This is a genomic window from Cytobacillus firmus, assembly GCF_023657595.1.
GTDB lineage: Bacteria > Bacillota > Bacilli > Bacillales > Cytobacillaceae > Cytobacillus > Cytobacillus firmus_B.
Genome location: NZ_CP098323.1, coordinates 2,241,345 through 2,472,030, shown reverse-complemented (window position 1 = coordinate 2,472,030; position 230,686 = coordinate 2,241,345). Strand labels below are relative to the sequence as shown.

Genomic DNA, 230,686 nt, shown 5'->3' with positions numbered 1-230,686 from the left:
CCGGCAGACCTGAATTAGAACGAAGGATCGGACATTTTATATCCGATCCTTTTTAGTTCTTTTTACACCTGAAAAAGGGATTTTTTGTAACCCTGTATCTGAAGTGGTAATTTTGGATTATTTTTACACGATAAATCATTAGTAAACTCCTCTATTTATACTTATTTCGGTATGCGAAATTTGTCAAAAGAATAGGTATCATACTCTATTATCACTCTTAAATTAATTCACTAGAATTAATAGTGAAAGATAAGTATTAATATGGGGGTATGAATTTTATGACATTGAAGAAAAAAGTTCTATCAGTATCACTGACAGGTTTGATGGCTTTAGGTGCTGTTACAGCAGTTGGTATGCCTGCAGGTGCCGTAGGGAATGGGCCTGGCACAGGAAATGGATCCATTCAGACTTCCATTCTGCATACATATGCCAGTTTAACAGATTATTTGAAAACACAGGATGCCAAACAGGAGGCTATGCAGCTTGAAGTCATCGGCCAGACGGTAAAAGGCCGTGATATTCACATGGCAAAATACATATCCAATCCTGACAATCCAACGGTTCTATTTCTGACTCAGCAGCACGGGAATGAGCAGCTGACAACTGAGGGAGCCTTGGAGTTTATCAAGCACCTTGGTACCGGCAAAACAAGCGGAGTCCTTAAAGATGTCAACATTCTCGTCATCCCGATGCTTAACGCAGATGGAGCAATGGGGGATGTGGACTTCTCACTTGATGATTATCTAGCCGATGGCGATCGCCATTTAACCCGCTATAATGCCAATCGTGTGGATTTGAATCGGGAACATGCTAAAGAAACAAGCGAAATGGAGCCGGAAGCGCGTGCTCTCCATGAAAACGTGTTCAAGAAATACAATATCGATTACATGATTGATCTTCATCATCAGGGCACATTAAGTGAAACTGAAGGAAAGCTTGTGTCAGGAAGCATTCTGTATCCGACAAACAGCAATGTAAAGCCTGAGGTTCTTGAAAAATCCAAAAAGCTTGGATCAATTGTGTTTAACTCGCTTCACCATACTGGCTGGGGCCATATTGGAAAATATGTCGGCGGCACAGGTGAAAACATTGGCCGGAACGGCGCTGCTGTCCGCTACGACATTTCCACGCTTCTATTTGAAATGCGCGGAATGTCCGACCACAATTATGAGCCATACGCCCTTGGACAAAAGAGCAACGGCTATCTCATCAAACAGACAATCACAACGCTTGATGCGACAGTAAAAGCAATAGCAGACGGTTCAATCAATTCTGCTGACACCAGCTTCTGGGATACACTGCCTGAACAGACAACAAGGCAAAACGAAGAAGCGGACGAATAAAAGTAATGCACCTCCGGTAGTTGCCGGGGGTGTTTTTTATGCTAAAAAACCTAAGCGTCAAAAGCTGGATGTCATATCTCTCGACAAAGCAATAGCAACCAGTGTCAACCTAAATCATCTCTATTAAAAGGTAAAAGAAGCTGCATCAATCCGCATGTTAGATACCGCATCTTCAGCAAAAGTCAAAAGAAGCTGCATCAATCCGCATGTTAGATACCGCATCTTCAGCAAAAGTCAAAAGAAGCTGCATCAATCCGCATGTTAGATACCGCATCTTCAGCAAAAGTCAAAAGAAGCTGCATCAATCCCCATGATAGTCACCATATCTTTAGCAAAAGGAAAAGAAGCTGCATCAATCCGCATGTTAGATACCGCATCTTCAGCAAAAGGTAAAAGAAGCTGCATCAATTTGCATGTTAGATACCGCATCTTCAGCAAAAGGTAAAAGAAGCTGCATCAATCCGCATGTTAGACACCACATTTTCAGCAAAAGGTAAAAGAAGCTGCATCAATCCGCATGTTAGACACCACATTTTCAGCAAAAGGTAAAAGAAGCTGCATCAATCCGTATGATAGACACCACTTCTCCAGCAAAAGGAAAAGAAGCTGCATCAATCCGCGTGTTTGACACCACATCTTTAGCAAAAGTCAAAAGAAGCTGCACCAACCCCATCATGAACACCACATCACTAACAAAAACCAAAAGATCTTGCATAATAGCCAATTACAAAACCTAATATCCTCAAAAAATCTCAGGGGAATTCAACGTGAATAGGTACATAAAAAACCTGGTACTTTACCAAAAAACCAAGTAAGGTTAACGGTTTTCAGTGAAGAAAAGCCCATTTATCAGATTTTTAAAATTTTCTTTAAATAAGTTGTTGACAATTCCTATGTGTATGGTAGGATTAATCTCAACATCACAAAAAACAAACTAAAAACCGTATCCTTTCCTCAACAAAAAAAAGGAGGCGAGCCTCACTGAAACAGGCAGACTGGGAAGAGTTATCTGCTCATTTAAAGCAGATGCTTCAGAGCATTAAATTCGGATCGATCACGCTGGTCGTCCAGGATGGCAAGGTCATACAACTCGAGAAGAACGAAAAGGTTCGTCTTCAACCAAATAAGCGCGCTGACTAGACAAACTAGAGGCGGTTTTTCCAACTGAAGTTTTTTCAGGCGGGAAGACTGCCTTTTTTGATTTTAAAAGATTTCTAGAATATGAAAGGAGTACTGCAAGATGATCAATGCAGTAACATATAAAAATTGGAATCAAATCTCAGATTCGTTCCCAAACGATGACAAATTAAAAGGCGCAAGCACAGTGTTGAAATGGGCTTATGAGAATTATCCTGAAGATAAAATTGTCTATGCATCGAGCTTCGGAGCGGAAGCCATCGTGCTGATTGATCTTATTCAGGAAATTAAGCCAGATGCCCATATTGTCTTTTTGGACACCGGGCTTCATTTTCCGGAAACCTATGAAGTGATTGATAAAATTGAGGCCCGCTTTCCAAGCCTCAGGATTGAGCGTAAAGAGCCCAAGCTGACGCTGGACCAGCAGGCTGCAGAATACGGATCTGCACTTTGGAAAAGGGAGCCGAATTCATGCTGCCAGATCCGTAAAGTGATTCCGTTAAGAGAAGCGTTAACACCAAAGCAGGCCTGGATCTCCGGCCTTCGGCGGGAGCAGTCGCCGACAAGAGCGAATACTCAATTCCTAAACAGGGATGAAAAATTCAGGAATATCAAAATTTGCCCGCTGATTCACTGGACATGGGATGAGGTTTGGGCCTACATCAAGGAAAAAGACCTGCCTTACAACACTTTGCATGAACATGGCTACCCAAGCATTGGCTGCTTTCCCTGTACACAGGCAGTCGATGAAAATGGCGATTCCCGTGCGGGCCGTTGGTCTGGCACAGGCAAAACTGAATGCGGCCTTCATACGAGCTAGAAGGAGGGTGATACCATGCTTACGATCATAGCGGTCACAGTCGGTTTATTTTTCGCCATGAATATAGGGGCAAGTGGAGCAGCAGCGTCCATGGGGATCGCGTATGGCTCAGGTGTCCTGAAAAACCGTATGATAGCTCTTATTCTTTGCGGCTTGGCCGTATTCTTCGGAGCATGGCTTGGCGGAGGAGAAGTGGTAAAGACGATGGGAAGCGGTATTGTTCCTAAAGAGACCTTCACGGTTGCCATCGCGCTGATTGTGATTGCATCTGCAGCATTATCTCTTTTTCTGGCGAATGTATTCGGCATCCCGCTGTCTACCAGTGAGGTGACGGTAGGTTCTGTTGTTGGTGCCGGAATCGTCTACCAATCCGTATTTGCCGGAAAGCTTGCCTGGATCGTTATGTTCTGGCTGCTTACTCCATTTGCCGCATTTTTAATTGCCATAGCGGCAGCCGCTTTTTTAAAGAGAAAGTTCATACAGAACCTGATTAAAAAGCCTAAAGCAACTCCGATCTTAGCCATACTTGTCGTCTTCATGGGTGTGTTTGAAGCATTCTCGGCAGGCATGAATAATGTTGCCAATGCAGTCGGCCCGCTTGTTGGTGCAGGCATTATGAGCACAGGCAGCGGAATCTTCTGGGGCGGCCTGTTTGTCGCTATAGGAGCCGTTCTGCTGGGAAAAAAAGTCCTCGAGACGAATGGCAAAAAGATTACCAAAATCCGGCTTGAAGAAGGCTGTGTCATTTCAGGAACAGGAGCCGGAATTGTTACGATTGCGTCCGTTTTTGGAATTCCTGTTCCTTTAACGCAAATCACCACTTCCTCCATCATTGGAATCGGCTTTGTGAAGCAGGGACGGTCAGTCTTCAAGAAGGACATTGTTGTGCAGCTATTAGTCGTATGGGTCGTCTCACCCGTTTTATCGATGGTCCTGTCCTATACGCTCATCCAGCTGCTTATTGAACAAAATGTATATCCGGTGATTGCAATGGCCGGTGTCCTTATCTCCGTTTTCGGAGTGAAATTCTTAATGAATCAGGCACCAGCCAGTGTAAGGCCGATAACTGAAAAAAAGTAAATTTTAAAAAGAAAGGTTGATCAAAAATGGCTCTGCCGAAACCTCATGGAGGAAAATTAATTCAAAACTACAATCCCAATTATGACCTGACAGGAATTGAAAAAGAAATCTTAATAGATGCCATCGCACTGAGTGATCTGGAACTTATAGGTGTTGGCTTATTCAGTCCTCTGACAGGTTTCCTTGCTAAAGCAGACTATGAATCTGTTGTTGAAAAAATGAGACTGGCAGACGGAACGATTTGGTCCATTCCGGTTACACTCCCTGTTCAAGCGGAAAAAGCCAAAGAGCTTGCAGCCGGTGAAAAGTTTAAGCTGGTTCGCGAAGGTGAAGTATACGGAGTCATCACGGTATCAGAATGGTATGAGCCGGACCTGAGCAAAGAGGCGCGTGAAGTCTACAAAACGGAGGAGCAGGCACATCCCGGTGTAAAAAGGCTTTTTGAACGCGGTCCGGTTTATGTTGCCGGTGAGGTAACGCTGATTAAAAAGCCTGGCAAAGGTGTAGCAGAGGATGTATGGTTCGAGCCTAAAGAAACAAGGGCACTGTTTGAAGAAAAGGGCTGGAAAACAGTGGTTGGCTTCCAGACTAGAAACCCTGTGCACAGAGCACACGAATACATTCAAAAAGCTGCGCTGGAAACGGTGGATGGGCTATTTTTGAACCCGCTTGTGGGTGAAACAAAATCAGATGACATCCCTGCAGATGTCCGTCTTAAGAGCTACCGGGTCCTCCTGGAAAATTACTATCCAAAAGAGCGCACACAGCTGGCAGTCTATCCAGCAGCGATGCGATATGCGGGGCCGCGAGAAGCGATCTTCCATGCGATTGCAAGAAAAAACTTCGGCTGCACACACTTCATCGTCGGAAGAGACCATGCCGGTGTCGGCAATTATTATGGCACATATGATGCGCAGCATATTTTCAGCCATTTTACAGAAGAAGAGCTTGGCATCAAACCGCTGTTCTTCGAGCATAGCTTCTACTGCAATAAGTGTGAAGGCATGGCATCTGATAAAACGTGCCCGCACAGCAAAGAAGACCGCGTCATTCTATCCGGCACAAAGGTAAGGGAAATGCTCCGGAACGGGGAGCTGCCGCCATCCACCTTCAGCCGCAAAGAGGTTGTCGAAGTGTTAATAGAAGGCATGAGAGAAAAAGAAACGGTATAAGGGGAGGGTAAACATGACAAAGGCAACCAACATCACCTGGCATGATGCGGCGATTACGAAGGAAGACAGGCGGGCACAGAACGGCCACGGAAGTGTGGTCCTCTGGTTTACCGGCCTATCAGGCTCAGGCAAATCAACGATTGCAAATGCAGTATCTCACGAACTATTCCGCCAGGGCATCAATGAATATGTCCTGGACGGTGACAATGTCAGACACGGCTTAAATAAAGATCTTGGCTTTTCAGAGGCAGACAGAAATGAAAATATCAGGCGCATCGGAGAAGTCGCGAAGCTGTTTGTGGACAGCGGCAAGATCGTTACAACAGCGTTCATTTCTCCTTTCCGGTCGGACAGGGAAACAGTCAGGGCGCTGTTTGAAGAAGGGGAATTTATTGAAGTCTTTATCGACTGTCCGCTCGAAGAATGCGAACGGCGGGATCCAAAGCAATTATACGCAAAAGCCAGACGCGGGGAAATTAAGGACTTTACAGGAATCGATTCCCCGTACGAATCACCTGAAAGCCCTGAAATTACGGTCCGATCTGATCAGTACACAGTAGAAGAAGCAGTCGGGCAAATATTAACACATTTGCGTGAAAAGATTATTTTATAAGAACCGGGAGTCTCTTTTAATAGGAGACTCCTTTTCTGAAAAAAATAATTCCTACTATTTCACCCTGAAAAATGGTATTATAGAAAACAATTAGATTACCAGCCTAGGAAAAGCGTTAAAGTGCATATATTATAAGACAATACAGAAAGGGCGGGCATGAGTATGACAGGAAAAGTTTATTTAGTAGGTGCCGGACCGGGTGACCCGGACCTGATGACTGTTAAGGGAATGCGCTGCCTGCAGGAGGCAGATGTCGTTCTTTATGATCGTCTCGTTAACCGTGAACTATTAAATTATGCGAAAAAAGAAGCCCAGCTGGTATATTGCGGCAAACTCCCCAATCATCATGTGATGAAACAGGAAACCATTAATCATCTGCTCGTCAAATATGCGAAAAAAGGTCTTCAGGTCTGCCGGCTGAAAGGCGGAGATCCATTTGTATTCGGCAGAGGCGGGGAAGAGGCAGAAGAGTGTGCCAATCATGATGTGCCATTTGAAATTGTGCCCGGAGTCACTGCAGGGATCGCGGCATCAGCTTATGCGGGGATTCCGGTCACACACCGAACCTTAAGCAAAAGTTTCGCCTTTGTTACAGGACACCAGGCAGGAAACGAAGAAGCTGAGCACCAGTGGGCACATCTGGCGCATGCAGTAGACACGATTTGTGTATATATGGGTGTGTCCCATTTGCCTAATATTGTGAAAAACCTTATTCAAAATGGGAAATCACCTCAAACACCGATTGCCCTCGTTCACTGGGGAACCCTTTCAGAGCAGCGGACCGTTGCTGGCACGCTTGCTACTATTGAGAACAAAGTGAAAGAATCCAACATCACAAATCCAAGCATGATCGTCATTGGAAATGTAGTCTCCATGCACCATAAAATTAATTGGTTTGAAGAAGAAATTGTACCAAATCTGCCTGCTGTGCAAGGATAAACGGCGGTTTTAAAAAAGGAGGGAGCCCAAATAATGAAAGCGGTCCTATACATCGGCCATGGCACACGTTCCAAAAAAGGAGCTGCCGAAACAAACCTTTTTATAGAAGGTGTTATGAAAAAAGTCGATGCTCCCATTCAAAAGCTTTGTTTTCTGGAATTAACAGAGCCTGATATTGAAACCGGCTTTGAATACTGTGTGCGGAAAGGCGCCTCCGAAATTGTCATTGTGCCTTTATTTTTACTTGCAGCCGGCCATATCAAGAAGGATATTCCTGAAGAGCTTGCCCCTTTAATAGAAAAATATCACGGCATCATCGTAAAGATGGCGGACCCTTTTGGAGTCCAGGACACTATTCTAGACGCCATTGCAGAGCTTGTTACAGCAGATGCCCAGCCGATATCTCCTTTAGATTCTGTTTTAATTGTGGGAAGAGGCAGCAGTGATCCTTCCATTCTAAGAGCTTTTGACTCTATCAAAAACAGCATCAGCAATCGTCTCCGTGTGAAAAATGTGCAGGTCTGCTATCTGGCAGCCGCTGCTCCGTCCTTCCAGGATGGTCTTGACTCCATATGCCAGAAGGCAAGCGGCAATGTGATTGTCATCCCATATCTACTATTCTCAGGGCTTTTATTAAGTGAAGTTGTAAGAGAAGTAAATAAGAAAGTAAAAGCAGGCTTTACTGTGAATCTTACTGATACACTGGGAAAACATACCGCTATCCAAAACCTGGTCGCTAAAAAAGCGAATGGAGAGGTGAATGAGAATGCAGCCGTTATTCATTGATCTAACCAACAAGAGAATCGTTATTGCTGGCGGAGGCAGAATTGCTTTTCGAAAGGCGAAAACACTAGATGGAGAAAATGCCCATATCACATTTGTTGCTCCTGATTTTACAGATGAGCTTCTTCATTTAGCCCATCAAAGAGGCTATGAACTCATTCAGCGGGAAGCTTCCGCAGATGATTTTAAAGATGCTTTTTTATCGATTCTGGCTACAAATGAACGTGAAGCTAACCATGCACTGGCTAAATCACTAAATTCAGATCAGCTGGTTTGCGTGGTCGATGAAGCAGGAGAAGGAAATGTAATCTTCCCGGCAGCTGTAAAGCGCGGTCCTCTTCAAATCGCTGTCACCTCAAATGGTGCAAGCCCAAAGCTGACCCGGATGCTCAAAAAACAGCTGGATGAACAATTTGATGAGAGCTGGACGGGATATTCAGAATTCCTTGGAAACTGCCGCGATTATATTAAAAAGCTTTCTATCCCTCCGTCGGAAAAAAATGAGCTGCTTGCCGAACTGCTGGATGACCGTTACCGCCTTTCAGAGGATGAACGGGAACACAAATGGGCATACCTGCAGACATTAGCATAAACAACTTCTTAACCGTGTCTTGTCACACGGTTTTTATTTTGTTTATTGTGCAAATTTACTATGATACATTGTTAGTAATCTATCAGGAAGGCGGAGTGAATGGTGCACTTTTTATCCTATGAACTCGCTCAGGAAATAGTGGAGCGTACGATGAAAATTCTTAATAAAAATATAAATGTTATGAATGAGGAAGGCATTATAATCGGATCAGGTGAGAAGGAAAGGATCAACCAGGTTCATGACGGCGCTTTATTGGTCCTTAAAAAAGGCAAAAGTGTGGTAATTGATGAAAAAAGTGCTGCCGGACTGAAAGGAGCCAAGCCGGGAATCAATTTGCCCATCCAGTTTAACAATCAAATTATTGGTGTAGTCGGCATCACGGGGGAACCTGAGCAAATCCAGAATTATGCAGAGCTTGTTAAAATGGCAGCAGAACTCGTTCTGGAGCAGTCTTTTTTGCTGGAAAGAGTACAGTGGAAGCAGCGTCTCCAGGGCGAGATTGTAAACCTGCTTATTTCTGAAGAACCTTTAAATGAAGCCTGGCTGGAAGAGAGGGCCGGGTTTTTGGGATACGATCTTAAAATTCCGCGGACAGCCATTGTACTGAAGCTGCCGGAAGAGCTGGGTACTGAGAATCAAAAGCTTATTAATGCCATTCATTTTGAGTTAGGAAACCAGGATTTAACAGGGGTAACGTTCAACAATGAAATTGTAATTTTAAAGGCAGGGGGACAGTCTGAACAGATCTCAGCTTTAAAGAGGATTGACAGCCTTTCAAAGAGGAAAGCGGTTATTGGGATAGGGAATTCTTCAGAAAACATGAACGGCTTAAAATCGTCTTTTCGGCATGCACGGCAGCTTACTGAACTTGGACCCAGGATTCAGCCCGACGCAGGCTTTTACAGTTATGATAAATACTGGCTCGAAGCTGAGATATGCACGCTTGGACTAAAGGACACTGAGGCAATTTCTTTCTATGACCGGCTCATGGAGCAGGATAAAAAAGGGGAGCTGGCACATACTCTTGATGTTTTTATGAAAGAAGGAGGGGATCTTGGCAAAATAGCAGACCACTTATTTATCCACCGCAATACTCTGAGATACCGCCTGGATAAGATAACAGAAATAACTGGAAGAGACCCGCGGAATGTGAAGATGATGCTTGAACTATATGTAGCGAAATTATTCAAATCGCGTCAATGATTGTGCATGTGCACAATTATAGTAAAGTTCTGACCGCTTTTTTTCATCAGCATACACAATGAAACAATACGCGCAAACGCTTACAATGGATACATAAGCAAATCATCACGGGAGGGCTCATAATGGATGTAACTGTAAGCACTTTAGGCGCGATATCAGCTTTAGTCATTGCCATACTATTAATCTTGAAAAAAGTTCCGCCTGCTTATGGAATGGTCGAGAATATCAGCTTTAGCAGGAGCAGCCATGATTCATGCTGGGGCTACCGTACTGGACTATTTGCCGAATGAAAGTTTTTTCCACTCAACCGCAGGAAGCGTCAATATGGATATGAAAGAACGATTGAAGCAAATGCCATATGAGTCGCTTATCGGTTTAACTCTTGCTGTTATTTCAACTCTGATATTTGGAGTCTTTAAGCTATTAGGCTAAAGAAAGGTGAGATCAGGAATGAAAATAGTTATTGCGCCGGATTCTTTTAAGGAGAGTTTATCGGCACTAGAGGCAGCGAATGCCATTGAACGAGGGTTTAAATCAATTTTTCCAGATGCTCAATATAAAAAAATGCCGATGGCTGACGGAGGAGAGGGAACGGTCCAATCGCTTGTAGATGCAACATACGGAAGAATGATTGAGTGTACTGTCACGGGTCCGCTGGGAGAACCGGTACAGGCATTCTTTGGCTTAATGGGGGATGGAAAGACAGCTGTCATTGAAATGGCCGCTGCATCCGGCTTGCATCTGGTTCCTCCAGAAAAACGGAACCCCTTACTCACTTCAACGAGGGGAACAGGTGAATTAATCACTGCCGCAGCGGACACAGGAGTTCAGCACATCATAATTGGTATCGGAGGAAGTGCGACAAATGATGCGGGAGCGGGAATGATACAGGCATTAGGCGGAAAGCTTTATGGTAAAACGGGCAGGGAAATCGGTCCGGGCGGAGTGGCGCTTGCTGAGCTTTCAGCCATCGACATGTCAAACCTCGACCCACGGCTTCGGGACATCCATATTGAAGTAGCATGCGATGTTGATAACCCATTAACTGGTCCAAAAGGTGCTTCCGCTATCTTTGGGCCGCAAAAAGGGGCGACACAAGAAATGGTACAGCTGCTGGATCGGAATCTGGGCCATTTTGCAGATATTGTTGAACATGCACTCGGCAAACCATTTCGCGATATAGAGGGGGCAGGTGCGGCCGGAGGGATAGGCGGAAGTCTGCTTGCATTCTTAAATGCTGACTTAAAAAGAGGAATTGATATTGTCCTTGACGCGGTTAACTTTGAGGAGGAAGTAAAAGGTGCTGACCTTGTCATTACAGGCGAAGGCAGGATTGACAGCCAGACGATTTATGGAAAAACGCCAATTGGGGTGGCAAAAGCGGCAAAGAAGCACGGAATACCCGTATTCGGTCTTGCAGGTTCCTTATCAGACGACAGCCATATCGTCCATGACCACGGTATTGATGCACTTTTCAGCATAGTTCCTGGCGTGATAACCCTTCCGGATGCTTTTGAGAAAGCAGCACTTCATATGGAAAGAACAGCGAGGAACATAGCGGCCATTATAAAAATGAATAGGATATGAAATTGGAAGCTGCGAGATGCAGCTTCTTTTTAGTAAATAATAATAATGTTATGGAAACTAAATAAGATAAATAAAAAAGGACTGCACGCAGCCCTTTTAATTCCCACTGAATAAAATAAGCACAAAATATCCTATCATCGTGACCAATCCAAAAGGCACTCCGAATACGGCCCACTCTTTACTCGTTATCTGCAGTTTACCGGCAGCAATAATATTGGGAATATTTCCGGGGATCAGCATTCCGCCGCTGATCAGGAGTCCCAGAAGAATCGATTGAACGGTGAAATGGTCCATAGATGGACTGATTTCAGCTGCAGCAAGGGTAGCATTGTCAAGTACAGCAGAAATCATATTGATCCAATATAACAGAAGCGGATTTAAACCGATTAAAAAGTGATTAATCAGCGGTTCAAAACCGGCCCCAAGCATCGTCAGGCCCATGACAAAAAAGTAAATCTTCAAAGCCCTGACAAAGATTTCTTCATAGTTTTCACTGGCAGGCTTTTTGGTAAAGGAAGCTTTGCCAGAACTAGGCGGTTTAACAGCTATCGCTGCCATGATGCCGAAAAACACGAGGGCAATAATAATTTGCGGTCCAACCAAATCCATCAAAAAGAAAAAGTCTTCTTTCATTTTACTGATGGCAATGGTGGAAAGCGGTTCGCCAATTGGCGTCAGTGCTGCGCCAAGGCCAATCGAGAAACAGGCGAGTACTGTCAGCCTGACTTCTGAGGTTCTATCAAGCCTTAGGGCACTAATAATTAACACAAGAACCAGTGCAGCAATAATAGCGGTAATAACACTTGAAATTAATCCCAGGAAAATGACCATCAATGCTGCAAATAATCGAAACGGCATGCGCCGGCTTACTGAAAGGATGCTTTTTTCCAGATTTGCCTGAAACCACTTAAACAAGAGGCCCGCAATAAAGACAGCGAGTGTAATTTTTACAGGCTCCTGTGCCGCTTGTACAAAAAGACCGCTGTTTAGAACTCCGCTAGCGAGTGCTGCGGAAAGCCCCATTACAAATAAAAACATCTCCAGATTTTTTTCCACAAACTCAGATAGAAACGGCATGACAAGAACAATTATGAAAATAACCACTAATAAATAAATCATAATCCTGCTCCATTTGGTTATTTTCCCAGCTTAATCACAAGGAATATTACATGCATATGCTTCCCCTCGGACAAACTTTCCATAAAGTGAAACTTCAATCAGGGGGTTTTCCTTATTCCCACTGATTGTTAGTTGAGGCTCACGGAAAGTGGGTCACAAAGACGTTGCCACAGGACAAGGAAAGCTACGGCAGCGATACATCGCACGACCGAAAGCGGCAGCTTTTGGGAGGAGGTGGCGTTCTTAGTCTTTGTTCTTTTTTTCGGGCCTTTACATTATAAAACGAGGCGACTTACCTAGGGGTGACAAGCGAGCCCCTAGGAGCCGCAGCTAGATTGGGCAGTTTGACCCCCGCCTATCCTCCTTTATTCCCTCTGAGTCTTGAAGTGGGGGTCTTACTGCCCGTTAGACTGCGATAAAAAAATCCCTGCTGGAGACCCGCAGGGATTGTCGCTTAATTATAGTCGTTTAAAACGGTTCCAGTCAGATCGAATTCAGGTTCCATGCTTTTGATGGCATTTGTGTCAATAGGAGTTGTACCGGCCGGCTGTATTTCTTCTATTCCAGGTGGGGTCAGAGGGGATAATGTATGACCTTTCTTTGCTTGATTGTCCAACAAATGAATCAACTCCTTTACAGTATTTGTTAATTACATTCCTATTTTACTGTTATATTCAAACATGTAAATTATGGAAGTTGTCTTAGGGAAGTATTTTTATTTTTTCCCAAAAAATGATTTTTATTTACAATAATTCACCTTTTATTTTTAGATTATTCTATCCTTTGAGCTTGCACGGTCAGATATGTTAAGATGTTATTTTATTGAAATGAAGATAATCGCTAGGATAATAGAGAGGAAGTTCAGCTTGGATAAACGCATCTACTTATTGGCAATCATATCATTTGTCGTTGGAATGGTGGAATTGATTATAGGCGGTCTGCTGGATCTTGTCGCTTCAGATCTGGGTGTCAGCTTGGGGCAGGCGGGCCTGTTAATTACGGTATTTTCGCTTGCCTTTGCTATCGCAGCACCTGTCCTGCTCACAATGACAGTTAAAATGGAACGCAGCCGTTTAATGATGATATCATTGGCTGTATTTTTGGCCGGGAACATTGTGGCTGTATTCAGTCCGTTTTACGGTGTTTTATTAGTCGGCCGAATTCTGGCGGCAGCAAGCGGCTCACTGCTTATTGCCTTGTGCATGACAATGGCATCATACATCGTTTCAGAAGAATTTCGTGCACGTGCGATCGGAATCGTGTTTATGGGAATTAGTGCATCCCTTGTACTTGGTGTTCCCATTGGATTAATGCTTGGAAATGCTTTTGGCTGGCGGGCCCCATTTGTACTGATATCAGCACTTACACTTTTATCAATGGCCGGGGTTTACTTCTTTCTTGGAAAGGTTGCTCCAAAGCCTGCTGTGCCGATTGGCGTACAGCTTAAAACGCTGAAAAGCAGGAAAATAGCGCTCATACAGATAACATCCTTTTTACTAATGACAGGCCACTTAGCTTTTTACGGATACCTGACACCTTTCCTGAAAATGAATATGGGTCTGGATGGAAACTGGGTCAGTATTGTCTACATGATTTTCGGGATTGCGGCGGTAATCGGTGGCGGCCTTGGCGGCCACCTGGCAGACCGTTTCGGTGCAAAATCGGTTATTTTAACGCTCGTTGCCATGTTCGGAATTACGCTTTTTGCCTTGCCGTTTGCAGCTTTTTCCCTGCCGGTATTCCTTTTCACAGTAGTCATTTGGAGTATGCTCAGCTGGGCAGTCACACCGGCCATACACAGCTACTTAATTGAAGTAACACCGGAAACTTCGGATATTCAGCAGACATTGAACAATTCTGCAGTTCACATGGGAATGGCATTCGGCAGCATGATCGGCGGAATCATGATTGAGACAACCTCCGTTGAATACAACGCAGCTGCAGGAAGTATTTTTATCATTATTGCTCTTGGCACAGCAGCTCTTTCCATGGCGAAAAAAGAGACAAGGACTGCTGCAGCAGAATAATCTGGTAGAAATGCCGGCTTCTTTGGAGGCTGGCATTTTTTACAGCAAAAAGTGACAAACTATTTCAATTATTTAAAAATAATTCTACAAAATATATTGATATATCTTCCTTTTATCAACTATAATCAAATTGTCTATTGGTATAACATGAGATTATAGGGGGAATTTGGAATTTATTTTAGTGAAATAATAATAAAGGAGTCTGTTACATGAGCCAGCTTAACTATATTCTCCGTACTTTATTCGTCATTATTCCTACTGTATTGATCATCAGCATTGCAGTATGTGTTGGTAACGGGCTTGAAGGCAGTGCTTTTTGGATGACCATCGGGTTTATTGTCATCCTTGGAACACTGGCGGGAATATTATCCGCATTTATGAACTACCGCAAGTTTATTGCACCTATCAGCAAAATTAATGCCTACATTGAAGAACTTGCAGAAGGAAACATGTCCTCAAGACTGGACGAGAAATCTGTTGGCCAGCTTGGGTCCATTGCTGCGGCATTGAATCATACAGCCTCCGCCTGGCAGGATGTGCTCAATAAAGTGGTTCTGGCTTCGGACGAAGTCACACATTATGCCCAGCAGCTATCATCCGGCGCACAGCAGACAAATATGGCAACAAGCCACATTGCTGAGGTGATTGAAGAGATTGCTGCAGGCGCCGATAATCAGGTCCACGGTGTTGGAACGGCCTCCAATGTGATTATGCAGATGTCTGAAGCACTGACACAGGTGGCGGCTAATTCAGAACAGGTTACAGAACAGATCAATGATTCACTGGAAAAAGCAAATCATGGCGATGCATCCATTTCAACAGCAGGCTGCCAGATGAATTCCATTCATGTGAATGTTCAGGACTTATCCAAGGTGGTAAAAGGTCTTGGCCAGCGTTCACAGGAGATCGGAAAGATTATCGAAGTAATTACCGGAATTGCTGCTCAAACGAATCTTCTGGCATTGAATGCTGCCATTGAAGCGGCCCGGGCAGGAGAACAGGGCAAGGGCTTTGCCGTTGTAGCGAACGAGGTCCGAAATCTCGCTGAAAAATCGGCGGAATCCACTCTGCAAATCAGCCAGCTGATCTCAAAAATCCAGGAAGAAACCCATCAGGTTGTCCAAACCATGGATACGGTCAATCATGAAGTAACAGAGGGCATGGAAGTCATGAAGGGTGCAGGGGATTCCTTCAAACAAATCCGCCAGTCTGTCAGCATGGTGACCAATCAAATGCAGGAAGTCGCTTCAGCCATTCAGCAAATGTCTGTCGGTTCCAGGCAAATGGTCCAGTCCATGGATGAGATAACCCATGTGGCAAATGAATCCGCCATGGCTACACAAAGTGTACTGGCATCAACTGAAGAACAAGCTGCATCCATGGAGGAAATATCCCTTTCCGCTGACCAGCTTACGGGTATGGCGGAAGATTTGAAAGAGTTGATCAGCAGGTTTAAGTAATAGAGTTTAGGTCTAGGAACCTAGACTCTTTTTTTAATATACAATGTGAGAAGGAAAGAAGAGTATCCGGCTTCATCGTAAAACTTGAAACGATAGTAAGGTGAATGCCTGAATGGAATCCGGGAGAGAAAAGGCAATATCCCAATTGAACAAATGCAGAGCGGATCAGGGTAACAATTCTTATTTAAGTACTTTGGACCAAAAGGTTAATGGATCTATCATGGTCCCCGGATTTAATTGGAAGTAAATCCCCGTTGGTAAAAAAGAGTTGCTTCTAGTTGATGTCTTAATTGTAAACTTTGCAAATAAAACAGTAAACTTGCAAATAGAACACAAAATATGCAAAGAAAAACACCAAACTAGCAAACAAATCAGTAAAACCTGCAAACAAAAGCTGCAGCCGCCATTTTAGACTAATAAAAAGCCATCCCACAGATGGCTTTCCCTCAAATTAAGCTATTCCTGCTTTCATTAACATCCCATCCAGCGGCCGTTCCATCACTGTTTCCATCCACTTGGCTGTTTCCAGTACAACAGGAAGATCTGTCCCAGTATCCGCACCCATACCGTGGAACATATTGATCATATCTTCTGTACAAACATTCCCGACTGCTTTTGGTGCGAATGGGCATCCGCCTAATCCGGCGATGGATGAATCAAAGCGGCGGACACCCGCATGATATCCCGCCAATACATTAGCCAGTCCCAAACCGCGCGTATTATGGAAGTGAAGTCCAAGCGAAAGATCCATTCCAAAAGTATCAAAGAATGTTTCTGCCACTTTTTGGACCTGAACAGGATTGGCCATACCTGTTGTATCAGCCAGAGTGATTTCAGTACAGCCGGCTTCTAAAAATCTTTCAGCCGCTTTCAGCACGTTTTCTAATGGAACTTCTCCTTCAAACGGACATCCAAATGAGGTGCCCAATACTCCAGATACACCTTTGCCTGAAGAGGCACCGTCTTTAATTACCTGACTAAGTTCTTCAACAGCCTGCTCAACAGTCCTTTTCGCATTCCGTAAATTGAACGAATCACTTGTCGTGGTTACAACATGAAGAAAATCCACATCGGTCTTAAGTGCACGTTCAAGCCCTGACCGGCTTAAAACCAGGCCGCCATAGCGGACCCCATTTCTTTTAGGCAGTGATTTCAGAACTTCTTCTGCATCGGCCATCTGAGGAACAACCTTCGGATTGACAAAAGAGACGGCTTCTATATTGCGGATGCCGGAATCAAGTAATCTTGTAATCAGTTCAACTTTGGATTCCGTTGAGACCATTTTGCACTCGTTCTGTAACCCATCCCGGGGGCCAACTTCACAAATTTCAATCATTTTCCTTCCTCCTTCAGCAGATGAATGTTTTTGATTTGCTCCAGATGCTTCAAAACATGATCACGGCCCTGGTAAATATGTTCGTGCATCGCAATGCGGGCACGTTCAGGCTCCCGATTTTTGATCGCTTCCAGGATGGTTTTATGTACCTCAAGTGATTGCTTTAGCTGAAAGCTGTTATACCAATAGAAGGACCGGAACACAATTGGAACGACGACAACCTTGGAAATGTGGAAATGAATATGCTCATTTTTGGAAGCTGCGACAATAGCTTCATGGAATTTCTGGTTTACCTGAACAATATCTTTCAGGCTTTCCATATTGGATTCCACATGCCGGCTAATTGCTTCTTCATATAAAATATTGGCACTTTCCATTTTAAGAAGGTCACTTTCTGTCCGATGTATCGCCGCCTGGCTGGCAGCGTATCCTTCGAGCAGGGTGCGCAGGTCATAAATTTGCCGAATATCATCTTTTGTAAAATGTCTTACGCTGACCCCGCGCTTTAAAGGAATAACTAGTCCTTCTGCTTCAAGCTGCCTAATTGCTTCTCTAATAGGAGTGCGGCTAATATTCATCTTTTTAGCCAATGACTCTTCAGCGAGCCGCATACCAGGGACAAATTTCCCTTCAATAATGGCATCTTTTATATATTCGTATGCATCCATAACAACACCTCAACTTAATTGTATACAAACGGGAAAATTATTACAACAAATATTCTGAAAATTTATACTGAAACTTAATCAAATCAATGTTTTTAAAGAGATATCAGAAAATTTTAAAATTGTTATTGACTTATTGTATACAAACAATTAAATTTGTATACAAGATTGAGAAAATTTAAATATAAAAGCGCATTCAAGAAATAACAGGAGGGAATTACATGTCAGAAAAACAGCTTCCACTGCAAGATATAAGAGTTCTTGAGCTTGGCACACTATTAGCTGGACCATTTTCAGGACGTCTTCTTGGGGACTTTGGTGCTGAAATCATCAAGGTTGAACCTCCAGGAAAATCAGATCCCATGAGAAACTGGGGAAAGTCAAAGGATGGAGTTGGGCTATGGTGGCCGATTCAATCGCGAAATAAAAAATCAATCACATTAAACCTGCGCGAAGAAGAAGGGCAGCAGGTTTTAAGAGAACTTGTTAAAGAAGCCGATGTTGTCATTGAGAATTTCCGCCCGGGCACAATGGAAAAATGGAATCTTTCCTACGAAACATTGTCGGAGATAAACCCCAGATTAATAATGGTCCGGACTTCCGGATATGGACAGACTGGGCCGTATAAGCATCGTGCCGGCTTCGGCAGTGTCGGCGAAGCAATGGGGGGGCTAAGAAATGTAACCGGTTTCCCTGACAGGCCGCCATCGCGAATAGGTGTATCCATTGGTGATACACTGGCAGCACTTTTTGCCACGATCGGCTGCCTGGTTGCTTTACATGAGAGGGAGCGTTCAGGAAAGGGGCAGGTAGTCGATACAGCCCTCTATGAATCTGTATTCTCTGTGATGGAAAGCATTATTCCGGATTATCTTCTAGCAGGATACATAAGGGAAAGGATGGGCAATATTCTGCCAGGTGTTGCGCCATCCAATATTTATTTTACAAAGGATAAAACATATATCGTGATCGGCGCCAATGCGGATGGAGTGTTCAGCAGATTATGTGAGGCAATGGAGCAGCCGGAATTGGCGAAGGACCCAAGATTTTCAACACATCATGCAAGAGGAGAGAACATGAAGCTTCTTGACTCCATGATCGAAGAATGGACTAAGACTCTCCCGGCTAAAGAAGCGCTAAAAATCCTTGAAGATAAAGGAGTGCCTTCAGGGCTCATCTATTCAGCTAAAGATATTCTGGAAGATCCCCATTATAAAGAACGGGACATGATCATCAAAGTTGATCATCCGCAGCTGGGGGAGTTTCCAATGCCTGGCATTGTTCCAAAATTAAGCAGGACACCAGGGGAAGTGAAGCATGCCGGCCCTGAAGCGATGGGCAAGCATAACAATGATATCTACTCAGGCCTCCTTGGTTTCGATGAAGATAGATTAGAAGAATTGAAGAAAAAAAATATCATTTAGGAGGGCTTCAACATGGGGCGGACTCTATATGAAAAAATTTGGGATAAACATGCAGTGCTTGAGCAGCAGAACCAGCCTTCCCTTTTGTACATTGATCTTCATTTAATTCATGAAGTCACATCCCCGCAGGCTTTTGAAGGCTTAAGAATCAATAATCGCAGAGTAAGAAAGCCTGAGCTGACGGTTGCGACCATGGACCACAGCATCCCAACAACAGATCGCACATTGCCATTCAGGGATGAAATCGCAAAGAAGCAAGTCGATGCATTAGAAAAAAACTGCAGTGATTTCGGCATACAGCTTTTTGACTTGAACAGCAGTAATCAGGGAATCGTACACGTCATTGCTCCTGAACTGGGATTAACCCAGCCAGGGATGACGATTGTATGCGGCGACAGTCATACCTCTACACATGGTGCGTTCGGAGCACTTGCCTTTGGCATCGGTACAAGTGAAGTTGAACATGTTCTTGCCACCCAGACATTAAAGCAATTTAAATCAAAAACTTTGGCAATAAATATACATGGACAATTGCCGCAGGGGACTACTGCCAAGGATCTGATTCTTTCAATCATTGGAAAATATGGACATGATTTTGCAACAGGATATGTGGTTGAATATCGCGGCGAAGCCATCCGGAAATTAACGATGGAAGAGCGCATGACCGTCTGTAATATGAGCATCGAAATGGGAGCGAGGGCTGGACTAATTGAGCCTGACAGCAAAACCTTTGCGTTCTTGAAAGGAAAACAGGAGGTTCCTGAAGGAAATCTATGGGAAGAAGCCCTTGAAGAGTGGAAGCAATATTATACAGATGAGGATGCAAAATTTGATTTGACCGCTGATTTTAATGCTGCTGAAGTCATCCCGCAGGTTACCTGGGGGACGAATCCAGGCCAGGTTGCCGGCATTACAGAAACTATCCCGAAACTTGAAGATATGTCTGAAGATCATGTGCGGCCTGCAAAAAAGGCACTGCAGTATATGGGTCTGGAACCGGGAACACCGATCACCGAAATAGGGATCGACAAAGTCTTTATCGGCTCCTGTACAAACAGCCGAATTGAAGATCTCCGCAAGGCTGCTAAAATCGCAAACGGTTTTAAAGTTGCGGAACATGTGGAAGCCTTGGTTGTTCCCGGTTCACAGCTAGTAAAAATTCAGGCAGAGGCTGAAGGGCTTGACCAGATTTTTATAGAGGCCGGTTTCCAATGGAGAGAAGCGGGCTGCAGCATGTGCCTGGGAATGAATGAGGATTTGGTTCTTCCGGAAGAGCGCTGTGCATCCACCTCAAACCGGAACTTTGAAGGCAGGCAGGGAAGGAATGCCAGGACCCATTTGGTCAGCCCGGTAATGGCAGCGGCTGCAGCGATTGCCGGGCGGTTTACAGATGTGAGGGAGTGGCCAGTTAAGGAAAGAAAGGAGGTCAGTTTAAAATGAAATCTTTTACGAGATTTACAGGCATCGTTGCTCCGCTTGATGCGGCAAATGTTGACACAGATGCCATTATCCCGAAGCAATTTCTTAAAAGTATTGAAAGAACAGGGTTTGGCAAATTTCTTTTCTATGAATGGCGATATGGAAATGACAGGGAAAAGCCGGATTTCATTCTAAATCGCGAACCATACCGAAATGCGCCTATACTGCTGACCCGCAAAAATTTTGGATGTGGCTCATCCAGGGAGCATGCACCATGGGCGATTGCAGAATATGGAATAAAAGTAATCCTGGCTCCATCATTCGCAGATATTTTCTATAATAATTGTTTCAAAAATGGGATCCTGCCAGTCGTTTTGCCCGATCAGGATATAGAATTTCTTTTTCGGAAAACAAGAGAAATACCTGGCTATCAGATTAAAGTCGATTTAGAGAGTCAGAGAATAGAAGATTCTTTTGGATACATGTCAGAATTCGAGATAGGCTCCTATCGAAAAGATCAGCTGTTACAAGGATTGGATGAAATTGGAGCGACCCTTCAATCATCTCAAAATATAGACTCCTTTGAATCAGGACATAAGATTTACTACAAGCTGGGCGTCGAAATTAATTAATAGGGAGGCAGTCGAATGGAAGACAGAACGATAAAAGAACCTATTCGCAAGAAATGGATTTGGGTAGTCCTCGCCATCATAACACTTGGCGTAGTACCCTGGTATTTTCCGGATGCTGCTGCAGAACCTTATATTCTCGGGTTTCCGTTATGGGCATTTATCTCTGCAGCTTTTTCCATTCTCATGTGCGGGTATTTAAGCTGGCTATGTGTGAATGAGTGGAATATCGTGGAGGACCAGGAAGAAGCCGAAAGAGCAAAGGGGGATAAATCATGAATGATTTAGCATTTGCAGGCACAGATGGGATCATTATCTTATCAGCATTTGCCATAATCATGCTGCTAATTGGTTACCTGTCCGGCAGAGGCGATAAGAACCTTCATCACAGTCTTTCAGGATATTATCTTGCCGGAAGAAACCTCGGTTTCATTGCACTCTTTTTCACCCTATATGCGACGCAATATAGCGGAAATACTATTGTCGGCTATGCACCGACAGCCTATCGGACAGGCTTCTCATGGATACAGTCCATCTCGTTTATGACAATTATTATCGGAATCTATTTACTGTTTGCACCAAGGCTTTATGTCATTGCAAAGAAAAGAAATTTTGTAACACCTACTGACTGGATCGATCACCGCTTTAAATCAAAGGCAGTCACATTGCTTAGTATCTTTCTCATGCTTTGGGGGCTTGGAAACTATCTATTAGAACAGCTGGTAGCAATCGGACAGGCTGTATCCGGAATGACGGGCGGAACCATTCCATACCAGATTGCTGTTATTGTCTTCGTTGCTGTCATGCTTGCCTATGAATGGATGGGCGGAATGAAGGCGGTTGCATTCACAGATGTTATGCAGGGCATTGTTCTTATGATCGGCATCATCGTCTTTCTCATTGGAGGCTTGTACCTCGTCGGAGGAAATTTCTCTGATGTTACAAGATATGTAGCAGAGATTGAGCCTGCAAAAACGGCAGTTCCTCCAATGGAAGTGAATATTAATTGGTTAAGTATGCTCCTGCTGGTTGGACTTGGAGCAAGTATTTATCCACATGCTGTTCAGAGAATATATTCTGCGCAAAGCGAAAAAACACTGAAAAAATCATTTGCCCGCATGGCATGGATGCCGCCTATTACAACAGGACTTGTATTTATGGTGGGCATCATTGGAATCATGCTTTTTCCTGGCCTTGATAAGACAGGTTCTGAGCAGCTCGTAGGTTTGATGGCCAATGAAATAGCTGCCATTAATCCATTTTACTACTGGGTTATGATCATTTTCTTTGGGGGCATTGTGGCCGCCATTATCTCAACAGCGGATTCAGTTCTGCTCAGTTTTTCATCGATGCTCTCAAATGATGTATATGGGAAATTCATCAATCCTCAGGCATCTGAACACAAGAAGGTTATGGTTGGGAAAGTATGCGGAATTATCGCCATCATCTTTCTTCTGTGGATTGCCTGGAATCCTCCGGGAACCCTTTATGAAATTTTTGTATTGAAATTCGAATTGCTGGTTCAGGTTTTCCCTGCTTTTGTATTGGGCTTATATTGGAAGCGCTTATCAGGAAAGGCTGTCTTCTGGGGGATGCTTTCAGGAGCCATATTAGCCGGATTGCTTACATGGACAGGCTACAAAACCATCTATGGAATTCATGGCGGTGTTCTGGGACTGGGGCTGAACTTTTTAATTTGTATTGCAGGAACCCTCTTAGCTCCAGCTGTTTCAAAAAGCAAAGTGCTGGAGGAAGATTTATCAGCAATCAATTTAAAGGCCTAAGAGCCAAAAAAGAGATGATTGATTATGAGCAATTCACTGGCAAAAAAAGAATTTGCCTTAACTGAAAATCCATGGCGAATGCTATTGTTTCTATTGCTCTCACAGCTGATGGTAGCATTTGTCGGCCGCAGTATTGGTCCGCTGGGCGTATTAATTGGGGAAGATCTTTCCCTGACAAAGTCACAAATCGGCATGCTCCCGGCGGCATTGTTTTTGGGCCAGGCCATTATTTCCGTGCCTGCCGGCTTTCTGACAGACCTGGCAGGATCCCGTAAATTACTGGTGCTCGCATCAGCTTTAATGGGCTTAGGCTATCTTTTCATGACTATGCTCCATGAATTTTGGCTTGTCCTGTTATTGATTGTCATCGGAGGAATAGGGTATGGATCCATGCATCCGATAACAAACAGGGGCATCATTTATTGGTTTCCGCTTAAACAGCGGGGGACCGCGATGGGAATAAAGCAAACAGGCATCACGGCAGGATCGGCTCTGGCCAGTTTGATACTGCTTCCGCTTAGTGTATCTTTTGGCTGGAGATTTGTACTTCTTACCGCTTGCATTCTTTTATTGGCGGGCGGATTCGTTTCCTATCATTTTTATCGGGATCCACCTGAACTGGAACAAGCGAAAGGCAGCAGAATGAGTTTGCTCCAATTTTACAAATCAATGTTTAAAATGTTTAAAAATAAAGCTTTGATGCTGGTAAGCTTTAGTGCTCTCGGTTTGAATGGTACTCAAATGTGTTTAAATACGTACATTGTTTTGTTTGCCTATGAACAGCTGAAGATTTCAATCTTTTTATCAGGTATTCTCCTGGTTATATCCGAAGTATTCGGAACCATTGGCAGGGTTTCCTGGGGAATCATAAGCGATAGGCTGTTTGAAGGAAAACGTGTTGTGATCCTTATGATTATAACCATAATTACCGCAATGGCCAGTACGTCAGCTGCTGTCATTACTTCAGCCCCATTTTGGGTAATGGCTCCCATTACAGCTCTGTTTGGATTTGCTGCTTCAGGCTTTAATGGCATCTGGATGAATCTTGCAAGTGAATTGGTGCCGAGAGAACAAGCAGGCATCTCAAGCGGGATCAGTATCACACTGGGATCAGCCGGGGCCATTATCATTCCGCCCTTGTTCGGTTTAATCGTGGATAAGACTGGTCAATTTTCTTCCGGGTGGTTTTTAATCACTGGTATGATGTTTATTGTTTTTACTTTACTGACAGCATTATCGATTATGAATAAAAAGAATAACTATGTTATTTAAAGGTGGAAGGAGTGATCCGTTTGGAATTTAACCCTTCGGAACTTGGAGAAAAAGAAGTGTACAAATTATTAACCGGATCTGTCGTCCCAAGACCGATTGCCTGGGTTTCCACTGTATCAGAGGATGGCGGCCTGAATCTCGCACCTTTCAGTTTTTTCACTGTTGCTTCAAGAAATCCTCCCATGCTCTGTATTTCTATTGGACCTGGCGTTGGAGACAGGGAAGGGACAGAAAAAGATACATTGGTCAATATTCGAGCGACAAAAGAGTTTGTCATCAATGTGGTTCCTGCACCATTGGGAAATCAAATGCAAAAAAGTGCAGAGAATCTTCCGAGTAATGCTGATGAGTTTGAAGCGGCAGGGCTTTCCGTTGCTGAAAGTCATATGGTCGCCCCGAAGAGGGTAAAAGAAGCACCAATCCATATGGAATGCAAGCTGGAACAGATTATTAAGCTGGGAAGCGATCATCTGATTATTGGGAGAATGGTACATTATCATATTGACGATGATTACTACCTCGGTAATTATAAAGTGAACTTGGAAAAACTGCAGCCGCTTGGAAGGCTGGCAGGAAACTATAGTGAAAACAGCGAATTCTTTAAGCTGCCGAGATAATATTTCAAATGCCGGACCTTATGGCCGGCATTTTTTTTGCCATGGGAGTATACCTATTTATGTATTTCCGCCAGTCAAGATGATAATATATCCTTAAACCTTAGACCCATCTGGAGGTATTCCATGGAAAACTACGCGGATCTCATTCAAAAACAAAGAAATTTCTTCACCCAGGGTAAAACAAAGGATGTCACATTCCGAATGGAAGCGCTCGGCAAGCTTCGCTCGGTCATTAAGCAGCATGAGCAGGAATTAATGGATGCGTTAAAGGCTGATCTCAATAAAAGTGAATTCGATGCCTATTTAACCGAAATCGGAATTCTGCTTGAAGAGATCCGCTTTACGATGAAGCACCTGAAAAAATGGGCAAAGCCAAGAAAGGTGAAGTCGTCGCTTGCACAGATCGGTTCAAAAAGCTATATCTATCCGGAGGCATACGGAGTTGCGCTTATCATAGCGCCCTGGAATTATCCTTTCCAGCTTGCGATCGCACCGCTGATTGGAGCGATCGCTGCAGGAAACTGCGCAATCCTGAAGCCATCGGAATTAACACCGCAAACTTCGGCATTGCTGTCAAAGTTGATCAGCAGCCATTTTCCTGAAGAATATATATCAGTTGTTGAAGGCGATGCAGAAACAAGTACAGCTCTTTTAAATGAAAAGCTGGACTATATTTTCTTCACAGGCAGTGTCCCTGTTGGAAAAATCATTATGGAAGCGGCTTCGAAAAATCTTACACCTGTTACGCTGGAACTGGGCGGGAAGAGTCCATGCATAGTGCATGAAGATGCTAATCTGAAGCTTGCTGCGAAGAGAATAGCCTGGGGAAAGTACATTAATGCCGGCCAGACATGTGTAGCTCCTGATTATCTTTATGTTCACAGCAGAGTAAAAGAAGAATTTCTTAAAGAACTAAAGCAGGCCATACAGGAGCTTTATGGAGAAAATCCGATTGCATCCGGCCGATTTACGCGAATCGTCAGTGAAAAACACTTCAGCCGGCTCGCTAAATTTTTAACCAATGGCACTGCTATTCACGGAGGCAGGCATGATTTAAGCGCTCTAAGCATCGAACCGACTGTTCTCGGCAATATAACCTGGAATGATGAGGTTATGCAGGATGAAATATTCGGGCCGATTCTCCCCGTGCTTGAATATGCCGACTTGTCCAAAATGATTGGAGAAGTTACAGCACGACCGAAACCTTTGGCCCTATATATCTTTACAGAAAGTGAGGGTGTCCAAAGCCAGATTCTAAGCAGCATTTCCTTTGGAGGGGGATGCATTAATGATACTGTTTATCATTTGAGCTCACCATATCTTCCTTTCGGAGGGGTAGGGGAGAGCGGGATTGGCGCTTATCACGGAAAGGGCAGCTTTGATGTGTTTTCACATGAAAAAAGCATACTGAAGCAAACCACCAGATTTGATCTGCCATTCCGGTATCCGACTACAAAGGATGCACTGAAAAAAGTGAAGCTTTTTATAAAATAACAGTCTTCATGCAAGGCGGTTTTATTATGCATTATTTTTGGGCAGCTTTTTCCCTTTGTTTAAATTCTCAATCGCAGCTTCCGTTTTTTTGGAAAGATTTTTCGTATAAGGGGATAAAGAAAAGGTGGGGAAGTCTATATTTTTTACTTTTTTAGTCAGCTTTTTCATTTCGATCAGCCCTTTAATTAGGATTTATTTCTTTATTATATGTCCCTGAAAAGTGAACATGAATAAAGGCGTGGAAGAAAAATTCCTCCACGCCTTATAGTATGCTCATGACTTACTTTTTGTATAAACGCTTATCAATCTTTTATTTTCTTTAATAATCCGATCTGTATGCGGGCTGACTTCAAATTCTGGGAGCCTGATCCGTGACTTCTTTTTCATGATTTTCATGGTGTTCTTTGTACTTAATTTGTGCTTTTCTTTATCCGCTGGTTCCTTCATGGTCTTCGTCCTCCTGTTCAGCAGGGAGCATTAGGTCGTATATTGATATGAGTGAAGTGATTAACAAGTAGTCGAATTCGGTGACAAAATCATCGGAGGTCAATTTAATAACATAATAGTCTTCAAGTATAGAAAAAGGAATTAATGCCAATTTTTCATCAGCATCATAATATACTTCCTTGCGGTCCAGCCGGCTGTGAATTAACGCTTTATCTGGATAGTGCTCAAGCAAATAATCTTTATCTTCCTGTGTCGTGTATTTGCATAAAGAAGCTTTCATATCCACTTTTTCCGCGTAATCAGCCATAAGCTTTTCAATGCCCGCAATATAGGCTTCCATATCTCCATAATAAACGTCGATCGGCTCATTTTTCAACAAATACTGAAAGGATTTCAGTTTATTCATTTGAGAGTTCAAAAGGTCGTTATTTTCTTCGAGCAATTCCATCGTATCCGTTGCCAGTTCATTATTGCCGACTCTTTTCAGGTAAGAGCCCAGGAAAATAAATGCATCAACAAGCGCAAAAATAATCGCAACAATCAGGTAATTCAGCCAGTCATTAAAAATGGAAGCCGGCTCTTTGGTCCAATAAATAACCGCCCCCAGTACATAGATGATATACCAGGTCTTTCGGATCGCAAACATTCTTTCCTTAACTTTCTTTTCCCATCTCCACACAGAAAAAACATAAAAGCCGAGACAAGCGACAATCATCCAAACCGCAATCTTAAAGAAAAGGAGCAATAGAATCGCCTCGTCAATCAATAAATTTAAATACGGTTAGAAAATTTGCAAAATTTGCCTTATAGTTACATTATAACAGAGATTATGTCAACAATTTGAAAATAAATTGGGCCGGATGAAAAATATGAGGAAATACCTATTTATTATTGTTGCAGCGATTATAAAACTTTCATTTTTCAATCATCGAAGCATCCGGAAAGCGGTGGAATTGTGTGAGGAGGGGAAGGGGATTCCACAGGTTAAAAAAGACATGCTTGCTGTCAATTGGCGTGTTAGCTGTGATAAGTAATTCTATGTAAATTGTTCTTTCATTTCATTTAGGCCATGAGACAGCCAATTATTTATCCCCTTCATATAATAAAAATTGAAATATGCAGAAGGGAGAGATTCACAGCAGTGACAAGGATATTGAGGGTTGAAAAATGGATTTCATCTAAGGATTTAGATAAAGAGCTAAGAAATTTATTATTAGTTGTGAAGAGAGATCAGAAGACTTTGGAAGACAGCTTTTATAAAAATTGTACTTAGGAACAGCTGGCATCCTCTGACAGCTAGGGGCAGGGACGAATCAGATGTATATCTATACGGTACGGAAAGCTGCGAAGGGGATTGCCGATTTTATTGCTGCAAAAAGAGTTGATGTATACGATAAAGGTGAAGTCTTGCAAATGATTGTATGCGAAAGTCAAAAGAGTTTGCATTGGAAGTATCCAAAACAGTTGGGATTCAAGTAATTAAAGAATTTCTTTTTAAGTCTGTTAACCTTGAGTGTTGACTTCCGCTAGGGTGTCGTGCATTCCACTCCAATCAACATTCTTCAAAATCAACATTTAGCTTTAACATAGCCATATTTTTAAAGAATTATGAAAATAGTTGCGGATTCACAAATAGAAAGGAGTTAAATATATGAATCTTACAAGCATAATTGAAAAGGGTCATTTTGATCTCCATATGCACACTACCGCATCCGATGGCAGTTTTTCACCATCAGAAGTGGTGGAAATGGCAGCGGCCAAAGGAATTACCACCCTTGCGATTACAGACCATGATACAACCAATGGGATTAAAGAAGCGATGGAAGCCGGAAAAAGACTGGGTGTGAATGTCATTCCAGGAATCGAGTTAAGTACTAAGTATAAGGGGAAAAACATTGATATACTAGGCTACCAAATCGACGAGTCAAAAGAATTATTAGCAGTTTTGAAAAAAATTCGGAACCACCGAGAAAACAGGGCCCAAATAATTGTAAATAAATTTTGCGAATTAGGGATGACTATCACAGAAGAAGATGTCCAAAAGCAAAGTAAAGGAGAGGTAATAGCGCGTCCCCATATAGCAAAGGCTGTAGTTGAGAAAGGGTATGCAAAAAATACACAAGAAGTTTTTGATTTGTATTTGGGTGATGGAAAACCATGCGCAGTAGATAAAATGGTCCTTACACCGGATGAGGGAATAAAATTAATTCACAATACAGGGGGAATAGCTGTTTTAGCACATCCGATGCTAATTCAAGATGATTTAATTGTAGAGGAACTAATGCAGCTTCCCTTTGATGGAATTGAAGTTTGGCATCGTAAACACCAGCCAGAAGATGTCATTCGTTATAAAGGTGTAGGCCAAAAGTATAAAAAAATAATTACAGGCGGATCCGATTTTCATAATGAAGAGCACTTAATGGGAGATTTTGGATATGATTTATAATAAAGAAGAGCTGTTCACTATTGAAACAGCTCTTCTTTGCTTTTTTTGGTGATTAAGCTATTGATCATTGAAGATTACCGTGCCTTTCTTATTGATTATATGGAAGATTTTTAGTTTCTTCTTATTCGGGGAGTGACTTTATACTATACCGCACCCTATTTCATTTCGAAATTCCCATAGTCAATAACAACGATTTCTCCTTCTTGAGATAATGCTAGATTGGTATTTTTTACGTCGAAAGGAGTAATTCCATAATTTGAGAATTTGCTATTCAATTGGCTTAATTTCTCTGCATATTTTTCATCCATAGGTATTCCCGGTACCATTCTTTCCATAATAATCCAGCCTTGTCCAATTTCTATAACTGGACATAGATGCTCTTTCAACCCAGGAGGACAGTTATTGTAAATGTTATATTCATTCCTATTATTAAAAAATCCCTTACGAGAAATGACAATTTTTAATACATAATTATTCTGGAGGTCGTAGACAATCCGGTGGGATCCACTTCCTATCATTTCATATTTTAATTGTAAAATACTTTCTGCGCGCATGCCCTTTTCTTTCCTTCTTAATTTAACATTTTTAGGAGTCTTCATACGAGATAACCATAATTTTATGGAATGGATATCTCGATCTGACAAGAAAAGACTCTTCACTCCATCACTCCTTTACTATTTTTATGAAGATTGTTAACAATATATCGTATGTGAATCAATGCAATATCGCATGGGTAAGGTGGAAAAAAAGTAAAGTAATAGAGTTAAATAAATGGGGGAATTCTGCTGTTTTATATTTTTACCTTTTTTCATTATCTGATTAAAGTATTTATTCCTATAAATAGGTATTTTCAATGTTTGTATTTTTTGGGGTAGATTAACTATACAGCTTTTTTGACCGAGCATATATTAGAATCAGTGGTATATTATGAAATTCATTTAAAGCGCACGGTATGCTTATTTACCCTCGAAGTTTGATTACAATAAGATAATTTAACAGGTGAAAATACCTGAATCACTATAATAGCAATAAGGATGTGTTATAAAATTGAACGAGGAGCAACCGAATCATAACCTTAATATCGAATTAGCCAAGGAATGCTGGAATTATTATAATAAGAATCTCTTTTCAGAAATAAATAGTTTACATGTAGAAGCCCTACAAAGCCTGTCGATGGAGGAGGTAGATAAATGGCTAACAGGGGAGCTGACATTCTATAATAATGTAGGTGAAATTAATTCAGCAAAAGTGTTTAACGATTATGAAAAGGGCCAAATTAAAAAACTCTATTCTCAAATAATGGATCCTGATTTTATCAATAATCTCCTTAACATGGCTATAGAAAAAAATGAAATTTTAATAGATAGCCTTTTTGGAAATGAAAAGGCTAGTTCAAAGCAGAGCATTTATCTTCCTGTGCATATGGGGAGGAATTTTCTAAGGTTTATAGATGGAAATGAATCCTTTTATATTATTCAACGGTTCAGTTTTACGGGTATTTATTTTCCCGCAAGGAAGACTGTTTTTGAGATCACAGGTAAAAAATATAGAAATAAAAACTTAAAAAAACATGTACAGCAGCTGAACAGAGAAACTGTTCGCATATTTGATAAAATTGTAACCTTCTTAAAATCGATAAATAGGGTATCTCTTTATGGTCTTTTAGTTTCCTGCCAAAGACCTTATCATTATTTTAGAGACTTCTTGCCTATCATACACAACTTCCGCCATGTATCAGATCTTGATGTTAACAAAACTGATCCTTTCGGAAAAATCCCCAAGATTATTTCATTCGAAGATGGGATGTTTTATTCAATAAAAAACCTTTATTCACTTCCTTGTGAAGAACAAGTAGTTGATAAAACAGATTTGAACGAGATTCTATATAATAACTATGGATTTATTATTCAACCATCTTCTAACAATAGGCACTATTCGGAAAAGCTATTATCAGATTTAAGTAATTTACTGATCAGTAAGTCAATTGAAAGATTATTAGAACAACAGAAGGAAAGGAATAACTTTGAAAAATTAAAGGATTGCTTTCCAATTTTATGGTTCGGCATATGCGGTGAAAAAAGGTCATGGATCGAAAAGGCTGAAGGAATACAAAAAATTGTCCGTGAAGTGCATAAACTATATCCAAATGTTGGTATTGTGTTAGACGGACTAACTTCTACAGAAGCACAAAATGAAAAACAATTCAGAAAGGAAAGTGCCCGAGAGGATGCAGAAGCTGCGAAACAAATATTAAATAGAATTGATCCATCAATACCAAGTTTTAATCTTATTGGAAGTACTTCTAAAAAGAAAATTGCTTATGCCTCTCAGATAGATTTTTTCTTAACAAGTTATTCCACTGATACTATGTACGTTGCCCATGTTTGTGGAAAACATGGTGTAGCACATTTAAACACCATTAAAAACATAAACCTGCACAAACACCCCTCTATTTATAAAATTCCGGATAAGTATGTAAAAAACATCCTAGTTGATAAAAACAAAAATGAAGGACCAAATGTAAGCTACAGTGTGGACCCAGAAGTTGTTTGCATGATATTTATGAAAAAGCTAAAAAAGTCCCTTTCAAAAAATGGAAAGTAGGATTTTACCCTTTTAAAGATGTTAGGAGGTGCTCAAAAACAGCGCCTCCATTTTCTTTTCCTTTGAATAAAAAAATAAGGAATAATCAATTAGAGATCATAGCCATTAACAATGGTATTGGTTATGTTTTCTGTTCCACTCCTTATTTGCCCAACAATGGCTTTAGTCCATACCATTTAATTCGAGTTACATATTATATTTACAGGATATGGCTTACTTTAAATACGCAAACAATCCTTTTTTAATTTGTTGTTGCTAATCAACTAGATAAGCAGGCTTTCAGGTTTGCGGATTCAATGATGTGATTTTTTTGGGAAAGAGGGAAAGGAAATGGATCAATTAAAGCTTTTGGACTGCACACTTCGAGATGGTGGATATTATAACTCCTGGGACTTTGATCGTTCCCTTATCCAAGAATACTTATATGCAATGAATGCGATTTCTATTGATTATGTTGAAATAGGTTTTCGAGGGTTCAGCAGAGAAGGATTTAAAGGTGCTTGTGCTTATACAAGTGACAGCTTCATTCGCAGTCTGGACATTCCGGATGGCTTAAAAATAGGAGTTATGATCAATGCAGGTGATTTGTTAAAAGATACTGATGGTATTGAACCGTCATTAGCTAAACTATTTGCACCCTCAGCAGATTCACCAGTGTCACTGGTTCGCATTGCTTGTCACGTACACGAGTTTGAGGCTGTTCTGCCAGCATGTCACTGGCTAAAAGGTGAGGGGTACACAGTTGGTTTTAATCTTATGCAAGTTGCTGACCGCAGTATTCCTGAGATTAAAAAGTTAGCCTCCTCTGCGAATAGGTATCCTGTTGATGTACTATATTTTGCAGATAGTATGGGCAGTTTAGATCCAGAACGGACATCGGATATTATTAAAGTCCTCCGTGAGGAATGGAAGGGTCCGTTAGGTATACACACACACGATAATATGGGATTTGCATTGGCTAATTCTATGCGCGCCGTGGAGGAAGGGGTTACTTGGATTGATAGTACTGTTACAGGAATGGGCCGTGGTCCAGGAAATGCAAAAACGGAATATATAGCTATAGAACTGAATTCGCAGCGACAGGTGCACTCCAACCCTATTCCTTTGTTGAAGATTATTCAAAAGTTCTTTAAACCGATGCAGCATGAATATGGATGGGGGACAAATGCGTATTATTATTTGGCAGGCAAATACGGAATCCATCCCACATATATTCAGGAAATGCTTAATGATTCACGCTATAATGCGGAGGACATACTAGGTATAATAGAACACTTAAAATCAGAAGGCGGAAAAAAGTTTAGTATCAACACTTTAGAAGCAGCCCGTAACTTCTATGCTGATGAACCAAAAGGAACTTGGAATCCGGCAGACATGATAAAGGATAGGGAAGTTGTTATCATTGGTACAGGACAAGGAATTGTCAAACATCGCCTTGCATTAGAGGATTACATTCGCAGGGAAAATCCTTTTGTGATTGCATTAAACACGCAATCTCAAGTTGCCCCTGCATTAATTGATATTCGTGCAGCATGTCATCCAGTGCGCCTGCTTACAGATAGTTCTGTTCATAATAATTTGCCCCAGCCCCTTGTTATACCTTTGTCTATGCTGCCTAAAAAAATTATTAATGCTTTTAGCGGTAAAAACATGCTGGATTTCGGAATTTCGATTAAGGAAAATACCTTTAGGTTTGAAGAGAATTATTGTGTTCTGCCAAATTCTCTTGTAATTGCATATGCCTTAGCAATTGCAGCCAGCGGAAAAGCTTCACGAATTTTATTGGCGGGATTTGACGGATACGGTATAGGAGATCCAAGAAGCAATGAGGTAGATCAATTATTATTCAGATTTTCGCAGGTGCCCGGTACCCCTCAAATGATTGCAGTTACACCAACTCAATATAAAGTTCATACCACCTCTATTTATGTTTTATAAAATTATTTTTGTGGCTTTAGCGAAAATGGACCCTCTTTTGGAATAATTTTCAGGAGGGGGCATTTCCAAAGTAAGAAAAATGATTTCATAGGTTAGTTCATCAAAATGTATGAATCCATAACAAAGTTTGAAATCAGATATTAAAACAGGAATTTAATTTATGGAGGTAGTTATGAAATATTGTGTCATAATTCCAGCTCGTTATAAATCTTCAAGGCTGCTGGGAAAGCCTCTTATAAAGTTAGCGGGCATTCCCATGATTATCAGAACCTACCAGCAATGCATTAAAGCATGCTCTTCGGAACTGGTTTATGTAGCCACAGATGATGATAGAATCCGAGAAATCTGTGAAGCTAAGGACATCCAAGTCTTAATGACATCAGAGGGCTGCCTAACGGGTACTGACCGAATTGCAGAGTGTGCAAACCAAGTGGATGCAGATGTATATATAAATGTACAAGGTGATGAACCATTATTTAACCCAAAAGATTTGGAAAAGCTTATCACAGAAGCGCGGAACTATCCTGGCGAGGTGTTAAATGGTTTTTGTCAAATTAATGATGAAGTACCTTTCAGAAGCAGTTCAATTCCAAAAGTGGTTTTTCGGCCAGATTTTCGTTTATTATACATGTCACGTTCACCCATACCTTCTAATAAAGAACACGGTTTTGAAAAGGCTTGGCGTCAAATTTGTGCCTATGCCTTTCCAAAAAAAGCGTTAAAGGATTTTGCTTCACTAGGCAAGAAAACAACTTTAGAAAATATAGAAGATATAGAAATTCTCCGATTTTTAGAACTTGGATGGGAAGTCCGCATGATTCAACTATCTAGTGATTCAATTGCAGTTGATACACATGAGGATATCCATCGTGCAGAATCTGCAATCAAAGAGAGGGGACTTTAAAGCAATAAATGTGAATGCCGTAACATGCAAGGATTGCTGGTATAGCAATTCCATTCTAGTTAAAGATTTAATAGATGGCAGGTATTTATTATTCATTTCCCATATTGGGCTTACAGATAGGTCAATAAGGATGGGGAGGAAGTAAATGAAAGATTTATTAAAACAATATGATATTTTTATTTTTGATTGTGATGGAGTTATTTTGGATGTAAATAATTTAAAATGTGAAGCCTTCGGGAGAGTCGTGGAAGGATATCCCAAAAAGAATATTGATGACTTCGTAGAACATTGCAGAAGAACTTTCGGTGTCTCAAGATATGTTAAATTCAAAGAATTTTTAAGTGATTTTGCTAATGTTCCATTCGAAGAAAAAGTTTACAATGGATTCTTGGAAAAGTATGCAAGTATATGTAATCAAATTTATAGAGATGCTGAAATAACAGAAGGATGTATAAGCTTATTTACTGAGCTGCAAACTTTAAAGAAACGATTATACATCGCTTCTGGAAGTGATGAAAAAGAATTAAATCAAGTGTTTATCGATAGAAATTTGAGTCAATACTTTCAAACGATTTATGGGTCCCCAAAAACTAAACTAGAATGTATTGCAGATATACTCAGAAATAATCTATCTAAAAAGGCTATTTTCATTGGTGATGCCATTTCAGATCTAGAATCTGCCGAAAAATATAATATAGACTTTATATATATGGCAAAATATACTGTACAATCAAAAAAGCAGGATGAGATATGCAGAAAAAAGGCTAAGATGGTTATAAATTCATTGTATGATCTAACAAAGACTAAAGGGGACTGACCTGTACTCTGTTAATAAATAAGTATCTGAATGTCTGCTCTTTTAATTTCTATAATAGAAACTATAAAATTAAAACATTTGAAAAAAGAAAGAGCTGGCCGCATGAAAATGTGGTCAGCTCTTTTATGTTACGAATTCTTTAAACCTTCAATTAATATTTTAATTACTTCCGGGCGACTGAACTGTGAAGGTGGAGTAATTCCTTTCCGCAGCATTTCTCGAACTTTCGTTCCCGATAAATGCAGATGGTCTTCCTTGTTATGGGGACACGTTTTGCTTGAAGCCATATTTTCACATTTAGTACAATAAAAGCTATGTTCAAAGGAGAGAATCACAATTCCGATTTCTTCTGCACTAAATTGTGTAAATATTTTTTGTGCATCATAAGTTCCATAATAATTACCCACTCCAGCATGATCTCTTCCTACAATAAAATGGGTACAGCCAAAGTTTTTTCGCACTAGGGCATGAAAAATAGCCTCTTTTGGTCCAGCATACCTCATGGCAGCAGGGAAAACCGCTAAATATACCCTATCATGGGGATAATAGTTTTTTAATAATGCTTTATAACTATCCATTCGAATATTCGCTGGAATATCATCAGATTTTGTTTCCCCAACTAAAGGATTTAAGAACAGTCCATCAACTATTTCCAAAGCTGACTTTTGAATATACTCGTGGGCACGGTGTATAGGATTCCTGGTTTGAAAACCTACAACTGTTTTCCATTCATTCTTTTCGAATTCACTTCTGGTTTCTAAAGGAGTTTTATAGTATTTTATAAAATCAGCTTTTTTGGGTGGAAGCTTCGTTAAAGTAATAGGGCCAGCTAAATACACATTAGGACGTTCAAAAAGCTTTTTTACACCTGGGTGATTGTGATCTGTTGTTTGAAAAATTTTTTTTGCTTCCTCTGTTTTATCAGGGAAAAAAATTTCTTTAAGATCTAATATACCATAAACAATGTTTTCATATTTAAGCTTAACTTTTTCCCCAACTTTTAGATTCTCCGCTGCTTTTTCACTAACAGGGAGGGTAATGGGGATACTCCATACTGCCCCATTTGATAACCTTAAATTATATAGTACAGATTCATAGTCTTCTTTTCCTAGAAAACCGGTAATCGGACTGTATGCCCCATTGGCAATTAGCTCTAAGTCAGACAGTGCCATAGAGTCCATTTCTATTTCTCCAGTTATATCAGAGGCATCTAGGTTTAAGTTTATTTGATTGATTAATCTCCCGCCATGTGGAACACTTAATGGCAATTGAATCACTCCTTTGCATTTTGTTTGAGACCAACCTTTTCGAAAATATAAGAAGAAAGCAGCTCTACAGATTGGACAAGTGATAATTGATTGGTATCAAGAACGATTTCTGGATTTTCGGGTTCTTCATAAGGCTGGTCAATACCTGTAAATTGTTTTATCTCTCCATTTCTTGCTTTTTTATAAAGACCTTTAGGATCTCGTTTTTCACACTCTTCCAGTGAACATTTCACATAAACTTCAATAAATTCTTCAGCTGGGAATATTTTTCTTGCGTTTAACCGATCTTTTTCAAAAGGAGAAATAACAGCAGCAAGCACAACAATCCCGGCATCTACAAAAAGTTTGCCGATTTCAGCTGTCCTTCTTATATTCTCTTTTCTATCCTCTGAAGAAAAAGATAGGTTACTATTTATGCCATGCCTAAGGTTATCCCCATCTAATAAATATACACTTACATTGTTTTTGTATAATTCATGCTGAAGAGCATTTGCAATAGTGGATTTTCCTGAACCGGATAAACCCGTGAACCAAATCATTAAACTTTTGTGGCCATTTAATTTTTGTCTATCTTCTTTTTTTATCGTGGAATGATGCCAGATAATGTTTTTATCATTTTCGTTCACAGCCATTATTAGAATTCTCCTTTCCTGTATCCCATTGGAAAGGGCACCACAGTAAAAAATTTATTATTGTGATGCCTTATCTGCTGTTTTAATTTCTAAAATACTCAATTGTCTTTTTTAGACCCTCATCCAGGGGAACAGTGGGCATCCAACCTAATAAGTCCTTTGCAAGAGTGATGTCTGGTTTTCTGCGGGAAGGATCGTCTTGTCGAATTGGTAAAAAGGTGATTTTTGCAGATTTGCCTATTAGATTGGTTATTTTTTTCGCTAAATCTATGACAGTAACTTCTGCCGGATTTCCTAAATTAACCGGACCTGGAAAACCATCTGTATGATTCATCATGGAAATCATTCCAGTAATGAGATCGTCTACAAAGCAAAATGATCTTGTTTGGCTTCCATCACCATAAACAGTTATATCGTCTCCCTTCAAGGCTTGAAGGATAAAGTTGCTGACGACTCTTCCGTCGTTTAGTGCCATCCCAGGACCATACGTATTAAAGATGCGGATCACACGTATATTCACTTGATGCTGCCGAAAATATTCAAAGAATAATGACTCAGCGCATCTTTTGCCTTCATCGTAACAAGCCCTTGGCCCAATGGAATTGACATTCCCATAATAAGATTCCTTTTGTGGGTGAATAAGGGGGTCTCCATATACCTCACTTGTTGAGGCGAATAGTATCTTTGCTTTATACTTTTTTGCTAGTTCAAGCAGATTCATAGATCCAATAAAGTTAGTGGTTAATGTTTTAACTGGGTCAAGCTGATAGTGGGGAGGGGATGCAGGACATGCAAGATGGTAGATTTCGTCTGCTATAATATCAATTGGCTGCTCAATATCATGCAGGATAAATGTAAAACGCTTATTTCTTATTAGATCTGCTATATTTTCTTTTCGTCCTGTATATAAATTATCGATGCAAATTACTTCATGACCTTGTTGTAACAGGGAACGGCATAAATGAGAACCTAAAAACCCAGAACCCCCCGTGATAAGAATTTTTTTGGTTTTCATTTATGCCTTCCTCCCTATACATCTGTAAATGAATCCAGCCTCTTTCATTTCCTTAGGATTATAAATATTACGTCCGTCAAATATGATTGGCATTTTAAGAAGCTTCTTTATTCTTTCTAAATCCGCTTGCTGAAATTGAGGCCACTCTGTACAAATGATTAAAGCCTCTGTTCCTGAAATGGCTGAATAAGGGTCTTGAAAGTATTTTATTTTATCATCATCAAAAACTTTCCGTACTTTATGATTTGCAATAGGGTCACTTGCATGTACTTCTGCACCATGCCTAATTAACAATCGAATGATTTCAATTGAAGGTGCTTCACGGATGTCATCAGTTTCTGGTTTAAATGCTAACCCCCATACTGCAAATTTTAGCTTTGATAGATTTGACTCACCGAACTGGTCAACAATCATCTCAAATAATTTTTTCCTTTGGCGATGGTTCACTTTCTCAACTGATTCCAGTATGGGTGTGGGAATATTCTTATCCGAAGCAGTTTTTATTAATGACTTAACATCCTTTGGAAAACAAGAGCCTCCGTATCCTATTCCTGGGGATAAAAAAGATTGCCCGATTCGATGATCTAAACCGATTCCTTCTTGAACCATTTGGATATCAGCTCCGAATGCATCCGATATTCCAGCTATTTCATTTATGAAACTAATGCGAGTTGCCAACATGGCATTTGCTGCATATTTAGTAAGTTCAGCTGAAGGAATATCCATTACAAGCAGCGGATGACCATTACGTGTAATAGGTTCGTAAAGTTTTTTCATATGATTGGCAGCCTTAGGATTATCACTGCCTATTATGATACGGTCTGGGTTTAAAAAGTCCTTTATCGCCTTGCCTTCCCTCAAAAACTCAGGGTTGGAGACAATGTCAAAATCCAACTCACATAAATCTCTCTTATTAAGAGTGTGCCTAACAATACCCATTACTCTTTCCGCTGTTCCAATTGGAACAGTCGATTTATTAACAATAATGGAGTAAGAGTTCAAATAGGTGCCTATTTGTTCGGCTGCATTAAATACATAAGAGAGATCTGCAGAATTGTCCTCAGCAGAAGGAGTTCCAACAGCAATGAAAATAAACAAACTTGATTGTATAGCTTTATAGATATTAGTAGTAAAAGTTAAACGTCCGTCTGAAGCATTTTTCTTAACCATTTCCTCTAATCCAGGTTCATAGATGGGGATTTTCCCATTATTTAACTCTTTCACTATTTCAGGGTTATGATCGACACAAACTACATCATATCCTAATTCGGAAAAACATGTACCGGTGACCAAACCCACATAGCCCGCACCTATAATACAAATCTTCATGTTATATCCCCCTGTATTTGACAAAGTTGATTAATTCCTTCTTGGAGGGTTAATTTGGGAGACCAACCTAAAGAAGCTAGTTTATTAATAGATAGTACATTGAATAACAAGTCGCCTTCCTTAGCATCTTTATATATCGGTGACTTGGCATCTGGAAAAATCTGATAAAAGAAGGTGAGAAGCTTATTTAAAGAAGTGCCTTTACCTGTTCCTACGTTATAAGTTCCATATAAAGAGGAATCTAATTGGCTAAGCATTATATTCGCATTTACAACATCACTGACATGAATATAATCACGGACTTGCTCTCCATTACCATAGATAACTGGCTGCAAGTGATTTTTTATTCTATGTGCAAAAATTGAAATTACACCAGACTCGGATAATGGATTTTGACGGATTCCATATACATTTGAGTAACGTAAGATAACCGATTGAAACCCATATAATTTTGCGTAGAAATCAATATAATACTCAGATGCAAGCTTATTTATTCCGTATGGGGAAATGGGATTTGTTTTGTATTCTTCGGAAGTTGGCAGATTTGGTGTTGCACCGTATACCGTACCTCCCGATGAAGAGAAAATAAACTTTTTAACACCAGCCTGGCCAGCTGCTTCCAATAGCTTAACTGTTCCTAGCAAATTCGTATCAATATCGAATAAGGGATCAGCGACAGAATTTCTTACATTTACTTGTGCTGCGTGATGATTAATAATGTCTGGTTTTTCCTTTCTTAATAGATCAGAGACTTCTTTATCTAACAGAGACATTGAAAAAAAGCGGGCATTAGGATTCAGATTAGCTAGTGTACCGCTTGAAAGATTATCCATAATAATCACTTCATAACCGAGGTCCACATAGCGGTCTGCAAGATGCGACCCTATAAAGCCCAGTCCCCCTGTAACTAGTACCTTCATGTTATTTCACCACCTATTCACTTACTAAGTTATCCCCGGATTTCTCACGTGTTCTATATTATGCTTTTGAACAAAATAGGACACGGCAACTGCCCGTATCAAGAAAGATCCTGCAATTTATAAAGGAATAGAAAATAGAAAAAGCTTGTTTACTAAAATAGGAGTTTAAAATCTGTATAGGGCAAGAATTGTGGGATGAGCTAATAAGGATTTTTCCCAACCATGTAAGTAGGCTTAAGTATAATGACTAATGCACATTTTTAGTACTTGTCCACCTTTGCCCGATACATCCTATCGAAATTTACATAACATATATTAACTTAATAGAAAGGAGGTGAGATTATGGCAGTAATTAATGTCCCTGCTGGCGGCAGTATTAACGCAGCTTTTGTTGGAGCTAATCCTGGAGATACAATTCGTGTAGCGGCAGGCGTTTTTCAAGAAAATGTTGTCATTCCTGCTGGACTGGATCGCCTCAGACTTCTTGGAGCTGGGATCGGCCAGACAATTTTGGATGGGACAGGTTCCGGTGGTGAGGGTATTACAGTGGGTTCAGCTTTTGTAACAATTGCTGGATTTACAGTTAGAGACTATAGTTCTAATGGGATTCTAGTCAATACAAATGACAACATCCTCCGCGATCTTGAAGTTCTAAACAATGGAAATCTAGGAATCTATACTGCAGCTGATCGTAACTTATTTATCAATGTTGAATCAAACGAGAATGGTTCTGATGGTATTCACATAGATGGAAGCAGTAACTATGTGATCGAAAGTAAGTTTAAAGAAAATGAAAGCATAGGCATTGTTTTGCATGGTGTAAACAATCTAGCATTAAGTAACAAGGTAATTGGAAACTCTTCTGAAGGTATTGAAGTAATAGGAGGACACATTGTTATCGATAATGTTTCCAAAAACAACGGTGATGATGGGATCGACGTTGGTTCCGATGGTAACTTCATCTTTGGGAATAACTTTAACCGCAACACCAGCGATGGAATCGATCTATCTGAGTTTGCAAATAACTTAGTTTTTAATAACAATGTGAAAAATAACAGCGAGGATGGAATTGATGTAGCAGGCGGAAATAACAATAGCATTGTGGGCAATAAAGTAAAGAAAAACGCGTTTACAGGAATTGAACTGGATAGTGACTCTGACGAAAACATCGTAGACCAAAACCTGGTGAAAAAGAACGTTGGTCCTGGAATCCTTTTAACATCGGATGCAAATGACAACGCTGTTCGAGAGAATACACTCAGTGGCAATACACCGGACATTCAAGCAGATACCCCAGCTGATACAAATAACACGTTTGATGAAAACGATTGTCAAACAAGCTCTCCTCCAGGACTCTGCTCCTAAAGGATAGAATATCACTTGCATGTTCAAATTTAGATACTAAACGAAGAAGCTGTCTCAATAATTTACAGAGTCAGCTTTTTCTTTTTTCTCCTCTTAATTATTTGGAAATCACTTATGAATTTTCCTTCCATTTTTCAAAGGGCTATTAGTAATCCTCTAAAAGCACATTTTAATAACTTGTCCACTTTTGTCCAATACATCCTATTAAAACATTCATAATATATATTGATTGATAGAAAGGAGGTGAGATTAGATGGCAGTAATTAATGTTCCTGCTGGCGGCAGTATTAACACAGCTTTCATTGGAGCAAATCCTGGAGATACAATCCGGGTAGCTGCAGGTGTTTTTCAAGAGAATGTAGTTATTCCACCTGGATTGGATCGACTTAGACTTCTGGGTGCAGGAAAAGGACAGACAATACTCGATGGGACAGGTTCCCCAGGGGATGGAATCGTTGTAACCTCAAGCTTTGTAACCATCGCCGGTTTTACGATAAGAGACTACAGTGTTAATGGAATTCTAGTCAATTCAAGTGACAACATCATCCGTGATCTTGAAGTACAAAACAATGGAAATATCGGAATCTATACAGCTGCTGATCGTAATTTAGTTATTAAAATTGAATCCAACGAGAATGGTTCCGATGGAATTCACATAGATGGGAGCAGCAACTATGTAATCGAGAGTAAGTTTATAGAAAATGAAGATTTTGGAATTGTTCTGCATGGTTTCAACAATCTCGCTTTAAGAAACAGAGTATTAAGTAACGCACTCTCAGGGATTGAATTGGAAAGCGGTCCACACTATGTCATTGATAATGTTTCAAAAGGGAATGAGGATGATGGGATCTCTGTGCTTGCGGATGGAAACCTCATTATTGGCAATAATGCGAATCGAAATACAAACGATGGAATCGACCTCACTGGCTTTCAAAATAACCTAATTTTTAATAACAATATAAAAAATAATAACGAAGATGGAATTGATGCAGCAGGCGGAGATAACAACAAGGTCATCGCCAATAAAGTAAAGAAGAACGCCTTTACAGGCATTGAGCTAGATAGTGACTCGGATCAGAACATTGTAGATCAGAACTTGGTGAAAAAGAACGTAGGACCTGGTATTCTTTTAACCTCCACTGCAAATGACAACGCTGTTCGTGAGAATACACTCAGCGGCAATACACCGGACATTCAAGCAGATGACCCGGCTGATGAGAATAACACGTTTGATGAAAACGATTGTCAAACCAGTTCCCCTCCAGGACTCTGCTCCTAAAGTATTGAATATCACCTGCAAGATCAAGGTAAGATAACAGGACTAAAACGAAGAAGCTGTCTCAATATTCATTGAAAAAATGAATTTTACAGAGTCAGTTTTTTCTTTTTTCTTTTTTCTACTCTTAATAAGTCGGAAATCACTCATAGTATTTTTCCTATCTTTTTCGACGGGCAATTAATAATCCTCTAAAAGCACATTTTAATAACTTGTCCACGTTCGTCCGATACATCCTATTAAAACATTCATAATATATATTGATTGATAGAAAGGAGGTGAGATTAAATGGCAGTAATTAATGTTCTTGCAGGCGAAAGTATTAATGACGCTTTTAATGATGCAGATCCTGGAGATACAATCCGGGTAGCTGCAGGCGTTTTTGAAGAAAATGTTGTCATTCCAGCTGGACTGGATCGCCTTAGACTTCTGGGGGCAGGGATCGGCCAGACGATTCTGGACGGTACAGGATCTCCAGGTGATGGGATTGTTGTGAACTCGAGCTTTGTGACAATTTCTGGTTTTACAGTAAGGGACTATACTGAAGATGGAATTGACATTTTTACCAGTGATAACATCCTTCGAGATATAGAGGTTCGAAACAATGGAAGTGACGGAATTGATATGCCATCTGGTGATCGCAACTTAATTTTTAAGATTACCTCGGTACAAAACGGGATTGCAGGAATCCACATCGATGGTAGCAGCAATTATGTGGTCGAAAGCAAGTTTAAAGAAAACGAATCCTTCGGGATAATTTTGCATGGATCAATAAATTTGGTGTTGAGGAATAGGGTAATTGGCAACGCAGTCGATGGTATTGAGGTAGCTGGCGGACACATTGTTATCGATAATGTTTCCAAAAACAACGGTGATGATGGGATCGACGTTGGTTCCGATGGTAACTTCATCTTTGGGAATAACTTTAACCGCAACACCAGCGATGGAATCGATCTATCTGAGTTTGCAAATAACTTAGTTTTTAATAACAATGTGAAAAATAACAGCGAGGATGGAATTGATGTAGCAGGCGGAAATAACAATAGCATTGTGGGCAATAAAGTAAAGAAAAACGCGTTTACAGGAATTGAACTGGATAGTGACTCTGACGAAAACATCGTAGACCAAAACCTGGTGAAAAAGAACGTTGGTCCTGGAATCCTTTTAACATCGGATGCAAATGACAACGCTGTTCGAGAGAATACACTCAGTGGCAATACACCGGACATTCAAGCAGATACCCCAGCTGATACAAATAACACGTTTGATGAAAACGATTGTCAAACAAGCTCTCCTCCAGGACTCTGCTCCTAAAGGATAGAATATCACTTGCATGTTCAAATTTAGATACTAAACGAAGAAGCTGTCTCAATAATTTACAGAGTCAGCTTTTTCTTTTTTCTCCTCTTAATTATTTGGAAATCACTTATGAATTTTCCTTCCATTTTTCAAAGGGCTATTAGTAATCCTCTAAAAGCACATTTTAATAACTTGTCCACTTTTGTCCAATACATCCTATTAAAACATTCATAATATATATTGATTGATAGAAAGGAGGTGAGATTAGATGGCAGTAATTAATGTTCCTGCTGGAGGCAGTATTAACGCAGCTTTTGTTGGAGCAAATCCTGGAGATACAATACGAGTAGCTGCAGGTGTTTTTCAAGAGAATGTAGTTATCCCACCTGGATTGGATCGACTTAGACTTCTGGGTGCAGGAAAAGGACAGACAATTCTCGATGGGACAGGTTCCCCAGGGGATGGAATCGTTGTAGACTCAAGCTTTGTAACCATCGCCGGTTTTACGATAAGAGACTATAATGCTAATGGCATTCTAGTCAATACAAGTGACAACATTATTCGTGATCTCGATGTCCAGAACAATGGAGATGATGGAATCGATATTAATGAAGCAGATCGCAACTTAATTTTTAATGTTAAATCGACATCAAACGACAGTGATGGAATAGAAGTTGATGGTAATAACAACTATGTGGTCGAAAGTAAGTTTATTGAAAATGAAGATGACGGTATTGATTTAATAGGTACCAACAATTTTTTCCTTAAGAATAGGGTGATCGGCAACAGTAATGTGGGAATTGAAGTAAATAATGGAAGCGGAACACTGATCATTGATAATGTTGTCAAAAACAACGCAGGCGGGATTTTTGTTTTTTCTGATGGTAACCTTATCTTTGGGAATAGGGTAAATCGCAGCTCCTCCCTCGATGCAATATTCCAAGATGGGTTTGTTAATAACTTGTTCTTTAACAACAATGTGAAAAATAACAATGGTGATGGGATTGATTTGCAAGGCGGAGATAACAATCGCATCGTCGGCAACAAAGTAAAGAAGAACGCATTTACAGGAATCGAGCTGGACGGTGACTCAAATGAAAATATTGTAGATCAGAACCTGGTGAAAAAGAACGCCAGTCCTGGAATTCATCTAACTAGTGATGCAGACGATAATGCTGTTCGTGAGAATACACTCAGTGGCAATATCCCCGATATTCAAGCAGATACCCCAGCGGATACAAATAACACGTTTGATGAAAACGATTGTCAAACCAGTTCCCCTCCAGGACTCTGCTCCTAAGTTATTAATATCACCTGCAAGATCAAGGTAAGATAACAGGACTAAAACGAAGAAGCTGCCTCAATATTCATTGAAAAAATGAATTTACTGAGTCAGTTTTTTCCTTTTTCTACTATTAATAAGTCGGAAATCACTCATAGTATTTTTCCTATCTTTTTCGACGGGCTATTAGTAATCCTCTAAAAGCACATTTTAATAACTTGTCCACATTCGTCCGATACAATTCAATTAAAAATTCATATTATATATTAAGTTAATGAAAGGAGGTGAGATTAGATGACAGTAATTAATGTTCCTGCTGGCGGAAGTATTAACGCAGCTTTTGTTGGAGCAAATCCTGGAGATACAATTCGTGTAGCGGCAGGCGTTTTTGAAGAAAATGTTGTCATTCCAGCTGGATTGGATCGCCTCAGACTTCTTGGAGCTGGGATCGGCCAGACAATTTTGGATGGGACAGGTTCCGGTGGTGATGGTATTACAGTGGGCTCAGCTTTTGTGACAATTGCTGGATTTACAGTAAGAGACTATAGTTCTAATGGGATTCTAGTCAATACAAGTGACAACATCCTCCGCGATCTTGAAGTTCAAAACAATGGAGATGACGGAATCGATATTCAAGGAGATCGCAACTTGATTTTTAATATAAAATCGACAGAAAACGGCAGTGATGGAATCGAAGTAGGCGGCAGTAACAACTATGTGCTCCAAAGTGAAATTTTGAAAAATGAAGACGACGGAATTGATATATTGGGCACAAGCACTATAGTTCTGAAGAATAAGGTGAATGGCAACCTTGATAGGGGTATAGAAGTAAATGGAAATGGTTCACTTATCGTAGAGAATGTTATAAGAAAGAATGAAAACGATGGGATTACCGTTTTTTCAGATGGGAACCTTATCTTCTTGAATAAGACGAATCGTAACGAAGATGACGGAATCGAGGTAACCTCAGTTGAAAATAACTTGATCTTTAGAAATAACGTGAAGAACAACAACGAGGAAGGAATCGATGTAAACGGTGGCGATAACAACCGCATCATAGAAAATAAGGTAAAATTAAACGCATTCACTGGTATTGAATTAAGTGGCAGCGCTGACCTGAACATCGTTGACCAGAACCTGGTGAAAAAGAACGTTGGCCCGGGTATTCTTTTAACTAGTGATGCAGATGATAACGCTGTACGAGAGAATACACTAACTGACAATACACCGGACATTCAGGCAGATACTCCAGCCGATACGAATAACACATTTGATGAAAATAATTGTGAAACCAGTTCCCCCCCAGGACTCTGCTCGTAATAAAAGGGTTATTTGGCACCAATACAAAAAGAACCTAATGATAGAATCCTAACGGAGAAGCTGTCTCTAGTTCACTTTTTAGAGACGGCTTTTTTCAGTTTCGTTCCTAAGTTTTGGAAAGCTAAAATTGATCGTTCAAAAGTTTTTTGTTTATTATAATTACAATCACCCACAGGCTATTAGTGATTCTTAAACCTCTATTTATCCATTTTAATCACTTGTCCACGTATGTCCGATACCATTTTACAGAATGAATCATATAATATTAGAAAGCATGTGGTTTTTTACCTGTTTTCTTTGTTTACCAGGTAAAAATATTACAGCGTAATCTAAGTTAACTTCGATTCTCTCTATTGAATAAAAATAAGGAAAAGGTGGGGTGTATGTACAAACAAAAGAATCTATTAAAAGAGATACCTGAAATAAATTTTAAGGAAAAAAAAGCCTTGGTAATTCTGTCCACACAGCGAAGTGGTAGTACTATGCTATGCCAAGATATTAAAGCTCTCGGAATTTTAGGTACACCTGATGAACATTTTTGGCAAGTTCTTACTCAAAAAAAAGGTACATCCGGTGAGCAATTAGTCGACTATTTTACTTCAAATGGAAACCTCAATAACTCTGATTTTTATTCCATTAAACTGATGTACAACCATCTTGATATGTTTGGATTTTGGATAAGTGATAGAGTATTAGACAAAGAAACCAATACGAAGAAATATCGTGAACTTGCATTGCGATTTTTTTTGGAAAAGTTTGACAATGTAACCTTTATATATATTCAGCGTAAGAATAAATTTGAACAAGCACTATCACACTATAGATCTGCAAAAACAAATTTATGGCATATCATTGAAGGAAAAAAAGTTAAGACCAAACATTCGAATTCACTTAAAGAACATCAGTTGCTTGATAATATTGATATAGAGCTTTTCAATAGAATATATGACAGGACGTGCAGGCAAGATAAGCAACTGCAAAAATTTATGAAGAAGCAAGGTATTAATTATATACCTTTGGTTTATGAAGAAATTAGGAATGAATATCCGAGCTATTTGCTGGAAATAGGTGCGAAGGCTGGAGTTAAACTCGACGTTAAATCTTTAGATGAGAGAAAAATCAAAAAAATAGTATCTAAAGAGTTTGCTTTAACATTTAAAGAAGCATTACTTGAAATAACTGATAGGGAATACTTATGATATTTCTTTTAAATTTAACTAATTCCCCCATTTTAAAAAGGGTTTCATTTGATAAAATTAAGGAGATGTAATATAGTCCGCTTTCTTTTGTGTTTCCAGATTTTCGAAAGGCTCCATTTGAGTTTTCAAGATACCTCTAATTTGAGACCTAAGCACTCGCTACTTGTGAGTGCTTTATTAATTTTAAAAAAAGCTTCATTTAATTATATACGTTTATATTCTGAAGGTGTCAAAAAATTTTAGATTGATATTTATATAATGGATCTAAGTCAAATAAAGATGTTACACATATATTATATAGAAATTCCATGAAGGAATAATATCTGAAGAAGGGGTTTTATACAAATGAAAGGGGTTATTCTTGCTGGTGGAACAGGGTCCCGTTTAAGGCCGTTTACCCACATTATCAATAAGCACCTTTTGCCTGTAGGTCCCTATCCGATGATCTATTGGCCTATATTTAAATTAAGGGAAGCTGGAATATATGAAATCTTAATCATTACGAATAAGAACGATATAAATTCATTTCTTAAGATATTAGGAGATGGAGAGGAACTGAATGTTAAGTTTTCTTATAAAATACAGAGAAATGAAGGTGGAGGTATTGCAGATTCCCTTATGTGTGCGAGAAATTTTATAGAGAAGGAAAAATTCATTACAATCCTGGGTGATAATATTTTTGAAGATTCATTAAAACCATATCTTCAAGCATTTCAAAAACAGGATAAAGGTGCCCGAGTCCTTTTAAAAGAAGTAAAAGATCTATCAAGATACGGGGTTCCCCAACTGGATGACGATAAGAAAAGAATAAAGGCAATCTTTGAAAAACCAGCAGATCCGCCTTCCTCCTTTTGTGTAACCGGAATATATATGTATGATCATAAAGTATTTCAGTGTATTGATGCCATTCAGCCTTCACATCGGAATGAACTTGAAATAACGGATGTGAATAATTTATATGCAAAGAAAAATGAGCTTCAATTTGACATCTTACAAGGCTGGTGGATTGATGCAGGTACACACGAATCACTTTATAAAGCTTTTCAAAAAGTAAACGAAAACAAATTGGGGGATGATACCTATTGAAAAAACACCTCCTAATAACTGGCGGTTCAGGATTTATTGGTTCAAATTTCATTTCCTATATGCTGCGCAACTCAAATTATTATATCACCAACTTGGATTCTTTGACTTATGCCGCAAATCAGGTAATGATTCAAGAATTCGAAAAATCGAATCGCTATCATTTTATTAATTGTGATATTGCTATAGAAGCAGATTTAGGAAAAGTATTTAACCAACGATATGAAGCTATTATTAACTTTGCTGCAGAATCACACGTTGATCGGAGCATTTCGAATGCAGCTCCATTTATTCAAACAAATATTAAAGGTACTTTTTATTTATTGCAGGCTGTTTTAACGGGAAAAGCCTTTAAAATGATTCAAATATCAACTGACGAAGTATATGGCTCTCTTGAGCCGCTTGATCCCCCATTTAAAGAAGTAAGTCCTCTTGCACCAAACAATCCATACTCTGCAAGTAAAGCAAGCGCTGATTTGCTAGTGAGATCATTTTTTAAAACACATCAGCTTCCTTTGATCATTACACGTTGCAGCAATAATTATGGTCCTATGCAGCATTCGGAAAAGTTAATTCCTAAAACAATTTCTCTTGCACAAAAAGATAAGCGAATCCCGCTATACGGTGATGGATTAAATATACGTGATTGGATATATGTAGAGGATCATTGTAAAGCGATTCATTTAGTCCTTGAAAAAGGGGTTCCAGGAGAAATTTATAATATTGGCGGTACTGAGGAAAAAACAAACTTGGATATTGTAGAAATAATACTTAGGAATTTAAAAAAGGATACAGGACTAATTCAATTTGTTAATGATCGGAAAGGTCATGACCGTCGATACGCAATGGATACATCGAAAATTTTTAGGGATTTAGGATGGAAACCAAGTGTATCCTTCAAAGAAGGAATTAAAAAAACAATAGAATGGTATTTAATGAGAATGGATGGCAGGAAGTGAGATGATGGATATTATAATAACTGGAGCCAATGGCCAATTAGGCAAGGAATTAGTACGTAAACTTGGTCGATCTCATTCAGTAATAGGTCTAGGAAAAAAAGATTTGGATATTACAGACTATAACCAGGTCGCCGATGTAATATCACATTATCAGCCTCAATATATTATTCATACTGCCGCATTTACTTCAGTTGATCAATGCGAAATGGACCGTAAGAAAGCATTTGAAGTAAATGCTCTCGGTACCGGATGCGTGGCACAAGCAGCAGATAAAATTCATGCAAGGATGATTTATATTAGTACTGATTATGTATTTGATGGAAAAAAGCAATCTCCTTATTCGGAAGATGACGATCCAAACCCTCAATCTATTTATGGAATCAGCAAATTGCTTGGGGAAAGGCTGGCACGTTTATTTAATAATGCTACAATTATACGTACTTCATGGCTTTTTGGGCACGATGGAGCCAATTTTGTAAAAACGATGCTCAAAAACGCCAAGAAGGGCAAAGAAATTATGGTGGTAAATGATCAGACGGGATGTCCTACTTATGTGCATGATCTGGCTGACACAATCATTCACTTACTCGATAAAAAAAATGGGATTTATCATGTATGCAATTCCGGTCCATGCACTTGGAATACATTTGCAAAAGCAATATTAAAAGAAGCAGGTTTTGATTCAGACCTAATAATACCGGTAACGACGAAAGAATACGGATCCTCTTGCCCCAGGCCCCTTTATTCAGTAATGGACCAGAACGCGCTGCTTAAAGAAGGAATTAAACCTCTAAGGCATTGGAAAGAAGCCTTAAAGGAGTTTTTAAGGAGAGAGATGGATAAATGATAGATGGGGTTAAGGTAAAAAAACTTATTAAGCATTGTGATGACAGGGGCTTTTTTTCAGAACTTATTCGTGATAATGAGCCTGAGTTTTTATCAAGATTTGGCCAGGCATCGTGGTCTATGAGTTACCCAGGTGTAATTAAAGCTTTTCACTATCATGAAAAGCAGGATGATTTATGGTTTTTTCCTTCAGGTAATGCTCAAGTTGTTCTTTATGATTTAAGAAAAGATTCACCGACGCATGGGACAACAGATGTTTATTATATGGGGGAGGAAAACCCCATTATGCTTTTTATTCCCAGAGGTGTCGCACATGGGTATAGAGTACTTGGGCAAGAGCCCGCAGTGATAATTTATTTTACAACTGAATCCTATAACTTAAAAGATCCTGATGAAAAGCGGATTCCTTGGGATGACCCTTTGATCGCATTTAATTGGTCAACTGATAACCGATAAACATTAACCCCCACATCGAATTGACAACAGATTTGTGGGGGATAAACAAGCTGATAAATTGATCAATCGATGAGCATAAACATCATAATGAAGGGATATTCACTATGTGTGCTGGGTATGAAAAACAAATGTTGATTTTTTTTTGTCCTCATTACAATATCCACACGGTATATACGATTATAACAGTTACCGCCATTACGAGCAGGTTTAGCGGAATGCCTACCTTTAAATAGTCCTTAAAAGTATACCCGCCCGGACCGTATACAATCATGTTGGTTTGATATCCAATTGGGGTAGAAAACCCTGCAGAGGCAGCAATTGCGACAATCACGGCTAATGCAACAGGATTAGTTGAAGTTTGCGAAGCAACTTCCACTGCAATAGGAAGCATCATTGCCGCTGCTGCATTATTTGTAATAACTTCTGTAAAGAGGTTTGTAATTAAATACATGATAAATAGAAGAAAGATTATACCGTAAGGTTGAACGATTGCTAAAATGCTTTTGGCAATCCATTCAGCCGTTCCTGAATTAATTAATGCAGTTCCTATCCCAAAAGAAGATGCAATAATTAAGAGTACATCAAATTTAATAAATTTTTTTGCTTCCTCAGGAGATATAATTTTAAAGATTAAAAGAGCAGCTGCAGCCAATGAGGCAGCCTTTAACATGCTTAAAAAATTAAGGGCAACTAAAGAAACAAGCAGAAACATGATTAGGATGGTAAACCATCCTTTTCTTCGCGAAATTGTGGCTGGAAGAATTTCTTCATTTACTGTATTCACTACATAAAATTCATGAAAGTGATTCCTTTCTTGAAAATCATGCCCAGCCACCATTAACAGAGTATCTCCAGGTTTTAATACAATTTCCCCGATCTTGCTATTGATCCGCTCATTTTTTCGGTGAACGGCTATGACTGCTGCATCAAATTTCCCGCGAAAATGTGTCTCATTTATTTTTTTATGCAATAGGGATGAATGATGGGAAACAACTGCTTCTACTAGCTTGGATTTTCCAGATGATAACCCTTCCAGCAATGGACCTGTATTTGTTTCAAGATGAACCCCTTTAAGAGACTGCAGTTCTGCAACCGTAGAGATTAAGCCAGTAAAAATGAGCCGGTCATTCGCCTTTATAATGGTAGAGCTTGTAACAGGCGTTATCATCTCATTATCACGAATAATTCCCAGCAGGTAGAGTCCGGCAAGTTTCCTTAACCTTGCTTCTTTTATCGTTTTATTAATATGTTCATATTCTTCGGTAATTTTGACTTCCCCGATATATTCCTTACTTTCCTCTTGTACATTTCTCTTTCCTTTTTTATCAGGAAGCAGATGGAAACCAATAGTATAGAGATAAAGGATTCCCAAAAGTGTAATGGGGATACCGACAATTCCCAGCTGAAAAAAAGTAAAACCCGGAAGATTGTAATCAAGTAAAAGTCCGTGAACCACTAAATTTGTTGAGGTTCCTATAATGGTTATGGTTCCGCCAAGTATCGTTGCATACGATAGCGGAATTAGCAGCTTAGAGGGAGAAAGCTGATTGTCTTCACACCATTTTTTTAGAATTGGTGTAAACGTTGTAACGAGCGGGGTATTGTTCATAAAGGCAGACATTGCTGAAATCGGAAACAAAACTTTAAGCATTGTCTTTTTTTCTTTATCATCTGGTTTTAGAAGTTTGTAAAGAGAAATTTTAACTAAATCACTTTTTTGTAGAGCACCGGCAATTATAAAAAGCAATGCGATGGTCAACATGCCTTCATTCGAAAAACCACTCAATGCTTCCTCAGGAGAAATAAAATTTGCTAACAAAAAGATTACTAGTGTAGTGAAAACAATAATTTCTGGTCTTTCTAATTCTAAAATCAGACAAGCTAGCATACATAAAAGGGCCGTTAACACAAATGCTATTTCCCATGTCATAAGAAATCAGCCCCTTCCAATTGATTGTTAACGCAGTTATTAACTTTTTTTCTTTTAACGGGGAGAGAATCCTTATCTATGATTTTTAGAAGAAATTTTCCCGTGAACATCCAAGATCTCCTTCCCTTGATAGGAAATATCATAATTTCAGTTTATGAACGGTATGAATAAATGGAAACGGCACATCCAGAAATCAAGCATAAACCCATGAATGAAGGGCTTTTTTGGTTAACTTTTATCCTGCCGACACTAAAAAAACTCCAAAACATATATTTATAATGAGTTCTTCAATATAATCCGAATAATAAGGGGAGAAAAAAGTTGGGAAAAAATGAAAGTAAAAAAAATAGGAAAATTTTCTCCATTAGTATGGTAAAAAATGAAGCAGATATTATTGAATCCTTTGTCAGGTATCATCAGCATATTTTCGATGGGATGGTATTTTTGGATAATATGAGTTCTGACAGAACACCTGAAATCCTCGAAAAATTAAGGGAGGAGGGGCTTCCAATTTATATTTCCTATGACGTGGATCATGAGTATGCTCAGCGAAAAAAGACAACAGAATTAATGCGGCGCACTTTTCAGCAATTCCATCCGGATATCATTCTCCCTCTCGATGCAGATGAGTTTTTGGTTGCAACTAATAATACGGATCATCCCCGTGACATCCTGAACAAAATTAATTTACAGCAGCTGCACCATATTATGTGGAGGACATATGTATTGAATGAGGGTGAAAATAAAAATGAGCTGTTCATTCCAAAAAGAATTACTTATGCCCGAAAAGATAACCATGAAAATCGCCATAAAGTAGTGGTTCCATATTTATTCGCTAATAACTTTAGAGGTACTCTTACGACGGGGAATCATAACTTTCTAATAGGACGAAAAAAAGAAAAAGTAAAGGTCAACATGATAGAAGAGTTGAAACTCGCTCATTTTCCTATTCGTTCTTTAGAACAATTCAAATCGAAAATGCTTATCGCATGGATCAATAGATTAGCGAGAAAAGATGCAAATGAATTATATTTAAAAAGGTTTGTTCAAGCTATTAAGGAAGGCAGAAGTAAGACGGAGCATGACTTAATCCAATTAGCCAAACATTTTCCATTCAGAACGGATATAGAGAATGTGAAAATTGTCAATAAACCTATAAATCTGTCGGACTGTAAATCCATTGATCTCAAATATACAAATGCAAATGAAGTGGATTCTTTTTTTAACCTTTTGGAAAACAGTGAAGAATTGGCTAAGAAATTTGCATTGTTAAAACGCAATGAATAGAAAATATTATAAATTTATTAAAAAGGATAATTTGTTGGCATGAAAGGGATTTTATTAAAATCAACTTAGACTCGTTTGTCTCATAAAAAGGGAGTAGCAACACAACTAAACATAGAACGGAATCGGGGAACACGGAATAGAAATCCTAACCACTATTCAACGGAAATCAAAATAAAGAAGGAAGAGGTGTTGTTCAAGGTGCCGAAAAATGGAAAAACAAGGAGGAAAATTTTCTCCGTCAGTATGGTGAAAAATGAGGCGGACATTATTGAATCCTTTGTCAGATATCATCAGCATATTTTTGATGGGATGGTATTTTTGGTAAATATGAGTACTGACAGAACGCCTGATATTCTTGAAAAACTAACGGAGGAAGGCCTTCCAATCTTTTTATTCTATGACACTGACAGGGAATTCGATCAGAGTAAGAAAACAACACAATTAATGTTCAATACATTTGAACAGTTTAAGCCCGATATTATCCTGCCCCTTGACGCAGATGAGTTTTTGGTATCATCGGATAATCTTCAACACCCGTGTGATATTCTTGACAAAATAGATTTAAATGAGCTGCATCATATCGATTGGAGAACATATGTTTTAAATGAATTTGAAAATAGGAATGAATTGTTTATTCCAAAAAGGATAACTTTTGCAAGAGCAGATCATCATGAGGTTAATCATAAAGTAGTTGTTTCAGCTAATATTGCCAAAAACTATCCAGGTGCTCTTTCAGATGGCAATCATAAATACCGAATAAAACGCGGGAAAAGGAAGGTAAAAATAAATTCAATAAAAGAATTAAGGATTGCTCATTTTCCAATTCGCTCATTAGAACAATTCAAGTCGAAATTGCTGGTATCCTGGATCAATAGATTATCAAGACAGAAAATTGAGAACTTATATTATTTAGAGAGGTTTGTTCAAATCATTAAGGATGGCCAAATCAGTACAGAAGATGACTTAATCCAATTAGCAAAAGATTATCATTGCAATACAGATTTAAAAGATATAACCCTTGTTCACAAGCCTGTAGATTTATCATTCTGTAAGCCGCTTAACCTTAAGTATACGAAAGAAAATGAAGTAAATGCACTTCTTAACTTGCTGGACAATTGTGAAGAAATGGCAAAGGAATTTTTTAGGTTAAAACGCGAACAATAATTAAAGATAGAAAAAGCGTACATATCGTACGCTTTTTTATCAATGTCTTTAACTTTTATTGGTTTTTTTTTTTTCATTCGTTTCTGAAGCTTTTTAACTTTATTTTTTAATAAGTTAACTTTACCGGCTTTCCATTCAAACATGGCAGGATGAACAATTGAATGTATAAAATGATTTACATTCTTTTGTTCTTCTAAGAGTTTTGGATAATTATGCAAAATATCCTGTTTTACAAACAGCAGAGTATTCTGCGCATAATAGCCCGCAATTTCTTGATTATCCCAAATCTTATATCTGATGCAATCGATTACCTCGTAGCCGTGGTTTTTAAAACGATCTATCCAATAAGGCGGCCATTGCTCGTTGATATGATTTAACCCTCCCTGCAAGGGGACAGCTGCAGAAAACAATACAATTGGCCCCAAATTCACTAAAGTTTGTACAAAGATATTCGCACATTTTTCCGGCAGATGCTCTGCAACCTCCAAGGAAATGACTAGGTCAAATTTTTTATTTACATTAACTGGATTTTCCAAATTAAAGGGTTGAAAATTACTTTTAGAAATCCTTAGTTGGCTGCGTTCGATATAATCCCCATCAATTCCTAAAATTTCCTCAACTCCGTTATCTTTGAAAACAGATAGCCAGTTCCCTGTTCCACACCCGACATCGACTACAGAGGACGGGTTTATTAAATCCATAACAATTGGAACCATTTGCTCAGCAGATTTTTGAGCTGCATGTTCGATTTCTTCAAAAAATTCTTTTGAGTACAACAGAATCACTTCTTTCTTCTGCTCATAAATTTATTTATTTCTCTCTTCCAAGATTTTGAGGGAAACATTTATTCCTGAAAACATTGAGTTAATTTATCATTTGATGAGTAAAATGGATTTGAAGATAAATGATGATGAGAATGATGGAGATATGCTTTGCGTGTTAGTTGTTTGATTCTGTCGCCGTTATCAAAAAAGGCGTAACTCCATGGTTCAGCTGATAGGTGGTACACACTCGAAATCTTTAACTCTTCTAAATAATCCCCATATAAGGTTCGGAGTACTTCATTGTTGGAATTTTCTACAGCTTCTTTAAGGGATGTAAGAAGCTGGGAGAAGTGGAAAAAACGCAGTGGAAGATTATTTATTGTGTATTGTTTATCTTGGTCTTTGTAAATTTTTCGCTCGTCGAAATTCCAAAAAGAAACATTATATCCAGGATGTGTTAAAATGTGTGCGTTATAGTAGGTTGGGACGAGTTTTAACCACCCTTGATCAACAAATATAAATCGGTCCCAGTCCATGTAACAATGCCATTCTACTTTATCAGCCCACCAATTAATAAAGTTTTCAGCTTCATCTGATCTTTTGATTCCCAAAAATCCCGCATTAAAGATCCCAAATTGTAAGTACTCATCTTTTGGCTTTTTGATGCAGTGTGGCGTCAATACAATAGGGTACATGTCCAAAATAGGCTGAACTTCAATTATAGAGCTGTAAAGCCTTGTATCTGAATCAATATAAATAAAGTAATTTTCCTGCACCTCATTTTTATATACATATCTCATTAATTCACTTTTTAGTGCCCAGGAAGCTTCAGAAGCGGTATATTTAAAAATATAGTGATCAAAATTCGGAATCCCTAAATCCTTAGCAAGTAATATTTCATCAAATACCTGTATGTTCTTAACTTCAGGCTGCATTTCACTTTCAATCAAACAGATGATAACTTTTGAGTCAGGATGGAATTCTTTTATTGATTTAGCCATTATCTCCGTTCTGTGAAGATAATTCAAAGTTGATACACTAATGAAAATCACTGGATAATCTCCCCCTTTAAAAAAACTGGGTTCCGCAGCATGGTTCTTTAATTTTCAGATTTAGTTTCGGGTGGTTACATTTGTTTAAAATACAGTAAGTTTTTCGTTTGATAAAGTGAAAGGATTACCTTGGGTTTGCAAACGGGTATTATTTAGGTAGTTTCTTCTGGATGTTTTTTTTATTTTGCTTCCATTTATAAAAAAATCATAGCTCCAAGGTTTATTAGAAAGAGGAAACAATTTGGCTTGCTTTAATTCTTCTGAATATTGTAAATATAAATCCAGGAGAATTTTGTTATGTTCTTTCTCCACAGCTTCTTTAAGAATTGCAGAATGCTGGGAGTAATGAAAAAATCGAAGTAGATAATGATCATTTATTATATATTCCTTCAAAATTGATAAACCTATTTTTCTTTCATGAAGATTCCAAAATGCAATATTGTACCCTGGATGTCTAAGTATATAAGTTTCAAAGTAGGTTGGGACGAGTTTTAACCACCCCTGATCATCATAAAGACGAAGACTCCGATCCCTATAACAGTAGCGTGTGACTCTTTTTGCCCACCAGTCAATAAAATCTTTTGCTGCACGGCTTCTGCTTATTCCTATAAATCCTGCATTGAAAATTCCATTATATAAATAAACTCCTCTGGGCCCATTCTGTATATCATGTGGTGTAAGAACAATCGGATAATTTTTTAGTTTTGCCTGAACTTCAATTAAAGGGCTATAGAGCATAATATCTGAATCAAGATATATAATTTGGTCATGTTTTTTTTCATTTACTAACAAATACTTTAATACCTGGCTTTTAAGTGCCCAAGCAGCCTCTGCAACATCATATTTAAATATATATTGATCAAAATCAGCAATTCCTAAATCTTTAGCCAATATTATTTCATCAAAGAAAGGAACGCTTCGTGCATCTGGATGCATTTCTTTTTCAACTAAACAAACAATCACCTTAGCTTCAGGATGATGCTTCTTTACTGACTTTGCCAATACTTCTGCTTTGTATAAATAATTTAATGAAGAAACGGTTGCAATGATCAAAGTCTTTTTCCCCTCCAAACATTGAATGGTATTAACCAATCAGGAATTTAGCTTTTAATTGAACTTAACCTTTTTTTGTAATTTTCCTGAAGCAAATTGACAGCACTATCATTCAGTGTCCAACCTAATGATCCTTTTAAGTCAGCAAAATACATAGACTTAATGGGATCACCTTTTACCCCCCAGCTTCCTTCATCAGTTCTTTCAATTTTTCGTTCGCTTTCATGTAAATTCCAAACAGCAAGATGGTAGGAAGGATGTTTAAAAAAATAAATATTAAAGAGGCCAATCATTAGACAAAGCCATCTTTCATCAATAAATAACCCTTCAACAGATCCACGTTTGTTTTTATTTACATCTTTCCTTATAAGCCGATTAAATCTTTTTATAAATTGTGTGGATTCTTCCGTCCTTTTAAAAGCGAGGAATCCCCCGTTAATATTCCCGTTCTTTAAAAGATCGAACTCATTTAATATGCCACTGCCAGAGGAGGGGGAAGTAAGGCAATAAGTTGAATAAATAATAGAATGCCTATCTAACGATGATAATAGTTCGCTAAAGGGAGCAAAAACCTTTGTAAAACAATCTAGATAGATAAAAATATTCTCATTGGTAAATTGGTTGAAAAGATAATTAAGAAAAGGTGCTTTAATGGCCCGAGATCTATCTATAATTGAGTAATATTCGTTTAAATTTTTTAAAAGGCTGCTACCAATATCATTTTCAGATACTACATGATCAATATGGCGGGAACGTTTAGCAGCATCCGGAATATTTTTACTTGTTAGACATAACGCCATTTTTGCCTCGGGATGGTGCTTCTTTATTGATTTAGCCAATATTAATGCTGCTGCTAATTGATTTGGCCGTGCAATTGTACAGAATATCAACCTGCTTCACTCCTTAAAATTTCTGAGAACCCATCCTTGTTTATCCCGTGTTATATAAATATGTTTGAAAAAGAGAGCGGACACTTACAATAGCCTAAAAAAGCTATGAATTGTTAGTTACTACACTCATCCCTTCTCTAATAATCAGCTTTTACCTAGTCCCCAACAACAGAGGATTACATATTCTAAAAGGAGGAACGATTTTAAAGACCCAACGCTTTCCATGAGAGGGGAGAGAGTTATGCAAGGGATTCCTGCAAAAATGCCGTTGAAGGATTTTGTTGGTAAAGCTAATGGAGAACATAATCGTAAGGAATTTTCCGAGTCATGTAATGATTTATATAATTTTTTAGATACTTTCATCCCAGAGCTGCAAAATAAAAAAACCCTCGAGATAGGATGTCACAAGGGGAATCATACAAAGCTATCTTTGAAAGGAACGACCAATATAAATGACGGTGGAGTAACTAAAAAGAACTTTTATGAAGGACCTAAATGTTTATGGTGGAGAAATGAACATTGCGAACCAGAAAATCTTAACACGGGAAGAACATACGATGTTATAATCCTAAACCAAATAATAGAACATACTCCCGTTTTTGAAATGGAAGAAACTTGGGGAGAAATAAGGAAAATGCTGAGACAAGGCGGCTTTATCGTATTAAAAACCACATTATTTGATAGCCCCAATGCTTTAGAAATAGGTGAATCACTAAAATTCACCAAAGAATATCGATGCCATAAGCAAACAATTGGAACCATTTTAAGGACATGTCTGCAGCAGGGGTTTATTTTGGCAAGCTTTAATAACAATTGTTTTGGAATGGTATTGAAAGCTGACCTTCATAATTTTCAGAAGGAACAGCAAGAATTGTACATGGCTTTCCATCAAAAAATATTAAGTGAACATGGGCTTGAAATGAAAGAATACTATGAAGATGATGAAATAGATAAGGTTGTTCCGGGGGCGGGCCGCCTGCTTATCGGCTGTGTGACAGAAAATGATAGAAAATATAGAGATCAGACACTTAGATTAGTACAATCTATTCGCTGGTTTGGCGGCAGTTCAGCAGGTGCTAATATTTTTGTATGCATTGTCGATAAAGCAGATAGGGAATTTGTTGATGAACTAAAGAAATTAGGAGTATTTGTCCGTATTGTCAAACGGTTTAGTGATGATCATCCCCAATCAAATAAATTGAGGCTGTTTGAACTGGAAGAGATTAATTTTTATGACACTGTTATGCTTCTAGATTGTGATACACTTGTCGTCCAAGATCCGTATCCTTTTATAGATGGAGTTCATTTTCAGGCTGAAATTGCTGCAGGACCAACTGTTCCACACTATATTTTCAAAAAGCTTTTTTCTCATTTCCGATTGAATATGCTGCCGTTAGATTACAGAACCACGATCACAAATACACCAACGATACTATATTGTAATGCAGGTGTTTTAATATTTCCGAAGAGCATCCTTCAAGATTTTTATCCAATTTGGAAAGGGTACACTCTTAATCTTATCGATATGAAATATTTGCTTGACAGGTATTTTAACTTTTGTGAGCAGGCATCATTAACTTTAGCATTTGCAGCTCATCCGATCCCATATAGTAAACTGCCGATGGAAATGAATTTTCATCTTCTGGAAAGTAAACTTCATAAAGTTATTCATTGTGACCCTGTTATAATTCATTATCATAACAGGGTGGATGAAGAAGGATTTATTACTGATGCAACTTCCAGTGACTTAGCGAGGAACAGAGTACAGCTTTTTAATAGACTTCTTAATCAATACCGCAATAAGGAGGAACAAACATGACATTAAGCAAAATTAAAACTCCGGTGTTTTTAGTCGGCTGCATGCGAAGCGGTACCACCATGTTCGCTGAATTATTAGGGGCTCATCCCAATATTATCCACTGTCCTTTTGAGTTAAGAAGAGTTTGGTCGAGGGAAGCAGGGGTTCCAATGGCATCACCAAAAACATTTGATCACAAATGTCCTCACTTAACCGAAAAAGATGTAAAACCAGGACAGAGAGAAATGCTAACGAAGGCATTTAAAGAAGAAATGAGGAAAAATAAAGGAAATAAAAAAATGAAAAACTCTTTATTTCTTAATAAAAATCCTCATCTGGGAAACAAATTGCCGTTTGTTAACGAATTATTTCCAGATGCTAAGTTTATTTGGATCTATCGGGATATGCCAAGTGTAACGGCAAGCCTAAAAAAAATTTTGAACAGAAAAGTGGTTCATTACTGGCCTGAAAAAACGAATCCAGATACAGTTCGCTGCTGGGAATGCATTTTTAATAGCATACCGGCCAATATTGATAGACAGCGTTGTTTTCCAGGAGGTGATGTGAGATATTTTGCAGAATATTGGTATGAAACAAACAAAGCAATTTCAAGTTTCGCAAATTCCATTTCTTCTGATCGGATTTTCATCGTTAAAGAAGAGGAATTAGTCTCACAGCCGGAGAAGGTCATCACCAAGTGTCTTAAATTCCTAGGATTACCTGCAATTCTTCCTGTTTCCTTATTAAAAAACATAAATCCAGATCGAAATGAGTTATGGAGTACACGGTTGAATAAAAATGAAATTAATAGTTTGTTTAATTTTGTACTTGAAAACGGCGAAAATCTTAATTCAATTTTCCCTGATGATAACCTCTTTTATAAGTATAAACAACAGCTTTCTACCAACCTCTGAAAATAAAAGAAATCTGACAGCACTTGAAAAAGAGAGGGGTAACCCTCTTTTTTTATGTAAATTTTCATATAGATTAAACACAAATAGAAATGGAAAGGGGGATGAAAAAAAATAAGGTGGATAATCCTTGTGTACTAACACGCGGATATCCACTTAATATAAAATGTTTATTTTTGATTAATTTAATCAATTACAAGTTATCTTTGGAAGATTTCAAATCAGTCTCTAATTTAATTTTAGCCCAATTATATAATTGTATATCCAACTTATTATTCTCGGTTATCTTTTCTATTAATCTTTGATCAATTTGGTCCCTGCTTAGTCTTTTTTTCGTTTGGTTTTTTCTAACATACGAAATGTCATTCCAATTTAATTTTTTTTTCATTAGCTTAATAGAATCATCAAACATTTCTGTTATGCCAATTACTGAAAAATGATTTAGCAGATTTAATTTTGCTTGTTCAAGATCAGAAGTTTTTAACGTATTTTTGCCGAGTACTCTTTTGGTCTGCATATTGTTCGTATGATTTTTCAAATCAGGATGATCAAGGAACTCTTCAAATGACAGTTCCTTTACAATATTGTGTAATGGATGGTTTTCTTTGCCTAATACATAATAGTACATCGAAATAACTCGATCTATTGGTTCCCTCAACATTGTGATGTAAGTGCAAGGCTTGGTGGTGTGAAGGTGCAGCCCAAATGAAAGGTGCCCAAATACAAAGCTGAAATCTTGTTCTTCCATCTTTTCTTTGAATTCCTGGATTTTTCCGTCTGTAATGTCTTTTAATATCCTATCATCCGGGTACTGCCTCTTAATAATTCTTTTCAATGTCATTCCGCCTGTTTTTGGTATATGCATGAAAATTAAAAGATATTCATCTGCAGGCAAGTTATTTTTCATGTCACTTCTCCTTTGCTTAAATAATAATCAAGAACTGCAGGGGATAATGAAAGCTTATTAAATTATTTTTTATTTCTATTTAAAAAATTTTCCAATTCCTGCTTAGTGCTGCTATCCAATGTTTCTAAGCGTTCCATTAAGTTTCTTTTTGCCCATTTGTATAACTGCATATCTATATGATTGAGCTCTTTTATTCTTTCAATAATTTCATTAGAAAACTGTTCTCTTGTTGGGCGATCGGCTGTATAATTTTTTCTTTCATAGCTAATATCTTGCCATCCAAGTTCTTTTTTCATCAAAAAAATTGATTCATCGAACATTTCTGTTATGCCAACTACTTTGTAATGTTTACTAAGAATGTTTTTTGCCTTCTGCAGATCGTCTTCTCTTGGGTTTAAGCTTCCTACTATTTTTTGTGTTTGCCGATTTATTGTTCTGCGGGATAACCCCTTATCATTTATAAATTCTTCAAAGGTTAGTTGTTTAACCTTTTTATGGAGAGGGTGATTTTCCTTGCGAAGATTGTAATAATACATGGATATAACCCTTTCAATTGGATCCCGAAGCATAGTGATATAAGCGCAAGGTCTATTTGTATATTCATGAAGGCCAAAAGGGTGGTGGCCAGTTACAAATTCAATATCTGTCTTTTCTTGTATATCCTTTTTAAATTTCGAGACACTTGAAGAAAAAACATTAGTTAACATTTTTTCTTTATCGTAATTTTTATTTACGATGGACCGCAAAGTCATTCCGCCTGTTTTGGGGATATGAGTATGAATAATCAATTCTTTACTATTATCCAAAATTTTCACCTCTTGATCTTTATAATATCTAAACAACGCCATCTAAAATAATTCCCCTAAGAAATAGCACAATGTGTATACATGGAAAAGAATTTATCTGCCATGTTTTTTTAACATTTGGTTAAATTCCTTAATCCGTCTTTGTGCATATGGGCTTTTCGTGACCTCATGAATAAAACCCGATTCATCAGAACGATGATGATAATGAATAATTACCGGGTCGCAATGTTGAATTTCAGGCAAATAGCGTCCAACCAGGGGGAAATTCATTTTCATTGGCAGCTTCTTGAATGGGACAGGGTTTTTTACAAAAGATAATGTTAATGAAGCTTGTTCGCAAAACTTAAAGTAGTCCTTTAGCAGATGTTTATTATTTATAAGATCTTCGGTGTATTCCTTCCATACAGGAAAAAATTGCTGCAGGATAGATTTCGGAAATATCAATACACCTGCATTACAATACCATATAGTGGATATTCTTGATAAAGCTGTCTTATATGCTCGTTCGGGCACTTTTAATTGGTAATGATAAAAAATTTCTTTAAACAATTCATGCGGTACAGTTGCACCGGCAGCCATTTCTGCTTGGAAATTTTTCCCATCTATATATTTTAAAGGGTCTTGAACAATAATTGTGTCACAGTCCAAAAACATAATCGTATCATAATAGTTAATTTCCGATAATTCGAAAAATCTTAGTTTATTGGATTGCGGATGATCTTCACTGAACCGTTTCACTATCCGTACAAAGGCTCCCCATTTCTTAAGCTCCCTTACAAATTCATCATCTGCTTCATCAACTATGCAAACAAATATATCTGCCCCAGCAATATTTCCTCCAAACCAGCGAATTGATTTTATCAGATTTAAAGTTTGCCTTTGATATTTTGCATTGTTTTCTGTTACACAGCCGATCATTAGTCGTCCTGCTTCTTTATTAGGCTCGGCATGGTGCTTTTGTTTTTGTAATAAAGAAATATACCGGTCTATATTCTTATTCCTTCTTGGTGCTGCGAAATGCTTAATTTCACTTCTCCGAACAAATCCAAACAAACGCTTATCGGCCTTAGCACAAATAAAATTATGTTCTAAGCAAATTTTTAATAAGGTAGATATGAAATGTTTATTACATGGGCAGGAGGATTTATGTTCAGAATCAGTCGTATTACTGCAGATAGGAGTCCTTATAACAAGCAATCCACCTGGCCGAAGAATTTTTATTATTTTTTCCAGGGCAATTTCAATCTTTAAAGTTGAAAGATGTTCAAAAGATTCATTTATGAAAATTACATCAAAAGCCTGAACAGTTAGAGGAATTTTTTCTTTTAATTCCAGATTTAATATTGGGTCAGAACTATTATTTGCATTTATAAAATCGAAGGTTTTCAGATCAATTGTTTGATAACTTTTACTGCCCGCTGTTAGCTGAGATGACCTGGAATATTTTCCGCCAATGCCAATTTCCAATATATCCTTATTATTTAAATCTCTTATAATGGAATTTGTGAAATTATATACATCTCTATCTCCTAAATGACTTTTATCATTATTTAATAGATTAAATTTAGGTTGAGTGTCACTGTGTTTCATAACTTCTCCTTTCTTATATAAGTTATATCAAATACAAAATCTCTTTTAGACATGCTACTTCTTTATAGGATATGAACAAAGGCTTTAATTTGTTATGGTTGGACAGATTATATAGTGCCCTTTTTTAAACCTCTTTAGAATCTCATTTTGTGGTTATTTATTTTGCAGCCTCATTGTTTAGTTACTTTGAAACAGGCTCTAAGAATTTTTATGTTAATCATAGTAAATTAAATTTAGTGCTTGTCTCATTTGCTACTATCGCTCATACCCAAATTATGAATGTAGTACATGAGCCGTGCCAAAAGGAAGTATAAGTCCATAATCTAAACTAAGTAAGGTTTGTTTCAAATGGAGGTGTTTAGAATAGTGAAAGTTAGAAAGGCGGTTATTCCTGCAGCTGGTCTTGGAACAAGGCTATTGCCGTTAACGAAGGCTTTGCCTAAAGAAATGCTGCCTATTATTGATAAGCCAACGATCCAGTATATTATTGAGGAAGCAGTGGAGTCAGGCATAAAAGACATCATTATTGTTACAGGGAAAGAGAAAAAAGCAATTGAGGATCATTTTGATTCTTCTTTTTTATTGGAGGAGACTTTAAGTAAAAAAGGAAAACTAGAAGAATTAAGAGAAATTAGGAAGATTTCACAGTTAGCCAATATTCATTATATCCGTCAAAGTGAGCCTAATGGATTAGGACATGCAATATGGTGTGCAAGAAAGTTTATTGGAAATGAACCTTTTGCTGTTTTACTTGGAGATACTCTTGTGGAAGAAAAAAAATCCTGCCTAAAGGACATGATGGAGTTGTACGACAAATGTCAGAATTCTATCATAGGTATTAAGTGTGTTGATAAAACAGATGTGCATAAATACGGAATTGTTGATGTTGAAAAGGAAAACGGACCAGTTTATAATATTCAAAGTTTAATTGAAAAGCCTTCCCAAGAACAAGCACCATCCAATTTAGCTATTTTTGGAAGATACATCCTTACTCCTAAGATATTTAATCTGTTAGAAAATCAAGAACCAGGTGTTGGGAATGAAATTCAGTTAACTGATGCCATTTCAGCTCTGCTTAAATATGAGCCAGTATATGCTCATGTTTTTAATGGTAAGAGTTATGATATTGGCGACAAACTTGGATACCTTAAAACCATTATTGAATTTGCATTACAGCGAGAGGACCTCGAAAAAGAAGTATTGTATTTTCTTAGAGGAATAGTTGCAAAGAGGAGTGAATAATAAAAAATATTAGAATTATGTTTTGTCATAATAGATAAAAAACACCGCCTTTGAAAGAAAGCTCTTAAAGGATAGCCTTTATTATATTAGCCGGTTGATTTCCACTACAGGATGCCCGCTTTCCGCCGGGCTCACCTGTCCCGCTGCTCCCGCAGGAGTCTCGCACCTTCCGCTCCAATCAACCTAGTGCTACTTATCTAATAACTTTTAACCTAGCCTAACTGGAACTGCAGAATTCCTTGCTTTTTGTGAGGGAAACTGCTGTTCTTTGTTTTCTACAGTTTGAAGCAGTGATCGGTGATGTAGCGTATTCAGATTAAAAACACAGACACGGGTATGAAGGTACCACACCCTCGGATCTAATTGGCCTGGAATTACAAGGCGCCATGATCATATTTACGGTCAATCTAAAAAGAATACTTAAGCAATTGGGTAAATATAAAGTAAAAAGAGAACTGAAAACAAGAAAAAAGCCGGGCTTATTCCAAATAAAAACGAATAAGCAGGCTTTTTTCTTTCAGGTCTCCCCAGGAAAACCAAAAAATCGGCAGATTTTCAGTGGCCTCCTTTGAAAAGGTGTTTTTTTATTTTGGATTTCATATTACTTACTATTAAGATTTACCCTGAAAGGAGAAGGGTTAAAAGTAACTTTAAAGAGAAATACCTATTTGTCAGAAATTTTTTAAATCCTTATCTAAAAAATTTTTAACCTCCTTAAGTCGGTAACCTGGAGAATTTCCGATTTTTTCATTGAACTTTCTAACATAAGGCTCGGGGTTTTTTAACATGTCCTCATAATAGACATCAATAATTGTTTCAGCAGGCAGCCCAAAGGTATGCCGGTAATGATAAAGGTTTTTTAAATATGGAGTTAAAATTAGCGATGCATTACCAGTTCCCTTACGATCACGATTTGCCATTGAACGGACCGAAGCTTCAAATGGCCGATGTATAAATACATAAGTAATGTCAGCCACTTCTTCTAATAATGGTTTCCAAACTTCAAAAGTAAATAATGTTCTGGGATCCTTAATTCCCCAAACAGGTTTTATATTTTCAGAAAGAAAAGCTCGCATTTTAGATAATGTATAAATTTTAGCTTCTATTTTCTTGTTAATAGGAGGATTGTTCCATGAAGCTTTGGCAGTTTGCAGAATTTCTTGATTGATAGTCACAAACTCCATATTCTCAAAATGGCCCTTTGGATTATAAGGGGATGATGTCAGGAGTTTATCTCCCATATGAATTCCTAAAAGGTGCATAACACCTGCCGTTGCACTAGAGCCTGAACGATGAAGGCATAAAACTAGGAAAAGTTTGCTCTTCTTTTCCAAAGTCAACAGCTCCTTTTTGGAGTATTATAAAATGTTTATAAATTTATTACCTAATGTATTCTGCATGACCAAATTAGAAATTACCAATTAGGGAAAGCATTTTATCGATCCTATGCTGAAAGGTATGTTCTTTTAACACACGATCTCGGGCTTTATTTGCAATATTTGTCCGTTCTATATCAGCTGCCATATAATAATGAATCTTATCAACTAGTTCTTCCATATCTCTAAATGCTACGATTTCTTTATTTTCAACAAAATGGTTTGCTAAATCTTCTTTAAATTCTATAAGCTGAAATGCTGCACAAGCCGCCACATCAAATGTACGATTATTGATGGTTTTTCCGACAATTCCTAGCTTATTCTTGTTTTGCCGCAAATTTGATGGCCGATGAGAATTAAGTACTATTTTGGCTCCGTTATAATAGTCTGCTACTTTTGGAGGTTCTACCCATCCTTCATTGATTATTAGGTTTTTATTTTGCCTATAATTTCGTAAATAGCGGCTCCAATTTCCAACAACACTAATCTTGTAAGATGTATTTAGCAAAAGAAATTCCAAAATTTTCAAACGGTCAGGATATGGGTAACCAACGAAACAAATATCACTTTTGAATTCTTCTTCAACCTTTTGGGGATTAAAAACATCGGTGTTTGCAGCAAGCGGCAAGTGGTAAGCTTTCTTATGCCCTATTTTTTGATAATATTCAAGAGCTGCGGTGTCAATTGTAAATAAATATTCAAAATCGTTAATGAGGCCTATGGAACGATCCAAATTATAGGGATCTTCTGTCAGCCATAGTGAAGTTTTAATTCCATATTGATTTAGAAGTTGAATTATTATTTTTGGTAATTTGTAGCCAACGATTGTTAAGGCAAGCTCTGGTTTAAAATTTTGTATAATCGTTTCAAAATCTTTTAATCCCTGACTAAAAGTATAAAAAGTCACCTGATGGTCTTTTATTAATTCAGTATGAATCCATGATTCAAACCAGTCATAAATGCCTTTATATCCTGAAGTAATAAATAGGATTCTCATAAATAATCACCCAAAGTTACTAAAGATGAAATAACAAAATTACATCTTTAGTGAAATTAAAAGTATTGATTGAGATTGCATTCCTGCTGCACTTGACGCCATTTCAATACTAGAATTAACTAGAATTAAACATTTTTCATTTCGTTTTTAATATATGATGAAAAAGCAATTATTGTGAGAATAAGGGACCGTTTAATAAAAGCTAAATATTAATGGTTTAATCCGAAACCCTGATAGGGGGATATAATAAAAAGGAAGCTAAACAAAACGAACGAAAAGTCTATGAGTATTTTAAAAAATAGATTAATACCCATCGGCACTAGTCCATTCCTTTTATAAACATTAGACATATATATAAGTAAGTCAAAAATTTAAGGCAAAATACTATTTTCGGTATTGCACTTTAAATTTTAGTTGACAAAAAATTATAAGGAGTGGAATGTATGAAAAACAATACTGGACATGGCTGTGGATGCAATGATCATAAAGCATGCCCACCAATGCCTCCAAGCGACCAAGTAAAATCTCGCAGCACTGGCTGTGACGTTGACACGTTTCTAATTGGCGGCACTGAGGAAACAGTTGTTTTGGCAGATGTTGTCATGGAAACGCTCGTAGAAGCCGATATTCACCTGCCTACTTTTGCGTCTGATATTAAAAATATCAGAAAGAATGTTCATTTAACACAATGTAAGGCTACACCGGACTTTTCAGATCCATTTAGAGTAAAACTTTTCGTAGAAGGATATGTGCACAAAAATATTCAATATGTTGACGGTGGAAGCTGTGTAAGGGATTATAGTGTAAATGTACCTTTTAGATGTTTTGAATTTGTTGATGTTATCAACCCTGTTGCTTTTCCTTTCGAGGATCCATTCAGCAGCAAGAACAGCGGTAACTTGGAAATCAGGGAGATTTCGAAGGATGGAATGAGTGCAGATCGCTGTAATTTTGGTTCTATTACCTTTGAAGTAAATAATGAGCCAATTAAATGCAAACTGCTTGCATCTTTCGTTGACCAGTGGGACATTCTAAGTGATTTTGATAATTGGGGACGTTTTAACAAGATTACTGAAAAAATGAATGTTCAGCTTTTCCTTAAATTGTCTCAAAAACAACAAGTGGCCGAACCATCTCCAAATGGCCCTGCAAGTGCAGGATCTATGGTCGAAAGATTTAAAAAAATTACTCGACGCAGATAAATTTAGAAAGGGTGCCTTTTCAGGCGCCCTTATTAATTAGGAATATAAATTATTTATTAGCTGGATTAAGATCTACATACTGTTTCTGCAGTAAATCAATTTCCAGAATAGCTCTTCCCTGAATATCGATCTCTGTTATTTCATTCTCCAGGATGTCATTGTGCCATACAAAATGAATACTTTGTAATTGGGCTTCTATTTTTTCTGAAAAATACTGAGCGGCTTCATAATGTGAAGTTATCCCATGACCGTCATCTGTCTTAAAAGTATATTCCTTTTGGAAGCTCGCTATTGGCATTTGTGGAGGGTAGAGCCAATCCGCATCTGCTGTTTTATCCCATTTTACAGGTATTTTAATTGTATGAAGAGAACCTCCAGCAGCATTATCTTCATATTCAAGATCTGCTATAAGTGTCCCTTTTAAAAATATAACACTTGAAGGGAGAATAACATTCGTTTCCAGTGTTTGAACGGACCATTCCAATTTGGTGATGTTCTTAATTGGCAAATGGATAGGGAAGGCATCAAAAATATCTAATTCAATGTTCAGCTTTTCCACAAGAACGGGTATTTTCACCGTCGGCATTAAGACTTTCGGCAAGCATCTCTTAATGTGAGCTGCAAGGCATTGATCTTCTTTGCTCGATTCGTCAGGACAGAGTTTCCGATCAAAAACATCCTCAAGAGCAGTGGATTCGCCGGTACTTTCTGTAACTTCTGATGATGATTCTACATAATCCCCATAATAGGATTCTGGATGAGAGGAAGACTCTTCAAGATCCAAAAAGAATTTTTCCTCATTTATACCCAGAAACTCAGCATTTTTTGATTCCTCTAAAGCTGAATAACATGAACTATCCTGACATTCGGACTCAAGCTCGCATGAAGGTAACTCATTATCTGCAATACCCAGATTTTTAATTTCTGAAGATATTTCTTCATTTTCAGAATTAAGGATGCGAGAAAAACTTTCAAGCAAGTCTGAGACCTTTTTGAGATTATCACCAGAATCTGCAATCATATTTTTGTTCTTCTTTTTTGACTCATGGGCTATTTGGAGTATACTCGAAAATGTTTCTTGCATTTTTAAAGATTGGTCTTTATCATCATCCCCATGGAAACCTAGAACATTATTTTCTGAATCTAAATTCTCTAGTATTGAATAGGCTTTTTCCAATAGGGATGAGAATTCGCCTTTATATGGGGCCAAGTCATTATCTTCTGGCAGTCCGGATTCATCAGTCTCAAGATACACTTCATCCTGTGATATGTGCAGGTCTTTTTCATCTGGCTGAAGGCCGTCAAATGAGGATGTTTCTTCATTAGCATCAAGGGTATTTACATGATTTATTTCTTTTACAGCAGATGATTCTTCATCACCCATTAGATAAGTGTCAAGAGAGTCATTCTTCTCTGCAGAGGATTCTTCTTGTTCTGAATACAAATCTGACATCATTGAAAAAACTTCATCCTGCTGCGAAAGGGGATGATTATATAGAGATCGAAGTACTTCCTCAGAGGAGGATTCATAAAGCATTGAGAAAAATTTTTCCACAAGGGGAAGTTCCTCCTCTGTAGGAGCAGCTAAATAATCCTGCGTATCTGATTCCACTTCGCTGGCTAGTTTATTTTCAAAAAAAGATAATCTTTCTACGGCAGTATCTGAATTCTCCAATCTTCCTGCTTCTTTTCCTTGCAGCATCAAAAGAAATTGTTGCTCTAATAGTGAACTATCGTTATGTTCTTTACTGTTTCCAATACTTTTATCAGCCATAAATTCGACTGAATAAGGAAGCGATTCCTCAATGGAGGGAGAATCCTCTGTCCGTTTTTCATCATGAAAAAACTGACGATCATTCAGCTTTAAATTTGAAAAAACTTCATCAAATCCGTCAGATGCAGACATATCCTTTAAAAAGAACTGAGTTTTTACGGCTGAATTTTTTTCAGGGACTGTTGGAGACCAGGAAAGCATTGGAGAGAATGGAGTCAGCATGTAAGAGGCTCTTTTCTCGTTATCTATCCAGGATTTGTCTGATAAGTTCTTTTTCACTCCATTTTTTTGGCTCTTCTTTTTCTCATTAATTTCTTTATTTTTTGGCGCTTTATTTTTGTTTGTTTCTATTGAATCTTTCGGACTGCGACGAATTAACTGCTGTGCTTCTATCTTTGGCGACGGGAATATTAAAGGTTTAGATCCACTTTTGCTTGATGAATTCCCAGGAGCAGATGTCCGCTCCTTGGTTTTCAACACCTGGTTATTCAGGGGATCCATAATCTTGGGATTATTTTTATTATCCTGATTATTTCTCTGATCCTTCTGCGAAAAAAAGAGAGGATCAGGTTTATTGCCCCGTCCTTCTGTTGAAGGTATTCTTTCATGGAAGCCATAAATTCGGTTATAAGCATCGTTCATATTATTCATATTAAATGGAAGATGTTGGCATGAAAACCATTCTCTCCAATCCCCTCCTTACTTTGAGATTCCTGTAAGAATCTTAATCACAGCAGTCGCAGCAATCATCATTGGTAGTCGAAGCTACACGAATCTGTTGGTTTTGGAGTACTTTAAGGTCAATATCAAGAACCATTTTCTCTTCTACTTTTGTAAAATATCCCTCTCCCAGAGGAGATGAGGTTGGCAGCGGCTCCCGATCAATTGCTTCATCCCATTCAATAATCTTACTCGAAATTAACTCACAGAAAGGCAATTCATTGTAAAATTGCTTGCTTTCCTGGTGAAATTGGGAAAGATCATTTGACTGCAATTCATCTTTTTCAGGGAACCCTGATGGGAGAGGCTGTGAAACCAGGAAATCAAATTCATTGCGTTTATTCGTCTTAGGCATAACAGGACAAGTTAAAAACTTCTTAATCTCTGTGATGCACTGAAATGGAATATCTGTCGTGAAAGAATGAATATCGGAAGCAACAGATTTCGGCGTGCTGGGTTCAATCTCCGGGCTCGGACTTGCATATTGAATATTTTTCCTCACAAAACCTTTTATAAATAACTTGTTTGTAGGGAGCAGCAACCTGCATTGAGTTAGTTTTACATGTTTTTTGATATCTTTAATTTCCAGCACTGGTTCTGGAAAGGTTATAACCGCATCCACATTTATTTGAAGTGTAAGTTCAGCTAGGACAACTGGAACCTTTGCCACTATTTTTCCAATAGATACTTGCGGATGGTGGTGTTCATGACTTTCACATTCACAATGAGTAGTTTTTACTTGGCAATCATGTTTTTTATGATCTTTATGTTTATCTGACATTCGGGGTCCTCCTAAAATCAAGATATTGCATCCTATGCATGATAAACGTCCATGTTTGGGCGGTTGCCCATGGGCATTTGCGGAATCGTTTTTTTTCCTTTAAGTATTAATTTTTAAACTTTTAAAGACTATGTATGTTTATCTATGTCATTTTTTTATATTGGGAATATAATATTTTGCAGGGCAATGTATTTAAAAAGGCAGTACCATGATTCCAGAGGAATTCATGATACTGCCTAATGAATCCTATCGCCACTCGCCAAAGTTAGATAGATTCACATTGGCCTGACTAGAGCGGTGGAGTAGGGGGAGGAGCGACTGCGGTTACAGGCACTTGCTGATTTTGAAGGATTTTCACTGTGAACTCCAAGAACATTTTCTCTACAACTTCATGGAAAGCTCCTTCTTCAAATGGAGCATGACCTGGCAATTTCTCCCTATCAATAGCTTCATCCCATTCAATGATATTACTTGAAATTAATTCGCAATAAGGAAGCTGGTTGTAAAATTGTGTACTCACTTGGTGGAATTGGGAAAGATCACTGGACAGAAGGTGATCTTTTTCAGGATATCCATGACCCAATTCTTGCTCCCTGAAAAAGTCAAATTCTTGTCGAGTGTTTACAAATGGGAGCTGTGGCGGTGTTAAAAACCTGTTGCTCGGGATAGTCGTCACACACTCAAAAGGCACATCTACTGTTAAGGAACGCATTTCAGAAGAAACACATTGACCTGATGAATTAGAACACGGAGTTGCATATTGAATATTTTTTCGAACGAAACCTTTTATAAATAATCTCAGGGTCGTAGCCTGAAAAGGATTAGAACCAGCAGTTATGCCAGGAAGCAGTAAACGGCATTGAATAATTTTAACTCTCTTTTTGATATCCTTAATTTCTAGTACAGGATCCGGAAATTTAATATTAGCCACCATATTTGTTCTTACAGCTATTTCAGCAAGTGTTACAGGAACTCTCAAAACTCTGGTGCCTACAGGTGTTGTTGGGGCTACAGGTACCGGTACATTTTCGCATTCGCCCATATGAGCAGATACGTTAACATCCACACATTTTTTGTCGTTGCTATTCATTAACTTTTTCCTCCCTTTGATTTTAGGTTCATGTTATCCTATGCGTTTCCATGGTTATTTGCAGTAGTACAAACGTGGAAATTTGGCCAATTTTTATATATTAGTCTAAAAAAATTTATAAAAGTACGGGCACATTTGGACTCCTATCACGCATAGGATTCAGAAGGAGGAGTGAGGAATCTATGGAAAAACAAAATTTTCTTGCTGTAGATATTGGAAACAGCTGGTATAAAGCTTTAGCGTCAGATAATGGAATCCTTTCAGAATATCAGCTGCCAAATGCTATTGCCCTGTTTGATGAAGAATTTTACGAAAAGCCATATGATGATGATGATATCGTGCTGGAAGAGAACCTTATTGTAGAAGTCAAAAGCCCGGCAGTGATTGATAAAAGAGAAATTTTCTATATTGGCAAAGGAGCTGCCAGACAAAGAGATGTTAGTCTAACTGCATTTAACAACCAAAAAGCAGATGAGGACAGAACCTATTTGCTGTTGTTTGGTATGGCAGCCTATCATGCATTGCTTCAGTCCCCTGAAGAATCAGAAATACATTATTCTATTGACCAATTAGCTGTTTCACTTCCAACAACTCAGTATAAAGAAAGGAAATCACGATTAAAAGATAAGCTGGCAGGTACACATACAGTCATTTTTCATAAAGTGCCCGGAGTGCAGGAACCCAAAGAATTAGTAGTAAAATTAGAAATTAAAGATATAATTGTTGGTGCTGAAGGAGCCTGTGCATACCTGGGGTTAACAAGAGATCAGGAAACTCTCGAAGTAAAGAATGAAGAACTTGTTAAAGAATCAATTAAAGGAATCATAATCGGGGATCTCGGGGGAGACTCTGTGGATTTTGTGGGAATTAAAAATAATAGGCCTGTTGCATCTGTGGAGGGAGAATCATTCGGGATCAACCAATTTCTTGATAATATTATCCAAAGAGTAAGCAAAAAGGAAATGTTCCGATTTGATTCACGGGCTGAATTGGAGGAAAAATTGGCTGCCGGTCAATCAGAATGGTATGTTGAGCCATTTGCAGGTGTAAGAAAGGATATTAGCAAATATATTATCCCTCAGCTAAAATCCATGGCTATTAAATATCTTGAGCATTTTGATCGTGTGAGAAGCAGTACCACAGAAATTAAAGGAGCTGTCCGCTATATTGCAGTCGGGGGAGCAGCGAAATTGGCACGGAAGCAAATCCAAGAAGCTGCAGTAAGGTGGAATGAAAGGGGCCGGCCAATTGAGCTAATGTTCCCGCAAGACATGGAAAAGTTAAATGTTCAGGGTTTAATGATTTTGGCTAAAATGAATCAGTTAAAGAAAGTACAAGGAAATCACGTAATTTCCACTAAAGGTTAAGGATGATGGAAATGTTCAGGACATATACAGACTATGTTAATAAAACTGCTCTTACTCTTCCTGACAAATTCATTGATGTAAGAACCGGCGAATCCATTGAGGTATTACCTAAGGTTCTGGAACAAATAGAATATCACTCAAACAATAGTACTCTTATTCATTTGGTTTTAACAGCTCTAAATAGCTATTTGCAGCCAAAGAGTATAAATAACGGCAACAGTATACTCCTCGAAGAAATAAGAGAAATTAAAAGAATGATGCAAATGGGTTATCTCCCAAGAGGAAATGGTCAAATGGGAAATGGACCAACACAAATAAACGAAACATCTAACCTTGATTTGATTGAGGTAGAAGATGTATTAGAGGCATTTGGCGGCTAATCATTATCAGCTATGTAAAAAGGTGCACCATTATGGAAGGTACACCTTTTTTACTCTTTCCCAACTTGCTGCTTTGTTCATGCTTATAAACGCACAGCAGGCAAGCACGTAACAGCACAGAAACAGGAAAGATCTACAGTAATACATATCCCAGTCCCTATTAGATCAGAGACATCCTCACAGTCAATTTGGCTGCATGGAGAACAGATACTCTTTTTGAATAGATCTTTTGAACATTTTCCGGATTTGAAGGTTAATAGCTCAAGTACGGCACATTTACCATCGAGATCTTTAATTTTGAAAATAAACGATTCGATACATGCAAATTTCTTTTGCTTAGAATGGCTAAAGATGGTTACACCACTAGCTTTAAAAGGTTCAGCTTCTTCATTATAAAGAATGAAAGGAATTGCATTTTTCTTTGGCTTTTTAGATTCTCCCAAAAGCTCTTTTATAGATTCATTGCAAGATGTTTTACATTCATCATCACGCTTTGCTTTTTTCTGAGCGTTAAGAATAGCTGCTAAGACTTCCCTTACGCATACTTTATGATGTGTAGGGTGTTTGTGATGATCTTTTTTATCCTTATCATCTTTTTTATCCTTATCATCTTTTTTATCCTTATCATCTTTTTTACCCTTATCCTTCTCTTTCTTCTCTTTATCATGGCAGTCGTCACTGCTTTCTTCGTCCATCCAGTCCCTATGTTTATCATCGTAATGGCAACAGCTGCTTTCATCTTTATGGTCATGATGACTATATTTAAACATCGGTTCTCACTCCCCTTTAATAATTACTCAAAATAGCATACGAAACTCTGGTGGGTTTTGAGTGAGAATCTCGCCTATTACTTGAGAAAAAAATTTAAGAAAATAAACTATCTTTATACTAAGGCACCCTATAGATTGAGCAGGGGTGCCAATAATATGATTAATAAATATATGACTAAAGTACAAACATAAACACACAAAGAAAGTGTGCCATGCTTCCCATCATAATGAAAATATGAAAAATCTCATGAAAACCCATATGATTGAACTCCAGGAATTTTGGTTTAAACGCATAAATTACTCCGCCGATCGTGTAAAGAATGCCTCCAAGCAAAAGAAGCAGAACGCCTGCTGAGCTTAATGATTCAGAAAGAGGTGAGAAAGCGAAAACGATAATCCATCCCATCGCAATATATAACGCTGTTGAAAGCCAGCGCGGGCAGTTGAACCAGATCATTTTAAATAGAATGCCTGACAAAGCAACAGCTGTGACAATTCCAAATAGAACCCAGCCGGTCACACCATTTAAGGTGATGAGGCAAAAAGGTGTATACGAACCTGCAATCAATACATAAATCATAGAATGATCAAGCTTTCTTAAAAAGGCAATGACTTTATCTTTAGCGATGACCATATGATAGGTAGCAGATGCTGAATAAAGGAGCATCAAACTGATTCCAAAAATAGCAACAGCCGTAATGGCAATTGGTGAAGAAGTTGTCAATGAGGCTTTGATTACCATGGCAAGCAAGCCGGCAAAGGATAGAATGGCCCCTGCTAAATGGGTTAGTCCGTTGATGGGCTCCCGGATGTACGAATTCATTATATCTCCTCCTAATGTTCTTGCATATAGTTTTTATAACTACTTATTATAATATATACAAAACAACACATAGTCAATATTTACAATCTGCGTTTTTTTAAGTAGAATTTATATAACGACAAATGAGGGGTTTGAGGAATTGTATGGAATTGAAAAAGCTCATTGCGGATAACCAAATTCAATTGGAAGATATACCGCAGATTGACCTATACATGGATCAGGTAATCCAGCTATTTGAAAATACTTTTGGCAGCACGACGAGAAATGAAGAGGAAAAAGTGCTGACCAAGACAATGATAAATAACTATGCAAAAGGGAAATTGTTTTTTCCTGTGAAAAATAAAAAATACTCAAAGGAGCACCTTATATTAATTGCTTTTATCTATCAGCTAAAAGGGGCTCTGTCTATAAACGACATTAAAAGCCTGCTGGATGGCGTCAACTCGAGGACGGCAGAGGGAAAGTTGGATCTGGACCATTTTTATCAGCTTTACCTTGATTTGGCGAAACTGAATGCCGATGCATTTATGAATGATCTGGAAAATCAGGCGGGCAGGGCGGCAGAACTAAATAAAGGGAAGCCAGCCCAGCTCGAAAAAGTCCTGCTGGCATCTTCACTGGTTCACATGAGCAACTTGTACCGCAAAGCAGCTGAACGCATTGTGGATGAGGTAAAGGAGACAGAGGATGAGGATGGCATATAGAAAATTCATTAAAAAGAAAGAAAAACGAAAACCAGGACTGTTTCGAGAAATCATGTCCGAAATCCTCGATTCAATTGTTGTGGAATTCTTTCTTCGGATCATACTTTGGATACCTCGGTTAATTATCAGCTTCTTTAAAAATTTGTTTTGATCTTGAGTTTATTGGATCGGACATAAATAGGGGAAATCCAGCCCGATGAGTCCGAACCTGAAGCAACTTCGGACACAAAAAGCGAAAATCAGGGAGTCTGAGTCCGAACCTGAGGCAACTTCGGACACAAAAAGGAAAAATCCCGGAATTTGAGTCAGAACCTGAGGCAACTTCGGACACAAAAAGCGAAAATCTGTGAGTTTGAGTTCGAACCTGAGGCAACTTCGGACTCAAAAAGCCAAAATCAGTGAGTTTGAGTCTGAACCTGAGGCAACTTCGGACACAAAAAGACAAAATCAGGGAGCCTGAGTCCGAACCTGAGGCAACTTCGGACACAAAAATCAAAAATCAGGGAGTTAGAGTCCGAACCTGGAACAACTTTAGACACAAAAAGCGAAAATCCGGGAGTTAGAGTCCGAACCCGGTGCAACTTCTGACACAAAAATCAAAAATCAGGGAGTTAGAGTCCGAACCCGGTGCAACTTCGGACTCAAAAAGCCAAAATCAGGGAGTTAGAGTCCGAACCCGGTGCAACTTCGGACTCAAAAAGCCAAAATCTCGGAATCTGAGTCCGAACCACCTTCCCATTATACAAATCCTCACCATAAACAAATCCACGCATCAGAAATCAGCGGAAACCAAACAAACAAAAACCCGGGCAGCCACAGCCCGGGTTCTTGTTTATAGAAATACGAAATAGATAACCCCCGCCAGTACAATCCTGTAAATGGCAAAAGGAATCAGTTTAATCTTACCTATAATCTTCAAGAAGAAGCGGATCGAAACTAAGGCAAAAATAAATGCACTGATGAATCCTGCAATAAAGAACGGAAGCGCTTCGACTGAGAAGTATTCAAGATTCTTTATTAATGAAAGAAAACTTGCACCGGCCATGATCGGCACAGCCATAATAAAAGTAAAATCAGCTGCAGCCCTGTGTGACAGGCCAAGCAGCACGCCGCCGGAAATGGTGGAACCCGAACGCGAAAATCCAGGCCAAAGGGAGAAACACTGTATCAATCCAATAGATAAAGCCTGTTTATAGGTGATTTGATCAACAGAAACAGTCTTCGGGTTTTTGCCTCCAAAAATATCAGCAAAAATCATCAGAAATGCACCAATAACCAAACCAATCAGTACCGTTTCAGTTGAAAACAGGTGTTCATCAATATAATCCTCAAACAAAACGCCAAGAATCCCTGCTGGAATTAACCCGACAATAACTTGAGATAATTTCAGGCGGCTTTGTTTTTCTTCAGAGCTTTTACCCCGCCTCCCAAGACCGAGCATTTCAATGAATCGGTCTTTAAAAATGATCACAACCGCTAAAATGGATCCCAGCTGAATAACGACTTTAAACGTATTGGCTTCATATTTGGATAAGAACTCTTTTGTATTAAGCCACATATCATCCACAATAATCATATGTCCTGTCGATGACACTGGGGCAAACTCAGTCATTCCTTCAACAAACCCCAATATAATTGCTTTCAAAATCATAATAAAATCCATAACTGTTACATTCTCCTTTTAATCTGATGCAAACAACTCCATTTAATGATTATAAACCATTTGAGATAGATAGGAACACTATTTTACAAAGTAATATAGTTGTAAACTGTCTATTAATTCAGCGGAAAATGTCCTAAAAGTGATTTGCAGCAATGGTCAATACTAGGCAGAAATCCCCATTCAAAGTCTTTGAAATCTAATAGGATCTTAATAAAAAATAGTTCGATCACTAATTCACAAACTCTTCACAGAATTCCAAAGTCTTGTGAGAAAAATCACCAATTTCAGAGCTGATTTACCATATGATAAAAGCAGATAAACCAATCGATTATAAGGAGGAAATCAAAATGAAAAAAGGAGTAAAATATCTGCTTACTTCCGCAATAGGCATAGGCTTGCTAACGGGATGCAGCCAGGGGGCAGCACCGGAAAATTCCCTACAGCCTGAGGAAAAAGTCCTTGCAGCAGAAACAAACCAGCCAGAAGCAATCGCACCACACAAAGATTTAAATCAGGAACCTATTCCATTGAAGATTGAAAGAGTCGGGGCGAATGAAGTGAATGTCGAAATGACTTCCCAAATTACAGATATAGAAATCGACAAAGGTAAATTCTATAAAGCATGGACATTTAACGGGGAAGCACCTGGACCGGTAGTGGTTGTCAATGAAGGGGACACAATAAATTTCACCTTAAAAAACATGGATCCGGCAATACCGCACAGCATGGACTTTCACGCTGTACACGCAGCTCCTTCAAAAGACTTCTCGAACGTCCAGCCTGATGAAACGGGAACATTCAGTTACCCTGCCAATAAACCGGGGGTGTTTATGTATCACTGCGGAACTTCACCGGTATTATCACATATCGCAAACGGCATGCACGGAACAATTATTGTAAAGCCAAAAGACGGCTATCCGACTGATAAAGAGATTGATAGAGAATATACAATTATTCAAAACGAATGGTATAAATACAACGACCTTGATGATTTTACGAATGGAGTTCCAAGTCATGTGGTTTTCTCAACAAAGGCGTTAAAAGAGGGAGACCCTAATACAAATGGAGATACGTTCACACTTAAGGATAATCCGCTTCTTGCTAAAGTAGGGGATAAAGTAAGGATCTATGTAAACAATGTGGGACCAAATGAAGTAAGCTCTTTCCATGTGGTTGGTACAGTGTTTGACGATGTATACATTGACGGCAACCCTTATAACCATTACAAAGGTCTTCAGACGGTCATGCTCCCGGCGAGCGGCGGAGCTGTTGTGGAATTTACCGTTACGAAGGAAGGCAGCTACCCAATCGTGACGCATCAATTTAACCACGCACAAAAAGGAGCCGTCGCCATTCTAAAGGTAACTGAGACCGGTGAAGACGACGGCAAGGCTACAATGAGCCATTAAATATAAATAAAAACTCAACTTAAACTAAATTATACAAGAGAAAAAACAAAAATGGAATCCTTTTTCCGGCTGCCTTTTAAAAGATAGCCGGAACGCATATTTTCGGGCAGGTGATCGCTGAGTGTATAAAAAAATCGGATGGTTTCTATTATTTTTCAGTATGATCCTGGCCGGAAAAGCTTCCGCTCAGGAACTCTCTGCAGCATCATCAGAAGAGCTGAGAGAAGCCTTGTCGGATCCGAATGCATCAGTCATTAAATTACAATCTGGAATATATGAAGGCAATTTTTAATAGAGAGAAAAGTCCATATTATCGGGGATAAAGGAACAAGAATTATAGGATCTGAAAATGGCCATGTGCTGACAATTGCAGCGGACGATGTCATCATTGAAAATCTGGAAGTGGAAGGCAGCGGATCACAGAATGCCGGAATCTATGTGACAGGAGACCGTGCGTATCTTCACCATATTGCGCTGAGGAATGTTTTTCACGGCATATATGCAAGGAATTCATATGGGCACCGGTTTGAAAATAATCTCATTACCAGCTTCCAGAGTAAGGACCGGCACAAGGGCTTTGGCATCTATTTGGTCGAAGCCCCAAATACTGCGGTTAAAAATAATTACTTCTTCCACACGCAGGACGGTGTTTATGTGTCCTATTCTGATTTTTGTGAAGTCACGGGGAACATCATGTCCAAAGCACGCTATGGCGTCCACACAATGGATTCCCGAAATGTATTAATTGCAGACAATAGGGTGACTGAAAGCATCAACGGGCTCATGATCATGCAAAGCTATGAAGTATTTATTCTTGAAAACTATTTTTATAAGAATACTGAAAATGAGGGTGCCGGGATTTTTATGTATGACACATTTGATTCCAAAATTGCTTCCAATATTGTGAGGGGCAATTACAGGGGGATGATTCTTGAAAACGCACAGCGGAACAGACTTGAATTTAATCAGGTTCAGGAGAACGATACCGGCCTGGAAATGGGGAAGAACTCAAATGATAACACCATTTATTTAAATAACTTCTCGGGGAATACAAGGCAAATCATTTCCGAAAAAGATAACAGGAATCTATTCAGTAAGGATTCTTATGGCAACTATTTTGATGATCATCATTTATTGAATTTGGATCATGACCATAAAGTGGACTTTGCCTATAAAAGCGGTGATGTTTTTTATCAAATGGCAGATAAAGAACCTTTACTGCAGATCTTTTATCAAAGTCCGGCCGTAGAATTGTGGAATATGATTGAACAATACACTCCGATTCCATCAGATGCTTTTATCATAGATGAGTCACCGCTTGCTGAAGCTGCGCCTGTTGAACAGAAAGAACTCAAATCAGAAAAAAGGAATGCCTCTCCAAGCCGTGACCCTTCTTTAATCCTGTTCTTTTTCCTTATCGCTTTAACAAGTCTGCTTATTTTGAATTATGGGAGGAAGCACAATGAGATTTAGACCTGTTATCCTAATGGCTGTTCTCACATTATTGCTGAGTGCATGCTCTACATCAGCATCGGAGCCGGCAGAAATCAAACTGAATGAGGATAGCTGTACTGCCTGCAATATGGGGATTGCTGATTTGGAATCAGCAGCACAGCTTATTTTAAAAAGCGGTGAGCCTGTATTGTTCGATGATATTGGGTGTATGACACAATATTTACAGACTGAGAAGCCTGAATATGAGGCAGCCTTTGTACATGATTATCTCAGCAGGGAATGGATATTGTTTGATGCTGCTGCATTTATACAGAACAGCGATATTGATAGCCCCATGAGCTATGGAATAGCAGCTTTTGAATCATTGAAAAAAGCCGAGGAATACCGAAAGAAGCACGGTGGAACTGTGTACTCCAAAGATGAGCTTCTGGAAGCTGATATGAAGAGCTTTAAAGGAGATGGAAAGAATCACAGTCATTAACAAGATAAATACCCTCAGCACGAGGAGGAATCAATATGAATCCCGGACTTTTGTATTCTATGACAAAACATGAACTTCGGCTGCTTTTAAGAAGCAGATGGCTTTTTAATTTTATGATTTTATTTTTCTTTCTGGCAGTTCTCCTTTATTTGTATGGCCTTCAGTCTGTAAAATCCGATCCCGCTGAAGTAACGTATGGGCTGGAGGGTGTTAATGACAATATTGAGACAATGGGTGTGAACCCGGAATATTACGGCCTAAAAGAAATAAAGGCGGAAGAGGGCAATGCAGCGGGATTCAGCCAGTCTGCCTACAACCGTTCGATTGCCATGCTGATCAATCTATCTCTTTGGATGATTCCGGTCATCTGCATGATTCTTGGCGGGAGTTCGATTATTGCCGATAAAGAAAATGGGAGATTATCCTTATACAGAACCTATCAGGCATCTTCAGGATATTATCTGATCAGTAAATACCTGGCTTTAGTCCTTTCACTATTCTATGTAATAGGCATTTCATATGGGATATTCGGCTTGATTTTCTCTTTGGCGGGAAGCTCTTTTAATGCACATATTTATCAAGTTTTTTTGCTGGTGAATATGCTTGTAATCCTTGTATTCTCAGCGGCATCCTTACTCATTGGAGCCCTTTCCAAAACAAGGATGCAGGGACTGTCAGCAGCCATTATATTCTGGATTCTCATGGTGTTTATATACGAATTTATCATCTTTTCTGTCATCGGGTGGGTTCCATATGCATTCAAGCAAAACAGCCTGTTCTTGTTTATCCTTCTGAACCCGGTTGAATCCGTCCGCGTATGGTCGATCTCTAAACTGAATTCTGAATATGTATTTGGACCTGAATACCTCATAATCGAAAAGTGGGGGACAAATGGGTCTTTAGCAATTGCCCTTACAGTATCCATCTCACTCATAATTCTAATCACCATCCTATCTTCAGCCCGGCTTTTAACGAAAAGAGGTGTATAAAATGATAGTGGAATTGAAGGAGTTATACAAAGCATATAAAAAGAAGACAGCATTAGCACCGCTGAATCTCCACATTGATCAGGGGGAATGTATCGTATTGTGCGGGGGGAATGGAGCGGGAAAAAGTACAATGATCAAAATGCTTACAGGTGTTGAAAGTCCCACCACTGGAAGTGTGGAGTTCCATTCGAAACAGCGGAAGCCATTTGCTTACATGCCTGACCAAATGATGTTCCCAGCAGAGCTTACACCTTATGAAATCCTTGATTATTATGGTCGATTTTTAAATAAGAACAAGGAAGCGATCAAATTAGTTTTAGAAAAAACAGGCTTATGGAGCGAACGGAACCAGAAAGCTGGAGGATTTTCAAAAGGGATGAGTCAGCGGCTTAATCTGGCTCAGTGTCTGCTCGCCGATACGGACATCTATATCCTTGATGAACCGACAGACGGATTGGATCCCTATTGGGTTATTCAGCTTAAAAAGATAATAAAGGAGTTGAAAGAGAAAAATAAAACGATCATTATCAGCAGTCACATTATGAGGGACGCCATAGAAATCGCCGACAAACTGATTATCTTATTTAACGGGAAAATAAAATTTTATGGAACGCTTGATCAAGCTTACAAAGAATATAAATGTTCCTCATTAGAGGAGGTATTCCTTTATATACACAAAATAGAACATCAATCGGACTGAAACAAAGAGCGATTCCATTTAGGAACCGCTTTTTTGACCACTGTTTTCATAAAATGAATATTGTTCAACATCCTTTGCCCATAGCTTCGCATTTTTTCCGCTAAGTTCAGCAATCCATAAATCTCCTTTTTGCTCTGCAAGCTTTTTTCTGACCCATGTTAATTTACCGGATGTCTTTAGGTAAAGAGGGTTATAATCTCCAATTGAATTTTTGGGATAGGTGATTCTCGTCTGCTGGGTCTTGCTGAGCTGAATCAGACAGAGTGTTGGTTCCGGCCGCCTCTGCGGATCATTTGACCATTCACTTTCATCCACGCGTGAAGCTACGAGCCTTTCATTATCGACCCACGTAAAGCCCATTTCCGCAAATTTAGCAGGGGTAAGGTTCAAGGTTTTAATAGCAGGCAATTCAGCCACCTTCAATTTTTTGTTTTTGAAGCCCATGACAATTCTGCCCCCGCCCGCAATGTAGCCCAATAAATTCCTGCCCGGCGCCCACTTAGGAACGTCAAGATGAAGGATCATCTCATCAAGAACTTCAAAATTCTTCCCATCAGGAGAAATGACACAAACCATATCACTGTCCATGGCCAGGGATGCAGTTGGACTTACTATGAAAGAAATCCATTGCCCGTCTGGTGAGAATTCCAATGTGGTAGCGTTTATAGCCATAATGGATGCCTTGCCGTTGCCTATTTCCTTAGGTATAGAAAATATCGGTTTCACATGCTGAGTCAAGTTCATATTTTCAAGTTTTTCCGGCAGTTGAACCTTATATAGAATGGGGCTGGTCCAGCCATCCGGCTTTAAGACGGCGCTTGAAGATAAAATAAATCTTTTTCCGTCAGGATACCAATTATAATCATCTACTCCTAAAGCGATATTATAGAATTGATCCAGATCGGATATGTTTAAGACTCCGTTGCTGGTGAAAGCAATCCTGTAATCGGAAGGTGCCCATTTGGCATTCCCGCCCCCTTGAAAAATCCTTTTATGCTTCTTTGACTTTACATTGTATACCCATATCTCTGTGCTGTTTTCCATATCAGGCGATTGGGGTTCCTGCAATTTTTTTTCGTATAGGAGCCATTGGCCATCATAGGACCACTTTGGCGTATTTGTGAAATTTCCAGGTTCCGCAGTAATCTGTTCTTCAGCCGCTCCGGTCTTGATCCACAAATAGCCATTTCGTATAAAAGCTGCCTGCAAATGGTTTTCTGCCGTATCTCCCCATGCATCTGACGGGATAATAAACAGGAAGCTGCAAAGCAGCAAAATCAGCTTGCGCATATCCTTCTCATCTTCCTTCAAGTTACTTAATCATGTTTATTATGGACAAAGAGAGATATTTTATCGCAGTCTAACGGGCAGTAAGACCCCCACTTCAAGACTCAGAGGAATCAAAGGAGGATAAGCGGGGGTCAAACTGCCCGTAAAGGCCCGATTGGTTCAACTAACAATCAGTGGGGGATAAGGATACCCCCACTGATTGAAGTTTCACTTTATTGAAAGCAAATGAAAAGAGCAGATTGAGTAAATGCTTTAAATTTTCGATATAATTCCAATTACTTTATAATGATGGTTTAGCAGACAAAATTGCCCAGCTCCGTTTTTTCGGATGTCAATCGGGTAAAAACAATTAAAAATGGATTAATATTGGAGGAAATCAACTTTGTTCATTGCTATTTTGTTTTTTATGTTCATGTCCTTTTTCCTGTCAGGAAGTGAGACTGCATTAACTGCTGTTAACAAAATGAAATTAAAATCCAGAGCAGATAATAATGATAAGAAAGCACAAAGAATTTTGGATGTGGTGTCAAAGCCTGATGAGATGATTACATCCATTTTGATTGGCAATAACATTGCTAATATCATGCTGCCTACACTGGTTACCATAATTGCGCTTGATTATGATTTCAATGTAGGGGTGGCAACGGGAATTCTGACTGTAGCATTAATTTTATTTGCGGAAGTTCTGCCAAAATCCATCGCAGCAAGCTTTTCCGACAAAATTGCTTATATTGTATTTCCGATCATTCGAATTCTTATGCTGATTTTAAAGCCGGTCACTTTTCTAATATCCAGGTTTACGAGGGGAATTATTAAATTTCTTTCAAAAAATAATGGAGAAGCTGTATCCGTATCCAAAGAAGAGCTCATCACCATGGTTGATATTGCTGCCAGCGAAGGAACCTTCCATGAAGAAGAAACACAGCGAATTAAAGGGATCATTGATTTTTATAATTTAGATGTCAGCGATGCGCTAAAAACGCCGCGAATGGAAATTGAAGGCATTCCATTTGAAGCAACGATGGAAGAAGCAAAGAATATAGTGTTGGATAATCGTTTTACAAGGTATCCGGTGTATAAAGATAATATGGATAATATTGTCGGGGTTTTCCATGCTAAGCTTTTGCTCTCCTGGTCCAATCAGCCTGAGAAGTCCTTAAAGGATTTTACTGATTTAGAGCCTTTATTTGTATATGAATTTCATAGCATTGACAGGGTGTTCAAAATGATGATGAAAGAAAGGAAGCACCTTGCCATTGTTCTTGATGAATATGGCGGGACAAAAGGCATCATCACACATGAGGATATTCTTGAAGCGATGCTTGGCCAGGAAATTGAAGATGAAACGGATGAAAATGCGGAAGTCCTGATCGACGAATTAACGGAAAACCACATTATTGTTCACGGCAAACTGGCAATCCGCAGAATCAATGAAGTCTTTAAAACAAAAATCCCCGAAGAGGAAGACATCCTTGCAGGATTTTTACTAAAAGAACTGAGTCATTTTCCTGAAGAAGGGGAAACATTCGAATACCATCATCTGCATTTTGAAATAAAATCAATTGTAGACAACAGAATTAAGCTTGTCGAAATTAAGAAAAAAACACCTTGATATATATGAGCATTATTTCCGCGCGGGAATAATGCTTTTTTATTATCAATAAATAAACCAGGGTATATTCGGGAACAATAGGTACAGGAAAATAAATAAATAATTTTTATTTTTCTGAAAAAATAGGTCCTTTTTAGTATATAATGTAATAAAAACAATAAAGTTAGAGGTGATCTTAGCATGGAAAACAAACCATTTCATTTTGATGGAAGCGTACAAATGAACTACGAAACAGACGATGAAGCAACTTCAAGCATTCCTTTTGAACTAACAGATGAAATGAGAAAAAACATCGGAACCAATCCATATTCACCTAAAGAACAAGAATAAATAAGGACCCTTTTGGGGTCTTTTTTTTGTTATATTCGTAAAGTTAAGTTTCTATTTTTTGGATATGTAATTAAATTAGACCTCTGAGTTGATTGAGCGGAAGGCACTTGATACTCGAAAATGCTGACGCCATTTCCTTCGTTCGGTGTTCATTCGAGGAAGCTTATTCAATGTCATGCGGGAGGAGAGAGAAGTGTGAGACCCCCCAAGCGAAGCTGAGGAGGCTCACATTCCTCCCCGCGGGTTCGCTGCGTGCGTGGAGCGGAATCAACGGGCTGACTTCATAAACAAAAAAACAGAAGCTTTGAAAAAAGGGCCTATTTTATTGAGGATTATCCATCCTTAATTTTGGGTATTAAAAAATAGCATGAGCAAATCATTTGAAAATCTTTTTTGTTTTGAATATGATTATCTCGGATTAAGAATAAAAAATGATCATACTGCAGGATGAATACATATTTTACTTCTGATTCAAACTAACTTGAAAACTCAAAATGGAAAGGTGATAAAATTATGGCTCAGGTTTTATACATTACAGCACACCCTCATGATGATAAAGTGTCATACAGTATGGCAACAGGAAAGGCATTTATTGATTCCTACAAGGAAGCTAATCCAAATGATGAAATCGTTCATATTGATTTATACAAGGAAAATGTCCCGGCAATTGATGTAGATGTATTCAGCGGATGGGGCAAGCTTCAGTCAGGCAAAGGTTTTGATGAACTGTCTGAAGATGAAAAGACAAAAGTAGGCCGCTTATCCGAACTAAGCGAACAATTCGTTGCAGCTGACAAATATGTGTTTGTTACACCACTTTGGAACTTTTCGTTCCCTCCAGTAATGAAAGCGTATCTTGATTCAGTGGCTGTAGCCGGCAAGGCATTTAAGTATACGGCTGAAGGCCCAATCGGGTTATTGATTGACAAAAAAGCGATTCACATCCAGGCTCGTGGAGGCATCTATTCTGAAGGGCCTGCAGCTGAGATGGAAATGGGTCACCGTTATTTAACAGTATTAATGCAATTCTTCGGCGTCCCTTCATTCGAGGGTCTGTTCGTGGAAGGGCACAACGCAATGCCTGATAAAGCTGAAGAAATCAAAGCTGATGCCATTGCCCGTGCAAAAGACAAAGCAAAAACTTTCTAAACAAAAGCAGCGGATTTCCGCTGCTTTTTCTTTTTGACTAGGCATATATAAGGAGAGCTCTTGTCCCGGAAGAATAGTATAATACAGGAAGTTAATAAGCTGGGAACGAAAGGGGGAAGGTTTGTGAAAATCTCGGAATTCAGCCCCAGGCATTTAAATGAGGAAGATGTTTCCAAGCTGCTTTATGATGGGATTGAGGATAATCTGAAAAAAGGAGATTTAATATTTGTGCCTGGAAGCAGCAGAGCTGCAGAATATCGATTGCCTGAAGCTGTCAGGCTTTATCAAGAAGGAAGGGCAAAAAAGCTGCTTTTATCAGGTGGTGTAAAATGGCCGGGCAATGAAATGACTGAAGCAGAAATGTTAATGAAAAAAGCCATTTTGTACAGAATTCACCCCAATGACCTCTTCATTGAAAATAAATCTCTTCATACAAAAGAAAATGTGCTTGCCTCTATGCTGGTTATGGACCGGATGTGCGGGCTGGAGAACATCTCCAATATCATTGTTGTGACGGCTCCATTTCATATGAGGAGGCTGCACTTAACATTATTGACGTATATGCCAAATTGGATAAACTACTCTCTCGTATGTTCTGATGATGGTGCAACCGGGAAAGAGCAATGGAAGCAGCATCCTTATGGGAGAAAAAGAGCGTTTGATGAAGCCGGGAAAATAATTGATTACGTGAAAAAAGGCATTCTGATGGATCAGGAAATTTAATGTCAAGAAAAATCCCCGCCAGTATCCAATTGGCAGGGATTCTTTTAAAATGTATTATAAACATTCTCGCATTCTTCCGCTGTAGGCTCGTAAAAGCAATGCAGCTTAAATCTTCCGGCTAAGGGCTGATTGTACCATGTGGGCGGACATTCGCCAGGCGGCCGGAAATACCATAGTGCAAATTTGGATGGCCAGATCCGCTCACCACGTACAGCCCTTCGCGCGAGTCTTCTTTCCACTTCCCTTGCCCTCTGATAAAAATAGCCTTTTTGGACAGCTTCAAAAGCATGTGGCTGGTAAATCATTTGCGGTATGGTGCGAATTCCTTTGAAATCAGAACAATTCCCCCTGATTCGGTTAATCCCCACATTTCCAACCATTAGCATACCCTGCTGGCCTTCTCCTTCAGCCTCTGCCCGAAGAAGGCGCGCCAGCAAATCAATATCCTGATCCCGTGCCTTTACAACCATCTGTCTCACCCTCGTTCCTCTAATTTTAAATAGGCTGATATAGGGTATGCACTATAGGGGGAAATGTTCATTAAAGCGAAGATTGCAAAATAACGAAAAAAAGCTCCTGCTGAAGCGGGAGCTTTTAGTTGGCATAAAAATTTTCCGTATAATAAGGCTGTGATTTTGAATTAAAAGCGACACCGACACCCAAAAATTCATAATCCCTACGCAGAATATTTTTGCGGTGGCCGAGTGAATTCATTAATCCTTCGTGAGCAAAGATACTGCTGAATTGACCGGAAGCAAGGTTTTCCCCGGCTAACATAAATGAAACTTCATCCGCCTGCATTCTGTCAAAAGGGGAGAGGCCCTGCAGATTGGTATGGTCAAAATAATTATTCTCTGCCATATCGCTGCTGTGCTTGCGCGCCGTTTCCTTAACCGTATCGTCCCACTCCAGAACGGGCACTCCATGATTTACTCTCTCGGCATTAGTAATATCGAAAAGCTGCCATTCAAATCCTTCTTTTAAGACACTGCTGGCATTTGCATAAAAGGATTCTTTTTGCTTTTCAAGTGATTTGCTGATTATTTGAATGGATGTGACCGTATTGTCACGATGCTTATCATAAAAAATGGTTACGTAATTCCCATCCAGTTCGTATAAGTCATAATCACGCTTTTCTTCAAGCTGAAAGATGACCAAGTCTTTTCTCATTCTGTCCAGCGGCTTTCCAAGCTGCTCCGCCACGGATGCCTTTGGCGTCCCGTAGGCAATCTCTTTTGTGGAAGAAATCAGATCCTGATTTGTATATATGCCCGCTGCTTTTTCCTGCTTGTCATAAGCGACCATTACGAAATTTTGATAGTGATCATGATAGGCATGCCAGTCTGTTCCATATTCATTCGCAGAGATACGGATGGAGGGACCGAGATTCTTTTCGATTTCAGCCTTATCATCCCCTATTTCTATGTTATGAATAGAAAAGGTTTGTTCCTCAGGGGCTTCCAAAACAGGTTTTTCGGCTGTATCTTCAGGAGAATTTCTTTCCCCGGTATATTGCCCGATTGTCAGGAGTAATTGATCTGCCCAGTTTTGCGCCTCCTCCATCACGCCAGTAATTATATTCTGGAGGTCCTTATTGTCTTTAAAAAGCTGAATATCTGTTTTTATATTATCCATTACAGTTCCTGACTTAGAATCATCTGCTGATTTTTCATCAGGCTGTGAAAAAGCGAAACCGAGAAATAACAGGATAAGTATAAATAAAACCTTCCTCAAATAATCTCCTCCCATGCACCTTTAAACCCAATATCAAAGGTATACCCATTCATTATAAGATCTAAAAATCCGGAAATGCAAAACATTGCGGCTTTCCTTATTTTTCTACCCTGTTTGCCTGTCACTTTAACCGTGATTCGATATTTTCCGTTTTTAAGTAAAAAGTTTGGGTAACATAATTATAAAAATGAAAATGAACAGATGAGCTGCAAAGGGGGAAGCATGTTGAAACTGACACCGGAACAAAGAATTGAACTCCATGGATTTAATAATCTGACAAAATCACTCAGCTTTAATATGTATGATATTTGTTATACGAGGACAAGGGAAGAGCGTGAAGCCTATATAGATTATATTGATGAGGAATATAGCGCGGAGCGGCTCACAAAAATACTTACGAATGTTTCCGATATTATTGGTGCACATGTCCTGAATGTGGCACAGCAGGATTATGTGCCACAAGGTGCAAGTGTGACGGTCCTTGTATCTGAAGGGCCAGTAGTGGAGGTACCGGCTGAATCATATGATGAATCTCCCGGACCGCTGCCGGATAACGTAGTCATGCAGCTGGATAAGAGCCATATTACCGTTCATACCTATCCTGAATATCATCCTGACGAAGGAATCAGCACATTCAGGGCTGATATAGATGTATCCACCTGCGGAGAAATTTCCCCGCTAAAAGCCCTTAATTACCTGATCCATTCCTTTGATACAGACATCATGACCATTGATTACAGAGTCAGGGGATTCACACGGGACAAGGACGGGAAAAAACTCTATATCGACCATGATATCAGTTCGATTCAGAATTATATTCCCGATGAAGCAAAAGAGGATTTTGATATGATCGACGTAAATATTTATCAGGCACACACCTTTCATACCAAATGTAAAATAAGGGATTTCGATTTGGATAATTATTTATTTGGATACACCAAGGACACGCTTGATCCGAATGAGGCCGAAGAGATTACTGAGCGGCTCACAACAGAGATGGATGAGATTTTTTACGGTAAAAATATTAAACCCGGTTCTATAACAGAGTGAACATGGAGGCTCCCAATCAGGGAGTCTTTTTTCATAATCCCCTGAAATCAGGAAATGATAAAAATAACGATAAATAGGGGGATTTGGGATGGAAGAAAACAAGGTTCATTTGACTTCAGGTGAAATGGCAGTTTTATGGACAGGTTACCTAAATGACAGCATGTCATTGCCTCTTCTGGATTATTTTGTTAAGACCGTGGAAGATAACGAAATAAAACCTGTAATTGAATTCGCCCGTCAATTATCGGATGGCCATATCAAGTTTCTGACTGACTTTTTCCAAAATGAAAAGTTTCCAATACCAAGAGGCTTTTCAGCTAATGACGTTAACCTCAATGCTCAAAAGTTATACACAGATACATTTATGCTTGAATTTATTATGCAGATGGCCAAATCCGGTCTTGTTGCGTATGGCAGCTCTTTGGGCATGTGTGCCAGGAAAGATATTAGAGCATACTTTATTAAATGCATCGATCAAACCGTCGAATTGTTTGAAAAAGCAACGGATATAGCCTTAGAGAAGGGAATTTAGCTGAGAAGGCCATACATAGATATTCCGGCGGAAACTGACATGATTGATGATAAAAGCTATTTAAGCGGGCTAAATCCTTTAAAGAAGCCTCGGCCACTAAATGCGATTGAGATTGCCCATTTATCCTTTAATGTGGAAACCAACATGGTGGGAACCATGCTCGCTCTCAGCTTCTCACAGGCTGCCAAATCAAAAGAGATTATCAGCTATATGGAACGGGGCAGGAACATTTCAAAAAAACATGTGAAAGTTCTTAGTTCAACATTGCTGGACAATGATATACAATCCCCTAATTCCGCCGATTATGCTGTAAAGGGAAACGACGAATCACCATTCTCAGAACGGCTGATGATGCAGCTTATGGCGTTTCTGAGTACATTGGGATCAGGAAACTATTCAGCAGCAGCTTCCGCAAGCCAAAGAAGTGATTTAATCCTGAATTATGAACGTCTTTCTTTGGAAATCGCCCAGTTTGCCAAAGACGGGGCAGACATTATGATCAAACACAAGTGGCTGGAACAGCCGCCAGGTTCACCCAACCGGACAGACCTGGCCAGAAGACAAAGCTAGAACCAGGGAATGCTGCTCTCCTGGTTCTTTTCAAATATACACCATCCTATTTCCAAAACTTCCACCATTTTTTTTCAGGTTCCTGTGCGGCAGCCGCGCTTCGGAAGGAAACAATCATATCCTGAAAAACATCTTCCCGCTGCTTTACTTCATGCCAATATTGCTCCCGCTCTTTATTAATGGTTTCGATATAAATTTCCCTGTCCGTATTTAATGTTTCAATCAGCGAGCTGATTTCGGTGCTGGTCACCTCGGCAGAAGAGGAGATGTAATGGATCATGGTTTTGAACTCTTCGGAAGAAGCTTCCGAGGATTCCGTCAGTTTGTTTGTCAACTGATTAATTTGATCGGAAGTACGTTTCGAACTCTTCGCAACCCTTTTCGAAAGAGTTCCGAATGCTTCGGAGGTATCTTCTGATGTCTGCTCAATCCTCGCTGTCAGTGATTCAATTTCCGCTTTCGTTTTTTCGCCTGATTTGTAGATTGAATCCGACAGGCTTTTAACGGTATGCAAAGATCCTTTGCTAATCTCTTTTTTCACTTCTTCTAAAACTTCCTTTCGAACGCCGATGCGAATTTCATTTCTGACATCTGTAAGTAAGCTGTCTCTGAAATTTTCCATGATAGCCATGAACTGTTCAGCATTCATGACTGAATCCTGTTCTTTATGTAATGCTGTTTCCGGTTCTATTGCCGCCAAAGCAGTTTCATTTGCTGGAGAAGCCGTTTCAGAAACAAAGTCCATATGTTTTTGCATCAATTCCCGGATCATTTCCTTGCTCAGGTTTTTATCGCGCATTTGCTTCACTTTATCAAGCAATGCAATTTCATGGTCTGTATAAAAACGGGCTCCCTGCTTGGACCTGGGAATCAGCAAAAGTCCGTTCAAATCTTTTTCCCATTGCCTTAAGGTCCCCGGAGGCACATTCAGCATTTTCGAGACCTCTTTTATTGTATAAGCTTTCATATATTGCGTATCCATTTTAACTCAGCCCTTTCCAAAATAGATTCTGAATCATTCGGAAGCGGGTTCCGAATCAATTTCTAACTAACCTATTCAGCAGGATATACCTCTTTTTCCTGCCGCATGACAAAAGCTATCAAAACAAGACGTTATTCATCAGAAAAAAGCAAAAAACCGCCATTTTGACAAAAGTCCAAAAAAATTTGCCAATCATCAGGCGATTTGTCATATTCGGGCGGGTATGGCACAATGGTTGGGGAGTTTAGCAAACTAGAATATTATAAAAACAGCGAATTGAAGAGGGAGTTTAATCAATTGGGTAATAGAATTTTCGCAATGTCTATAGCAGCCGGGGTTGGATTGTCTCTGACTGTGGGAAGCATAAAGATGGGGAGCAATGAACACTCAAATGAAAAGGAAATATATTATACAGCTGTTCCGCACGCGGAGGCACAGCATGAACCACACGTGAAGCAGGAAATTATGAAGAAATCGGTGATGTTGGATGTGCCATTGTACAACCAAATGGATCACCCGCGTTTATATAATGGTTGTGAGATTACCAGTTTGGCAATGATTATAAGCTATGAAGGCATTAAAGTATCAAAAAATGAGCTGGCAAAGGAGGTTAACCGGGTACCGCTCAGATATAGCGGAGGCGAGTACGGGAATCCCAATGACGGCTTTGTCGGCAATATGGAGGATGGTCCGGGATTAGGCGTTTATGAGGGGCCGATTTTCAATCTGGCGAAAAACTACTTTCCTGACCGTGCTGAGAATTTGACTGGCAAGCCGTTCGATGTGCTGCTTGAAAAAGTAGCGAAAGGGTCGCCGGTCTGGATCATTACAACCGCAAGCCTGTCACCCGCTGCATCTTTCGAAACCTGGAATACACCGGGCGGACCGGTGGATGTGACCTTCCAGATGCATAGTGTAGCTATAACCGGGTATGATGAGGAAAATATCTATATTAACGATCCGTATGGCACGAAAAATAAAAAGGTGCCTAGACAGCAATTTATAGAAGCCTGGGAGCTGATGGGGTCACAGGCTATTGTCATTAACTAGCATAATATCAAAAGAAGGGGCTGCAGCTTGCAGTCCCTTCTTTATCGCAGTCTAACGGGCAGTAAGACCCCCACTTCAAAACTCAGAGGAATCCAAGGAGGATAAGCGGGGGTCAAACTGCCCGTAAAGGCCCGATTGGTGAGATACAGTGAAACTTGCCGATGCACAGGCAGAGGCTTTGTTGAACCAATCGGGTTCGTAGTGTCGATTGATCGAAGCGTTAGCGGAGATCTTAGCGACACTTGAACGCGACTAACAATCAGTGGGGGATAAGGAAAACCCCACTGGTTGAAGTTTCACTTTATTTGCTTAATGATCCCATTCTCTTATACTTCAAAAAGATCCATTTTAAAAATGGAGGCACTACAAAGAATATAAAGAATAGGCGAAAAAGCTGATACCCTGTTACTATGGCCAGGTCGGCCCCGGTTTCATGGGCGATGATGGCCATTTGATCCATTCCTCCCGGTGCAAGGCTCAGTAATCCGGTGGCGGGGGAAAGGTGAAAAGCGTACATAACCCAAAAACTGAGCAGAACCGAACATACCATGAGAAGCAGGCCGCTTAATGCAGCAAGTGAAATCGTTTTAATCTTATTATCCAGCTTTTCAGGCTTCATCATCATGCCGATATGGGCTCCTATTAATAGCTGTGATAAATCCAAAACAGACGGGGGGAGCTGAGGACCATTTATGCCGTAAATGACAAGGGCAGCTGTTCCCATAATTGGACCGAGAAGGTATGCGGTCGGAAGCTTCAGGCGTTTGCTTAGGATAATGCCGGCAAAGGAAACAAGAGCAAAAAGAAAAATATCAGGGAATAAATCCCTCCATAAAGGAACAGCGGCTGTAAATTCAGAACTGACTTCCATGTTCATCCATGGTCCGAAAACCAGAACAGGGATAATGAAGATAATCATAGTCAGTCTAGCAACCTGCATAAAGGTAACGACTGTGATATCGATTCCTTTGACTTCCTCTGCCAGAAGAATCATTTGTGAAAGACCGCCCGGAATACTTCCAATCAGCACGGTTGGATAGTCGATGCCCATTAATTTCGCAATGAGAAGGGCGGAAAGGGCACTAAAGAGAATCAGGCAAACCGTAATGAGAAAAATAAAAGGCAGCTTCTGGAGGATAAGCAAAACCGCTTCCTTTGTAAAAGATAGGCCGATGCTGTAGCCGACAATAATGATCCCGGCGTCCCGAAAAGCGGCTGGCCAGTAAAATGGAATCCTGCTGAGCCGGCTTCCAATCATTACAGCAGTCAATGCACCAAGCAAAAAGGCGACCGGAATATGCAATAAAGAAAATAACCCTGCACCTAATACAGCAGCAGAAAAGGTGATAAAAACATTTTTTTTCACGAAAAAACCTTCTTTTAATTAGATTACCTAAAGATATTTATACCATATTTGAACTATGAATGAATTACAAGTTTTATGTAATGGAATGTTTTCATACATTTATAAAAGAGGTCGGTATTCTTAGAAGGGGGACTAACCATGCCGGAAAAATTAAGCCATCTGGTTTTCATCTTATCTTTTATATGCCTCGGTTTATTTTTACTTCTTGGTTTTTCGCCTCTGTATGATCTTTACCTGCATAATATCGGGCATCGTCCATTTTCACTCCTTCTCCTCCTGACAGTCCTTGTCTTCCTCGTGAGTGTTATCGTCTTAAAGAAAGTCCAAAATTGGCAGGCGGGCTTTCATGTCTTATTTTCCATTATCCTCACGCTTTTTCTTTCATCCGTCCTCGCGATCATTGTGTTCTTTGGGGGCCAATTCAGGTAAAAGTAAAGAGCCTGCACCATTAAAGGTACAAGCTCAGCCCATTTACTGGATTGGCATCCAGTTTACCTTCCATATTCCTTCGCTGTTTTTGCTCAGGCCAAAGCCCAGCCCAGCCTCTTCGGATATGGAAATATACGCTGAGGAGTCATCGAGAGTGACTTCTTCCAGGCTGGCGTTCTTCACTCGATGCAATAATGTCTGTTCTTCTGGTATAGATGCTGACTCTCTTATCGCATTGAGGTAATCATTCAGAGTTGGAAACGGTTTTTCGATACCCGGTTCATGGTTAAACAAGGCATATTGAGTATAAAAATCCTCAATTTCCTCTGCAAACAGGTACAGCTGGAATACTTCTGACGGCCTTAAACCCTTTAGGGTCTCATCTGTCCCTCTTAAAGAAAATTCTTTGTACACATGGTTTAATGGCTCTGGAAGGACCAGCTTCTTATCATTGTTCAGCAAAAGCTGGAATGGCAGAGGCCCCAGTTGCAGTTCCTGTGGCATAATCACCTCAACAGCGTCAGCCTGATGGACAGTGCCTTCTGCAGCACGATATCCGCTGATAATTAAAGAAACATTTTCCTCTTTAATTGGCATTTTGACGCCAAACACCTTTTTCAGCTTCTCCTGGTCGGCCTCATTAAAGGCTATTTTTACGTTTTTGCCATCAATGAGCGGCAGCAGCTTTAAGGAATTATGATCAGGCAGAAAGTATACAATGTCATTCTTAAAATCCAGAGTGCCTGTGATTTCTGCTTTGCCTGTAAAAACTGCGGATAAGCTGCCATGTGAATCCTTCTCAAAATTACTCAATTTCCAGTTGTTCAGCATAGCACCCTCTGCAAGACCAGGATAAAAACTTCTATCTGCTACGGCGGTCTCCTGTCCATTTTGCTCTGGAAAGACCTCTGTCTGAACTCCAGCAATCCCGCCAATCAAAAGGACAAACCCGACAGCGGCAGCCGCAGAAAGAAGCTTTGGAACATAGTCTTTTTTCCGTCCCTTATCAGCAGAAGAGCCGATCCGGTTTCTGACTATCTGTTTTTCCTGCTCTGTGAAAACAGATTCCTTCGTCCATGCACCATTCACTGCTTTCTTAACTTCATGATTCAGATCACCCATGCTGTTCACCTCTTTCTGAAGCGGATAAAATTCTCCTGACTTTTTCCTGTCCTCTGTACAAGCGTGTTTTGACGGTTGAAATGGGGATATTAAGAGCTTCACTTATTTCAGCAAGACCAAAATCCTGATAATAATGGAGCAAAAAAACTTCGCGGTATTTAACTGTCAGTGATTCTATCGTTTTCAGCAATTCATGATGTTCATCCTGTTCCAGAAATGCTGCTTCAGGATCTTTTCCTCTATCCTTTTTTAGAAGAAAAATCTTTTCATTCATGATCAAATTGCGATAATGCCAGCTTTTAAGGTAGTCCTTGCTTTTATTAATAGCGATTGTGAATATCCATGTTTTAAAAGAAGATCTTTGCTGAAAATTTTCCAATTTTTCATACACAGTAATAAAGGTGTCCTGTGTTAAATCGCTGGCAGTATTCCAGTCCTTTACATAGCTGTATATTAATCTTTTCAGAACGGTTCCATACTCATCCATGATCATTTCAAGAACGAGAGCACGGTCCGCTTTATCATCGATTGACCGTTTTATATACTCATCAATGCTCACATGTCTGCCTCCTTGCTTAAATGCCAGGCTGCCGATTTTGGCTGCCTTTTATCGCAGTCTAACGGGCAGTAAGACCCCCACTTCAAGACTCAGAGGAATCAAAGGAGGATAAGTGGGGGTCAAACTGCCCAATCTAGCTGCGGCTCCTAGGGGCTCGAGGTCATAAGCCAATCAGCTGATGGGAAGAAAAGCACTCCCCACCATCTGCTCGTCTTATGCTTGTCACCCCAAGGCAAGTCGCCTCGCTTTATAATGTAAAGGCCCGATTGGTGAGATACAGTGAAACTTGCCGACGCGCAGGCAGAGGCTTAGTTGAACCAATCGGGTTCGTAGTGTCGATTGATCGAAGCGCTAGCGGAGATCTTAGCGACACTAGAACGCGACTAACAATCAGTGGGGGATAAGGAAAACCCCCACTGATTGAAGTTTCACTTTATTTGACTGACAGTTAGACGACAGATACAAGTCAATCGCTTCATTTTTTTGGCATTTATTAAGATTATACAAAAAAGCGCAAACCATTTGGTCTGCGCCTGAATTATTTATTCACTTTTTTCCTGATTAAATAAAACCACATCAATGCATAGGTTAAGAACAGAAGGAGCAAAAATAAGAACACAGACAAATCGTTTTGAATGATCAATCAGTACACCTCACTTCATGTATGCATTTATTTTAGGCTTTCCAATGGAAACGGAAATAATAAGTAGAAAATCACCACAGCAGGCAGAGAAATGAGCATGGCCATTGCCGGTTTTCTATAGTGGACTCTTAATACAGCAAACAAAGCGATATTCAGCCAAATATTATGCCAGCCGTTCCAGCCGTTATCGTACACAAACATCCCTTTATGTGCAAACAGAGACTGAATGATGGTAAAAAAGCCAATCCAAACCGCAGAGTAAATGTATCCATGGTTTTTATTCACAGGATAACGCTGCAGATATATGATTAGAGCCATGGGAGTTATAAAATAAGTGAAAGCTAAGTTAATAATGCTATGATTAAGCCATTCGGCCGTAATGCCTCTAAAAGTCCAGAGAGTATGATTAAAATAGAGCATGTTATAGGTAAGGTTAATCGCAATAAAGTACAGCACAGTCGGGTATTGTTTTTTCCATTGTGACCAATCAATAAAGCGGTAAGCAAACAAAATCCATACAACAATAACAAGTATCAGATACATAGGACATCACCTTTAATATTTAATACATACAGGTATTTCCATTTCCCAATAAAATATTCACCTGAAAAGCACCGTCTTTGAAGGATAGCCGGGCTAACTATATAATGGCTTTATTGTGTTAAAAGAAGAAAGGGAGAGGATCATGACAAAATCAACAATTCCACCGCAGATCAAATTAATCGCTCTCGATATGGATGGAACTTTATTAAATTCCAGAGGGGAAATTCCTGAAGAGAACCGTGCAGCCATAAAAGAGGCAAAGGAGAAAGGAATCGAAGTCATTTTGAGCACCGGAAGATCAAGGCTTACAGCAGGCGATCATGCCGATTCCCTGGAATTAAACTCCTATTTAATTACGGTTAATGGCAGTGAAATATTTGGCCCAGATGGAGAATCCATTTCAAGAGCTCCCGTTGATTCCAAAGTTATGGAATGGATGTGGAACTTGTCACAGTCACATAAGACCAATTTTTGGGCCACCAGCTGCGAACGGGTATGGAACAACGAAATGCCGGAAAATATTCATGACCATGAGTGGCTTAAGTTTGGATTTGATATTTCAGATGACGCAGTCAGGGAACTGATCCATAAGGAGCTGCAGTCAAAAGGCGATCTGGAAATTACTAACTCAAGCTTAACCAATATTGAAGTCAATGCTCTTGGCATCAATAAAGCCAAAGGGATCCAGAAGGTAACAGAGCTTCTTGGCATTTCGATGGAAAATGTAATGGCCATGGGAGACAGCTTGAACGATATTGCCATGATTGAGGAATCAGGCTGGGGAGTAGCGATGGGAAATGCCCAGGAAATCGTGAAAGAAACAGCCGATGCTGTGACGGGAACCAATGATGAAGCCGGTGTTGCACAGGCAATCAGAAAATGGGCATTTTAGTGAACGAAAACCGGCTATTAAGCCGGTTTTTTGATTTACATCTTTGATCTAAGTACGGTTTCCTGCAACTCGACTTCCACATTCCCTTTAATTGCCCTTGAGATCATGCAGGATGCTTCGGCTTTTTGCGCCAGCTTTCGCGCAAGTGCATGGTCCTTTTCATCGGCATCTGCCTTCAGCACGATAACCGGGCGATGAATGATTTTCCTGTAGGTAATCACACCTTTGGTCACATCCACAACACCGACTGATTCCATCGTCAGGTCATCTTTCTCGAGCCGGCTGCGTTCCATCATGGCTGCCAGGGTAATAATATAACAAGTTGCCGCTGCCCCCAGCAGCATTTCATCCGGATTGGTTCCGATTCCAGGACCGTCCATTTCCGGAGGGATAGATACCTTTGTTCTCAGCCCGCCTGTTTCAATTTCACCCACATTATTCCGAAGTCCTGGCCAATGTGCTTTTAAATGGAATTGGTGTTCAGCCATTCTATTATTCCTCCAAGTTATGTATTTCTAATTACACCTTAAAGAGGAACAGGCAGAATTGCAAGACTTTACAGATTTACCTTTTCAAGCTAAGATGAAAACAGCCAACTTAATAGTTTTACTGCTAGGGGTGCCCGATGCTCGCGGGCTGAGAAAGAAACCGGACTGTTTTTTACCCTTCGGACCTGATCTGGATTATACCAGCGTAGGAAAGTAGTAATTGCGGGGAACGACGTTCTTTCTCTTAGATTATTCAGCCAGGTCCAATTTCGGATCTGGTTTTTATTTTGTTCTCAAAACAAATGTATTGGCTATCAATAAGGAGGATTTTCTATGAATCTTAACGATCAGATTGTTATTATTACAGGCAGCAGCAGAGGGTTGGGCAAAGAAACAGCTAAAGCTTTCGCAAGAGAAGGGGCGAGAATTGTCATTAACTATTTCCATAGCGAGGAAAAAGCCCATGCTCTGCAGAAGGAAATTGGCGAATCAGCCATTGCCATTCGTGCTGATGTTCGGGACAGAGTTCAAGTGAAATCCATGTATGAAAAAACGAAGGAACACTTTGGAGCCCCCATTACAACCATAGTCAATAATGCATTGGTGAATTTTCAATTTGACCCTGTTTTAAAAAAAGATGCAGAAACAATTAAATGGGACGATTACAAAAATCAGCTGGAAGGTGCGATTCTGGGAGCATTGAACACTGTTCAGGCAGGTCTTGAAGATATGAAAAAACAGGAGTTTGGCAGGATAATCTCGGTCGGCACCAACCTATTCCAGCATCCAGTTGTACCCTATCATGACTATACGACCAGCAAAGCTGCTTTATTAGGCTTCACCAGAAATATGGCGAATGAGCTGGGCCAATATGGAATTACTGCAAATATGGTATCAGGCGGTTTGTTAAAAACGACAGACGCCAGTGCTTCGACCTCTAAGGAAGTGTTTGAAATTATCGAAAACTCGACTCCACTAAGAAAAGTCACAGATCCTGCAGAAGTGGCAGATGCGATAGTCTTCTTCGCTTCTCCCTGGGCAAGGGCAGTTACAGGACAGAATTTGGTTGTGGATGGCGGACTAGTTATGAATTAAAGGAGGATTTAAAATGAACATTCAGGAGCTTAGCAGTCTATTAGATAAAGTAAGAGAGTCAAACCCTCTGGTACATAATATCACCAATGTGGTAGTAACCAATTTTACTGCCAATGGCCTGCTGGCAATTGGTGCATCACCTGTAATGGCTTATGCGCATGAAGAGGCGGGTGATATGGCTAAAATCGCCGGGGCTCTGGTTCTCAACATGGGAACACTGACTGAAAAAGAAGTGAAAAGTATGCTTATCGCAGGAAAGTCAGCCAATCAGCATGGGGTGCCGGTAATCTTTGACCCGGTTGGTGCCGGCGCGACAGCTTATCGAACAGAAACAGCCAATAGAATAATGGAAAAATTAGATATTAGCATCATAAGAGGCAATGCTGCAGAAATTGCCAATGCAGCAGGACAGCAATGGAATATTAAGGGCGTCGATGCCGGGGAAGCGAAAGGAAGCACTGCAGATCTTGCAAAGTCAGCAGCAAATAAACTTGGTTCAGTCACCGTCATTACAGGGAAACAGGACATCGTTTCAGATGGACATTCCACTTTTTCGGTCAACAATGGCCATCCCCTGTTAACGAAAGTAACAGGTGCCGGATGTCTTTTGACTTCTGTCATTGGAGCTTTCGCTGCTGTTGAAAAGGATCCAGTAAAAGCGGCAGCTGCTTCATTGGTCGTGTATGGCTCTGCCGCCGAAATCGCTGCAGAAAAAACGGATGGCAGGGGCCCGGGCACTTTCCAAATAGAGTTCTTGAATAGCTTATATACTATTTCAGCCGCAGATGTTGAATTGCGCGGCTCTTTTAGTCAGATAGGAGGGGAATAAATATGAAGGTGAACAAAGCATTAACCATAGCAGGATCAGATAGCGGCGGCGGTGCGGGTATTCAGGCCGATTTAAAAACCTTTCAGGAACTCGGCGTTTTCGGCATGTCAGCATTAACTGCCGTAACAGCCCAAAACACCATGGGAGTGCAGGGAGTTTATCCAATGACCCCAGATGCTGTTGCGTCCCAATTGCAATCCATTGGAGTGGATTTAAGGCCGGATGCAGTCAAGACAGGTATGCTCTTCAGTGCAGAGATTATCGAAAGGGTTTCAAAGGAGATTGCGAAATACGGCTGGAACAATATCGTCATTGATCCGGTGATGATAGCAAAAGGTGGAGCAAGCCTTCTTCAGACTGAAGCCATTATAGCGATGAAAAAGCATCTGATTCCGCTCTCGATGGTGATTACACCCAATATTCCCGAGGCAGAGGTTTTAACGGATACTATTATTCGTTCAATGGAAGATAAACGGAAGGCAGCAAAAGAACTCTATAGGCTTGGTGCGAAACATGTCATCATTAAGGGCGGTCATGAGGAGGGAAAAATGGCTGCCGATCTATTATTTGACGGTGAAGGTTTTACCGAATTCAAGAGTAATAGAATCCAAACAGCCAACACACATGGGACAGGCTGCACTTTTTCTGCTGCAATCACAGCCGGCCTCGCTGACGGTGTTTCTGTGCCACAGGCTGTTGATCGCGCAAAGCAATTTATTCAGGCAGCAATTGAAAATGACTTAAGAATTGGCAGCGGTCATGGACCAACCAATCATTGGGCTTATAATTTGAAGAAAAAGGAGAGCTTCATATATGGAAGTTAATCCTAAGCAAATACGAAATTGGCTTAAAGTTTATTTCATAATGGGGAGCGTAAATTGCCGCCATAAGCCTGAAGATATTCTTCGGTCAGCGATTAATGGGGGCATATCCCTGTTTCAATACCGTGAAAAAGGTGCAGGATGCCTGCACGGCAAAGAGAAGGAATCTCTTGCAAAAAGCCTTCAGGCAATCTGCAAAGAGAGCAATATTCCCTTTATTGTAAATGATGACATTGAATTGGCACTTAGTATCAACGCAGATGGCGTCCATATAGGCCAGGAGGACGAGCCGGCAGATGTGGTCCGCAGGAAAATCGGCAGCAAAATCCTTGGCGTCTCCGTGCATAATATGCTTGAAGCAGAAGCAGCGATCCGGCAGGGGGCAGATTACCTGGGCATTGGCCCTATTTATCCAACAAGCACAAAAAAAGATGCTAAAGCCGTTCAGGGTCTTACTTTTTTAAAGGAATTGAGAGCTGCTGATATTCAGATTCCTGTGGTAGGGATTGGGGGAATTAATTTTAAAAATACACCTCCCATAATGGATGCAGGAGCAGACGGTGTTTCAGTCATTACGGCAATCAGCCAGGCAGATTCCCCGGAAAAATCAGCCAGGGAGCTAAAAGAAGCAGTAATGAGAAATATCCATTAATTTTGTGCATTTTTTAAAAAAATCAGTATTGTCGATTGTCTTTCAAGTTTCAGTGTTTATTACTATGCAATTATTGAAAAGCCATGGTAATGTTGTATTCATACAGATTTTTTCGTAAGGAGATACAATTGCAATGAAACTCGTATCATGGAATGTGAATGGCATTAGGGCCTGTGTGAAAAAAGGCTTCATCGATTACTTCAAAGAGATGGATGCAGACATCTTTTGTATCCAGGAGTCTAAATTACAGGAGGGGCAGATTGAGCTCATCCTGGATGGCTACCACCAATATTGGAATTATGCTCTGAAAAAAGGGTATTCCGGGACAGCTGTTTTCACGAAAAAAGAGCCGATTTCTGTTCGCTATGGGTTGGGCGAAGAGGAAACAGAACCCGAGGGCAGGATTCTTACGCTTGAGTATGAAGACTTTTATCTCGTGAATGTCTATACACCGAATTCGAAGCGTGACCTGGCCCGCCTTCCATATCGTCTGGAATGGGAAGAGCGGATTAGGGAGTATTTACTTGAGCTGGATGGAATCAAGCCTGTTATTATGTGCGGTGACTTAAATGTGGCCCATAATGAAATAGATTTAAAGAATGCAAAATCCAATCGCGGAAATTCCGGGTTTACCGATGAAGAACGCGACAGAATGACCAGATTGCTTGGTTCAGGGTTTGTTGATGCTTTCCGCTATAAATACCCGGAAGCCGAGGGAGCCTATACATGGTGGTCCTATATGGCAAAAGTAAGGGAGAGGAATATCGGCTGGCGGATTGATTATTTTATAATTTCTGAAAAGCTTCAGGAAAAAATAATAGATTCACAAATTCATTGCGACATTATGGGAAGCGACCATTGCCCGGTAGCCCTTAAAATGGATCTATAGGATGAAGCCTCTGCGATGTGCAGGGGTTTTGTTTTAGGAAAACAGGCAATAATTGAATTAAGATTATCTAAAGGAATGGTTATATGAACAAAACAGAAATGCTGAAGCTTTTTGTTCTTATTGAAAGAGTGTATCCTCCTTTCCGGATCAAAAACGAAATTGTTCATCATTATTTTGATCACTGTCTGGAATTCGACTACGAAATAGCCTTTAACAGCATAAAAGAGCATATTAGGAAAAGTCCGTATCCTCCATCCATCAGTCATATCGCGTGCTCTGCTGAAATGGCAGACTGCCGAAATTGGGAACAAGAGTATGTCCTTGCTGATCATGTGTGTTGATATTGATGGAAAATGTTTTGTTATTTTGTTATAATGCCTGTAAATCAAATAAAGTGAAACTTCAATCAGTGAGGGGTTCCTTTCCCCCACTGATTGTTAGTTGAACCAATCGGGCCTTTACGGACAGTTTGACCCCCACTTATCCTCCTTTGTTTCCTCTGGGTCTTGAAGCGGGGGTCTTACTGACCGTTAGACTGCGATAATAAAGGTTTTCTAGGGTTCCGCAGCAGATGCTGGCCTGGTCCGAGAGAAAACTCATAGCTTTTATGGCTATGCCACGGAGGGATAAAAGCCTGGGAGATACTGATCATCAGATATCTTCCGGGCTTTTTTCTTTTTCAGGGAATATTAATAAAGGAGCTGATTTCATGCAGTGGCTAAAGGTATTTATTGCAGCATTTTTTGAAGTGTTTTGGGTCATTGGCTTAAAGCATGCGGATGATCCCTTATCATGGGCAGGGACCATCATATGCATCGCTGTCAGTTTTTATCTGATGATCATGGCGGGCAGGGTGCTGCCGGTGGGGACGGTTTATGCTGTCTTTGTTGGCATGGGCACCGCCGGGACAGTACTATCGGAAATTATATTTTTCGGAGAGCCTTTGAAATTATCTAAAATCATTCTGGTTTTTGTTTTATTATTAGGAGTCCTTGGTTTAAAGCTGGTGACAAACGAGGACAAATCAAAAGGAGCTGAAAGTTCATGAGCTGGCTGTATCTGATTTTAGCTGGAATTTTTGAAATGACAGGTGTCACCATGATTAACAGCTGGCATCAAAACAGGAACTGGCGGTCCTTACTTCTGCTTATTGGCGGCTTTGGCGCCAGCTTCCTGTTCCTGTCTTTGGCCATGAAAGAACTGCCGATGGGCACAGCTTATGCCGTCTGGACCGGAATCGGCGCCGCCGGTGGAGCGATCCTTGGCATGATCCTGTACGGAGAACCGAAAGACGCCAAACGAATATTCTTTATTGCAATGGTATTAAGTGCGGCAATTGGGTTAAAACTTGTGTCTTAGCTATGAAACCCGGTCTAACCAAGAAACGCTCGCCATCAATATCTCATAGCAGTTCACCAGCATTCCATAGTAAAAACACAGCAGTTTGTTCATATTAAAAAGGACATGAAAAAGAGGTGACTGCTATGAATTTTGATTACACAGTTGAATCAGAGAAATCCATTGAAGAAACAATTACAGCATTGGAAACGCATTTAAAAGATGAAAAGTTTGGTGTACTTTGGACTTTTGATATTAAAGAGAAGCTGGAGGAGAAGGGCTTTCATCTGGATGAAGAATTTAAGGTCCTTGAAGTTTGTAATCCCCAGGAGGCGGAGAGAGTACTGAAAGAAGATAAAATCGTTGGCTAATTTCTCCCCTGTAAAATCGTTGTATATAAAGAAAACGGCAAAACAAAGATAGGATTGCCAAGGCCAAGTGTGTTAATAAGCATGATGGAAAGCCAGAACCTTAAAGAAATGGCATCAGATATAGAGAAGCGCCTGATTGCCTGCCTGGATAAATCCGTTTAATACATCTTCATCCAAAAACAAACAGCAAACACTGTTTGTTTTTCTTTTTATGCCTTACAATAGAGTGTGAATTCTAAATGTTGTGAAGGTGAATCCATGGATACAAAACTAATTTTAATCGAAGGCCTGCCGGGTTCAGGAAAATCCACTACGGCAAGATTGGTGCATGACATTCTAAACCAAAATGGCATCGAAGCACAAGTATACTTCGAAGGTAATCTAGACCACCCTGCCGATTATGAAAGTGTCGCTTTCTTTACTAATGATGAGTGGCAGTTCTTATTAGAAGAATTTAGCGCTTTCAGAGATCAACTATCAGAGAAAAGCATTTCACAAGATAATGGCTTTTTGCTGCCTTATAAAAAGCTTGGACCTGATATGCCAGATATATTTTATGAAAAAGCATTTAAAAATGATATCTATGAGCTGCAGCTGGAGAAAAATATTCAACTCATCACTCAAAAGTGGGCAACATTCGCCAGGCAAGCTGAAAACAGCAATAAAGTTCACATTTTTGAATGCTGTTTTATCCAGAATCCCGTTACGGTCGGAATGATTAAATATGGGGCTCCCCAAACAAAGCTGCTGGATTATATTTTAGCACTGGAAAATTCGATAAAAAATCTTAATCCGATGCTAATTTATATCAATCAGGATAACATAGAATACTCCTTCAAAAGAGCAATAAAAGATCGGCCGAAAAGCTGGTCTGAGGGCTTTATCCATTATTATACCCGGCAAGGATACGGAAAGCAGAATCATCTAAGCGGGGAAGAGGGCACCATAAAGATTCTAAAAGCAAGGAGACAGGCTGAAGAAGAGATTCTGAAAAAACTGACTATCCGAAAGACCATAATCAATAACACTGCCTATGATGAGCATTCCCACAAAATCGCTTTAGAGAATTTCCTGATCAATAACCCTGTTAGGAAAGGAAATGATTAAATGAACCATCAGGAAAGTTGTCCTTTTTGCAGTCCGCACAAGGATCCACACCAGAATATCATTTTTGAAAACAGCACTTGTTATTTTCTTCAGCACGATAAAGAACAGGATGTTTTAGAGGGCTGCGGGGTCATTGTGCCAAAAGCACATCATTCAGATGCCTTTCACTTAACGGCTGAAGAGTGGAAGGATACATATGAACTTCTTCAAAAAGCGAAGGATTATTTGGATACAAAGTATGAACCAGATGGATACACTCTTGGATGGAACGTCGGTGAAGCTTCCAATCAATCCATTCTTCACAGCCATCTGCACGTCATACCCAGATATAGTGATGAACCACACGCAGGAAAAGGGCTCAGACATTGGCTGAAGCAGCATGAAAATAAAAGAGGCGCAGTGAATAAATAAAAAACACACAGAAGGACTGTGTGTTTTTCAAGTTACTGTATTTTAGGAGGATTGCTCTTGACTTCAAGTACATCCAGCAGAAACACAAACACCGGTATACCGACAATCAATCCCCAGACACCAAAGAAATGCTCAGAGAAAATCAGAACAATGAACGTATAAAATACCGGCAAATCCGTTTTGGAAGACATAAGCTTCGGGTTTAAAATATAGGCTTCAATCGCATGAATCACCATAATTAACAGGAGGATATAAAACACCTGGATGAAGCCGCCTAGTGAATAGGCAATTGTACATAAAGGAACCAGGGAAATAATCACGCCTGCTACCGGGATCAGACCAAGCAGGAAAATAAGTATAGACAAGCCCATCAGGTGAGGGAAGTCCATGATCCAGAGCGCAAGTGTTGTCAGAATACAATTCACTGTGGCAATAACCACCTGCGCTTCAATAACTTTTCCAAATGTTTGCACGAACTTACTTCCAAAATAGGAAATCTCATTATAAAAGGCGGCCATTTTGCTGTATTTGAACTTTAAAGTAAACTCAGTCAGCTTAGGCTTTTCAAGCAGGAAGAACAAACTAAGGATAAGCGACAGCAATACTTGAATCGCAATATGGCTAATATCAGAAAAATATTGAAGCAGGAACGCAAAGCCCTGTTCGAGATACTTCGTAACTTCATTTCTTTCAAGCATTTGCACAATGTAAGTGATGACAATATTGTCATGCTTCTGGGTATAAAAGCTTTCAACCTGCTTAAACAGCTGAGAAATTTCAGTTACTATTAAAGGAAGATACTTAATAATCCCGATAGAGAGAAGGCCGATAATTCCTATATAAAGGGTTACGACTGTCAGTTTTCTATTCAGTTTAAATCTCGATAGGACCAGTTTCACGAGCCTATCCATCAAGAAAGAAAAAATAAAAGTAATCAGGATTAAATTAATCATGCTTCTCGACAGGTAAAGAGCCAGAACTATAATGCCAAAAATGACGAATCTTTTAAAGCCGTTATTAGTAAAAAGTGATTTAATCGTTTCCAATTCCATTCCTCCACACTTTAGTAGGTTTCTTCAGGGTTCCATTAAATGCGGAGATAATTACTCCGAAACATGTAGGGTGTCATGTATTCGCTGCTTCTATGGAATGCAGCAGATGTAAGAGTCTGAAAATACATCTGCCGTGCTTTAAAATTGATTGTCTGTGCGGTTGTTTTTACTGCAGTTACTAGTGTGCTGCAAAAAGCTGGGTTTTTCAGGGCTGGTGAATCGATCACAATGGCATCTCTTCCGGGATCATTGAAATCAATCGGCTCCTGGCTTTGCTGCACTGTCGTAATTAAACCGGAGAAAATCAGGATAATGCTGATAAATATGTGAGCCAACTTGTTCATCCTCTAATTATCAATATATTTATTATTTTATAATACTTTTACATTTAATTATATATCTATTTACATTCGAAATTAAAAAATTCTGACCAGAGAAAGGTGAAGGTATTTGAATAGGAATTACGCAGTCATTACCGGCTGTTCCAGCGGGTTTGGAATATTAATGGCCATTGAGCTGGCAAAGAACGATTTTAATGTTCTTGCCACAATGAGAAACCTGGATAAAAGCAAAATATTAATGGAGAAAGCTGATAAAGAGGGAGTACTTGCTCAGATTTCCATTCATGAATTGGATGTCACTTCATCATCTTCTATAAAAAATTTTAAAAGCAAGCTGCTCCAATTGCCTTCGGTTGATGTTTTAATCAATAATGCAGGCTATGCAGGAGCAGGATTTGCAGAAGAAATACCGCTGGATGAGTATAGAGAACAGTTTGAAACAAATGTCTTTGGAACGATTGCCGTGACACAGGCAGTTCTGCCATTTATGAGGGAACAGGGATCAGGTACTATCATAAACATCAGCTCAATCAGCGGAAGAGTAGGTTTTCCGGGCTTATCGCCATACGCCGCCTCAAAATTTGCAGTAGAGGGCTGGAGTGAATCACTTAGGCTTGAAGTCAAACCGTTTGGAGTAAATGTGGTGTTGATTGAGCCAGGATCCTTCAGGACAGGCATTTGGACAACAGGCAAAAAGATAGCGGAACCCTCATTGAAGAACGACTCGCCTTATTACTCTTATATGACAAAAATACATAGGTACCTTGATCAAGGGGAGCCCTTTTACGAAGATCCAATTATCGTTGCGAAAAAAGCAGTGGATATTATCAGGGAAAAAGAACCTGCACTCAGATACCCTGTAGGAAAAGGAGTCCGAACAAGAATACGCCTGAAACACCTTCTGAGCTGGAAAGCATGGGAGAAAGTCATATTCAAGACACTTTATAAAGATTAATTAATAAACAAATATCCTGTAATGATTAATCCAACGATAAAAAAAACAAAAGTTCCAGCAAGAAATGGATTGAGATTAATGAAAAAATCTGCTCTTTCTTCTTCATTCAAATGAGTCATCATATTTAATTTTGAATCGGCAATTACATTATTAGTCCAGGCATCGCCCTGTGAAAAGGTAAATAAACTGAATGCAAATAGGAGAAAGCTGCTGTAGGCAAAGGTATCAAGAAGAGGAAAGTTGAGAAGTAATGACACAACCGCTGCTAAAATGGTTTCTAAAACAAAAAATAATAATGCCCAAACCCAAAACTTTCTTTGTTTATCCATAAGAGGACCTCCTTATTTCATTTCTTTTTTATACCGTATAATGGGCAAAAAGGTTTCAAAATTTTCCTTTTTTTCTTCTTTTTTCTTAAGTCCCCAATCTCTGATTAATTTTCTTGCATCTAGAGAAAATAAGAAAACTAATCTTTGATCGTCTGGGGGAGTTGGAATGAAAAAAGGAATGAAAAAGTATACTATCACACTGTTATCATTCATAGCCCTGCTGCTTGTCTGGAACCAGACGGAAGCTGAAGTATCCGGACCGCCAACCATCCATCTGCGCGTGATGGAAACCACTGATTTGCATGGAAATATGATTGGTTATGATTATGAAGACCGCAGAAAAACAGTGGAGTTTGGGCTTTCCAGGACGGCCAGCCTGATTAAACAGGCTAGAAAAGAGTCTCCTAACTCCCTTTTATTCGATAACGGGGACATTCTTGAAGGCAATGGACTCGATGAATATGCCTATAGAAGCCATCCGCTTGACATGGCTAATGTCCATCCTGTTTTTAAAGCTATGAATACGCTGCTTTTTGACGCTGCAACAGTGGGAAATCATGAATTTAATTACGGAATTGATTTTATGGAAGAAAGCCTCAGGGGAGCCAACTTTCCTTATGTGAATGCAAATATCTATGTGGAAGACGGCAATCAGCTTGAAGAAGATGACCTCAATTATTTTAATCCCTACACCATTATAGAGAAAGAAGTGACAGATACAGCTGGGGAAAAGCATCAGCTGAATGTCGGAGTCATCGGCTTTATTACTCCGATTGTTGCGGAGTGGAATAAAGAGTATTTTCGCGGGAACCTTAAAGTGAAAAATATAAAAGAAACAGCAGAGCACTTTATTCCTATAATGAAAAGCAAAGGGGCAGATATCATTGTGGCCCTTGCACATACCGGCCTCCAATCCGATAAAGGGCTGGAGGAGAAAAAGGGCAATTCAGTTCAGGCACTCAGCAAAGTTAAAGGAATAGATGCCATTTTATTCGGTCACAGCCATTCTGTTTTTCCTGTCAAAGATGAGCTGCAAAAGGTGCCTGGGATCGACTTGAAGACAGGAACCATTAATGGAACAGCTGCTGTACAGGCTGGATACTGGGGCAATCATCTCGGTTTAATCGATTTGAAAATAGCCTTTGAGGATAGAGAATGGAAAGTAAAAAGCAGTCTATCCTCCATCAGGCCTGTTTACCGGACTATCAAAAGTAAAAAGAAGGAAGTCATCCCGGGGGACCCGTTAATAGAGCAGATTATAAAAAAAGATCATCAAGATGCACTGGATTTTTTAAAACACAAAAAGTAAAAGGCGCCTAATGGGCGCCTTTTTCCTATAAAACCGAAAACTCTTCATTTTTTAAATCTGTAATAAACATATGTCCCGGTGCATGTGTAATCATAATTTCCGGCTTCACATGCATGGCAACTGCCTGAGGAGTGACGCCACAGGCCCAAAAAACAGGTACCTCTCCATCTTTAATCGTCACGGCATCGCCAAAATCGGGCTGATGTATATTATTTATGCCGATTGCTTCAGGGTTGCCAATATGGACAGGGGCACCATGGACAGAAGGGAAGCGGCTTGTCACCTGGACAGCCCGAATAGCTTCCTTCTCTGTCATCGGCCGCATACTCACAACCATTGGCCCTTCAAACCGGCCTGCCTTCACACACTCAATATTTGTTTTAAACATTGGAACATTCCGATTTTCCTCAATATGGCGGATAGGGATATTGTTTTTCAGCAATGCTTCTTCAAACGTAAAACTGCAGCCGATCAGAAATGCCACCATAGCATCATCCCAATAAGATGTGATGTCTGAAATCTCCTCAAAGAGAACACCGTTTTTATAAATCCTGTATTTGGGCAAATCTGTTCTAATATCAGCATTTGGGGCTGACAGCATCGGCACAGGAGACCCAGGTTCTGTCACATCGATGATTGGGCAGGATTTTGGATTTCTTTGGCTGAAAAGGAGAAACTCAAAAGCCAAATCCTTTGGCAGGATGGCAAGGTTTGCCTGAATGAAGCCGTTTGCCATTCCTGCTGTCGGTTTCTCCCATGCCTTGCTGCGGATCAATTTGCGTGCCTCATCAGGATTCAATTGAGAAGGGGAGTTCATATAAAAATCTCCTTTCATGCTTATTTAAACAGCTCAGGGATTCCATTGATTAACGAGTAAACCCCCATGTAAGACATGGCAATCACGATAATGACTCCGAAGATGGTCATCCAGAGCGGATGTTTATAATCGCCGACAATTTTGGTTTTATAAGCAGCAATCAGCATTACACCTAATGCGATTGGCAGGATAAGACCATTTAATGAACCAACTAAAACCAATATTTTGACTGGTTTACCAATCAATACGAAAACAAATGTAGAAACGGCAATAAAACCGACAATCACCCATTTATGATATTTCTCGATGGCAGGGCTCAATGTCCGAATAAATGAGACCGATGTATAGGCTGCACCGACTACAGATGTGATCGCGGCTGCCCACATAACGACTCCAAATATCTTATAGCCTATATTGCCCGCAGCCAGCTGGAATACAGAAGCTGGCGGGTTGGATGGGTCCAGTGCCAAGCCTTGCGAAACTACACCAAGTGCTGCGAGGAAAAGGAAGATACGCATTATGGAAGCAATCCCGATTGCACTCACAGAGCTCTTTGTGACTTCAGGAAGAGCTTCTTTTCCTTTGACACCTGCATCAATTAGGCGATGGCCGCCGGCAAAAGTGATATAGCCGCCGACCGTACCGCCGACAAGTGTAATAATAGCCAGGATATCAATTTTGTCTGGAACAAACGTTTTGACGACAGCTTCACCAACAGGAGGCTGTGCCGTAAACATAACATAAAGAGTAAGCCCAATCATGACAAATCCTAAAATCTGTGTGAAGCGGTCCATTAATTTTCCCGCTTCTTTTACAAGAAAAATGCCGATCGCCAAAATTCCGCTTAAAAGGGCACCGAATTCGGGAGAAATGCCGAATATAACATTAGTACCTAACCCGGCACCGGCAATATTTCCAATATTAAAGGCCAGTCCGCCCATGACAATCAGGGCAGCCAGGAAATATCCGAGGCCCGGCAGGACATCATTGGCAATATCCTGGGCCCGTTTTTCAGACACAGCAATAATTCGCCAGATATTCATCTGTGCACCAATATCGATAATAATAGAAATTAAAATGACAAACCCGAAGCTTGCAAGCAGTGTTTCTGTAAAAACGGTCGTCTGAGTCAGAAAGCCTGGTCCGATGGCAGATGTAGCCATAAGGAAGGCAGCGCCAAGTAAAAGACTGGCATTAGATTGCTTTTTCATTCATTTTCCCCCAATAAATTAATTTGTGGTTATTTTTTTATACTGTTCGCGCTGAAAAGCATGATTAGTGCCGTTTGCGCTGCCTAATCCGGCATGAACGATACTATTCCATCTAACTGCGATCCGCGCTTGATAAGTCACCAAGTGTTCATTATCTCCATCTATACCAATTTTATTTCAAAAACTCACTGATTTTTGCCACCTGGATACCCGCTTCATTCAGCGCCTTCGGGATATATTGGGCAAATTCCAGGGCGCTTTCACCATCGCCGTGGATGCAGATCGTATTGGCCTCAATGGAAACATCAGTACCCTGAACAGAATGAACTTTTCCTTCTTTGACCATGCGGATTACCTGATTAACAGCAGCGCTGTGATCTGTAATTAGTGCATTGCTCTCCCTTCTTGACGTAAGCGATCCGTCCTCCTGGTAGGTCCGGTCTGAAAATACTTCATTCGCAGAACGGAGGCCTATCTTCCTGCCGGCTTTAACTAATTCGCCCCCTGAGAGACCGAACAGAATCAGTTCTGGATCCACTTTGTAAACAGCTTCTGCGATTGCTTCCGATAACGGTGCGCTTTTGGAGGCCATGTTGAACAGTGCACCGTGCGGTTTAACATGCTGAAGCTTGCCGCCTTCTGATTTAACAAAAGCATATAAAGCGCCAATCTGGTAGACCACCAGGTCATAGGCTTCCTGAGGGGTGATATTTATATCTCTCCGGCCGAAACCATGCAGATCCTGGAGTCCCGGATGGACACCCAGGCCTACATTTTTATCAAGCGCCATCCTGACTGTTTTTCGCATGGTCGCCGGGTCACCGGCATGGAAGCCGCAGGCGATGTTGGCTGAGGTAATGTGGTCCAGGATTTCCTCATCGCGTCCCATCTTGTAGGAACCAAAGCTTTCTCCCATATCACAATTAATGTCAACTATATGCATGTTAATTTCCTCCTCTGGTTTTTAAAAATATGCCTTGTTTTAACTCCTTTAATTTCATTTCTCTCTTAATGAGTAATTGCTGCGCCTGTTCATTTGATATTTCTGCAAACCGTAAGGCGTCTCCGGGTTTAGCTTGTGCCAGAAGGGGAAGATCGACAGCCGCAACCTGTCCAATTTTCGGATATCCGCCGGTTGTCTGCCTGTCAGCAAGCAGGACAATCGGATTTCCATCAGGCGGAACCTGAATGGACCCAAAATTGACGGCCTCAGATATTTGTTCAGCATGCTCTGACAGGGCAAGGGAAGGGCCCTTCAATCTGTATCCCATCCTGTCAGATTGTGCTGTCACCTCAAATGCATGATTAAAAAGCTGAATCCTGCTTTCATGGGTAAATAAATCAAATTGACGGCCCCTGGTGATTCTGATTTCCGGATTCCCCACAGTTTCCGGAATGAGTTTTGAAGCAATGCCCCAGTCGTTTTCAACAAAAGCTTTATCAAGGAGCTGTTTTGATAAAAAGTCATTCATTTTCAACGACTGAAGGGAAGGTTTGCCGGTTTCCAGCACATCTCCAGCCTTTAATGCTCTGCCTTTAAAGCCGCCAATACCAGCGCGCAGGTAAGTGGATTTACTGTTCATTACTTCCGGAACGGCAAAACCGCCGTAAACAGCCAGATAGGCCCGGCACCCTTTTTGGCATCCTCCGAATTTAAGTTCACTGCCTTTTTTCACAAAAACTGACCGCCATGTCCGAATAGGCTGGCCATTGATCGAAGGGGAAAGGTCACCGCCGCAGATTGAAATTAATGTGTCTTCTTCAAATGTCAGGATTGGGCCCATCATCGTTATTTCCAATGCAGGATCATTTTCCTCATTTCCGGACAGCAGATTGGCCATCCGATGTGAAAAAGGATCCATGGCCCCGCTGGCTATGACGCCAAACTTCTGATAGCCGGTTCTCCCGAGATCCTGAATGCTTGAAAGGAGTCCAGGCTTTAACACTTTAATCATTGATCCTTCTCCTCCCAATGATGGTATTCTTCCAGACTGATTGGCCTGAATTTAATTTTATCCCCAGCTTTTAACAAAGTAGGGGATTCATCCATTGGACGAAACAGCTTAACAGGAGTACGCCCGATCAGCTGCCAGCCTCCTGGCGTCTCGATGGGGTAAATCCCGGTCTGCATCCCGGCAATCCCAACTGTACGCTCGGGAATTTTTAACCGGGGTGTATCCCGTCTTGGTGCGGCAATTTGTTCTGACATACCGCCGATAAAAGGGAAGCCTGGCGCAAAGCCGATCATATAGACCAGATAGCTGCCTGAAGAGTGAATGTCTATTACTTCATCAGGGGTAAGGCCATTATGTTCGGCAACATAATCAAGATCAGGGCCAAATTCTCCTCCGTAGCAAACCGGAATTTCCACTATTCTTGCTTCCTTTGCCTTATTTTCCCCCAGCTCTTCCATAAGCGGTTTTAGGTGAGAACATATGAAGTCAAATGGAAGTTCTCCATCTGAAAGCTGATAGATCTCAAATGGATTATAAAAAACAGTGACGGTTGTGTAAGCGGGTATGTATTCAATCATCCAATCTGGAGGATGTTTTTCGAGAAAGGCTGTCAGTGTCTGCACTTTTTGATGTGCATCCTCACTGATTTCGTTCCCAAGTTCAATAAGAACGGCATTATCTCCTAAAGGATGTACAGTGTATTCCATCATTTCACCTGCTTTCGCAATAAATGTAAGGAGCTGAAGGTTGTAAAATATTATTCAATAATAATAAATAGCCTTTTTCACCGAGACGAAATACACATATTATTCTTTCCTAAAAAAAGGGAAATCTATGTTTATTCACGTTAAGAGGAAAAAATTTATTAGTAAACTTATATATTTATGCAATGTCTTCAGCTAAAGAATATAATATCATATAATAGATTGAAAATTCTATTTGTGCAAATTATTCTGCCGGAAGGCGAACCAGAATCTTCATAGTTTATTTTGTCCTCTAATATGGGAATAAAGTAGGGACATTATGAATTAGGGAGAGATTATTGTGGGTGCAGATAGAGAAATGAACTTATCAGAAAGATTTGAGGCAGCCTTTAACCGAATTCACAAGGCCTTGAAACAATCTGCTAAACAAGCCAGAACAGACAGGTTTTATAAGCTGATTGAAATACAGAAAAACCATTCGCTGATTCGATTATATGAGGATGATTTACATCAGTTTGCCAAACTGAGAAATGCTATAGTCCATGAAAAAATTGATCTGGATTATTATATAGCAGAACCGCACCTGGAAACGGTGGAAAAAATTGAACTGATTGCCGGCCATTTTGAAAAGCCCAAAACCGCGATTTCGATTGCTGCCACACCGGTATTTTATTTTTATGAAGATGGCAAGCTTTCAGATGTACTGGCCATTATCAATAAATTCTCGCATTCCCAGTTTCCCATTTATTCGCGGGAAGAGGAATATTCCTGGCTGTTAACATCAGCGGATATTGTAAAATGGATGGCAGAGCATTTTACTGAAGAAACGATCCAGCTGAAAAAGGTGAAAATCAAAGAGCTTTTCAACAAGAAATCGAAGCATCAAATAGCCTTTGCCGGAACGAATACCTCTATTTTCGATTTGGAGGATATGTTTGAGGAGAGCAGAAATAAAAATGAAAAACTTGAAGGGATCATTGTAACCGAGAATGGAAAGCCGACTGAAAAACCCAAAGGCATCATTACAGCCTGGGACCTGCTGGAGGCAGATTCAGAAAATTAGATAAAGTGAAACTTCAATCAGTGGGGATTTTCCTTATCCCCCACTGATTGTTAGTCGCGTTCTAGTGTCGCTAAGATCTCCGCTAGCGCTTCGATCAATCGACACTGCGAACCCGATTGGTTCAACTAAGCCTCTGCCTGCGCCTCGGCAAGTTTCACTGTATCTCACCAATCGGGCCTTTACATTATAAAGCGAGGCGACTTGCCCAGGGGTGACAAGCATAAGACGAGCAGCTGGAGGGAAGTGCCTTTCTTCCCACCAGCTGATTGGCTTATGACCTCGAGCCCCTAGGAGCCGCAGCTAGATTGGGCAGTTTGACCCCCACTTATCCTCCTTTGATTCCTTTGAATCTTGATGTGAGGGTCTTACTGCCCGTTAGACTGCGATAATCTGTTGCATGATTTAGAATTATAAAACTTTTTATTTGAGTATAAGTAATACCTTCTAAAACTCCGGTAAAGATGATAATATAAACTGATAGTTCAATAGAAAATCCGTGTATACGGTAGAGGTTCTAGCTACCCTCTTTAAAAAACTAAGGAAAACAGGTCTGCTTTCTTAGTGGTCCTGTTTTTCTATGTTAAAGGAGAATTTTTATATGAAAAATGATAAAGCGCTCGTTGTATTCAGCGGCGGCCAGGATAGTACTACCTGCTTATTCTGGGCAAAGGAACGTTTTGCCGAGGTGGAAGCAGTCACTTTTAATTATAATCAGCGGCACAAGCTTGAAATTGAATGTGCCCAGCAAATAGCAAAAGATCTGGGAATCAGGCATCATATCCTTGATATGTCCCTATTGAATCAGCTTGCGCCAAACGCACTGACACGTGATGATATCGAAGTAAAGGATGGAGAGGAAGGCGGGCTTCCATCTACATTTGTACCAGGGAGAAACCTGTTATTCCTGTCATTTGCCGGTGTGCTTGCGAGTCAAATTAATGCAAGGCATATTATTACAGGTGTGTGTGAGACAGATTTCAGCGGCTACCCTGATTGCCGGGATATGTTTATAAAATCACTGAATGTCACACTGAATCTGTCGATGGATGGGCAGTTTGTGATCCATACACCTTTAATGTGGCTCAATAAAGCTGAGACATGGAAACTGGCAGATGACTTGGATGCCCTTGAGTATGTGCGTAATAATACGCTGACATGCTACAACGGCATTCCGGCAGATGGCTGCGGTGAGTGTCCGGCCTGCAATTTAAGACAAAAGGGCCTTGAAGAATACCTCAATGAAAAGGGGGCGCTTTAAGACATGTACGGATTTAGGATTGTTGATAAACTCCAAAAAATCAATGAAGACATTAAGCCGGATCAGCTGAAATACCACCATAAGCGTGTAATGGTCAGCAAGGAATTCACTTTTGATTCAGCCCATCATCTGCATTGCTATGAAGGCAAATGCAAAAACCTGCACGGCCACACCTACAAGGTGATTTTTGGCATAAGCGGATTTGTGGATGACAGAGGGTTAATGATTGATTTCGGTGACATAAAAGAAATCTGGAAAAATGAGATTGAGATATTTCTTGACCACAAGTATCTGAATGAAACTCTGCCCCCGATGAATACGACTGCTGAGAATATGGTTGTCTGGATTTATGAAAAAATGCAAGAAAGCCTGCAAAACAGAATAGAGCAATATGACGGTGCAAGAGTTGAATTTGTGCGCCTTTTTGAAACTCCAACAAGCTATGCTGAGGCAAGAAGGGAGTGGATGGAGGTTGAGTAAGATTCCTGTATTGGAAATCTTCGGGCCGACCATTCAGGGGGAAGGAATGGTGATTGGCCAGAAAACGATGTTCGTCCGTACAGCAGGATGTGATTATTCCTGCAGCTGGTGTGATTCCTCTTTTACCTGGGATGGAAGTGCGAAGGACAGCATCCGCCAAATGGAACCGGATGAGATCTGGAAGGAGCTCAAAGAACTCGGCGGAGACGGATTTTCTTTCGTAACCATTTCGGGCGGCAATCCGGCTCTTCTGAAAAATTTGGGTGAATTTATTTCTCTGCTAAAAGCTGAACGAATTAAGCTCTGTCTGGAAACACAGGGAAGCCGCTGGCAGGATTGGTTTTATGAAATTGATGAACTCACCCTGTCCCCAAAGCCGCCGAGTTCAGGCATGAATACTGACTTTGAAGTGCTCGATCTGATCGTGAATAAACTGCAGGCCGGCAGAAGGGAAGATCAGCAGTTCTCTCTGAAGATCGTTGTTTTTGATGATGCGGATTATGAATATGCGAAAGACGTTCATAAGCGTTATCCCGGGGTTCCGTTTTATCTGCAGGTTGGGAATGATGATACGGTAACAGCAGATGACCGGAATTTACTCCAGAGACTCCTTGATAAATATGACTGGCTTATTGAAAAAACGATTCATGACAATGAGCTGACAGATGTGAAAGTACTTCCGCAGCTGCATACCTATGTATGGGGCAATAAGCGGGGAGTATAGCGACCGAAATCCCGCATACAAGATGCGGGGTTATTTTTGTATAGTAATTGCAATATATGACAGATTTCGGGCAATCTATGATATTATACGTTTGAACTTAACAAGGCATACGTGCTGTAAAATTCGATAGATAGGGAGAGTTAGATGACAGATAACACCATTATCCGTTTTAATTCGGTGACAAAAAGATATGATAATGATCCGCCAGTTTTAAAAAATGTCAGCTTTGAAATTGAACGCGGGAAGTTCTATACCCTGTTAGGTCCATCGGGCTGCGGGAAAACGACGATCTTGCGGCTGATTGCCGGCTTTACTGAACCTACTGAAGGGGATATCTATTTTAATGGAAAAGTCATTAATCATGTTCCCGCCAACAAAAGGCAAGTAAACACGGTTTTTCAGGACTATGCCCTGTTTCCGCATCTGAATGTATATGAAAACATAGCATTCGGCTTAAAAATCAAAAAAATGAAGAAAGCGGAGATTGAGAAAAAAGTAAAAGAAGCGCTGAAGTTTGTAAACCTTGAAGGCTATGAAAACCGGGAAATTAAAGAAATGTCAGGAGGGCAGCGCCAGCGTGTTGCCATCGCAAGGGCTATTGTCAATGAGCCTGAGGTAATTCTCCTGGATGAGCCCCTATCCGCACTTGACCTGAAGCTGCGGACCGAAATGCAGTATGAACTTAGGGAGCTGCAGAGGAATCTTGGCATCACGTTTATTTTTGTCACACATGACCAGGAGGAAGCACTTGCCATGTCAGATGAAATCTTCGTGCTTAACAGCGGAAGCATTGAGCAGAGCGGTACTCCTACTGATATTTATGACGAGCCGATCAATCGCTTTGTAGCAGATTTTATTGGTGAATCCAATATTGTTGCCGGAACAATGATCAAGGATTATCAGGTCCAGTTTGCCGGAAGGTTATTTGAGTGTGTTGACGGAGGCTTTGAGCCCAATGAAGAGATTGAGATCGTAATTCGGCCTGAAGATCTCGCTATTACAGCCCCGGATGATGGGAAGCTGAAGGTTAAAGTTGACTCCCAGCTATTCAGGGGAGTGCATTATGAGATCAGCTGCTATGACAGCGATGGCAATGAGTGGCTCGTCCATTCAACCAAAAAGGCGACCGTCGGGGACCAAATTGGCCTACATTTTGATCCTGAAGCGATCCACGTCATGAGGCATGGGGAAACCGAAGAGGAATTTGATAAGCGTCTGGAAGCTTATGAAGAGGGAAGCCATGAGAACTAATTCCCGCAATTTTTATTTAATTCCTTATGTACTTTGGATTGCCCTCTTTGTTGTGACGCCTTTGCTTCTTGTCCTGTATTATTCGTTCTTTGATATTGAAGGGGCATTCACATTGGAGAATTATCGCAAATTCTTTACGCCTGTTTATTTAAAAATGACGCTAAGCTCCTTTTGGTATGCCTTTTTAATAACCTTATTTTCATTGCTGATCGCTTATCCGACTGCATATTTGCTTACGAAAACAAAGCATAAGCAGCTGTGGCTCTTATTGATCATCCTGCCATCCTGGATTAATCTGCTTTTGAAAGCCTATGCTTTCCTTGGCATCTTCGGAACCTATGGCGCTGCGAATAGCTTTCTGGAAGCGATGGGAATCGGCGGAAGACAAATCCTGTTTACGGATTTCAGCTTTATCTTTGTGTCGGTCTATATATTTCTTCCTTTTATGATATTGCCGATATTTAATTCTTTAGATGAATTGAATCCAACGCTTTTGGATGCTTCCAATGATTTGGGCGGTTCTTCCTGGGTAACATTCAAGCGTGTTATCTTTCCTTTGACACTGGATGGCGTGAAAGCAGGATGCCAGATTGTCTTTATCCCTGCTTTATCATTATTCATGCTGACAAGACTGATTGCAGGAAACCGTGTCATTACTCTTGGAACCGCCATTGAGCAGCACTTTCTTGTAACACAGGATTGGGGAATGGGCTCTACCATTGCCGTCTTCCTGATTATTGCCATGGTACTTATTATGGTGCTGACAGGCAGAAGAAAGCGGGGGATCCTATAAATGAAAAAGAACAGAAAATGGCCGGCAGTTTACTTGGCTCTTATCTTTATCATCCTGTACGCCCCGATCTTTTACTTAATATTTTATTCCTTCAACAGCGGAGGAACCATGTATCAGTTCGAAGGATTTACTTTGGATTGGTATCGGGAGCTGTTTGCGGATACCCGATTGCTCATTATTGTCCTGAACACTGTGATTATTGCTCTTTTATCTGCATCGATATCCACCATCATTGGAGTGGCCGGGGCACTTGCAATTGCTTATGCACGAAAACGCAGAGTAAAAAACACGCTGCTGTCACTGAATAATGTGCTGATTGTCAGTCCGGATGTCATTATTGGCGCGTCGTTTTTAATTCTTTTTACGATGATCGGACTTAAGCTTGGATTTGTATCTGTTTTACTGGCACACATCGCTTTCAGTGTTCCGATTGTCGTTCTGATGGTTTTGCCTAAGATTGAAGAGATGAGCACATCGATGATTTATGCTGCCATGGATCTTGGGGCCAGCAGGTTGGATGTTCTGACTAAGGTCATTCTCCCTTATATCACTCCTGGAATTTTCGCAGGCTTTTTTATGGCACTGACCTATTCTCTGGATGATTTTGCCGTCACTTTCTTTGTTACAGGCAATGGCTTTACCACTTTGTCTGTTGAGATTTATTCCCTGGCAAGAAGAGGAGTTTCACTAAATATCAATGCTTTATCCGCTTTGCTTTTCCTATTTACCATCATTCTGGTTACAGGCTATTACTTTATTACAAAGCGCAATGAGAAGCCGAATGGAATGGGGGTAAGGCAATGAAGAAGCTTATTCAGGCGCTCGCCGCCGTATTAATCGTTTCATTCGCCTTGTTGTACATCGTTTCCGGGCTGAATTCCTCCCAGGGCTACACAAGCGGCAATACATTGACCATTTTTAACTGGGGCGATTATATTGATGCAGACCTGGTCGATAAGTTCGAACAGGAAACAGGCATTAAAGTCATCTATGAAACATTCGATTCCAATGAAGCGATGATGACGAAAATTGAACAGGGCGGCACAGCTTATGATATTGCAGTTCCATCAGAATATGCGATAGAAAAAATGAAGGAAGAAGACCTGCTGCTGCCGGTTGATCATTCTAAAATTCCAAACCTGAAATATATTGATCCGCGTTTTATGGACCTGCCTTTTGATCCTGAAAATGAGTATTCAATTCCCTATTTCTGGGGCACTGTCGGTATTCTTTATAATACCGATATTTTGGGTGATAAAGAAATCACGAGCTGGAATGATCTGTGGGAACCTGAATTAAAAAACCAGATCCTCCTGATTGATGGGGCAAGGGAAGTAATGGGCATGGGGCTCAACAGTCTTCATTATTCTCTGAATGACAAAGATAAAGACCATTTGATCGAAGCTAAAGAAAAACTCGATCGCCTTACACCTAACATTAAAGCGATTGTGGGTGATGAAATCAGAATGCTGATGGAAAATGATGAAGCCGGCATTGGCGTGGTTTGGTCCGGCACGGCACAGGAGCTTATGTGGGAGAAGGATAATCTTGAATATGTAGTTCCGGAAGAAGGCTCCAATCTCTGGTTTGATAATATGGTCATCCCTAAGACTGCTAAAAACCCGGAAGCGGCCCACCAGTTCATGAATTTCATTCTTGACCCAGAAAATGCGGCGCAAAATACAGAATACGTCGGGTATTCAACGCCAAATAAAGAGGCGCTGAAATATATGGACGAAGAAACAATCTCTGACGAACGTTTTTATCCGGATGAAGAAATGACAGCTCGGCTGGAGGTTTATGAGAACCTGGGAAGAAGGATGCTCGCTTATTATAATGAGCTTTTCCTTGAGTTTAAAATGCATAAGAAATAGGGTACTGCCAGGATTTAAAATCCTGGCAGTTTTTGTATTGGAACGGATTTAGGGAATCAGGGAATGCTAGCGCAAAGGAGGATGGAAAAATGAAGAGATTCTTCAGCATATTTGTATTGATTTTTTCATTCGGAAGTATAGGTACTCCCATAAGTGCTGCCTCTCAAAAACCTGAATTGGCCATCGTCATTGACGATCTTGGGAACAATATGAAGGGAACAAAAGAAATGATGGAACTGCCGGTAACCTTGACGGCTGCCATCATGCCTTTTATGCCAACGACAAAAGAAGATGCAGAACTGGCAAATAAAAATGGGCATGAAGTAATTGTTCATATGCCGATGGAGCCGTAAAGAGGAAAAAGGAGCTGGCTTGGGCCGGGGGCCATCACAACAGATTTAACAGATGAAGAAATCCGCAGCAGAGTAGAGAGCGCCATTAAAGAAGTGCCCCATGCGGTCGGCATGAATCATCATATGGGTTCAAGAGCCACTGAAAATGAACGGGTCATGAGAGTTGTCCTTGAAGTATGTAAAGAGCACGGATTATTTTATCTTGACAGCAAAACAACCGGAAAAAGCGTCGTCGGCAAGCTGGCAAATGAAATTGGTGTTCCTTATGTCGAAAACAATATTTTCTTCGATGATATTTACACGACAGCACATATCACAAAACAGGCTGACAGACTTGCTGAAAAACTCGTCAAAAACGAACGCATCATCGCAATCGGCCATGTCGGCATCACAGGTACAAAGATGGTTAGTGTGCTAAAAGAGTATATCCCTGTATATAAAGAGAAGGCCCAAATTGTTCCGCTGTCTGAACTGATTCCAGGCTACGAACTTATTGATGATGGGCCATAAATAATTAAAGCTGCAAGCCCTGAGCGGTCTGCAGCTTTAATGGTGTGTGTGAAAGTGGTCTAGTAGTGGTATAGGTGCCTGTCACCTATACAGGTGGCCGCCCACATTCCGGTCTGGTTAGTCCCGCAACGATAGCGTTAGAAGAGGTGGGCGGCCGTGAATATAGTATATGCAAAGACGGTGAAAGGATGCAGATACTGCTGATGAAAAATACGGGTATTTGAAAAACTTCCAGGATTAAAATAACTATCCATTGCAAAACATAACAATGTCAGTATTTCAGCAATTAAGGCATTATCTTGACTATAAAGGGGTATGTAAGGAATAAATCAAAAGCGAAGGGGGTGACCTGTATGCTTTGGACATTAGCAGGTATTCTGCTTGTATTATGGATTCTTGGATTAATATTTAAAGTAGCTGGAGGCATTATTCATATTCTGCTGGTAATCGCAGCAATCATCATTGTGGTTAACATTATTAGAGGCAGAGCATCCGGCAGGGGATAGCAGGAAAAGCCTTCTAAATTAGGAGGCTTTTCAAATACACTTAACATAATATTATTATAATAGACAAAGTTTAAAAAGAAAAACCAGCCCCAAGGCAGGGACCGGTTCCGATATCATGCTATAACCATTTCTGCCTTCAATTCTCCAGCAATCTCCTGGACTTCACTGCCTTCCAATGTTTCTTTCTCCAGAAGGGCTTCTACCAGTTTCTCAAATTGAGGCTGATGATTGGCGATAATCAATTCGCATCTTTCTAGTGCTTTTTGGAATAGATCCTGCATTTTAGCTTCTTTTTGTCCTTTGTTGAAAGTAAGCTCGAAGCCGTTATCAAGTAACCCTGTATCAACCATTTGCTCTATGATATGCTTCGCTTGTTTAACATCACCGCTTACCCCAATACTGTGCTCGCCAAGAATCATTCGTTCTGATACACCGCCAGCGAGAATCATCGCGACCTGGTCCAGCAATTCACTTGTTGTCGATAAATGAAGTTCTTTTTGGATAGGAGCTACATACCCAAGCGCTTCGCCACGCGGAATAATGGTTGCTTTCCGGACGGATCCAGGTTTTGTTAAAGCAGCCACTAATGCATGGCCAGCTTCATGGATTGCAACCCGCTGCTTCGTTCCAACATCCTGTAAAGCACGTGTGGTGGTTCCCAGAATAGTACGGTCCAGAGCGTAATCCAAATCTTCTTTTGAGATAATTTCCTGGCCGTTTCGGACTGCTCTGCGGCTTGCCGTTTCGAATAGGGAATGAAGATCTGCACCTGAAAAACCGGAAGTGCTTTCTGCCAGATCTCCAAGAGTTGTCATTACATCTTCAGCCAGTAATCTATTTCGTGTATGAATGTTAATGATCTCTCTCCGTCCCTTTGTATCTGGAAGAGGAACGTTGAAGGAGAAGTCAATCCGTCCAGGACGCAGGAATGCTTCGTCGAGCATATCCTTCCGGTTTGTGGCGGCAATAAATAATATTCCATCATTGGAATGTCCGCCGTCCAGCTGGACCAGCAGTTCAGTTAACGTTTTTTCACTTTCTTCTCCGCCATGCTGTTTTCTTCGTCCAGCAAGTGCATCTACTTCGTCAATAAAGACGACAGCAGGAGAATGCTTTCTGGCATTCTGGAAAAGGTTTCTGACACGGGATGCACCAACACCTACGAATAATTCATTAAACCCGGAACCGCTTGTTGAAAAGAAAGTTGCTCCAAGCTCCTTGGCAATTGCCTGAGCCAGCAAGGTTTTTCCCGTTCCGGGAGGCCCATATAAAAGAATCCCCTTCGGTGGCCTGATCCCCATTTTTAAAGAGCGCTCAGGTTCTTTTAATATGGAAAGAGTCTGCATAATTTCCTCTTTCATTTCTTCCTGAATTCCGCCAACATCTTCAAGCGAAATAGAAGGAAGGGCTTTTGGCTTCGAGACACTTTGCTTCATAGTATTTGTAGCGCCCATGCCGCCTTTTCCTGACTTAAACAGGTAAATTCCGATTGCTATGAACAAAAGGACTGCACCGCCAAGAATCCATGGGGTATAAGGTCCTGTGGTTGCGAACGAATATTGTATATTATAGGTTTCTACTAAATTATCAACCATCTCGCTGTTGGGAGGAACATGGGAGATGTACTCACCATCAGGAGCTGTGATCAGCAGCTTTCCATTTTTATATTCCTGTACTGCAACAGTCTTTCCATCCTGGGAAGCTATAATTTTTTCCACAGAAGAGAACGGAACAGTCACATCCTTTTTTCCTGCTTGTACGGTCCAAATAACCGCCGCCAAAATCACCGTGACTACCAATGCAATAGAAATAATCGTCGAAGGCTTCTTAAGACGTGATTTCAACTATTTCCCTCCTCATTGAACATATCTACATTATAAGAAATTAAAATTGTTAAATACAGGGTTTTATACTTTTTAAACGTTGTAAATTATGGAAAAATAATTTTTTTTTTACAAAGTGTGCTACAACAGCGTTCAGATGCCAGTAATATGTGAAAAAAATGTGACATCTGTTAAGAAAATAAATTTTTAGAAACTTAATAATTCACAAAACCATAAAAATGGAAACTGAAAGTGAAATAGTTAATAATAGAAACTGTGAAAAAAATTAGGCAGGTGTAAAGATGGCTCAGCAGGATTTTACAAAAGGAAACATACTCAAACAGCTGCTGGTGTTCTCAACTCCCATTATGCTCACTAATTTCCTGCAGGTTTCCTATCAATTTGTAGATAGTCTGTGGGTCGGGAATTTGCTGGGGGCTGATGCATTGGGAGCTGTCGCAGTTTCAGGCACTGTAATCTTTACAGTACTTTCTTTTATCATCGGCATAAACAATGCTGCGTTAACGATTTTATCCCAGCAGAAGGGGGGAGATCACGAAGAGGGGCTGAAAAGATATCTAAATGCTTTTACCGTCATTCAGACAATTTTGTCAGTTGTTCTAGGAACAGCCGGATTCCTGCTTGCTGAAAGGATTTTGGCCTTAATGGGCACACCTGCGGGAATGGCCGAAGGAGCAGCATCCTACCTGCAGATTAACTTTATTGGAATTCTGTTTTTATTTGGCTACAATTTTATAGGAACTATACTCAGAGCGCTTGGAGACAGCAAAAATCCTCTGTACTTTGTCCTGATAGCAGTCGTATTAAATGCAATACTCGATCCTCTTTTTATTTCTGTATTCAAGCTTGGTATTGAGGGGGCCGCATATGCAACAATCGTATCACAGGGCTTTGCATTTATAATCGGAATGATATTCATACTCCGCAAAAAGCTGGCACCATTCACTATTCCTTCTTGGCCGCATAAGGAGGAGGCAGCATTGATATTCAAGCTTGGCATCCCTTCAGGGCTCCAAATGACTGTCATATCGGCTGGTGTTATGGCCATTATGTCTGTCGTCACCTCCTTTGGCAGTGACGTGGTAGCGGGATTTGGTGCCGCACAGCGCATTGACAGCATCATTATGCTTCCTGCGATGGCATTGGGAACTGCAGTCAACAGTATGGCGGGTCAAAATATAGGGGGAAATCAATGGGAACGGGTGCATCAGATTGCGTTGTACGGAGTCATTTACAATCTTGGAATCATGTTTCTCATCGCCCTTGGGACGGTCTTATTTGCAGAACACGGGGTGCGCCTGTTTATCCAGGATAAAGAATCAGTTCACTACGGCACTGAATATTTAAAGATCATTGCCTTTTTTTATCCGCTTCTGGGCATTAATTTTGTATTGAATGGTGTGGTTAGAGCTTCTGGAGCGATGTTTCAAGTGCTGATACTGAATATCATTTCATTCTGGATCCTGCGCTATCCTTTAACATTTCTATTTTCTAAGTTTATGGGTGATAAAGGCATAGCTGCAGGTATGGGTGTCAGCTTTGCAATAAGCAGTTTCATCGCCTATATGTATTACCGCATCGGAAAGTGGGATAAACAGGTTATCATAAGCGAGGGAAAATAAATCCTTTTCACCATCATGAATTTCATATATACTAAAAGCGGATAATTTAATAACGTGCCACAAGGGGAGCATACCGCTGAGAGTGAACAGTCCGCTGTTCTGACCCTTTGAACCTGTTAGTTAATGCTAGCGCAGGAATGTGGAATGATAGGCAGGTATAGTTTTCTGCCTGCTTGTTCTCCCTTGGGGTATCGTCATACGATTGAAGGGGGATTTTTTTTTATGAAAAAATTAAGCCTGACGGCGATGATAGAGGCTTCATTTTTTGCTGCCTTTGCTATCATTCTTGATTTTCTGCCATCCATCAAGCTGTCGCCATCCATTTCCATATCTGCCGCGATGATTCCGATTTTCATTCTGGCTTTCAGGTGGGGCTTTAAGGTCAGCTTTATTGCAGGCCTCTTATGGGGGATTTTGCAGATTGCCATGGGGGATGCCTGGATTGCCACTCCGATACAGGCATTTATTGAGTATTTTGTGGCATTTGCCTGTATCGGGTTTGCCGGCTTGTTTTACGGCGTCATCCAAAATCAGCTGCGGGCAGGTAACAAGAAGAAGGCATTGTCATGGGTTGTCTTAGCCGTATTTGCCGGAAGCCTTGCCCGGTATTTCTGGCATTTCATAGCAGGTGTGCTTTTCTTCGGAAGCTATGCACCAGAAGGGATGTCTCCGGTTCTGTTTTCCTTCCTGGCAAACGGCGCAACCATGCTCGGAGCGGCAATTCTCTGCTCAATCCTGGCCGTATTAATTATTTCATCGGCACCGAGATTAATCATAAAAAAATCGGATGAAAGACTTCAAACTCAAAAGAATGCTTCCTAATAATGTCCGCCTCTCTGAAATATTTCAGAGAGGTTTTTTATATATCGGATTTGATTGATAAGAAGCTGTTTTCAGGAAGAATTATGGGAACGTCTGGTTTGGGCGTTCCCGTTCCAATACCGTTAAAAATGAACTATTTATTATAATCTCACCAATGTACTTGAAGTTTATTGCCATTGAGGTCATAAAAGTGGAAAAAGGCATGACCATTATCTTCTTTTATATCCTCGACCTTAACTTGATTATCAATTAAGTGCTGATGAAATTTAGATAATTCTGGACTTGTAAACCCAATGCTAAATTCTTGTTCATTATCAATTGTAAAATGAGCAAAAGTTTCATCTTCGGTAGGAACTAAGATCAGTAAGAAAGGCCCTTCATTTACTTTTAAAATTGCAAGTTTTCCAGTATTGTTTAGTAACTGGAGTCCTAATACATCTCTATACCATTGGGCAGACAGTTCTAATTCTTTTACAGGAATTCTAATATAATGTACTTGTTCAATAAATGATTTACTCATAGAATTCTCTCCTTTATTTAATTCGGTATATCATATATTTCCTTTTTATACAGCTTTTTCCTTCCCTATTTTTGATTCTTAAACAGAATAATAATCTTTCTAAACAAAGCCAATATATTAGGAAATTACTTCTGAAAAATGGGTATATTACTTAAAAAAGGGGAGTGAAGACTTTGTCCAATACATTGCAGGGAAATATTATTACAGGTGTTTTTGATGCGGAAGCCAGTGCCTTTGAAATCCAGAAAGTAAAAAGTTTCAGTACCCAGTCAGTGCTCAACAAAAATCAATGTGAAACTTTGTATAACTATCTATCCCTTCATGAAGAAGATGAGGGAGGGCAAATCATTACACTCTACGATCAAATGCCGCTCATGCTGACCCGGCAGGAAATATGCAGTCTGAAGAAAGATTTGGAGAACATTAAAAAGCTATATCAGTAGAAAATCGCTTTGCAGCTTGCAGAGCTTTTTTTTATGAAATAAATTTGACAAATTTGTGACAAAAAGTTTGACAAATTTGTGAACATAGTTAGAATATTAAATAAAAGGAGATGGGGAAATGACACTTCAACAGCAGCGCGTCCTGCATTTTTTCAGGAATAGTACAGCAGCAGGTATTATATTAGGTTTCATTGTTTTTATATCAGGTTTTTTTGTAAGCGGCATCACAGGCGAGTATGTATTATCCATCGGTTTAAGCATTATGGTTTCTTCCATGCTGCTTTTCGGATTCGGATTTTTTATCAATGTAATGGAAGAAATGACAAAGGGAAGCAAGGGAATCAGACAATACAAATAAAACCGGCCTCCAATGGGGAGACCGGTTTTTTTATACTTAATGTGAAGCATGTCCAGAGGTTAATACCCAAATAGAACCAACTACAATAACAATTACCATAAATACGGCATAAATCATATTTATGAGGTTCGTCTTACCGTCTTCACCTTCTCTTAAGTGCATGAACATGAACAGCTGCATGCCTGCCTGAACCACAGCCAGTGAGCCGATGATCCACATGATCACTTTAAAAGAAAGGTTGGTTTTTAAAGCAATTCCTGCTGCTGCAAAAGTCAGCACAAGGGAAACAACAAATCCAATGACATGGCTTATCGGGAAGCTTTTTGATTGATGATGTTCCATTTAAGCCACCAGTCCTTTCAGATACACAAATGTGAAGATAAAGATCCAGACTACATCAAGGAAGTGCCAGTAAAGGCCGATAATAAACGTCTTTCTTGCTGTAGTAGGGGTAAGGCCTCTTTTTAGAAGCTGAATGATGACCATAGTTGCCCAGCCGATTCCCAAAGTTACGTGAGCTCCGTGTGTCCCAAGTAGTACAAATAAGCTGGAAAGGAATGCACTTGTTTGCATCGTTGCACCTTCATGGACATAATGGATGAATTCATTAATCTCCATGAAGAGGAAGCCTGCGCCTAGAGCGAGGGTAATCACCAGCCAGGTAATTAGCCCTTTAAGGTTATGCCGGCGCATTTCAAAAATGGCAATGCCCATTGTAAAGCTGCTTGTCAGAAGGAGGACTGTCTGAATCATGACATCCTTGATGACAAAGATATCTTTATGTGTGGGTCCTCCTGCAAAGCGTTCATATAAAACTCCATATACTCCGAACAGAGTGGCAAACAGGACGATTTCAGCGCCAAGGAAAACCCAGAAGCCGAGAATATTCATGCGGTCCTGCTCAGTTTGATATTCAAGCGGCAGAGACGTATCCACTTTAGCTGACATGATTGTGCACCTCTCCTTCTGTTTTTCTCCACGCGTTTTCAATTCGGTGAATTTCTTCTTTTGAAACATGGAATCCTTCGTTGTAATCGAATGAACGGATAATCAATCCGGCAAATATGCCAATACCGGCAACAGCCGCAGCGATGTGCCACTCAAACACAAGGAGGAAACCTGCGATGCCAAAAATAACACCCATATAAATCGGTACCCATGAGTTGCTTGGCATATGAATTTCTTCAATTTCACTGTCATGCAAAGTTAATCCTTCATTCTTTTTCTTCATGTGCCAGAATGGATCAAGAGATTTCACTTCAGGCAGCTTCGCAAAGTTATAGAACTGAACAGGTGATGCAGTAGACCATTCCAGTGTTCTTGCATCCCATGGATCGCTTGAGATGTTTCTGTCCGCATAGCGGATGCTCCAGTAAATGTTATAGCAGAAGACAGCGAATCCGGCTGCGAGAACAATTGAACCAATGGCCGAAAGCATGAATAAAGGTGCAAAGCCTGATTCGGCAGAGTATGTGTATGCACGTCTTACAGCTCCGTTTAATCCAAGGAAGAACATAGGCATGAATGTTACGTTAAAGCCGATAACGAATAGCCAGAAATGCCATTTTCCGAGTTTTTCATTCAGCATGAAGCCGAACATTTTTGGCCACCAGTAGTACAGGCCTGCAAATACCGCAAATACAACACCCGGAATTAATACATAGTGGAAATGGGCAACCAGGAATAAGGTATTGTGATACTGATAATCCGCTGCACCCATTGCCAGCATGACGCCTGTAACCCCGCCGATGACAAAGCAAGGAACGAATGCAAGTGCCCAAAGCATCGCAGACGTAATTTTTATGCGGCCTTTCCTCATCGTAAACAGCCAGTTGAACATCTTAACTCCAGTCGGTATGGCAATCGCCATCGTCGTGATGGAGAAGAATGAGTTAACTGCAGGTCCTGAACCCATTGTATAGAAATGGTGAACCCATACAACCATACTTAGAAGTGCAATTCCAAGGATGGAAAATACCATCGATTTATATCCAAACAATGATTTTCTTGAAAAAGTTGCAATGACTTCCGAGAATATCCCGAAAGCAGGAAGGGCAACAATATATACCTCAGGGTGGCCCCATAGCCAGAAAAGGTTAGCCCAAAGCATATCCATGCCTCCGCCGGATACGGTAAAGAAGTGCGTTCCATATAGACGGTCAAACGTCATCAATGCCAATGCGACTGTGAAAATTGGGAAAGCCGCCACAATCAAAATGGATGTTACGAAAGTAGTCCACGTAAACATCGGCATTTTCATCAGTGTCATGCCTTTTGTTCTCATTTTCAAAATCGTGACGATAAAGTTTATACCTGTCATTAATGTACCGATACCGGCAATCTGAAGGGCAACTGCATAATAGTTATTACCGATTCCCGGACTGAATTCCTTGCCTGCAAGAGGGAAGTAGGAAGTCCATCCTGCATCAGGTGACCCTCCGATAACGAAGGAAATATTGAACAGCATAGCTCCGCTGAAGAACAGCCAGAAGCTTAGAGCATTCAGCTGAGGGAAGGCAACGTCACGCGCACCGATCTGCAGCGGAATGACAACGTTCATTAAACCAATCAAAAACGGCATCGCCATGAAAAGAATCATAATCACACCGTGTGTTGTGAAAATTTCATTGTAATGCTGGGAATTCAGGAATTCCATTTCAGGACGTGATGTCTGAGCTTTCATCAGCAACCCGTCCATCCCGCCGCGGAAAAACATCAATACGGCGGAGATGATATACATAATACCGATTTTTTTATGGTCAACTGTAGTCAGCCATTCTGTCCACAGGTATTTCCATTTTTTCAGATAGGTAATCCCTGCCACTGCACCAATCATTGTCAGCAAAATGGCAATCTGGGAACCTAGTATAAGGGGATCTCCCGTAATAAAAAACTCATCCCATTTAATGCCCATGATGGTCACCTCCATGGTTTTCTTCACTGTCATCATGGCCCTTATCTTCGCCATGACCTTCAATTACATTCGGTTTCTCATTTTTATAATTATCGTCTTCTTCGAATGTCTTACCCTGATATCCATGACCTCTGTAGAGTTCAGGATTTGTATATGCCTTAGAGTCAGGATCGGCATGATTCACCCATTCCAAATGAGTATTTGAATAGGTCAGCCTTCCTAGATGAGTAGGCTTCAGCAGCCCTACATATTCTTTCTCTGTCAATTTAGGCGCTGTATCCTTAACATCTTCAACCCATTGGTCAAAATCTTTCTGGGTTTGAGCGAGCACTTCAAATTTCATATCCGCATAGCCGCGGCCGTTAAAGTTCGTATTTTGACCTTCATATGATCCAGGGTTGTCTGCAAGAAGATATAATTCTGTTTCCATTTTCGGCATGGTGTACTTTTGTCCGCCAAGTGCAGGCACCCAGAAAGATTGCATGGTGCTTGCAGAAGTCATTTTGAAAAGTACAGGCCTATCCTCAGGAATATTGACATAGTTCACCGTCTCAATTCCTTCTTCTGGATAACTGAAAATCCATTTCCAGTCTGCAGATGTTACATGTATCGTAATTGGCTCTTTTTCTTCGTAGCCTCTTGGTGCTTCTTCAAGAGCATAAAGTGTTTTTACGGTCGGGATTGTTAACGCAATGACAATTAAGATAGGAATCCCGGTCCAGATAATTTCAAGGAGTGTGCTTCCATGTTCCTCAGGCGGTTCATAATCCTTATTTTCTGGTTTCTCACGATATTTCCAGACGATGTAGCCGAATAATCCAAATACGACTACTACAACAAGAAGCATCCAGATCAGGGACCAGTTAATTAATTCGGTAATGCTTCTTGCAACAGGCCCCTGCGGTTCAAACACAACCATATTGCAGCCGCTGAGAATAAGCATCGGCAATATAGCTGTTAAAGAGAGCAGCATTTTCTTCATCTGATGTTTCATCTCCTTTAAACAAAAACTATTGTTAAATAATTCACAAATAATGTGCGTATTTTCACAAAGATGCCAAAAAAATATATAGCTGGGAAAAATGCACACTCTTGAAACACTTATTTAACTTAGTTATCACTGTGTAAATGATATTAACATAAGCAATTGTGAAAAGTTGTGACAAAAGTGAGAAGGAAATTTATGTAAAGTGTTTGGACAGCATTTCATTTTCTGCAAATAGCATTGTTATTGGGTTTTGCGCCTTATATTTAAATCTTGAACAAATTTTGAACTTTTGGTTTTGGTATATTTATTGCCAAGGAACTCTTTATAGGGCTCTTTCTTATTAATTGAAAAATACAGAATAGTACAGTAACATGAAGTAAAAATAATATAGATAGAGACAGGGTGAGGACATGATTGATTTAAGAAGCGATACAGTCACAAAGCCGACTGAAGCTATGAGAAAAGCGGCTTATGAAGCGGAAGTTGGAGATGATGTTTATGGAGAGGATCCTTCAATAAATCAACTGGAGGAGACAGCTGCTGAAGTGCTTGGAAAGGAAGCAGCTCTTTTTGTAACGAGCGGCACACAGGGAAACCAGATCGCCATTTTAACACATTGCCGACCGGGCAATGAAATTATTCTCGAAGCAGAAAGCCATATTTTTTATTATGAAAGCGGAGCTCCTTCTGCTTTTGCCGGCGTTCAGACGAGAACGATAAACGGGTCAAGAGGGGCAATGAATCCCTCGGATGTGGAGTATGCCATTAGGGGAGAGGATCAGCATTTTCCTGAAACAGGCTTGATTTGCCTTGAAAACACGCATAATAGAGCCGGTGGTGCCGTTATACCCATTGATAACATGAAAGAAATTCATACTATCGCAAAAGCAAATAACGTTCCTGTACATATAGATGGCGCAAGATTATTCAATGCCGCAGCAGCACTGAATCTCCCGGCTTCCGAATTAGCAAAGCATTGCAACACTGTCCAGGTATGCCTATCCAAAGGGCTTGGTGCTCCCGTCGGATCCATACTGGCAGGAAATAGAGATTTCATAACAGCCGCCAGAAAATGGCGCAAAAGACTCGGCGGGGGACTCCGCCAGGCAGGCATCCTAGCTGCCCCAGGCCTTATTGCATTAACACAAATGAGAGAACGCCTGGCAGAGGACCATGAAAATGCCCAATACCTTTCACAGCAGCTTGGCCAAATTAATGGCATTGAAATTGTAAACCAGGTGGATACGAATATTATTGTGGCAGATGTGAAAAATCTAAAGATGAATTCATCGGAATTTGTTGAAAGATTAAAAGCTGAAGGAGTTCTTTCAGGAACTTTCGGCCCTAGTTATGTGCGTTTTGTTACGCACTATGATGTGAACAGAAACCAGCTTGAACAGGCCATTACAGCGATTAAAAAAACAGCTGATCAAATCATTTAACCAGATAAAAAACGCATGTCAATCCGGCATGCGTTTTTATTTTTAGAAATAATATCTCTGCAGTGGAGCTGCAGTATAGTGCTGGGAGTGCAAATGACTCGGATGCCAAATGCTGTGATAGGGATATCCTTGTTGAATAGGCTGACACCAGGGCCCATACTGCACCTGGGAATATCCGTTATAATGGGCACCATTCATGCCGGTAATAATATATTGCCTCAAAGAGAATCCTCCTTCTCATCTTTTATAAATAAACTATGCAAAACCTTTTAAAGTGGCCTTTAAGATGAGTGCTCAATTTTCCACCTATAATTTTCGTCTTACTCGGTATGATAAAAAAGTAAAACTTACACTTTTTAAAGGAGAATAAGACCATGTTATTAAAGAAAAACTTTCTTCTTGGTGTTTTCCTTATTCTAACGCTTGCTGCATGTAATAATACTCAGCAGGGCATGGATACAGGGGAATTAACCGGTGATGACCTTAAAGAAATTAGCCAGCCTAATAATGTGAATGTGGACAGAGAAAGACGGGGAGCAGCTCCGCTTGAATTACAAAAAGTAAATAACGGGTACCTTACCATTGATCCCAACTCTTACAGCACTGCAACACCAAGTCAGGATTTCCCTCATAGCCAATTAGCTGATGATGGCGGCATGCCATTATACCAATTTGGAGAGGACAATCAGCAAAATCAGGGAATGGAAGGCGGACAGGCTGAAGGGCGTCAATTTGCTCAGCCGTTTGGACAAGAGAGCCAGCAGCCGCAAGCACAAACCCCTCCACAGGAAGGGCCTGGCCAGGCGCCTCAAGGACAAGGTGAACAGGCACCAGTTGCTCAAAATGATGACATAAACAACTTTGAATCTAAAGTAATCCAATTAACAAATGCAGAACGGGAGAAAAATGGGCTTAATGCATTACAATCAGATAAACCGCTAAGTGGTGTGGCACAGGCGAAATCAAATGATATGCAGCAGAAAAATTACTTTTCCCATACAAGTCCAACTTATGGTTCGCCATTTGACATGATGAGGGATTTTGGAGTCAATTACAGTACCGCAGGCGAAAATATTGCCATGGGGCAGCAGACTCCTGAACAAGTGGTACAAGCATGGATGGAAAGTGAAGGTCATCGGAAAAATATATTAAACGGCACCTTTACGCATATTGGTGTAGGATATACTGATGACGGATCTTATTGGACACAAATGTTCATAGCGAAATAAAGTAAAACTTTAATCAGTGGGGCTCCCCCACTGATTGATAGTTGAGGACCACAGGAAGTGGGTCACAAAGACGTTGTCACAGGACGTGGTCTTAGTCTTTGTCCTTATTTGCCTGTTAGACTGCGAAAAAAGGAAATCGGCGCATTAGCCGATTTCCTTTTTGTTGATAAGAGGTTCAAGCTGAGTTTTTATATCATCAAGCAGTTCATGGATGGTCATTTCTGTATCTGTTTGCCCTTTATCAAGAGCAGATTCCAATAGCTTTGCAAAATCACTAAAGTTAGATTTCATAATAGACACCTTCAAACAGCAATGTATTTTATGACTCTATACCCTGTTAAGATTTTTTAAAACTCACTATATACTATTAACCGGTAAGCTGAGGCGTGAGAAAAATGAACATTCATTCAACCTTCATTTTTGCATAAATGATTGATATCTCGGAAAGCCGGGTATTAAATACTGATAATATTTTCCGGCTGCCCCCATACCTGTCATTTGAACAGCGAATAGTATAGCAGGAAAGAGATTATAAATTATGATTACTGTGTTAAAATGGAGGTCTGGTTATGAGATTGGTGCAAATGGATATTGATCAGCTATTGGAATCTACATCTGAGATTGCCGAAGAAGATCTTGGCTATATGATCAGACAGGTGGAAATTGATCATTTATTAGAGCGTACCCAGGATTGGTAATATATAAAAGAAAACTCCCCTCAGCCAGAAGCTGAGGGGAGTTTTTAGGCCGAAAACGTATCTTCTTGTGAATGAGTCCTTAATCGCAAAGTTCTCCTGGAAGATAGGACTACACCGAGAATCACAATCCCCCCGCCAATTATCTGATACAAATACAATTTTTCATGTGTAAAACACAATGCGAAGATAATAGCGAAAACAGGAAGCAGATTCAGAAAAACCCCCGCTTTGGCTGCTCCGATTATGTGAACTCCAATATTCCAGGAAAGAAAAGCCATAATGGAAGCCAAAAACCCAACATACAGCAAGATCCCTATAGAGGGAAGGGTGAAGACAGGTTTTGCTGCCTGCAGCCACAAATATTCAACCAGGCTTAAGGGTACCAATAGTAAAATGCCAAGAAAAACTGAAATATAAAAAGCAGATAGCAAAGGCAGCACGTCTGCATATTTTTTGCCAATCACAGAATACAAAGCCCACATAAAAACCGCTGCCAAAACGTAAAGATCCCCGGCATTTATTTTCCATGAAAGAAACACTTCAAACGATCCCTTTGAAATGACAAATATAATCCCAAAGACTGACAGGATGATTCCTGCTGCCTGGTGGGCCAAAAGCTTTTCTCTTAATATAAATACGGCTAGAATGGCGATAAAAAGCGGAGTTGTACTATTTACGACTGACGCATTTATAGATGTGGTGTATTGCAGTGCCACATAAATGACTGTATTGTAACCAGCAATACCAGTCACGGCCAAAAGCAAAAGAATCTTCATATGCTTCCTTATAATTTTCCAATCATTTTTTAACTGCTTTGTCATAAAAGGAGTTAAGAGAAGAAAGGCAATGATCCAGCGCATAAGGGAAAAAAGAACAGGCGGAAAATAATCAACACCAATTCTCCCTATAACAAAATTACCTCCCCATATCATATTAGCTAATATCAGCAATAAAAAGCCGTTCGTTTTGTTTCCTTCATCCTGCAATAATGAAAACCTTCTTCCTCTACTGTAATAAATAAAATTTTAACTCTAGCATCAAGAAAATTCATTAATTTCGGAAAAGTTTTTCTTGAAAATTTTGTAACTATTGGAAGATGGAGCGCGTCAACTTACTTAAAAAGGGGTGTCTATTATGAAAAATAAATGGCTTTTTCTTGGCAGTATTACATTAGTCCTTATCATACTGGCGTCTTTTTCATTCTTTAACAAACTAAAAATTGTCAGTACTCTGGCAGGAACTAATGAAGAATTAATTGTTTTAAACAATAAAGTGTGGGAGGTTACGTTTTCAAAAGAACTTAATCCGGCTAGTGTTAACAGTACCTCTGTTTATATTCTGAATGAGGAGGGAGAAAAAGAGCAGGTAAAACTCTCTCTGGGGAACAATAATAAATCCATTGAAATTCAGCCGCCCGATGAAGGGTTTAATCTGTATTCACCGCATTATACATTGGTGATCACAGATGATGTTAAAACAAAGAGAGGACAAAATCTGAATCAATCAGTAAAAACAGCCTTTAAAGTTATAAATACATTGCCGGCAATCGGCTCAAGAGAAAAATTGAACAGTTATTTTTCAAGAATGCTTAAGGAAGAAAGGACTTTCTTTTCCGGAAGGGATATAGCAGTAAGCGAGGAAAGCAGCAGTGCAAAGAGCTCAGAAGATTCTGCAGGAACAGATTTTTCGGGGACAAATGTGCAAGTATCGGGTATTGATGAAGCCGATCTGATAAAAACAGATGGAACCCACATATACAAAATCTCCGAAAATAAAGTCCAGATTATCAAGGCAGTTCCGGCAGATAAAATGGAACTGGAATCTCAATTAACTTTTAATGGAAACTTTTCTCCCTATCAGCTATTTATAGAAGGCAGCCAATTAATCATCTTAGGCCACAGTTATAAAGATGTACCTGAACACATTGGGAAGGCGTCTGCCGAAAAAAAGATTGCACCTGCATTTCAATCCGCCAAAACAATTGTTTATAATATCGAAAATAAACAAAAACCAAAAAAAATTAGAGAGGCAGACATTGAGGGCAGCCTGCTTTCTTCAAGGTTAATGGACGGAAAAGTATATTTAATAACAAGTTATCATCCCGAATATTGGATACTGGAAAAAAATGAAAATGCCGATCTGCGTCCCCGTTATTATGATACTGCCGAGAGTAAAGAGCAGCAAATTGTTGATTACAATGAAATAAAGTATTTTCCCGGTTCTCAAAATGCAAATTATATTAATATAGCTGTATTGGATTTAAATGCCGGCAGGAAGCCATTAGCTGTCACAAGCTACTTAGGCAGCGGAAATGAATTTTACATGTCCAAAAACAATTTATACCTGGCAGCCACCCAATACAATAATGAAATCATCGCGGACAGACCAATGCCGCATCCGGATACGAGCATCTTTAAGTTCAATATAAAAGACGGAAAAGTAGAATTCCAGACATCTGCAGAAATAAAAGGCACCGTTTTAAATCAGTTTTCAATGGATGAGTATAATGGAAACTTCAGAGTCGTGACAACCAAGGGGGAAGCGTGGGATGAACGAACTCCTTCCTCCAATAGCCTTTACATTTTGGATAAGAATTTAAAACAGATTGGCCAGCTTGAAGACCTGGCAAAAGGGGAGAGGATTTACTCTGCAAGGTTTATGAATGACCGGATTTATATGGTTACTTTTAAGGAAACCGATCCTCTCTTTGTTATTGATGGCTCAAATCCGAAAAAACCTTATGTTCTCGGTGAATTAAAAATACCCGGCTTCAGCAATTACCTGCACCCTTTGGATGAAAATCATCTAATTGGCTTTGGTCATGATACAAAGATTAGTGGAGGCAAAGGAGCTGGCAGCCAGCCTGTTATTACAACGGACGGTGTTAAAATATCTTTATTCGATGTAAGTGATACAAGTAATCCTGTTGAAAAGGATACAGAAATAATCGGAGGACGCGGCACCTACTCGCCTTTAAACTACGACCATAAAGCGCTTCTCGTTGATAAAAAGAAAAATCTATATGGTTTCCCCATTTCGATCTATCAGAATAAAGAGGGAAGCCAGTTTGAATCCACTTTCGACTTCCAGGGTGCGTTAGTATACAAAATTACTGTCCAAAACGGAATAGAGCTCCAAAGTGAAATTACCCATCAGACAGAAGAAGCAATCTATGAAGAATGGGAAGATGCAATCGAGAGGCTTATCTATATAGGTGATTACATTTATAGCATTTCACCTCAAAAAGTTGATGCCTATCATATAGATGGGTTCCAAAAAGCAGGAGAACTGAAGTTAAATTAATTTTAGAGAACTGGCCATCCGGCTGGTTCTTTTTCTTAATAACCCTGCAGAAAACATATTGGAAGTGAATTTCCATATTTTTGAATGAACTTGCTATAAATCGGCTATTATAAAGTTTATAGTATATAAATATAATTATAAATGGCTGGTGAGAATATGAACGGCAGCAGTATTCCTAAATTAATATCGTCCGAAATGGCCATGCTCTGGAACACCTATATAGCAGATACAGCAGCAGTCTGCTGCATAAAGCACTATATAAAAACAAATGAAGATCCGGATGTCCTGCCGGTATTGAACTACGCACTTACTATCGCGGAGGATCACATAGACGAAATTGCCTCACTCTTTAATACAGAAGAATTTCCCATACCTGATGGATTTAATGAGCAAGATCTGCACATTGACGCTCCCAAATTATTTTCAGACGTGACCTATCTAAGATTCATGCATCATCTGGGAAGAACTGGATTGAATGCCTATTCACTTGCTAAATCAGTTTCTGCAAGAAAAGACGTTCGCAGCATGTTTAAAAAATACTATGAACAAACCGAAAAACTTTTTGATATGGCAGCTGAGGCCATGCAGGAAAAGGGGATTTTCATTCGATCACCCTATATTGAATATCCTAAAAAGGTAAAGTATGTATCAGACCAACGTTTCCTTGGCGGGATTGCAGGCAAAAAACGGCAGCTTCTGGCAATCGAAATTGCCCATCTAGGAACGAATATCGAGTTATCCAATATTGCCAAAACTATGCTTTTAGCATTCAGCCAGGTAGCTAAAGAAAAAATGATAAGCAATTATTTCAAAAAAGGCTATGACATGAGCCTGGAGCATGTTGAATATTTTCTCAATGTCTTAAAAAATGACGATGTAGCCTATCCAAGCACATGGGATGGGTCCATCACAGATTCAACGATCACACCCTTTTCGGATAAATTAATGATGTTTCTGATCGCAAGTATAACTGCGGTCGGCGTAATGGACTTTGGAATCGCGATCGGTGCAAGCATTAGAAAAGATTTGGCTATCCAGTATGCTAAAATGATGATCAAAGTCGGCAGTTTTGCAGACGACGGAGCAAAAATGATGATTGACAACGGCTGGCTGGAAACGCCGCCTCAATCACTTGATAGAGATGAACTCAGAAAAAAATAGCGGTGAAGCATTCTTTTATAGGGGATGCTTCATTTTTTATGAGTGCCACTTAATAATTGGGGTAATAGAATACTAGCTTACAAAATAAGAAGGAGATGAGACCGAATGCATAAATGGATTCTTTCTTTTACCGCATGCGTAATGCTGTCAGCCTGCAGCGCGGGTGAAGAGAAAAAAGAGGAAGCCGCAAAGAATGAAAACAGTAGCCAGGAATACAATGAAGCCACAAACACAGAAGGGGAAAAGAAGCCGCTCTCTATTGCCGAGCTGGATGACCGGATTGATGAGGGTATGAATATTGATACGTACTCTGCCGAAGTGCAGTCATGGGCTGAAAAGGGTCAGCTGGAAATGGAAGAAACAGTGGTCGTTGAAGATGAAAAAACCTCATCAGCTGATATTCTTCAGCTTGCTGATGGATTTTTAGGAGTGGCATATGACGAGAAAGAAGTTACAGAAGTAAAAATGTTCCAGTCTGCAGAGCATGCAAAAGAATATTTTGAATCACTTTAATGAACACTGGACCTTCTCCAAAGGAAGGTCCAGTTTCATTCTGGGCTGTTTACCATAATCGCTGCAACCTGCATTAATCGATCATAGAAAAGGACAGATGCAGGATTTTGTTCAAGCCCTGTCTCCTGAAAGGCCTCCTTCATACAGGCAAGCCATCTTTGCGCTCTTAATGGTGTAATTTCAAATGGAAGATGTCTTTGTTTCATTGCCGGCGGGCCAAACTCCTGGCTGTAGAGAGGCGGTCCTCCAAGAAATTGTGTAAGAAACATTCTTTGTTTTCGCTTAATATCCTCTATGTCTCCTTCAAAAAGGGGACTTAAAACTGGATCTGCATACACACGCGGATAGAACGCCTCGACAAGTTTTTCAATTGGTTCAGTTCCGCCTATTTCTTCAAAAAGTGTTCTAAAATCGTGCATGATTCTTCACCTGCTTGTAATTCATTATTTTATCGCAGTCTAACGGGCAGTAAGACCCCCACTTCAAGACTCAGAGGAATCAAAGGAGGTTAAGCGGGGATCAAACTGCCCGTAAAGGCCCGATTGGTTCAACTAACAATCAGTGGGGGATAAGGAACACTCTCACTGATTGAAGTTTCACTTTATTGTCATTATATAGAAGATATTCTAGCTGAAATGTGATATAAATCACAGTATAAAATTATTCTTAGACAACCATCCGCCAAAACTTTCATGTTCAAGCATAAAATTTTGATAACTGAAAAGAATGTGAGAAAATTATCCAGTAATCCAATAGTTAAAATGAGGTGAAAGAATGGAAAATTTACAATCAGCTGTATCATTACATAACGGTGTCAAAATGCCTTGGCTTGGTCTTGGTGTTTTCAAAGTTAAGGACGGGGACGAAGTTGTCCATTCAGTTAAATCAGCCCTGAAAGCAGGATATAAAAGCATTGATACAGCAGCAGTCTATCAGAATGAAGAAGGTGTAGGCCAGGCAATCAAGGAAGCAGGCGTACCTCGGGAAGAGCTATTTATTACAACGAAAGTCTGGAATTCTGACCAGGGCTATGATTCTGCAATCAAGGCATTTGAAACCAGTCTTGAAAAGCTTGGTCTTGATTATATTGACCTTTACCTGATTCACTGGCCAGTGAAAGGGAAGTATAAAGAAACATGGAAAGCACTCGAAACTCTTTATAAAGAGAAGAAAGTAAAAGCAATTGGTGTGAGCAACTTCCAGATTCATCACTTGGAAGATCTAATGAAGGATGCCGAGATAAAGCCGATGGTCAATCAGGTGGAGCTTCATCCTTTACTCAGCCAGTCTGAGCTTAGAGACTTCTGCAGAAATCAGGAAATTCAGATAGAAGCATGGTCACCACTCGCACAAGGAGAGCTTCTTGAAAACGCAGTATTGAAGGAAATTGCCCAAAAGTACGGCAAATCGGTTGCACAAGTTATCTTAAGATGGGATCTTCAGAACGGAATTGTTACTATTCCAAAGTCAGTAAAAGAACATCGCATTATTGAAAATGCTGATGTATTTGACTTTGAACTTTCTTCAGATGATATGGACAAAATCAGCAGCTTAAATGAAAATAGACGAGTAGGTCCCGACCCTGACAATTTTGATTTCTAAATAATACAGCAAACCGGCAGGCAAATAGCCTGCCGGTTTCCTTTTACTCCTCAAAATAATCCCGAAATTCTTCTGTATCCGTTTCCGTTTTATTCTTGTAGTAAGGATTATCTTCAGTCGAATTTTTCGGATCAAGATTGGTCTTTATCACAAGTGTCGGCCCCGAAGTATGCCCGGCAATCATCCTATCATCCAATTCTTCGAAGTCCGGCATCTTTTTGCTTCCTGGTTTTATTGGATCCATGGCTGCACCTCCCATTCCATAGCGTGCAATGAGCAGGTACAATTTATTCATTATAGCCTCTTAAGTACGAAAGAATGTTTGCACCTGCGGAAAAAAGGATATTAGTGAAGAAAACTATCTTTGTGTTACATAAAGTGAAACTTCAATCAGTGGGGAGTGCTTTTCTCCCTGCTGATTGTTAGTTGAGGCCCACAGGACAAGGAAGGCTTCGGAGCATGAGCATCGCACGACCAAATGCGACAGCTTTTGGGAGGAAGTGGGTCACAAAGACGTTGCCACAGGACAAGGAAAGCTTCGGCAGCGATACATGGCACGACCGAAAGCGGCAGCTTTTGGGAGGACGTGGCGTTCTTAGTCTTTGTTCGCTTTTCGGCCTTTATGGGCAGTTTGACACCCACTTATCCTCCATTGATTCATCAGAATCTTGATGTGGGGTCATACTGCCCGTTAGACTGCGATAAACCTACCCTGGTTTTTGAAGTGGAGGAAGATAAATGAGTATTTTCGAGAATATTTTAGATATCCTGGAGAAAAAGGGGGCTATATCCATTCCTTCTCTGCTGGATGAAATGAATAGGCCAAGCAATTTTCAGAGAACCGGCGCAAAACCTGTTGAATTAGCACATGTGAAGTCAGTCATCAGCAGGAAAAGAGAGCTTTTCCATATAAAAAACAATATTGTCACGATTGATCCTGATAAAGATCCCATCCTTTTGAGCGTCAGCCTCGGCGGTTATCCGGGGCCATGGTACAAAATTGAAGTGGATTTCATCAATGGGCGTTTTGTTTATTTTGAATGGCATTTAAGTAATTTTTCATCAAGAAATGAGCTGCCGACAAAGTCAGGAAGCATTGAAGAATTTAAAAAAGAATTATACCGGCTGAAACTTTGGAAGTGGCAGAAAGAATACAAAAATCCGGGGATGTTAATGGATAGTGTGACATGGTCCATAAAGCTGGTCACGAAGGAAAATAGTTTTGAGAGTCAGGGGATACAGTCTTTCCCTAATGGCTGGGAAAAGTTTTGCATGGCACTAACGAATCTGACAGGAAAATATATTTGTTAAAAAGCTGCTGCTGAAAAACTGGCTGCAGCTTTTTAGTTTTCTGAAATCATCTTTAGAACAAAATTCTTATCTTCCTCATCAATATACAGGCAATATTCTTCTTCCTCTGTTATATCCAGCAGCTGCTGAAGTTCTTTGGGGATATGGATGGAGCCATTTTCCGAAATAAGTCTTTTATTGTGGGTTGATTCCAAATTGGCTCTTTCAATAATTATCTGATCATGATCGAAGCGAAGATCAGCCAGTTTTCCCGGCAAAAGGCCAAATTGGCTGCGCCACTTGCTGGGAAGAAGAATTTTACCCGTTTTATTGAAATTCTTGCACTTGTACATTGTCAGCATGCTGATCAGCTCCTTCTATGCTTGTTAATCTATTACACATATTGGAACTTTCAAAACACGAATTTCACGCAATATCGAAAAAAATTCATTGGCTCCCGTAAAAAGGATGAATAAAATTCCTCTAAATACAAAACCTTAAAATAAAGGTGGGGTAAGATGAAAAAGAAGCTATATTTGGTGCTGATAATTCTCCTTTCCTGGCTGACTGTTCCATTTATAGGCAAAAAGGATTTTAAGCGATTTTATCCTGCTGCTCTATTTATGGGGTTTTATGTTTTAATAGAAGGGATTATAGCTGAAAAAAACAAATGGTGGACGATTAAGGAAAGATTTCATCCCAAGCTTAGTGGTGAACTGCCATTAGTATTAGGACCTTTTTTTGCAGGGTCTATATGGATATTAAAATTAACCTATAGTAAGCCGTTACTGTATTTACTTCTAAATGGGGTGGTCGATGCCTTTTTCGCCTATCCTTTTTATACTTGGTTCAAAAAGATCGGTATTTGGAAACTTCGGCGCTTTTCACAGATGAAGCTGTTTATGCTGTTTTTGCTGAAGTCAATCTTCATGTATGTTTTCCACCTCATCTTTGTGGATAAAAAAACAATATCCAGGTTAGCGAATGGATCTAAAAAAACCATTATGAACAAGGGAGAGGAGAGATGAAAATGCCAAAAAGAAAAGACGTTTCCTGTACAGATGACAAGGATATACTTCATCATTTAATGGAAGAACAAATTGCTTATATCTGTGTAGAAGAAGAGGAAGAACGGATGAAGGAAGAAACGATGAATAGCGTCAATTGCGATTAGGATACTTACCGGAAAGAGGTTTAAGATGAAGAAATTAATGATCAGCCTTATGGTATTGATGTTCTTATCAGAATTCATTCCCATTCGGGCAATCACTGGAGAAGCCTATGCAGAGAGACCTGAACCAGCCTATGCAAAATGGGGCAGACTTGCTATGCAGACAGCAAAAGAGAAATACCCAAGAGCTAAAATCCTTGACTACCTGCATATCGGCAGAGAAAAGAGACAAACCACAGACATCGAAAGGTTTAAGCTATGGGTAGAGGATGGCGGCAAAGAGTTCGGTCTATACATTGATATTGAATTTGATTCACAAACGGACAGAGTTGTCAGGATTACTACGCGGAAATCAGCTAATTAGCTCACTCAGAAGCAAAGCAGGACTTCACCAAGGTGAAGTCCTGTTTCCTTTTATCGCAGTCTAACGGGCAGTAAGACCCCCACTTCAAGACTCAGAGGAGCCAAAGGAGGATAAGTGGGGGTCAAACTTCCCGTAAAGGCCCGATTGGTGAGATACAGTGAAACTTGCCGATGCGCAGGCAGAGGCTTAGTTGAACCAATCGGGTTCGTAGTGTCGATTGATCGAAGCGTTAGCGGAGATCTTAGCGAAACTAGAACGCGACTAACAATCAGTGGGGGATAAGGAACACCCCCACTGATTGAAGTTTCACTTTATCGCAATCTCAAATTTTGAATAACAATCAATCGAGAAGTCTGCATAGGGATTAGTGCTGCGAAACGCACAGGTGCTAATGCCGATCTGTCTGGCAGGCATTAAATCTGTATCCTGGTCGCCAATGGCCAAATCAATATGATATCGACGGTGCAGATATTCATAGGACTCCGGATGCGGCTTTAAAGAGAAACCATCAAATTCCGGGCAGATAACTTCTTCAAAATAGGAAGTAAGTTTCCAATACTCCAGCAGTTCCTCCGTTGATTGCCGGTTACGGTGGGTGACAAGCACGTTAACATTATTTCGCTCTAATATTTCCCTTACATATGGAAACAATGGCTTTTCATCATGCATAAAAGTTGCTTCCATTTGACGGAAATCAGCAATTTTTTCTGGAGGAACATCAAATTTCTGATAAGCTGTCCCGTTTTTCAGGGGCGTGAGCACTTCTTGAGGATCCAGCTCTTTGCCGGATATGCGAATAAAAGACCGAACCAAAGTGGGCCAAGTATCCAGAATCGTGCCATCTAAATCCCAGAGAACATTCATAAAAATCTCCCTCCTTGCTATGTATTCATTGTATAGGCTGTGAGGAGGCAAAGGCAAATACCCGGCCATTTTACCTGCCGGGTATCTATTATCTCAATACATTAAAGTATCTGGCTTCAGGATGGGCAAACACCATTGCAGATACAGAAGCCTCAGGTTCCATCATGCATTCTTCAGTAAGGTGAACACCGATATCCTCAGGCTGTATAAGCTTAAACAGCTTTTTCTGGTCCTCCAGATCAGGGCACGCAGGATAGCCATATGAAAAGCGCTGCCCCTGGTATTTCGCCGCAAAACGGTCCTTCATCGTCATTTCAACCGGATCAGGGAATCCCCAGCGATCGCGGATCTGGCGGTGGATCAGCTCAGCAAGGCCTTCAGCCGTCTCCAAGGCCAGCGACTGCAGGGCATGGCTTTCCAGGAATCTGCCTTCGGCTTTTAAACGATCTGCAATAGCGCGTATTCCTTTCCCGGCTGTCACAGTAAAAAAGGATACATAATCCATTTGACCGCTTTCTTTTGATTTAAGGAAATCTGCCAGACATAAGAATGGCTCTGTTTCCTGTCGAGGAAACTCAAATGTCTCGATGACCGTTTTTTCGTCTTCAGCATAGATAAACACCTTATCGCCGTCTGACTGGGCAGGGAAGAATTGATAAACTGCTTTTGGCTCAATCCAGTTTTTCTCTTTTGCTTCAGAAATCAGTTCATCAACCATAGCGTTAATTTTAATGGCTTTTTCATCTTTTTCCGCAAGCAGCTTTTGCAGGTTTCCTTTTAAGCCAAGGTGATGGCCAATAAGCATCTGCTTGTTAATATAGGGTTCAATATGTGATAGGGAATAGGTTTTCAGCAAATGCCTTTTTAAATCTTTTGGAACAAAAACTGGCACCTTTGTGCTGACGGTCGGTTTTGGCTTTACTGCAACCGCCACTGATCCGCGGTCATATGGTACCGCATTAAGCGCTGCTGCCTGTTTTTCTTCCTGCTGGATTCGCAGCCTCTCAGCCTCTTCAGGCTCCTGAAGCTGATTGGCTAAAGAGAGACCGTTCATAGCATCCTTGGCATACAGCACGAGACCGTCATATTCCTTGGAAATTTTAGTATCCGTGAATTTCCTTGAAAGGGCTGCGCCGCCAACTAAAATCGGAATATCAATTCCAGCCTGTTTCATGTCGTGTGCGGTTATGACCATCTGCTGTGCAGATTTAACAAGCAGACCTGAAAGGCCAACCATATCCGGATTCTCACGCCTGATGTTTTCAATCAGTTCAGCAGGGGAGACTTTGATTCCCAAATCTATCACTTCATATCCATTATTGCTTAAAATAATATCCACAAGATTTTTCCCTATATCATGAACATCACCTTTAACGGTTGCCAGGATGATTTTCCCCTTGGATGAAGATTGGGCTTCACCTTTTTCCATATGCGGTTCAAGATAAGCTACAGATGCTTTCATAACCTCGGCGCTCTGCAGAACCTCTGCGACAATCAGCTGATTATCATTGAACAATCTCCCGACTTCCTTCATTCCGTTCATTAAAGGCCCGTTAATGATATCAAGCGGAGCAAGGTATGCCTGGAGAGCAAGTTCGAGATCCGGCAGCAGCCCTTCTTTTGTTCCTTCAAGTATATAATAGGCGAGGCGTTCTTCAAGTGTCATATCCGGAAGAACACTTTTGCTTTCTTTTTTCTTATCCCGGTAAAAATCAGTGAAAATGGCAAGTGATTCATCAGTAGTTTCAAATAGCAGCTTTTCAGCCATTAAAACCTCTTCCTTAGATATGGAAGCAAATCTTTCGAGTTTTTCTGTGTTCACTATCGCATAATCCAGGCCTGCCTGGGTGCAGTGATAAAGAAATACAGAATTTAAAATTTCCCTGCCAACAGGAGGGAGGCCGAAGGAAACGTTACTGATTCCCAAAATGGTTTGAACCTCCGGCAGAGCCTCTTTAATAAGTCTGATTCCATCTACCGTTGCCTTTGCAGACCCGATGTATTGCTCATCCCCTGTCCCAACAGGGAAGACGAGGGGGTCAAAAATAAGATCCTGAGGCGGGATATGATATTTATTTACAAGTAAATCATGAGAACGCTTTGCAATCTCAAGTTTACGTTCAGCCGTAACACCCATTCCTTCTTCGTCAATCGTTCCGACAACCACTGCAGCACCATAGCGGTGAACGAGAGGGGCAATCGCCTCAAAGCGTTCTTCGCCATCTTCCAGATTAATCGAATTTATGATGGCTTTACCCTGTGAATAGGTGAGAGCTTTTTCAATCACTTTTTCATCTGTTGAATCGATCACGAGCGGAACTTTTATTTTTTTCACTAATTCCTTGATGAAATTCTCAACATCCTGCATTTCTTCACGATCTGGATCTGCCAGGCAAATATCAATAACATGGGCACCGCCTTTTACCTGGGCACGGCCTATCTCAGCAGCCTCCTCGAACTTTCCTTCTGCAATCAGTCTTTTAAACTTGCGGGAACCAATTACATTTGTTCGTTCACCGACCATTATGGGTCTTAAAGTTGGATCATCATAAATCAGAGGTTCAATTCCGGAAACTTTATGCAGGGAGTTCCCCTCATAATTCCTTGGTTTATAATCTTTAACAGACTCAGCAATTGCCTGGATATGCTCAGGTGTGGTTCCGCAGCAGCCGCCTACAATATTCAGCCAGCCTTCTTTGGCAAAACCCTCAAGCTTGCTCGCCAATGATTCGGGAGTTTCATGATACTGTCCTTCTTCATCAGGCAATCCTGCATTGGGATAGCAGCTGACTGCTGTGGATGCCAATCCTGACAAAGAACGGATATGGTCCTGCATGAATTCGGGACCTGTCGCACAGTTGAGTCCAACTGCCAGAGGCTTCATATGTTCAAGCGAAATATAAAAGGCTTCAATCGATTGGCCTGCAAGGGTCGTGCCCATCGGTTCAATTGTTCCGGAAACAATGAGCGGCAGTTTTATTCCCGTCTTTTTTGATGCCTTTTCAATGCCGATAAAACCAGCCTTCACATTCAGCATATCCTGACTGGTTTCGAGGAGAAGAAGATCCGCTCCCCCGTCTATTAACCCTCTGGCCTGCTCTTCATAAGCAGCTATCATGTCTTCAAATGTAGACCCGCCGGTAACACTCAGTGTCTTCGTCGTTGGTCCCATAGCGCCTGCCACATATCTCGGCCATTCAGGAGTTGATATACGGTCTGCAGCTTCTCTGGCAATTTCAACAGCAATTTTATTCAATTCATAAGCTTTTTCTTCCAGATCGTAATCTGCGAGAACAATGCTGGTTGCACCAAAGGTATTGGTTTCAATAATGTCTGCACCGGCTTTTAAATATTCAAGGTGAATATGTTCAATAACAGATGGAGCTGTAATATTTAGATTTTCGTTGCAGCCTTCATATTCTTCGCCGCCAAAATCATCCGCTGATAGATTGGCTCTCTGAAGCATGGTGCCCATTGCTCCGTCCATGATCAGAATCTTCTTTTTTAGCTGTTCCTGCAGTGATGGTTTATACATGCTGTTTCCTCCTTGAAAGCCGTTCGGTTGTCTCACGGGCATAGTTTGATAGCTCGACAGTCATTTCATAGCGCATAAATGGAGTGATAAGGTAAATGCCATTAAACAGCTCTGCCGCTGCATCAATCAGCGACTTGGCAATGGCAATGCCTTCAGCGCCAGCTCGTGCTGGATCATCCTTTAATGAAGCCATCCTGCTTCTAATACTGTCGGAAATTTTGATTCCCGGAACTTCATTATGGAGAAACTCTGCATTCCGGCTGCCGGTAAGAGGCATCAAGCCTATATAGACAGGTGCTTTTAAATCCTTCACAGCCTCATGAACCTCAAGCAGTTTTTCTTCAGAGAAAACAGGCTGCGAGATGAAATAATCCGCACCGTGCTCCAGTTTCTTTTCGAGCCGCCCAACCGCTTTTTCCAATGAGCGGACATTGGGATTAAAAGCGCCTGCCACTGAAAAGGCAGCTTTCTGGCCCAGGTCTTTCCCTGAAAACGATAATCCTTCATTTAACTGCTTGATCATACTGATCAATTCAAATGAAGAAACATCATACACAGAAGAGGCGCCAGGAAAATCACCGACACGGGCAGGGTCTCCTGTTACGGCAAGAATATCATTTAAACCGAGGGCATGAAGACCCATTAAATGGGATTGAAGACCAATTATATTTCGATCCCTGCAGGTTACATGCACAAGGGGACGCAATCCAGTCTGCTGTTTGACAAGATAGCCAAGTGCAGAGTTGCATACCCTTGGTGAAGCAAGAGAGTTATCTGCAAGAGTAATAGAATCGATTCCAGCACCCTTCAATGCCTTTGCACCTTCGAAAAAGCGGGCAGTATCAAGCTTCCTTGGCGGATCCAGCTCAACAATTACCGATGGCCTTTCTCTGACAATATCCTGAAGAGGAGGGAGCTCTCTGGATGATTCCGGTTTCTCTGAAACTATAATTTTATTAACTGCCTTTATTTCTTTTTCCTCGATTGGCGGAAGTCCTTTTAATACTTCAGCAAACGCCTTGATATGGTCAGGTGTTGTTCCGCAGCACCCTCCAAGAAGGCGGACACCCTGATTCCGGAATTCTATTGCGGACTGCCGGAAATATTCCGCATCACCTTCATAATGGAATTTGCCGTCCGTATAAGCTGGAATACTGGCATTTGGATATGCAGATAAATGGGCATGTTTTGGCAAAGGTACACTTTCGAGCGTTTTCAGCATATGATGGGGGCCAAGCCTGCAATTGATTCCCACCACATCTGCGCCCATGCCGTCAAGCTTTGTTAATGCCTCTGCTATAGGAGTCTGGTTCTGAAGAACTCCAGCTTCCTGAAGTGAAACCTGTGCGATAATCGGCAGATCGGTTTCTTTTCTGGCTATAGCCAGAACCGTCTCAAGTTCTTCTAGATCATAATAGGTTTCAAGCAAAATACCATCTACATCCTCAAGCAGCAGACAATAAAGCTGCTCACGGAAGCTTCTTTTAATTTCCTCCAATGTAATCATGTTCGGCTTGAATCCTCTGATCCCGCCGATTGTACCTGCAACATATGCGCGTCCCGCGGCAGCTTTTTTGGCAATCCGGGCTGCCGCACTATTAATCTCTTTCACAGAGTCTTCAAGCCCATACCGCTGCAGTTTCAGATAATTCGCCGCATACGTATTGGTTTGGATCAATTCAGCCCCTGCGCCTATGTACGCTTCATGGATGTGCTGGATCTGCTCAGATTGCGATAGATTTAATTCCTCAAAACAGCTGTCGGTGCCATAGGAGTAAAGAAGAGTTCCCATCGCGCCATCTGCTATGATGATTTCATTCTTTAATTTATCCAGGAAACTCAAAGTATCACCCCCGCTGTAAAATGGATTGCTTTGTTTGTTCGACTGCAGATAAAGCTGCATTAAAATCTTTTATAATATCGTCTGCGTTCTCCAGGCCAACAGAAAGACGGAGAAGACTGTCTGTAATTCCGCGCTGTTCTCTTTCAGATGCAGGCATGGCTGCATGCGACATTTTGGCAGGGTAGGAGAGGATGGATTCAACTGCTCCCAGACTTACTGCAAAAACAGGAATTTTCGCATTTTCCACAAATACTCTCATCGACTTTTCATCTTCAAGTTCAAAAGACAAGACGGCACCTGCATTCACAGCCTGCTTTTTCTGAATTTCATAGCCGGCATGTTCTGCAAAACCGGGATAATGAACTTTGTTTACTGCTGGGTGATCATGAAGGAAACGAGCAATCTTCTCAGCTGATTTCACAGACTGATCCAGCCTTACTTGCAGCGTTTTAATGCCTCTAAGAACAAGCCAGGCATCCTGAACACCCAGAACAGCTCCAAAGGAATTTTGGAGAAAAGCCAATCTTGCACCTAACTCCGGATCCTTCACAACAGCTAAGCCGGCTACGACGTCACTGTGTCCGGATAAGAATTTGGTTGCGCTGTGCAGCACGATATCCGCCCCTAAAGAGAGCGGTTTTTGAAGGGCAGGGGTAAGGAATGTATTATCCACAAATGTCAGGGCTCCATGCTGTCTTGCCAGTGAACTGATGGCCTGTATATCTGTCACCTTCAGCAGCGGGTTGGAAGGAGTCTCTACATAAAAAACTTTTGTGTTTGGACGGATTGCTTCTTTTACTTCCTCTAGATTAGTCATATCAACAAATGTGTGCTCAATGCCAAAACGGGACAGGACTTCTGTTGTCATGCGATAGGTTCCGCCATATACGTCTTCTGTAATGACCACATGATCTCCCTGTGACAAGAGGAGGAATGCTGTGGAAATGGCAGCCATTCCAGAAGAAAAGGCAAACCCTCTAATCCCTTCTTCAAGCTCGGCGATGACTTCTTCAAGTGCTTCCCTTGTTGGATTCAGGCTGCGGCTGTAATCATATTTTCCGAATGCATCTATATCTTTTTGATGGAAAGTGGAGGCATGCTGGATCGGTACACTGACAGCTCCTGTTTCCGGGTCGAACTTTTGATTATTGTGAAGTAATTTCGTTTGAAATGTGTAATTCGTACTCATCGTACTGCCTCCTTTAAAACCTTTGCAAAAGCATGTTGAAGATCCGCCTTCAAATCTTCTGCATTTTCGATTCCAACCGAGAAACGCAGAAGCCTGTTACAGACACCTGTTTCAATGCGGATCTCTTCTGGGATGTCCGCATGCGTTTGTGTTGCGGGATATGTTATAAAACTCTCGACTCCGCCAAGGCTTTCAGCAAAGGAGATGAGGGAGAGGCTCTGCAGAAAAGGATTCACCCAGGATTCATCCTGGACCCGGAAAGATATCATTCCTCCTTTGCCTGGATAAAGAACTTCCGTTACGGCAGCGTGGTCTGATAAGAAAGCCGCTAATTCCCGGGCATTTTTTTCATGACGTTCCATGCGAAGAGAGAGTGTCTTCATGCCTCTGATCAAAAGCCAGGAATCAAATGGGCTAAGGACTGCACCGGCAGCATTGTGGTTCATGGCAAGATCCTCACATAACTGTTTGCCTTTTGCGACAACTAAACCGGCAAGTACATCATTATGTCCTCCAAGATACTTTGTCGCACTATGGATGACAATATCAGCACCAAGCTTTAGAGGCTGCTGAAGAAGGGGGGTGTAAAATGTGTTATCAACGATCAGGAGAATATTATGCCGTTTCGCGATATCAGCTATTAACTGAATATCTGTCTCTTCCATGAGCGGATTAGTGGGAGTCTCCAGAAAAATAGCTTTCGTATTTTCGGTGATTAGCTCTTCAACATTTTCCGGAGTGCTCGTATTCACATATTTGCTCTGCAGTCCCCATTTTTTGAAGCCCTGTTCAAGCAGACGGTAGGTTCCGCCGTATAAATCCTTGGAAACAATCCACTCATCTCCTGATTTAAAGAGGGAAAGAATCGTAAGGATGGCAGCCATTCCAGAACTGCAGGCATAGCCTTGATCGCCTTCTTCAAGATCGGCGATCGCCTTTTCAAGCAGCTGGCGGGTAGGATTGCCTGTTCGGCTATAGTCAAAGCCAGTTGACTGTCCAATGCCTTCATGCCGGTAGGCGGTTGAAAAGTATACAGGCGGATTCACTGCTCCTGTTGCTGATTCGCTCCTGTTTCCGATTTGCGCTAATTTGGTGTCAATATTGTACATACTGGTAAACACTCCTTCTTTAAAATAAAAAAAGCCTTCTATAAGAAGAAGACTTTTTAATGTGAACAGCCATTCTTCTTATCTTTCAAGTTTCTAAAAAACTTGCAGGAATTAGCACCTTTTCAATCAAAATACGATTGCTGGTTGCTGAGGCGTCGTCGGGCCTTACCCTCGACCTCTCTGGATAAGAAATCAAATATTAAATTTTCTCTAAACTTTACTACAGTAAACCGTTAATAGTCAACACTTTTTTGAATATTTCATGTTATAAAAAATATCGGGCCAGGCATCTTGAGTCCTTCTGCCTAAAATATGATCTTGAACCAAAAAAACTTTCCATTACATTCTGGAAAGTTTTTTTAGGGTATTCATTCTTCAATCAAATCGTTAACCGACACATTCATTTCTTTTTCAGAATTTGCTTTTGTGTAAATGCGTGCTGTCTTAGTCTGCTCATCTACATGCTGAATGATGATCGGTATGCCATTTAAAGTAACACTGTGCATTTCAGCAGACTCAGCAATCTCTTTTGCTCTGCCTATATTCATGGAAAAACCTCCTGAATTTGAATAATTTTAATGTGCCTTAAAAAGACACATATTATTCTTTTAAAATGAGCCTGGCATAAACTGTTATAGGTAGATCGCTTTAAAGTTCAGAATATTTCCTTTATAATAATGAGGAAAATAATATTTCTTGGAGGGAAGCTATTATGCAAGAACATAGTCACTGCCGTCACAGATTTGCTGAAACAGATGGGCCAGCCGTTTTCCGGACAATTGATGGCATTGAAGTGAATGTTGCCGGCAGCTTATTCCAAAAATGTACAACATGCGGTCATTTTGATTTTCCCGTAGATACCAGAGAAGCCATTGAATCTTCCCTTAAAGAAAACAGAAAAAATACCAATGAATCGAAACAAATCTATATTAACCTGGTAGAAACTTTTTAAAGCCGAAACTTTTCGGCTTTTTTTATATGTTCAGTTATTTCTTATTTATAAATGTTTACCCATTTACAAATCATTTTATTAGAATAAGTAATTATTAAAAAATTTTTTTAATAGTTTTCCACTATATTCATGTTTTTATCTTTGTACAACTAGATTTTACGTGTTAGAATAGCTGTGGAAACGTTTTATCCTCTGAAAAATATTATTATTCGTAAAAATGAATTGTTAATCCCTTCTTATGATGGGTATTGTACTTTTAGAGAGAAAAAACGTATTGAATTATTCACTTACAAAACAGTTATGGAGGTAATTTTCCATGAAAAAGCCATTGAATGGTGAGGGACCTTTTGAACAGGGATTTCATGGCCCAAACCTTGGCTACGTTATTGAACTTTATGAAAGATATTTAGAGGATCCATCCTCGATTGATCCTGAAATGAAAGAGTACTTTGAAAAAAATGGTTCCCCTCTTACGAGTGAAGGAACGGTGCAAATGGCTTCATCTGCAAATCAGCCAATGAATGCCGGACAGCTTGAGAAAACACTTGCTGCTATTCGCCTGGCAGATAATATCCGCACATATGGCCACTTGGCTGCCGATATTTATCCACTGGGTAACAATAAATCGGAAATTGCTTTATTTGAACTGAGCAAATATGGCTTAACTGAAAATGACTTAAAAGAGATCCCTGCTGGTGTCATTACCAAAGATGCCACATATCCTTTACGCAACGGACTTGAAGCAATTGAATTCCTGAAGAGCGCTTATATGGGACCCATTGCTTTTGAATTCCAGCATATATTTGATGAAAACGAAAAAGACTGGCTTCGCCGTAAAATAGGGGCCAACAGCCACAAGCTGTCAATGCAAAAAGCGGAAAGACTGAAAGTTTTAAGAAGACTGACTGAAGTTGAGGAATTTGAAAAGTTCCTTCATAAAACTTTCGTCGGACAAAAGAGATTCTCCATTGAGGGTCTGGATACAATGGTCCCGTTACTGGATGAAATTGTTTCTGAATCCGTTTCTGATGGAGCAAAAACGATTAACATCGGAATGGCCCACCGTGGAAGGTTAAATGTGCTTGCTCATGTGCTTGGAAAGCCATATGAGATGATCTTCGCAGAATTCCAGCATGCCCCGAATAAAGAACTGGTTCCTTCTGAGGGATCCATCGGGATCAATTACGGCTGGACAGGTGACGTTAAATATCATCTTGGTCTTGATAAACAAATCAAAGATGAGAATACGACAATAGCCAGACTGACATTAGCTAACAATCCGAGCCACCTGGAATTTGTTGGTTCACTAGTGGAGGGCTACACGCGAGCTTCACAGGACAACAGAACAAAGGCCGGTTATCCTGAAGTAGATCCAAAAGCTGCTCTAGCCATTATCATTCATGGAGACGCAGCATTCCCTGGTCAGGGCATTGTAGCAGAAACACTTAATCTCGGACAGTTGACTGGCTATAATACTGGCGGTTCAATCCATATCATTGCCAATAATACAATTGGTTTCACAACCGAATCACATGATTCACGCTCTACCAGATATGCAAGTGATCTGGCCAAAGGGTATGAAATGCCAATTATGCATGTTAATGCGGACGAACCTGAAGCAGTAGTTGCAGCGGCAAGAATTGCCTGTGAGTATCGTGCTAAATTCCAGAAGGATATCCTCATCGATTTAATCGGGTATCGCCGTTTTGGACATAACGAGATGGACGAGCCTATGACGACGAATCCTCTTATGTATAATATTGTACGCAATCGGCCAACCGTGAAAGCGCTGTATGCTGAAAAGCTTTTAAATGAAAAGATCATCAGTAAAGAGGAAGCTGAAGGCGTCCATAATGAAGTGCTGGAAAAAATGAAGGCAGCCTATGAAAAAGTGCCAAAAGAAAAGAAGGAAGCTGAATTAACCGATCCTCCTGAAACTGTCGAAAAGGGTCTGCCAAAAATTAATACAGCCGTTTCAATTGATAAACTAAAACAAATCAATGAAGAATTATTAAAATGGCCGGAGGATTTCAAGGTATTTGATAAACTCGGCAAAATTTTACAGCGCAGATTGGAAGCGCTTGAAGGGGACGGCAAAATTGATTGGGGCCTCGCAGAAACACTGGCATTTGCAACCATCCTATCTGATGGCACACCTGTCAGACTGACTGGCCAGGATTCAGAGAGAGGAACATTTGCTCAAAGAAACGTTGTCCTGCATGATCATACAACTGGAAAAGCGTATTCACCTTTGCATAAGCTCTCAACTGCCAAGGCATCATTCGCTGTCCATAATAGTCCATTATCAGAAGCCGCTGTTGTAGGCTTTGAATATGGATATAATGTATTTGCTCCGGAAACCCTTGTTTTATGGGAAGCTCAATATGGTGATTTCGCCAATGCAGCACAGGTAATGTTTGACCAGTTTATTGCTGCCGGCCGAGCAAAATGGGGCCAAAAATCAGGTCTTGTCATGCTCCTTCCGCACGGTTATGAAGGACAAGGACCAGAACATTCAAGTGCGCGCCTGGAAAGATTCCTGACTCTTGCAGCTGAAAATAACTGGACAGTTGCCAATCTTTCTTCATCAGCACAGTACTTCCATATTTTAAGAAGACAGGCTGCCATACTCGGAAAAGAGGAAGTTCGCCCGTTAGTGATCATGTCTCCGAAGAGTCTGCTGCGCAATCCGACTGTCGCATCAAATGGAATTGAATTGAGCGAAGGAGAATTCCGATCCGTTATCGAACAGCCTGGTTTAGGTCAAAATCATGAAAAAGTGAAACGCATCATTCTTGGAACAGGAAAGATCACAATTGATTTAGCCGAAAACCTGAAAAACTATCCGGATCAGGATTGGTTCCATATTTTACGTGTGGAAGAAATCTATCCGTTCCCAATGAATCAGATCAAAGACATTTTAACCCGTTATCCAAATGTGGATGAAATTGTCTGGATTCAGGAAGAACCTAAAAATATGGGTGCATGGAATTTCGTTGAACCTAGACTGAAAGAAATCGCAGGCAGCGAAATCGAAGTCAGCTACATCGGAAGAAGACGCAGATCAAGCCCGGCAGAAGGTGACCCGACTGTTCATAAGAAAGAACAAGCACGCATAATAGAAGAAACCCTAACACGCAAGCAAGAAGGAGGAAATTAAGGTGGCAGAAATCAAAGTTCCAGAATTGGCGGAATCCATTACAGAAGGTACGGTGGCACAGTGGCTGAAACAGCCTGGTGACACTGTCAATAAAGGTGACTATGTTGTCGAACTTGAAACGGACAAAGTAAATGTTGAAATTATTTCTGAACATAGCGGAGTTTTACAGGAAATCAAAGCACAGGAAGGCGACACGGTTAATGTAGGTGAAACCATTGCTGTCGTTAATGAAAGCGGACAAGCTGCACCTGCTCCGGAAAAAGCGGAAGAAAAGCCTGAAGCAGCAAAAGCGGAAGAGCCTAAGGCAGAGGAGCAGCCACAACAGCCTGCTGCTGAAGAAAAAACTGGCGGACAGCGTCCAATCGCTTCACCGGCAGCACGAAAGCTGGCAAGAGAAAAGGGCATTGACCTGAGCCAGGTGCCGACAGCCGACCCACTGGGCCGAATCAGAACACAGGATGTTGAATCCTTTAATCCTAACCAGGCAAAACAGCAGGCTCAAACATCAAAACCGGCAGCAGCTTCCAAACCGGCTGAACAGGCATCAGGCGGAAAAGAAGTGGAACGGATTAAAATGTCCCGCCGCCGCCAGACAATTGCAAATCGCCTTGTAGAAGTACAGCAAACAGCAGCCATGCTGACCACATTCAATGAAGTGGACATGACAAATGTAATGAACCTTCGCAAGAAGCGGAAGGATAAATTCTTTGAAGAAAACGATGTTAAGCTTGGCTTCATGTCATTTTTCACAAAAGCGGTCGTTGCAGCACTTAAGAAGAATCCTTACTTAAATGCTGAAATTCAAGGCAATGAAATCGTTCTGAAAAAATTCTATGATATTGGTATCGCTGTTTCAGCTCCTGAAGGTCTTGTCGTTCCGGTTGTCCGCGATGCAGACCGCAAAAACTTTGCGGAAATCGAAAAGGATATCATGGACCTTGCAGTGAAGGCAAGAGACAATAAGCTCGCTCTTTCAGATCTGCAGGGAGGAAGCTTCACGATCACAAATGGCGGTGTATTTGGCAGCATGATGTCTACGCCAATTCTGAACGGACCTCAGGTTGGTATCCTTGGAATGCACTCCATCCAGCTGCGCCCGGTTGCGATAGATGCTGAAAGAATGGAAAACCGTCCAATGATGTACATCGCACTATCTTATGACCACCGCATTGTTGACGGAAAAGAAGCTGTAACATTCCTGAAACGCGTCAAGGAACTGATTGAAGATCCGGAAAGCCTTCTTTTTGAAGCCTAATAAATAAAAAAACCAGAGTGGGGTTCCGCTCTGGTTTTTTTAGGAGCATACGAAACTATAAAAATGAACGTTATTAATAACTCTGTGAAGAGTGTCTGCTTCCAGCTCCAGCGCCTACCCCCTCGAGGTGTGGGGGATGAGCAAGGCGCTTCCGCTTTCTTTATGGAAAATTATTTGCATTAAGGAAACAAAGTACAGGTTATGAATAGTATATTAAAAAGCAGGTGATAACCTTGAAAAGAAGGCAAATGAAAATTCTGCAGTATAGTGCGGTGTTAAAGAAATTAGGGGTTATAAGTGAAGAGGAATATGAAAATATAAAAAAAGCAAACAAACTTACAGCATACGTCCGAAGATAATAAAAAAAGCGGGAATAGCTCCCGCTCTACATATTCACTAAGTATTTGGCTAACTAATATGGATTTTGAAATTTACTCTTTAAACGGTCTTAAGCCCCGTTTTTGAATCTCCGTTTTTAATATCCTAATCCATTCCTTTTCAGACCCTGACTTTAATGCATCACGATACGAGACGACCAGCTGCTCATTACTCATAATTTTCATTATGCATACCTCCTGGTTAAATGGATTGAATATTCTATTTTTTATTATTGTAAAGGTTTTTTAAGATTTTGTGAACCCTTTATAAAGAAAAGATTTATTACATTCTGGTGACATTTTTCTGTATATTCATTTCACACTATCAGACAGTAGACTGTGTTATACAGAAAAAGGTAAAATTTATATAACTACTGAATAAAGGGAGAATCTGCATATGAATGTGACGCTTGATCATATTGTCCACTTTATAAAGGCTGAGCCGGCTGCTGCTGCTGCAAAATGGAGGGATCAAGGATATAAGGCAATATCAGGGGGGAGCCATGAAAATTGGGGAACATATAACAGCCTCTTGTACATTGGGCATTCATACCTTGAGTTTTTATCGATTGAAAAGAATCATATTGCCTCAATGAGCGATAATCCGCTCATTAAACAGCTGACAGAAGAAATAAGAAGTGGAGAAGGAATCGGACAGCTTTGCTTCCGAACCAATAATATTGAAGAGCTGCAGGGTGAATTAACGGCAAAGGGCTTTGAGACCCTCCCAATCTTTGATGGAAGCAGAAAGAGGGCGGACGGAAGCATCCTTTCCTGGAAAATGCTCTTCTTAAAGGAAAATTACGACTATCAATACCCTTTCTTTATTGACTGGGGCAAGGAAGATGATAAAAGATTTGCGGAACTGAGACAACTCGGCCTAATTGATGAAAAGCTGGCTGCTAAAAAAATAGAAGCAGTCTATATAGCTTCTAAAGACTGTGAAAAATCTGCGGCAGCATGGCAGGAGATCATTCCAGCTTCCCGGGCTGATATTTACATAAGCAGTGACGGAAAAGACAAAAGAGCAGTCATTCTGATTGGTTCAGTTAATATCATCTTTTGCCAGCCATTATACGAGAATGGAATGGCAATGGAAGTTCTTCGTAAGAGGGGTGAGAAACCCTTTGCTGTTCAAGTAGCGCCAGGCCTTAACAAAGAACTATCACTATTTGAAGGTCTTTATTTTTAACGAGAGAGAAGTTTCAACTTAAACCTGCTGCCCTTTTTTAGGGCAGTTTTTTTATCTTATGAAAATTTATAAACTATTACTATATGAAAATATTGAATATTCAGCAATATGTGTTAACATAAAATGTAAGCGTTTTAAATCAGCATCTTAGAGAAATCTTTTGCATAATGATTAGATCATATACCAAGGAGGATTTCTGGATGACGGAATTATTGAATCTAACAGTAGGGAAGCTCCTGGAGGAGAAAGCCGGCCTTCACCCTGATCATGAAGCTGTAGTTTATGCCGATCGCGGGCTCCGAATGAGTTATAAGGAGTTTAATGATTATTGCAGGCTTGCTGCCAAAGGGTTTATGAAGCTGGGCCTTGAAAAAGGTGAGCATATTGCCGCATGGTCAACAAATACGCCGGAATGGCTTACGTGCCAGTTTTCAACAGGCAAGATGGGGGCTGTCCTTGTAACCGTTAATACAAACTATCAAGCTGCTGAACTCGAGTATCTGTTAAAGCAATCTGACAGTACAACGATTGTACTAATGGAGAAGTTCAGAGACACCTCTTACATAGAAATGCTGTACAGCATCGTTCCGGAACTGAAAGATTCCGAGCCGGGGCAGCTGAAAAGCAAAACACTTCCTTTCTTAAAAAACGTTATCGTCATGGGAGAAAAGCGCTTCCCTGGTACCTATAGCTGGGAAGATATTATCAGGATGGGCGAATCGGTCACAGACAGTGAACTCGATGAGCGGATGGAAAGCCTTGACCCTGACGATGCCATAAATATGCAATATACATCCGGAACGACAGGCTTTCCAAAAGGGGTTATGCTAACCCACAATAACATTGTTAATAATGGATACAATATCGCAAATTGTATGCGATTAACTACAGATGACCGATTATGTATTCCTGTTCCATTTTTCCATTGTTTCGGCTGTGTGCTGGGAACCATGGCATGCATATCCGTTGGCGCCACCATTGTTCCAGTTCAGGAATTCAGCCCTAAAGCTGTTCTGCAGACGGTCCAGGATGAGAAATGTACAGGCCTTCATGGAGTGCCAACAATGTTTATTGCAGAACTGAATGATCCTGATTTCAGCAAATATGATCTATCAACCCTCCGTACCGGCATAATGGCTGGCTCCAATTGTCCGATTGAGGTCATGAAAGGCGTTATTGAAAAAATGGGCGCAAGCGAAATAACCATTGCCTATGGCCAAACAGAGTCATCACCAGTTATAACCCAGACCCGGACAGATGATCCAATTGAACTGAGAGTAGAATCAGTTGGAAGGGCTTTGCCCAATGTGGAAGTGAAAATTGTAGAACCGGGCACAAATAACGAAGTTCCTTCTGGTATACAGGGAGAATTGTGTACCAGAGGCTACCATGTCATGAAGGGATATTATAAAAATCCGGATGCTACAAAAGAAGCCATTGATGAGGATGGCTGGCTCCATACCGGGGATCTAGCTGTAATGGATGAGAACGGATACTGTAAAATCACAGGCAGATTAAAGGATATGATCATCCGCGGCGGAGAAAATATATATCCGCGTGAAATAGAAGAATTCCTGTATACTCATCCTCAGATTCTGGACGTTCAGGTGGTTGGGGTTCCTGATGCTGTATATGGTGAAGAAGTGGTCGCCTGGGTAATAGCTAAGGAGGGCTCTGACTTAACTGCAGAAGAACTTCGCGATTATTGCAAAGGGAAGATTTCACGCCATAAAATCCCCCGCTATATCGAATTTATAAATGAATATCCAATGACAGCTTCAGGAAAAATTCAGAAATTCAGATTGCGTGAACAAGCAAAAGAAGTCATTGAAAATGCTAATACATTAAAACAATAGGCATATGAAGCCTGCGGGAGAACTTCCCGCAGGTTTTTTCAATTTCCATCTTCTTTCGTTCAAAAGGCTTAAAATATCTCCTCCTCATAGCCAATGTGATAAAGCTTTTAAGAAATTAAAATGGTATTAAAGATATGGGAAAAGGAGCGAGAGCATATGTATGATGAAATGTATGTAATGGAAGCTTTAATGAAGGCAAAACAAAAAGAAATGGATTTAATAACACCACACCATAAAAGCTCAAATAACAAATTAATTTGCAGGCTTCCGGTAATTAAAAATTTGGATGCCTGCCAATGCCAGGAATGACGGAGATGTTTCTCCGTCTTCTTTTTTTGAAAAGAATCTTCAGAAAATGATACTATAGTAAACAAAAGAGAGAACCAAGGGGGAATGTTTGCTTATGACTACGCAGAAATTGTTTGTATATGGAACCTTAAGAATGCATGAAACCAATCACTTTGTATTAAAAGGAAGCCCCTGCATTGCCGAGCAGGCATGGGTATACGGGGAATTATTTGATACTGGGCTTGGCTATCCCTCTATGAAACCATCGCTTGACCAAAAAGTGTATGGGGAACTTTATGAAGTGCATTTGGATCATTTTTCCGATCTGGATGAACTGGAGGATTATATCCCGGGCAGAAAAGACAATTTATACGATAGGGTGGAACAGACTGTCCATACGGATAATGGAGAAGTAAATGCACTAGTATATGTATCCTCCAGGGATGACCTGCTGGCAGAACCAATTCTTCACGGTGATTGGAAGCTTTACCAGCTTATGAAGGATAAGCCGGAGAAGACCTATTATTTTGCTTACGGATCCTGTATGGATGATGAACGATTTTGCGTGGCCAATGTAGATCACCATTTCAAAACGATTGTCGGCGGGGGAATATTGGCCGGTTATTCGATGCAATACCTGTTTTCCAGGGATGATGGAGGAAGGGCAGATATTATAGAAAATGGCGGTGTCACTGAAGGGGTTCTATATGAACTTCCCTATGAAGCTGTTGAATATCTGTTCCAAAGGGAAGGTTTTTACGGACAATGGTACCGTCCTGCCTTTGTAAATGTTCAGGCAGAGGATAAATTGTACAAAAATGTCCTGACTTTTCATGTCTATAATAAAAAAGGGGAGCTGCCCCCGCCTGACCATTACGCTCTTGAAATTCTCCGCGGCGCAAGAGGAAGAGTAAGTGATGATTATTACAAAAAGCTTGAACAGCAGCTGGAAAAACTGGGAGTTAAGATTCGATTGGATGCATGATAGCATACGACTAAAGGATGAACACAAGTTCATCCTTTTTTCTGTATGGCAGAGTTATCACTTTTTATACAATAAAGTGAAACTTCAATCAGTGGGGGTTTTCCTTATCCCCCACTGATTGTTAGTCGCGTTCTAGTGTCGCTAAGATCTCCGCTAGCGCTTCGATCAATCGACACTACGAACCCGATTGGTTCAACTAAGCCTCTGCCTGCGCGTCGGCAAGTTTCACTGTATCTCACCAATCGGGCCTTTACGGGCAGTGTGACCCCCGCTAATCCTCCTTTGATCCCTCTGAGTCTTGAAGTGGGGGTCTTACTGCCCGTTAGACTGCGATAAAAACAGATAAAAAATGAATTGGAGGACCTTACCATGCAGGGAGCAAAATTATATGAAGCACATCTAAACTCAAGCAATTTGGAAAGAAGTATCAAATTTTATGAAAACCTCGGCTTTAAAGTAGCTTACACGACAGAAGACAGAAAAGCAGCATTTTTCTTTCTGGGCGAAAATAAAGATAACATGCTGGGTATCTGGGAAACAAAAGACACCCCAATAAGGAAAAATCATATAGCCTTTTCTGTTTCGCCTGAGAAGCTCCGGGGAATTATTCCGTTTTTAACCGAAAAAGAGATCGAGGTCAGGGAAAGCTTTGGCCTATCACCGGCAGAACCGATTGTCCATACATGGATGCCCGCTGCTTCAATCTATTTTTATGATCCGGACGGCCACTCATTAGAATATATCGCTGTTTTAGAGGGGGAGGCAAAACCTCATCTAAATCCAATGCACCTAAGTGAGTGGGAAAAACTAAGCTAAATCCTGCAAAATTTCATTTGGTGGTTTGAAACAGGCTAAGCGGGTGGTATATAACCTTTGCCATCATCTTAGAAAGAGGGTCATCAAAATGAAAATTTTAGCAGATAATGGCTTTTATGAAGTGGAATATGATAATGAACATTATGATCATTTAGAATTTGTACGAACAGACCAGATCTGTGAAATTAACTATCTAACAATGAAAAACTCGTTAACTGGAGAAGTTTATACATTTGAGGCAGATAAAATCAAGCAGTTTCGGAAAATAATGAAGATAATGCCAGCTGCTAAAGAGAATCTGGTTGCAGACAACCGTTCCTATTCATTATAATAAAGTGAAACTTCAATCAGTAGGGGTTCTCTTTCCCAGTGATTGTTAGTTAACCAATCGGGCCTTTACGGGCAGTAAGACTGCGATAAAAACTAAACATAGAAAATAATGCAGACTTTGAAGGAGTGGCAATAGTGATTCATTTAAACTGGCATGAACGCGAAACATTGAAAAAAGTAAAATGTGTGCACACAGACGCAGCAAAATACATTGTAAACCGGGCTTTAACAGCAGGGAATATCTATGATGTAAAAAATGAAACGGAAGAATTTTATTTCATTGTAGACAATTCCGGAAAAGTAAGCGGATTTTATAAAGACTACTTCCAGGATGCTTAAACCCACAAAGAAAACGGCCTGTTATGGGCCGTTTTCTTTTTACCTTTGTGTCGGGAAAATTCTGCGCACAGTTTGTGTAAATTCATCAAAAAATCCTTCTACTGGATGACCTGCCCGAATGTCCTCTGAATATCCTGTCATTCGATCATAAAAGTCAGGGTTAACAGACACATATACATTATCGATATCCTGATCGACGGCTCTCACCTGATCTGAAATCTTACCCTCAACATCCTTAGTCAATTCTCCATTTCCATCATTTAAGCGTGCGGCCACATAGGCATTATTGTCTGTTACGATGACATTTGCAGATTCAACCTCTGTTATAGAGGTAATTTTATCGGCAGCTTTATCAGCAACCTTCATTCTCGGGGAATCATTTTGATTGTCATTGTCCGTTCCCGTGCGGGTAAGATCAATCCCCGGCTCAGTGGTGCGTCCATTTTCGCCATAGTTGCTGTCGTTCACTTTAGTCGGCTCTGTCAGGTCTCTGTTTCTCTGAGCTGTTTCATTCATATCATTATTATTCGTTGCACAACCTGCAAGCAATGCTGCTGACAGTGCTCCTGCCATCATTAATTTACGCTTAATCATACACTTTCCTCCTTTTGATTTTCCCCCTTATCTTTCCAAGAATAGATACTGTTATTCAAATTTCTTTAAACAAAAAGGGAGCATGGCATTAAGCCTGCTCCTCATGTCATTACGATTCTGACATAAACTGCACATGATCAGTTTTATCTTTTGTATATAATCTTCTTCCAAGCCATGATTGAAAAACTAAAAACAATCCGCCTGCAGTCCAATAAAGCGGCAAAGCTGCAGGAGCATTTAAAGAAACCAGCATAATCATTACAGGAGACAATAAACCCATGAATTTCATTTGCTTTGGCGTTTGCGCAGTCATATTGCTAAGAGTGAACCGGTACTGAAGATAGTACACTATTCCTGCAATGATTGTGATCCAAATGTCAGAATGACCCAGATTAAACCAGAGAAATGAATGTGCCGCAATTTCCTGATTTCCTCTTATGGCATAATAGAACCCCATTAAAATGGGCATTTGAATCAAGATTGGAAGGCATCCCGCCGCATTCAAAGGATTCACTCCATGCGATTGATACAAACCGAACATTTCCTGCCGCAGCTTTTGCTGCTCCTCCGGTTTTTTCGCTGTTTTCAGCTTTTGCTGGATTTTATCAAGTTCAGGTTTTAACTTATCCATTTTTTCTTTCATCAAGCTTTGATTTTTATATTGTTTAAGCATTAAAGGCATTAATATCAGCCTGATCACGATAGTAATGAAGATTATGGCCAGTCCGAAGTTGCCATGAAAGAAAACAGCCGTTCCATGTATGGCCAATGCAAATGGATTGACAAAATATTGATGGAAAAAGCTTGTTCCTTGTCCTCCTTGAGCCTGACAGGCAGATAAGAATATTGGTAATACGGTGATCATAGTAATGGCCAGCAACAGTTTTATTTTTCTCATTCAGGTCAAACCTCCCGCTATATTTTTTTATAAAATAGGGGAGAGGCCTTCCGGCTCATCGCTTTGATCGCCTTTTTTCAGGATCAGTTTTGCCATCCACGACTGAATCGAATCGCAAATAAAGGTCCGATCCATGCAAAACTCTGGAAGGTTTTCATATTCATTTTGATTATTCCCGATATTTCCGGGACTATAAAAAGCAGGCTTTATTTTCCAAATGATTAACAGCTTAGCAGCTAATCCAATGATATATGTTAAATAAAGAGTATATTCTGATGAAATAAAAGACGATTCAATTAATAGTTCAAAGATGTCAGTTCACCTCTATTCACATATTTAAGTATAATTGAATGCTGTATTGATAACAATTGCAGATATTGAACCATTTGCAAAAACTTATTTCTTGTCCATTCTATTGTCACTAAATAGGAATATAATAGGAAAAAGTATATATATATTAAGCTTTTGTGATACACTCTATCAGGGAGATTAAATTATCTCTAGTTCTCTAAATGAATGGTGGGGTATTTTGTCCTTGTTCAAACAAAAAACAATTATTACGCTTGCCAAACTCCTTGTACCCTTATTCATTTTGCTGTTTGTCATGCTTGAAGCAAAAGGGATATTCACTGATTTTAATTGGGCTCTCCTTGAGCTTTATGTTGACCGGCTAACTGTCCGCCGAATATTTTTTATCCTTTTATTGGGACTGGCTGCCCTTTTTCCAATGTATTTTTATGATGAAATATTGCAAAGGCTTTTCAGAATTAGGGTTCCTAAAAAAAAGCTTTTATTTTATTCTTTATCTGCTAACGCATTCTCGAACTTTATTGGACTGGGAGGTGTGGCAGGGGCTACACTCAGGTCCTATTTTTATAAAGATTACCTGACAGGCAGTACACCGTATATTAAAATAATTGCCAAGCTGTCACTTTTTTACCTTACAGGCTTGTCTATATTGTCATGGGTCGTCCTATTTACCGATTTACATTTGTATGATGATGTAAAGCTTATAAAAATCGCAGTCTGGGCTGTCGCCGCATACACACCGTTGCTGCTGGGCGTTTACTTTTTTAAGTCGTCATTTTGGAATACGAAGCACATCAAAAAGGGGTTTGCAGGGGAACTGCTGACGGTTTCATTACTGGAGTGGCTATTTATTATCATATGTATCTGGGGAATTGCCAGAGCACTGGAAGTATCGATTCCATTTTTTGTTTTGTTTCCGATTGTCATCATCTCTGCTTGTGCAGGTATTGCGAGTATGATACCAGGCGGAATAGGATCCTTCGACTTTGTATTTTTGATCGGACTGGAATCACAGGGTGTCCCATCAGAACTGGGGCTTTTGATTCTCATGTTCTACCGTCTAAGCTATTATATCGTTCCTGTGTTTATCGGCACACCGTTTATCATGAATCAGTTTTGGAATAATGGAATGCCAAAGAACAGCTTTAAAATGTAAAAGAGCCTTTAGGGGCTCTTTATTTTTTATTTTTACCAAAGAACATCCAGAATGTCTTTGTTAAATAAGTTCGTATCAATATTGCATGCCTCCGCATCAATTCCATACTGCCAGCCTGCAATCAGTGAGTTATCCGGAGCTTCAGGTTTATATTCAGGCGCCTGTGCCTGAGCGGTGATTCCTTTATTCGGCGCTGCAGTCCATATAAATGTGTTTTCAAGAAGGGGAGTGTTTTCGGCTGCAGCCTGATCGAAAGCTTTCCTCAGGGCCTTTTCCTTATCAAAAATTCCATAAATACCAGGTTCATAGGATGATTCTGACATGGCTTGATACCAGCCTTTTATAAAAGAAGAGTCGACAGGATAATTAGGCTCGATATCCGCAAAAACCGCGACACCCTCGGGTATTCCCAGCTCCTTTGCCAATTGAACAGCTGCTCTTGCTTCACTCTGTCCATTTTCAAGGCCTGTTGCATCATTAAATCGATTCCATATCACGAGTAATTTAATATCATTGCCCTGCAGCAGTTCAGCCTCTTCTGGTGTAATGCCTGCTGATACACCTTCTTTTTCACCTAAATACCGTCCCCATACTTTAGGAGATCCAAAGTTTTCACGAACACAAGAAATCAAGTCGCTTGAAGTGAGACTTGCCGAGTCTACACCCCAAACGACTTCATCATCCCCAGATTGGCCGTCCTGGTCATTTTCCTTATCCTTATCGCCGCTGCTGTTTTCCTTTTCATTATCTTTTTGACCGGAGTCCTGATTTTTATCAGCCTTATTTTTTATCGTATTTGTTACATTCACATCCACATTTACCTCTATATCATTCGTAACATTATTATCAATTTGACTATCTTCACCATTATTTAAATTGTTGTCGATTGAATTATTCACATTGGCTTTATTGCCTTTGATATTATTTTTTACTTCATTCGAGATATCACTTTCATGGCTTTTGCTTTGGCCATCTGGAACGGTCTCTGTTTTTGGCGGTTCGGCATCCTTTGAATCCATAAGCGAAAAAGTAAAGAGCGAAATCATTACGGCAAAAAATGCGGTCACAACGAAAGGCAAAAGGCCCCGTCTATCCATATCTCATAGCCCTCCTTGTCAGTTCATGACATCTTATGCTGAGGGCGGAAGGTTAGTGATTGCATCAAAAGGGGAGTGAAGAATGGTTTCTTATTTTAAAATAACATCGCAGCTGCTGATGTTTGGGAAATAATCTTGAAGCGTTATAACAGGATAGTATCGCTTGTTCAAAATAACGAACAGATGCTTGAGAATGTGTAAAAAAGTCTTAAATGGGTAAATATCCGTATATATTCAGGCTGAAAAATTTGCTTAAGGCTTTGAACTTCACTACTATTAAAATAATAGGCAAATTTTTCATCCATTTAAGTTGAGAAAGATGGGATTGGGGGATACTAGCCAATAAAAGAAATACATAAGGAAGATTTGTCACAGGAGGTTGCGATTATGCACAGGGAATTTGCGGATGATAGTATAGCTTTGCATACTGATTTATACCAGATAAATATGGCGCAGACTTATTGGGAAGACAATATACATAATCGAAAAGCGGTCTTTGAAGTATATTTTAGGAAGCTCCCTTTTGGGAATGGATATGGTGTTTTTGCAGGGCTCGAAAGAGTGATCGAGTATATTGAGAATTTCAGATTCACCGAGAGTGACCTGCAGTACTTAAAAAACGAATTGAATTATGCGGACGATTTCCTTGAATATCTGAAAAACATGACTTTTTCAGGAACCATTAAATCAATGGAAGAAGGCGAGCTTGTGTTTGGCAATGAGCCGATTATGCGTGTAGAAGCTCCGCTGGCAGAAGCCCAGATCGTAGAAACAGCACTATTAAATATTATAAATTACCAAACCTTGATTGCGACAAAAGCTACACGAATCAAAGAAGTCATTGGGGATGGGACAGCTATGGAATTTGGTTCCAGAAGGGCACAGGAAATGGACGCTGCCATCTGGGGAACAAGAGCAGCATATATAGGAGGGTTTGATGCGACATCTAACGTAAGAGCCGGCAAGAAATTTGGTATTCCAGCTGCAGGAACCCATGCCCATTCTTTTGTACAGGCATATCAGGATGAGTATACCGCTTTTAAGAAATATGCCCAGACTCATAAAGACTGTGTTTTTCTCGTAGATACCTATGACACGCTGAAATCCGGAGTCCCGAACGCCATTAAAGTCGCCCGGGAAATGGAAGGTCAAATCAACTTTAAAGGAATAAGACTGGATAGCGGGGACTTGGCGTATCTTTCCAAAGAAGCAAGGAAAATGCTGGATAAAGCCGGTTTTCATGATACAAAGATTATTGCATCAAATGATCTGGATGAATACACCATCATTAACCTAAAAGCTCAAGGAGCGAAAATCGATATTTGGGGCATTGGCACTAAATTGATCACGGCTTATGAGCAGCCAGCATTAGGAGCTGTTTATAAACTCGTTTCAATAGAAAATGAAGATGGCAAGATGACTGACACAATAAAAATCAGCGGCAATCCGGAAAAAGTAACCACTCCCGGCCTAAAGAAAGTATATCGGATTATTAACAAAGACAACCATAAATCAGAGGGAGACTATATTGCACTGGATCATGAGAATCCTCAAGCAGAACCCAGGCTTAAGATGTTCCATCCAGTTCACACGTTCGTAAGCAAATTCGTTACCAATTTCGAAGCGAGAGAATTGCATAAAGTGATTTTCCAGGAAGGGAAGCTTACCTATAAAGTTCCATCCTTAAAAGAGATGCAGAGCTTTGCAAAGGAAAATCTCAACGTATTATGGGATGAGTACCGCCGTTCTTTAAATCCGGAGGAATACCCGGTCGACCTGAGCCAGGAGTGCTGGGATAATAAAATGAACATGATCAGCCAGGTTAAACAAAATATAAAGAGCTGAAGCTATAGGAAGAGGGAGGAACCTGCAATGAATAGGCAAAAAGAAATTATGGAAAATTTAAATGTGAATCCAGCAATTGATCCAAAAGAAGAGATAAAAAACAGAATCCAGTTTTTAAAGGATTACCTTGTTAAAACGAATGCCAAAGGGTATGTACTGGGCATAAGCGGCGGCCAGGATTCCACTCTCGCCGGAAGACTTGCCCAGCTCGCTGTTGAAGAATTGCGAAAAGAAGGCAAGGAGGCAACATTCATGGCAGTCCGCCTGCCATATGGTGTACAGCAGGATGAAAAGGATGCCCAGCTGGCGCTTTCCTTTATCCAGGCTGACCGTGAGGTTGTATTTAATATTAAAAATGCAGTTGATGAAGTAAAAACCGAATATGATCGTATATTGCCGGAGGAACCGTTAAAGGATTATCACAAAGGCAATGTGAAAGCCCGCATGAGAATGATCGCCCAATATGCAATTGGCGGCCAATTTGGCTTGCTGGTTATCGGAACAGATCACGCAGCAGAAGCAGTGACAGGATTTTACACAAAATATGGTGATGGCGGAGCAGATATCCTGCCATTATCCGGACTGACTAAAAGACAGGGAAAGGCACTGCTTAAAGAGCTTGGAGCAGAAGAAAGACTTTACTTAAAAGTGCCGACTGCCGATCTTCTGGACCAGAAACCGGGACAGGCTGATGAAACAGAACTGGGTATTTCATATGATGAATTGGACGATTACCTGGAAGGAAAATCAGTAAGTCCGGAAGCAGTAGAAAAGATTGAAAACCGTTACTTCGTTTCCGAACATAAGCGCCAGATGCCTGCATCCATGCACGATAATTGGTGGAAATAAGCCCACACAAAAAAGGAAAATCCCTCGGGATTTTCCTTTACTTTTGAGCTAATTTGTTTGAAACTTCAATCAGTGGGGGTGTACTCTATCCCCACTGATTGTTAGTCCCGTTCTAGTGTCGCTAAGATCTCCGCTAGCGCTTCGATCAATCGACACTACGAACCCGATTGGTTCAACTAAGCCTCTGCCTGCGCGTCGGCAAGTTTCACTGTATCTCACCAATCGGGCCTTACGGGCAGTTTGACCCCCGCTTATCCTCCATGGATTCCTCTGAGTCTTGAAGCGGGGTCTTACTGCCCGTTAGACTGCGATAAAATCTCTCCGGTTCATCCACATTCAGAACGATGCGGCTTGCTTTTCTTTTCATACCGTACATCAGCTCATAAACTGCCGGCTCCTTAAGTATAATTTCGAACATCGGCTTTTCCTGGATAAGATCAGGCAATCTGGCATCAAATATATCATTCATTTCTTGTCTGCTGAACTTTTCGGGACCATCATAATAGTTGATTTCTTTAACATCTTCCAATGGAAGGTACATGCTTTTTGAGAATCCTGACTGCAGCAGCAAATGAGAATCAGTAAGGACGAAAGGGGTTAAGCGGGTTGCGTTGATCTCGGCCAGAAAGTATATAATGCCATATATATTTGCTATTAAGATGATATATGCCACAATAGCATTCCATGAATGAAGCCAATAATGAAGTCCGATCGATTCAATGGCTATCGCATGGATCAGCATAATATAAACAGCATTTACACTTGTTTTTTGATGGTATGTGAAACTATCTCCATGCTTTATGGAGGGCTTCTTTTTCCATGAAAACAGGGCATAATTAAACATAGCGAATTCAGTTATAAATACAGTTCCCAACCTATTATTCGGCAAATGCGTTTCAGCCGCCCTTTTAACATTAAAGAGAAATAGAGAATTAATACCGTTTAGCCTGCGGTATTCTTTTAAAAGTACAGGCAGCTTAGTAAGAATTTTATAGGCAATAAACAACTCCAGCCCTATAAAAAGCGCTTCGGAAAAAACAATTATATAAGGTAAAAAGGCAAACTGCGAAAATTGGCTGGCAGGGATAATAAAATAGGCAGCTCCGTATCCTGCTAAAATAACTGCCCCTAAATACTTCAGCGAATACCTTTTCCGAAGGATAAGGAAATACGCCAATAAGGGTACAACAACCAGCAAGTCAAACAGGGAGCCAACCGCCGCACCGTCTGGAACCGGACCAAAAAGCGTGGTCCTGTAAAGAAAGTAGTTGGAAAACAGAATCATAGATAACAGCACACCAAACATCAGCCAATTAGGCCTTTTCAATGCATTTGTCATAATTATCCACCTCACTTTAATTATAGTTTATTTGAGGGGTAAATAATATTGAAGTTTTGGTGAACTCGGTATATCTGTTTGCGATGTTGAGTCCGAACTCCGGGCGACTTCGGACTCAACGTGTACCAGTTCGCAGTTTTGAGTCCGAACCTCCGGCAACTTCGGACTCTGCGTGCACCAGTTTGCGATTTTGAGTCCGAACTCCGGGTAACTTCGGACTCAGCCGGCATCCGTTTCCAGTTTTGGGTCCGAACTCCAGCCAACTTCGGACTCTGCCGGCATCCGTTTCCAGTTTTGGGTCCGAACTCAGGCCAACTTCGGACTCTGCGTGCACCAGTTAGTCAAGTCCTGGTTATTGTGTAAAATCAATGGCAAGTGTTTTCAACCAAACCTTTTCATTTTTTTAGCGAAGCTTCCATAGATTTTTTTCTTCATCTCCGGGAAGGGATGTCAAATGATTTTCAATTTGACATCCCTTCCCGGAGATGTAATCATCCATGATGGAAGTGAAGCTGAAAATACGACTACTTTAGCCTGCCACCCATTAAAGACTTCCTCTTTAAGTAATCTGACTCATGGTAATGCATCAGAACTGCGCCAACCAAACGGTAAGCTGATTGAGAATTGGGGAAAATGCGAATCACTCTTTCCCTTCTGCGAACCTCCTGATTAAGCCGTTCCAATGAGTTGGTACTTCGGATATGGATCCGGATATGGTCAGGAAAATTCATATATTGAATGGTATCTTCGAAACCTTCATCCAAGATGGTAAGCGCTTTTTCAAATCTCGCCTCATTACTAAAACGGTTCATCAATTCATCCTTGAACTGGCGTATGTCCTCAATCGTAACTGCTTCAAATATCCGCTTAATCATCATGCGGATTTCGGCTGTATCCTTTTTGGGCAATTTTCCAAGGATATTCCGTTTGAAGTGGACACTGCATCTTTGCCAGGCCGTCCCGATAAATTCACGTTGAATGGCTCTCTGAAGCCCTTGGTGAGCATCCGAGATCAGTAGTTTTGGTGATTAGAGGCCGCGTGATTTAAGCTGTTGAAAAAAACGGCTCCAGCTTTCGTAACTTTCCACATGGTCAACACTTAGGCCAAGTATTTGACGGGTGTTATTCTCTGCAATGGCTGTCGCAATATAAACAGCCTTGGATACGACACGATTGTGCTCACGGACCTTTATATACATGGCGTCGGCAAAAACATAAGGGTAGTAGGTTGTATTCAGGGGCCGACCGGCCCATTCATTCACAAGGGGATCAAGCTTGTGTGTAAGAGAAGAAACAAACGATTTGGACACATTCTTACCACAAAGCTGTTCTACAATGTTGGTCACTTTCCTCGTTGAAACCCCATTGACAACCATCTCCACCATTGAGAGGACCAGGGCCTGGTCACATCGTGAATACTTTTCAAAAACAGTAGTTGAGAACTCGCCATTACGTGTGCGTGGAACCTTTAGGGTTATATTTCCGATACTCATCAACAGTTCACGTTCATAGTAACCGTTCCGGTAGTCACGGCGTTCAACAGCGCGTTCATAAGGGGCAGCCTTTAAATAGTCATCCCTTTCCTTTTCCATAAACTCATTTAGTACCAACACAACGGCTGATTTAATGACCATATCAAGATTGGAATTTACAATAGCTTCTTTTAAAACATCAACATTCAGGTTAAACTGTACTTGAGTCATTACTATTCCTCTTTTCACTAGTTTTTCTGTGGTAGAAAACAGTGTTGCCAAGAGAGAATAAAATGACTCTTTCTTTTTACACAATTATATGGACTTAATCCACCAGTTTGCGATTTTGGGTCCGAACTCCGGGTAACTTCGGACGCAGCCGGCATCCGTTTGCAGTTTTGGGTCCGAACTCTAGCTACCTTCGGACTCAGCGAGCATCTGTTCGCGGTTTTGTGTCCGAACCCCAGCCATCTTCGGACTCTGCGTGCAACAGTTCGCGGTTTTGTGTCCGAACTCAGGCCAGCTTTGGACTCAGCGGGCATCTGTTCGCGGTTTTGTGTCCGAACCCCAGCCAACTTCGGACTCAGCCGGCATCCGTTCGCGGTTTTGTGTCCGAACTCAGGCCAGCTTCGGACTCAGCGGGCATCTGTTCGCGGTTTTGTGTCCGAACCCCAGCCAACTTCGGACTCTGCCGGCATCCGTTTGCAGTTTTGGGTCCGAACTCCAGCCAACTTCGGACTCAGCGAGCATCTGTTCGCGGTTTTGTGTCCGAACACCAGTCAACTTCAGACTCAGCCGGCATCACTTTTGCGTCCTAACCCGACACCCAAAAGAACAACTACAAGACACAAACAAAGCCCCAATCGAAATTGGGGCAAACCACATAAAACGCTGCAACTAAAATCCTAAATCAAAACCAACTTTTATAACCCAGCCAAAAGCCGATAGGCCCATTCAGTTTTTTCCAAACTCGGCGGATCAATATCCTTCAGCGGATATTCCAATCCAAGCGCTTCCCATTTATACACACCAAGCTTGTGATAGGGGAGAACCTCAATTTTTTCCACATTGTTCAACTCTTTTATAAAACAGCCCAATCGTTCCAGATCCCGTTCATCATCAGACCTTGTTGGCACCAGCACATGGCGGATCCATACAGGCACCTGATGATCAGACAGAAACCGCGCAAATTGAAGGATGTGCTCATTTGTAAGTCCTGTCAGTTTTTTATGTTTCTCCCTATCAATATGTTTCAAATCCAGCAGTACCAGGTCCGTATAGTTCAAAAGCTCTTTCAGCTGTGTCTGAAAAAGCGGGGAGCTGGAATAGCAGCCCCCTGATGAATCTATGGCAGTGTGAATGCCAAGTTTCTTGCATTCTTTAAAAAGCTCTATAAGAAATGGAATCTGCAGCAAAGGTTCACCGCCGCTGACTGTGATGCCGCCTCCGGAAGCCTCGAAGAAAGGGAGATAGGATTGCAGGTCATTCATGATTTCTGAAACGGACATTTGCTTCCCTGTTCCAATTTCCCAAGTATCTGCATTATGGCAAAATTGACAGCGAAGGAGGCACCCCTGTGCAAAAATAACATACCGGATGCCAGGTCCGTCTACTGTACCGAATGTCTCTATTGAATGAATGTTGCCGTGCATGATCATCTTCCTTTCCATAAGCACCGGGGCAGCCGCAGCTGCACCTTGCTAAAGCTTTTTGAAGAAGGGAGCCGATTAAAATGGCCCCCCATCCGATTGGTTACATGGATTCATGGAATGTCCGATTTATAACATCAAGCTGCTGCTCTTTAGTCAGCTTAATGAAGTTTACTGCATAGCCTGAAACCCTGATGGTCAGCTGCGGATATTCCTCCGGATGTTCCATGGCATCCATAAGTGTTTCTTTATTGAATACATTGACATTTAAGTGATGCCCGGATTTTATGGCATATCCATCGAGTATGGATACCAGATTTCGAACACGGCTTTCATCATACTTTCCAAGTGCTTTAGGAACAATGGAGAAGGTGTTGCTGATGCCATCGAGCGCCTGTTTGTACGGTAATTTTGCAACAGAGGACAGGGAAGCAAGCGTTCCTTTCGTATCTCTTCCGTGCATTGGATTTGCACCTGGGGCAAATGGCTCTCCGGCACGCCGTCCATCAGGTGTATTGCCAGTTTTCTTGCCATATACCACATTTGATGTAATGGTTAATATCGACATCGTGTGCATAGAGTTTCTGTAAGTCTGATGCTTTCGTAGCTTCTTCATAAACCGTTCAACCAGGTCTATAGCGATGCTGTCGACGCGATCATCATTATTTCCGTATTTCGGAAAATCTCCTTCTGTTATAAAATCAATCACTATCCCGTTCTCATCACGGATTGCCTTAACGGTTGCATATTTGATGGCACTTAGCGAATCGGCCGCAACACTCAGACCCGCAATGCCAGTGGCCATTGTTCTGAGAATTTCGGAGTCATGCAAAGCCATTTCGATTCGTTCGTAGCTATATTTATCATGCATGTAATGAATGATATTCAGAGTATTAATATAGAGGTCTGCCAGCCATTCCATCATGAAATCAAACTTCTCCATCACTTCCTCATATCGAAGGATGTCTGATGTTATTGGGGCATAGGCCGGGCCGACCTGAATGCCCAGTTTTTCATCCTTGCCGCCATTAATGCTATATAAGAGGGCCTTTGCAAGGTTTGCTCTTGCTCCGAAAAATTGCATTTGTTTTCCTATTTCCATGGCAGAAACACAGCAGGCGATTCCATAATCATCGCCATACTCGGGAAGCATGATATCGTCGTTTTCGTATTGGATTGAACTTGTTTCGATTGACATCCTGGCACAATATTTTTTAAAGTTCTCAGGAAGCTTGGCGGACCATAATACCGTTAAGTTCGGTTCCGGAGCAGGACCAAGATTTCTAAGGGTATGAAGGAAGCGGAAAGAATTCTTTGTTACAAGCGGGCGGCCATCAAGCGCCATCCCGCCAATGGACTCTGTAACCCATGTAGGGTCACCGCTGAATAATTCATTATAATCAGGCGTTCTGGCGAATTTTACGAGACGCAGCTTCATGACAAAGTGATCAACCAGCTCCTGCGCTTCCGTCTCGGTAAGTACCCCGTTCTTAATGTCTCTTTCTATGAAAATATCAAGAAAAGTGGAAACACGGCCAAGACTCATAGCGGCACCATTTTGTTCCTTGATGGCAGCAAGATAAGCGAAATACAGCCATTGGAAAGCTTCAAGAGCATTTCCTGCAGGCTTTGATATATCAAAACCGTAGCTGTTTGCCAGCTGTTTCAGTTCCTTCAGAGCCCTGATCTGTTCTGAAATTTCTTCCCTCAATCGAATATTTTCTTCCGTCATTACACTTGAGGTCGATTTCATATCAGCTTTTTTCGCTTCAATCAAGCGGTCAGCCCCATAAAGGGCAACCCTGCGGTAATCTCCGATAATCCTGCCCCGGCCATATGCATCAGGCAGTCCGGTAATTATGCCAGCTTTACGGGCAAGCTTCATTTCATCCGTATAGGCATCAAACACGCCCTGGTTATGTGTTTTGCGATAGTCTGTAAATATCTTTTCAATGTCTTTGCTGGCTTCATAGCCGTATGCTTCACAGGCAGCCACAGCCATGCGGACTCCGCCAAATGGCTGAAGAGAGCGCTTAAACGGCTGGTCAGTCTGGACACCTACAATTTTTTCTTTATCCTGAACGAGATAACCAGGTCCATGTGAGGTAATAGTGGAGACGATTTCTGTGTCCATATCGAGCACGCCGCCTTGTTCCCGCTCCTTTTTGGTGAGAGCCATTACTTTTTCCCATAAAAATGATGTAGCTTCTGTAGGACCTTTCAAAAATGATTCATCCCCGGAAAAAGGTGTAAAGTTCTTTAATATAAAATCTCTAACATCAATTTCACGTGTCCAAATGCCTTCTTTAAAGCCGTTCCATCTTTCCATGTCAGTTCACCTCAAAGAGATTATTTGTATAACAGTTGTTACAACTTTACTATACTATCAATATAACAGATTTAATGTGAAATAAATCACAAACATTTTGAACGTATTGTGAAATATAGTTATTATGCAACTTCAGACAAAAAGTGTATTACAAAACCATCCAGAGTCTGTGAACTGTTATACACAGATGAAAATCCGACCATAAAAACTGATAGCAATTATTATGAAATTCTTACATTCGGCGCCAACAATTACCTGTTTATTAGAGTAGAAGTTTTTGATTAAATATAAATATGAAAACACTATCAAAACTTTCATTCATTTTAATGTTGTCTGTCGCACTTGTCTTTGGATTCAATTTTGATGCAAAAGCATCAACAGTACATACCGTTCAGCCAGGGGATACGATGTGGAAGATTGCCATGAAGTATCAGGTGGGTGTTCCTGAAATCATTAATGCCAACGGGCAGATTTCAAACCCGAACTTCATTTATCCCGGACAAAAGGTGAATATCCCTACTCTGTCAAAAGCCACAACAGGCGTTGAAGAACAAGTAGTTCAGCTTGTTAACCAGGAAAGGGCAAAGTACGGATTAAAGCCGCTGAAATCAAATTGGGAGCTTGCGAGAGTAGCAAGGTACAAATCTCAGGATATGATTAATAAGAGATATTTCGATCATAACTCACCTACATACGGAAGCCCGTTTGATATGATGAAGAGCTTCGGAATTACCTACAGAACTGCTGGGGAAAACATTGCTGCCGGGCAAAGAACTCCTCAGGAAGTGGTAACAGCGTGGATGAACAGTGAGGGTCACCGCAAAAATATCCTATCTGCGAACTTCACAGAAATCGGAGTAGGTTACGCACAGGGCGGAACTTACGGACACTATTGGACACAAATGTTTATTGGGAGATAAGAGGAAAATCTCCAGCGCCTTGCCCACCCCCGACACCTCGAGGGGGCAAGCTGCTTGCGCTAGACAGTAAAGAAAAGCACCGGAATAATCCGGTGCTTTTGCTTTGCCCATTAATCTACTACAATATAAGCAATCATAGGTCCGCTATTATCCTTATCCGGATGAGTAAGACAAATCAGACGGTAAACGCCTTCTTTATCAAATTGAAGAGGGACCACTGTTTCTTCGGCTTTCTTTACAACACCCTTAATATCGGTTCCTTCGATGATATAAGGATGTTCCATTCCGTTGACTCCCCAAATCTTCAGGTTAACCTTTTCATCTTTTTCCAGAAAAATGGTTCCCGGATCCCAGCGATATGCTTCGATTTCCTTGCCATCAGGCAGCTTGGCTTTAAATTCTCCTGTAACCATATGGATTTCCCGGACTTTTTCGCCTTCGTTCTGGTTGAATACCGTCAAACTGTCAGACTTTGAAAAAAACCATACAGATGCAGAAACAATGACTGAAAATATGATGACAAAGGCAATGATGCTGCGTTTCTTTAATACAAGAAAAGGCATGGTCATACTCCTTCCAAAATTAGTTGTCCATATATAGATATGCTTTAAGGGCATCATAACTTGTCTACTATTTGCGGGATTTTTCCGATTTTTCTTTACAGCTGCTGAAAAATTATTTCATAATAGATTTAAAAAAGGAAGTGGCAGCATGTACAAGGTACTTGTGGCCAATCGGGATGAGTACGATACAAAGGGTATAGAGTGGCTGTTGAAATCTTCCATGAACGCATGGGATGTGGAGTCTGCCGAAGATGAGGCAGGGCTTATTAAAAAGCTTGAGACTTTTCAGCCCGATCTGCTGATTTTTGAACTTGATTTGATAAAGGAAGATAGATACAGCTCTTTCTTAAAAACCATTCAAATTATAGGGCCGGATCTTATTGCACTTACAATGGAAGCGACCTTTGCACAGGCAAAGCGAGCCATTGACATGGGTGTAGCCGATTTGATACTTAAGCCCATTTCAGCTGATATTTTATTGAAATCTGCAAGAAACATTCAGAGGCGACAAAAGCTGAAAGCTCCAGCTGCTGAAAAAAGCTCCAGCATAAAAGCAGATAAAAATTTCAATTACCAGGATATATTTTTAGAAACGAAAGATCCGGCAGAGCCTTTTCTTTCCATTGGCATAAAAACTGAAAATGTGCTCGAGCTTCCAATTTTATATGAATTTCTGGAAAGCTATGCGTTCCAGAAACGAGTCGATTATTTTATTTTAAGTGACATGGTATTGATAATTGCTGAAAAATCGGGCGTATCGTGGAAAGAGGAAAGCGTCAAATTTATGAGGAATTGGCAGGAAACCTCACCTGAACCAATTGCCATCAGCATTAATACTGGCCAGGAAGGTCAGAATACTCTCAAAAGCCATTATGATGCGAATAGAAAACTGGTGGAGTTAACATTTTTCAGGGGGTTTAATCAGGTAATTGAGGAAGCATCGCTGCCTAAATGGCTTTCAATTGATCCGTTCTTAACTCCCGAGGAACAGAGCAGCTGGATTGATTTCCTGAATCAGGCTGATTTAGAAGGGATCAAATCATGGTTTTCCAAAGAATTTCTTATATTGGAAGATCCATATCCGGAACCCGGCCTAATCAGAATCCGGCTGACCAGTATTCTTGCGCAAATCCGCAGGCATATGAAGACATTCCGCCTTGCCGACGGAGAAATGGAGAAGGAATACCTTCGTTTATTCCAGACGATCCTATATTCGCCATTGATCTACCGGATTATTAACGAAATGATCAGCTTCATTTCCTATGTGTTTGAGACCATTCGATCTGATAAGAAACTGAAGCTGGATCTTACCGACAGAGTCCAATTCTTTATAGAAACAAATTACTGGGACTCTTCAGTCACCCTTGAGAAGGCAGCTGAATACGCAGATCGAAACCCAAACTATATTAGCTCCATGCTGGCAAAAAAATGCGGTAAATCATTTCGGGAGCTCCTTAATGAAACCCGGATCAGGCAATCTGCCAAGCTTCTTCTGGAATCAGAAATGAGCATAAAAGAAATCTCATCTGTCTGCGGTTTTCGAAATCAGCAATACTTCAATAAAGTGTTCAGTAAAATTAAAGGTATACCGCCTAATCAATTTAGAAAAAGTCTGCACAAAACCTCCTTTTAAATGGGGGTTTTATTTTTGTATTTTTTTATAAAAACACCAATATTAATATAAAAATAGGCATAATCCAAGAATATAATCTTATATTTTTACAAAAAATCAAACCTAATTATTCTACTTTTCAGATATTTCTCATTATAAAATTTCAATATGAGATAACATTGGAGGGATAACAATGAAAGCGGAAACAAAAAGAGAAATTAAAAATTATCAAGGCAGTGAGCTCCACGCAAAGGGCTGGATTCAGGAAGCGGCACTTCGCATGCTAATGAATAACTTAGACAAAGAGGTTGCAGAGATTCCGGAAGAACTGGTTGTTTACGGCGGCATAGGGAAGGCTGCCCGAAATTGGGATTGCTATGATGCGATTGTAAAAACCCTTCATGAATTAGAAGACGATGAAACACTACTCGTTCAATCCGGAAAGCCGGTTGCGGTATTTAAATCACATGAAGATGCACCAAAGGTATTGATCGCCAACTCGAATCTGGTGCCGGCCTGGGCAAACTGGGATACGTTCCACGAGCTTGATAAGAAAGGCCTGATGATGTATGGCCAAATGACAGCGGGAAGCTGGATTTATATCGGAAGCCAAGGAATCGTCCAAGGAACCTATGAAACATTTGCCGAGCTTGGCAGGCAGCACTTCTCCGGCTCACTGAAACAGACGATTACGTTAACAGCAGGCCTTGGCGGAATGGGTGGCGCTCAGCCGCTCGCCGTAACCATGAATGATGGTGTCTGCATTGCCATTGATGTGGATGAACACCGCATTGACCGCAGGCTTGAAACGAAATACCTGGATACAAAGGTTTATTCAATTGAAGAGGCTATTAAGTTGGCAACAGAGGCAAAACAGGAAGGCCGTCCGCTTTCTATCGGGCTATTAGGCAATGCAGCTGAAATTCTGCCAAAAATGCTTGAGATGGATTTCACCCCGGATGTCCTGACTGATCAGACTTCTGCACATGATCCTTTAAATGGCTATGTTCCAATCGGCTATTCATTAGAAGAAGCAGCTGTTCTGCGAAAGGAAGATACTGCTGATTATGTTCAGAAATCAAAAGCAAGCATGGCTGTCCATGTTCAGGCTATGCTGGACATGCAAAAGAAGGGCGCAGTTACATTTGATTACGGAAACAATATCCGTCAGGTTGCGAAAGATGAGGGTGTCGAGAATGCTTTTGATTTCCCTGGATTCGTGCCTGCCTACATCCGTCCGTTATTCTGTGAAGGGAAAGGGCCTTTCCGCTGGGTAGCATTATCAGGAGACCCCGAAGATATCTATAAAACAGATGAAGTGATCCTGCGCGAATTTGCAGATAACGAACATCTTTGCAAATGGATCAAGATGGCACAGGAGAAAATTCAATTCCAGGGACTGCCTTCAAGAATTTGCTGGCTTGGTTATGGGGAGCGAGCAAAATTTGGAAAAATCATCAATGATATGGTTGCCCGCGGAGAACTGAAAGCACCGATCGTTATCGGCCGTGACCATCTGGATTCCGGTTCAGTTGCATCTCCAAACCGCGAGACAGAAGCCATGAAGGACGGCAGTGATGCAGTGGCAGACTGGCCAATCCTGAATGCACTGATCAATGCTGTCGGAGGAGCAAGCTGGGTTTCCGTCCACCATGGAGGCGGAGTAGGAATGGGATACTCCTTACATGCTGGAATGGTCATCGTTGCGGATGGCACGAAGGAAGCAGAACAGCGCCTTGAACGTGTCCTCACATCTGATCCTGGAATGGGAATTGTACGCCATGTAGATGCAGGCTATGACCTTGCTATCAAAACAGCAAAAGAAAAAGGCGTAAACATTCCAATGATGAAATAAAGAAAATTTTATAAAATTAGCAAATAGAAGTGAAAAATTTGCAAATAAACCATGCTAATTTGCAAATAGGTCAGTCAAATCTGCAAATAAAACTCTTAAACTTGCAAATAACCATTAATATTTTCAATGAGGAAGCCCTCCAATCCGTGATTCCTTCGGATTGGAACTTCCATTTTTTAAGGAGGAGCACAAAATGCACTCAAAACCTATTTTTATCAAACATGCAAATCAAATGATTACCTTAAAGGGCAGCTCCAAACAGCCGCTGACAAAAGAAAAAATGAGCGAGCTTCACATCATTGAAGACGGGGCAGTATGGATTGAAGAGGACAGAATTAAAGCAGCAGGGACAACAGCGGAACTCCAAGCTGAATATCAAAGCCGGCTTCAGGAAGCTGAAATCATTGATGCGACAGGAAAAATCCTTCTTCCAGGACTGGTTGATCCGCATACACACCTTGTTTATGCAGGCAGCAGGGAAGAGGAATTCAATATGCGCCTGAACGGGGCGACTTATATGGAAATCATGAACAATGGCGGCGGAATTCACGCTACCACTTCTATGACCAGAAACGCCACTGAAGAGGAATTGGTAGATGCGAGCCTTTTCCGTCTTGATCGCTTCCTTAAACACGGAGTAACCACGATAGAGGCAAAAAGCGGATATGGACTGGATTGGGAAACAGAGCGAAAGCAGCTGACGGCAGCCCGGAAAGCGGATGAACTGCATCCGGTGGATGTTGTCCGCACCTTTATGGGGGCACATGCAGTTCCTGCTGAATACAAAGAGAATCCAAATGCTTTTATAGATTTGGTTATTGAAGAAATGCTGCCGAAAGTAGCTGAAGAAAAGCTTGCCGAATTCAATGATATTTTCTGCGAAAGAGGGGTATTCACACCGGAGCAGTCCAGAAAACTTCTTGAAGCAGGGAAGAAGCATGGCCTTATTCCTAAAATCCATGCCGACGAAATCGAACCTTATGAGGGGGCCGAGCTTGCTGCAGAAGTTGGTGCCATCTCTGCGGATCATTTGCTCAGAGCATCTGATAAAGGCATGGAAATGATGGCTGAAAAGGGAGTAATCGGTGTGCTTCTTCCAGGCACAGCATTCTTCCTGATGGCTGAAGCAGCCAGAGGTCGACGCATGATTGATAAGGGTGTTCCAGTTGCTTTATCAACCGATTGCAACCCCGGATCTTCGCCAACCTGCTCCATGCCATTTATGATGAATCTTGCATGCATGCATATGGGACTTACACCTGCAGAAGCCATTGCAGCCGCTACCATTAATGCAGCACATGCAATCAATCGGGCAGAAGAAGTGGGAAGCATAGAACCCGGCAAAAAAGCTGATCTGCTTCTGCTCAATGTACCAAACTACATGCAAATGCAATATCACTACGGCATGAACCATACAGACACAGTGATTAAAAATGGGGAAGTGGTCGTGAAGGGAGGAAGCTTATGCTACCAACAATAAATCCTCCCGGGTTTTTTTGGCCGCAAACCGAACTGGGAACTGACGTAAAGGTGAGTGAATGGATTCGCCAAATCCAGAGGGATGAGGAATTAAAGAAAGAAAACTGGGATGTCGTGCTTTTCGGTGTCCCTCTTTCCCGCTCATCGATAAGTGCATCAGGAGCATCTGAATTCCCTGAATCCTTCAGGAGGTCCTGGAAAGGCTTTTCCACGTACAATCTGGATTTTGAAAGGGATCTTCAAGAACTGAATGTTGCTGATCTTGGTGATGTGAAGATGCATTTCACGGATATTCCGCAATGCCATTCCAACATAAAGCAAACGATAAAGGACGTACGGACACAATTTCCTGATTCATTTCCAATTGCGATCGGAGGGGATCACTCCATCACAGCCATGCTGGTCAGCGGCCTGAAGGAACTGGAGCCCGAAAAAGAAATCGGCATTCTCCAGCTGGATACGCACCTTGACCTCAGAAGTCTTGAAGATCATGGACCGACAAATGGGACGCCCATCCGCAATCTGATTCAGAACAACAAAATTAAAGGGGAAAATGTCTACAATATTGGCCTTCATGGCTTTTTCAACAGCCAGTCGCTAGTCCATTATGCTAAAGAACATAAGCTCAATTATATTACCTTAAAGGAAGCCAGAAGACGGGGGATTGAGGAAACGGTTAGAGAATCAATCCGGCAGCTGGAATCAAAAGTGGACAAAATTTATGTCACGATTGACATGGATGTGCTGGACATTGGTTTTGCGCCTGGGGTCCCTGCATCCACACCAGGCGGCATGAGCACTGAAGAACTATTTACGGCCGTATATGCAGCTGGTCTTTCCTCCAAAACGGCAGCCATGGATATTGTCTGCCTTGATCCAACAAGAGATCACCAGGCACAGCCAACCGTTAAAGCAGGCACGTATACATTTCTGACCTTTTTAACAGCTTTAATGAACAGAAGGTAAGGGGCTCACTCTGCTCCTTATCCGCAATATTATGAGGGGGAATGAGAATGGAAAAAGAAACGATATTAAGTCAATCCCGCCAGCCTGAACTAAATCCCAACGCAACTAGTAAAAATAAGGCTAAGTTTTTTCTCTTCAGTGCCATTGGCATATTTATGTTTTTTATACCAGTCACTGTTAACGGGAAATCCTCCATTATGCTGGACCATATCGTAACTGCGATTCAGACATACCTGCCTGCAGCTGTAACATACTATGCGTTGCTTGTCATACTGCTCGGCGCCATTTATCCATTCTATGCAAAAACCTGGAACAAAAATAAAGTAAATACTGTTTTCTCTTTTTTTAAGGTAATCGGATTTTTCACAGCCATTATGATTGTCTTCGGTTTCGGCCCTGCCTGGCTATTTGACCCGAGCATGGGACCTTTCTTGTTTGAGAAACTGGTGGTGTCTGTCGGACTTCTTGTTCCAATCGGCTCAGTATTTCTTGCCCTGCTGGTTGGATATGGATTGCTTGAATTTTTCGGTGTCATTATGCAGCCGATTATGAAGCCAATCTGGAAAACACCGGGAAAATCAGCTATTGATGCAGTTGCTTCTTTTGTAGGCAGCTATTCAATCGGACTGCTCATAACCAACAGGGTATTTAAAGAAGGAAAATACAGCATTAAGGAAGCAGCCATTATTGCTACCGGGTTCTCAACGGTCTCCGCAACGTTTATGATTGTTGTGGCTAAAACACTTGGATTGATGGACATCTGGAACACCTATTTTTGGACGACGTTTGCTGTCACTTTCCTCGTAACGGCTATTACCGTAAGAATCTGGCCTCTTAAATCAATGAGCGAAGAATATTACAATAACCAGGGTCCTCCAGTTGAAACCTTTACAGGAAACCGTCTGCAGGCAGCCTGGAAAGAAGCGATGGATACAGCAGCTGAGTCACCCACATTATGGAAAAACATAAAGGATAATTTAAAAGATGGGTTTGTCATGACAATGTCCATTTTGCCCTCCATTATGTCAGTCGGTTTATTGGGCCTGATTCTTGCCGAATTCACTCCTGTATTTGATTGGCTGGGTTATATCTTTTATCCTTTTACGGCTCTCGTACAGCTTCCTGATCCGTTATTGGCAGCAAAGGCAAGTGCGGTGGGAATTGCAGAAATGTTCCTTCCAGCCCTGCTTGCAGCGGAGGCTGCACTAGTCACTAAATTTGTAATCGGAGTTGTTTCCGTATCAGCTATAATTTTCTTTTCTGCACTTGTCCCGTGTATTTTATCAACAGAAATTCCTCTTTCTATTCCGCAGCTGCTTGTCATCTGGGCAGAAAGAACAATTCTGACCATACTGATTACTGCTCCACTGGCCTATTTGCTGCTTTAACTGGAAATCCCTGCTCACTTCAGCAGGGATTTTTCGCATAGAATTTTCCTCCGTAACCAAACTAACAGAGGAATGAGTCTAAGAATAGCAGGTGATGGATTTTGTACAGGCTGTATACACATAATGACCTTGATGGTGTCGGGTGCGGCATTGTTGCCAGGATCGCTTTTGGAAAAGATGTTGAGGTACGCTATAACTCTGTGATGGGACTTGATTATCAGATAGAAAAATTGCTGGAAAATGAAAAAAATATAAAAGATGATTTTTTAATGATCACAGATTTATCAGTTAACGATGAAAACTTGATCAGGCTTGATGATCTGGCAAAAGGAGGCGGAAACGTCAGATTAATTGACCATCATAAAACAGCTCTTCATTTTAATGATTACAGCTGGGGCAGAGTGAAAGTGCAATATGAAGATGGCAGGCTCACGGCTGCAACCTCTTTGCTGTATGAGTATCTCCAGGAGCATGAAATGATCCAGCCGTCTCAGGCCCTCGATGAATTTGTCGAGCTTGTCCGACAGTATGACACCTGGGAATGGGACCAAAATGAAAATATAAAGGCAAAAAATCTGAATGATTTATTTTTCATGATTTCCATAGAAGAATTCGAAGAAAAAATGACGGAAAGAATCATGAACTCTGATACATTCGAATTTGATGAGTTTGAACAGAAATTGCTGAATATGGAAGAGAAGAAAATTGAGCGTTACGTCAGGCGGAAGAAGCGGGAAATGATACAAACGTTCGTCGGCGAATATTGTACAGGCATTGTCCATGCAGAATCTTATCATTCGGAGCTTGGCAATGAGCTTGGTAAAGAGTATCCCCATATCGATTATATCGCTATCTTAAATCTCGGGGGCAAAAAAATCAGTTTCAGGACAATCCATGGCCACGTTGATGTTTCTGCCGTGGCCGGAAAGTTTGGAGGGGGCGGACATGCCAAAGCATCAGGCTGTTCGATGGGAAAAGATGCTTATAAACTATTCGTTCAGGACATTTTTCCCCTGGACCCTTTGAGGCAGGATGCATTTAAAAACAAATACAATAATAAAAGCGCGAAACAGGGATCACTGTACGAAAATAAGAAAGGAGACAAATTTTTTATTTTTGCTGAAGCTGACGACAAATGGATCCTTGAAATGAATGGAAAGCCAGTTCGCGAATCCTATCGGAACTTTCTGCAAGCAGAAAACTTTATTAAAAGAAAATACCAGACTTGGCTTGTTAATGATGATATTTATGTAGATTATTTAAAGAAATTTTATTTGAAATCTAAAAAATAGTAAAACCGCCCATGCGGGGCGGTTTTATTTCATTAATAAAGGCCTGTCCTGCCGATACAGCTCCAAATCGCTGCTTTGCCCCTTTACAATGATATCTGTAATAATTTGAGATAGAACCATACTATAAACCGTTCCATTATCACCATAAACAAATAGGAAATAACTGTTGGGTATTTCTTTGTACTCACCAATGATCGGCAGACCATCATGTGTGCCTCCATAAAAAGCAGCCAAGAAATACTCCGGTTCAGCATCAATATTCGGAAACAGTTTGTGAAGCTCATTAATCAGCTGTTCACGCTTGTGAGTTATGTGAGCGTCCCGGGCATCAGCATAACCGGTATTTTCGTCAAGTCCTCCAATAATGATCCTGTTATCTGCTGTAGTCCGGAAATAAATATAGGGCCTTGCTGACTCCCAAATTAAGGTTTTATTATACCAGGCAGTAAAATCTGCAGTCTGATTCGTGACCACAGCATATGAACTCGTAATCACTGCGTTTTTTTCCTTTTTAATTTCCAACCCTTCATATCCGCACGCAAATATCACTTTCTTTGCTCTGATTGAACCTTTAGCACTGAAAAACACAGTTGTATTACCCTCAATTTTATGACCGGTTAAGGCCGTGTTTTCATAAATGACTCCCCCTTTGCTTTTAGCATAATCCAAGAGGGCATAGGTAAACTTCAATGGGTTAATAACAGCATCATTTTTATAATAAATAGCTGCTGGCTTTATAAATGAATAATGCTCTTCAATTTTCTTTTCATCCCAAAGTTCGACCGGGAATCCATGTTTTCTTAGGTAATGGTATTCTTGTTCCAGTTTAGCAGTGTCTTCGGATGAACTGGCATAATACAGCGTATCTTTCCACTCGAAGTCAAATTTATCACTAAGAAGCTGTTAAGCATTTTCAATCTCTTTAATGGCTTTTTCACACAGCTTAAGGTGTCTTGCTGAATACTCCTCTCCAAAACTGTTAATTAATTCAGCAAATGTTTTGTCGCCTGCATATTGAATGAGTGCAGTATTAACAGAAGTACTGCCAGTCCCGGCTTTTCTTTTGTCAGCCACCACTACTTTAAGATCGTAATTGCTCAAATAATAAGCACATTGAGCACCGGAAGATCCTGCTCCAATAATAAATACATCGCAATCAATATCCTGTTCCAGCATTGGATAAGTATGCGCAGCATCGAGTGTTTCCGGCCAATACAACTTACCGCTCAGCAAATCCATTCATTTTCCCCCTATATACTTATCCTCATTATTTTGTTCTGCCAAGATAAAAATATTACTAAGGATAAATTTTACTTAATTTCTAAAAAACAGGAAAATTGATTTATAATTGAGTTGATTGCAATTAGGAAGAGGAGGGGAATTATGGACTTAATATTGTTAGTTTTTGGGGTGTTATTTACTGCGTTTTTAATAATAGTCATTTATAAAGGAGCTAGCAGGGATCCTTTCATTAAAAACGAGCCATTTCCTGAGAATCTGGGAATTCAGTCAGACGACTATCTGCCGATGATCCAGCAATTAGAAAAATCTTTGCCTGAAGGGTACAGGGAGAATATAAAAAATCGTGTATTGAGAGAGCACCCGAAATGGAAAGACTACGCATATGATTGGACATTTTTTGAGCTGAAAAGATATTTTGTGATAAATGCCATACTGAAAACGGTGCCTATGTTCAGCAGTAAAGCGGATGACATCTGGCATGAAATGCTGATGTTCACCCGTGATTATGATCAGTTTTCCAAGAAATTCTTCGGTGAATATCTTCACCATTCCCCAAATATGAACAGCACCCCCATTCCAGGTGAAAGGGCCTTTTTTGACTGGGTGTATTTAACTCTTTTTAAGGCAGGCCATAATAGCAGCAGAATATGGGGGGGCTTTTTGCAGAATCCTATTAAAAAAGAAATACTAGATGATTTCAGGAGCATGAATGAAACTCAACTGTTAAATAAGTATTTCAGGACAGGAAATGATTGGCTTGAACTTAAAAAGAAGATTATAGAAAAACTGAAGCATGAAATATCTGAATCAGAATTAATGAACCTTGGGAAAAAGCCGCTGGAATTTACGAAGCCCACATCTGTCAGCCAGTATTCCTATCTGCTGTTTCCAGCCGTGTATTTTTCGGTTTATGAACCAGATTGGTTCGAGGACAATATGAATGAACTGCTCCCCGAGGAGCTCGCAAAAGCCAATGCTGCCGGAATGGTTTACTGCTCAGGCTTCTCATGCAGCAGCAATGATCATGATTCTGGAGGAGGAAATGATTCAGGCGGCTCCAGCTGTTCGAGCTGTGGAGGCGGATGCTCCAGCTGAAAAGCAGTCCAATTGGATTGCTTTTTTGTTTTTCGAAAAGGTAAATCAATAATTTCCTTTCATTATCAGTCTTCTCAAAATAAGGTATCAAATTTTCAATTATGTAACAATTTATAAATATGATAAGGCTATGCATTTATTGTTTGATACAATCAGGATGGATTGATTATCGGTTTGAAATGGATGTGTATTTATGAAAAAATTGGTTGCTATTATCCTGCTTTTATTCAGTTTTCCGACTGGAAATGCAGCTGCTGAGGAAACAAAAGGGCCTGAAATTATCAGTGAAGCCGCAATTGTAACAGATTCAGAATCAGGAGCTGTTCTATATGCAAAAAACGCGGATAAAAAGATGTACCCTGCCAGTCTGACGAAAATAGCAACAGCCATTTATGCCATTGAAAATGGCGACTTGAATGATTTGGCCACAATCAGCAGGAATGCAGCGGAGGCCGAAGGAACACAAGTGTATTTGGAGGAAGGGGAACAGGTGCCCTTAAAAAAACTCGTTCAGGGAATGCTGATTAACTCAGGAAATGATGCCGCCTGGAGCATTGCTGAGCATTTGGACGGCAATATAGAAGCATTCTCAGAGAACCTTAATCGCTACCTGAAAAAGAATGTTGGGTTAAAAAATACCCACTTTGTTAATCCTCACGGTCTGTATGATGAAAACCACTTTACAACCGCAGCTGACCTTGCGAAATTAACCAATTACGCCCTGAAAAATGAGACCTTCAGAGAAATCTATGGGACAAAGGAATTGAAGTGGACAGGAAAATCATGGGACACCACCATCTTTACTCATCACAGGATGCTCAAAGGGGAGGTTCCATTCGAGGGAGTGACAGGGGGGAAAACCGGTTTCGTGGATGAAGCCAAACAGACTCTCGCTACCTCTGCAGAATATGATTCAATAAAGTTAACCGCTATTGTGTTAAAAGCGGATTATAAGCGGGACATTTATAATGATACAAAAAACCTTTTGAATTATGGACACAGCAACTTTGAAGCTGCGGCACTCGGCAGCACTGATGTATTTCCCTCTAATGGAAAAACCTATACAACTGGCGATGAAATAATACCCATCACTTTGCCAAAAGGGAACTACGAAGAAAACATTACAGAAAAAGGGAAGCTGCAGATAAAGAATGAAAACGGGAGAATCATTCAATCTGTAAAGCTGATCGAGGATAAACAGGATGAAGTGGTTTCAAGTCAGCTCAAAAAAGATAAGGAGCCAGAAAAAGAGACAACAGGGTACTATGGAAAAGCAGGATTAGCCCTGTTCTTATTCGGGATCTTTATTCTCGTTTTAAGGAAAAATCTTAAAGCAAAAGCTAGAAGAAGGAGAAGACGGGCTTAAAGCCCGTCTTTATTTATCGCAGTCTAACGGGCAGTAAGACCCCCACTTCAAGACTCAGAGGAATCAAAGGAGGTTAAGTGGGGGTCAAACTGCCCGTATAGGCCCGATTGGTAAGATACAGTGAAACTTGCCGATGCGCAGGCAGAGGCTTAGTTGAACCAATCGGGTTCGTAGTGTCGATTAATCGAAGCGCTAGCGGAGATCTTAGCGACACTAGAACGCGACTAACAATCAGTGGGGGATAAGGAAAACCCCCACTGATTGAAGTTTCACTTTATTTTCATTGAAAAAGACTAAAGAAGTTATCTTTAGTCTTTGGCTCACTTTTCATTACTGCATTCTTTGCTCCACCTGGCGGCATACTTCGTCCGCTGAAAGGCCGCTTGCTTCAATGACAGATGCTTTTGTAGAAACATCCTGCATACCCATTACATTTGAATCAACACCGCTCACAACACAGCATGAGCAGTTCTCAGCATCATGCGCCGACTTCATGTCAACCACTTCGTATCCTTTTTGGCGAAGCGCTTCAGAAACATTTGTTAAGGATTGTTCAACCGCTACTCTTTTCGTCAATGTTAACACCTCCTCCGTTTGTTAGATTGGCTTTTGTACTCCATTTTTATTCCATGGATAAAAATAGCCTTAACACGAAAAAGTAAGAAAGGAGGTGTTTAACTATGAGCAAACGCAAAAAAGACCCTTCCAAGGCTGGATTGAGCTCTCCAAACGTCGAAGGGCAAGGGACAACCAACATGGAAACAGGCAGCAGAACAGCTTCCTCTGCACGCCATAAAAAGAAAAAACAGGATTTTTGACAAAGTTAAAAGCAGGAGGCTGATCCTCCTGCTTTTACTGTTTACTGATACATTTCAGCTACTTGTTTCTGAATGGCTGAGTCTTCTAAATACTCATCATAAGTCATTTGCTTATCGACAATGCCAGCCGGTGTAATTTCAATAATGCGGTTGGCAATGGTTTGAATGAACTGATGGTCATGTGAAGCAAAAATCATGGAGCCTTTGAAGTTAATCAGTCCATTATTCAATGCCGTAATGGATTCCAAATCAAGGTGGTTTGTCGGCTCGTCTAAAAGAAGCACGTTAGCACCGCTCAGCATCATTTTAGATAGCATGCAGCGGACTTTTTCTCCACCGGAAAGAACGCTTGCTTTCTTTAGAACTTCCTCACCAGAGAACAGCATTCTTCCAAGGAAACCTCTCAGGAAGCTTTCACTGTCATCTGCAGGCGAGAATTGACGCAGCCAGTCTACAAGGCTCAAATCAGAGTTCTCAAAGAACTCAGAGTTGTCATTAGGGAAATAGGACTGAGAGGTCGTAACACCCCACTTAAACGTTCCTTCATCCGGCTCCATTTCACCAGTCAGTATTTTAAACAGGGTCGTTTTCGCCAATTCGTTCGTGCCAACTAACGCTATTTTATCATCTTTATTCATGATGAAGCTGACATTATTTAGAACTTTAACACCATCAATTGTTTTGCTGATGCCGTCTACCCGAAGCAAATCATTTCCAATTTCACGGTCTGGCGAAAATCCGACATACGGATATTTTCTTGAGGATGGTCTAATGTCATCCAGAGAAATCTTATCAAGAAGCTTTTTACGTGAAGTTGCCTGCTTGGATTTTGATGCGTTTGCACTAAAGCGGGCAATAAAGCTTTGCAGTTCCTTGATTTTTTCTTCTTTTTTCTTATTGGCATCCTGAGCCATTCTTTGTGCAAGCTGGCTTGACTCATACCAGAAGTCATAGTTCCCAACGTAAATCTGGATCTTCCCAAAGTCAAGATCGGCAATATGCGTACAAACTTTGTTTAAGAAATGGCGGTCATGGGATACGACAATAACGGTATTCTCAAAGTTGATCAGGAATTCCTCAAGCCATTGAATTGCTTTGATATCCAAGTGGTTTGTCGGCTCATCCAGCAAAAGAACATCCGGCTTGCCAAAAAGCGCCTGCGCAAGCAAAACTTTCACTTTTTCAGAACCGGAAAGGTCAGCCATTTTTTTGTCGTGAAGCTCTTCTCCGATTCCAAGTCCCTTCAGCAAAATAGCTGCTTCAGATTCTGCTTCCCATCCATTTAATTCAGCAAATTCACCTTCTAGTTCAGCAGCCTTCATCCCATCTTCATCCGTGAAATCAGCCTTCATATAAATAGCATCTTTTTCCTGCATCACTTCATAAAGACGGGCATGGCCCATGATGACTACTTTTAATACTTCAAATTCTTCGTACTCAAAATGGTTCTGCTTCAGGACAGCCAGGCGTTCTCCGGGGCCTAAATGAACACTTCCGGATTGTGCCTCAATTTCACCTGATAAAATTTTAAGAAAAGTTGATTTACCTGCACCATTTGCTCCAATCAATCCATAGCAATTGCCAGGTGTGAATTTAATATTAACGTCTTCGAATAGTTTGCGGTCGCCGTATCGAAGACCTACATTACTGACAGTTATCATATTGTTTTTATTCCTCCAAATACATAATCCATAAAATTATACCACTTTCAGCGCGTAATCGCGAATTCTTCTTATTATCATGTAACCTCTTCGATAAAAGTTTAGAGAATTAACAGGAAGCAGGAGGAAAAAGTCGAATACATAAAGATTATAAAAGGATGAGAGGAAGTGCGATTTTAATGGAATCTCTTTTAAAAGCAGATGTGAAGTTAAAACCTTTCCAGTTTACAATTGAAAGGGGAAAAATCAAAGAATTCGCTATGGCAATTGGAGACAAAAACCCTATTTATTATGATGCCGACACTGCGAGAAAAGAGGGGTACCGTGACATCCCCATCCCGCCAACATTTCCAACAGCCATCGAGATGTGGGGTGGCATGGATTTCGAAACCCTAATTGAGCTATTCGGACTTAACCCGCTCAAGGTTCTTCACGGCGGCCAGGAATATTGCTATATGGGGGAAATATGTGCTGGTGATACAGTAACTGCAGCCCCTAAAGTAATTTCTTCTTTCGAAAAGAGGAACCTGCGGTTTATTACAATAGGTATTCAGTACATAAACAGTGATGGAAAAGATGTTCTCTATTCAGAATCCACCATTATAGAAAGAGGGGGAAGCAAAAATGAGTGAGCTGAAAATGATTCATAAACCAGAGATCACACATACACAGCTGGTCAAGTATGCAGGGGCATCCGGAGATTTCAATCCGATTCATACAGTAGTCCCTGTAGGAGAAAAAGCCGGATTGGACGGAGTGATCGCCCACGGGATGCTTATCATGGGAATGGCAGGTGAAGCACTGGCTGAGTGGTTTCCAAGAAAGGACCTGAGAAGGTTCAAAGTGCGCTTCAGCAAAATGACACGACCCGGCGAGAAGCTGACAATAGAAGGGAGAGTGACTGGAGAGAAATGGGAAGATAACGAAAAAAGGCTGACAGGAGAAGTATCCGTTAAAAATGAAGCTGGTGAGCAAAAGCTTTCCGGCCGGTTCGAATTTAAAATTTAATAATAAAGGAAGGAATGTTTATGGAAGGCAATATTGAGATCCAGCTCCAGCCAAAATCAAAGTGGAAGAAGTACTCGCTTTGGAGCATTGCTATCATATTAGTGCTGCTGGCTGCAGCCTTTTTCATTATGTATGGTTTTTTGTCCCGCTCTCTGCCTAAAACAGGTGGGGAAATCAGAATAGGCTCCATCTCTCAGGAAGTAATGGTCAATCGGGATGTCAGCGGAGTCCCGCACCTGCTTGCTGCTAATGAACGGGACCTTTTTATTGCACAAGGCTATGTCCAGGCTCAGGATCGCCTTTTTCAGATGGATTTAAGCAGGCGTCAGGCATCGGGAAGATTGAGTGAAGTAATTGGAGAGGCTACAGTTGAAAATGATAAATATTTTAGAACTCTTGGTTTGAGAAGGGCTGCAGAAGCATCCTATGAAGCATACTCCTCCGATGCAAAACAGATTTTAGGCTGGTTTGCAGAAGGAGTTAATCTTTATATTAAAGAGGTTAAAGAAAATGGAAAAATGCCTATTGAATTTTCCATACTCGGCTATGAACCGGAAGAATGGTCTCCAGCGGATTCGCTCACTATTGGCAAATATATGGCATATGATCTTGGCGGACACTGGGAAAGCCAGGCGTTCCGCTATTATCTCCTTCAGCGTTTTCCGGAAGATAAAGCATATGAATTATTCCCCTCCTATCCGGATGAAGCCCCATACATAATAGGAAAACACAACTTAAATATTGAAGAAAGCTTTGCATCTGTCATCACGCCTCCTGAATTTAACGGAAGCAATAACTGGGTGGCAGCCGGCAGTAAAACGGCATCAGAAAAGCCTATTTTGGCTGATGACCCTCATCTGTCTCTCAGCACACCTTCCATCTGGTATCAGATGCACCTGGAGTCTCCTGAAATGAACGTCAGCGGTGTCATTTTTGCCGGAATCCCGGGCATCATCCTCGGTCACAATGAAGATATTGCATGGGGAGTAACCAATACAGGACCAGATGTTCAGGATTTGTATATCGAAAAAAGGAATCCTGCCAAAGAAAACGAGTTTCTATTCAATGAAAAGTGGGAAAAGGCAGAAGAAATAGAAGAACCAATTAAGGTAAAAGGCAAAGAGCCAATTAGCTATAAAATAACGATTACACGCCACGGACCTGTGATATCGGAATTTGCTGGAGACAGCGGCAAGGATACCGTTCTGTCCTTACAATGGACAGCGCTTCAGCCTTCAAAAGAGCTGGAAGCCATTCTAAAAATGAATAAATCATCAGACTGGAATCAGTTTGAACAAGCATTGGAGTTATTTCATACACCTGCCCAAAACTTTGTATTTGCTTCTTCGGATGGAACTATTGCTTATAAAGCAAATGGTAAAATCCCAATCAGAAAGAAAGGAGACGGACTGCTGCCAGTGCCCGGCTGGTCGGATGAATATGGGTGGAAAGGCTACATTCCTTATGATCAGCTGCCTAAAACGGTCAATCCCGAAGAAGGGTATATATCAACGGCAAACAATAAGGTTATTGATGACAGCTACCCTTACCATATCAGTCATGATTGGGCACAGCCCTATAGACAAATGCGCATTCAGGAATTTCTCAAGAGCAAGGATGATCTTACAGCTGAAGATATGATGTCACTGCAAATGGATCAGAAAAACCTGCAGGCAAAGGAATTCATACCGCTTTTCCTGTCCGGAATGAAAGAACCATCCACCGCTCTTGAAAAGGAAGCTTTATCGATCCTGAGTAAATGGAATTATATTGACAGCAAGGATGAGGCAGCCCCTCTTATTTTCAATCTTTGGATGAAAAGCATATCCGATGTTCTTTTTGAAGATCAGATATCTCCCGAAATGAGGAAGCTTTTCAAAGGACAAAAGCAGGCAGTGGATGAATTATTGAGAAATGCAGCAAATGGCCGGGAAAGCATCTGGATTGAAGAAAAGGGCGGATTGCAGGAAATCCTTTCCCAATCATTGAGTACAGCGGTCAAGGAAGCCGAAGATCTTCAAGGAAGCAGCCCGACTAAATGGAAATGGGGTAGCTATCATCAATTAGCTTTTTCCCACCCGCTTTCGAGTGTAAAACCTTTAAACTATTTGTTTAATAGAGAGGGCCAAATTCCTGTTGGCGGCAGCTCAGTCACTGTGCAGGCGGCAGCCAACAAAGACGATGGCACAGTGAATCATGGAGGCTCATGGAGATTTGTGATTGATACACAAAACATGAATACTGCCTACCATCTGGTGGGACCAGGGCAATCCGGACATCCTTTAAGCGAGTGGTACCATGATCAGATGAAAGACTGGGCAGATGGGAACTATCATAAAACAGTTCTCACTGAAGTAAAAACCAGGCAGACTCTTTTATTAAAACCTTGAAAAAGTATAAATTGTTTCTTTTTGTTCATAGTTTTTTCATAAATTTCATGTAAAATATTAATCATACAGGCAGGGAAAAAGGAGTTTTTTAGATGGCTAAAAAACAGCTGGTTGATTTAGTAAACCGATTAAAGAAATCCGGTATTAAAGTAAGCTTCTCAAAGCCAAGATCAAAAACTTTAATACTCATTGACCAAAACAAAAATTTATCTTCTTCTGCGAACTAGGTTAAAAAAAAATGGCGGATCCTAAAATCCGCCATTTTTTTTGTTAAATTTGCTTCATTATCTTTTTGAAAACTTCATTCCTGTCAAAATCTTCTCCCATAGGGAACTTCTTAATAAATTTATTATTCTCGTCAAGCAAATACACAAAGGTGCTGTGAACATAGAAGCCATCACCGGGATCACGGTATTGAAATTGGAAAGTGTTTGCGAGCTCCTGAATTTCTGCCTGATCCTTTTTCAATGTATCAGGATCAGCAGTAAGAAAGATCCAATTCTCATCATTTTCAATATCAAAGGTGCTTCTATATTTTTTAAGAACATCTGCGGTATCCCTATAAGGGTCGATCGTAACAGTAATAAATTGCACTTTGTCCCCAAATACACCCTCATTAGTAAGATCACTTTTCAGGAGATTCATCCTTTGGGTAGTCGTCGGACATATATCCGGACAGTGCGTATAAATAAATTCAACAAGCTTCAGCTTTTCATCAGATTCTTCAAAGTCATATACCTTCTCATCATCGGTTAAAAGTGTAATATGTTCAGGTATCTTTGATGTCATATCACGAATGATAAAAAAAGAAATGCCGGCAGCAATGCCTAATACGACAATAATAGCGGAAATCATATATACTTTTTTCATTATTTCCCCTCCCAATATAAGGATAAATAATATCCATCAAAAATCCTATGGATAATCTGTGAACTTATTCTTAATGGGAAGAAACTTTAAAGGATTTCCATTAAAAAAGGAACCCCGAAAGGTTCCTTTTTTTGATTCGGCTATTATTTCATGGAGATCCATACACTCTTAACTTCTGTATAGTTATCAAGAGCGTATGAGCCCATTTCACGTCCGATACCGGATTGCTTATAGCCGCCAAATGGGGATGCAGCATCGAAAGCGTTATAGCAGTTCACCCAAACTGTACCAGCGCGGAGTTTATTGGCCACATAGTGTGCATTTGCAACATCACGAGTCCAAACTCCTGCAGCTAATCCATATTCGCTGTTATTGGCACGGTTAATTAATTCGTCAATGTCATCATAAGGCATGGCCGAAATAACCGGTCCGAAGATTTCTTCCTTCGCAATTGTCATTTCGTCATTAACATCTGCAAAGATAGTAGGGGAGACGAAGTAACCTTGCTCCTGAGGCTTATCTCCTCCTGCTACAAGCTGAGCACCTTCGCTTAGGCCTTTTTCAATGTACCCAAGAACTCTGTTTTGCTGCTCAGCAGATACAAGCGGGCCGATTTCAGTGTCAGCATGAATTCCGGCACCTTGCTTGATTTTTTTAGCATGTGAAGCCATATCAGCTACAACATTATCAAACTGCTTCTTTTGTATGAAAACACGGGAGCCGGCACAGCAAACCTGTCCCTGGTTGAACATAACACCGTTAAGAGCTCCAGGAATTGCCTTTGATAAATCAGCATCCGGCAGGATAATGTTCGGAGACTTGCCGCCAAGTTCAAGCGTAACCCGCTTCAAGGTCTTTGAAGCATTGGACATAATCCGTTTACCTACTTCAGTAGAACCAGTAAAGGCAATTTTATCTACCAGCGGATGGTCAACAAGCGGCTGGCCAGCTGTTTCTCCAAAACCAGGGACAATATTGATAACCCCTGGAGGGAAGCCTGCCTGATCCATTAACTCAGCAAGATATAAAGCGGAAAGAGGTGTTTGCTCCGCTGGTTTAAGAACAACCGTACATCCTGTTGCCAGGGCAGCACCAAGCTTCCACATTGCCATTAGAAGAGGGAAGTTCCAAGGGATGATTTGCCCCACTACACCAACGGCTTCATGGCGGGTATAGTTGAAGAATGGTCCGCTGACAGGAATAGTCTGTCCGACAATCTTCGTAGACCAGCCTGCATAGTAGCGCATATGTTCAATTGCCAATGGAATATCGGCATTTGTTGTTTCACGGATTGGCTTTCCATTATCCAATGTCTCAAGCTGTGCTAATTCTTCACTGTTTTCTTCCATAAGATCGGCAAGCTTGTACATCAGGCGGCTGCGCTTAGAAGCGCTCATTTTAGACCATTTTCCTTCATCAAACGCCTTTCGGGCTGCTTTTACTGCGAGATCAATATCTTCTGCACCTGCTTCGAAAACAGTAGCCAGAACTTCTCCTGTCGCTGGATTATACGTATCAAACGTTTTCTGTGATTTGCTTTCTACAAATTCACCATTGATATATAATTTCTTCTTTCCGCTTAAGAACTTTTCTACCTTTTCTTTTAAACCTGCAGTTAACTGACTCATATAATTCCTCCTTAAAATAGTAGTCTATGTATTTCCATGCTGCAAAACTTTAGAAGAATACTATTGGTAACGCTTACATCAATACTTTAACATTAATAAAAATATAAAATCAACTCTGAATTAAAATAATTTTCAGATAATTTTCGACAATTCTCGCCTTTACCTCAAAAAAAATAGCATACCGGTTATCCAGTATGCTATCAGACTATTAAATTAACATTCCTGCAATTGCTGCACTTAATAGAGAGGCAAGAGCTCCAGCTATAACTGCACGGATGCCAAGCTTGGCAATATCATTCCTGCGGTCAGGAGCCAGGTTGCCGAGGCCGCCCAAAAGGATGGCCATAGAGGAAATGTTCGCAAAGCCGCAAAGCGCGAAGCTTACTACTGCAACAGTCTTAGGAGACAGGCTGCTGATTTCAGGAGCAAAGGCTGAGTAAGCAACGAATTCATTCAACACAAGCTTTTGGCCGATGTAGCCGCCAGCCTGTACTGCTTCAGCCCAAGGGACTCCAACTGCAAAAGCAATTGGTGCAAAAATAAAGCCAAGAATCATTTCAAGTGTTAAGTTTTCAAGCCCGAAAAGTCCGCCTGCAAAACCGATGATTCCATTGATTAAGGCAACTAAAGCGATGAAAGCAAGAAGCATGGCGCCGATGTTCAAGGCAAGCATTAAACCATCGCTCGCTCCCCGGGCCGCAGCATCTACGATATTGACAGATTTCGTATCTTTTTCAATGTTAATATCATCAGTTGTTTCTGATTTTTCAGTTTCAGGCATCATCATTTTAGCCATTACAAGACCTGCAGGAGCTGCCATAAAACTTGCTGCAAGCAGGTATTCCAGTGGAACACCAAGCAGTGAATAACCAATCAGAACTGAACCTGCCACGGAAGCCAAACCGCCGGTCATGATAGCGAATAATTCCGACTTTGTCATTTTGCTGATGAAAGGGCGGACGATAAGAGGTGCCTCTGTCTGTCCGACAAAAATATTGGCAGCAGCAGAAATCGATTCTGCCTTGCTGGTTCCGAGCAGCTTAGAAAGGCCTCCGCCAATCACTTTAATAATGAATTGCATGATCCCTGTATAATATAGAACGGAGATTAGGGAAGAGAAGAAGATAACAACTGTCAGGACCTGGAATGCAAATACAAATCCAACACCTGAACCTTCTTGAAATAATCCTCCAAAGAGGAAATTAACTCCTTCATTGGCGTAACTTACAATGTCATTTACTGCAAAAGTTAATTTTTCCAGTGCCTTTTTCCCAAGATCCCATTTTAGCACGGCAAAGGCAAAGGCAAACTGAATGGCTAGACCGCCAAGAATTGTGCGTAAATTGATCGCTTTACGATTTGATGAAAGAAGGAAAGCTATTCCCAATACGGTCACAATCCCAAATATACCCCAGATAAAACTCATGTTGACACCTCATTTGTTGAATTTAGTAGAATGAAAACGTTTTTACGAAACGTCAAAAATATAGACCTCTGATAAAAGAGGTTTGTGAATAGACGTCAGACATCTAACTTGATTACCTGTCCATTTTAACATGAATCCGTTTGCAGTAAAGAGTTTTTTTCTTACCAAATTAAATTGGGTGATTAATCTCCTATTTTGTTCACATTTTCGGCGTTTTTTCTTTCTAAATCATTGCCAGGCTCCGATAAGGTAAAAGTATCTTTGATTTTATTTTATTGCTCCGTTACAACTGCCCATTCGGGACAAACATCATGTTCATACACTGTCACTAGACGTCAGGAGGTGTTAGAATGGGTGCAGGTGCAGGATATGGCGGCGGTTTTGCTTTAATCGTTGTCCTGTTTATACTTCTAATCATTGTTGGTGCTGCTTGCGTAGGCTGGGGATATTAAAGGATAAATGAACATGTAAACTGCTTAAAATCTGCCTTAATCAGGGCAGATTTTTTGTTTTCACACATAGAGTTTGATTTGAATCGTATGATAATCGGTTTAATGTCCAAAATAAGGATAGTTCTTATTAGAAGGAGGGATTATGCATGAATAAAAAAGATAATAATGAAGGCACGAATATTGCTGGCAGATATTATGAAACTGAGGATTATAAAAGAAATGATCAGCTTTCTTCAGGACTCGCAACAACGCATGAGCAGGTAAGTGATACCTATATGGAAGGACAGGCGGATGCCGTTATTGAGGATGTAGTTGGCGTGGATATTTCCATCCCCCGTAAAGGGTATGATGAATAACGGATAGAAAGGAGGCATTTCAATGGCGCCGAGAGATGCTCAAGAAGACCTGAGCCAATATAAAATGCCGGAAGTTCTCCGAAAAAAGAGGACTTCTTCCTATCGGGTGGGCTATCAGGCTACAACAGGCAATCAGACACCTGGTGAACCGGAAGCAGGCAAGAGGACAGATGAAGAAAATTAATTAGCACTGCTAATTGAATAGAACTAGAAAGAGAGGATGTATTAAAAACATCTTCTCTTTTTGCACTTTGGGGATTTTGCATGGAAAAACGGGTTATACCACTTGAATTTTTATTTTTTGCACAGCATTATATCCGTATCCTTTCCTGTTCCAGTAAGGCTTTATTGGCTGAATATTGCCCTCTGTATCTGTTGCCCGCACAAGAATGGTATATTCGCCCTTTTTTACCTCCCAATTAAAATGCCACTTTACCCAGGAGTATTTTTCGTTTCCTCTGTATTTAAGCGACGCTTTTCTCCAAGTATCCCCATGATCAAAGCTTATTGCGACTTCATTAATAGTACCAGTTCCAGTCCAGGCAATACCTTTTATAACATGTAACCCCTCATTAACAATGGAACGATCCAATGGATGCTGGATTGTGCTGTTAACATTTATGGCTGTAACAGGCTTTTTATCTAAATCGCTATCTTCATAAGGATAGTAAACGTAATCTTTTGTTTGAAATGGGCCATTAAATTCATGCTGAATAATAAATATATTTCTAAGCCACTTAACGGAGGCCATTGCATACCATTGAGGGACAATTAGCCGAAAAGGATAACCATGCTTATAAGGTATGGGCTTGCCGTTATATTCATATGCTACGATCGTATCTTCATGGAGTGCCTTTTCAATCGGCAGGCTTCTTGCAAAGTAAAAGGATTCTTTGAAATCTTTGCGTTCACCGAAATCCATTCCCGCAAACACAGCTTCTTTACTTCCAGCCAATAGTCCCGCTTTATCCAGCAGCTCTTTCAAAGGTACTCCTTTCCATTTCCCCTGACTGACTGCCCCTTCTTCCCACTGCTCACCAAAAACCTTTGGTTTGAACTTAGCTCTGTTATTGCCGGAGCATTCCAGAGGGACCAGAATTTCTATGAATGGAAAGCGGATAAGTTCATTAAATGATATTTCCATCGGTTTATGAACATTGCCGGCAATCGACAATACTAAATTCCGGGTATGAATTTGCGGGTATGCAAAATGATTCCTTAGATAGAAATAACCCTGCGGTGTTTTCCAATTCTTCAGAAAATGAATGGGAGACTCCTGGTTTTCCGGTGTCAGACTGAGTGTTTTCAAATAAGGTACTGATAGACGCTTATTCATGGACCATCACCTCTATTAATAATACAGGGCAATGCTAAAGCTTAGAACTATAGACTATCTGAACTTCATTTATCGTTACTAAGTTTACTGCCGGCATTTTGAAGGAATAATCGTTAATAAAAATGCTGAAGGGCGGTAAAAGCATGAAGAAAGAATTACAGATAACAGGGCACAGACCTTTTCCGCTGCCTGATAAACCCTGGGTGATGGAGCAAATATGGAATGATGTTCTGTTTGCACATTGGCCGGTACCGGCAGAAATAATGGAGAAGCATATTCCTTCTCAGTTAACTCTGGATACATTTAAGGGCGAAGCCTGGATCGGAATAGTACCTTTCTGGATCAGCAGAATGAGAGTCCGCGGCTTGCCGGCATTGCCAATGATGAAATCAATGAATGAGCTGAATGTAAGAACTTATGTAGAGTATGGGGGCAAGAAAGGTGTGTATTTTTTCAGCCTGGATGCCGATAATTTTTTAGCGGTTACAGGAGCCAGAATGCTATATTTCCTGCCCTATATGAATGCCGAAATGAAAGTTGATAAAACAGAAGGACTCATTAATTATGAAAGCAGGAGAAAAAACGAAAATAAAGAGAGCGTACAAATCAAAGTCCAATATAAGCCAGCTTCCAGCCCATTTAATGCACAGGCAGGGTCACTTGATGAATGGCTGACTGAGAGATATTGTCTATGGGTAACAAAAGGTGAAGAAGTTTTTCGCGGGGATATCCATCATACAAAATGGCAGCTGCATGAAGCTTCATGTTCGATATACGAAAATACAATGGCATCATTTTTACCTGACAAGTACTTTACGAACGAGCCAATTTTACACTATTCTCCTCAAAAGCATGCTTATTTTTGGCCCTTAACAAGGGTTACATCATGATAAACAAGCAGACAGCCTTTTTCATGATCTAACCCAATGAAAACTTCATTTCTTTAAATAATTTTCTGCCAGCATTCTTTTTACTTCGTTATAGGATAATCCGGATTGGCTATTCAGCCTTTTTACCTCATCAATATCTGTTCCTGCGATAGTAAGGTTTTTCTTCTTCTGTTGGCGGAACATTAAATAGCCTCCTCTTCCAATTTGTTTTTATCATTTTCAATAATTTTCCCGTTTCTTGTCCATACTATGAAAAAAAGGAGGCGATTCCAATTTTTTTCAATAAAAAAGGCCAAGATGATAAGCCAGAGGTTGTAATGCTCGACACAGAGGTGTATTCCTGTAATAGCTGCAATGGCTGGATGAGAAAAGATTTTGCCTCTTCAGATTTAAAATGTCCATTATGCGGTGATGAAACAACTGCCGAAATGAGGGAATTACCGCAAATTTTATAATCAGCAAATAAAGAAAGACTGATTCCTTACAGTCTTTCTTTATTTGTGTCAGTACTCTCCGTATAATTCCTGAAAAGCCTCTTCTGCATCCTTTTCAGAAGAAAACAGTGCATCATCTTCTTCTATTAAATGAAATGACTCATTAAGAAAGAGGGCTACTGCATTAGGATCTTTTGGATGCGGAACAATTTCAGCAGGCCTAACGTTTGCTACACTGGGCGTGTGAGGATTATGGTAAATGACATATACCTCATCTCCCGATTTTACTTTTTTAGGATCAATTGTTTCCATTAGTTTCACTCCCCATTTATAGGTTTTCATTTTGCTGGCCGATTTCTTTTGCGCCTAGAATAGCATTTGCCGTTTCCAGCTGTTCATGTTCATCAACAGAATCCCCGACCGCATTTTTCAGATTCGGAAATTTGCCGTCATTTCCAATGGTAACCATCTTTTCTTTCGGTGCAGAAGTCAGGTATTTTTCATCCATTTCTTTCATGATTCACTAACCCTTCTGAAATATATTCGAGCATCTTTCTTTAAAGTTTTCTCTCCGCAGTGATCTAATATTCAGCCATATAATCCTAATTCAAATGGGCAAGTTAGCTATAAGGCTAAATTGAGGTGATAAGAATGAATGCAACTAAAAGGCTGATTGCAGCTATTCAATCGGAAGCAGGCTCTCTCAGCGATCCATTTTGGTTTGAGCGCATTATTGAAGCTGCCGGGAAAGCAAAATTTGTTTTATTGGGAGAAGCTTCACATGGAACATCTGAATTTTATTCTATAAGAGCGGAAATATCCAGGAAGCTCATTGAACGGAAAGGGTTCAATTGTATCGCTGTGGAAGGGGACTGGCCTTCCTGCTTTACAGTTAACAGGTATGTTAAAGGGTATACGCCAATGAACCCCCTTGAAGCACTGAAGGATTTTAACCGGTGGCCGACATGGATGTGGGCGAATGAGGAAATAAAACAGCTGATTACCTGGATTCATGATTATAATCAGCACATTAAAGAGCAAAGCCAAATGGCGGGTTTCTATGGCATCGACATATATAGTTTATGGGAGTCTATGGATGAAATAATAAAACTTCTGGAATCAAAGGGAGCAGCCGAGCTGGAAGCTGCTAAAAAAGCATTTTCCTGCTTTGAGCCATTTCACCGGAAACCGGAAAATTATGCAGTCGCTGCAGAATTTTATGGAGACGCCTGCGATAAGGAGGTTGCCGACCTTTTGCTGAAAATTAAAAACAAATGGGAGGAAACCAACAACTTTGAAGAGGAATCACTGAACCTTTTGATAAACAGCCTTGTTGCCCTGAATGCAGAAAACTATTATCGGGCGATGGTAAAAGGCGGTCCTGATGATTGGAATATCAGGGACCATCACATGGTAAGTGCACTGGAGGAAGTATCGGAATTTTACGGAAAAGATGCAAAGGTTATCGTTTGGGAACACAACACACATATTGGAGATGCAAGAGCAACCGATATGAAAGAAGAGGGGCTTGTGAATGTTGGGCAAATCCTCCGCGAAAAATACGGAGAAGACCAAGTTTTCGCATTATGCTTTGGCACTTACTCAGGTACCGTTATAGCCGCCGAACAATGGGGGAGTGAAATGCAGGTTATGGAGGTGCCGCCCGCACAGACGGGAAGCTGGGAGGATGCCCTTCAAATGGCTGGTCCCGGAGATAAAGTATTGCTGTTCAACGATGAAAACAGAGATCTATTCACAGATACTATTGGACATCGGGCCATCGGAGTTGTATATAATCCTGAATATGAACAGTATGGTAATTATGTTCCCACTAAAATTTCTCTAAGGTATGACAGCTTTGTTTTTATAGAAAAAACGAATAGCTTAAAACCGCTTAATTTGCCTATCAGAACACTTTAAAACCATCAGAGGAAACACAAGAATCCCCTCCTTAAATCGGAGGGGGTTCTTGTTACACATAGCTGTTTTCCAATTCGTCTACCAATGATCCAACATAGCTTACTGCTTTGCGGATCGGATCCGGCTTAGACATATCAATGCCGGCACTCCTAAGCAGTTCAAGCGGTTTTTTCGTTCCTCCGGCTTTAAGGACATCAAGCCAGCGGTCGACAGCAGGCTGGCCTTCCTCCTGAATGCTTTGTGCCATAGCAGTGGAAGCTGTTAAACCGGCTGAATAGGTATATGGGTAAAGTCCCATGTAATAGTGAGGCTGTCTCATCCAGGTTAAAGCGGCCTTATCATCCAGTTCAACCGAATCTCCCCAGAATTCAGCAAGTGTGTCTAATTTTTGAGCTGAGAGTGTTTTCGCCGTTAACGGAACACCCTGTTCAGCCAGACGATATACTCTGCGCTGGTACTCTCCTTCGAGAAGATGTGTGACAAAGTTATGATAATAAGTTCCAAGCATTTGAAGAATAACCCAGCGCTTCATTCTTTTATCTTCAGTACCAGCCAATAAATGCTGGCCAAGCAGCATTTCGTTTAGTGTAGAGGGTGCTTCGACAAAATAGGTTGAAGGGCGGGTATTCATGATACGCTGATATTTATTGGCCAAATAAAAATGACCCGCATGCCCAAGCTCATGAGCGAGAACAAAAGCACCGCGCATCGTGTCTGTCCATGTAATCAGGATGAAAGGATGTGAACCGTACGGACTTGCACAAAAAGCGCCTGTGGATTTTCCGACGTTATCAGCTAAATCAACCCACCGTTCTGACAGGCCTTTCTTCATTATATCGGTATATTCCGGGCCCATTATCTTGAGAGCTTCCAATATGACTTCTGATGCTTTTTCAAATGTTGTTTCCGGATTGAACTCCGGATCAAGTGGAGCCTTCAGGTCACAAAAAAGCATTCTATCCAATCCCAGGACTTTTTTCTTCAACTGAGCATATCTGCGCATATGGGGAGCAAGTTCCTTTTGGATAATGTCCAGCTGATTGTTATACATTTCCTCTGTTACATGCTGGGAATCGAGAAGCATTTGTGTGACTGAGCTGTATTTTCTCAGTTTCGAAAGCGTTACCTCCTTTTTTACCTCCGCAGAATATGCAGAAGCAAATGTATTCTTGTAGTTTTCCAATGAATCTGTAAACGAGGCATAGGCATTCCGTCTGATGGTGGTATCCGGCGAAAATTCATAGCGATCCTCGTAAAGAGCAAAAGAGTTGGGCAATTCGTTTCCTTGACTGTCTTTAAATGAGGCAAATGGCATGTCAGCAAGTTTTGCAGCCTGATAGATATTATAGGGAGCACCGAATACTTCTCCTAATGCAGCCAGCGCTTCTTCCGTTTCCGGAGAAAGTCTGTGCCTCTTTGTTTCCAGCAGTTCGGTCAGCCCATTTCTGAACGGTTCCAGCCTGCTTTCTTCTTTTATGTATTTTCGAATTGTACCATCAGGCAGAGACAATAACTCAGAATCAATAAACGATAGAGTGGAGGCGGCTTTTGCTCTTAAAGAGGCTATTTGTGATGAAATAGCCTGATTATCGGGATTTGTGCCATCTTCTGATTGGCGCAAGCTTGCATATGTGCCGGCCTGGACAAGACGGATAGAAAGCTTTTCCTGAGCGGAAAGGCAGTCAAGCAAAGCTTGCGGACCTTCATGGAGTTTTCCTTTGTATTGCTCAAAAACAGCAAGATCCTCTTCAATACTCTTTATCTCTTTATGCCAATCTTCCTCCAATGCAAATAAATCCTCCACTTTCCATGTGCGCTCTTTCGGTACCTCATGACGCTTTAATCTGGTTATTGCTGTTTGAACCATATATCGTTCCCTCCTATTTCGATTCTCTAAATAAAGAGTTTATGGAACAATTATACAAGAAGAGGAGATATATTTATAGACTTTTCAAATAATTTCATATTATTCAGCAACAGCTGAGGTTTTTTAATAAATAAAAAGCGGAAGGACCAGGAAGCCTTCCGCTGATTGTGCTATTCCATTTTCTTTGACAGACAGCGATCACATTCCATTAAGTATGATTCAGCCTGTTCCTTTACTGTTTGGCCACACTCGGGACATACCTTTTTAGGAAGGGTTCTGAAGAATTCAACCGGACTTTTAATCATTACTATTTCCTCCTTTTTATAATACAGTTTATTTTGTTTTCTTCTGTTGTAGTACAGTATATACCAAATATATTTTAATGTGAAGTGTTTTGATTAAATTTTTTTAAAAATTTAATTTATTGTTTTTTCAGGCATAAAAGAGGGTTAAAATCTGCTCTTAAGCTTGTCAGTTTTAATGAGCTTCAGACTTTATTTCTCCCAGCCTCTTCCATGGCATGAATGATTCCATTACAATCATATTGAATAAAGTAAAAATGAGGGGGCTTAAAGCCTGCGATGACTGAGATAATTGTATCTTTTAATCCGATATTAATATTTGCGGCCGTTATACTGACCATTATGGCTTCCTATACAGCATTAGATTTATTTACTTTAATAAAATCATCTGAAAGCAATCAGAGGTTCTTGTTCTTAGGCGGAACTTTTTCACTTGGAATCGGCATATGGATCATGAACTTCATTGGCATGGTCGCGATCAACATAAATGCTTCCGGAAGCTACAATATTCCTCTTACCTTATTGTCCATGATTTTTGGCATCTCCTTTACCGGAATGGCATTTAGTGCAGTAATCGGACGACAGCTGAAGAAAGGCAATCTTCTTGCGGGCAGCTTCTTTTTAACGATGGCAGTCCTATCCATCCATGTAACAGGAATGTATGCTATCGGGATGAATGTCCAATTTGGCTCCATTGTATTTCTCATTTCCACCCTGATTATTTTTGCTTCTTTTTTATTTTCACTTTGGATGCTCTTTTACTCAAAAAGTCTTTCCTATTCAAGACATATATGGATAAAGCCTTTAAGCGCACTCATTATTGCCGGAGCCGTTGTAGAGGGGTATTTTCTGCTCATCCGATCGTCCTCATTCTATCCAAATGGGGAGATTAGCAGGGAGGGAGACTCGCCGGGGACTTTTCTGATTTTCCTGGTATTATTTGCAGCGATTCTAATCCTTAGCGGCCTCATTGCTTCAAGCACCCTAATGAGCAAGCGGCTGGAAGCAAGCGACACTAACTTACACGATATTCAGGCTGCACTTGATGAATCATCTATTGTGGCTATTACTGACCCAAAGGGGAGTATTACGTATGTGAATGATAAATTTGTTGAGATTTCCAAATATGAAGAATATGAACTGCTGGGCAAAAATCATAATATTTTAAATTCAGGATATCATCCGCCAGAGTTTTTCCACCAACTATGGAAAACGATTGGGTCGGGGGAAATATGGAAGGGAGAAATACGAAATAAAGCAAAGGACGGAAGCTTTTATTGGGTCGAGACAACAATTGTACCCTTCCTCAGCAAAAAGAATAAACCGTATCAGTATGTTTCCATCCGGACAGATATATCTGCCTTGAAAACTGCTGAAGCCAATCTCAAAAATTCCTTGAAAGAGGTTAACGATATTAAATTTGCTCTTGATCAGTCTTCCATTATTGCATTCACTGATGAAAAAGGGATTATAACCAATGTAAATGAGAGGTTTTGTGAAATTTCCCAGTACAGCAGGCAAGAGCTGATAGGACAAAACCATTCGTTATTAAATTCAAATCTGCATTCAAAAGATTTTTTTAAGAACTTATGGAAAACAATTGGCTCTGGTGAAGTATGGAGAGGGGAAATACGAAATAAAGCAAAGGATGGGTCTTATTACTGGGTCCATACAACAATCGTGCCGTTCATGAATGCGAACGGAAAACCTTATCAATACTTAGCCATAAGAAACGATATTACCGAGAGGAAAACAACAGAGGAAGTGCTGCATCGGCAGGATAAACTGGCAGCAGTGGGCCAGCTTGCTGCAGGGGTTGCCCATGAAATCCGCAATCCGCTGACAACAATGAAAGGATATACAGAGTTCCTTCAGCTGGATGAAACGAATGAAGAGAGACAGGAATACTTAAGCATCATTTTAGATGAAATTGACCGGGTAAATCATATAGTAGAAGATTTTATGGTTCTTGCTAAGCCAAAAGCCGCTGAACTGGAAGAAAGAGATATCATACCTATTATAAAGAATGTCATCTCTTTTCTGGAATTCGAAGCCCGGAAACGGGACGTGAAAATTCGTTTCGAATATGAACGGGATATCATCCAGATTGAATGTGACGAAAACCGCCTTAAACAGGTTTTCCTTAATTTTATCAAAAATGGAATTGAAGCGATGCCTGATGGAGGAGATATTACAGTCAGAGCAGCTATCATAAATAACCAGGTGCAGATAGCGATACAGGATACAGGTGTCGGAATACCACAGGAAAAATTGAAAAATATCGGAGAACCATTTTTTACAACCAAGAAAAATGGGAATGGTTTAGGCTTGATGGTCAGCTTTAAAATTATTGAAAGCCATAATGGCAAAGTATTTATCGAGAGTGAATTAAATAAAGGTACGACATTCAATATTGTTTTGCCTGCGAAATCTGCCTAGCCAATCCTAATCGGATTGGCTTTTTCATTAGAAATTAATTCCTCTCCTGTTTAAAAATAGATATTGCCAATAAATGGACAAATTATAAAAACATTGGATCGAATCCCATGATAACAGGAAAAGCACCACTTTCAGTCTAAAACGGCACCTGACTTTGAAATATGTTTGTTATGAGGCTGTTATATCCGTAACGGGATTATTATCTGTTTGTTCTTTTTTAGTAAAGATTCCATGTTATTATTATCCCCGTTAGCTAAAAACGAGCTATACGGGAGGTTCTATCATATGAAAAAATCAATTTTAACTTTTGTAGCAGCTGCCGCAATTACCGGAACAGCAGGTGCGAATGTACAAGCTGAAGAAGTGACAGTAAAAAAAGGCGATACTTTGTGGGATTTTTCCCAGTCATATAATACACCAGTTGACATGATTAAAGAATGGAACGGGCTGTCTTCGCATATCATCCACCCGGATGATGTACTTAATGTATACCCTGAAAAGAAATACATAGTATCAAAAGGCGATACTTTATGGGATATAGCAAGAGAGCATAGTGTCACAGCTGAGGCAATCAAAGAATGGAACAGCTTGAGTTCTGATTTAATTCGTCCGGACGATGAATTAATTCTTTATCCGGATGCCAAAGCTGTTAATGCTGCAGCTGTTCCAGTTCAGGCTGCTCCGGCAAAGTCCGAACAGCCTGCAAAAACAGCAGCTGCTTCAGAGCAAAAATCTGAACAGCCTGCAGTAAAACAAACACAGCCAGCTGAAAAATCACAGCCGGCTCCAGAAGCAAAGCCAGTCGCAGAGTCTAATCCGGAACCTGCTAATCCTGCAGCGGAATCAAAGCCTGCATCTGAGCCTGCCAAGCCTGCAGCGGAATCCAAACCAGCTGCCGAGCCTGCTTCTGAAAAACCTGCGGAAAATGCAAATGATGAAGCAACTCAAAAAGTGCTGAATATGGAAGCAACAGCCTACACAGCTAATTGTGAAGGCTGCTCAGGAATTACAGCAACAGGAATCAATTTAAAAGAAAATCCAGATCAAAAAGTAATCTCAGTAGATCCTAATGTGATCCCGCTGGGAACTAAAGTCCATGTTGAAGGATATGGTGAAGCTGTCGCAGGAGACACTGGCGGAGCCATTAAAGGCAACAAGATTGATATCTTTATGCCATCTCAGGAAGATGCCATCAATTTTGGCAGAAAAACTGTTAAAGTTACAATTTTAGATTAAAGCTAGAAAAGAAGGCACTTCTCCAGGTGCCTTCTTTCTTTTACTCTTTATTCTTGCCATCCCTTGCTTTTTCCTCCTGACTGACAAAGAAGCTGTGGACTGGTTTTGACAGCTGTTTTAAGCTTTTTTCGAAGCGTTCAGTAAGGTGGGAGGCACGCTCATAAACGATTGACTTTAAATGATCCAATTGTCTGCTGATCTTTTCAGTGATCGCCTCCTGGCGATGTAAACGTTCCATTATCGACTTGCTGGCCTGTTCCTGTTCACTAAGCTTATTGCTTAATTCTTCTTTCAATTGCTCCTGCGTCTTAAACTTTTTCTCAGCTTCCTCCGAAAATGACGCGAACTGCTGATCTAAACGCTCCATTACTGTATTATGAAATACTTCCTGGACATCAAGCTTTTTGCTTAATTCTGCTTTCATTTCTTCCTGTGCTTTAAAATTTGTTACGGCCTCTTCAGAAAATGCCTCGAATTTATCAAATTTACGGGAAAGCGCCTGTGTTGCCGCTTCCTGACAGTAAATTTGTTCAAGTATTTTCTGGTTTACCGGCTCTTCATTTTCAAGAGTTTCCAGAATCTCCTTATTCATTCCCTCCAAGACAGCCAGCCTTTTATTCAATAAATTATTCTCCTTTTCGCGCTCATGCATCATTTCCAGAAAACCCGCCAAAAAAGCATCCTGCTTTTCTATCTTAGCTGTCAAATGCCCAATATGATTACTTTGTTTGCCGGCAGCACTTTTTACAAGCTTCCTCATATCAATAAACGAATCCTCTAGCTGAGTCTTCATCTCATCATAAGTTTCAGACAAGCGGGTATTAACGGTCTGCTGCTCTTTTATTACTTCCTGGAGAAAGTTGAGACGGTAAGTACCCTGATTGGAAACAGTATCTGAATGGCTTAAATAAAGCTTAGGATTAGCATCCTCATTTGATTTTTGTGCCATAGGAACACTCCTCAGTTTTCACCTTTTTTATAGCCTATGCATGATCTTTTTATGAGGGATGGGCACTGTCCTATAAAGTGAAACTTCTATCAGTGGGGAGCTCTTTATCCCCCACTGATTGTTAGTCGCGTTCTAGTGTCGCTAAGATCTCCGCTAGCGCTTCGATCAATCGACACTACGAACCCGATTGGTTCAACTAAGCCTCTGCCTGCGCGTCGGCAAGTTTCACTGTATCTCACCAATCGGGCCTTTACGGGCAGTTTGACTCCCATTTATCCTCCTTTGATTCCGCTGAGTCTTAAAATGGGAGTATTACTGCCCGTAAGACTGCGATAAAAGCCTAAACATTTTTCTGTTAAGCGTAGCTTACTTGCTTTTTATTAGGCTCTGTTATGGCTTATTGTTGTTTTTTAACCCCTGTTGGTTGGAGCGGAAGGCACAAAACTCCTGCGGGAGTGCGGATCAAAGGGAGACCCCGCAGGAGCATAGCGACGAGGAGGCTCCCTGACCGCCCACGGAAAGGGAGTGCCTGCAGCGGAAATCAACAGACAAATATAACAGCGCCTTTTATTAAAAAATTTCGAAAATCGTAATAAAAAGTGTTGCAAAAAATTCAAAAAATAGGTAAATTATTAATTGTCAGTTAATTGGCAGGGATGTCATCAATCTGACTACATAGGGAGTCAACCAAAACTACCTCTGAACAAAAAGAAGGAGAGGACAAAAGCATGAAGAAATTACCTTTCTTGCTTTCAGCAGCTGCACTGACACTCATGCTGGGAGCATGCTCAAACGAAGAAGCTTCTAAAGGGGAAGAAAAGGAAGAGGCGGCAGCTGAAACAACAGAGTCTGCTGATGAATCTAAAGAAGTGCGTTCGGCTCTGCTGAACTATCAGGGAGAAGTGACAAAAGTAATCCGTAACACAGATGCCAGCTTAACTGCTGAAGGTCAGGATCCAGCTGAAGCAGCTGCAGCATTCGAAAAGGACGCAAAAGCCGTGTCAGTGCCGGAGGAATTAACAGACTATACTAAGGATATTGAAGCTGCGGTTGATAGCTTATCCCAATACTATGCTAAAAAAGCAGAGCTTGTAAAAGCAGGATCTGAAGATATGGCGGAAGCAGAGCCATTTAAAGAGGAATATATCAATTCCATGACTAAAGTTTTTGAAGAGGTGGAATTATCTCCTCCTGCTTTTAAAAGTGTTTTTCAATAATATGTAAAAAAACAGCCCAATTTATGAATTGGGCTGTTTTCTTTATTAAGGGACATCATGCCCCAGTGAAGTTTGATAAATCTCAAACCACTGATCCCGGTTAAGTTTATAAGATAATGCACGGACAGCACGTTCAATTCTTTCGATCCTGCCGGACCCGGTGATTGGCATGATTCGGGCAGGATGGGTTAAGAGCCATGCAAATAAAACCTCATCAATATCATTCGCCCCGATTTCTTCTGCGACTTTAAGCAATGCAGTTCTAAGGCGCGCAGGTTTTTCTTCGGTGCTGCTGAAGATCTTTCCGCCGGCCAAGGGGGACCAGGCCATCGGAGCAATTCTTTTTTCCATGCACAAATTTAAAGTGCCATCCTCGAAATTCTCGAGATGAAAGGCAGACAGCTCAATTTGATTGGTAATCAGGTCCATTTCAAGGAAGGACTGAAGCATCGTGAACTGATGGCTTTTAAAATTCGAAACTCCAAAATGCCTAACCTTGCCCGCGGATTTTAATGCTGAAAATGCATCAGCAACTTCTCCAGGATCCATAAAAGGATCAGGACGATGAATGAGCAGGGTATCTATGTAATCTGTTTTCAAATTTTGCAATGATTTCTCAACAGAAGCGATAATATGTTTTTTTCCGGTATTGTAATGATGTGATTTATGCTCGGGCCGGTTTGGTGACTCGAGGACAATCCCGCATTTCGTAACAATTTCCATTTTTCCGCGGAGCTCCGGCTTTTTCTCCAGTGCCCTTCCAAACAGGCTTTCGCACGTATAGCTTCCATAAATATCAGCGTGATCAAATGTCGTTATGCCCAGTTCAAAACACTGTTCTATTAATGTGATTAACTCTTCATCTGACAATTTCCAGTCTGCCAGTCTCCAAAGGCCATGGACGATTCTTGAAAACGACAGATCTTCTGCCATCTGCACTCTATCCAAACGTATCATCTCCTCATTTTTAGTATTGTTATTATCTCTGAAAATCTTAAGAATACCAAGCTAAACGATTTTAAAACCACATAAAAAAAGAGGCAACAGTTATGTCACCTCCATGTTATACGCATATTTTCTGCAGCGGTTCAACCATTTGCTCATGCAGAATCATAATTTTTGATGTGTACGAACAATGTTCCCTGTAAGCGATTTGAAGTTCCTTATGAAAATTGAGTAATTCTTCTACTCCGGTAATCAATTCTTTATCAAAAATGCCTGAACGGCTCAGCAGGATATTCTCATATTTCTCAACAAGCTTTTTTGTTTTTTTAATTAATTTCCAGGCATCTTTCATACGAAAGGCATCATTCAAATTGGAGTAGAATTCCACCAGGTCTTTTTGGAATATATACTTAATTTCCTGACTGAGCCTTTCTACACGAGGGAGTTCAGCTTCCTGAAAGATAAATTGCTGCACCATAATTAAATCGGTCTTTACCAAATGCTCTTCAAATGACTCATATATCCGCAGTGTATTATAAGCATCATACATGGGATGATGGGGTTCGCCGATAAAAGAAAGTTCATAGAAGGACAACGCTTTTTCAACAGAAGCTGCCGTACGGGAAGCTCTTTTTGTGAAAACAGCCTGAAAATCAACATATCTTTTAGTAATTTTTTCAATAGTAGCCTGGGGAAGATTATGCCTCAAAGCATCGGCTTTCAGTCTTAGGATATCACTGGACGACCAGGAGAAGAATCTGGCTTTTTTAACTCCGCCGACCCAAAAGAGAAAATCCTTAAACACTTGAGGAAAGTCATCCGCTTTCTCTAAATCAGAGTCAGATATCCCAGTCAATTCTTTGCAGAAAGTACTTAATGGTGAGTTCTGCTGCGGACGGATGAACCTGTCAAATCCAGTTACCTTGCCTGATTCAACATCCACTTTTACCGCACCAAGACGAATGGCCTCCATATCTTCAAACAGCATGCCATTTTTGCTGCATAGCATTTCAAAATCAAAGAAAACCAGCTGCTTTAGTTCAGCCATGTGCGATCACCCTTTCTGTACCCAGCTGCCCAACAAGATATTATAAAGAATAACGGGTAAAAAAGGAAGGAACAGAATTATCCATCAAACTGTTGAGATAATATAGAACTTTTTTCCCGGCTCAATAGCAAATCGGTTTACGATTTCTTTTGAAACGTTTACACTAAAGGTGTACATAGTTGACAGCTGCGTATTTCAGCGAAGCTGTTAAAAATTTTTGAACCTGAAAGGATGGATGAACGTGGGTATTTCTTTATCGAAAGGGCAAAAAATTGATTTAACAAAAACGAATCCCGGATTGTCTAAAGTAATAGTAGGACTTGGATGGGATACGAATAAATATGATGGCGGCTTGGATTTTGACCTTGATGCCAGTGTTTTCTTATTAGATGCCAATGGCAAATGTGCATCAGATAAAGATTTTATTTTCTACAACCAGCTTGAAGGAGGCAATGGCTCAGTCGTACATACAGGAGATAACAGAACAGGTGAGGGCGATGGCGATGACGAGCAAGTCAAAGTTAATCTTAGCGCTGTTCCTGCCGCCATCGAGAAGATTTCTTTCGTTATTACTATCCATGATGGCGAAGGACGCGGCCAGAACTTTGGACAGGTTTCAAATGCATTTGTTCGAATCGTCAATGAAGAAACAAATGAAGAATTAATCCGTTACGATCTGGGCGAAGATTTCTCGATTGAAACTGCCATTGTTGTAGGTGAATTATACCGTCACAATGGAGAATGGAAATTCTCTGCTGTCGGTTCAGGCTACCAGGGCGGACTTGCCCGCATTGCAACAGACTTCGGCTTGCAGGTAGGTTAAGTTCTATTTTTGCCAGGCAGAGCAGCAGCTTTTCCTGGCTTTCTCTTTAGGAAGAACCTGCACACAGGTGATCTGTCATGAAAAATGGATTTGTTTTATGAAGGAGTGAGTATCTTGGGTATTCAATTATCAAAAGGTCAAAGAATTGATCTTACTAAAACAAATCCCGGTCTGACTAAAGCCATAATCGGCCTGGGCTGGGACACAAACAAATATAGCGGCGGCCATGACTTCGACCTTGACGCATCAGCATTTTTGGCTGATGAAAACAGTAAATGTGCAAATGATCATGATTTTATTTTCTATAATAATCTCCAGCATCCAAGCGGGGCAGTTATTCACACAGGAGACAACCGTACTGGTGAAGGGGACGGTGATGATGAGCAGCTTGTTGTTGATTTTACTAAAATACCTTCACACGTCCATCGCATTGGCATAACGGTTACGATTCATGATGCAGAATTAAGGCAGCAAAATTTCGGCCAGGTTTCCAATGCATTCGTAAGATTAGTGGATGAATCCAATAATCAGGAGCTGCTTCGCTTTGATCTTGGAGAAGATTTTTCGATCGAAACAGCCGTAGTTTTCTGTGAGTTATACCGTCATGGAAACGACTGGAAATTCAATGCAATTGGCAGCGGATTCTCAGGTGGTTTGGCAGCCCTTTGCCGAAACTACGGTCTGCAGGTTTAATTTTTATCGCAGTCTAACGGGCAGTAAGACCCCCACTTCAAGACTTAGTTGAATCAAAGAGGATAAGTGGGGGTCAACTGCCCGTAAGGCCCGATTGGTTCAACTAACAATCAGTGGGGGACAAGGAAACCCCCCACTGATTGAAGTTTCACTTTATCTCAGGCACCCGACTTATATCGGGTGCCTTTTTAGTGACATCCCGCGTCCAATTCTATTGGCTAATTATCCCATACTTGAAAAAAAGGCAAGTGGGAACAATAGATTTGAGAAAAACCTTGAGAGGAAGGGATGCAGTATGTCACTAGAATGGTTTGACAGGGTAAGCGGTGAGTTGCAGGACCATCTTGAATCCATTTGCAATAAATATGATCAGATTGGCAATATGTCGGTTGACCGGGGTGCCAAGCATCCCAGAATGGAATTTTTCATTGAAACCGATGATAATGACCGAGAGTACTTTTGCACACTTTTCTTTGATCCGCATAATGAAGAATTCTATGTAGAAGACTTTGACTTCGAACTTGGCCATACATCTAAAACAATGCTTTTTGATATTGAAGACATCATCGATACCGTCCACGAAAGCCTTCATGACTACATGAATGGCGCAGATGATGAATTCGAATTTGAAGATAATAAAGAAATTTATGCATCAGAAGACGAAGATTTTATCATCGCTGATGAATATGACTTCGGCGGCGAAGGAGATATCTTTGAAGAAGTAGATGTAGAGTGGGAAACTCCTGAAGTGACCGCCTTTTTCAAGGAAGATGAAGTGGAGGTATCCTATCAGTTTGGAGTGGTCCAGGAAACAGGTGATGGCGTCCTGCGCAGGGTCAATCGCATTTGGACAGATGATGAGGAAATGATCAAGGATGAAGATCACTTTATCTTCAGTAAAGAAGAGGCAAGCACGATCATTGCTATGATTGCAAGCCATATGGATTCACTGGGAGGGCATGAAGCAGATTATCTGTAATTTATAGAAGCATCAGAAAGTGGCTATCAAGAATTCTTGAAGCCACTTGTTTTTTGAGAGTAATGCGAATTGCAAGCATCCGTCCATCCATCAGCAGCACCGAAACAACCCCCGGTATTATAGAAAACACTCTAATAATGCCTTATTTTTTAGTTAGTACTATTTAGGCTTGTCACACCCATAAACTAACTTAAAAGCAAGTGAAAAGAGGTGCTTTATGGGAATTCACATCGTTCAGGCAGGCGATAGTCTTTGGAGCATTTCTCAAAAGTTTAATATTCCGATCCTGACTATATTAACAGCAAATGGGCTTGAAAATGGACCTGGTATTTTACCTGGTTTAGCTCTATATATTCCGGAAGATGGACCTGTTATCAGAGCTTATCTAGTAAAGCAGGGAGACACACTATGGACCATTTCCCAGCGTTTCCAGACATCCATTAGTAGCATTCTGTCAGCAAACCCGGGGATCAGGCCAGAAGGGCTGTATATCGGCCAGAAATTAAACATCCCATCAGCTCGTAAATTAGTTATGAGTACGCTGGGTTTCATAGTCCCGTATTCTCCTGAAACACTGTTGCCCGCTTTCAGGGAAACTGCAAGGCATTTAACCTACATTGCCATATCCTCATACTCGCTGACAAAGGAAGGGTATGCCTATATAGAGCTTGACGATACAGCCATATTGGCAGAAAGCAGGCGTTTGAATGTCATTCCGCTGCTTATGATCCGAAACCTTGCAGAAGGGGATTTTAATGCTGAATTAATTGGAGGGGTACTTGAAAGACCAATTTATAGAAGGAACTTAATCTTAAGCCTGATGAATTTTGTCACTCAAAAAGGATATGGAGGCATCAGTCTGGATTTTGAATTTATCCCTCCGCCAAGGCGCCAGGATTTCAATTCATTCATTAAAGAATTAAAGAATGCCTTAGGGCCAAAAGTTCTTCATGTCAATGTGCATGCTAAGACTGAAGATCTCCCAACAAACAGGATAATAGGGGCATATGATTATAAAGCCATTGGAGAGGGAGCAGATATTGTTGCAGTCATGACCATGGATTACGGTTATCCCACTGGTCCTCCTAATCCCGTCGCTCCACTATGGTGGGCCGAAGAGGTAATTAAATATTCGATCACTCAGATTGACCCGAAAAAACTGCAAATCGCCTTGCCGTTATATGGCTATGACTGGAGAACAGCGGATAATCGAACCCGCTCATTATCCATGCAAGCCATTCAAAATTTAGCATTAAGCAGAGGAGCAATTATTCAATTCGATGGGTATGCAGCATCCCCATGGTTCAGATACTGGAATAGATCAGAAGAGCATGTGGTCTGGTTTGAAGATATACGCAGCATTACTGAAAAATATAAATTAATTGACCAGTATAATCTGTTAGGGATGACATACTGGCAATTGAGCTTGCGTTTTCCGCAGAACTGGGCCTTTGCGGATAAAAATTTTACTATTCTATAGTCAATTCTTAAAATATTTCCTTCATTTCTTCTTCGAAATAAAACATTTTCGGATTTTCTTTAATTGTATACGTGTATTTCTTCATTTTTGCCACATAGCATGTTTTGTTGATTGTCACTTTTTCTCCTGTATCAACCAGAATCACAACATCATTTTGTTCAAATTTATTTCTGCGCTTCACACTGATCCCTCTTTCGTTAATTCGATTAAGTGTTATTTATACATTATCTCATACTTCGGGAGAATTAACCTGAGATATCGGCAATCTTTAAGTTTTCATCTTTTCTTTTGCGTATTGGCAGGTAAATGATATATTAGTCTAATTGAATATCTTAGTGAATAAAGGACGATAAAAAATGACATCAACACTCAGACATATAAGGGATTGGCAAAAAGCCATTCAGGCAGAGATTTTACACTTAAAAAAATACGGAAGCTCCCGCTGGTTAATTCTAAATGGGCGGCTTCTTTCAAAATCTGATGCCTATACGTATTTTTTCGATACCCCTTCAGCCCTTAAAATACCAACTGGATCTTCCATAAAAATAGACTGGGGAAGTAAGAGGGTGGAGGGAAGAATCCTTTCTGCGGAAGGAAATAATGTCATTTTGGCATTAATAGAGGATATTGGCAGCGATTTATCGGAGGCCTTTTTGCTTCATGATCCATGGGAACTATTGGATCAGCTTTTTCAGCGCTTAGAGGACATAAAAGATAGTAAAAGAAAGAGGGCCAGAATAAAAAAATTGATGGATCCTTCCATGTCTCCCAAGCACCCTGCTGATAAAGTAAAGAGCAGTACCCATGAACTGATATTGCGTTCCAAATATAATCCAGTCACATATGTCTGGGGACCGCCAGGCACGGGAAAAACCTACACTCTTGCACGTGTGGCCGCCAATAAATATTTTAAAGGGCAAAATGTTCTCATTCTGGCCCACTCCAATCAAGCAATAGATGTCCTTATGGCAGAGATTTCAGCCTTTGCATCAGGCAAAAGAACAATTGCTGATGGTGACCTGCTTCGTTACGGGTCACAAATCGGTCCGGCATTGATCAATCATTATTCATTGACAGCCGAGTTTCTCTTAAACAAGCAGCACTCTAATCTCTCCGAGCAAAAAGCGGCTCTAATGGAGGACCGCCGCCTGCTTAAACAGGATTTATCACGATCGTTCAGCCAAAGAGATTCCGATCTGCTAATTGAAATTGAAAAGAAGCTGTCCGGAGTGCTTGAAAAAATCAGGCAGAAAGAAATAGAGTTTGTAAAAAACGCTTCTATTATTGGAACAACACTTGCAAAAGCAGCAAGTGACCCTGCAATTTATGAGAAAAATTTTGATTTGGTCATCATCGATGAAGCCAGCATGGCTTATGTTCCACAGGCTGCCTTTGCAGCTTCGCTTGGAAAAAGGGTAATCATCTGCGGGGATTTTAAACAGCTTCCTCCTATTGCTGCCTCAAAACATAAGCTGTCGGAAAAATGGCTCAGAGAGGATATCTTTCACCACTCAGGCGTGTCTGATGCAGTCAAGGATGGACACTTGCATCCGCACCTTTTTCTGTTAAAAGAACAGCGCCGTATGCACCCGGACATATCCGCTTTTTCCAATAAACATATTTATCATTCACTCGTAGGTGACCACCCCGATGTATTGGCCGCCAGAGCGCCTATCGCAGCCTGCAAACCTTTTCCCGGCAATGCCTCAATCCTGATCAATACCAATGGATCAGGTGAATATGGAATAAAAGATGGCAGCTCAAATTCAAGAATCAATCTTTGGAATCTATTGCTTGGATTTCAGCTGATACATGAAGCTTACACAGGAGGAAGCCGGTCGATAGGATATGTTACTCCTTATCGCGCACAGGCATTATTACTGGAACAGCTTCTCTGCGAAATATATGAAGAAGAAAGAGCTTCCGCTGATATTATTGCTGCGACTGTTCACCGTTTTCAGGGAAGTGAACGGGATGTCATGATTTTTGACTCTGCCGATGCCGCTCCCCATGACAGAGCTGGAATGCTGCTGATTGGGAAAGATAGCGAAAGGCTTCTAAATGTTGCCATAACAAGAACCAAGGGGAAGTTCATACATATTTGCGATATGCAATTTATACAAAGCAAAGTATTCAGGAATAAAACATGGCGGAAGCTCGCAGATCATCAAGCGCACAATGGACAGGCCATTCATCCTGATCAAATTGGCATGTGGATTAAAAATCAGCATCCGCGCCTTCAATGGATGCATGCAAAAAAATTGGAGAAAGTGTTTGAGGATATTTCTAAAGCAAGAAAGGAGATTATTATCTCTCTGCCTAATGGGCATGGATTGGGAAAAGAGTGGGGGCAGGCAGTTTCCAACAGGCCTCCAAAAACGAAACTGATCTTGCTTGCAGAGCATGCTGTCCCTTTCATTTCTCCTGATGAGATATCGGCAATATGCCTCCCCTTCCCGTTCCTCCTAATCGACAGACAAATTTTGTGGCTTGGCATGCCGGCTGAGACTCATAAAAACGCCTTGCCGCCATATGTAGCAGCCAGGCTCCATTCACTTGCAGCAGGCTCATATCTTACAACTTTAATTAAATAAAGAAGCTGTCTTCGTTATTTGCTGAGTTGATCTTCGCTATGGACACTTGATCCTCGAAAATGCTGTTCAATCGAGGAAGCTTATTCAATGTCCTGCGGGAGGAGAGGGAAGTGGGAGACCCCGCAGGCGAAGCCAAGGAGGCTCGCATTCCTCCCCGCGGGTTCGATGCGTGCCTGGGGCGTGAAAACAACGGTCAAAATTCTTAAACAAAAATCTTTTAAAAAAAGCCAATAAAAAAGACGCCTCAGAGAGGCGTCTTTTTCTACGTATTGCGGCGACACGACTGCACTCCACATAGTGCATTGCCCAAACGAGCGTGTCTGTCGTCTTATGCAATTAGCTCATCGCTTAATTAATATAGCATTATTTCAAAGAAGAAACAAGTCTTTTTTGCGGGCAGTCCCTTATGCTGATCCTGAAACTTTTTATACAGTTTATTCGTTTAATATATAATAAGGGGAAATAATAAGGAAACTTAAAGAAATAGCGAAGGAGTCACCATGGAAAAATTTCAGCATTACAAAGAAGCTTTTGCAGGATTTTGGCGCAAAAAGCACCTGACACAAATTTTGCTGCTTTTATCACTAACTATATTACTTTTAACCATTCTCTTTTTTGCGTTTCTGGCAGCTACAGCTAACGTGGAAACTTTAAAAGAGGGATTAAGGCAATCAACTGTTATTTACGATAAAGATGGTGATGCTGCTGCAAGTCTTGCAGAAAATAGGGCAGAGGGAGCAAATATTGAAGAATTGCCTGAACATGTGGGTAATGCCGTTATCGCGATTGAAGATGAACGCTTTTATAAGCATAACGGCTTTGATATAAAAGGGATTGCCAGAGCGTTCTTTGGCAACTTGTTTGCAGGGGGGATAACCGGCGGAGGAAGTACCATTACCCAGCAGCTCGCCAAAAATGCTTTACTTTCACCTGAACAGACCTACAAGCGAAAAGCTGAAGAATTGTTCCTGGCAGTTGAAATCGAAAAAAATTATAAAAAAGATGAAATCCTGCAAATGTATTTAAATCAGGTTTACTTCGGAAGCGGCTCATGGGGAATCGAACAGGCATCAAATAAGTATTTCAGCAAAACACCAAAGCAATTGAGCATCAGCGAAAGTGCATTGCTTGCAGGATTGCTTCAATCGCCTTCTGCTCTCGACCCATACAATCATTACG

Annotated in this window: 227 protein-coding genes, 6 pseudogenes and 5 riboswitches (2 of these 238 only partly in view); of the genes and pseudogenes, 144 read left to right on the top strand and 89 right to left on the bottom strand. The window is 40.6% G+C overall.

Annotated features, from left to right (window positions below):
• Nucleotides 1-18 carry the end of a Gfo/Idh/MocA family protein gene (locus NAF01_RS12565; protein WP_250802393.1) on the top strand. The gene continues 969 nt to the left of window position 1, outside the view, so only the last 18 of its 987 coding nucleotides appear in the window; the start codon falls outside the window, past its left edge; its stop codon occupies nt 16-18.
• Between the two features lie 260 nt (nt 19-278).
• Nucleotides 279-1,343: a M14 family zinc carboxypeptidase gene (locus NAF01_RS12560; RefSeq protein ID WP_222501869.1), complete on the top strand. Its 1,065-nt coding sequence runs from the start codon at nt 279-281 to the stop codon at nt 1,341-1,343.
• Nucleotides 1,344-1,878: 535 nt separating this feature from the next.
• Here the strand turns inward: NAF01_RS12560 and NAF01_RS12555 are convergent.
• Complete coding sequence (locus NAF01_RS12555; RefSeq protein WP_250802392.1) at nt 1,879-2,067, bottom strand: hypothetical protein; 189 nt, start codon at nt 2,065-2,067, stop codon at nt 1,879-1,881.
• Nucleotides 2,068-2,324: 257 nt separating this feature from the next.
• Here NAF01_RS12555 and NAF01_RS12550 point away from each other — a divergent pair, with 257 nt between their 5' ends.
• From NAF01_RS12550 to NAF01_RS12495, 12 genes and pseudogenes are all read left to right on the top strand, one after another.
• Complete coding sequence (locus NAF01_RS12550; RefSeq protein WP_152966826.1) at nt 2,325-2,483, top strand: YezD family protein; 159 nt, start codon at nt 2,325-2,327, stop codon at nt 2,481-2,483.
• A 100-nt stretch (nt 2,484-2,583) separates the two neighbouring features.
• Nucleotides 2,584-3,300 carry a phosphoadenylyl-sulfate reductase gene (locus NAF01_RS12545; protein ID WP_226620151.1) on the top strand — a complete coding sequence of 239 codons (717 nt, stop codon included), beginning with the start codon at nt 2,584-2,586 and terminating at the stop codon, nt 3,298-3,300.
• Nucleotides 3,301-3,315: 15 nt separating this feature from the next.
• Nucleotides 3,316-4,380, top strand: coding sequence for a sulfate permease (locus tag NAF01_RS12540; protein WP_226620150.1), 1,065 nt, complete (start codon nt 3,316-3,318; stop codon nt 4,378-4,380).
• A gap of 26 nt (nt 4,381-4,406) precedes the next feature.
• The gene (gene sat / locus NAF01_RS12535) at nt 4,407-5,552 is read left to right on the top strand and encodes a sulfate adenylyltransferase (RefSeq protein ID WP_226620149.1); all 1,146 of its coding nucleotides are present in this window, start codon (nt 4,407-4,409) and stop codon (nt 5,550-5,552) included.
• Between the two features lie 13 nt (nt 5,553-5,565).
• Nucleotides 5,566-6,165 carry an adenylyl-sulfate kinase gene (gene cysC, locus NAF01_RS12530; protein ID WP_226620148.1) on the top strand — a complete coding sequence of 200 codons (600 nt, stop codon included), beginning with the start codon at nt 5,566-5,568 and terminating at the stop codon, nt 6,163-6,165.
• A 162-nt stretch (nt 6,166-6,327) separates the two neighbouring features.
• Nucleotides 6,328-7,104 carry a uroporphyrinogen-III C-methyltransferase gene (gene cobA, locus NAF01_RS12525; protein WP_226620147.1) on the top strand — a complete coding sequence of 259 codons (777 nt, stop codon included), beginning with the start codon at nt 6,328-6,330 and terminating at the stop codon, nt 7,102-7,104.
• Between the two features lie 33 nt (nt 7,105-7,137).
• The gene (locus tag NAF01_RS12520; protein ID WP_226620146.1) at nt 7,138-7,890 is read left to right on the top strand and encodes a sirohydrochlorin chelatase; all 753 of its coding nucleotides are present in this window, start codon (nt 7,138-7,140) and stop codon (nt 7,888-7,890) included.
• On the top strand, nt 7,871-8,479 hold the full coding sequence (locus NAF01_RS12515; protein ID WP_226620145.1) for a precorrin-2 dehydrogenase/sirohydrochlorin ferrochelatase family protein: 609 nt from the start codon (nt 7,871-7,873) through the stop codon (nt 8,477-8,479). Before NAF01_RS12520 ends, NAF01_RS12515 begins: the two co-directional genes overlap by 20 nt.
• 102 nt (nt 8,480-8,581) lie before the next feature.
• Nucleotides 8,582-9,682, top strand: a complete 1,101-nt coding sequence (locus NAF01_RS12510; RefSeq protein WP_226620155.1) for a CdaR family transcriptional regulator — start codon at nt 8,582-8,584, stop codon at nt 9,680-9,682.
• Between the two features lie 122 nt (nt 9,683-9,804).
• Entirely contained in the window at nt 9,805-9,972 is a 168-nt protein-coding gene (locus tag NAF01_RS12505; RefSeq protein ID WP_250802537.1) for a hypothetical protein, read from the top strand.
• Nucleotides 9,905-10,114 (top strand): annotated as a pseudogene (locus NAF01_RS12500) (GntP family permease); the annotation flags it as partial. The gene NAF01_RS12505 and the pseudogene NAF01_RS12500, both read left to right, overlap by 68 nt.
• 18 nt (nt 10,115-10,132) lie before the next feature.
• Nucleotides 10,133-11,269, top strand: coding sequence for a glycerate kinase (locus NAF01_RS12495; RefSeq protein ID WP_250802391.1), 1,137 nt, complete (start codon nt 10,133-10,135; stop codon nt 11,267-11,269).
• Between the two features lie 96 nt (nt 11,270-11,365).
• Here NAF01_RS12495 and NAF01_RS12490 read toward each other — a convergent pair whose 3' ends face one another.
• Nucleotides 11,366-12,388 (bottom strand): DUF1646 family protein, encoded by a 1,023-nt coding sequence (locus tag NAF01_RS12490; protein ID WP_222500249.1) that lies wholly within the window; start codon nt 12,386-12,388, stop codon nt 11,366-11,368.
• 454 nt (nt 12,389-12,842) lie between these two features.
• The gene (locus NAF01_RS12485; RefSeq protein ID WP_197087787.1) at nt 12,843-13,007 is read right to left on the bottom strand and encodes a hypothetical protein; all 165 of its coding nucleotides are present in this window, start codon (nt 13,005-13,007) and stop codon (nt 12,843-12,845) included.
• A gap of 247 nt (nt 13,008-13,254) precedes the next feature.
• Here NAF01_RS12485 and NAF01_RS12480 point away from each other — a divergent pair, with 247 nt between their 5' ends.
• Both NAF01_RS12480 and NAF01_RS12475 read left to right on the top strand, forming a co-directional pair.
• The gene (locus NAF01_RS12480; protein WP_250802390.1) at nt 13,255-14,415 is read left to right on the top strand and encodes an MFS transporter; all 1,161 of its coding nucleotides are present in this window, start codon (nt 13,255-13,257) and stop codon (nt 14,413-14,415) included.
• A 209-nt stretch (nt 14,416-14,624) separates the two neighbouring features.
• Nucleotides 14,625-15,875 carry a methyl-accepting chemotaxis protein gene (locus NAF01_RS12475; protein WP_250802389.1) on the top strand — a complete coding sequence of 417 codons (1,251 nt, stop codon included), beginning with the start codon at nt 14,625-14,627 and terminating at the stop codon, nt 15,873-15,875.
• A 451-nt stretch (nt 15,876-16,326) separates the two neighbouring features.
• On the opposite strand, the gene NAF01_RS12470 is transcribed toward NAF01_RS12475, so the two are convergent.
• Nucleotides 16,327-17,211, bottom strand: coding sequence for a hydroxymethylglutaryl-CoA lyase (locus tag NAF01_RS12470; RefSeq protein WP_250802388.1), 885 nt, complete (start codon nt 17,209-17,211; stop codon nt 16,327-16,329).
• The gene (locus NAF01_RS12465; protein WP_197206862.1) at nt 17,208-17,879 is read right to left on the bottom strand and encodes a GntR family transcriptional regulator; all 672 of its coding nucleotides are present in this window, start codon (nt 17,877-17,879) and stop codon (nt 17,208-17,210) included. Before NAF01_RS12465 ends, NAF01_RS12470 begins: the two co-directional genes overlap by 4 nt.
• A gap of 218 nt (nt 17,880-18,097) precedes the next feature.
• Here NAF01_RS12465 and NAF01_RS12460 point away from each other — a divergent pair, with 218 nt between their 5' ends.
• The 8 genes from NAF01_RS12460 to NAF01_RS12425 all read left to right on the top strand — a co-directional run bounded on the left by NAF01_RS12460 (nt 18,098) and on the right by NAF01_RS12425 (nt 26,515).
• Nucleotides 18,098-19,300, top strand: coding sequence for a CaiB/BaiF CoA transferase family protein (locus tag NAF01_RS12460; protein WP_227887278.1), 1,203 nt, complete (start codon nt 18,098-18,100; stop codon nt 19,298-19,300).
• Between the two features lie 12 nt (nt 19,301-19,312).
• The gene (leuC, locus tag NAF01_RS12455) at nt 19,313-20,740 is read left to right on the top strand and encodes a 3-isopropylmalate dehydratase large subunit (protein ID WP_250802387.1); all 1,428 of its coding nucleotides are present in this window, start codon (nt 19,313-19,315) and stop codon (nt 20,738-20,740) included.
• Nucleotides 20,737-21,351 carry a 3-isopropylmalate dehydratase small subunit gene (gene leuD, locus NAF01_RS12450; protein WP_250802386.1) on the top strand — a complete coding sequence of 205 codons (615 nt, stop codon included), beginning with the start codon at nt 20,737-20,739 and terminating at the stop codon, nt 21,349-21,351. Before leuC ends, leuD begins: the two co-directional genes overlap by 4 nt.
• 15 nt (nt 21,352-21,366) lie before the next feature.
• Nucleotides 21,367-21,627, top strand: a complete 261-nt coding sequence (locus NAF01_RS12445) for a hypothetical protein (RefSeq protein WP_248347465.1) — start codon at nt 21,367-21,369, stop codon at nt 21,625-21,627.
• Nucleotides 21,624-23,132: a sodium:solute symporter family protein gene (locus NAF01_RS12440; protein ID WP_248347464.1), complete on the top strand. Its 1,509-nt coding sequence runs from the start codon at nt 21,624-21,626 to the stop codon at nt 23,130-23,132. Before NAF01_RS12445 ends, NAF01_RS12440 begins: the two co-directional genes overlap by 4 nt.
• Before the next feature lie 24 nt (nt 23,133-23,156).
• Nucleotides 23,157-24,404, top strand: a complete 1,248-nt coding sequence (locus NAF01_RS12435) for an MFS transporter (RefSeq protein ID WP_250802385.1) — start codon at nt 23,157-23,159, stop codon at nt 24,402-24,404.
• Nucleotides 24,405-24,424: 20 nt separating this feature from the next.
• The gene (locus NAF01_RS12430) at nt 24,425-25,021 is read left to right on the top strand and encodes a flavin reductase family protein (RefSeq protein WP_226620131.1); all 597 of its coding nucleotides are present in this window, start codon (nt 24,425-24,427) and stop codon (nt 25,019-25,021) included.
• A gap of 123 nt (nt 25,022-25,144) precedes the next feature.
• On the top strand, nt 25,145-26,515 hold the full coding sequence (locus NAF01_RS12425; protein ID WP_250802384.1) for an aldehyde dehydrogenase: 1,371 nt from the start codon (nt 25,145-25,147) through the stop codon (nt 26,513-26,515).
• A gap of 273 nt (nt 26,516-26,788) precedes the next feature.
• Here the strand turns inward: NAF01_RS12425 and NAF01_RS12420 are convergent, their stop codons facing one another.
• Both NAF01_RS12420 and NAF01_RS12415 read right to left on the bottom strand, forming a co-directional pair.
• The gene (locus tag NAF01_RS12420; RefSeq protein ID WP_197215337.1) at nt 26,789-26,962 is read right to left on the bottom strand and encodes a type II toxin-antitoxin system SpoIISB family antitoxin; all 174 of its coding nucleotides are present in this window, start codon (nt 26,960-26,962) and stop codon (nt 26,789-26,791) included.
• Nucleotides 26,943-27,707 carry a type II toxin-antitoxin system SpoIISA family toxin gene (locus NAF01_RS12415; protein WP_197249879.1) on the bottom strand — a complete coding sequence of 255 codons (765 nt, stop codon included), beginning with the start codon at nt 27,705-27,707 and terminating at the stop codon, nt 26,943-26,945. The genes NAF01_RS12420 and NAF01_RS12415 overlap by 20 nt, the downstream gene beginning before the upstream one ends.
• A 906-nt stretch (nt 27,708-28,613) precedes the next feature.
• Between NAF01_RS12415 and NAF01_RS12410 the strand changes: the two genes are divergently transcribed.
• Nucleotides 28,614-29,408: a PHP domain-containing protein gene (locus NAF01_RS12410; protein ID WP_197215333.1), complete on the top strand. Its 795-nt coding sequence runs from the start codon at nt 28,614-28,616 to the stop codon at nt 29,406-29,408.
• A 155-nt stretch (nt 29,409-29,563) separates the two neighbouring features.
• On the opposite strand, the gene NAF01_RS12405 is transcribed toward NAF01_RS12410, so the two are convergent.
• On the bottom strand, nt 29,564-30,067 hold the full coding sequence (locus NAF01_RS12405; RefSeq protein WP_250802383.1) for a protein kinase family protein: 504 nt from the start codon (nt 30,065-30,067) through the stop codon (nt 29,564-29,566).
• A gap of 388 nt (nt 30,068-30,455) precedes the next feature.
• Between NAF01_RS12405 and NAF01_RS12400 the strand changes: the two genes are divergently transcribed.
• The 4 genes from NAF01_RS12400 to NAF01_RS12385 all read left to right on the top strand — a co-directional run bounded on the left by NAF01_RS12400 (nt 30,456) and on the right by NAF01_RS12385 (nt 35,671).
• Complete coding sequence (locus NAF01_RS12400; RefSeq protein WP_250802382.1) at nt 30,456-32,012, top strand: hypothetical protein; 1,557 nt, start codon at nt 30,456-30,458, stop codon at nt 32,010-32,012.
• A gap of 330 nt (nt 32,013-32,342) precedes the next feature.
• Complete coding sequence (locus tag NAF01_RS12395) at nt 32,343-33,950, top strand: aldolase catalytic domain-containing protein (RefSeq protein WP_250802381.1); 1,608 nt, start codon at nt 32,343-32,345, stop codon at nt 33,948-33,950.
• 160 nt (nt 33,951-34,110) lie between these two features.
• Nucleotides 34,111-34,854, top strand: a complete 744-nt coding sequence (locus NAF01_RS12390) for a 3-deoxy-manno-octulosonate cytidylyltransferase (RefSeq protein WP_250802380.1) — start codon at nt 34,111-34,113, stop codon at nt 34,852-34,854.
• Between the two features lie 145 nt (nt 34,855-34,999).
• Entirely contained in the window at nt 35,000-35,671 is a 672-nt protein-coding gene (locus NAF01_RS12385; protein WP_250802379.1) for an HAD family hydrolase, read from the top strand.
• 128 nt (nt 35,672-35,799) lie between these two features.
• On the opposite strand, the gene sat (NAF01_RS12380) is transcribed toward NAF01_RS12385, so the two are convergent.
• The 5 genes from sat (NAF01_RS12380) to NAF01_RS12360 form a co-directional block, all read right to left on the bottom strand.
• Nucleotides 35,800-36,939 (bottom strand): sulfate adenylyltransferase, encoded by a 1,140-nt coding sequence (gene sat / locus NAF01_RS12380; RefSeq protein ID WP_250802378.1) that lies wholly within the window; start codon nt 36,937-36,939, stop codon nt 35,800-35,802.
• 5 nt (nt 36,940-36,944) lie between these two features.
• Nucleotides 36,945-37,571, bottom strand: a complete 627-nt coding sequence (cysC, locus tag NAF01_RS12375) for an adenylyl-sulfate kinase (protein WP_197215326.1) — start codon at nt 37,569-37,571, stop codon at nt 36,945-36,947.
• Between the two features lie 82 nt (nt 37,572-37,653).
• Nucleotides 37,654-38,586 carry a UDP-glucuronic acid decarboxylase family protein gene (locus NAF01_RS12370; RefSeq protein ID WP_197215325.1) on the bottom strand — a complete coding sequence of 311 codons (933 nt, stop codon included), beginning with the start codon at nt 38,584-38,586 and terminating at the stop codon, nt 37,654-37,656.
• Nucleotides 38,587-39,915 (bottom strand): UDP-glucose dehydrogenase family protein, encoded by a 1,329-nt coding sequence (locus NAF01_RS12365; protein ID WP_250802377.1) that lies wholly within the window; start codon nt 39,913-39,915, stop codon nt 38,587-38,589.
• Complete coding sequence (locus NAF01_RS12360) at nt 39,912-40,835, bottom strand: NAD-dependent epimerase/dehydratase family protein (RefSeq protein WP_197249888.1); 924 nt, start codon at nt 40,833-40,835, stop codon at nt 39,912-39,914. Before NAF01_RS12360 ends, NAF01_RS12365 begins: the two co-directional genes overlap by 4 nt.
• Before the next feature lie 342 nt (nt 40,836-41,177).
• On the opposite strand from NAF01_RS12360, the gene NAF01_RS12355 reads away from it, so the two are divergent.
• The 10 genes from NAF01_RS12355 (at nt 41,178) to NAF01_RS12310 (ending at nt 51,920) form a co-directional block, all read left to right on the top strand.
• Nucleotides 41,178-42,200 (top strand): right-handed parallel beta-helix repeat-containing protein, encoded by a 1,023-nt coding sequence (locus NAF01_RS12355; RefSeq protein WP_226620123.1) that lies wholly within the window; start codon nt 41,178-41,180, stop codon nt 42,198-42,200.
• Between the two features lie 253 nt (nt 42,201-42,453).
• Nucleotides 42,454-43,479 carry a right-handed parallel beta-helix repeat-containing protein gene (locus tag NAF01_RS12350; RefSeq protein WP_250802376.1) on the top strand — a complete coding sequence of 342 codons (1,026 nt, stop codon included), beginning with the start codon at nt 42,454-42,456 and terminating at the stop codon, nt 43,477-43,479.
• Between the two features lie 285 nt (nt 43,480-43,764).
• Nucleotides 43,765-44,790 carry a right-handed parallel beta-helix repeat-containing protein gene (locus NAF01_RS12345; protein ID WP_250802375.1) on the top strand — a complete coding sequence of 342 codons (1,026 nt, stop codon included), beginning with the start codon at nt 43,765-43,767 and terminating at the stop codon, nt 44,788-44,790.
• A gap of 253 nt (nt 44,791-45,043) precedes the next feature.
• Entirely contained in the window at nt 45,044-46,075 is a 1,032-nt protein-coding gene (locus NAF01_RS12340) for a right-handed parallel beta-helix repeat-containing protein (protein ID WP_250802374.1), read from the top strand.
• Between the two features lie 276 nt (nt 46,076-46,351).
• Nucleotides 46,352-47,377: a right-handed parallel beta-helix repeat-containing protein gene (locus NAF01_RS12335; protein WP_226620120.1), complete on the top strand. Its 1,026-nt coding sequence runs from the start codon at nt 46,352-46,354 to the stop codon at nt 47,375-47,377.
• 383 nt (nt 47,378-47,760) lie between these two features.
• Nucleotides 47,761-48,576 carry a Stf0 family sulfotransferase gene (locus tag NAF01_RS12330; protein ID WP_250802373.1) on the top strand — a complete coding sequence of 272 codons (816 nt, stop codon included), beginning with the start codon at nt 47,761-47,763 and terminating at the stop codon, nt 48,574-48,576.
• Between the two features lie 345 nt (nt 48,577-48,921).
• Entirely contained in the window at nt 48,922-49,662 is a 741-nt protein-coding gene (locus NAF01_RS12325; protein WP_250802372.1) for a sugar phosphate nucleotidyltransferase, read from the top strand.
• Nucleotides 49,659-50,618, top strand: coding sequence for a dTDP-glucose 4,6-dehydratase (gene rfbB / locus NAF01_RS12320; protein WP_250802371.1), 960 nt, complete (start codon nt 49,659-49,661; stop codon nt 50,616-50,618). The genes NAF01_RS12325 and rfbB overlap by 4 nt, the downstream gene beginning before the upstream one ends.
• A 1-nt stretch (nt 50,619) precedes the next feature.
• Complete coding sequence (gene rfbD / locus NAF01_RS12315) at nt 50,620-51,465, top strand: dTDP-4-dehydrorhamnose reductase (RefSeq protein ID WP_197249197.1); 846 nt, start codon at nt 50,620-50,622, stop codon at nt 51,463-51,465.
• Nucleotides 51,462-51,920 (top strand): dTDP-4-dehydrorhamnose 3,5-epimerase family protein, encoded by a 459-nt coding sequence (locus tag NAF01_RS12310; RefSeq protein WP_197215315.1) that lies wholly within the window; start codon nt 51,462-51,464, stop codon nt 51,918-51,920. The genes rfbD and NAF01_RS12310 overlap by 4 nt, the downstream gene beginning before the upstream one ends.
• Before the next feature lie 151 nt (nt 51,921-52,071).
• On the opposite strand, the gene NAF01_RS12305 is transcribed toward NAF01_RS12310, so the two are convergent.
• Entirely contained in the window at nt 52,072-53,850 is a 1,779-nt protein-coding gene (locus NAF01_RS12305) for an SLC13 family permease (protein ID WP_226620116.1), read from the bottom strand.
• A gap of 321 nt (nt 53,851-54,171) precedes the next feature.
• Between NAF01_RS12305 and NAF01_RS12300 the strand changes: the two genes are divergently transcribed.
• Together NAF01_RS12300 and NAF01_RS12295 are read left to right on the top strand one after the other, a co-directional pair.
• Nucleotides 54,172-55,137, top strand: a complete 966-nt coding sequence (locus NAF01_RS12300) for a glycosyltransferase family 2 protein (RefSeq protein WP_226620115.1) — start codon at nt 54,172-54,174, stop codon at nt 55,135-55,137.
• A gap of 198 nt (nt 55,138-55,335) precedes the next feature.
• Nucleotides 55,336-56,301, top strand: a complete 966-nt coding sequence (locus tag NAF01_RS12295) for a glycosyltransferase family 2 protein (RefSeq protein ID WP_250802450.1) — start codon at nt 55,336-55,338, stop codon at nt 56,299-56,301.
• Nucleotides 56,302-56,744: 443 nt separating this feature from the next.
• Here the strand turns inward: NAF01_RS12295 and NAF01_RS25065 are convergent.
• The 4 genes and pseudogenes from NAF01_RS25065 to NAF01_RS12275 form a co-directional block, all read right to left on the bottom strand.
• Nucleotides 56,745-57,002, bottom strand: a pseudogene (locus NAF01_RS25065) (class I SAM-dependent methyltransferase); the annotation flags it as partial.
• A 143-nt stretch (nt 57,003-57,145) separates the two neighbouring features.
• On the bottom strand, nt 57,146-58,117 hold the full coding sequence (locus tag NAF01_RS12285; RefSeq protein WP_226620113.1) for a hypothetical protein: 972 nt from the start codon (nt 58,115-58,117) through the stop codon (nt 57,146-57,148).
• 84 nt (nt 58,118-58,201) lie between these two features.
• A complete protein-coding gene (locus NAF01_RS12280; protein ID WP_226620112.1) occupies nt 58,202-59,170 on the bottom strand; it encodes a hypothetical protein in 969 nt (322 codons plus the stop codon).
• A 47-nt stretch (nt 59,171-59,217) separates the two neighbouring features.
• Nucleotides 59,218-60,060 (bottom strand): hypothetical protein, encoded by an 843-nt coding sequence (locus NAF01_RS12275; RefSeq protein ID WP_226620111.1) that lies wholly within the window; start codon nt 60,058-60,060, stop codon nt 59,218-59,220.
• A 241-nt stretch (nt 60,061-60,301) separates the two neighbouring features.
• Between NAF01_RS12275 and NAF01_RS12270 the strand changes: the two genes are divergently transcribed.
• Both NAF01_RS12270 and NAF01_RS12265 read left to right on the top strand, forming a co-directional pair.
• Complete coding sequence (locus NAF01_RS12270) at nt 60,302-61,879, top strand: hypothetical protein (protein ID WP_250802370.1); 1,578 nt, start codon at nt 60,302-60,304, stop codon at nt 61,877-61,879.
• A complete protein-coding gene (locus tag NAF01_RS12265) occupies nt 61,876-62,772 on the top strand; it encodes a sulfotransferase family protein (RefSeq protein WP_226620109.1) in 897 nt (298 codons plus the stop codon). The genes NAF01_RS12270 and NAF01_RS12265 overlap by 4 nt, the downstream gene beginning before the upstream one ends.
• A gap of 190 nt (nt 62,773-62,962) precedes the next feature.
• Here the strand turns inward: NAF01_RS12265 and NAF01_RS12260 are convergent, their stop codons facing one another.
• From NAF01_RS12260 to NAF01_RS12250, 3 genes are all read right to left on the bottom strand, one after another.
• Nucleotides 62,963-63,676 carry a sulfotransferase family 2 domain-containing protein gene (locus NAF01_RS12260; RefSeq protein WP_250802369.1) on the bottom strand — a complete coding sequence of 238 codons (714 nt, stop codon included), beginning with the start codon at nt 63,674-63,676 and terminating at the stop codon, nt 62,963-62,965.
• A 62-nt stretch (nt 63,677-63,738) separates the two neighbouring features.
• A complete protein-coding gene (locus tag NAF01_RS12255; RefSeq protein WP_197215305.1) occupies nt 63,739-64,524 on the bottom strand; it encodes a sulfotransferase family 2 domain-containing protein in 786 nt (261 codons plus the stop codon).
• A gap of 51 nt (nt 64,525-64,575) precedes the next feature.
• The gene (locus NAF01_RS12250; protein WP_226620106.1) at nt 64,576-66,072 is read right to left on the bottom strand and encodes a methyltransferase domain-containing protein; all 1,497 of its coding nucleotides are present in this window, start codon (nt 66,070-66,072) and stop codon (nt 64,576-64,578) included.
• Between the two features lie 366 nt (nt 66,073-66,438).
• Between NAF01_RS12250 and galU the strand changes: the two genes are divergently transcribed.
• The gene (galU, locus tag NAF01_RS12245) at nt 66,439-67,314 is read left to right on the top strand and encodes a UTP--glucose-1-phosphate uridylyltransferase GalU (RefSeq protein ID WP_226620105.1); all 876 of its coding nucleotides are present in this window, start codon (nt 66,439-66,441) and stop codon (nt 67,312-67,314) included.
• A gap of 671 nt (nt 67,315-67,985) precedes the next feature.
• On the opposite strand, the gene NAF01_RS12240 is transcribed toward galU, so the two are convergent.
• A complete protein-coding gene (locus tag NAF01_RS12240; RefSeq protein WP_197215302.1) occupies nt 67,986-68,648 on the bottom strand; it encodes a sulfotransferase family protein in 663 nt (220 codons plus the stop codon).
• A 73-nt stretch (nt 68,649-68,721) separates the two neighbouring features.
• A complete protein-coding gene (locus tag NAF01_RS12235) occupies nt 68,722-69,687 on the bottom strand; it encodes a CgeB family protein (protein ID WP_250802368.1) in 966 nt (321 codons plus the stop codon).
• A gap of 443 nt (nt 69,688-70,130) precedes the next feature.
• On the opposite strand from NAF01_RS12235, the gene NAF01_RS12230 reads away from it, so the two are divergent.
• Complete coding sequence (locus tag NAF01_RS12230; RefSeq protein WP_197215300.1) at nt 70,131-70,889, top strand: CsxC family protein; 759 nt, start codon at nt 70,131-70,133, stop codon at nt 70,887-70,889.
• Nucleotides 70,890-70,938: 49 nt separating this feature from the next.
• On the opposite strand, the gene NAF01_RS12225 is transcribed toward NAF01_RS12230, so the two are convergent.
• The 3 genes from NAF01_RS12225 to NAF01_RS12215 form a co-directional block, all read right to left on the bottom strand.
• Nucleotides 70,939-72,663, bottom strand: a complete 1,725-nt coding sequence (locus NAF01_RS12225; RefSeq protein WP_250802367.1) for a hypothetical protein — start codon at nt 72,661-72,663, stop codon at nt 70,939-70,941.
• A 724-nt stretch (nt 72,664-73,387) separates the two neighbouring features.
• Nucleotides 73,388-74,164, bottom strand: a complete 777-nt coding sequence (locus tag NAF01_RS12220; protein WP_197245689.1) for a CsxC family protein — start codon at nt 74,162-74,164, stop codon at nt 73,388-73,390.
• Between the two features lie 289 nt (nt 74,165-74,453).
• A complete protein-coding gene (locus tag NAF01_RS12215) occupies nt 74,454-75,254 on the bottom strand; it encodes a CsxC family protein (protein WP_250802366.1) in 801 nt (266 codons plus the stop codon).
• 182 nt (nt 75,255-75,436) lie between these two features.
• Here NAF01_RS12215 and NAF01_RS12210 point away from each other — a divergent pair, with 182 nt between their 5' ends.
• On the top strand, nt 75,437-76,621 hold the full coding sequence (locus tag NAF01_RS12210) for a ParM/StbA family protein (RefSeq protein WP_197245693.1): 1,185 nt from the start codon (nt 75,437-75,439) through the stop codon (nt 76,619-76,621).
• An 11-nt stretch (nt 76,622-76,632) separates the two neighbouring features.
• On the top strand, nt 76,633-77,001 hold the full coding sequence (locus NAF01_RS12205) for a hypothetical protein (RefSeq protein WP_197245695.1): 369 nt from the start codon (nt 76,633-76,635) through the stop codon (nt 76,999-77,001).
• A gap of 83 nt (nt 77,002-77,084) precedes the next feature.
• Here NAF01_RS12205 and NAF01_RS12200 read toward each other — a convergent pair whose 3' ends face one another.
• Both NAF01_RS12200 and trhA read right to left on the bottom strand, forming a co-directional pair.
• Nucleotides 77,085-77,771 carry a CotY/CotZ family spore coat protein gene (locus tag NAF01_RS12200; protein ID WP_250802365.1) on the bottom strand — a complete coding sequence of 229 codons (687 nt, stop codon included), beginning with the start codon at nt 77,769-77,771 and terminating at the stop codon, nt 77,085-77,087.
• Nucleotides 77,772-77,946: 175 nt separating this feature from the next.
• Entirely contained in the window at nt 77,947-78,594 is a 648-nt protein-coding gene (gene trhA / locus NAF01_RS12195) for a PAQR family membrane homeostasis protein TrhA (RefSeq protein ID WP_197245697.1), read from the bottom strand.
• Between the two features lie 143 nt (nt 78,595-78,737).
• Here trhA and NAF01_RS12190 point away from each other — a divergent pair, with 143 nt between their 5' ends.
• Complete coding sequence (locus NAF01_RS12190) at nt 78,738-79,298, top strand: DUF1836 domain-containing protein (protein WP_197245699.1); 561 nt, start codon at nt 78,738-78,740, stop codon at nt 79,296-79,298.
• An 832-nt stretch (nt 79,299-80,130) separates the two neighbouring features.
• Here NAF01_RS12190 and NAF01_RS12185 read toward each other — a convergent pair.
• Nucleotides 80,131-80,961, bottom strand: coding sequence for an undecaprenyl-diphosphate phosphatase (locus NAF01_RS12185; RefSeq protein ID WP_197245701.1), 831 nt, complete (start codon nt 80,959-80,961; stop codon nt 80,131-80,133).
• 347 nt (nt 80,962-81,308) lie between these two features.
• On the opposite strand from NAF01_RS12185, the gene NAF01_RS12180 reads away from it, so the two are divergent.
• From NAF01_RS12180 to NAF01_RS12155, 6 genes are all read left to right on the top strand, one after another.
• Nucleotides 81,309-82,370 carry a multicopper oxidase domain-containing protein gene (locus tag NAF01_RS12180; RefSeq protein WP_048011829.1) on the top strand — a complete coding sequence of 354 codons (1,062 nt, stop codon included), beginning with the start codon at nt 81,309-81,311 and terminating at the stop codon, nt 82,368-82,370.
• Between the two features lie 121 nt (nt 82,371-82,491).
• A complete protein-coding gene (locus NAF01_RS12175; RefSeq protein WP_250802364.1) occupies nt 82,492-82,662 on the top strand; it encodes a hypothetical protein in 171 nt (56 codons plus the stop codon).
• A gap of 65 nt (nt 82,663-82,727) precedes the next feature.
• Nucleotides 82,728-83,843, top strand: a complete 1,116-nt coding sequence (locus NAF01_RS12170) for a right-handed parallel beta-helix repeat-containing protein (RefSeq protein ID WP_250802363.1) — start codon at nt 82,728-82,730, stop codon at nt 83,841-83,843.
• The gene (locus tag NAF01_RS12165; protein ID WP_197245713.1) at nt 83,833-84,306 is read left to right on the top strand and encodes a nitrous oxide reductase accessory protein NosL; all 474 of its coding nucleotides are present in this window, start codon (nt 83,833-83,835) and stop codon (nt 84,304-84,306) included. The genes NAF01_RS12170 and NAF01_RS12165 overlap by 11 nt, the downstream gene beginning before the upstream one ends.
• Before the next feature lie 35 nt (nt 84,307-84,341).
• Nucleotides 84,342-85,295, top strand: coding sequence for an ABC transporter permease (locus NAF01_RS12160; protein WP_250802362.1), 954 nt, complete (start codon nt 84,342-84,344; stop codon nt 85,293-85,295).
• Between the two features lies 1 nt (nt 85,296).
• Nucleotides 85,297-85,995 carry an ABC transporter ATP-binding protein gene (locus NAF01_RS12155; protein WP_250802361.1) on the top strand — a complete coding sequence of 233 codons (699 nt, stop codon included), beginning with the start codon at nt 85,297-85,299 and terminating at the stop codon, nt 85,993-85,995.
• Nucleotides 85,996-86,013: 18 nt separating this feature from the next.
• Here NAF01_RS12155 and NAF01_RS12150 read toward each other — a convergent pair whose 3' ends face one another.
• Nucleotides 86,014-87,306, bottom strand: coding sequence for a TolB family protein (locus NAF01_RS12150; RefSeq protein WP_250802360.1), 1,293 nt, complete (start codon nt 87,304-87,306; stop codon nt 86,014-86,016).
• A 361-nt stretch (nt 87,307-87,667) separates the two neighbouring features.
• On the opposite strand from NAF01_RS12150, the gene NAF01_RS12145 reads away from it, so the two are divergent.
• From NAF01_RS12145 to NAF01_RS12130, 4 genes are all read left to right on the top strand, one after another.
• The gene (locus NAF01_RS12145) at nt 87,668-88,897 is read left to right on the top strand and encodes a CNNM domain-containing protein (protein WP_250802359.1); all 1,230 of its coding nucleotides are present in this window, start codon (nt 87,668-87,670) and stop codon (nt 88,895-88,897) included.
• A 180-nt stretch (nt 88,898-89,077) separates the two neighbouring features.
• Nucleotides 89,078-89,227: a hypothetical protein gene (locus NAF01_RS12140; RefSeq protein WP_250802358.1), complete on the top strand. Its 150-nt coding sequence runs from the start codon at nt 89,078-89,080 to the stop codon at nt 89,225-89,227.
• A 513-nt stretch (nt 89,228-89,740) separates the two neighbouring features.
• Nucleotides 89,741-90,376, top strand: a complete 636-nt coding sequence (locus tag NAF01_RS12135) for an FMN-dependent NADH-azoreductase (protein ID WP_250802357.1) — start codon at nt 89,741-89,743, stop codon at nt 90,374-90,376.
• A gap of 123 nt (nt 90,377-90,499) precedes the next feature.
• A complete protein-coding gene (locus NAF01_RS12130; RefSeq protein WP_163144546.1) occupies nt 90,500-91,099 on the top strand; it encodes a YdcF family protein in 600 nt (199 codons plus the stop codon).
• 44 nt (nt 91,100-91,143) lie between these two features.
• On the opposite strand, the gene NAF01_RS12125 is transcribed toward NAF01_RS12130, so the two are convergent.
• Nucleotides 91,144-91,569 carry a cell wall hydrolase gene (locus tag NAF01_RS12125; RefSeq protein ID WP_250802356.1) on the bottom strand — a complete coding sequence of 142 codons (426 nt, stop codon included), beginning with the start codon at nt 91,567-91,569 and terminating at the stop codon, nt 91,144-91,146.
• A gap of 124 nt (nt 91,570-91,693) precedes the next feature.
• Nucleotides 91,694-92,833 (bottom strand): CAP domain-containing protein, encoded by a 1,140-nt coding sequence (locus tag NAF01_RS12120; RefSeq protein ID WP_284709508.1) that lies wholly within the window; start codon nt 92,831-92,833, stop codon nt 91,694-91,696.
• Between the two features lie 225 nt (nt 92,834-93,058).
• Here NAF01_RS12120 and speD point away from each other — a divergent pair, with 225 nt between their 5' ends.
• The 3 genes from speD (at nt 93,059) to NAF01_RS25055 (ending at nt 94,985) form a co-directional block, all read left to right on the top strand.
• Nucleotides 93,059-93,883: an adenosylmethionine decarboxylase gene (gene speD / locus NAF01_RS12115; protein ID WP_346769625.1), complete on the top strand. Its 825-nt coding sequence runs from the start codon at nt 93,059-93,061 to the stop codon at nt 93,881-93,883.
• Between the two features lie 88 nt (nt 93,884-93,971).
• Entirely contained in the window at nt 93,972-94,415 is a 444-nt protein-coding gene (locus NAF01_RS25060; RefSeq protein ID WP_350457436.1) for a DUF3231 family protein, read from the top strand.
• 39 nt (nt 94,416-94,454) lie between these two features.
• Complete coding sequence (locus tag NAF01_RS25055) at nt 94,455-94,985, top strand: DUF3231 family protein (RefSeq protein WP_350457435.1); 531 nt, start codon at nt 94,455-94,457, stop codon at nt 94,983-94,985.
• 46 nt (nt 94,986-95,031) lie between these two features.
• Here the strand turns inward: NAF01_RS25055 and NAF01_RS12105 are convergent, their stop codons facing one another.
• Nucleotides 95,032-95,952: a MerR family transcriptional regulator gene (locus tag NAF01_RS12105; protein ID WP_252222117.1), complete on the bottom strand. Its 921-nt coding sequence runs from the start codon at nt 95,950-95,952 to the stop codon at nt 95,032-95,034.
• Nucleotides 95,953-96,264: 312 nt separating this feature from the next.
• Here NAF01_RS12105 and NAF01_RS12100 point away from each other — a divergent pair, with 312 nt between their 5' ends.
• A complete protein-coding gene (locus NAF01_RS12100; RefSeq protein WP_222500345.1) occupies nt 96,265-97,017 on the top strand; it encodes a C39 family peptidase in 753 nt (250 codons plus the stop codon).
• Nucleotides 97,018-97,318: 301 nt separating this feature from the next.
• Here the strand turns inward: NAF01_RS12100 and NAF01_RS12095 are convergent, their stop codons facing one another.
• The gene (locus tag NAF01_RS12095; protein ID WP_222500347.1) at nt 97,319-98,383 is read right to left on the bottom strand and encodes an AbrB family transcriptional regulator; all 1,065 of its coding nucleotides are present in this window, start codon (nt 98,381-98,383) and stop codon (nt 97,319-97,321) included.
• 138 nt (nt 98,384-98,521) lie between these two features.
• Between NAF01_RS12095 and NAF01_RS12090 the strand changes: the two genes are divergently transcribed.
• The gene (locus tag NAF01_RS12090; protein ID WP_048012061.1) at nt 98,522-98,812 is read left to right on the top strand and encodes a hypothetical protein; all 291 of its coding nucleotides are present in this window, start codon (nt 98,522-98,524) and stop codon (nt 98,810-98,812) included.
• A 42-nt stretch (nt 98,813-98,854) separates the two neighbouring features.
• Here the strand turns inward: NAF01_RS12090 and NAF01_RS12085 are convergent, their stop codons facing one another.
• The 3 genes from NAF01_RS12085 to NAF01_RS12075 form a co-directional block, all read right to left on the bottom strand.
• Nucleotides 98,855-99,934, bottom strand: a complete 1,080-nt coding sequence (locus NAF01_RS12085; protein WP_222500349.1) for a hypothetical protein — start codon at nt 99,932-99,934, stop codon at nt 98,855-98,857.
• Complete coding sequence (locus tag NAF01_RS12080; protein WP_048012059.1) at nt 99,927-100,493, bottom strand: sigma-70 family RNA polymerase sigma factor; 567 nt, start codon at nt 100,491-100,493, stop codon at nt 99,927-99,929. Before NAF01_RS12080 ends, NAF01_RS12085 begins: the two co-directional genes overlap by 8 nt.
• Before the next feature lie 670 nt (nt 100,494-101,163).
• Nucleotides 101,164-101,679: a CBO0543 family protein gene (locus NAF01_RS12075; RefSeq protein ID WP_250802353.1), complete on the bottom strand. Its 516-nt coding sequence runs from the start codon at nt 101,677-101,679 to the stop codon at nt 101,164-101,166.
• Between the two features lie 142 nt (nt 101,680-101,821).
• On the opposite strand from NAF01_RS12075, the gene NAF01_RS12070 reads away from it, so the two are divergent.
• Nucleotides 101,822-102,571 carry a Cof-type HAD-IIB family hydrolase gene (locus NAF01_RS12070; protein WP_048011409.1) on the top strand — a complete coding sequence of 250 codons (750 nt, stop codon included), beginning with the start codon at nt 101,822-101,824 and terminating at the stop codon, nt 102,569-102,571.
• Nucleotides 102,572-102,606: 35 nt separating this feature from the next.
• On the opposite strand, the gene NAF01_RS12065 is transcribed toward NAF01_RS12070, so the two are convergent.
• The gene (locus NAF01_RS12065; RefSeq protein ID WP_250802352.1) at nt 102,607-103,059 is read right to left on the bottom strand and encodes an OsmC family protein; all 453 of its coding nucleotides are present in this window, start codon (nt 103,057-103,059) and stop codon (nt 102,607-102,609) included.
• 116 nt (nt 103,060-103,175) lie between these two features.
• Nucleotides 103,176-103,288, top strand: a riboswitch (TPP riboswitch).
• 104 nt (nt 103,289-103,392) lie between these two features.
• On the opposite strand from NAF01_RS12065, the gene NAF01_RS12060 reads away from it, so the two are divergent.
• From NAF01_RS12060 to NAF01_RS12010, 11 genes and pseudogenes are all read left to right on the top strand, one after another.
• Nucleotides 103,393-104,154, top strand: a complete 762-nt coding sequence (locus NAF01_RS12060) for a 3-oxoacyl-ACP reductase (RefSeq protein ID WP_048011407.1) — start codon at nt 103,393-103,395, stop codon at nt 104,152-104,154.
• A 13-nt stretch (nt 104,155-104,167) separates the two neighbouring features.
• Nucleotides 104,168-104,983, top strand: coding sequence for a hydroxyethylthiazole kinase (gene thiM / locus NAF01_RS12055; RefSeq protein ID WP_222500355.1), 816 nt, complete (start codon nt 104,168-104,170; stop codon nt 104,981-104,983).
• A 2-nt stretch (nt 104,984-104,985) separates the two neighbouring features.
• A complete protein-coding gene (gene thiD / locus NAF01_RS12050; protein ID WP_222500357.1) occupies nt 104,986-105,807 on the top strand; it encodes a bifunctional hydroxymethylpyrimidine kinase/phosphomethylpyrimidine kinase in 822 nt (273 codons plus the stop codon).
• On the top strand, nt 105,797-106,456 hold the full coding sequence (gene thiE, locus NAF01_RS12045; protein WP_197245757.1) for a thiamine phosphate synthase: 660 nt from the start codon (nt 105,797-105,799) through the stop codon (nt 106,454-106,456). Before thiD ends, thiE begins: the two co-directional genes overlap by 11 nt.
• Before the next feature lie 133 nt (nt 106,457-106,589).
• On the top strand, nt 106,590-107,345 hold the full coding sequence (locus NAF01_RS12040) for an exodeoxyribonuclease III (protein WP_222500359.1): 756 nt from the start codon (nt 106,590-106,592) through the stop codon (nt 107,343-107,345).
• An 83-nt stretch (nt 107,346-107,428) separates the two neighbouring features.
• Nucleotides 107,429-107,686 carry a replicative helicase loader/inhibitor gene (locus NAF01_RS12035; RefSeq protein WP_163143958.1) on the top strand — a complete coding sequence of 86 codons (258 nt, stop codon included), beginning with the start codon at nt 107,429-107,431 and terminating at the stop codon, nt 107,684-107,686.
• A gap of 202 nt (nt 107,687-107,888) precedes the next feature.
• Nucleotides 107,889-107,988: riboswitch (guanidine-I (ykkC/yxkD leader) on the top strand.
• A 66-nt stretch (nt 107,989-108,054) separates the two neighbouring features.
• Nucleotides 108,055-108,393, top strand: coding sequence for a DMT family transporter (locus NAF01_RS12030; RefSeq protein WP_163143956.1), 339 nt, complete (start codon nt 108,055-108,057; stop codon nt 108,391-108,393).
• The gene (locus NAF01_RS12025; protein WP_163143954.1) at nt 108,390-108,704 is read left to right on the top strand and encodes a DMT family transporter; all 315 of its coding nucleotides are present in this window, start codon (nt 108,390-108,392) and stop codon (nt 108,702-108,704) included. The genes NAF01_RS12030 and NAF01_RS12025 overlap by 4 nt, the downstream gene beginning before the upstream one ends.
• 125 nt (nt 108,705-108,829) lie before the next feature.
• Nucleotides 108,830-109,216: pseudogene (locus NAF01_RS12020) on the top strand (DUF302 domain-containing protein).
• A 96-nt stretch (nt 109,217-109,312) separates the two neighbouring features.
• Entirely contained in the window at nt 109,313-110,161 is an 849-nt protein-coding gene (locus tag NAF01_RS12015) for a P-loop NTPase family protein (RefSeq protein ID WP_250802351.1), read from the top strand.
• Entirely contained in the window at nt 110,162-110,572 is a 411-nt protein-coding gene (locus tag NAF01_RS12010) for an HIT family protein (RefSeq protein WP_048011398.1), read from the top strand.
• Between the two features lie 32 nt (nt 110,573-110,604).
• Here the strand turns inward: NAF01_RS12010 and NAF01_RS12005 are convergent, their stop codons facing one another.
• Nucleotides 110,605-111,618: an AI-2E family transporter gene (locus tag NAF01_RS12005; RefSeq protein ID WP_396021361.1), complete on the bottom strand. Its 1,014-nt coding sequence runs from the start codon at nt 111,616-111,618 to the stop codon at nt 110,605-110,607.
• A gap of 41 nt (nt 111,619-111,659) precedes the next feature.
• Complete coding sequence (locus tag NAF01_RS12000; RefSeq protein ID WP_250802350.1) at nt 111,660-111,959, bottom strand: hypothetical protein; 300 nt, start codon at nt 111,957-111,959, stop codon at nt 111,660-111,662.
• A 115-nt stretch (nt 111,960-112,074) separates the two neighbouring features.
• Here NAF01_RS12000 and NAF01_RS11995 point away from each other — a divergent pair, with 115 nt between their 5' ends.
• Nucleotides 112,075-112,920 carry an SDR family oxidoreductase gene (locus NAF01_RS11995; RefSeq protein WP_250802349.1) on the top strand — a complete coding sequence of 282 codons (846 nt, stop codon included), beginning with the start codon at nt 112,075-112,077 and terminating at the stop codon, nt 112,918-112,920.
• Here the strand turns inward: NAF01_RS11995 and NAF01_RS11990 are convergent.
• Nucleotides 112,917-113,249, bottom strand: coding sequence for a hypothetical protein (locus NAF01_RS11990; RefSeq protein ID WP_250802348.1), 333 nt, complete (start codon nt 113,247-113,249; stop codon nt 112,917-112,919). The two genes, NAF01_RS11995 and NAF01_RS11990, sit on opposite strands and share 4 nt — an antisense overlap.
• Before the next feature lie 166 nt (nt 113,250-113,415).
• Between NAF01_RS11990 and NAF01_RS11985 the strand changes: the two genes are divergently transcribed.
• Nucleotides 113,416-114,558: a metallophosphoesterase gene (locus tag NAF01_RS11985; protein ID WP_250802347.1), complete on the top strand. Its 1,143-nt coding sequence runs from the start codon at nt 113,416-113,418 to the stop codon at nt 114,556-114,558.
• 25 nt (nt 114,559-114,583) lie between these two features.
• Here the strand turns inward: NAF01_RS11985 and NAF01_RS11980 are convergent, their stop codons facing one another.
• The 5 genes from NAF01_RS11980 to pxpB form a co-directional block, all read right to left on the bottom strand.
• Nucleotides 114,584-115,375: a putative hydro-lyase gene (locus tag NAF01_RS11980; protein ID WP_048011392.1), complete on the bottom strand. Its 792-nt coding sequence runs from the start codon at nt 115,373-115,375 to the stop codon at nt 114,584-114,586.
• Between the two features lie 20 nt (nt 115,376-115,395).
• Nucleotides 115,396-116,586 carry an NRAMP family divalent metal transporter gene (locus NAF01_RS11975; protein WP_163143941.1) on the bottom strand — a complete coding sequence of 397 codons (1,191 nt, stop codon included), beginning with the start codon at nt 116,584-116,586 and terminating at the stop codon, nt 115,396-115,398.
• A gap of 172 nt (nt 116,587-116,758) precedes the next feature.
• Nucleotides 116,759-117,529, bottom strand: a complete 771-nt coding sequence (locus NAF01_RS11970; RefSeq protein WP_048011390.1) for a LamB/YcsF family protein — start codon at nt 117,527-117,529, stop codon at nt 116,759-116,761.
• 1 nt (nt 117,530) lies between these two features.
• Nucleotides 117,531-118,541, bottom strand: coding sequence for a 5-oxoprolinase subunit C family protein (locus NAF01_RS11965; RefSeq protein WP_261391627.1), 1,011 nt, complete (start codon nt 118,539-118,541; stop codon nt 117,531-117,533).
• Nucleotides 118,538-119,248, bottom strand: coding sequence for a 5-oxoprolinase subunit PxpB (gene pxpB, locus NAF01_RS11960; protein WP_222500389.1), 711 nt, complete (start codon nt 119,246-119,248; stop codon nt 118,538-118,540). Before pxpB ends, NAF01_RS11965 begins: the two co-directional genes overlap by 4 nt.
• Nucleotides 119,249-119,585: 337 nt before the next feature.
• Here pxpB and NAF01_RS11955 point away from each other — a divergent pair, with 337 nt between their 5' ends.
• The 10 genes and pseudogenes from NAF01_RS11955 to NAF01_RS11910 all read left to right on the top strand — a co-directional run bounded on the left by NAF01_RS11955 (nt 119,586) and on the right by NAF01_RS11910 (nt 128,057).
• Nucleotides 119,586-120,308 (top strand): CBS domain-containing protein, encoded by a 723-nt coding sequence (locus NAF01_RS11955; RefSeq protein WP_227887164.1) that lies wholly within the window; start codon nt 119,586-119,588, stop codon nt 120,306-120,308.
• Between the two features lie 502 nt (nt 120,309-120,810).
• A riboswitch (PreQ1 riboswitch) is annotated at nt 120,811-120,853 on the top strand.
• 53 nt (nt 120,854-120,906) lie between these two features.
• Nucleotides 120,907-121,566, top strand: coding sequence for a 7-cyano-7-deazaguanine synthase QueC (gene queC / locus NAF01_RS11950; protein ID WP_048011935.1), 660 nt, complete (start codon nt 120,907-120,909; stop codon nt 121,564-121,566).
• A 3-nt stretch (nt 121,567-121,569) separates the two neighbouring features.
• Complete coding sequence (gene queD, locus NAF01_RS11945) at nt 121,570-122,046, top strand: 6-carboxytetrahydropterin synthase QueD (RefSeq protein WP_163145070.1); 477 nt, start codon at nt 121,570-121,572, stop codon at nt 122,044-122,046.
• The gene (gene queE, locus NAF01_RS11940) at nt 122,039-122,770 is read left to right on the top strand and encodes a 7-carboxy-7-deazaguanine synthase QueE (RefSeq protein ID WP_048011937.1); all 732 of its coding nucleotides are present in this window, start codon (nt 122,039-122,041) and stop codon (nt 122,768-122,770) included. The genes queD and queE overlap by 8 nt, the downstream gene beginning before the upstream one ends.
• Before the next feature lie 144 nt (nt 122,771-122,914).
• Nucleotides 122,915-124,021, top strand: coding sequence for an ABC transporter ATP-binding protein (locus NAF01_RS11935; RefSeq protein ID WP_048011938.1), 1,107 nt, complete (start codon nt 122,915-122,917; stop codon nt 124,019-124,021).
• Entirely contained in the window at nt 124,011-124,814 is an 804-nt protein-coding gene (locus tag NAF01_RS11930) for an ABC transporter permease (protein WP_048011939.1), read from the top strand. Before NAF01_RS11935 ends, NAF01_RS11930 begins: the two co-directional genes overlap by 11 nt.
• Entirely contained in the window at nt 124,815-125,618 is an 804-nt protein-coding gene (locus tag NAF01_RS11925; RefSeq protein WP_048011940.1) for an ABC transporter permease, read from the top strand.
• A complete protein-coding gene (locus NAF01_RS11920; RefSeq protein ID WP_222500375.1) occupies nt 125,615-126,688 on the top strand; it encodes an ABC transporter substrate-binding protein in 1,074 nt (357 codons plus the stop codon). The genes NAF01_RS11925 and NAF01_RS11920 overlap by 4 nt, the downstream gene beginning before the upstream one ends.
• An 89-nt stretch (nt 126,689-126,777) precedes the next feature.
• Nucleotides 126,778-127,551, top strand: a pseudogene (locus NAF01_RS11915) (divergent polysaccharide deacetylase family protein).
• Between the two features lie 353 nt (nt 127,552-127,904).
• Nucleotides 127,905-128,057 carry a lmo0937 family membrane protein gene (locus NAF01_RS11910; protein WP_222500377.1) on the top strand — a complete coding sequence of 51 codons (153 nt, stop codon included), beginning with the start codon at nt 127,905-127,907 and terminating at the stop codon, nt 128,055-128,057.
• A gap of 113 nt (nt 128,058-128,170) precedes the next feature.
• On the opposite strand, the gene NAF01_RS11905 is transcribed toward NAF01_RS11910, so the two are convergent.
• On the bottom strand, nt 128,171-129,901 hold the full coding sequence (locus tag NAF01_RS11905) for an AAA family ATPase (protein ID WP_048011943.1): 1,731 nt from the start codon (nt 129,899-129,901) through the stop codon (nt 128,171-128,173).
• A gap of 281 nt (nt 129,902-130,182) precedes the next feature.
• On the opposite strand from NAF01_RS11905, the gene NAF01_RS11900 reads away from it, so the two are divergent.
• Nucleotides 130,183-131,523 (top strand): MATE family efflux transporter, encoded by a 1,341-nt coding sequence (locus tag NAF01_RS11900; protein WP_222500381.1) that lies wholly within the window; start codon nt 130,183-130,185, stop codon nt 131,521-131,523.
• Nucleotides 131,524-131,575: 52 nt separating this feature from the next.
• Nucleotides 131,576-131,678, top strand: a riboswitch (TPP riboswitch).
• Nucleotides 131,679-131,745: 67 nt separating this feature from the next.
• Nucleotides 131,746-132,345, top strand: a complete 600-nt coding sequence (gene thiT / locus NAF01_RS11895; protein WP_048011945.1) for an energy-coupled thiamine transporter ThiT — start codon at nt 131,746-131,748, stop codon at nt 132,343-132,345.
• Between the two features lie 148 nt (nt 132,346-132,493).
• On the opposite strand, the gene NAF01_RS11890 is transcribed toward thiT, so the two are convergent.
• Nucleotides 132,494-132,865 (bottom strand): VOC family protein, encoded by a 372-nt coding sequence (locus tag NAF01_RS11890; protein ID WP_163145072.1) that lies wholly within the window; start codon nt 132,863-132,865, stop codon nt 132,494-132,496.
• A 173-nt stretch (nt 132,866-133,038) separates the two neighbouring features.
• Here NAF01_RS11890 and NAF01_RS11885 point away from each other — a divergent pair, with 173 nt between their 5' ends.
• Nucleotides 133,039-133,308, top strand: coding sequence for a hypothetical protein (locus tag NAF01_RS11885; protein WP_048011947.1), 270 nt, complete (start codon nt 133,039-133,041; stop codon nt 133,306-133,308).
• Between the two features lie 118 nt (nt 133,309-133,426).
• Nucleotides 133,427-133,666 (top strand): hypothetical protein, encoded by a 240-nt coding sequence (locus NAF01_RS11880; protein WP_048011948.1) that lies wholly within the window; start codon nt 133,427-133,429, stop codon nt 133,664-133,666.
• 36 nt (nt 133,667-133,702) lie between these two features.
• Here the strand turns inward: NAF01_RS11880 and qoxD are convergent, their stop codons facing one another.
• From qoxD to qoxA, 4 genes are read right to left on the bottom strand one after another with little or no spacing between them, the layout of a single operon-like run.
• On the bottom strand, nt 133,703-134,008 hold the full coding sequence (qoxD, locus tag NAF01_RS11875; protein ID WP_048011949.1) for a cytochrome aa3 quinol oxidase subunit IV: 306 nt from the start codon (nt 134,006-134,008) through the stop codon (nt 133,703-133,705).
• The gene (gene qoxC / locus NAF01_RS11870; protein ID WP_222500830.1) at nt 134,009-134,614 is read right to left on the bottom strand and encodes a cytochrome aa3 quinol oxidase subunit III; all 606 of its coding nucleotides are present in this window, start codon (nt 134,612-134,614) and stop codon (nt 134,009-134,011) included.
• Nucleotides 134,604-136,580 carry a cytochrome aa3 quinol oxidase subunit I gene (gene qoxB, locus NAF01_RS11865; protein ID WP_250802346.1) on the bottom strand — a complete coding sequence of 659 codons (1,977 nt, stop codon included), beginning with the start codon at nt 136,578-136,580 and terminating at the stop codon, nt 134,604-134,606. Before qoxB ends, qoxC begins: the two co-directional genes overlap by 11 nt.
• Complete coding sequence (qoxA, locus tag NAF01_RS11860; protein ID WP_222500828.1) at nt 136,570-137,562, bottom strand: cytochrome aa3 quinol oxidase subunit II; 993 nt, start codon at nt 137,560-137,562, stop codon at nt 136,570-136,572. Before qoxA ends, qoxB begins: the two co-directional genes overlap by 11 nt.
• Nucleotides 137,563-137,978: 416 nt before the next feature.
• On the opposite strand from qoxA, the gene ltaE reads away from it, so the two are divergent.
• Nucleotides 137,979-139,010, top strand: coding sequence for a low-specificity L-threonine aldolase (ltaE, locus tag NAF01_RS11855; protein WP_250802345.1), 1,032 nt, complete (start codon nt 137,979-137,981; stop codon nt 139,008-139,010).
• A gap of 42 nt (nt 139,011-139,052) precedes the next feature.
• On the opposite strand, the gene NAF01_RS11850 is transcribed toward ltaE, so the two are convergent.
• On the bottom strand, nt 139,053-139,232 hold the full coding sequence (locus NAF01_RS11850; protein ID WP_250802344.1) for a hypothetical protein: 180 nt from the start codon (nt 139,230-139,232) through the stop codon (nt 139,053-139,055).
• 152 nt (nt 139,233-139,384) lie between these two features.
• Here NAF01_RS11850 and NAF01_RS11845 point away from each other — a divergent pair, with 152 nt between their 5' ends.
• Complete coding sequence (locus NAF01_RS11845) at nt 139,385-140,239, top strand: CAP domain-containing protein (RefSeq protein ID WP_250802343.1); 855 nt, start codon at nt 139,385-139,387, stop codon at nt 140,237-140,239.
• Nucleotides 140,240-140,383: 144 nt separating this feature from the next.
• On the opposite strand, the gene NAF01_RS11840 is transcribed toward NAF01_RS11845, so the two are convergent.
• A complete protein-coding gene (locus tag NAF01_RS11840; protein ID WP_169799728.1) occupies nt 140,384-140,530 on the bottom strand; it encodes a YwzD family small protein in 147 nt (48 codons plus the stop codon).
• Nucleotides 140,531-140,808: 278 nt separating this feature from the next.
• On the opposite strand from NAF01_RS11840, the gene NAF01_RS24980 reads away from it, so the two are divergent.
• Nucleotides 140,809-140,937, top strand: a complete 129-nt coding sequence (locus tag NAF01_RS24980; protein ID WP_258750318.1) for a hypothetical protein — start codon at nt 140,809-140,811, stop codon at nt 140,935-140,937.
• Nucleotides 140,938-140,981: 44 nt separating this feature from the next.
• Here the strand turns inward: NAF01_RS24980 and NAF01_RS11835 are convergent, their stop codons facing one another.
• The gene (locus tag NAF01_RS11835) at nt 140,982-141,923 is read right to left on the bottom strand and encodes a DMT family transporter (RefSeq protein ID WP_250802342.1); all 942 of its coding nucleotides are present in this window, start codon (nt 141,921-141,923) and stop codon (nt 140,982-140,984) included.
• A gap of 148 nt (nt 141,924-142,071) precedes the next feature.
• On the opposite strand from NAF01_RS11835, the gene NAF01_RS11830 reads away from it, so the two are divergent.
• The 3 genes from NAF01_RS11830 (at nt 142,072) to NAF01_RS11820 (ending at nt 145,914) form a co-directional block, all read left to right on the top strand.
• Complete coding sequence (locus NAF01_RS11830) at nt 142,072-144,240, top strand: beta-propeller domain-containing protein (RefSeq protein ID WP_250802341.1); 2,169 nt, start codon at nt 142,072-142,074, stop codon at nt 144,238-144,240.
• A 156-nt stretch (nt 144,241-144,396) separates the two neighbouring features.
• On the top strand, nt 144,397-145,401 hold the full coding sequence (locus NAF01_RS11825; protein ID WP_048011955.1) for a DUF3231 family protein: 1,005 nt from the start codon (nt 144,397-144,399) through the stop codon (nt 145,399-145,401).
• A 105-nt stretch (nt 145,402-145,506) separates the two neighbouring features.
• Nucleotides 145,507-145,914 (top strand): hypothetical protein, encoded by a 408-nt coding sequence (locus NAF01_RS11820; protein ID WP_048011956.1) that lies wholly within the window; start codon nt 145,507-145,509, stop codon nt 145,912-145,914.
• A 35-nt stretch (nt 145,915-145,949) separates the two neighbouring features.
• Here the strand turns inward: NAF01_RS11820 and NAF01_RS11815 are convergent, their stop codons facing one another.
• Complete coding sequence (locus NAF01_RS11815) at nt 145,950-146,333, bottom strand: globin domain-containing protein (RefSeq protein WP_048011957.1); 384 nt, start codon at nt 146,331-146,333, stop codon at nt 145,950-145,952.
• Nucleotides 146,334-146,688: 355 nt separating this feature from the next.
• Here NAF01_RS11815 and NAF01_RS11810 point away from each other — a divergent pair, with 355 nt between their 5' ends.
• Nucleotides 146,689-147,516 (top strand): aldo/keto reductase, encoded by an 828-nt coding sequence (locus tag NAF01_RS11810; RefSeq protein ID WP_250802340.1) that lies wholly within the window; start codon nt 146,689-146,691, stop codon nt 147,514-147,516.
• Between the two features lie 43 nt (nt 147,517-147,559).
• Here NAF01_RS11810 and NAF01_RS11805 read toward each other — a convergent pair whose 3' ends face one another.
• Nucleotides 147,560-147,760, bottom strand: a complete 201-nt coding sequence (locus NAF01_RS11805) for a hypothetical protein (RefSeq protein WP_197207875.1) — start codon at nt 147,758-147,760, stop codon at nt 147,560-147,562.
• Nucleotides 147,761-148,254: 494 nt separating this feature from the next.
• Here NAF01_RS11805 and NAF01_RS11800 point away from each other — a divergent pair, with 494 nt between their 5' ends.
• Nucleotides 148,255-148,827 carry a hypothetical protein gene (locus NAF01_RS11800; RefSeq protein WP_048008295.1) on the top strand — a complete coding sequence of 191 codons (573 nt, stop codon included), beginning with the start codon at nt 148,255-148,257 and terminating at the stop codon, nt 148,825-148,827.
• Between the two features lie 32 nt (nt 148,828-148,859).
• On the opposite strand, the gene NAF01_RS11795 is transcribed toward NAF01_RS11800, so the two are convergent.
• Complete coding sequence (locus tag NAF01_RS11795) at nt 148,860-149,168, bottom strand: hypothetical protein (protein WP_048008296.1); 309 nt, start codon at nt 149,166-149,168, stop codon at nt 148,860-148,862.
• Nucleotides 149,169-149,324: 156 nt separating this feature from the next.
• On the opposite strand from NAF01_RS11795, the gene NAF01_RS11790 reads away from it, so the two are divergent.
• From NAF01_RS11790 to NAF01_RS11780, 3 genes are read left to right on the top strand one after another with little or no spacing between them, the layout of a single operon-like run.
• Complete coding sequence (locus NAF01_RS11790; protein ID WP_250802339.1) at nt 149,325-149,834, top strand: hypothetical protein; 510 nt, start codon at nt 149,325-149,327, stop codon at nt 149,832-149,834.
• Between the two features lie 2 nt (nt 149,835-149,836).
• The gene (locus NAF01_RS11785; RefSeq protein ID WP_197245822.1) at nt 149,837-149,980 is read left to right on the top strand and encodes a hypothetical protein; all 144 of its coding nucleotides are present in this window, start codon (nt 149,837-149,839) and stop codon (nt 149,978-149,980) included.
• A 25-nt stretch (nt 149,981-150,005) separates the two neighbouring features.
• Complete coding sequence (locus NAF01_RS11780) at nt 150,006-150,341, top strand: DUF3889 domain-containing protein (protein WP_250802338.1); 336 nt, start codon at nt 150,006-150,008, stop codon at nt 150,339-150,341.
• A 306-nt stretch (nt 150,342-150,647) separates the two neighbouring features.
• On the opposite strand, the gene NAF01_RS11775 is transcribed toward NAF01_RS11780, so the two are convergent.
• From NAF01_RS11775 to NAF01_RS11750, 6 genes are all read right to left on the bottom strand, one after another.
• Nucleotides 150,648-151,205: an HAD hydrolase-like protein gene (locus NAF01_RS11775; protein WP_197245826.1), complete on the bottom strand. Its 558-nt coding sequence runs from the start codon at nt 151,203-151,205 to the stop codon at nt 150,648-150,650.
• 88 nt (nt 151,206-151,293) lie between these two features.
• Nucleotides 151,294-154,740 carry a methionine synthase gene (metH, locus tag NAF01_RS11770; protein WP_250802337.1) on the bottom strand — a complete coding sequence of 1,149 codons (3,447 nt, stop codon included), beginning with the start codon at nt 154,738-154,740 and terminating at the stop codon, nt 151,294-151,296.
• Complete coding sequence (locus NAF01_RS11765) at nt 154,733-156,583, bottom strand: bifunctional homocysteine S-methyltransferase/methylenetetrahydrofolate reductase (protein WP_250802336.1); 1,851 nt, start codon at nt 156,581-156,583, stop codon at nt 154,733-154,735. The genes metH and NAF01_RS11765 overlap by 8 nt, the downstream gene beginning before the upstream one ends.
• 4 nt (nt 156,584-156,587) lie before the next feature.
• Entirely contained in the window at nt 156,588-157,772 is a 1,185-nt protein-coding gene (gene metC / locus NAF01_RS11760; protein ID WP_250802335.1) for a cystathionine beta-lyase, read from the bottom strand.
• Nucleotides 157,769-158,881: a methionine biosynthesis PLP-dependent protein gene (locus NAF01_RS11755; protein ID WP_197245832.1), complete on the bottom strand. Its 1,113-nt coding sequence runs from the start codon at nt 158,879-158,881 to the stop codon at nt 157,769-157,771. The genes metC and NAF01_RS11755 overlap by 4 nt, the downstream gene beginning before the upstream one ends.
• Nucleotides 158,882-158,956: 75 nt before the next feature.
• A riboswitch (SAM riboswitch) is annotated at nt 158,957-159,072 on the bottom strand.
• A 177-nt stretch (nt 159,073-159,249) separates the two neighbouring features.
• Complete coding sequence (locus NAF01_RS11750; protein WP_163145131.1) at nt 159,250-159,429, bottom strand: H-type small acid-soluble spore protein; 180 nt, start codon at nt 159,427-159,429, stop codon at nt 159,250-159,252.
• A gap of 164 nt (nt 159,430-159,593) precedes the next feature.
• Between NAF01_RS11750 and NAF01_RS11745 the strand changes: the two genes are divergently transcribed.
• The 3 genes from NAF01_RS11745 (at nt 159,594) to odhB (ending at nt 164,248) form a co-directional block, all read left to right on the top strand.
• A complete protein-coding gene (locus NAF01_RS11745; RefSeq protein ID WP_048011627.1) occupies nt 159,594-159,833 on the top strand; it encodes a hypothetical protein in 240 nt (79 codons plus the stop codon).
• 316 nt (nt 159,834-160,149) lie between these two features.
• Nucleotides 160,150-162,993 (top strand): 2-oxoglutarate dehydrogenase E1 component, encoded by a 2,844-nt coding sequence (locus NAF01_RS11740; protein ID WP_250802334.1) that lies wholly within the window; start codon nt 160,150-160,152, stop codon nt 162,991-162,993.
• 1 nt (nt 162,994) lies between these two features.
• Nucleotides 162,995-164,248 carry a 2-oxoglutarate dehydrogenase complex dihydrolipoyllysine-residue succinyltransferase gene (gene odhB / locus NAF01_RS11735; RefSeq protein ID WP_197206976.1) on the top strand — a complete coding sequence of 418 codons (1,254 nt, stop codon included), beginning with the start codon at nt 162,995-162,997 and terminating at the stop codon, nt 164,246-164,248.
• A 431-nt stretch (nt 164,249-164,679) separates the two neighbouring features.
• On the opposite strand, the gene sda is transcribed toward odhB, so the two are convergent.
• Complete coding sequence (sda, locus tag NAF01_RS11730; protein ID WP_035330849.1) at nt 164,680-164,811, bottom strand: sporulation histidine kinase inhibitor Sda; 132 nt, start codon at nt 164,809-164,811, stop codon at nt 164,680-164,682.
• A gap of 211 nt (nt 164,812-165,022) precedes the next feature.
• On the opposite strand from sda, the gene NAF01_RS11725 reads away from it, so the two are divergent.
• The 7 genes from NAF01_RS11725 (at nt 165,023) to NAF01_RS11695 (ending at nt 170,431) form a co-directional block, all read left to right on the top strand.
• Nucleotides 165,023-165,817 carry a VOC family protein gene (locus NAF01_RS11725; protein ID WP_250802333.1) on the top strand — a complete coding sequence of 265 codons (795 nt, stop codon included), beginning with the start codon at nt 165,023-165,025 and terminating at the stop codon, nt 165,815-165,817.
• Nucleotides 165,818-166,017: 200 nt separating this feature from the next.
• A complete protein-coding gene (locus tag NAF01_RS11720) occupies nt 166,018-167,673 on the top strand; it encodes an AMP-binding protein (protein WP_250802332.1) in 1,656 nt (551 codons plus the stop codon).
• A gap of 156 nt (nt 167,674-167,829) precedes the next feature.
• Nucleotides 167,830-167,982 carry a hypothetical protein gene (locus NAF01_RS11715; RefSeq protein ID WP_156185228.1) on the top strand — a complete coding sequence of 51 codons (153 nt, stop codon included), beginning with the start codon at nt 167,830-167,832 and terminating at the stop codon, nt 167,980-167,982.
• Nucleotides 167,983-168,076: 94 nt separating this feature from the next.
• On the top strand, nt 168,077-168,946 hold the full coding sequence (locus tag NAF01_RS11710) for a gamma-glutamylcyclotransferase family protein (protein WP_250802331.1): 870 nt from the start codon (nt 168,077-168,079) through the stop codon (nt 168,944-168,946).
• 369 nt (nt 168,947-169,315) lie between these two features.
• A complete protein-coding gene (locus NAF01_RS11705; protein WP_197245847.1) occupies nt 169,316-169,762 on the top strand; it encodes a VOC family protein in 447 nt (148 codons plus the stop codon).
• Nucleotides 169,763-169,850: 88 nt separating this feature from the next.
• Nucleotides 169,851-170,093 (top strand): hypothetical protein, encoded by a 243-nt coding sequence (locus NAF01_RS11700; RefSeq protein WP_197245849.1) that lies wholly within the window; start codon nt 169,851-169,853, stop codon nt 170,091-170,093.
• Nucleotides 170,094-170,227: 134 nt separating this feature from the next.
• Nucleotides 170,228-170,431, top strand: coding sequence for a DUF6501 family protein (locus tag NAF01_RS11695; protein ID WP_048011117.1), 204 nt, complete (start codon nt 170,228-170,230; stop codon nt 170,429-170,431).
• Between the two features lie 39 nt (nt 170,432-170,470).
• Here NAF01_RS11695 and NAF01_RS11690 read toward each other — a convergent pair whose 3' ends face one another.
• Entirely contained in the window at nt 170,471-171,025 is a 555-nt protein-coding gene (locus tag NAF01_RS11690; RefSeq protein ID WP_250802330.1) for a YhcN/YlaJ family sporulation lipoprotein, read from the bottom strand.
• Between the two features lie 109 nt (nt 171,026-171,134).
• Nucleotides 171,135-171,923, bottom strand: a complete 789-nt coding sequence (gene yidC / locus NAF01_RS11685; protein WP_048011115.1) for a membrane protein insertase YidC — start codon at nt 171,921-171,923, stop codon at nt 171,135-171,137.
• A gap of 535 nt (nt 171,924-172,458) precedes the next feature.
• Between yidC and NAF01_RS11680 the strand changes: the two genes are divergently transcribed.
• On the top strand, nt 172,459-173,388 hold the full coding sequence (locus tag NAF01_RS11680) for a lysylphosphatidylglycerol synthase domain-containing protein (protein ID WP_250802329.1): 930 nt from the start codon (nt 172,459-172,461) through the stop codon (nt 173,386-173,388).
• A 32-nt stretch (nt 173,389-173,420) separates the two neighbouring features.
• On the opposite strand, the gene NAF01_RS11675 is transcribed toward NAF01_RS11680, so the two are convergent.
• Complete coding sequence (locus tag NAF01_RS11675; protein ID WP_250802328.1) at nt 173,421-174,485, bottom strand: glycoside hydrolase domain-containing protein; 1,065 nt, start codon at nt 174,483-174,485, stop codon at nt 173,421-173,423.
• Nucleotides 174,486-174,872: 387 nt separating this feature from the next.
• Between NAF01_RS11675 and NAF01_RS11670 the strand changes: the two genes are divergently transcribed.
• Together NAF01_RS11670 and nadE are read left to right on the top strand one after the other, a co-directional pair.
• The gene (locus NAF01_RS11670) at nt 174,873-176,330 is read left to right on the top strand and encodes a nicotinate phosphoribosyltransferase (protein WP_048011112.1); all 1,458 of its coding nucleotides are present in this window, start codon (nt 174,873-174,875) and stop codon (nt 176,328-176,330) included.
• 27 nt (nt 176,331-176,357) lie between these two features.
• Nucleotides 176,358-177,179, top strand: a complete 822-nt coding sequence (nadE, locus tag NAF01_RS11665; protein WP_250802327.1) for an NAD(+) synthase — start codon at nt 176,358-176,360, stop codon at nt 177,177-177,179.
• Between the two features lie 229 nt (nt 177,180-177,408).
• Here nadE and NAF01_RS11660 read toward each other — a convergent pair whose 3' ends face one another.
• The 4 genes and pseudogenes from NAF01_RS11660 to pflB all read right to left on the bottom strand — a co-directional run bounded on the left by NAF01_RS11660 (nt 177,409) and on the right by pflB (nt 183,968).
• Complete coding sequence (locus NAF01_RS11660) at nt 177,409-178,518, bottom strand: hypothetical protein (RefSeq protein ID WP_241746527.1); 1,110 nt, start codon at nt 178,516-178,518, stop codon at nt 177,409-177,411.
• A gap of 524 nt (nt 178,519-179,042) precedes the next feature.
• Nucleotides 179,043-180,221: pseudogene (locus NAF01_RS11655) on the bottom strand (IS256 family transposase).
• Between the two features lie 692 nt (nt 180,222-180,913).
• On the bottom strand, nt 180,914-181,642 hold the full coding sequence (pflA, locus tag NAF01_RS11650; protein WP_250802326.1) for a pyruvate formate-lyase-activating protein: 729 nt from the start codon (nt 181,640-181,642) through the stop codon (nt 180,914-180,916).
• Nucleotides 181,643-181,742: 100 nt separating this feature from the next.
• Entirely contained in the window at nt 181,743-183,968 is a 2,226-nt protein-coding gene (pflB, locus tag NAF01_RS11645; RefSeq protein ID WP_250802325.1) for a formate C-acetyltransferase, read from the bottom strand.
• A gap of 293 nt (nt 183,969-184,261) precedes the next feature.
• Here pflB and safA point away from each other — a divergent pair, with 293 nt between their 5' ends.
• Nucleotides 184,262-184,888: a SafA/ExsA family spore coat assembly protein gene (gene safA, locus NAF01_RS11640; protein ID WP_082138917.1), complete on the top strand. Its 627-nt coding sequence runs from the start codon at nt 184,262-184,264 to the stop codon at nt 184,886-184,888.
• A gap of 110 nt (nt 184,889-184,998) precedes the next feature.
• On the opposite strand, the gene NAF01_RS11635 is transcribed toward safA, so the two are convergent.
• Nucleotides 184,999-185,451, bottom strand: a complete 453-nt coding sequence (locus tag NAF01_RS11635) for a cupredoxin domain-containing protein (protein ID WP_250802324.1) — start codon at nt 185,449-185,451, stop codon at nt 184,999-185,001.
• 148 nt (nt 185,452-185,599) lie between these two features.
• On the opposite strand from NAF01_RS11635, the gene NAF01_RS11630 reads away from it, so the two are divergent.
• The 6 genes from NAF01_RS11630 to NAF01_RS11605 all read left to right on the top strand — a co-directional run bounded on the left by NAF01_RS11630 (nt 185,600) and on the right by NAF01_RS11605 (nt 194,043).
• Nucleotides 185,600-187,084, top strand: coding sequence for a helix-turn-helix domain-containing protein (locus tag NAF01_RS11630; RefSeq protein ID WP_250802323.1), 1,485 nt, complete (start codon nt 185,600-185,602; stop codon nt 187,082-187,084).
• Nucleotides 187,085-187,256: 172 nt separating this feature from the next.
• Nucleotides 187,257-188,918 carry a urocanate hydratase gene (gene hutU, locus NAF01_RS11625; protein WP_250802322.1) on the top strand — a complete coding sequence of 554 codons (1,662 nt, stop codon included), beginning with the start codon at nt 187,257-187,259 and terminating at the stop codon, nt 188,916-188,918.
• Between the two features lie 193 nt (nt 188,919-189,111).
• Nucleotides 189,112-190,398, top strand: coding sequence for an imidazolonepropionase (gene hutI, locus NAF01_RS11620; RefSeq protein WP_250802321.1), 1,287 nt, complete (start codon nt 189,112-189,114; stop codon nt 190,396-190,398).
• The gene (locus tag NAF01_RS11615; protein ID WP_222500762.1) at nt 190,383-191,363 is read left to right on the top strand and encodes an agmatinase family protein; all 981 of its coding nucleotides are present in this window, start codon (nt 190,383-190,385) and stop codon (nt 191,361-191,363) included. Before hutI ends, NAF01_RS11615 begins: the two co-directional genes overlap by 16 nt.
• Nucleotides 191,364-191,410: 47 nt before the next feature.
• Nucleotides 191,411-192,751 carry a YjiH family protein gene (locus NAF01_RS11610; RefSeq protein WP_222500760.1) on the top strand — a complete coding sequence of 447 codons (1,341 nt, stop codon included), beginning with the start codon at nt 191,411-191,413 and terminating at the stop codon, nt 192,749-192,751.
• Nucleotides 192,752-192,852: 101 nt separating this feature from the next.
• Nucleotides 192,853-194,043 (top strand): DHH family phosphoesterase, encoded by a 1,191-nt coding sequence (locus NAF01_RS11605; protein ID WP_222500758.1) that lies wholly within the window; start codon nt 192,853-192,855, stop codon nt 194,041-194,043.
• A gap of 24 nt (nt 194,044-194,067) precedes the next feature.
• Here NAF01_RS11605 and NAF01_RS11600 read toward each other — a convergent pair.
• Nucleotides 194,068-195,282 (bottom strand): annotated as a pseudogene (locus tag NAF01_RS11600) (NAD(P)/FAD-dependent oxidoreductase).
• 144 nt (nt 195,283-195,426) lie between these two features.
• On the opposite strand from NAF01_RS11600, the gene NAF01_RS11595 reads away from it, so the two are divergent.
• Together NAF01_RS11595 and NAF01_RS11590 are read left to right on the top strand one after the other, a co-directional pair.
• Nucleotides 195,427-196,380, top strand: coding sequence for a glycine-rich domain-containing protein (locus tag NAF01_RS11595; RefSeq protein ID WP_222500756.1), 954 nt, complete (start codon nt 195,427-195,429; stop codon nt 196,378-196,380).
• Nucleotides 196,381-196,573: 193 nt separating this feature from the next.
• Complete coding sequence (locus NAF01_RS11590; protein ID WP_222500754.1) at nt 196,574-197,746, top strand: D-alanyl-D-alanine carboxypeptidase family protein; 1,173 nt, start codon at nt 196,574-196,576, stop codon at nt 197,744-197,746.
• A 330-nt stretch (nt 197,747-198,076) separates the two neighbouring features.
• On the opposite strand, the gene NAF01_RS11585 is transcribed toward NAF01_RS11590, so the two are convergent.
• Nucleotides 198,077-198,322 (bottom strand): YkuS family protein, encoded by a 246-nt coding sequence (locus tag NAF01_RS11585; protein WP_048011629.1) that lies wholly within the window; start codon nt 198,320-198,322, stop codon nt 198,077-198,079.
• Between the two features lie 104 nt (nt 198,323-198,426).
• Between NAF01_RS11585 and NAF01_RS11580 the strand changes: the two genes are divergently transcribed.
• A complete protein-coding gene (locus NAF01_RS11580; RefSeq protein ID WP_082139039.1) occupies nt 198,427-198,564 on the top strand; it encodes a YuzL family protein in 138 nt (45 codons plus the stop codon).
• Between the two features lie 41 nt (nt 198,565-198,605).
• Here NAF01_RS11580 and NAF01_RS11575 read toward each other — a convergent pair whose 3' ends face one another.
• Nucleotides 198,606-200,225, bottom strand: coding sequence for an ABC-F family ATP-binding cassette domain-containing protein (locus NAF01_RS11575; RefSeq protein WP_076256563.1), 1,620 nt, complete (start codon nt 200,223-200,225; stop codon nt 198,606-198,608).
• A 179-nt stretch (nt 200,226-200,404) separates the two neighbouring features.
• Between NAF01_RS11575 and NAF01_RS11570 the strand changes: the two genes are divergently transcribed.
• The 4 genes from NAF01_RS11570 to NAF01_RS24975 all read left to right on the top strand — a co-directional run bounded on the left by NAF01_RS11570 (nt 200,405) and on the right by NAF01_RS24975 (nt 203,850).
• On the top strand, nt 200,405-200,857 hold the full coding sequence (locus NAF01_RS11570; RefSeq protein ID WP_250802320.1) for an FAS1-like dehydratase domain-containing protein: 453 nt from the start codon (nt 200,405-200,407) through the stop codon (nt 200,855-200,857).
• Nucleotides 200,850-201,233: a MaoC/PaaZ C-terminal domain-containing protein gene (locus NAF01_RS11565; RefSeq protein WP_163145066.1), complete on the top strand. Its 384-nt coding sequence runs from the start codon at nt 200,850-200,852 to the stop codon at nt 201,231-201,233. Before NAF01_RS11570 ends, NAF01_RS11565 begins: the two co-directional genes overlap by 8 nt.
• Nucleotides 201,234-201,265: 32 nt before the next feature.
• Nucleotides 201,266-203,623, top strand: a complete 2,358-nt coding sequence (locus NAF01_RS11560; protein ID WP_250802449.1) for a penicillin acylase family protein — start codon at nt 201,266-201,268, stop codon at nt 203,621-203,623.
• A 92-nt stretch (nt 203,624-203,715) separates the two neighbouring features.
• Nucleotides 203,716-203,850, top strand: a complete 135-nt coding sequence (locus NAF01_RS24975; protein ID WP_258750305.1) for a hypothetical protein — start codon at nt 203,716-203,718, stop codon at nt 203,848-203,850.
• A gap of 43 nt (nt 203,851-203,893) precedes the next feature.
• On the opposite strand, the gene NAF01_RS11555 is transcribed toward NAF01_RS24975, so the two are convergent.
• The 3 genes from NAF01_RS11555 to NAF01_RS11545 form a co-directional block, all read right to left on the bottom strand.
• Complete coding sequence (locus tag NAF01_RS11555; protein ID WP_048011634.1) at nt 203,894-204,493, bottom strand: SCO family protein; 600 nt, start codon at nt 204,491-204,493, stop codon at nt 203,894-203,896.
• Between the two features lie 143 nt (nt 204,494-204,636).
• Nucleotides 204,637-206,121 carry an aldehyde dehydrogenase family protein gene (locus NAF01_RS11550; protein WP_197207003.1) on the bottom strand — a complete coding sequence of 495 codons (1,485 nt, stop codon included), beginning with the start codon at nt 206,119-206,121 and terminating at the stop codon, nt 204,637-204,639.
• Nucleotides 206,122-206,329: 208 nt separating this feature from the next.
• Complete coding sequence (locus NAF01_RS11545) at nt 206,330-207,547, bottom strand: NupC/NupG family nucleoside CNT transporter (protein WP_048011636.1); 1,218 nt, start codon at nt 207,545-207,547, stop codon at nt 206,330-206,332.
• A 350-nt stretch (nt 207,548-207,897) separates the two neighbouring features.
• Here NAF01_RS11545 and NAF01_RS11540 point away from each other — a divergent pair, with 350 nt between their 5' ends.
• The 3 genes from NAF01_RS11540 (at nt 207,898) to NAF01_RS11530 (ending at nt 208,539) form a co-directional block, all read left to right on the top strand.
• Nucleotides 207,898-207,999 carry a YjcZ family sporulation protein gene (locus NAF01_RS11540; RefSeq protein WP_082139040.1) on the top strand — a complete coding sequence of 34 codons (102 nt, stop codon included), beginning with the start codon at nt 207,898-207,900 and terminating at the stop codon, nt 207,997-207,999.
• A 146-nt stretch (nt 208,000-208,145) separates the two neighbouring features.
• Nucleotides 208,146-208,355, top strand: coding sequence for a YozQ family protein (locus tag NAF01_RS11535; protein ID WP_048011637.1), 210 nt, complete (start codon nt 208,146-208,148; stop codon nt 208,353-208,355).
• A gap of 22 nt (nt 208,356-208,377) precedes the next feature.
• Nucleotides 208,378-208,539 (top strand): hypothetical protein, encoded by a 162-nt coding sequence (locus tag NAF01_RS11530; protein WP_197207007.1) that lies wholly within the window; start codon nt 208,378-208,380, stop codon nt 208,537-208,539.
• A gap of 93 nt (nt 208,540-208,632) precedes the next feature.
• On the opposite strand, the gene NAF01_RS11525 is transcribed toward NAF01_RS11530, so the two are convergent.
• On the bottom strand, nt 208,633-209,691 hold the full coding sequence (locus NAF01_RS11525; RefSeq protein WP_222500750.1) for a sulfite oxidase: 1,059 nt from the start codon (nt 209,689-209,691) through the stop codon (nt 208,633-208,635).
• A 143-nt stretch (nt 209,692-209,834) separates the two neighbouring features.
• On the opposite strand from NAF01_RS11525, the gene NAF01_RS11520 reads away from it, so the two are divergent.
• Nucleotides 209,835-210,581, top strand: a complete 747-nt coding sequence (locus NAF01_RS11520; RefSeq protein ID WP_222500748.1) for a YqjF family protein — start codon at nt 209,835-209,837, stop codon at nt 210,579-210,581.
• Nucleotides 210,582-210,626: 45 nt separating this feature from the next.
• Here NAF01_RS11520 and NAF01_RS11515 read toward each other — a convergent pair whose 3' ends face one another.
• The gene (locus tag NAF01_RS11515; protein WP_222500746.1) at nt 210,627-210,764 is read right to left on the bottom strand and encodes a hypothetical protein; all 138 of its coding nucleotides are present in this window, start codon (nt 210,762-210,764) and stop codon (nt 210,627-210,629) included.
• Between the two features lie 29 nt (nt 210,765-210,793).
• On the opposite strand from NAF01_RS11515, the gene NAF01_RS11510 reads away from it, so the two are divergent.
• Complete coding sequence (locus NAF01_RS11510) at nt 210,794-211,036, top strand: cold-inducible protein YdjO-related protein (protein ID WP_315900343.1); 243 nt, start codon at nt 210,794-210,796, stop codon at nt 211,034-211,036.
• A gap of 48 nt (nt 211,037-211,084) precedes the next feature.
• Here NAF01_RS11510 and NAF01_RS11505 read toward each other — a convergent pair whose 3' ends face one another.
• Entirely contained in the window at nt 211,085-211,327 is a 243-nt protein-coding gene (locus NAF01_RS11505; protein ID WP_048011640.1) for a transcriptional regulator SplA domain-containing protein, read from the bottom strand.
• A gap of 16 nt (nt 211,328-211,343) precedes the next feature.
• Nucleotides 211,344-211,532 carry a hypothetical protein gene (locus NAF01_RS11500; RefSeq protein WP_163145062.1) on the bottom strand — a complete coding sequence of 63 codons (189 nt, stop codon included), beginning with the start codon at nt 211,530-211,532 and terminating at the stop codon, nt 211,344-211,346.
• Between the two features lie 134 nt (nt 211,533-211,666).
• Between NAF01_RS11500 and NAF01_RS11495 the strand changes: the two genes are divergently transcribed.
• Complete coding sequence (locus NAF01_RS11495) at nt 211,667-212,935, top strand: erythromycin esterase family protein (protein ID WP_250802319.1); 1,269 nt, start codon at nt 211,667-211,669, stop codon at nt 212,933-212,935.
• A 52-nt stretch (nt 212,936-212,987) separates the two neighbouring features.
• Here NAF01_RS11495 and pepF read toward each other — a convergent pair whose 3' ends face one another.
• Both pepF and yhfH read right to left on the bottom strand, forming a co-directional pair.
• Nucleotides 212,988-214,802: an oligoendopeptidase F gene (gene pepF / locus NAF01_RS11490; protein ID WP_222500743.1), complete on the bottom strand. Its 1,815-nt coding sequence runs from the start codon at nt 214,800-214,802 to the stop codon at nt 212,988-212,990.
• A 170-nt stretch (nt 214,803-214,972) separates the two neighbouring features.
• Complete coding sequence (gene yhfH / locus NAF01_RS11485; RefSeq protein ID WP_009334590.1) at nt 214,973-215,107, bottom strand: protein YhfH; 135 nt, start codon at nt 215,105-215,107, stop codon at nt 214,973-214,975.
• A 276-nt stretch (nt 215,108-215,383) separates the two neighbouring features.
• Between yhfH and NAF01_RS11480 the strand changes: the two genes are divergently transcribed.
• Both NAF01_RS11480 and NAF01_RS11475 read left to right on the top strand, forming a co-directional pair.
• Nucleotides 215,384-217,543: a PAS domain S-box protein gene (locus tag NAF01_RS11480; protein WP_222500741.1), complete on the top strand. Its 2,160-nt coding sequence runs from the start codon at nt 215,384-215,386 to the stop codon at nt 217,541-217,543.
• 285 nt (nt 217,544-217,828) lie between these two features.
• Nucleotides 217,829-218,779, top strand: coding sequence for a LysM peptidoglycan-binding domain-containing protein (locus tag NAF01_RS11475; RefSeq protein WP_222500739.1), 951 nt, complete (start codon nt 217,829-217,831; stop codon nt 218,777-218,779).
• Between the two features lie 40 nt (nt 218,780-218,819).
• Here NAF01_RS11475 and NAF01_RS11470 read toward each other — a convergent pair whose 3' ends face one another.
• Nucleotides 218,820-219,728: a hypothetical protein gene (locus tag NAF01_RS11470; protein WP_250802318.1), complete on the bottom strand. Its 909-nt coding sequence runs from the start codon at nt 219,726-219,728 to the stop codon at nt 218,820-218,822.
• Between the two features lie 728 nt (nt 219,729-220,456).
• Between NAF01_RS11470 and NAF01_RS11465 the strand changes: the two genes are divergently transcribed.
• Nucleotides 220,457-220,945 carry a hypothetical protein gene (locus NAF01_RS11465; protein WP_048010023.1) on the top strand — a complete coding sequence of 163 codons (489 nt, stop codon included), beginning with the start codon at nt 220,457-220,459 and terminating at the stop codon, nt 220,943-220,945.
• 45 nt (nt 220,946-220,990) lie between these two features.
• Here NAF01_RS11465 and NAF01_RS11460 read toward each other — a convergent pair whose 3' ends face one another.
• Both NAF01_RS11460 and NAF01_RS11455 read right to left on the bottom strand, forming a co-directional pair.
• Complete coding sequence (locus NAF01_RS11460; protein ID WP_250802317.1) at nt 220,991-221,893, bottom strand: aldo/keto reductase; 903 nt, start codon at nt 221,891-221,893, stop codon at nt 220,991-220,993.
• A gap of 115 nt (nt 221,894-222,008) precedes the next feature.
• Nucleotides 222,009-222,938: a 3'-5' exonuclease gene (locus NAF01_RS11455; RefSeq protein WP_250802316.1), complete on the bottom strand. Its 930-nt coding sequence runs from the start codon at nt 222,936-222,938 to the stop codon at nt 222,009-222,011.
• Nucleotides 222,939-223,179: 241 nt separating this feature from the next.
• Between NAF01_RS11455 and NAF01_RS11450 the strand changes: the two genes are divergently transcribed.
• The 4 genes from NAF01_RS11450 (at nt 223,180) to NAF01_RS11435 (ending at nt 226,913) form a co-directional block, all read left to right on the top strand.
• On the top strand, nt 223,180-223,761 hold the full coding sequence (locus tag NAF01_RS11450) for a TerD family protein (protein WP_048010026.1): 582 nt from the start codon (nt 223,180-223,182) through the stop codon (nt 223,759-223,761).
• Nucleotides 223,762-223,875: 114 nt separating this feature from the next.
• Nucleotides 223,876-224,454 carry a TerD family protein gene (locus NAF01_RS11445; protein ID WP_035330803.1) on the top strand — a complete coding sequence of 193 codons (579 nt, stop codon included), beginning with the start codon at nt 223,876-223,878 and terminating at the stop codon, nt 224,452-224,454.
• 295 nt (nt 224,455-224,749) lie between these two features.
• Nucleotides 224,750-225,433 carry a hypothetical protein gene (locus NAF01_RS11440; RefSeq protein WP_250802315.1) on the top strand — a complete coding sequence of 228 codons (684 nt, stop codon included), beginning with the start codon at nt 224,750-224,752 and terminating at the stop codon, nt 225,431-225,433.
• Between the two features lie 217 nt (nt 225,434-225,650).
• Nucleotides 225,651-226,913 (top strand): glycoside hydrolase family 18 protein, encoded by a 1,263-nt coding sequence (locus NAF01_RS11435; RefSeq protein ID WP_250802314.1) that lies wholly within the window; start codon nt 225,651-225,653, stop codon nt 226,911-226,913.
• Nucleotides 226,914-226,920: 7 nt separating this feature from the next.
• On the opposite strand, the gene NAF01_RS11430 is transcribed toward NAF01_RS11435, so the two are convergent.
• Complete coding sequence (locus NAF01_RS11430) at nt 226,921-227,094, bottom strand: hypothetical protein (protein WP_197087680.1); 174 nt, start codon at nt 227,092-227,094, stop codon at nt 226,921-226,923.
• Between the two features lie 175 nt (nt 227,095-227,269).
• Here NAF01_RS11430 and NAF01_RS11425 point away from each other — a divergent pair, with 175 nt between their 5' ends.
• Nucleotides 227,270-229,507 (top strand): DEAD/DEAH box helicase, encoded by a 2,238-nt coding sequence (locus NAF01_RS11425; RefSeq protein ID WP_227887076.1) that lies wholly within the window; start codon nt 227,270-227,272, stop codon nt 229,505-229,507.
• Nucleotides 229,508-230,007: 500 nt separating this feature from the next.
• A protein-coding gene (locus NAF01_RS11420) for a transglycosylase domain-containing protein (protein ID WP_048010031.1) crosses the window boundary here: on the top strand, nt 230,008-230,686 show its 5' end (the start). The gene runs 1,400 nt beyond the window's last position; 679 of the gene's 2,079 nt are visible here — the first part of the coding sequence; the start codon lies at nt 230,008-230,010; its stop codon lies off the right edge, out of view.

What these genes read in the sequence shown, in the direction of transcription:
- NAF01_RS11805 (WP_197207875.1), bottom strand. Translation starts at nt 147,760, where the DNA reads ATGGATCCAATAAAACCAGGAAGCAAAAAGATGCCGGACTTCGAAGAA.
- NAF01_RS12225 (WP_250802367.1), bottom strand. Translation starts at nt 72,663, where the DNA reads ATGGCTGATAAAAGTATTGGAAACAGTAAAGAACATAACGATAGTTCA.
- NAF01_RS12520 (WP_226620146.1), top strand. Translation starts at nt 7,138, where the DNA reads ATGAAAGCGGTCCTATACATCGGCCATGGCACACGTTCCAAAAAAGGA.
- NAF01_RS12325 (WP_250802372.1), top strand. Translation starts at nt 48,922, where the DNA reads ATGAAAGGGGTTATTCTTGCTGGTGGAACAGGGTCCCGTTTAAGGCCG.
- NAF01_RS12335 (WP_226620120.1), top strand. Translation starts at nt 46,352, where the DNA reads ATGACAGTAATTAATGTTCCTGCTGGCGGAAGTATTAACGCAGCTTTT.
- qoxA (WP_222500828.1), bottom strand. Translation starts at nt 137,562, where the DNA reads ATGAAGAAAATGCTGCTCTCTTTAACAGCTATATTGCCGATGCTTATT.
- NAF01_RS12310 (WP_197215315.1), top strand. Translation starts at nt 51,462, where the DNA reads ATGATAGATGGGGTTAAGGTAAAAAAACTTATTAAGCATTGTGATGAC.
- NAF01_RS12305 (WP_226620116.1), bottom strand. Translation starts at nt 53,850, where the DNA reads ATGACATGGGAAATAGCATTTGTGTTAACGGCCCTTTTATGTATGCTA.
- NAF01_RS12065 (WP_250802352.1), bottom strand. Translation starts at nt 103,059, where the DNA reads ATGGCTGAACACCAATTCCATTTAAAAGCACATTGGCCAGGACTTCGG.
- NAF01_RS12560 (WP_222501869.1), top strand. Translation starts at nt 279, where the DNA reads ATGACATTGAAGAAAAAAGTTCTATCAGTATCACTGACAGGTTTGATG.
- NAF01_RS11455 (WP_250802316.1), bottom strand. Translation starts at nt 222,938, where the DNA reads ATGGCTGAACTAAAGCAGCTGGTTTTCTTTGATTTTGAAATGCTATGC.
- NAF01_RS11840 (WP_169799728.1), bottom strand. Translation starts at nt 140,530, where the DNA reads ATGAAATCTAACTTTAGTGATTTTGCAAAGCTATTGGAATCTGCTCTT.
- NAF01_RS12015 (WP_250802351.1), top strand. Translation starts at nt 109,313, where the DNA reads ATGGATACAAAACTAATTTTAATCGAAGGCCTGCCGGGTTCAGGAAAA.
- NAF01_RS11785 (WP_197245822.1), top strand. Translation starts at nt 149,837, where the DNA reads ATGCCAAAAAGAAAAGACGTTTCCTGTACAGATGACAAGGATATACTT.
- NAF01_RS12495 (WP_250802391.1), top strand. Translation starts at nt 10,133, where the DNA reads ATGAAAATAGTTATTGCGCCGGATTCTTTTAAGGAGAGTTTATCGGCA.
- NAF01_RS12040 (WP_222500359.1), top strand. Translation starts at nt 106,590, where the DNA reads ATGAAACTCGTATCATGGAATGTGAATGGCATTAGGGCCTGTGTGAAA.
- NAF01_RS11825 (WP_048011955.1), top strand. Translation starts at nt 144,397, where the DNA reads ATGAACGGCAGCAGTATTCCTAAATTAATATCGTCCGAAATGGCCATG.
- NAF01_RS12210 (WP_197245693.1), top strand. Translation starts at nt 75,437, where the DNA reads ATGGAAAAACAAAATTTTCTTGCTGTAGATATTGGAAACAGCTGGTAT.
- NAF01_RS12190 (WP_197245699.1), top strand. Translation starts at nt 78,738, where the DNA reads ATGGAATTGAAAAAGCTCATTGCGGATAACCAAATTCAATTGGAAGAT.
- NAF01_RS11815 (WP_048011957.1), bottom strand. Translation starts at nt 146,333, where the DNA reads ATGCACGATTTTAGAACACTTTTTGAAGAAATAGGCGGAACTGAACCA.
- queC (WP_048011935.1), top strand. Translation starts at nt 120,907, where the DNA reads ATGAAAAATGATAAAGCGCTCGTTGTATTCAGCGGCGGCCAGGATAGT.
- NAF01_RS12010 (WP_048011398.1), top strand. Translation starts at nt 110,162, where the DNA reads ATGAACCATCAGGAAAGTTGTCCTTTTTGCAGTCCGCACAAGGATCCA.
- hutI (WP_250802321.1), top strand. Translation starts at nt 189,112, where the DNA reads ATGCACTCAAAACCTATTTTTATCAAACATGCAAATCAAATGATTACC.
- NAF01_RS12165 (WP_197245713.1), top strand. Translation starts at nt 83,833, where the DNA reads ATGAGATTTAGACCTGTTATCCTAATGGCTGTTCTCACATTATTGCTG.
- NAF01_RS12230 (WP_197215300.1), top strand. Translation starts at nt 70,131, where the DNA reads ATGAAAAACAATACTGGACATGGCTGTGGATGCAATGATCATAAAGCA.
- pxpB (WP_222500389.1), bottom strand. Translation starts at nt 119,248, where the DNA reads ATGGAATACACTGTACATCCTTTAGGAGATAATGCCGTTCTTATTGAA.
- NAF01_RS12540 (WP_226620150.1), top strand. Translation starts at nt 3,316, where the DNA reads ATGCTTACGATCATAGCGGTCACAGTCGGTTTATTTTTCGCCATGAAT.
- cysC (WP_226620148.1), top strand. Translation starts at nt 5,566, where the DNA reads ATGACAAAGGCAACCAACATCACCTGGCATGATGCGGCGATTACGAAG.
- NAF01_RS11925 (WP_048011940.1), top strand. Translation starts at nt 124,815, where the DNA reads ATGAAAAAGAACAGAAAATGGCCGGCAGTTTACTTGGCTCTTATCTTT.
- NAF01_RS11540 (WP_082139040.1), top strand. Translation starts at nt 207,898, where the DNA reads ATGGGTGCAGGTGCAGGATATGGCGGCGGTTTTGCTTTAATCGTTGTC.
- NAF01_RS11755 (WP_197245832.1), bottom strand. Translation starts at nt 158,881, where the DNA reads ATGTACAATATTGACACCAAATTAGCGCAAATCGGAAACAGGAGCGAA.
- NAF01_RS12465 (WP_197206862.1), bottom strand. Translation starts at nt 17,879, where the DNA reads ATGGATGCATACGAATATATAAAAGATGCCATTATTGAAGGGAAATTT.
- NAF01_RS12205 (WP_197245695.1), top strand. Translation starts at nt 76,633, where the DNA reads ATGTTCAGGACATATACAGACTATGTTAATAAAACTGCTCTTACTCTT.
- NAF01_RS12135 (WP_250802357.1), top strand. Translation starts at nt 89,741, where the DNA reads ATGGCTCAGGTTTTATACATTACAGCACACCCTCATGATGATAAAGTG.
- NAF01_RS12220 (WP_197245689.1), bottom strand. Translation starts at nt 74,164, where the DNA reads ATGTCAGATAAACATAAAGATCATAAAAAACATGATTGCCAAGTAAAA.
- NAF01_RS11615 (WP_222500762.1), top strand. Translation starts at nt 190,383, where the DNA reads ATGCTACCAACAATAAATCCTCCCGGGTTTTTTTGGCCGCAAACCGAA.
- NAF01_RS12060 (WP_048011407.1), top strand. Translation starts at nt 103,393, where the DNA reads ATGAATCTTAACGATCAGATTGTTATTATTACAGGCAGCAGCAGAGGG.
- rfbD (WP_197249197.1), top strand. Translation starts at nt 50,620, where the DNA reads ATGATGGATATTATAATAACTGGAGCCAATGGCCAATTAGGCAAGGAA.
- NAF01_RS11555 (WP_048011634.1), bottom strand. Translation starts at nt 204,493, where the DNA reads ATGAAAAAAGTATATATGATTTCCGCTATTATTGTCGTATTAGGCATT.
- NAF01_RS12470 (WP_250802388.1), bottom strand. Translation starts at nt 17,211, where the DNA reads ATGATTGAAATTTGTGAAGTTGGCCCCCGGGATGGGTTACAGAACGAG.
- NAF01_RS11465 (WP_048010023.1), top strand. Translation starts at nt 220,457, where the DNA reads ATGAAGAAATTACCTTTCTTGCTTTCAGCAGCTGCACTGACACTCATG.
- NAF01_RS12090 (WP_048012061.1), top strand. Translation starts at nt 98,522, where the DNA reads ATGCCGGAAAAATTAAGCCATCTGGTTTTCATCTTATCTTTTATATGC.
- NAF01_RS11500 (WP_163145062.1), bottom strand. Translation starts at nt 211,532, where the DNA reads ATGAAAGAAATGGATGAAAAATACCTGACTTCTGCACCGAAAGAAAAG.
- NAF01_RS11475 (WP_222500739.1), top strand. Translation starts at nt 217,829, where the DNA reads ATGAAAAAATCAATTTTAACTTTTGTAGCAGCTGCCGCAATTACCGGA.
- leuD (WP_250802386.1), top strand. Translation starts at nt 20,737, where the DNA reads ATGAAATCTTTTACGAGATTTACAGGCATCGTTGCTCCGCTTGATGCG.
- sat (WP_226620149.1), top strand. Translation starts at nt 4,407, where the DNA reads ATGGCTCTGCCGAAACCTCATGGAGGAAAATTAATTCAAAACTACAAT.
- NAF01_RS11800 (WP_048008295.1), top strand. Translation starts at nt 148,255, where the DNA reads ATGAGTATTTTCGAGAATATTTTAGATATCCTGGAGAAAAAGGGGGCT.
- NAF01_RS12330 (WP_250802373.1), top strand. Translation starts at nt 47,761, where the DNA reads ATGTACAAACAAAAGAATCTATTAAAAGAGATACCTGAAATAAATTTT.
- NAF01_RS11545 (WP_048011636.1), bottom strand. Translation starts at nt 207,547, where the DNA reads ATGAGTTTTATCTGGGGTATATTTGGGATTGTGACCGTATTGGGAATA.
- NAF01_RS11670 (WP_048011112.1), top strand. Translation starts at nt 174,873, where the DNA reads ATGCACAGGGAATTTGCGGATGATAGTATAGCTTTGCATACTGATTTA.
- NAF01_RS12070 (WP_048011409.1), top strand. Translation starts at nt 101,822, where the DNA reads ATGACAAAATCAACAATTCCACCGCAGATCAAATTAATCGCTCTCGAT.
- NAF01_RS11700 (WP_197245849.1), top strand. Translation starts at nt 169,851, where the DNA reads ATGAAAATTTTAGCAGATAATGGCTTTTATGAAGTGGAATATGATAAT.
- NAF01_RS11675 (WP_250802328.1), bottom strand. Translation starts at nt 174,485, where the DNA reads ATGGATAGACGGGGCCTTTTGCCTTTCGTTGTGACCGCATTTTTTGCC.
- NAF01_RS12350 (WP_250802376.1), top strand. Translation starts at nt 42,454, where the DNA reads ATGGCAGTAATTAATGTTCCTGCTGGCGGCAGTATTAACACAGCTTTC.
- NAF01_RS11900 (WP_222500381.1), top strand. Translation starts at nt 130,183, where the DNA reads ATGGCTCAGCAGGATTTTACAAAAGGAAACATACTCAAACAGCTGCTG.
- NAF01_RS12140 (WP_250802358.1), top strand. Translation starts at nt 89,078, where the DNA reads ATGGAAAACAAACCATTTCATTTTGATGGAAGCGTACAAATGAACTAC.
- thiT (WP_048011945.1), top strand. Translation starts at nt 131,746, where the DNA reads ATGAAAAAATTAAGCCTGACGGCGATGATAGAGGCTTCATTTTTTGCT.
- NAF01_RS11505 (WP_048011640.1), bottom strand. Translation starts at nt 211,327, where the DNA reads ATGGAAACAATTGATCCTAAAAAAGTAAAATCGGGAGATGAGGTATAT.
- NAF01_RS11775 (WP_197245826.1), bottom strand. Translation starts at nt 151,205, where the DNA reads ATGAATGTTCTCTGGGATTTAGATGGCACGATTCTGGATACTTGGCCC.
- NAF01_RS12345 (WP_250802375.1), top strand. Translation starts at nt 43,765, where the DNA reads ATGGCAGTAATTAATGTTCTTGCAGGCGAAAGTATTAATGACGCTTTT.
- ltaE (WP_250802345.1), top strand. Translation starts at nt 137,979, where the DNA reads ATGATTGATTTAAGAAGCGATACAGTCACAAAGCCGACTGAAGCTATG.
- leuC (WP_250802387.1), top strand. Translation starts at nt 19,313, where the DNA reads ATGGGGCGGACTCTATATGAAAAAATTTGGGATAAACATGCAGTGCTT.
- NAF01_RS12250 (WP_226620106.1), bottom strand. Translation starts at nt 66,072, where the DNA reads ATGAAACACAGTGACACTCAACCTAAATTTAATCTATTAAATAATGAT.
- NAF01_RS11750 (WP_163145131.1), bottom strand. Translation starts at nt 159,429, where the DNA reads ATGAATATAGGCAGAGCAAAAGAGATTGCTGAGTCTGCTGAAATGCAC.
- NAF01_RS11440 (WP_250802315.1), top strand. Translation starts at nt 224,750, where the DNA reads ATGTCACTAGAATGGTTTGACAGGGTAAGCGGTGAGTTGCAGGACCAT.
- NAF01_RS12160 (WP_250802362.1), top strand. Translation starts at nt 84,342, where the DNA reads ATGAATCCCGGACTTTTGTATTCTATGACAAAACATGAACTTCGGCTG.
- NAF01_RS12440 (WP_248347464.1), top strand. Translation starts at nt 21,624, where the DNA reads ATGAATGATTTAGCATTTGCAGGCACAGATGGGATCATTATCTTATCA.
- pflA (WP_250802326.1), bottom strand. Translation starts at nt 181,642, where the DNA reads ATGCACGGCAACATTCATTCAATAGAGACATTCGGTACAGTAGACGGA.
- NAF01_RS11970 (WP_048011390.1), bottom strand. Translation starts at nt 117,529, where the DNA reads ATGCATATAGTTGACATTAATTGTGATATGGGAGAAAGCTTTGGTTCC.
- NAF01_RS11470 (WP_250802318.1), bottom strand. Translation starts at nt 219,728, where the DNA reads ATGGCACAAAAATCAAATGAGGATGCTAATCCTAAGCTTTATTTAAGC.
- NAF01_RS11635 (WP_250802324.1), bottom strand. Translation starts at nt 185,451, where the DNA reads ATGCCTTTTCTTGTATTAAAGAAACGCAGCATCATTGCCTTTGTCATC.
- NAF01_RS11990 (WP_250802348.1), bottom strand. Translation starts at nt 113,249, where the DNA reads ATGGATAAACAAAGAAAGTTTTGGGTTTGGGCATTATTATTTTTTGTT.
- NAF01_RS12410 (WP_197215333.1), top strand. Translation starts at nt 28,614, where the DNA reads ATGAATCTTACAAGCATAATTGAAAAGGGTCATTTTGATCTCCATATG.
- NAF01_RS12180 (WP_048011829.1), top strand. Translation starts at nt 81,309, where the DNA reads ATGAAAAAAGGAGTAAAATATCTGCTTACTTCCGCAATAGGCATAGGC.
- NAF01_RS11930 (WP_048011939.1), top strand. Translation starts at nt 124,011, where the DNA reads ATGAGAACTAATTCCCGCAATTTTTATTTAATTCCTTATGTACTTTGG.
- NAF01_RS25055 (WP_350457435.1), top strand. Translation starts at nt 94,455, where the DNA reads ATGATTGATGATAAAAGCTATTTAAGCGGGCTAAATCCTTTAAAGAAG.
- hutU (WP_250802322.1), top strand. Translation starts at nt 187,257, where the DNA reads ATGAAAGCGGAAACAAAAAGAGAAATTAAAAATTATCAAGGCAGTGAG.
- NAF01_RS24980 (WP_258750318.1), top strand. Translation starts at nt 140,809, where the DNA reads ATGAGATTGGTGCAAATGGATATTGATCAGCTATTGGAATCTACATCT.
- NAF01_RS12545 (WP_226620151.1), top strand. Translation starts at nt 2,584, where the DNA reads ATGATCAATGCAGTAACATATAAAAATTGGAATCAAATCTCAGATTCG.
- NAF01_RS11980 (WP_048011392.1), bottom strand. Translation starts at nt 115,375, where the DNA reads ATGAACTCCCCTTCTCAATTGAATCCTGATGAGGCACGCAAATTGATC.
- NAF01_RS11965 (WP_261391627.1), bottom strand. Translation starts at nt 118,541, where the DNA reads ATGATTAAAGTGTTAAAGCCTGGACTCCTTTCAAGCATTCAGGATCTC.
- NAF01_RS11705 (WP_197245847.1), top strand. Translation starts at nt 169,316, where the DNA reads ATGCAGGGAGCAAAATTATATGAAGCACATCTAAACTCAAGCAATTTG.
- NAF01_RS12255 (WP_197215305.1), bottom strand. Translation starts at nt 64,524, where the DNA reads ATGGCGTTGTTTAGATATTATAAAGATCAAGAGGTGAAAATTTTGGAT.
- yidC (WP_048011115.1), bottom strand. Translation starts at nt 171,923, where the DNA reads ATGAGAAAAATAAAACTGTTGCTGGCCATTACTATGATCACCGTATTA.
- NAF01_RS11935 (WP_048011938.1), top strand. Translation starts at nt 122,915, where the DNA reads ATGACAGATAACACCATTATCCGTTTTAATTCGGTGACAAAAAGATAT.
- NAF01_RS12355 (WP_226620123.1), top strand. Translation starts at nt 41,178, where the DNA reads ATGGCAGTAATTAATGTCCCTGCTGGCGGCAGTATTAACGCAGCTTTT.
- trhA (WP_197245697.1), bottom strand. Translation starts at nt 78,594, where the DNA reads ATGAATTCGTACATCCGGGAGCCCATCAACGGACTAACCCATTTAGCA.
- qoxD (WP_048011949.1), bottom strand. Translation starts at nt 134,008, where the DNA reads ATGGAACATCATCAATCAAAAAGCTTCCCGATAAGCCATGTCATTGGA.
- NAF01_RS12125 (WP_250802356.1), bottom strand. Translation starts at nt 91,569, where the DNA reads ATGGTTGTAAAGGCACGGGATCAGGATATTGATTTGCTGGCGCGCCTT.
- NAF01_RS12365 (WP_250802377.1), bottom strand. Translation starts at nt 39,915, where the DNA reads ATGAAGATTTGTATTATAGGTGCGGGCTATGTGGGTTTGGTCACCGGT.
- thiM (WP_222500355.1), top strand. Translation starts at nt 104,168, where the DNA reads ATGAACATTCAGGAGCTTAGCAGTCTATTAGATAAAGTAAGAGAGTCA.
- NAF01_RS12075 (WP_250802353.1), bottom strand. Translation starts at nt 101,679, where the DNA reads ATGTATCTGATACTTGTTATTGTTGTATGGATTTTGTTTGCTTACCGC.
- NAF01_RS12105 (WP_252222117.1), bottom strand. Translation starts at nt 95,952, where the DNA reads ATGAAAGCTTATACAATAAAAGAGGTCTCGAAAATGCTGAATGTGCCT.
- NAF01_RS11575 (WP_076256563.1), bottom strand. Translation starts at nt 200,225, where the DNA reads ATGATAACTGTCAGTAATGTAGGTCTTCGATACGGCGACCGCAAACTA.
- NAF01_RS12515 (WP_226620145.1), top strand. Translation starts at nt 7,871, where the DNA reads ATGCAGCCGTTATTCATTGATCTAACCAACAAGAGAATCGTTATTGCT.
- NAF01_RS11880 (WP_048011948.1), top strand. Translation starts at nt 133,427, where the DNA reads ATGACACTTCAACAGCAGCGCGTCCTGCATTTTTTCAGGAATAGTACA.
- metH (WP_250802337.1), bottom strand. Translation starts at nt 154,740, where the DNA reads ATGTATAAACCATCACTGCAGGAACAGCTAAAAAAGAAGATTCTGATC.
- metC (WP_250802335.1), bottom strand. Translation starts at nt 157,772, where the DNA reads ATGAGTACGAATTACACATTTCAAACGAAATTACTTCACAATAATCAA.
- cysC (WP_197215326.1), bottom strand. Translation starts at nt 37,571, where the DNA reads ATGGCTGTGAACGAAAATGATAAAAACATTATCTGGCATCATTCCACG.
- NAF01_RS12460 (WP_227887278.1), top strand. Translation starts at nt 18,098, where the DNA reads ATGTCAGAAAAACAGCTTCCACTGCAAGATATAAGAGTTCTTGAGCTT.
- NAF01_RS11580 (WP_082139039.1), top strand. Translation starts at nt 198,427, where the DNA reads ATGAGCAAACGCAAAAAAGACCCTTCCAAGGCTGGATTGAGCTCTCCA.
- NAF01_RS11780 (WP_250802338.1), top strand. Translation starts at nt 150,006, where the DNA reads ATGAAGAAATTAATGATCAGCCTTATGGTATTGATGTTCTTATCAGAA.
- NAF01_RS11530 (WP_197207007.1), top strand. Translation starts at nt 208,378, where the DNA reads ATGGCGCCGAGAGATGCTCAAGAAGACCTGAGCCAATATAAAATGCCG.
- NAF01_RS12185 (WP_197245701.1), bottom strand. Translation starts at nt 80,961, where the DNA reads ATGGATTTTATTATGATTTTGAAAGCAATTATATTGGGGTTTGTTGAA.
- sda (WP_035330849.1), bottom strand. Translation starts at nt 164,811, where the DNA reads ATGAAAATTATGAGTAATGAGCAGCTGGTCGTCTCGTATCGTGATGCA.
- NAF01_RS11495 (WP_250802319.1), top strand. Translation starts at nt 211,667, where the DNA reads ATGAATGCAACTAAAAGGCTGATTGCAGCTATTCAATCGGAAGCAGGC.
- NAF01_RS12340 (WP_250802374.1), top strand. Translation starts at nt 45,044, where the DNA reads ATGGCAGTAATTAATGTTCCTGCTGGAGGCAGTATTAACGCAGCTTTT.
- NAF01_RS11975 (WP_163143941.1), bottom strand. Translation starts at nt 116,586, where the DNA reads ATGAAAAAGCAATCTAATGCCAGTCTTTTACTTGGCGCTGCCTTCCTT.
- NAF01_RS11525 (WP_222500750.1), bottom strand. Translation starts at nt 209,691, where the DNA reads ATGAATAAGCGTCTATCAGTACCTTATTTGAAAACACTCAGTCTGACA.
- pflB (WP_250802325.1), bottom strand. Translation starts at nt 183,968, where the DNA reads ATGGAAAGATGGAACGGCTTTAAAGAAGGCATTTGGACACGTGAAATT.
- yhfH (WP_009334590.1), bottom strand. Translation starts at nt 215,107, where the DNA reads ATGATTAAAAGTCCGGTTGAATTCTTCAGAACCCTTCCTAAAAAGGTA.
- NAF01_RS11890 (WP_163145072.1), bottom strand. Translation starts at nt 132,865, where the DNA reads ATGAGTAAATCATTTATTGAACAAGTACATTATATTAGAATTCCTGTA.
- NAF01_RS24975 (WP_258750305.1), top strand. Translation starts at nt 203,716, where the DNA reads ATGGCTAAAAAACAGCTGGTTGATTTAGTAAACCGATTAAAGAAATCC.
- qoxC (WP_222500830.1), bottom strand. Translation starts at nt 134,614, where the DNA reads ATGTCAGCTAAAGTGGATACGTCTCTGCCGCTTGAATATCAAACTGAG.
- NAF01_RS11480 (WP_222500741.1), top strand. Translation starts at nt 215,384, where the DNA reads ATGACTGAGATAATTGTATCTTTTAATCCGATATTAATATTTGCGGCC.
- NAF01_RS11715 (WP_156185228.1), top strand. Translation starts at nt 167,830, where the DNA reads ATGTATGATGAAATGTATGTAATGGAAGCTTTAATGAAGGCAAAACAA.
- NAF01_RS11720 (WP_250802332.1), top strand. Translation starts at nt 166,018, where the DNA reads ATGACGGAATTATTGAATCTAACAGTAGGGAAGCTCCTGGAGGAGAAA.
- NAF01_RS12390 (WP_250802380.1), top strand. Translation starts at nt 34,111, where the DNA reads ATGGAGGTAGTTATGAAATATTGTGTCATAATTCCAGCTCGTTATAAA.
- NAF01_RS12420 (WP_197215337.1), bottom strand. Translation starts at nt 26,962, where the DNA reads ATGAAGGAACCAGCGGATAAAGAAAAGCACAAATTAAGTACAAAGAAC.
- NAF01_RS12155 (WP_250802361.1), top strand. Translation starts at nt 85,297, where the DNA reads ATGATAGTGGAATTGAAGGAGTTATACAAAGCATATAAAAAGAAGACA.
- NAF01_RS12505 (WP_250802537.1), top strand. Translation starts at nt 9,805, where the DNA reads ATGGATGTAACTGTAAGCACTTTAGGCGCGATATCAGCTTTAGTCATT.
- qoxB (WP_250802346.1), bottom strand. Translation starts at nt 136,580, where the DNA reads ATGGGCATTAAATGGGATGAGTTTTTTATTACGGGAGATCCCCTTATA.
- NAF01_RS11910 (WP_222500377.1), top strand. Translation starts at nt 127,905, where the DNA reads ATGCTTTGGACATTAGCAGGTATTCTGCTTGTATTATGGATTCTTGGA.
- NAF01_RS25060 (WP_350457436.1), top strand. Translation starts at nt 93,972, where the DNA reads ATGGAAGAAAACAAGGTTCATTTGACTTCAGGTGAAATGGCAGTTTTA.
- thiD (WP_222500357.1), top strand. Translation starts at nt 104,986, where the DNA reads ATGAAGGTGAACAAAGCATTAACCATAGCAGGATCAGATAGCGGCGGC.
- NAF01_RS11845 (WP_250802343.1), top strand. Translation starts at nt 139,385, where the DNA reads ATGTTATTAAAGAAAAACTTTCTTCTTGGTGTTTTCCTTATTCTAACG.
- NAF01_RS12395 (WP_250802381.1), top strand. Translation starts at nt 32,343, where the DNA reads ATGGATCAATTAAAGCTTTTGGACTGCACACTTCGAGATGGTGGATAT.
- NAF01_RS12445 (WP_248347465.1), top strand. Translation starts at nt 21,367, where the DNA reads ATGGAAGACAGAACGATAAAAGAACCTATTCGCAAGAAATGGATTTGG.
- NAF01_RS11535 (WP_048011637.1), top strand. Translation starts at nt 208,146, where the DNA reads ATGAATAAAAAAGATAATAATGAAGGCACGAATATTGCTGGCAGATAT.
- nadE (WP_250802327.1), top strand. Translation starts at nt 176,358, where the DNA reads ATGAATAGGCAAAAAGAAATTATGGAAAATTTAAATGTGAATCCAGCA.
- NAF01_RS12265 (WP_226620109.1), top strand. Translation starts at nt 61,876, where the DNA reads ATGACATTAAGCAAAATTAAAACTCCGGTGTTTTTAGTCGGCTGCATG.
- NAF01_RS12025 (WP_163143954.1), top strand. Translation starts at nt 108,390, where the DNA reads ATGAGCTGGCTGTATCTGATTTTAGCTGGAATTTTTGAAATGACAGGT.
- NAF01_RS12385 (WP_250802379.1), top strand. Translation starts at nt 35,000, where the DNA reads ATGAAAGATTTATTAAAACAATATGATATTTTTATTTTTGATTGTGAT.
- NAF01_RS11425 (WP_227887076.1), top strand. Translation starts at nt 227,270, where the DNA reads ATGACATCAACACTCAGACATATAAGGGATTGGCAAAAAGCCATTCAG.
- NAF01_RS11690 (WP_250802330.1), bottom strand. Translation starts at nt 171,025, where the DNA reads ATGATTAAGCGTAAATTAATGATGGCAGGAGCACTGTCAGCAGCATTG.
- NAF01_RS11920 (WP_222500375.1), top strand. Translation starts at nt 125,615, where the DNA reads ATGAAGAAGCTTATTCAGGCGCTCGCCGCCGTATTAATCGTTTCATTC.
- NAF01_RS11565 (WP_163145066.1), top strand. Translation starts at nt 200,850, where the DNA reads ATGAGTGAGCTGAAAATGATTCATAAACCAGAGATCACACATACACAG.
- NAF01_RS12435 (WP_250802385.1), top strand. Translation starts at nt 23,157, where the DNA reads ATGAGCAATTCACTGGCAAAAAAAGAATTTGCCTTAACTGAAAATCCA.
- NAF01_RS11595 (WP_222500756.1), top strand. Translation starts at nt 195,427, where the DNA reads ATGGACTTAATATTGTTAGTTTTTGGGGTGTTATTTACTGCGTTTTTA.
- pepF (WP_222500743.1), bottom strand. Translation starts at nt 214,802, where the DNA reads ATGGTTCAAACAGCAATAACCAGATTAAAGCGTCATGAGGTACCGAAA.
- NAF01_RS11550 (WP_197207003.1), bottom strand. Translation starts at nt 206,121, where the DNA reads ATGAGTCAGTTAACTGCAGGTTTAAAAGAAAAGGTAGAAAAGTTCTTA.
- NAF01_RS11810 (WP_250802340.1), top strand. Translation starts at nt 146,689, where the DNA reads ATGGAAAATTTACAATCAGCTGTATCATTACATAACGGTGTCAAAATG.
- NAF01_RS11740 (WP_250802334.1), top strand. Translation starts at nt 160,150, where the DNA reads ATGAAAAAGCCATTGAATGGTGAGGGACCTTTTGAACAGGGATTTCAT.
- NAF01_RS12475 (WP_250802389.1), top strand. Translation starts at nt 14,625, where the DNA reads ATGAGCCAGCTTAACTATATTCTCCGTACTTTATTCGTCATTATTCCT.
- NAF01_RS11515 (WP_222500746.1), bottom strand. Translation starts at nt 210,764, where the DNA reads ATGTTCCGCCAACAGAAGAAGAAAAACCTTACTATCGCAGGAACAGAT.
- NAF01_RS12235 (WP_250802368.1), bottom strand. Translation starts at nt 69,687, where the DNA reads ATGAGAATCCTATTTATTACTTCAGGATATAAAGGCATTTATGACTGG.
- NAF01_RS11610 (WP_222500760.1), top strand. Translation starts at nt 191,411, where the DNA reads ATGGAAAAAGAAACGATATTAAGTCAATCCCGCCAGCCTGAACTAAAT.
- NAF01_RS11745 (WP_048011627.1), top strand. Translation starts at nt 159,594, where the DNA reads ATGCAAGAACATAGTCACTGCCGTCACAGATTTGCTGAAACAGATGGG.
- NAF01_RS11710 (WP_250802331.1), top strand. Translation starts at nt 168,077, where the DNA reads ATGACTACGCAGAAATTGTTTGTATATGGAACCTTAAGAATGCATGAA.
- NAF01_RS12260 (WP_250802369.1), bottom strand. Translation starts at nt 63,676, where the DNA reads ATGAAAAATAACTTGCCTGCAGATGAATATCTTTTAATTTTCATGCAT.
- NAF01_RS11795 (WP_048008296.1), bottom strand. Translation starts at nt 149,168, where the DNA reads ATGCTGACAATGTACAAGTGCAAGAATTTCAATAAAACGGGTAAAATT.
- thiE (WP_197245757.1), top strand. Translation starts at nt 105,797, where the DNA reads ATGGAAGTTAATCCTAAGCAAATACGAAATTGGCTTAAAGTTTATTTC.
- safA (WP_082138917.1), top strand. Translation starts at nt 184,262, where the DNA reads ATGAAAACACTATCAAAACTTTCATTCATTTTAATGTTGTCTGTCGCA.
- NAF01_RS11435 (WP_250802314.1), top strand. Translation starts at nt 225,651, where the DNA reads ATGGGAATTCACATCGTTCAGGCAGGCGATAGTCTTTGGAGCATTTCT.
- NAF01_RS11820 (WP_048011956.1), top strand. Translation starts at nt 145,507, where the DNA reads ATGCATAAATGGATTCTTTCTTTTACCGCATGCGTAATGCTGTCAGCC.
- NAF01_RS12270 (WP_250802370.1), top strand. Translation starts at nt 60,302, where the DNA reads ATGCAAGGGATTCCTGCAAAAATGCCGTTGAAGGATTTTGTTGGTAAA.
- NAF01_RS12425 (WP_250802384.1), top strand. Translation starts at nt 25,145, where the DNA reads ATGGAAAACTACGCGGATCTCATTCAAAAACAAAGAAATTTCTTCACC.
- NAF01_RS12215 (WP_250802366.1), bottom strand. Translation starts at nt 75,254, where the DNA reads ATGAATAGCAACGACAAAAAATGTGTGGATGTTAACGTATCTGCTCAT.
- NAF01_RS12035 (WP_163143958.1), top strand. Translation starts at nt 107,429, where the DNA reads ATGAACAAAACAGAAATGCTGAAGCTTTTTGTTCTTATTGAAAGAGTG.
- NAF01_RS11590 (WP_222500754.1), top strand. Translation starts at nt 196,574, where the DNA reads ATGAAAAAATTGGTTGCTATTATCCTGCTTTTATTCAGTTTTCCGACT.
- NAF01_RS11985 (WP_250802347.1), top strand. Translation starts at nt 113,416, where the DNA reads ATGAAAAAAGGAATGAAAAAGTATACTATCACACTGTTATCATTCATA.
- NAF01_RS11570 (WP_250802320.1), top strand. Translation starts at nt 200,405, where the DNA reads ATGGAATCTCTTTTAAAAGCAGATGTGAAGTTAAAACCTTTCCAGTTT.
- cobA (WP_226620147.1), top strand. Translation starts at nt 6,328, where the DNA reads ATGACAGGAAAAGTTTATTTAGTAGGTGCCGGACCGGGTGACCCGGAC.
- NAF01_RS12030 (WP_163143956.1), top strand. Translation starts at nt 108,055, where the DNA reads ATGCAGTGGCTAAAGGTATTTATTGCAGCATTTTTTGAAGTGTTTTGG.
- NAF01_RS12490 (WP_222500249.1), bottom strand. Translation starts at nt 12,388, where the DNA reads ATGATTTATTTATTAGTGGTTATTTTCATAATTGTTCTTGTCATGCCG.
- NAF01_RS12085 (WP_222500349.1), bottom strand. Translation starts at nt 99,934, where the DNA reads ATGGGTGATCTGAATCATGAAGTTAAGAAAGCAGTGAATGGTGCATGG.
- NAF01_RS11725 (WP_250802333.1), top strand. Translation starts at nt 165,023, where the DNA reads ATGAATGTGACGCTTGATCATATTGTCCACTTTATAAAGGCTGAGCCG.
- queD (WP_163145070.1), top strand. Translation starts at nt 121,570, where the DNA reads ATGTACGGATTTAGGATTGTTGATAAACTCCAAAAAATCAATGAAGAC.
- NAF01_RS12200 (WP_250802365.1), bottom strand. Translation starts at nt 77,771, where the DNA reads ATGTTTAAATATAGTCATCATGACCATAAAGATGAAAGCAGCTGTTGC.
- NAF01_RS12360 (WP_197249888.1), bottom strand. Translation starts at nt 40,835, where the DNA reads ATGAAGGTACTAGTTACAGGGGGACTGGGCTTTATAGGGTCGCATCTT.
- NAF01_RS12370 (WP_197215325.1), bottom strand. Translation starts at nt 38,586, where the DNA reads ATGAAAACCAAAAAAATTCTTATCACGGGGGGTTCTGGGTTTTTAGGT.
- NAF01_RS11660 (WP_241746527.1), bottom strand. Translation starts at nt 178,518, where the DNA reads ATGACAAATGCATTGAAAAGGCCTAATTGGCTGATGTTTGGTGTGCTG.
- NAF01_RS11830 (WP_250802341.1), top strand. Translation starts at nt 142,072, where the DNA reads ATGAAAAATAAATGGCTTTTTCTTGGCAGTATTACATTAGTCCTTATC.
- NAF01_RS11630 (WP_250802323.1), top strand. Translation starts at nt 185,600, where the DNA reads ATGTACAAGGTACTTGTGGCCAATCGGGATGAGTACGATACAAAGGGT.
- NAF01_RS11790 (WP_250802339.1), top strand. Translation starts at nt 149,325, where the DNA reads ATGAAAAAGAAGCTATATTTGGTGCTGATAATTCTCCTTTCCTGGCTG.
- NAF01_RS11520 (WP_222500748.1), top strand. Translation starts at nt 209,835, where the DNA reads ATGAAGAAAGAATTACAGATAACAGGGCACAGACCTTTTCCGCTGCCT.